General features: G+C 65.6%; 205 protein-coding genes and 1 riboswitch (1 of these 206 running past the window's edge). Of the genes, 93 read left to right on the plus strand and 112 right to left on the minus strand.

From position 1 onward, the window contains the following. On the plus strand, positions 1-836 hold an 836-nt coding region (locus IP89_RS00265), incomplete at its 5' end, for an MFS transporter (RefSeq protein ID WP_043306887.1). An 18-nt stretch (positions 837-854) separates the two neighbouring features. Continuing rightward, the gene (locus tag IP89_RS00270; RefSeq protein WP_043306888.1) at positions 855-1,904 is read left to right on the plus strand and encodes an alkene reductase; all 1,050 of its coding nucleotides are present in this window, start codon (positions 855-857) and stop codon (positions 1,902-1,904) included. A 314-nt stretch (positions 1,905-2,218) separates the two neighbouring features. On the opposite strand, the gene IP89_RS00275 is transcribed toward IP89_RS00270, so the two are convergent. Then, positions 2,219-3,148 carry a LysR family transcriptional regulator gene (locus IP89_RS00275; RefSeq protein ID WP_043306889.1) on the minus strand — a complete coding sequence of 310 codons (930 nt, stop codon included), beginning with the start codon at positions 3,146-3,148 and terminating at the stop codon, positions 2,219-2,221. Positions 3,149-3,286: 138 nt separating this feature from the next. Between IP89_RS00275 and IP89_RS00280 the strand changes: the two genes are divergently transcribed. The 4 genes from IP89_RS00280 (at position 3,287) to IP89_RS00295 (ending at position 6,597) form a co-directional block, all read left to right on the plus strand. Next, complete coding sequence (locus IP89_RS00280; protein ID WP_043306890.1) at positions 3,287-4,348, plus strand: HlyD family secretion protein; 1,062 nt, start codon at positions 3,287-3,289, stop codon at positions 4,346-4,348. A 7-nt stretch (positions 4,349-4,355) separates the two neighbouring features. Beyond that, positions 4,356-5,387 carry a DUF2955 domain-containing protein gene (locus tag IP89_RS00285; protein WP_043306891.1) on the plus strand — a complete coding sequence of 344 codons (1,032 nt, stop codon included), beginning with the start codon at positions 4,356-4,358 and terminating at the stop codon, positions 5,385-5,387. Positions 5,388-5,444: 57 nt separating this feature from the next. Then, entirely contained in the window at positions 5,445-6,128 is a 684-nt protein-coding gene (locus IP89_RS00290; protein ID WP_043306892.1) for an SDR family oxidoreductase, read from the plus strand. A 67-nt stretch (positions 6,129-6,195) separates the two neighbouring features. Continuing rightward, positions 6,196-6,597: a hypothetical protein gene (locus IP89_RS00295; RefSeq protein ID WP_043306893.1), complete on the plus strand. Its 402-nt coding sequence runs from the start codon at positions 6,196-6,198 to the stop codon at positions 6,595-6,597. Between the two features lie 36 nt (positions 6,598-6,633). Here IP89_RS00295 and IP89_RS00300 read toward each other — a convergent pair whose 3' ends face one another. Next, on the minus strand, positions 6,634-8,154 hold the full coding sequence (locus IP89_RS00300) for an aldehyde dehydrogenase family protein (RefSeq protein WP_043306894.1): 1,521 nt from the start codon (positions 8,152-8,154) through the stop codon (positions 6,634-6,636). A gap of 247 nt (positions 8,155-8,401) precedes the next feature. After that, complete coding sequence (trxB, locus tag IP89_RS00305; RefSeq protein ID WP_043306895.1) at positions 8,402-9,349, minus strand: thioredoxin-disulfide reductase; 948 nt, start codon at positions 9,347-9,349, stop codon at positions 8,402-8,404. A gap of 223 nt (positions 9,350-9,572) precedes the next feature. Between trxB and IP89_RS00310 the strand changes: the two genes are divergently transcribed. Genes IP89_RS00310 through IP89_RS00320 form a run of 3 tightly spaced genes read left to right on the plus strand, consistent with a single transcriptional unit; the run spans position 9,573 to position 13,529 of the window. Next, positions 9,573-11,543 (plus strand): diguanylate cyclase domain-containing protein, encoded by a 1,971-nt coding sequence (locus IP89_RS00310; RefSeq protein WP_043306896.1) that lies wholly within the window; start codon positions 9,573-9,575, stop codon positions 11,541-11,543. A 33-nt stretch (positions 11,544-11,576) separates the two neighbouring features. Further along, positions 11,577-12,317 carry a sulfate transporter CysZ gene (gene cysZ / locus IP89_RS00315; RefSeq protein ID WP_043306897.1) on the plus strand — a complete coding sequence of 247 codons (741 nt, stop codon included), beginning with the start codon at positions 11,577-11,579 and terminating at the stop codon, positions 12,315-12,317. A gap of 21 nt (positions 12,318-12,338) precedes the next feature. After that, positions 12,339-13,529 carry a glycosyltransferase family 1 protein gene (locus IP89_RS00320; RefSeq protein WP_043306898.1) on the plus strand — a complete coding sequence of 397 codons (1,191 nt, stop codon included), beginning with the start codon at positions 12,339-12,341 and terminating at the stop codon, positions 13,527-13,529. Positions 13,530-13,605: 76 nt separating this feature from the next. On the opposite strand, the gene IP89_RS00325 is transcribed toward IP89_RS00320, so the two are convergent. Beyond that, on the minus strand, positions 13,606-14,709 hold the full coding sequence (locus IP89_RS00325) for an NADH:flavin oxidoreductase (RefSeq protein WP_043306899.1): 1,104 nt from the start codon (positions 14,707-14,709) through the stop codon (positions 13,606-13,608). Between the two features lie 58 nt (positions 14,710-14,767). After that, complete coding sequence (locus tag IP89_RS00330; RefSeq protein WP_043306900.1) at positions 14,768-15,373, minus strand: TetR/AcrR family transcriptional regulator; 606 nt, start codon at positions 15,371-15,373, stop codon at positions 14,768-14,770. A 139-nt stretch (positions 15,374-15,512) separates the two neighbouring features. Between IP89_RS00330 and IP89_RS00335 the strand changes: the two genes are divergently transcribed. Further along, the gene (locus IP89_RS00335) at positions 15,513-16,208 is read left to right on the plus strand and encodes a class I SAM-dependent methyltransferase (RefSeq protein ID WP_043306901.1); all 696 of its coding nucleotides are present in this window, start codon (positions 15,513-15,515) and stop codon (positions 16,206-16,208) included. A 13-nt stretch (positions 16,209-16,221) separates the two neighbouring features. On the opposite strand, the gene IP89_RS00340 is transcribed toward IP89_RS00335, so the two are convergent. From IP89_RS00340 to IP89_RS00350, 3 genes are all read right to left on the minus strand, one after another. Continuing rightward, positions 16,222-16,959 carry a nitroreductase family protein gene (locus tag IP89_RS00340; protein WP_043306902.1) on the minus strand — a complete coding sequence of 246 codons (738 nt, stop codon included), beginning with the start codon at positions 16,957-16,959 and terminating at the stop codon, positions 16,222-16,224. Positions 16,960-17,057: 98 nt separating this feature from the next. Continuing rightward, positions 17,058-17,540, minus strand: a complete 483-nt coding sequence (locus tag IP89_RS00345) for a glutathione peroxidase (protein ID WP_043306903.1) — start codon at positions 17,538-17,540, stop codon at positions 17,058-17,060. 128 nt (positions 17,541-17,668) lie between these two features. Continuing rightward, the gene (locus IP89_RS00350; RefSeq protein ID WP_043306904.1) at positions 17,669-18,154 is read right to left on the minus strand and encodes a peptidylprolyl isomerase; all 486 of its coding nucleotides are present in this window, start codon (positions 18,152-18,154) and stop codon (positions 17,669-17,671) included. Between IP89_RS00350 and IP89_RS22865 the strand changes: the two genes are divergently transcribed. The 4 genes from IP89_RS22865 (at position 18,123) to IP89_RS00370 (ending at position 22,968) form a co-directional block, all read left to right on the plus strand. Beyond that, a complete protein-coding gene (locus IP89_RS22865) occupies positions 18,123-18,446 on the plus strand; it encodes a DUF3565 domain-containing protein (RefSeq protein WP_081963133.1) in 324 nt (107 codons plus the stop codon). The two genes, IP89_RS00350 and IP89_RS22865, sit on opposite strands and share 32 nt — an antisense overlap. Before the next feature lie 2 nt (positions 18,447-18,448). After that, positions 18,449-19,636: an acetate kinase gene (locus IP89_RS00360; RefSeq protein WP_043306906.1), complete on the plus strand. Its 1,188-nt coding sequence runs from the start codon at positions 18,449-18,451 to the stop codon at positions 19,634-19,636. A gap of 29 nt (positions 19,637-19,665) precedes the next feature. Beyond that, the gene (pta, locus tag IP89_RS00365) at positions 19,666-21,765 is read left to right on the plus strand and encodes a phosphate acetyltransferase (RefSeq protein ID WP_043306907.1); all 2,100 of its coding nucleotides are present in this window, start codon (positions 19,666-19,668) and stop codon (positions 21,763-21,765) included. A 294-nt stretch (positions 21,766-22,059) separates the two neighbouring features. Continuing rightward, entirely contained in the window at positions 22,060-22,968 is a 909-nt protein-coding gene (locus IP89_RS00370) for an acyltransferase (RefSeq protein ID WP_043306908.1), read from the plus strand. A gap of 4 nt (positions 22,969-22,972) precedes the next feature. Here the strand turns inward: IP89_RS00370 and IP89_RS00375 are convergent, their stop codons facing one another. The 5 genes from IP89_RS00375 to IP89_RS00395 form a co-directional block, all read right to left on the minus strand. Beyond that, the gene (locus IP89_RS00375) at positions 22,973-25,123 is read right to left on the minus strand and encodes a bifunctional diguanylate cyclase/phosphodiesterase (RefSeq protein ID WP_043306909.1); all 2,151 of its coding nucleotides are present in this window, start codon (positions 25,121-25,123) and stop codon (positions 22,973-22,975) included. 14 nt (positions 25,124-25,137) lie between these two features. Beyond that, the gene (locus tag IP89_RS00380; protein ID WP_043306910.1) at positions 25,138-28,890 is read right to left on the minus strand and encodes a PAS domain S-box protein; all 3,753 of its coding nucleotides are present in this window, start codon (positions 28,888-28,890) and stop codon (positions 25,138-25,140) included. A gap of 196 nt (positions 28,891-29,086) precedes the next feature. Beyond that, positions 29,087-29,770 carry an OmpA family protein gene (locus IP89_RS00385; protein WP_043306911.1) on the minus strand — a complete coding sequence of 228 codons (684 nt, stop codon included), beginning with the start codon at positions 29,768-29,770 and terminating at the stop codon, positions 29,087-29,089. 80 nt (positions 29,771-29,850) lie between these two features. Then, positions 29,851-30,495, minus strand: coding sequence for an MBL fold metallo-hydrolase (locus tag IP89_RS00390; RefSeq protein WP_043306912.1), 645 nt, complete (start codon positions 30,493-30,495; stop codon positions 29,851-29,853). Next, positions 30,492-31,535: an AraC family transcriptional regulator gene (locus IP89_RS00395; RefSeq protein ID WP_043306913.1), complete on the minus strand. Its 1,044-nt coding sequence runs from the start codon at positions 31,533-31,535 to the stop codon at positions 30,492-30,494. The genes IP89_RS00390 and IP89_RS00395 overlap by 4 nt, the downstream gene beginning before the upstream one ends. A 122-nt stretch (positions 31,536-31,657) precedes the next feature. Between IP89_RS00395 and IP89_RS00400 the strand changes: the two genes are divergently transcribed. After that, positions 31,658-32,488, plus strand: a complete 831-nt coding sequence (locus IP89_RS00400) for a metal-dependent hydrolase (protein WP_043306914.1) — start codon at positions 31,658-31,660, stop codon at positions 32,486-32,488. Here IP89_RS00400 and IP89_RS00405 read toward each other — a convergent pair. From IP89_RS00405 to IP89_RS00420, 4 genes are all read right to left on the minus strand, one after another. Next, the gene (locus tag IP89_RS00405; RefSeq protein ID WP_043306915.1) at positions 32,481-35,198 is read right to left on the minus strand and encodes a LuxR C-terminal-related transcriptional regulator; all 2,718 of its coding nucleotides are present in this window, start codon (positions 35,196-35,198) and stop codon (positions 32,481-32,483) included. The genes IP89_RS00400 and IP89_RS00405 overlap by 8 nt on opposite strands. 128 nt (positions 35,199-35,326) lie before the next feature. Then, a complete protein-coding gene (locus IP89_RS00410; protein ID WP_043307196.1) occupies positions 35,327-36,694 on the minus strand; it encodes a DUF1329 domain-containing protein in 1,368 nt (455 codons plus the stop codon). A 29-nt stretch (positions 36,695-36,723) separates the two neighbouring features. Next, positions 36,724-38,637: a DUF1302 domain-containing protein gene (locus IP89_RS00415; protein ID WP_043306916.1), complete on the minus strand. Its 1,914-nt coding sequence runs from the start codon at positions 38,635-38,637 to the stop codon at positions 36,724-36,726. 336 nt (positions 38,638-38,973) lie between these two features. Then, complete coding sequence (locus tag IP89_RS00420) at positions 38,974-40,656, minus strand: fatty acid--CoA ligase (RefSeq protein WP_043306917.1); 1,683 nt, start codon at positions 40,654-40,656, stop codon at positions 38,974-38,976. A 173-nt stretch (positions 40,657-40,829) separates the two neighbouring features. Between IP89_RS00420 and IP89_RS00425 the strand changes: the two genes are divergently transcribed. Beyond that, positions 40,830-42,005 carry an acetyl-CoA C-acyltransferase gene (locus IP89_RS00425; protein ID WP_043306918.1) on the plus strand — a complete coding sequence of 392 codons (1,176 nt, stop codon included), beginning with the start codon at positions 40,830-40,832 and terminating at the stop codon, positions 42,003-42,005. A gap of 53 nt (positions 42,006-42,058) precedes the next feature. Here IP89_RS00425 and IP89_RS00430 read toward each other — a convergent pair whose 3' ends face one another. After that, positions 42,059-42,688, minus strand: coding sequence for a LysE family translocator (locus tag IP89_RS00430; protein ID WP_043306919.1), 630 nt, complete (start codon positions 42,686-42,688; stop codon positions 42,059-42,061). 79 nt (positions 42,689-42,767) lie between these two features. On the opposite strand from IP89_RS00430, the gene IP89_RS00435 reads away from it, so the two are divergent. From IP89_RS00435 to IP89_RS00455, 5 genes are all read left to right on the plus strand, one after another. After that, a complete protein-coding gene (locus tag IP89_RS00435; protein WP_043306920.1) occupies positions 42,768-43,736 on the plus strand; it encodes a 2-hydroxyacid dehydrogenase in 969 nt (322 codons plus the stop codon). A gap of 31 nt (positions 43,737-43,767) precedes the next feature. Further along, a complete protein-coding gene (locus IP89_RS00440) occupies positions 43,768-44,766 on the plus strand; it encodes a class I SAM-dependent methyltransferase (RefSeq protein WP_043306921.1) in 999 nt (332 codons plus the stop codon). Positions 44,767-44,825: 59 nt separating this feature from the next. Further along, complete coding sequence (locus IP89_RS00445) at positions 44,826-46,289, plus strand: amino acid permease (protein ID WP_043306922.1); 1,464 nt, start codon at positions 44,826-44,828, stop codon at positions 46,287-46,289. Positions 46,290-46,321: 32 nt separating this feature from the next. After that, positions 46,322-46,435: riboswitch (yybP-ykoY riboswitch) on the plus strand. A gap of 94 nt (positions 46,436-46,529) precedes the next feature. Further along, positions 46,530-47,111: a TMEM165/GDT1 family protein gene (locus IP89_RS00450; RefSeq protein WP_177326829.1), complete on the plus strand. Its 582-nt coding sequence runs from the start codon at positions 46,530-46,532 to the stop codon at positions 47,109-47,111. A gap of 103 nt (positions 47,112-47,214) precedes the next feature. After that, on the plus strand, positions 47,215-47,658 hold the full coding sequence (locus IP89_RS00455) for an ester cyclase (protein ID WP_043306924.1): 444 nt from the start codon (positions 47,215-47,217) through the stop codon (positions 47,656-47,658). 34 nt (positions 47,659-47,692) lie between these two features. On the opposite strand, the gene IP89_RS00460 is transcribed toward IP89_RS00455, so the two are convergent. Beyond that, positions 47,693-48,508, minus strand: coding sequence for a M48 family metallopeptidase (locus IP89_RS00460; protein ID WP_043306925.1), 816 nt, complete (start codon positions 48,506-48,508; stop codon positions 47,693-47,695). A gap of 176 nt (positions 48,509-48,684) precedes the next feature. Here IP89_RS00460 and IP89_RS00465 point away from each other — a divergent pair, with 176 nt between their 5' ends. Then, positions 48,685-50,823 carry a methyl-accepting chemotaxis protein gene (locus IP89_RS00465; RefSeq protein ID WP_043306926.1) on the plus strand — a complete coding sequence of 713 codons (2,139 nt, stop codon included), beginning with the start codon at positions 48,685-48,687 and terminating at the stop codon, positions 50,821-50,823. Between the two features lie 32 nt (positions 50,824-50,855). On the opposite strand, the gene ispD is transcribed toward IP89_RS00465, so the two are convergent. The 23 genes from ispD to rpsB form a co-directional block, all read right to left on the minus strand. Continuing rightward, on the minus strand, positions 50,856-51,566 hold the full coding sequence (gene ispD, locus IP89_RS00470; RefSeq protein WP_043306927.1) for a 2-C-methyl-D-erythritol 4-phosphate cytidylyltransferase: 711 nt from the start codon (positions 51,564-51,566) through the stop codon (positions 50,856-50,858). Then, positions 51,563-51,847: a cell division protein FtsB gene (gene ftsB, locus IP89_RS00475; RefSeq protein WP_043306928.1), complete on the minus strand. Its 285-nt coding sequence runs from the start codon at positions 51,845-51,847 to the stop codon at positions 51,563-51,565. The genes ispD and ftsB overlap by 4 nt, the downstream gene beginning before the upstream one ends. 59 nt (positions 51,848-51,906) lie before the next feature. Beyond that, entirely contained in the window at positions 51,907-53,196 is a 1,290-nt protein-coding gene (eno, locus tag IP89_RS00480; protein WP_043306929.1) for a phosphopyruvate hydratase, read from the minus strand. An 85-nt stretch (positions 53,197-53,281) separates the two neighbouring features. Beyond that, on the minus strand, positions 53,282-54,127 hold the full coding sequence (kdsA, locus tag IP89_RS00485; RefSeq protein ID WP_043306930.1) for a 3-deoxy-8-phosphooctulonate synthase: 846 nt from the start codon (positions 54,125-54,127) through the stop codon (positions 53,282-53,284). Positions 54,128-54,136: 9 nt separating this feature from the next. After that, the gene (locus tag IP89_RS00490) at positions 54,137-55,765 is read right to left on the minus strand and encodes a CTP synthase (protein ID WP_043306931.1); all 1,629 of its coding nucleotides are present in this window, start codon (positions 55,763-55,765) and stop codon (positions 54,137-54,139) included. Between the two features lie 157 nt (positions 55,766-55,922). Beyond that, on the minus strand, positions 55,923-57,239 hold the full coding sequence (tilS, locus tag IP89_RS00495; protein WP_043306932.1) for a tRNA lysidine(34) synthetase TilS: 1,317 nt from the start codon (positions 57,237-57,239) through the stop codon (positions 55,923-55,925). Between the two features lie 56 nt (positions 57,240-57,295). Beyond that, the gene (locus IP89_RS00500; protein WP_043306933.1) at positions 57,296-58,246 is read right to left on the minus strand and encodes an acetyl-CoA carboxylase carboxyltransferase subunit alpha; all 951 of its coding nucleotides are present in this window, start codon (positions 58,244-58,246) and stop codon (positions 57,296-57,298) included. A gap of 118 nt (positions 58,247-58,364) precedes the next feature. Continuing rightward, entirely contained in the window at positions 58,365-61,898 is a 3,534-nt protein-coding gene (dnaE, locus tag IP89_RS00505) for a DNA polymerase III subunit alpha (RefSeq protein WP_043306934.1), read from the minus strand. 218 nt (positions 61,899-62,116) lie between these two features. Beyond that, the gene (gene rnhB / locus IP89_RS00510) at positions 62,117-62,716 is read right to left on the minus strand and encodes a ribonuclease HII (protein WP_043306935.1); all 600 of its coding nucleotides are present in this window, start codon (positions 62,714-62,716) and stop codon (positions 62,117-62,119) included. Beyond that, a complete protein-coding gene (gene lpxB, locus IP89_RS00515; protein ID WP_043306936.1) occupies positions 62,716-63,849 on the minus strand; it encodes a lipid-A-disaccharide synthase in 1,134 nt (377 codons plus the stop codon). The genes rnhB and lpxB overlap by 1 nt, the downstream gene beginning before the upstream one ends. Position 63,850: 1 nt before the next feature. Next, positions 63,851-64,627 (minus strand): acyl-ACP--UDP-N-acetylglucosamine O-acyltransferase, encoded by a 777-nt coding sequence (gene lpxA / locus IP89_RS00520; protein ID WP_043306937.1) that lies wholly within the window; start codon positions 64,625-64,627, stop codon positions 63,851-63,853. Then, positions 64,624-65,064 carry a 3-hydroxyacyl-ACP dehydratase FabZ gene (gene fabZ / locus IP89_RS00525; RefSeq protein ID WP_043306938.1) on the minus strand — a complete coding sequence of 147 codons (441 nt, stop codon included), beginning with the start codon at positions 65,062-65,064 and terminating at the stop codon, positions 64,624-64,626. Before fabZ ends, lpxA begins: the two co-directional genes overlap by 4 nt. Before the next feature lie 45 nt (positions 65,065-65,109). Continuing rightward, positions 65,110-66,168 carry a UDP-3-O-(3-hydroxymyristoyl)glucosamine N-acyltransferase gene (gene lpxD, locus IP89_RS00530; RefSeq protein WP_043306939.1) on the minus strand — a complete coding sequence of 353 codons (1,059 nt, stop codon included), beginning with the start codon at positions 66,166-66,168 and terminating at the stop codon, positions 65,110-65,112. Between the two features lie 2 nt (positions 66,169-66,170). Next, a complete protein-coding gene (locus IP89_RS00535; RefSeq protein WP_043306940.1) occupies positions 66,171-66,674 on the minus strand; it encodes an OmpH family outer membrane protein in 504 nt (167 codons plus the stop codon). Positions 66,675-66,713: 39 nt separating this feature from the next. After that, a complete protein-coding gene (gene bamA, locus IP89_RS00540) occupies positions 66,714-69,128 on the minus strand; it encodes an outer membrane protein assembly factor BamA (RefSeq protein WP_043306941.1) in 2,415 nt (804 codons plus the stop codon). 75 nt (positions 69,129-69,203) lie between these two features. Continuing rightward, positions 69,204-70,556, minus strand: coding sequence for an RIP metalloprotease RseP (gene rseP / locus IP89_RS00545; protein ID WP_043306942.1), 1,353 nt, complete (start codon positions 70,554-70,556; stop codon positions 69,204-69,206). An 18-nt stretch (positions 70,557-70,574) separates the two neighbouring features. Next, positions 70,575-71,765 carry a 1-deoxy-D-xylulose-5-phosphate reductoisomerase gene (ispC, locus tag IP89_RS00550; protein ID WP_043306943.1) on the minus strand — a complete coding sequence of 397 codons (1,191 nt, stop codon included), beginning with the start codon at positions 71,763-71,765 and terminating at the stop codon, positions 70,575-70,577. Then, positions 71,762-72,577, minus strand: coding sequence for a phosphatidate cytidylyltransferase (locus IP89_RS00555; protein ID WP_043306944.1), 816 nt, complete (start codon positions 72,575-72,577; stop codon positions 71,762-71,764). The genes ispC and IP89_RS00555 overlap by 4 nt, the downstream gene beginning before the upstream one ends. Next, a complete protein-coding gene (gene uppS / locus IP89_RS00560) occupies positions 72,571-73,329 on the minus strand; it encodes a polyprenyl diphosphate synthase (RefSeq protein WP_043306945.1) in 759 nt (252 codons plus the stop codon). Before uppS ends, IP89_RS00555 begins: the two co-directional genes overlap by 7 nt. 1 nt (position 73,330) lies before the next feature. Further along, entirely contained in the window at positions 73,331-73,888 is a 558-nt protein-coding gene (gene frr / locus IP89_RS00565; RefSeq protein ID WP_043306946.1) for a ribosome recycling factor, read from the minus strand. After that, positions 73,885-74,628, minus strand: a complete 744-nt coding sequence (gene pyrH / locus IP89_RS00570) for a UMP kinase (RefSeq protein WP_043306947.1) — start codon at positions 74,626-74,628, stop codon at positions 73,885-73,887. Before pyrH ends, frr begins: the two co-directional genes overlap by 4 nt. Positions 74,629-74,780: 152 nt before the next feature. Continuing rightward, positions 74,781-75,644: a translation elongation factor Ts gene (gene tsf, locus IP89_RS00575; RefSeq protein WP_043306948.1), complete on the minus strand. Its 864-nt coding sequence runs from the start codon at positions 75,642-75,644 to the stop codon at positions 74,781-74,783. A gap of 123 nt (positions 75,645-75,767) precedes the next feature. Further along, positions 75,768-76,508 carry a 30S ribosomal protein S2 gene (rpsB, locus tag IP89_RS00580; RefSeq protein ID WP_043306949.1) on the minus strand — a complete coding sequence of 247 codons (741 nt, stop codon included), beginning with the start codon at positions 76,506-76,508 and terminating at the stop codon, positions 75,768-75,770. Between the two features lie 262 nt (positions 76,509-76,770). Here rpsB and map point away from each other — a divergent pair, with 262 nt between their 5' ends. The 7 genes from map to IP89_RS00615 all read left to right on the plus strand — a co-directional run bounded on the left by map (position 76,771) and on the right by IP89_RS00615 (position 85,012). Continuing rightward, complete coding sequence (gene map, locus IP89_RS00585; protein ID WP_043306950.1) at positions 76,771-77,571, plus strand: type I methionyl aminopeptidase; 801 nt, start codon at positions 76,771-76,773, stop codon at positions 77,569-77,571. A gap of 26 nt (positions 77,572-77,597) precedes the next feature. After that, positions 77,598-80,300: a [protein-PII] uridylyltransferase gene (locus IP89_RS00590; RefSeq protein ID WP_043306951.1), complete on the plus strand. Its 2,703-nt coding sequence runs from the start codon at positions 77,598-77,600 to the stop codon at positions 80,298-80,300. 48 nt (positions 80,301-80,348) lie between these two features. After that, complete coding sequence (gene dapC / locus IP89_RS00595; protein WP_043306952.1) at positions 80,349-81,554, plus strand: succinyldiaminopimelate transaminase; 1,206 nt, start codon at positions 80,349-80,351, stop codon at positions 81,552-81,554. A 200-nt stretch (positions 81,555-81,754) separates the two neighbouring features. After that, positions 81,755-82,102 (plus strand): ArsC family reductase, encoded by a 348-nt coding sequence (locus IP89_RS00600; RefSeq protein WP_043306953.1) that lies wholly within the window; start codon positions 81,755-81,757, stop codon positions 82,100-82,102. A 42-nt stretch (positions 82,103-82,144) separates the two neighbouring features. After that, complete coding sequence (dapD, locus tag IP89_RS00605) at positions 82,145-83,179, plus strand: 2,3,4,5-tetrahydropyridine-2,6-dicarboxylate N-succinyltransferase (protein WP_043306954.1); 1,035 nt, start codon at positions 82,145-82,147, stop codon at positions 83,177-83,179. 223 nt (positions 83,180-83,402) lie between these two features. Beyond that, on the plus strand, positions 83,403-84,608 hold the full coding sequence (locus IP89_RS00610; RefSeq protein ID WP_043307197.1) for an aminotransferase class V-fold PLP-dependent enzyme: 1,206 nt from the start codon (positions 83,403-83,405) through the stop codon (positions 84,606-84,608). Beyond that, positions 84,605-85,012 (plus strand): SufE family protein, encoded by a 408-nt coding sequence (locus IP89_RS00615; RefSeq protein WP_043306955.1) that lies wholly within the window; start codon positions 84,605-84,607, stop codon positions 85,010-85,012. Before IP89_RS00610 ends, IP89_RS00615 begins: the two co-directional genes overlap by 4 nt. Positions 85,013-85,079: 67 nt before the next feature. Here the strand turns inward: IP89_RS00615 and IP89_RS00620 are convergent, their stop codons facing one another. The 3 genes from IP89_RS00620 to tcdA all read right to left on the minus strand — a co-directional run bounded on the left by IP89_RS00620 (position 85,080) and on the right by tcdA (position 87,296). Beyond that, positions 85,080-85,895: an ABC transporter substrate-binding protein gene (locus tag IP89_RS00620; protein WP_256203084.1), complete on the minus strand. Its 816-nt coding sequence runs from the start codon at positions 85,893-85,895 to the stop codon at positions 85,080-85,082. Between the two features lie 107 nt (positions 85,896-86,002). Beyond that, entirely contained in the window at positions 86,003-86,464 is a 462-nt protein-coding gene (locus IP89_RS00625) for a DUF1456 family protein (protein WP_043306956.1), read from the minus strand. A gap of 22 nt (positions 86,465-86,486) precedes the next feature. Beyond that, positions 86,487-87,296: a tRNA cyclic N6-threonylcarbamoyladenosine(37) synthase TcdA gene (tcdA, locus tag IP89_RS00630; protein WP_043306957.1), complete on the minus strand. Its 810-nt coding sequence runs from the start codon at positions 87,294-87,296 to the stop codon at positions 86,487-86,489. 92 nt (positions 87,297-87,388) lie between these two features. Between tcdA and IP89_RS00635 the strand changes: the two genes are divergently transcribed. From IP89_RS00635 to IP89_RS00655, 5 genes are all read left to right on the plus strand, one after another. After that, positions 87,389-88,531: an iron-containing alcohol dehydrogenase gene (locus tag IP89_RS00635; RefSeq protein WP_043306958.1), complete on the plus strand. Its 1,143-nt coding sequence runs from the start codon at positions 87,389-87,391 to the stop codon at positions 88,529-88,531. A 167-nt stretch (positions 88,532-88,698) separates the two neighbouring features. Beyond that, entirely contained in the window at positions 88,699-91,296 is a 2,598-nt protein-coding gene (locus tag IP89_RS00640) for a glycosyltransferase (RefSeq protein WP_043306959.1), read from the plus strand. Between the two features lie 92 nt (positions 91,297-91,388). Further along, positions 91,389-92,528 (plus strand): succinyl-diaminopimelate desuccinylase, encoded by a 1,140-nt coding sequence (gene dapE / locus IP89_RS00645; RefSeq protein WP_043306960.1) that lies wholly within the window; start codon positions 91,389-91,391, stop codon positions 92,526-92,528. After that, positions 92,525-93,331: a putative RNA methyltransferase gene (locus IP89_RS00650; protein WP_043306961.1), complete on the plus strand. Its 807-nt coding sequence runs from the start codon at positions 92,525-92,527 to the stop codon at positions 93,329-93,331. The genes dapE and IP89_RS00650 overlap by 4 nt, the downstream gene beginning before the upstream one ends. Before the next feature lie 10 nt (positions 93,332-93,341). After that, the gene (locus IP89_RS00655) at positions 93,342-93,713 is read left to right on the plus strand and encodes a hypothetical protein (protein ID WP_043306962.1); all 372 of its coding nucleotides are present in this window, start codon (positions 93,342-93,344) and stop codon (positions 93,711-93,713) included. Between the two features lie 68 nt (positions 93,714-93,781). Here IP89_RS00655 and IP89_RS00660 read toward each other — a convergent pair whose 3' ends face one another. From IP89_RS00660 to IP89_RS00680, 5 genes are all read right to left on the minus strand, one after another. Continuing rightward, positions 93,782-93,991 carry a cold-shock protein gene (locus IP89_RS00660; RefSeq protein WP_043306963.1) on the minus strand — a complete coding sequence of 70 codons (210 nt, stop codon included), beginning with the start codon at positions 93,989-93,991 and terminating at the stop codon, positions 93,782-93,784. A 216-nt stretch (positions 93,992-94,207) separates the two neighbouring features. Continuing rightward, complete coding sequence (locus tag IP89_RS00665) at positions 94,208-95,182, minus strand: DUF4340 domain-containing protein (protein ID WP_043306964.1); 975 nt, start codon at positions 95,180-95,182, stop codon at positions 94,208-94,210. Between the two features lie 74 nt (positions 95,183-95,256). Next, a complete protein-coding gene (locus IP89_RS00670; protein WP_043306965.1) occupies positions 95,257-97,089 on the minus strand; it encodes a Gldg family protein in 1,833 nt (610 codons plus the stop codon). Between the two features lie 2 nt (positions 97,090-97,091). Further along, on the minus strand, positions 97,092-97,823 hold the full coding sequence (locus IP89_RS00675) for an ABC transporter permease subunit (RefSeq protein WP_043306966.1): 732 nt from the start codon (positions 97,821-97,823) through the stop codon (positions 97,092-97,094). Next, positions 97,820-98,740, minus strand: coding sequence for an ABC transporter ATP-binding protein (locus tag IP89_RS00680; protein WP_043306967.1), 921 nt, complete (start codon positions 98,738-98,740; stop codon positions 97,820-97,822). Before IP89_RS00680 ends, IP89_RS00675 begins: the two co-directional genes overlap by 4 nt. Before the next feature lie 274 nt (positions 98,741-99,014). Here IP89_RS00680 and plsB point away from each other — a divergent pair, with 274 nt between their 5' ends. Further along, positions 99,015-101,501 (plus strand): glycerol-3-phosphate 1-O-acyltransferase PlsB, encoded by a 2,487-nt coding sequence (gene plsB / locus IP89_RS00685; RefSeq protein ID WP_043306968.1) that lies wholly within the window; start codon positions 99,015-99,017, stop codon positions 101,499-101,501. Between the two features lie 51 nt (positions 101,502-101,552). On the opposite strand, the gene IP89_RS00690 is transcribed toward plsB, so the two are convergent. Continuing rightward, on the minus strand, positions 101,553-104,273 hold the full coding sequence (locus tag IP89_RS00690) for a cation-transporting P-type ATPase (RefSeq protein ID WP_043306969.1): 2,721 nt from the start codon (positions 104,271-104,273) through the stop codon (positions 101,553-101,555). A gap of 321 nt (positions 104,274-104,594) precedes the next feature. Here IP89_RS00690 and IP89_RS00695 point away from each other — a divergent pair, with 321 nt between their 5' ends. Then, on the plus strand, positions 104,595-105,272 hold the full coding sequence (locus tag IP89_RS00695; RefSeq protein WP_043306970.1) for a DUF4197 domain-containing protein: 678 nt from the start codon (positions 104,595-104,597) through the stop codon (positions 105,270-105,272). A gap of 182 nt (positions 105,273-105,454) precedes the next feature. On the opposite strand, the gene proC is transcribed toward IP89_RS00695, so the two are convergent. The 4 genes from proC to IP89_RS00715 all read right to left on the minus strand — a co-directional run bounded on the left by proC (position 105,455) and on the right by IP89_RS00715 (position 114,732). Further along, a complete protein-coding gene (gene proC, locus IP89_RS00700; RefSeq protein WP_052080899.1) occupies positions 105,455-106,246 on the minus strand; it encodes a pyrroline-5-carboxylate reductase in 792 nt (263 codons plus the stop codon). Positions 106,247-106,368: 122 nt separating this feature from the next. Then, positions 106,369-110,304 (minus strand): trifunctional transcriptional regulator/proline dehydrogenase/L-glutamate gamma-semialdehyde dehydrogenase, encoded by a 3,936-nt coding sequence (putA, locus tag IP89_RS00705; RefSeq protein WP_043306972.1) that lies wholly within the window; start codon positions 110,302-110,304, stop codon positions 106,369-106,371. A 240-nt stretch (positions 110,305-110,544) separates the two neighbouring features. Next, positions 110,545-113,625, minus strand: a complete 3,081-nt coding sequence (locus IP89_RS00710) for an efflux RND transporter permease subunit (RefSeq protein ID WP_043306973.1) — start codon at positions 113,623-113,625, stop codon at positions 110,545-110,547. A gap of 3 nt (positions 113,626-113,628) precedes the next feature. Then, the gene (locus IP89_RS00715) at positions 113,629-114,732 is read right to left on the minus strand and encodes an efflux RND transporter periplasmic adaptor subunit (protein ID WP_043306974.1); all 1,104 of its coding nucleotides are present in this window, start codon (positions 114,730-114,732) and stop codon (positions 113,629-113,631) included. 94 nt (positions 114,733-114,826) lie between these two features. Between IP89_RS00715 and IP89_RS00720 the strand changes: the two genes are divergently transcribed. After that, entirely contained in the window at positions 114,827-115,465 is a 639-nt protein-coding gene (locus IP89_RS00720) for a TetR/AcrR family transcriptional regulator (RefSeq protein WP_043306975.1), read from the plus strand. Here the strand turns inward: IP89_RS00720 and IP89_RS00725 are convergent. Next, positions 115,462-116,241, minus strand: coding sequence for a class I SAM-dependent methyltransferase (locus IP89_RS00725; RefSeq protein ID WP_043306976.1), 780 nt, complete (start codon positions 116,239-116,241; stop codon positions 115,462-115,464). The genes IP89_RS00720 and IP89_RS00725 overlap by 4 nt on opposite strands. 107 nt (positions 116,242-116,348) lie before the next feature. Here IP89_RS00725 and IP89_RS00730 point away from each other — a divergent pair, with 107 nt between their 5' ends. Continuing rightward, positions 116,349-117,119, plus strand: a complete 771-nt coding sequence (locus tag IP89_RS00730) for a hypothetical protein (protein ID WP_043306977.1) — start codon at positions 116,349-116,351, stop codon at positions 117,117-117,119. Here IP89_RS00730 and IP89_RS00735 read toward each other — a convergent pair. The 7 genes from IP89_RS00735 to ppc all read right to left on the minus strand — a co-directional run bounded on the left by IP89_RS00735 (position 117,116) and on the right by ppc (position 124,216). After that, on the minus strand, positions 117,116-117,802 hold the full coding sequence (locus tag IP89_RS00735; RefSeq protein WP_043306978.1) for an extensin family protein: 687 nt from the start codon (positions 117,800-117,802) through the stop codon (positions 117,116-117,118). The two genes, IP89_RS00730 and IP89_RS00735, sit on opposite strands and share 4 nt — an antisense overlap. Before the next feature lie 3 nt (positions 117,803-117,805). After that, the gene (locus tag IP89_RS00740; RefSeq protein WP_043306979.1) at positions 117,806-118,630 is read right to left on the minus strand and encodes an oxaloacetate decarboxylase; all 825 of its coding nucleotides are present in this window, start codon (positions 118,628-118,630) and stop codon (positions 117,806-117,808) included. 65 nt (positions 118,631-118,695) lie between these two features. Further along, the gene (locus IP89_RS00745; RefSeq protein ID WP_043306980.1) at positions 118,696-119,556 is read right to left on the minus strand and encodes a DUF72 domain-containing protein; all 861 of its coding nucleotides are present in this window, start codon (positions 119,554-119,556) and stop codon (positions 118,696-118,698) included. Beyond that, entirely contained in the window at positions 119,556-119,900 is a 345-nt protein-coding gene (locus tag IP89_RS00750) for a hypothetical protein (RefSeq protein WP_043306982.1), read from the minus strand. Before IP89_RS00750 ends, IP89_RS00745 begins: the two co-directional genes overlap by 1 nt. Positions 119,901-120,004: 104 nt before the next feature. Beyond that, positions 120,005-120,685 (minus strand): tRNA (adenosine(37)-N6)-threonylcarbamoyltransferase complex dimerization subunit type 1 TsaB, encoded by a 681-nt coding sequence (tsaB, locus tag IP89_RS00755; protein ID WP_043306984.1) that lies wholly within the window; start codon positions 120,683-120,685, stop codon positions 120,005-120,007. Positions 120,686-120,773: 88 nt separating this feature from the next. After that, positions 120,774-121,421 (minus strand): adenylate kinase, encoded by a 648-nt coding sequence (gene adk / locus IP89_RS00760; RefSeq protein WP_043306986.1) that lies wholly within the window; start codon positions 121,419-121,421, stop codon positions 120,774-120,776. Between the two features lie 158 nt (positions 121,422-121,579). Further along, positions 121,580-124,216: a phosphoenolpyruvate carboxylase gene (ppc, locus tag IP89_RS00765; RefSeq protein ID WP_043306988.1), complete on the minus strand. Its 2,637-nt coding sequence runs from the start codon at positions 124,214-124,216 to the stop codon at positions 121,580-121,582. 179 nt (positions 124,217-124,395) lie between these two features. Here ppc and IP89_RS00770 point away from each other — a divergent pair, with 179 nt between their 5' ends. From IP89_RS00770 to IP89_RS00780, 3 genes are all read left to right on the plus strand, one after another. Further along, a complete protein-coding gene (locus IP89_RS00770) occupies positions 124,396-124,740 on the plus strand; it encodes a hypothetical protein (RefSeq protein ID WP_043306989.1) in 345 nt (114 codons plus the stop codon). A 250-nt stretch (positions 124,741-124,990) separates the two neighbouring features. Continuing rightward, complete coding sequence (locus IP89_RS00775; RefSeq protein WP_043306990.1) at positions 124,991-125,371, plus strand: DUF4398 domain-containing protein; 381 nt, start codon at positions 124,991-124,993, stop codon at positions 125,369-125,371. Positions 125,372-125,390: 19 nt separating this feature from the next. After that, complete coding sequence (locus IP89_RS00780) at positions 125,391-126,170, plus strand: OmpA family protein (RefSeq protein WP_043306992.1); 780 nt, start codon at positions 125,391-125,393, stop codon at positions 126,168-126,170. A gap of 39 nt (positions 126,171-126,209) precedes the next feature. On the opposite strand, the gene IP89_RS00785 is transcribed toward IP89_RS00780, so the two are convergent. The 9 genes from IP89_RS00785 to IP89_RS00825 all read right to left on the minus strand — a co-directional run bounded on the left by IP89_RS00785 (position 126,210) and on the right by IP89_RS00825 (position 134,614). Then, on the minus strand, positions 126,210-126,713 hold the full coding sequence (locus tag IP89_RS00785) for an O-acetyl-ADP-ribose deacetylase (protein ID WP_043306993.1): 504 nt from the start codon (positions 126,711-126,713) through the stop codon (positions 126,210-126,212). Positions 126,714-126,737: 24 nt separating this feature from the next. Beyond that, positions 126,738-127,070, minus strand: coding sequence for a hypothetical protein (locus tag IP89_RS00790; protein ID WP_043306994.1), 333 nt, complete (start codon positions 127,068-127,070; stop codon positions 126,738-126,740). Positions 127,071-127,145: 75 nt separating this feature from the next. Further along, entirely contained in the window at positions 127,146-127,892 is a 747-nt protein-coding gene (locus tag IP89_RS00795; protein ID WP_043306995.1) for a TIGR00266 family protein, read from the minus strand. 148 nt (positions 127,893-128,040) lie between these two features. Further along, positions 128,041-129,330 (minus strand): flavohemoglobin expression-modulating QEGLA motif protein, encoded by a 1,290-nt coding sequence (locus tag IP89_RS00800; RefSeq protein ID WP_043306996.1) that lies wholly within the window; start codon positions 129,328-129,330, stop codon positions 128,041-128,043. Positions 129,331-129,339: 9 nt separating this feature from the next. Continuing rightward, positions 129,340-129,897, minus strand: a complete 558-nt coding sequence (locus IP89_RS00805; RefSeq protein ID WP_043306997.1) for a hypothetical protein — start codon at positions 129,895-129,897, stop codon at positions 129,340-129,342. Between the two features lie 83 nt (positions 129,898-129,980). Further along, a complete protein-coding gene (locus tag IP89_RS00810; RefSeq protein WP_043306998.1) occupies positions 129,981-130,694 on the minus strand; it encodes a TetR/AcrR family transcriptional regulator in 714 nt (237 codons plus the stop codon). Positions 130,695-130,821: 127 nt separating this feature from the next. Next, positions 130,822-132,324 carry a lysine--tRNA ligase gene (lysS, locus tag IP89_RS00815; RefSeq protein WP_043306999.1) on the minus strand — a complete coding sequence of 501 codons (1,503 nt, stop codon included), beginning with the start codon at positions 132,322-132,324 and terminating at the stop codon, positions 130,822-130,824. A 77-nt stretch (positions 132,325-132,401) separates the two neighbouring features. Next, positions 132,402-133,497 (minus strand): peptide chain release factor 2 gene (prfB, locus tag IP89_RS22655; protein ID WP_156114955.1). Its coding sequence is split into 2 segments (ribosomal slippage): positions 132,402-133,424 and positions 133,426-133,497, totalling 1,095 coding nucleotides; the frame shifts between segments, so codons are not numbered across the junction. A 175-nt stretch (positions 133,498-133,672) separates the two neighbouring features. Then, the gene (locus IP89_RS00825) at positions 133,673-134,614 is read right to left on the minus strand and encodes an autotransporter domain-containing protein (RefSeq protein ID WP_081963128.1); all 942 of its coding nucleotides are present in this window, start codon (positions 134,612-134,614) and stop codon (positions 133,673-133,675) included. 150 nt (positions 134,615-134,764) lie between these two features. On the opposite strand from IP89_RS00825, the gene IP89_RS00830 reads away from it, so the two are divergent. Further along, complete coding sequence (locus IP89_RS00830; protein ID WP_043307000.1) at positions 134,765-136,393, plus strand: sensor domain-containing diguanylate cyclase; 1,629 nt, start codon at positions 134,765-134,767, stop codon at positions 136,391-136,393. 4 nt (positions 136,394-136,397) lie between these two features. On the opposite strand, the gene IP89_RS00835 is transcribed toward IP89_RS00830, so the two are convergent. Beyond that, entirely contained in the window at positions 136,398-137,135 is a 738-nt protein-coding gene (locus tag IP89_RS00835; RefSeq protein ID WP_043307001.1) for a tellurite resistance TerB family protein, read from the minus strand. A 194-nt stretch (positions 137,136-137,329) separates the two neighbouring features. On the opposite strand from IP89_RS00835, the gene IP89_RS00840 reads away from it, so the two are divergent. The 8 genes from IP89_RS00840 to IP89_RS00875 all read left to right on the plus strand — a co-directional run bounded on the left by IP89_RS00840 (position 137,330) and on the right by IP89_RS00875 (position 146,346). Beyond that, the gene (locus IP89_RS00840; RefSeq protein WP_043307002.1) at positions 137,330-138,241 is read left to right on the plus strand and encodes a LysR family transcriptional regulator; all 912 of its coding nucleotides are present in this window, start codon (positions 137,330-137,332) and stop codon (positions 138,239-138,241) included. Between the two features lie 137 nt (positions 138,242-138,378). Continuing rightward, positions 138,379-139,833 (plus strand): gamma-aminobutyraldehyde dehydrogenase, encoded by a 1,455-nt coding sequence (locus tag IP89_RS00845; protein ID WP_043307003.1) that lies wholly within the window; start codon positions 138,379-138,381, stop codon positions 139,831-139,833. Between the two features lie 72 nt (positions 139,834-139,905). Further along, the gene (gene ydcS, locus IP89_RS00850; protein WP_043307004.1) at positions 139,906-141,057 is read left to right on the plus strand and encodes a putative ABC transporter substrate-binding protein YdcS; all 1,152 of its coding nucleotides are present in this window, start codon (positions 139,906-139,908) and stop codon (positions 141,055-141,057) included. Positions 141,058-141,368: 311 nt separating this feature from the next. After that, complete coding sequence (locus tag IP89_RS00855) at positions 141,369-142,403, plus strand: ABC transporter ATP-binding protein (protein ID WP_043307005.1); 1,035 nt, start codon at positions 141,369-141,371, stop codon at positions 142,401-142,403. A 1-nt stretch (position 142,404) separates the two neighbouring features. After that, entirely contained in the window at positions 142,405-143,346 is a 942-nt protein-coding gene (locus IP89_RS00860) for an ABC transporter permease (protein WP_052080900.1), read from the plus strand. Then, the gene (locus IP89_RS00865) at positions 143,336-144,142 is read left to right on the plus strand and encodes an ABC transporter permease (RefSeq protein WP_043307006.1); all 807 of its coding nucleotides are present in this window, start codon (positions 143,336-143,338) and stop codon (positions 144,140-144,142) included. The genes IP89_RS00860 and IP89_RS00865 overlap by 11 nt, the downstream gene beginning before the upstream one ends. 67 nt (positions 144,143-144,209) lie before the next feature. Continuing rightward, positions 144,210-145,634, plus strand: a complete 1,425-nt coding sequence (locus tag IP89_RS00870; protein ID WP_043307007.1) for a gamma-aminobutyraldehyde dehydrogenase — start codon at positions 144,210-144,212, stop codon at positions 145,632-145,634. 238 nt (positions 145,635-145,872) lie between these two features. Further along, complete coding sequence (locus IP89_RS00875) at positions 145,873-146,346, plus strand: ester cyclase (RefSeq protein WP_043307008.1); 474 nt, start codon at positions 145,873-145,875, stop codon at positions 146,344-146,346. 112 nt (positions 146,347-146,458) lie between these two features. On the opposite strand, the gene IP89_RS00880 is transcribed toward IP89_RS00875, so the two are convergent. From IP89_RS00880 to IP89_RS00895, 4 genes are all read right to left on the minus strand, one after another. Then, on the minus strand, positions 146,459-146,896 hold the full coding sequence (locus tag IP89_RS00880; protein WP_043307009.1) for a nucleoside deaminase: 438 nt from the start codon (positions 146,894-146,896) through the stop codon (positions 146,459-146,461). A 61-nt stretch (positions 146,897-146,957) separates the two neighbouring features. Further along, complete coding sequence (gene recJ / locus IP89_RS00885) at positions 146,958-148,673, minus strand: single-stranded-DNA-specific exonuclease RecJ (RefSeq protein ID WP_043307010.1); 1,716 nt, start codon at positions 148,671-148,673, stop codon at positions 146,958-146,960. Between the two features lie 66 nt (positions 148,674-148,739). Continuing rightward, positions 148,740-149,279: a YaeQ family protein gene (locus IP89_RS00890; protein ID WP_043307011.1), complete on the minus strand. Its 540-nt coding sequence runs from the start codon at positions 149,277-149,279 to the stop codon at positions 148,740-148,742. A 62-nt stretch (positions 149,280-149,341) separates the two neighbouring features. Then, positions 149,342-150,487 (minus strand): GGDEF domain-containing protein, encoded by a 1,146-nt coding sequence (locus IP89_RS00895; protein WP_043307012.1) that lies wholly within the window; start codon positions 150,485-150,487, stop codon positions 149,342-149,344. Positions 150,488-150,693: 206 nt separating this feature from the next. Between IP89_RS00895 and IP89_RS00900 the strand changes: the two genes are divergently transcribed. The 4 genes from IP89_RS00900 to IP89_RS00915 all read left to right on the plus strand — a co-directional run bounded on the left by IP89_RS00900 (position 150,694) and on the right by IP89_RS00915 (position 154,720). After that, positions 150,694-151,890: a CaiB/BaiF CoA-transferase family protein gene (locus IP89_RS00900; RefSeq protein ID WP_043307013.1), complete on the plus strand. Its 1,197-nt coding sequence runs from the start codon at positions 150,694-150,696 to the stop codon at positions 151,888-151,890. Between the two features lie 93 nt (positions 151,891-151,983). Then, a complete protein-coding gene (locus IP89_RS00905) occupies positions 151,984-152,925 on the plus strand; it encodes an ornithine cyclodeaminase family protein (protein ID WP_043307014.1) in 942 nt (313 codons plus the stop codon). Continuing rightward, positions 152,922-154,046: an FAD-binding oxidoreductase gene (locus IP89_RS00910; RefSeq protein WP_043307206.1), complete on the plus strand. Its 1,125-nt coding sequence runs from the start codon at positions 152,922-152,924 to the stop codon at positions 154,044-154,046. Before IP89_RS00905 ends, IP89_RS00910 begins: the two co-directional genes overlap by 4 nt. Positions 154,047-154,099: 53 nt before the next feature. Beyond that, positions 154,100-154,720, plus strand: coding sequence for a transcriptional regulator (locus IP89_RS00915; RefSeq protein WP_043307015.1), 621 nt, complete (start codon positions 154,100-154,102; stop codon positions 154,718-154,720). Here IP89_RS00915 and IP89_RS00920 read toward each other — a convergent pair. The 3 genes from IP89_RS00920 to IP89_RS00930 all read right to left on the minus strand — a co-directional run bounded on the left by IP89_RS00920 (position 154,704) and on the right by IP89_RS00930 (position 157,830). Then, a complete protein-coding gene (locus IP89_RS00920; protein ID WP_043307016.1) occupies positions 154,704-155,612 on the minus strand; it encodes an amino acid ABC transporter substrate-binding protein in 909 nt (302 codons plus the stop codon). The two genes, IP89_RS00915 and IP89_RS00920, sit on opposite strands and share 17 nt — an antisense overlap. Then, positions 155,609-156,943, minus strand: a complete 1,335-nt coding sequence (gene potE / locus IP89_RS00925; RefSeq protein ID WP_043307017.1) for a putrescine-ornithine antiporter — start codon at positions 156,941-156,943, stop codon at positions 155,609-155,611. Before potE ends, IP89_RS00920 begins: the two co-directional genes overlap by 4 nt. 110 nt (positions 156,944-157,053) lie before the next feature. Further along, entirely contained in the window at positions 157,054-157,830 is a 777-nt protein-coding gene (locus IP89_RS00930; protein WP_043307018.1) for an ABC transporter substrate-binding protein, read from the minus strand. A 338-nt stretch (positions 157,831-158,168) separates the two neighbouring features. Between IP89_RS00930 and IP89_RS23485 the strand changes: the two genes are divergently transcribed. Continuing rightward, positions 158,169-158,342, plus strand: coding sequence for a hypothetical protein (locus IP89_RS23485; RefSeq protein WP_177326826.1), 174 nt, complete (start codon positions 158,169-158,171; stop codon positions 158,340-158,342). 16 nt (positions 158,343-158,358) lie between these two features. Here IP89_RS23485 and moaE read toward each other — a convergent pair whose 3' ends face one another. From moaE to IP89_RS00955, 4 genes are all read right to left on the minus strand, one after another. Further along, positions 158,359-158,811 (minus strand): molybdopterin synthase catalytic subunit MoaE, encoded by a 453-nt coding sequence (moaE, locus tag IP89_RS00940; protein ID WP_043307020.1) that lies wholly within the window; start codon positions 158,809-158,811, stop codon positions 158,359-158,361. Position 158,812: 1 nt separating this feature from the next. Then, complete coding sequence (locus IP89_RS00945; RefSeq protein ID WP_043307021.1) at positions 158,813-159,058, minus strand: MoaD/ThiS family protein; 246 nt, start codon at positions 159,056-159,058, stop codon at positions 158,813-158,815. Further along, the gene (moaC, locus tag IP89_RS00950) at positions 159,055-159,546 is read right to left on the minus strand and encodes a cyclic pyranopterin monophosphate synthase MoaC (RefSeq protein ID WP_043307022.1); all 492 of its coding nucleotides are present in this window, start codon (positions 159,544-159,546) and stop codon (positions 159,055-159,057) included. The genes IP89_RS00945 and moaC overlap by 4 nt, the downstream gene beginning before the upstream one ends. 108 nt (positions 159,547-159,654) lie before the next feature. Then, on the minus strand, positions 159,655-161,046 hold the full coding sequence (locus IP89_RS00955) for a PhoH family protein (protein WP_043307023.1): 1,392 nt from the start codon (positions 161,044-161,046) through the stop codon (positions 159,655-159,657). A 515-nt stretch (positions 161,047-161,561) separates the two neighbouring features. Here IP89_RS00955 and IP89_RS00960 point away from each other — a divergent pair. The 8 genes from IP89_RS00960 to IP89_RS00995 all read left to right on the plus strand — a co-directional run bounded on the left by IP89_RS00960 (position 161,562) and on the right by IP89_RS00995 (position 169,063). Continuing rightward, positions 161,562-162,086, plus strand: coding sequence for a cytochrome b (locus IP89_RS00960; RefSeq protein WP_043307024.1), 525 nt, complete (start codon positions 161,562-161,564; stop codon positions 162,084-162,086). Between the two features lie 90 nt (positions 162,087-162,176). Further along, complete coding sequence (gene yaaA / locus IP89_RS00965; protein ID WP_043307025.1) at positions 162,177-162,956, plus strand: peroxide stress protein YaaA; 780 nt, start codon at positions 162,177-162,179, stop codon at positions 162,954-162,956. A gap of 81 nt (positions 162,957-163,037) precedes the next feature. Beyond that, positions 163,038-163,868 (plus strand): SDR family oxidoreductase, encoded by an 831-nt coding sequence (locus tag IP89_RS00970; RefSeq protein WP_043307028.1) that lies wholly within the window; start codon positions 163,038-163,040, stop codon positions 163,866-163,868. A 9-nt stretch (positions 163,869-163,877) separates the two neighbouring features. Then, on the plus strand, positions 163,878-164,249 hold the full coding sequence (locus IP89_RS00975) for a hypothetical protein (RefSeq protein ID WP_043307031.1): 372 nt from the start codon (positions 163,878-163,880) through the stop codon (positions 164,247-164,249). Positions 164,250-164,252: 3 nt separating this feature from the next. Further along, positions 164,253-164,885: a 2'-5' RNA ligase family protein gene (locus IP89_RS00980; protein WP_052080901.1), complete on the plus strand. Its 633-nt coding sequence runs from the start codon at positions 164,253-164,255 to the stop codon at positions 164,883-164,885. A 98-nt stretch (positions 164,886-164,983) separates the two neighbouring features. Beyond that, positions 164,984-165,502 carry a sigma-70 family RNA polymerase sigma factor gene (locus IP89_RS00985; RefSeq protein WP_156114956.1) on the plus strand — a complete coding sequence of 173 codons (519 nt, stop codon included), beginning with the start codon at positions 164,984-164,986 and terminating at the stop codon, positions 165,500-165,502. Continuing rightward, positions 165,495-166,457 carry a FecR domain-containing protein gene (locus tag IP89_RS00990; RefSeq protein ID WP_052080902.1) on the plus strand — a complete coding sequence of 321 codons (963 nt, stop codon included), beginning with the start codon at positions 165,495-165,497 and terminating at the stop codon, positions 166,455-166,457. Before IP89_RS00985 ends, IP89_RS00990 begins: the two co-directional genes overlap by 8 nt. Positions 166,458-166,552: 95 nt before the next feature. Further along, positions 166,553-169,063 carry a TonB-dependent receptor gene (locus tag IP89_RS00995; RefSeq protein ID WP_256203085.1) on the plus strand — a complete coding sequence of 837 codons (2,511 nt, stop codon included), beginning with the start codon at positions 166,553-166,555 and terminating at the stop codon, positions 169,061-169,063. A 55-nt stretch (positions 169,064-169,118) separates the two neighbouring features. On the opposite strand, the gene IP89_RS01000 is transcribed toward IP89_RS00995, so the two are convergent. The 5 genes from IP89_RS01000 to IP89_RS01020 form a co-directional block, all read right to left on the minus strand. After that, the gene (locus tag IP89_RS01000) at positions 169,119-170,006 is read right to left on the minus strand and encodes a DMT family transporter (RefSeq protein WP_043307032.1); all 888 of its coding nucleotides are present in this window, start codon (positions 170,004-170,006) and stop codon (positions 169,119-169,121) included. Positions 170,007-170,108: 102 nt separating this feature from the next. After that, positions 170,109-170,432 carry a DUF3325 domain-containing protein gene (locus IP89_RS01005; RefSeq protein WP_156114957.1) on the minus strand — a complete coding sequence of 108 codons (324 nt, stop codon included), beginning with the start codon at positions 170,430-170,432 and terminating at the stop codon, positions 170,109-170,111. Next, complete coding sequence (locus IP89_RS01010) at positions 170,432-171,964, minus strand: PepSY domain-containing protein (protein ID WP_043307033.1); 1,533 nt, start codon at positions 171,962-171,964, stop codon at positions 170,432-170,434. The genes IP89_RS01005 and IP89_RS01010 overlap by 1 nt, the downstream gene beginning before the upstream one ends. Beyond that, a complete protein-coding gene (locus tag IP89_RS01015) occupies positions 171,961-172,257 on the minus strand; it encodes a hypothetical protein (protein ID WP_043307034.1) in 297 nt (98 codons plus the stop codon). The genes IP89_RS01010 and IP89_RS01015 overlap by 4 nt, the downstream gene beginning before the upstream one ends. 111 nt (positions 172,258-172,368) lie before the next feature. Further along, entirely contained in the window at positions 172,369-172,809 is a 441-nt protein-coding gene (locus tag IP89_RS01020) for a phosphate-starvation-inducible protein PsiE (RefSeq protein WP_043307212.1), read from the minus strand. Positions 172,810-173,015: 206 nt separating this feature from the next. Between IP89_RS01020 and IP89_RS01025 the strand changes: the two genes are divergently transcribed. Further along, positions 173,016-173,279, plus strand: coding sequence for a YebG family protein (locus tag IP89_RS01025; protein ID WP_043307035.1), 264 nt, complete (start codon positions 173,016-173,018; stop codon positions 173,277-173,279). 82 nt (positions 173,280-173,361) lie between these two features. Then, positions 173,362-174,267 (plus strand): sterol desaturase family protein, encoded by a 906-nt coding sequence (locus IP89_RS01030; protein ID WP_043307036.1) that lies wholly within the window; start codon positions 173,362-173,364, stop codon positions 174,265-174,267. Here the strand turns inward: IP89_RS01030 and IP89_RS01035 are convergent. Then, complete coding sequence (locus IP89_RS01035; RefSeq protein WP_043307037.1) at positions 174,250-174,918, minus strand: helix-turn-helix domain-containing protein; 669 nt, start codon at positions 174,916-174,918, stop codon at positions 174,250-174,252. The two genes, IP89_RS01030 and IP89_RS01035, sit on opposite strands and share 18 nt — an antisense overlap. Positions 174,919-175,305: 387 nt before the next feature. On the opposite strand from IP89_RS01035, the gene IP89_RS01040 reads away from it, so the two are divergent. Next, a complete protein-coding gene (locus IP89_RS01040) occupies positions 175,306-176,169 on the plus strand; it encodes a DMT family transporter (RefSeq protein ID WP_043307038.1) in 864 nt (287 codons plus the stop codon). Here IP89_RS01040 and IP89_RS01045 read toward each other — a convergent pair. Both IP89_RS01045 and IP89_RS01050 read right to left on the minus strand, forming a co-directional pair. Next, positions 176,166-177,188 (minus strand): Glu/Leu/Phe/Val dehydrogenase dimerization domain-containing protein, encoded by a 1,023-nt coding sequence (locus IP89_RS01045; protein WP_043307039.1) that lies wholly within the window; start codon positions 177,186-177,188, stop codon positions 176,166-176,168. The two genes, IP89_RS01040 and IP89_RS01045, sit on opposite strands and share 4 nt — an antisense overlap. Before the next feature lie 93 nt (positions 177,189-177,281). After that, a complete protein-coding gene (locus tag IP89_RS01050; RefSeq protein WP_043307040.1) occupies positions 177,282-178,271 on the minus strand; it encodes an NAD(P)-dependent oxidoreductase in 990 nt (329 codons plus the stop codon). A gap of 1,565 nt (positions 178,272-179,836) precedes the next feature. Here IP89_RS01050 and IP89_RS23830 point away from each other — a divergent pair. After that, a complete protein-coding gene (locus tag IP89_RS23830) occupies positions 179,837-180,436 on the plus strand; it encodes a methyl-accepting chemotaxis protein (RefSeq protein ID WP_371261925.1) in 600 nt (199 codons plus the stop codon). A gap of 25 nt (positions 180,437-180,461) precedes the next feature. On the opposite strand, the gene IP89_RS01060 is transcribed toward IP89_RS23830, so the two are convergent. Further along, positions 180,462-181,352, minus strand: a complete 891-nt coding sequence (locus IP89_RS01060) for a LysR family transcriptional regulator ArgP (protein WP_177326830.1) — start codon at positions 181,350-181,352, stop codon at positions 180,462-180,464. A gap of 89 nt (positions 181,353-181,441) precedes the next feature. Between IP89_RS01060 and IP89_RS01065 the strand changes: the two genes are divergently transcribed. The 7 genes from IP89_RS01065 (at position 181,442) to IP89_RS01095 (ending at position 187,726) form a co-directional block, all read left to right on the plus strand. Beyond that, the gene (locus tag IP89_RS01065) at positions 181,442-181,843 is read left to right on the plus strand and encodes an ACT domain-containing protein (protein WP_043307213.1); all 402 of its coding nucleotides are present in this window, start codon (positions 181,442-181,444) and stop codon (positions 181,841-181,843) included. A gap of 1 nt (position 181,844) precedes the next feature. Next, positions 181,845-182,453: a LysE/ArgO family amino acid transporter gene (locus IP89_RS01070; protein ID WP_043307043.1), complete on the plus strand. Its 609-nt coding sequence runs from the start codon at positions 181,845-181,847 to the stop codon at positions 182,451-182,453. Positions 182,454-182,510: 57 nt separating this feature from the next. Then, positions 182,511-183,353 carry an EamA family transporter gene (locus IP89_RS01075; protein WP_043307044.1) on the plus strand — a complete coding sequence of 281 codons (843 nt, stop codon included), beginning with the start codon at positions 182,511-182,513 and terminating at the stop codon, positions 183,351-183,353. 229 nt (positions 183,354-183,582) lie between these two features. Beyond that, positions 183,583-184,164 carry a superoxide dismutase [Fe] gene (gene sodB, locus IP89_RS01080; RefSeq protein ID WP_021701119.1) on the plus strand — a complete coding sequence of 194 codons (582 nt, stop codon included), beginning with the start codon at positions 183,583-183,585 and terminating at the stop codon, positions 184,162-184,164. Between the two features lie 201 nt (positions 184,165-184,365). Continuing rightward, positions 184,366-186,429 carry a bifunctional diguanylate cyclase/phosphodiesterase gene (locus IP89_RS01085; RefSeq protein ID WP_043307045.1) on the plus strand — a complete coding sequence of 688 codons (2,064 nt, stop codon included), beginning with the start codon at positions 184,366-184,368 and terminating at the stop codon, positions 186,427-186,429. 41 nt (positions 186,430-186,470) lie between these two features. Next, the gene (locus IP89_RS01090; RefSeq protein WP_043307046.1) at positions 186,471-187,229 is read left to right on the plus strand and encodes an ABC transporter substrate-binding protein; all 759 of its coding nucleotides are present in this window, start codon (positions 186,471-186,473) and stop codon (positions 187,227-187,229) included. 14 nt (positions 187,230-187,243) lie between these two features. Beyond that, positions 187,244-187,726: an LEA type 2 family protein gene (locus IP89_RS01095; RefSeq protein WP_043307047.1), complete on the plus strand. Its 483-nt coding sequence runs from the start codon at positions 187,244-187,246 to the stop codon at positions 187,724-187,726. Here the strand turns inward: IP89_RS01095 and IP89_RS01100 are convergent. Continuing rightward, positions 187,723-188,613: a YihY/virulence factor BrkB family protein gene (locus IP89_RS01100; protein ID WP_043307048.1), complete on the minus strand. Its 891-nt coding sequence runs from the start codon at positions 188,611-188,613 to the stop codon at positions 187,723-187,725. The two genes, IP89_RS01095 and IP89_RS01100, sit on opposite strands and share 4 nt — an antisense overlap. A 125-nt stretch (positions 188,614-188,738) precedes the next feature. Here IP89_RS01100 and IP89_RS01105 point away from each other — a divergent pair, with 125 nt between their 5' ends. Both IP89_RS01105 and IP89_RS01110 read left to right on the plus strand, forming a co-directional pair. Further along, positions 188,739-189,080: a zinc ribbon domain-containing protein YjdM gene (locus tag IP89_RS01105; RefSeq protein WP_043307049.1), complete on the plus strand. Its 342-nt coding sequence runs from the start codon at positions 188,739-188,741 to the stop codon at positions 189,078-189,080. A 73-nt stretch (positions 189,081-189,153) separates the two neighbouring features. Then, on the plus strand, positions 189,154-189,879 hold the full coding sequence (locus tag IP89_RS01110; protein ID WP_043307050.1) for an ABC transporter substrate-binding protein: 726 nt from the start codon (positions 189,154-189,156) through the stop codon (positions 189,877-189,879). Between the two features lie 4 nt (positions 189,880-189,883). Here IP89_RS01110 and IP89_RS01115 read toward each other — a convergent pair whose 3' ends face one another. Beyond that, positions 189,884-190,606, minus strand: a complete 723-nt coding sequence (locus IP89_RS01115; protein WP_052080904.1) for a hypothetical protein — start codon at positions 190,604-190,606, stop codon at positions 189,884-189,886. 285 nt (positions 190,607-190,891) lie between these two features. Between IP89_RS01115 and IP89_RS01120 the strand changes: the two genes are divergently transcribed. From IP89_RS01120 to IP89_RS23230, 3 genes are all read left to right on the plus strand, one after another. Then, entirely contained in the window at positions 190,892-191,239 is a 348-nt protein-coding gene (locus IP89_RS01120) for a hypothetical protein (RefSeq protein WP_043307051.1), read from the plus strand. Between the two features lie 110 nt (positions 191,240-191,349). Beyond that, positions 191,350-192,198: an NYN domain-containing protein gene (locus tag IP89_RS01125; protein ID WP_043307216.1), complete on the plus strand. Its 849-nt coding sequence runs from the start codon at positions 191,350-191,352 to the stop codon at positions 192,196-192,198. Between the two features lie 288 nt (positions 192,199-192,486). Then, positions 192,487-193,317, plus strand: a complete 831-nt coding sequence (locus tag IP89_RS23230) for a hypothetical protein (RefSeq protein WP_156114958.1) — start codon at positions 192,487-192,489, stop codon at positions 193,315-193,317. A 71-nt stretch (positions 193,318-193,388) separates the two neighbouring features. Here the strand turns inward: IP89_RS23230 and IP89_RS01135 are convergent, their stop codons facing one another. The 4 genes from IP89_RS01135 to IP89_RS01150 form a co-directional block, all read right to left on the minus strand. Then, positions 193,389-194,159 (minus strand): gamma-glutamyl-gamma-aminobutyrate hydrolase family protein, encoded by a 771-nt coding sequence (locus tag IP89_RS01135; RefSeq protein WP_218185982.1) that lies wholly within the window; start codon positions 194,157-194,159, stop codon positions 193,389-193,391. Positions 194,160-194,381: 222 nt separating this feature from the next. Then, the gene (locus IP89_RS01140; protein ID WP_043307053.1) at positions 194,382-195,878 is read right to left on the minus strand and encodes a CoA-acylating methylmalonate-semialdehyde dehydrogenase; all 1,497 of its coding nucleotides are present in this window, start codon (positions 195,876-195,878) and stop codon (positions 194,382-194,384) included. A 57-nt stretch (positions 195,879-195,935) separates the two neighbouring features. Continuing rightward, positions 195,936-196,223 (minus strand): cupin domain-containing protein, encoded by a 288-nt coding sequence (locus tag IP89_RS01145; RefSeq protein WP_156114959.1) that lies wholly within the window; start codon positions 196,221-196,223, stop codon positions 195,936-195,938. Beyond that, on the minus strand, positions 196,220-197,566 hold the full coding sequence (locus tag IP89_RS01150; RefSeq protein ID WP_043307055.1) for an aspartate aminotransferase family protein: 1,347 nt from the start codon (positions 197,564-197,566) through the stop codon (positions 196,220-196,222). The genes IP89_RS01145 and IP89_RS01150 overlap by 4 nt, the downstream gene beginning before the upstream one ends. Before the next feature lie 109 nt (positions 197,567-197,675). Here IP89_RS01150 and IP89_RS01155 point away from each other — a divergent pair, with 109 nt between their 5' ends. From IP89_RS01155 to IP89_RS01165, 3 genes are all read left to right on the plus strand, one after another. Then, positions 197,676-198,596 carry a LysR family transcriptional regulator gene (locus tag IP89_RS01155; RefSeq protein ID WP_043307056.1) on the plus strand — a complete coding sequence of 307 codons (921 nt, stop codon included), beginning with the start codon at positions 197,676-197,678 and terminating at the stop codon, positions 198,594-198,596. Between the two features lie 7 nt (positions 198,597-198,603). After that, positions 198,604-199,011 (plus strand): hypothetical protein, encoded by a 408-nt coding sequence (locus IP89_RS01160; protein WP_043307057.1) that lies wholly within the window; start codon positions 198,604-198,606, stop codon positions 199,009-199,011. 193 nt (positions 199,012-199,204) lie between these two features. Next, positions 199,205-199,861, plus strand: a complete 657-nt coding sequence (locus IP89_RS01165; protein WP_043307058.1) for a TetR/AcrR family transcriptional regulator — start codon at positions 199,205-199,207, stop codon at positions 199,859-199,861. Positions 199,862-199,863: 2 nt separating this feature from the next. On the opposite strand, the gene IP89_RS01170 is transcribed toward IP89_RS01165, so the two are convergent. From IP89_RS01170 to IP89_RS01180, 3 genes are read right to left on the minus strand one after another with little or no spacing between them, the layout of a single operon-like run. Then, the gene (locus tag IP89_RS01170; RefSeq protein ID WP_043307059.1) at positions 199,864-200,391 is read right to left on the minus strand and encodes a cytochrome b/b6 domain-containing protein; all 528 of its coding nucleotides are present in this window, start codon (positions 200,389-200,391) and stop codon (positions 199,864-199,866) included. 4 nt (positions 200,392-200,395) lie between these two features. Next, positions 200,396-200,662, minus strand: coding sequence for a PepSY domain-containing protein (locus IP89_RS01175; RefSeq protein WP_043307060.1), 267 nt, complete (start codon positions 200,660-200,662; stop codon positions 200,396-200,398). Between the two features lie 53 nt (positions 200,663-200,715). Further along, positions 200,716-201,639 carry a LysR family transcriptional regulator gene (locus tag IP89_RS01180; protein WP_043307061.1) on the minus strand — a complete coding sequence of 308 codons (924 nt, stop codon included), beginning with the start codon at positions 201,637-201,639 and terminating at the stop codon, positions 200,716-200,718. A gap of 156 nt (positions 201,640-201,795) precedes the next feature. Between IP89_RS01180 and IP89_RS01185 the strand changes: the two genes are divergently transcribed. The 3 genes from IP89_RS01185 (at position 201,796) to IP89_RS01195 (ending at position 207,174) form a co-directional block, all read left to right on the plus strand. After that, on the plus strand, positions 201,796-202,809 hold the full coding sequence (locus IP89_RS01185; protein ID WP_043307062.1) for a zinc-binding alcohol dehydrogenase family protein: 1,014 nt from the start codon (positions 201,796-201,798) through the stop codon (positions 202,807-202,809). A gap of 222 nt (positions 202,810-203,031) precedes the next feature. Further along, positions 203,032-206,916: a PAS domain S-box protein gene (locus IP89_RS22660; protein WP_177326827.1), complete on the plus strand. Its 3,885-nt coding sequence runs from the start codon at positions 203,032-203,034 to the stop codon at positions 206,914-206,916. Positions 206,917-206,982: 66 nt separating this feature from the next. Then, positions 206,983-207,174, plus strand: coding sequence for a hypothetical protein (locus IP89_RS01195; RefSeq protein ID WP_043307063.1), 192 nt, complete (start codon positions 206,983-206,985; stop codon positions 207,172-207,174). 6 nt (positions 207,175-207,180) lie between these two features. Here the strand turns inward: IP89_RS01195 and IP89_RS01200 are convergent, their stop codons facing one another. The 3 genes from IP89_RS01200 to IP89_RS01210 form a co-directional block, all read right to left on the minus strand. After that, positions 207,181-208,368: a multidrug effflux MFS transporter gene (locus IP89_RS01200; protein WP_043307064.1), complete on the minus strand. Its 1,188-nt coding sequence runs from the start codon at positions 208,366-208,368 to the stop codon at positions 207,181-207,183. A 96-nt stretch (positions 208,369-208,464) separates the two neighbouring features. Beyond that, the gene (locus tag IP89_RS01205) at positions 208,465-211,605 is read right to left on the minus strand and encodes an efflux RND transporter permease subunit (RefSeq protein ID WP_043307065.1); all 3,141 of its coding nucleotides are present in this window, start codon (positions 211,603-211,605) and stop codon (positions 208,465-208,467) included. A 12-nt stretch (positions 211,606-211,617) separates the two neighbouring features. Continuing rightward, entirely contained in the window at positions 211,618-212,769 is a 1,152-nt protein-coding gene (locus tag IP89_RS01210; RefSeq protein ID WP_177326828.1) for an efflux RND transporter periplasmic adaptor subunit, read from the minus strand. Positions 212,770-212,920: 151 nt separating this feature from the next. On the opposite strand from IP89_RS01210, the gene IP89_RS01215 reads away from it, so the two are divergent. Next, a complete protein-coding gene (locus tag IP89_RS01215) occupies positions 212,921-213,568 on the plus strand; it encodes a TetR family transcriptional regulator (RefSeq protein WP_043307066.1) in 648 nt (215 codons plus the stop codon). A gap of 1 nt (position 213,569) precedes the next feature. Here IP89_RS01215 and IP89_RS01220 read toward each other — a convergent pair whose 3' ends face one another. Beyond that, on the minus strand, positions 213,570-213,767 hold the full coding sequence (locus IP89_RS01220) for a heavy-metal-associated domain-containing protein (RefSeq protein ID WP_043307067.1): 198 nt from the start codon (positions 213,765-213,767) through the stop codon (positions 213,570-213,572). 396 nt (positions 213,768-214,163) lie between these two features. On the opposite strand from IP89_RS01220, the gene IP89_RS01225 reads away from it, so the two are divergent. The 3 genes from IP89_RS01225 to cueR all read left to right on the plus strand — a co-directional run bounded on the left by IP89_RS01225 (position 214,164) and on the right by cueR (position 217,515). Continuing rightward, on the plus strand, positions 214,164-214,628 hold the full coding sequence (locus IP89_RS01225) for a hypothetical protein (protein ID WP_256203086.1): 465 nt from the start codon (positions 214,164-214,166) through the stop codon (positions 214,626-214,628). Positions 214,629-214,717: 89 nt separating this feature from the next. Next, positions 214,718-217,093, plus strand: coding sequence for a heavy metal translocating P-type ATPase (locus IP89_RS01230; protein ID WP_043307068.1), 2,376 nt, complete (start codon positions 214,718-214,720; stop codon positions 217,091-217,093). After that, a complete protein-coding gene (cueR, locus tag IP89_RS01235; RefSeq protein ID WP_043307069.1) occupies positions 217,090-217,515 on the plus strand; it encodes a Cu(I)-responsive transcriptional regulator in 426 nt (141 codons plus the stop codon). Before IP89_RS01230 ends, cueR begins: the two co-directional genes overlap by 4 nt. 84 nt (positions 217,516-217,599) lie before the next feature. Here cueR and IP89_RS01240 read toward each other — a convergent pair whose 3' ends face one another. The 3 genes from IP89_RS01240 to IP89_RS01250 all read right to left on the minus strand — a co-directional run bounded on the left by IP89_RS01240 (position 217,600) and on the right by IP89_RS01250 (position 221,613). Next, positions 217,600-219,834 (minus strand): TonB-dependent siderophore receptor, encoded by a 2,235-nt coding sequence (locus IP89_RS01240; RefSeq protein ID WP_043307070.1) that lies wholly within the window; start codon positions 219,832-219,834, stop codon positions 217,600-217,602. Between the two features lie 237 nt (positions 219,835-220,071). Then, on the minus strand, positions 220,072-220,536 hold the full coding sequence (gene bfr, locus IP89_RS01245) for a bacterioferritin (RefSeq protein WP_043307071.1): 465 nt from the start codon (positions 220,534-220,536) through the stop codon (positions 220,072-220,074). A 318-nt stretch (positions 220,537-220,854) separates the two neighbouring features. After that, positions 220,855-221,613: an SDR family NAD(P)-dependent oxidoreductase gene (locus tag IP89_RS01250; RefSeq protein WP_043307073.1), complete on the minus strand. Its 759-nt coding sequence runs from the start codon at positions 221,611-221,613 to the stop codon at positions 220,855-220,857. Positions 221,614-221,727: 114 nt separating this feature from the next. Between IP89_RS01250 and IP89_RS01255 the strand changes: the two genes are divergently transcribed. Further along, positions 221,728-222,648 (plus strand): LysR family transcriptional regulator, encoded by a 921-nt coding sequence (locus tag IP89_RS01255; RefSeq protein WP_043307074.1) that lies wholly within the window; start codon positions 221,728-221,730, stop codon positions 222,646-222,648. A gap of 86 nt (positions 222,649-222,734) precedes the next feature. Here the strand turns inward: IP89_RS01255 and IP89_RS01260 are convergent, their stop codons facing one another. Beyond that, the gene (locus tag IP89_RS01260; protein ID WP_043307075.1) at positions 222,735-223,622 is read right to left on the minus strand and encodes a PA4780 family RIO1-like protein kinase; all 888 of its coding nucleotides are present in this window, start codon (positions 223,620-223,622) and stop codon (positions 222,735-222,737) included. A gap of 56 nt (positions 223,623-223,678) precedes the next feature. After that, positions 223,679-224,566 (minus strand): LysR family transcriptional regulator, encoded by an 888-nt coding sequence (locus tag IP89_RS01265; RefSeq protein ID WP_043307076.1) that lies wholly within the window; start codon positions 224,564-224,566, stop codon positions 223,679-223,681. Positions 224,567-224,666: 100 nt separating this feature from the next. Between IP89_RS01265 and IP89_RS01270 the strand changes: the two genes are divergently transcribed. From IP89_RS01270 to IP89_RS22665, 3 genes are all read left to right on the plus strand, one after another. After that, entirely contained in the window at positions 224,667-225,308 is a 642-nt protein-coding gene (locus tag IP89_RS01270) for an NAD(P)-dependent oxidoreductase (RefSeq protein WP_043307078.1), read from the plus strand. Between the two features lie 46 nt (positions 225,309-225,354). After that, positions 225,355-225,639: a DUF2218 domain-containing protein gene (locus IP89_RS01275; protein WP_043307079.1), complete on the plus strand. Its 285-nt coding sequence runs from the start codon at positions 225,355-225,357 to the stop codon at positions 225,637-225,639. 77 nt (positions 225,640-225,716) lie between these two features. Further along, positions 225,717-228,362 carry an EAL domain-containing protein gene (locus IP89_RS22665; RefSeq protein ID WP_052080907.1) on the plus strand — a complete coding sequence of 882 codons (2,646 nt, stop codon included), beginning with the start codon at positions 225,717-225,719 and terminating at the stop codon, positions 228,360-228,362. Positions 228,363-228,366: 4 nt separating this feature from the next. Here IP89_RS22665 and IP89_RS01285 read toward each other — a convergent pair whose 3' ends face one another. Then, positions 228,367-228,557, minus strand: the 3' end of a protein-coding gene (locus IP89_RS01285; protein ID WP_043307080.1) for a response regulator. 994 nt of this gene lie beyond the right edge of the window; 191 of the gene's 1,185 nt are visible here — the last part of the coding sequence; its start codon lies off the right edge, out of view; it ends in the stop codon at positions 228,367-228,369.

Raw genomic sequence — 228,557 nt, forward strand, 5'->3', positions numbered from 1 at the left:
GCTCGGTGGTCGCCGCCAGCCTGGTACCGGAGAACCGCAAGGCCTCGGCCGTGGCGCTGATGTTCACCGGCCTGACCCTGGCCAACGTGCTCGGCGTGCCGCTGGGCACCGCGCTCGGCCAGTACGCCGGCTGGCGTTCGACCTTCTGGGCCGTGACCGCCATCGGCATCGTCGCCTTTATCGGCCTGTGGCGCGTGCTGCCGAACAACCGCGAACAGGAGCCGGCCGATCTGCGCAGCGAACTGGCCGCCATGCGTGGCGCCGGACTGTGGCTGGCGCTGTCCACCACCGTGCTGTTCTCCGCCGCCGTATTCGCCCTGTTCACCTACATCGCGCCGCTGCTCGGCGAGGTCACCGGCGTGTCGCCACGCGGCATCACCTGGACCCTGCTGCTGATCGGCGTCGGCCTGACCCTCGGCAACCTGCTCGGCGGCCGCCTGGCCGACTGGAACCTGGCCACCGCGCTGGCCGGCATTCTGCTCAGCCTGGCCCTGCTCTCTTCGCTGGTGCGCTGGAGCAGCCCGCTGCTGATTCCGCTGGAGATCAACCTGCTGCTCTGGGCCATGGCCGCCTTCGCCGCCGTGCCGGCCCTGCAGGTCAACGTGATGAACTTCGGCCAGGCCGCACCCAACCTGGTGGCGACCCTCAACATCGGCGCCTTCAACCTGGGCAACGCCCTCGGCGCCTGGGTCGGCGGGCTGGTCATCGGCCACGGCCTGGGCCTGACCAGCGTACCGCTGGCCGCCGCTGCGCTGGCCGCCCTGGCGCTGATCGCCGCCCTGCTTACCGCATCCCTCGGCAGTCGCAGCAGCGCCGCCGAACCCCTGCTGGACTGACACACTGGAGACCGCACCATGACCACCATTTTCGACCCGATCAAGATCGGCAGTCTGGAACTGCCCAACCGCATCATCATGGCGCCGCTGACCCGCTGCCGCGCCGACGAAGGCCGCGTGCCCAACGCGCTGATGGCCGAGTACTACGTGCAACGTGCCAGCGCCGGCCTGATCCTCAGCGAGGCCACCTCGGTCACCCCGATGGGCGTCGGCTATCCGGACACCCCCGGCATCTGGTCGGAAGACCAGGTACGCGGCTGGCTCAACATCACCCGCGCCGTACACGCCAACGGCGGCCGCATCTTCCTGCAGCTGTGGCATGTCGGCCGTGTCTCCGACCCGATCTACCTGAACGGCGAGCTGCCGGTCGCCCCTAGTGCCATTGCGCCGGCCGGCCACGTCAGCCTGGTCCGTCCGATGAAGGGCTTCGAGACCCCGCGCGCCCTGGAAACCGAGGAAATCGCCGACATCGTCGAGGCCTACCGCCACGGTGCCGAGAACGCCAAGGCCGCCGGCTTCGATGGCGTGGAAGTGCACGGCGCCAACGGCTACCTGCTCGACCAGTTCCTGCAGAGCAGCACCAACCAGCGCACCGACCAGTACGGCGGCTCGATCGAGAACCGCGCACGCCTGCTGCTGGAAGTCACCGACGCGGCCATCTCCGTATGGGGCGCCGATCGCGTCGGCGTACACCTGGCACCACGCCGCGACAGCCACGACATGGGCGACGCCGATCCGCGCGAGACCTTCGGCTACGTCGCCCGCGAGCTGGGCAAGCGTGGCGTGGCCTTCATCTGCACCCGCGAGAAGGAAGGCGAAGACAGCCTGACCCCCTTCATCAAGGAGCAGTTCGGCGGCCTGGTGATCGCCAACGAGCGCTTCACCAAGGACCAGGCCAACACCTGGCTGGCCGAGGGCAAGGCCGATGCCGTGGCCTTCGGTATCCCCTTCATTGCCAACCCCGACCTGGTCGAGCGTCTGGCGAAGGACGCGCCGCTCAACGAAGCACGTCCGGAACTGTTCTATGCCCAGGGTCCAGTCGGCTACATCGACTACCCACGTCTGTAACCCAGGCTGGCACGACAAAAGCCCCGCTCTTGCGGGGCTTTTGCATTGCTGCGGGCAAAAAAAGACCGCTCATAGGGAGCGGTCTGAGGTAAGACGTCGATCAAAGGAGCACTAGGAATCAACGTCAGGAGGTCAGTGCGGCGCAGCGGCAAGCATGTCGCCACGCACGCGGCGTACAGGAGCGTGGATGCTGCGATCAGCAGGCCTGTCAGCGCGTGATCGAGCCGTCTCCGTAACGCGGCGCCATTCTAGGAATCACGCCAGAAGTAAAAAACCGCAGTTTCCGGGAATCACCATTGCCCATTTCGCAACAATCAGCGCGGTACAGCCCAGTGCGCGGCGTTCTCCAGAATCGCCTCGTCGGCGGCCAGCAGCGGCGGAAGCTCGGCCTTGAGGAAGTCCACCCAGGTCCTGATCTTGGCATCGAGAAAACGCCGCGACGGGTAAATCGCGTAGATGTTGCGCTGACGCAGGCGATGCTGCGGCAGCACGCGCAGCAGGCTGCCATCACGCATGGCCGAGGCGGCGACGAAGGATGGCAGCAGGCACACGCCCATGCCCGCCTGCGCGGCCCTGGCCAGGGATTCGGCGACGTTGACCTGGAAGCTCTCGCTGGGCAGCGGATCGAATTCGGTATCCATGCCGCCTTCGTAGATCGGGTCGAGCAGGCGCAGGTAGCGATGCTGCTGCAGGTCGGCCGGCTGCCGGGGCACGCCGTGCTTGCGCAGGTATTCCGGCGAGGCGCAGGCGACGCTGAACATCGGCCCGAGCAGCTGCGCCACCATCTGCGAGTTGGGCAGCTCGCGGGCGAAGGCGATGATCACGTCATGACCGTCCTCCAGCAGGTCCGGGGTGCGCTGCGACAGCGCCAGGTCCACCACCACGTCCGGGTACAGCTCGGAGTAACGGGCGATCAGCCCGGTCAGATGCTGCAGGCCGAGCCCGGTCATGCTGTGCACGCGCAGCCGCCCGCTGGGCGTGAGGTGCGCGCCACGGGCCTCGGCAGCGGCCTCGTCGACCTCGTCGAGAATCTGCCGGCAGCGCTGCAGGTAGCGCTCGCCCGCCTCGGTCAGCGCCAGGCGCCGCGTGGTGCGGTGCAGCAGGCGGGTCTGCAGCTGCTGCTCCAGCTCCGAGACCAGCCGCGATACCTGGGCGGTAGACAGATCCATGGCCTGGGCCGCGGCGGTGAAGCTGCCGGTATCTATCACCCGAACGAAGATGCGCATGCTGTGTAGCGTATCCATTGTTACCCCATCGGTAATGCTGATTCTCGGAAGGGCCAGATTATCCCCGTTTTGTAACCAAATATACTGCTGGTCACCTGCGAGCGGACCCGCGTCCCTCGCCCGTCTTTCCGCATTCGCGGACCTCCAAGGCTGCACATGACTCCTGACCAGAAATTCGCCCGCCGGGTACAGGCGGCCATCGTTCTATTCATCCTGCTGTTCGCCTATTTCCTGGCCGCGGACCTGTGGATGCCGATCACCCCGCAGGCCCAGCTGACCCGCCCGGTGCTGCGCATCGCGCCGCGCGTGGACGGCCAGGTACTGGAAGTCGCCGTAACCAACAACCAGCACGTGGCGGCCGGCCAGTTGCTGTTCCGTCTCGACCCAGAGCCTTTCCGCCTGGCGGTACGCGCCGCCGAACTGGAGCTGGAACAGGCCGGGCAGGACAACCAGCAGCTCGACGCCGCCATCGCCGCCGCCAAGGCAGACCGCAGCGCCGCCCAGGCCTCGGCCTGCGAGCTGCAGCGCGAGAGCGCGCGCCTCGGTCGCCTGGTGCAGAGCCAGCACGTGTCGCGCCAGCTGTTCGAGCAGACCGAGGCCGAGCGCCAGGCCGCCCAGGCCCGCCTGGTTGCCGCCGATGCGCGCATCCGCGAGCTGCTCGCCCAGCGCGGCGCCCAGGACGACGACAACCTGCGCCTGCGCCAGGCGCGCAACGCGCTCGATCTGGCCCGTCTGCAACTGCAGTACAGCGAGGTGCGCGCCGAGCGCGCCGGCACCCTGAGCAACCTGCAGCTGTCCGCCGGTGCTTTCCTGCATGCCGGCAATCCGGTGGCCGCACTGGTCGCCGACGAGGCCGACATCAGCGCCGACTTCCGCGAGAAGGCCCTGCGCTACGTGCGCCTGGAGGACCAGGCCTCGGTGGTGTTCGACGCCCTGCCCGGGCACATCTTCGCCGCCCGCGTCAGCGCCCTCGACGCCGGGGTCAAGGAGGGCCAGCTGGACGCCAACGGCGACCTGGCCGCGCCGGCGATCTCCGACCGCTGGGTGCGCGATGCCCAACGCCAGCGCCTGCACGTCAGCCTCAGCGAGCCGCTGCCCTTCAACCTGCCCAGCGGCGCCAAGGCCACCGTGCAGCTGTATCCGCACGACTCGCAGCTGGCCGACCTGTTCGGCCGCCTGCAGATCAACCTGATCAGCCTGCTGCACTATGTCTACTAAGGCGCAGGTGACCAAGGCCGCCAGCCGGCTCTCGGAGAACGATCTGCGCCAGTGCCTGCGCCTGGCCTGCGGCGGCACCCTGGGGCTGTTCATCTGCAAGCTGATGGGTTGGGACTACGGCTCGTTCTTCTGCGTCTACCCCATGCTCCTGCTCGGTCTGACGCCAGTCATCAATGCCCACGTGATCCGCCAGTTCCTCCTCCAGGCCGTGGTGGTGAGCCTGGAAGTGCTGCTGATCTACGGCCTGTTCGGCGACCGCCCGCTGCTGGTGGTGCCGCTGGTGTTCCTCGCCTTCTTCTGGCGCTTCCGCCTGATGGCCCAGGGCCCGCTGTTCATGTTCGGCGCCCTCGGCAGCGTGTTCCTCTCCATCCAGCTGCACTTCGGCAGCTATCCGGAGACCCACCTGTTCGACATGCTGACCAGCAACCTGGTGGCCGCCGTACAGACGGTGCTGATCGCCTGGCTGATGTTCTACCTGTTCCCTGACGCCGAACCACGTCCGCCGCGCCAGCCGCAGCCCAAGGACCTGCCCAGCCAGCGCCACGAGGCACTGCTGGGGGCGAGCATCGCCACCCTGTCATTCATCCTGTTCCAGAGCCTGGACCTCAAGGACTCGCTGTCGGCCCAAGTTGCCTCGATCCTGGTGCTGTTCCCCATGCACTGGAACGGCATCCGCTTCGCCGGGCGTATCCGTGCCCTCGGCACCCTGCTCGGCTGCGCCGTCGGCCTGCTCCTGCAGCTGGTGCTCTACAGCCACTACGACGTGCTGCCGCTGGTCACCCTGATGTACTGGACCGCCGCCTTCTGCTGCGCTCGCGTGCATGTGCTGGAGCATGCCCAGGGCATCGGCTTCGGAGCGCTGACCACCCTGGCCATCGTCTTCGGCCAGTACCTCACGCCGCAGCACGACGTGGTCTACTCCATCGCCTATCGCCTCAGCTCGGTGTGCGTGGCGGTGTTCTGCACCCTGGTCGCGGTGTTCGTCCTGCATCGCCTGTTCAACCGCTGGCCGAGCATCCGCCACGCCAGCCATGCCTGAGCCTGCCGGGCTGGGTATGATCCCTACACCTCCCGCCCATCTCACAGGAGACTCCCCATGCACAACGTACTGATCGCCGGCGCCTCGCGCGGTATCGGCCTGGGCCTGACCCGCGCCTGCCTGGAACGTGGCGACAAGGTCTACGCGGTGGCCAGGAACCCCAATGGCGAGGCCCTGGCCGAGCTGCAGCGCCAGTATCCGCAGCACCTGGTGCTGATCGCCGGCGACCTCACCGCCAGCGACGCTGCCCAGCACATCGAGGCTGCGCTGCAGGAGCCGCTCGACATCCTGTTGTTCAACGCCGGCATCATGGGCCCGCAGCATCAGGACGTGGCGCAGGCCAGCGCCGACGAAGTGGCCACCCTGTTCCTGACCAATGCCATCGCGCCCATGCGCCTGGCGCGCCAGCTGGCCGGACGAGTGCGCGCCGGTGGCGTGATTGCCTTCATGAGCTCGCAGATGGGCAGCGTGGCCCTGGCCCGTTCCGCCGCGATGCCGCTGTACGGCGCCAGCAAAGCCGCACTGAACAGCCTGCTGCAGAGCTGGGACCAGTCTGCCGAACGACCGCAGGCCAGCCTGCTGGCGCTGCATCCGGGCTGGGTGCGCACCGCGATGGGCGGCGACCAGGCTGACCTGGACGTCGACACCAGCGTCGCCGGCCTGCTCGCCACCGTCGGGGCACAGCTGGACCAGGGCGGCTGCCACTTCCTCGACTACCAGCAGCAGACGCTGCCCTGGTAACACTGACCGCCGCTTCATCCGCTGCCGCTTGCGCGGCAGTGCTGCGCTCTGGCTATGATCACAGCCCATGACCAACCAACCACCGCTCCGCCAACCCTGCCCACCCGGTGCCTGTGACTGCAGCCGCGACCAGCTGCTGGAAACACCTGGGGCGGACGTGCGCATCCTGCTGCTGACCCGCAGCGAGGAGAAGCGCCTGCTGGAGCGCCTGGAAAACCTCAAGAACCTGGACGACCTGCAGCACATGCAGCAGCGCATGTACGAGCAGCTCGGCATTCGCGTGGAAGTGGCGCCGGGTTTCAACGAGGTGCGCAGCATGCGCGGCATCGCCATCCAGGTCGCCGACCATCCCGGCCTGTGCCGCAAGACCCGCCAGGCCATCCCCGCCGCCATCCGCCGCGGCCTGGAGCGGCAGCCGGAGATTGCCTACCGGCTGCTGGACTCCCACGACCTGCTGGGCGGTCTCTGAGCGCAGGCTCACGCGCCTGCGCTCAGCCCGCCGCGCTTAGAAGAAGCCCAAGGGATTGATGTCGTAGCTCACCAGCAGGTTTTTGGTCTGCTGGTAGTGGTCGAGCATCATCTTGTGGGTTTCGCGGCCAACGCCGGACTTCTTGTAGCCACCGAAGGCAGCGTGCGCCGGGTACAGGTGGTAGCAGTTGGTCCACACCCGCCCGGCCTTGATGCCGCGTCCCATGCGCCAGGCGCGATTGATGTCGCGGGTCCACAGACCGGCACCAAGGCCGAACTCGGTGTCATTGGCGATGGCCAGCGCTTCCGCCTCGTCCCTGAAGGTGGTCACGCCCACCACCGGGCCGAAGATTTCCTCCTGGAACACGCGCATCTTGTTGTGACCCTTGAGCAGGGTCGGCTGGATGTAATAGCCGGTGGCGAGGCTACCCTCCAGCTTCTCCACGCCGCCGCCGGTGAGCACCTCGGCGCCCTCCTGCTGGGCGATCTGCAGGTAGGAGAGGATCTTGTCGAACTGCTGCTGCGAGGCCTGGGCGCCGACCATGGTCTCGGTGTCCAGCGGGTTGCCGCGCTTGATCGCCTGCACCTTCTTCATCACCTCAGCCATGAACGCCGGGTAGATGGATTCCTGCACCAGCGCCCGCGACGGGCAGGTGCACACCTCGCCCTGGTTGAAGAAGGCCAGCACCAGCCCCTCGGCGGCCTTCTCGATGAAGGCCGGCTCGGCCTGCATGATGTCCTCGAAGTAGATGTTCGGGCTCTTGCCGCCCAGCTCCACGGTGCTGGGGATGATGTTCTCCGCCGCGCACTTGAGGATGTGCGAGCCCACCGGGGTGGAGCCGGTGAAAGCAATCTTGGCGATGCGCTTGCTGGTGGCCAGCGCCTCGCCCGCCTCCTTGCCGAAGCCCTGCACCACGTTGAGCACACCCGGCGGCAGCAGGTCGCCGATCAGTTCCATCAGCACACTGATGCCCAGCGGGGTCTGCTCGGCCGGCTTGAGTACCACGCAGTTGCCGGCGGCCAGGGCCGGCGCCAGCTTCCAGGCGGCCATCAGCAGCGGGAAGTTCCACGGGATGATCTGCCCGACCACGCCCAGCGGCTCGTGGATGTGATAGGCCACAGTGCCGGCATCGATCTCCGCCGCACCGCCCTCCTGTGCGCGGATGCAGCCGGCGAAGTAGCGGAAATGATCGACGGCCAGCGGGATGTCGGCATTCAGCGTCTCACGCACCGCCTTGCCGTTGTCCCAGGTCTCGGTGACCGCCAGCAGTTCGAGGTTCTGCTCGATACGGTCGGCGATGCGCAGCAGCACGTTGGAGCGCTCCTGCGCACTGGTGCGGCCCCAGGCATCGGCGGCGGCATGCGCGGCGTCCAGCGCCTTGTCGATATCGGAGGCATCGGAACGGGGGAATTCGGCGATGGGCTGGCCGTTAACCGGCGAGGTATTGGTGAAGTACTGGCCCTTGAGCGGGGCGACGAACTCGCCACCGATGTAGTTGCCGTAGCGCGCCTTGAACGAAACGATGGCGCCGGCAGTTCCGGGTTGTGCGTAGATCATGACGATGGCCTCTCTTGTTAGTGACCGGCCACGCCCGGGCCGGAGAGTGCGGCGCGCAGCGCGAGCCGCATGGGTCCACTCTTGACTGACTTGGCCGGCCAAGTGTTGTTCACTTTCCCCGCTCTCGCCATGCGCCTAAGACCAAGGTCGATGCCGTCGGTCCGCCCAAAAACCAGCAACGAAAACGCCGCAACTGCTGGCGCGGTCGCGGCGTTTTCGTCAGGCAACTAGCGTAGGCGGCTACGCCTCAGAGCGAATCCAGATAACGCTCCACATCCAGCGCCGCCATGCAGCCGGCACCGGCCGAGGTGATGGCCTGGCGGTACACCGAGTCGGCCACATCGCCGGCGGCGAACACGCCGGGGATGCTGGTGGCGGTGGCATTACCATCGCGCCCGCCGTTGACCACCAGATAGCCATCCTTCAGTGCCAGCTGGCCCTCGAACAGCGAGGTGTTGGGCGTATGGCCGATGGCGACGAACAGGCCGTCGACCTGCAGATCGCTACTGGCGCCGTCGTTGTGCTTGAGGCGCACGCCGGTGACGCCGCTGTTGTCGCCCAGTACCTGGTCGACCTCGGCATTCAGGCGCAGCTCGATCTTGCCCTCGGCGATACGCGCCTGCAGCTTGTCCTGCAGGATCTTCTCGGCGCGGAAGGTCTCGCGGCGATGCACCAGGGTCACCTTGCTGGCGATATTGGCCAGGTACAGCGCCTCCTCCACGGCGGTATTGCCGCCGCCGACCACCGCCACCTCGCAGTTGCGGTAGAAGAAGCCATCGCAGGTGGCGCAGGCGGACACGCCCTTGCCCATGAACGCCTCTTCCGAGGGCAGGCCCAGGTAACGGGCGCTGGCGCCTGTGGCGATGATCAGCGCGTCGGCGGTGTAGGTGCCGCTGTCGCCAACCAGGGTGAAGGGCTTGCCGGCCAGGTCCACCGCGTTGATGTGGTCGTAGACGATCTCGGTCTCGAAGCGCTCGGCGTGCTTCTGCATGCGCTGCATCAGCGCCGGACCGGTCAGGCCATGCGGGTCGCCCGGCCAGTTGTCGACCTCGGTGGTGGTGGTCAGCTGGCCGCCGGCCTGGATGCCGGTGATCAGCAACGGCTTGAGGTTGGCGCGGGCGGCATACACGGCGGCGCTGTAACCGGCGGGACCGGAGCCGAGGATGATGACGCGGGCATGACGATTTGCGGACATGGCCAACTCCTGAAGAAAAAGGGACCGGCCCAGGCACTTGGGGAAGGCTTTGAAGAAGGGCGGTCCCGGCAAGTGGGATTGCTGGCAAGGCTACCGAGACGGCACTACCGGCGAAAATGCCCATTCTCAATTCGACCGATAGGGGCGGCCTATATTGGCCAGATAGACGCATTCCCTTGTCTATACTCGGGTCAATTGCCCTCCGCTCCGGATCGCCGACCGCATGACTCTGCGCAAACGCCTGTTCTGGCTGTTCGCCCCGTTGCTGCTGCTCGCGCTGGGCTTCGCCTATCTGTTGTCGCAGAGCCTCATCCTCAGCCGCTTCGACCGCCAGGACGCCGCCCTGCTGAATGCCGAGGCCCTGCGCCTGCAGGCGCTGCTCGACCACAACCTCAAGCGCAACCTCGATCTGGTGCTGAGCTACGCCAAGTGGGACGACACCTACGACTTCGTGCGCGGCCAACACCCGGACTACGTGCGCCGCAACATGGATCCGGAAGCGCTGCGGCAGATCAACTTCGACTTCATGCTGCTGCTCGACCTGAAGGGCCACGTGCTGGCCGAGCAATGGCTGCCGCCCGACCTGCCGGACATGGTGACCCTCGGCGACGAGCGACCGCGTGATCACCAGGCACTGCGCGACGCCATCCTCGAGCAGATCAGGCGCCTGCGCCAGCCGAAGCGCGAAGACCTGCGCGGGCAGATCGTGGTGGTCCAGGGCGTGCCCCTGGTGCTGGCCATGGGCGGCATCAGCAACAACCAGGACAGCCTGCCGAGCCTGGGCACCCTGGTGGCCGGGCACTTCATCGATGGCGAGCGCGCCGAGCTGCTACAGAGCCAGGTCAACGGCGCTCTGCGCCTGCTCCCACCGGACGCCGATCACGATGGCTGGCGGGTCCTGCCGACCATCGTCGAGGCCAACCTCAACCGCATCGAGATCAGCCCGCGACGAGCGCTCGACGAGAACCGCCAGCAACTGGACCTGCTGTTCCGCAATAGCCTGGGCGAGCCACAGCTGCTGATGGAGCTGACCCGCGAACGCCGCCTGTACCAGGAGGGACGCAAGGCCATCGGCATCTTCCTCGCCGAGGCCACCGGCGTAGGCCTGGTGGCCTGGGTGCTGATCTACCTCGGCCTGGAGTTCGGCATCCTGCGTCGGGTCTCGCGCATGCACCGCGACATTTCGGTGATCGGCCCGGAATCCAACCGCCAGCGCATTCGCGACAGTGGCAACGACGAGCTGGGCCGCCTGTCCCAGGAGGTCAATCGCATGCTCGAACGCCTGGAACAGAGCGAGACCCGCGACCGCGAGATTCTCGACGCCATCCAGGACGGATATTTCGAGCTGGACCACGACGGCCGCATCACCGCGCTCAACCGCGCGCTGTGCAGCATGCTCGGCTATGGCGAGGAGGAACTGCTGGGCAGCAGCTTCGAAGGGCTGATGGAGCAGGACGACCTGGAGCGCGCCGTCGACCAGCTCACCCGCGCCCACCAGAGCGGCGAAAACGTGCGATTCATCGCGCCGCTGCAGCGCCGTGACGGCAGCCGCGGCTATTACGAGACGCGCTTTTCGATCATCCACGACGGACAGAACGCCTTCGCCGGCTATCGCGGCATCATGCGCGACATCAGCGACCAGGTGGCCTACCAGAACCGCCTGCTGGACATGGCCTACACCGACCCCCTCACCGGCCTGCACAACCGCAAGGCGTTCACCGAGCAACTGCCGCTGGCCCTGGAGAAGACCCGACGCAACGGCGAGCAACTGGCGCTGATCTACCTCGATCTGGACCGCTTCAAGGAGGTCAACGACCGCTTCGGCCACGACGTCGGCGACCTGATGCTGCAGAGCATCGCCGAGCGCCTGCGCGGCGCCATGCGTCAGCCCGATCGGGTCTACCGCCTGGGCGGCGACGAATTCACCCTGATCGTCGCCGGCGGCACCGGCGAAGTGGCCCAGCGCGTGGCGCTGCGCCTGCTGGAAACGCTGAAGAAGCCGGTCCAGGTCGAGCAGCAGGTGATCGACTTTGTTACGCCGAGTATCGGCATCGCCCTCTACCCGGAACACGCGGACAACGCGGAGAGCCTGGTCAAGGCGGCCGACAGCGCCATGTACGAGGCCAAGCGCGAGCGCGGCCGCGCCTGCCTGTACCGCCCGCAGCGGCTTTCCTCGTCCCGGCAAAGTGGTTAAGGTCGGCGCTTTTCCACCCCAGCGGAGATCGCGATGTCCACGCCCGCCCTGTCCGGCTCCCAATACCTCGGCGAAGGCCTGAAGCTGGTGCTCAGCCCCGGCCTGCGCCTGTTCGTGCTGCTGCCGCTGACGATCAACGCCCTGCTGTTCATCGGCCTGATCGCCCTGGCCATGCAGCAGTTCGGCGGCTGGGTCGACAGCGTGATGCCCAGCCTGCCGAGCTGGCTGAGCTTCCTCGAATACATCCTCTGGCCGCTGTTCGTCCTGCTGGTGCTGGTGGTGATGTTCTTCACCTTCACCCTGCTGGCCAACATCATCGCCGCGCCTTTCAACGGCTTCCTCGCCGAGAAGGTGGAAGTGGTGGTGCGTGGCCGCGACGACTTCCCGGCCTTCAGCTGGGGCGAGCTGATGGCCATGGTGCCGCGCACCATCGGCCGCGAGCTGCGCAAGCTGGCGTACTTCCTGCCCCGCGCCATTCCCCTGCTGATCCTCACCTTCGTGCCGGTGCTCAACCTGGTGGCGGCGCCGCTGTGGATACTGTTCGGCGTGTGGATGATGGCCGTGCAGTACATCGACTACCCGGCGGACAACAACAAGCTGGGCTGGAACGAGATGCTGGCCTGGCTGCGCGAGAAGCGCTGGCAGAGCCTTGGCTTCGGCGGCGCCACCTACCTCGCGCTGATGATCCCCTTCGTCAACATCCTGGTGATGCCCGCCGCCGTGGCCGGCGCCACCCTGTTCTGGGTGCGCGAGCGCGACGTCACGCCCCAGTAATACAAGCGTCACCGCCGCTTCATGGTGCCCGTCCAGACTGGCACCATGAATGTCACAAGCCTGTACATCGCCCTGGTCAGCGAGACCTTCCCTCCCGAGGTGAACGGTGTGGCCAACACCCTCGGCCGCCTGTGCCAGGGCCTGCGTGAACGCGGCCATCATCTGCAGCTGGTGCGCCCGCGCCAGCCCGACGAGCAGAGCCAGGCCGACGACGACCTGCTGCTCACCCGCGGCTGGCCACTGCCCGGTTATGCCGGGCTGCAGTGGGGGCAATCGGCGCTGCACAAGCTGCTGCGCCGCTGGCAGCGCAAGCGCCCGGACGTGCTGTACATCGCCACCGAGGGCCCACTCGGCCTGTCCGCCCTGCGCGCCGCCCGACGCCTGGGGATTCCGGTGGTCAGCGGTTTCCACACCAACTTCCAGCAATACAGCGCGCACTACGGCTTCGGCCTGCTCAGCCGCCTGCTGACCGGCTATCTGCGCTGGTTCCACAACCGCTCGCGGCTGACCCTGGTGCCCAGCCCCAGCCAACGCCTGGAACTGCAACGGCGTGGCTTCAAGCGCCTGGAACTGCTGTCCCGCGGGGTCGACGGCCAACTGTTCCATCCGACCCGCCGTTCCGCCGAGCTGCGCGCGGCCTGGGGCCTGCAGGACGACGAGGTGGCCGTGGTGCATGTCGGCCGCCTGGCGGCGGAGAAGAATCTGCAGTTGCTGGTCCGTGCCTTCCGCCAGCTGCAACAGGACCTGCCACAGCGCCGCCTGCGCCTGGTCCTGGTCGGTGACGGCCCGCTGCGTGCACAACTGCAGGAGCAGCTGCCGGACGCCCTGTTCTGCGGCGTACAGCGTGGCGAGGCGCTGGCTGCGCATTACGCCAGCGGCGACATGTTCCTCTTCCCCAGCCTCTCCGAGACCTTCGGCAACGTGGTGCTGGAGGCGCTGGCCTCGGGCCTGGCCGTGGTCGCCTTCGACCAGGCCGCGGCGGCCCAGCATATTCGCCACGGGCACAACGGCGCCCTAGCCAGCCCCGGTGACGAGCAGGCCTTCATCGACGCCGCGCACTGGCTGCTGGAAGACCCCGAGACCCTGCGCCGGGTCCGCCTGAATGCCCGCCAGCACGCCGGCAAGCAGGGCTGGGCGGCGATAGTCGAGCAGTTCGAGGCTTACCTGCAGCTGGCCCGGAGCACGCCGGAAGCGTCGGCCGCAGCGGCCTGAGATTGTTGCGGGCATAAAAAAGCCCCGGTGTGCCGGGGCTGGAAAAGGTCCGCCGAAGCGGACCCGGGGTAATGCATCAGACCAGGGTCTTCAGGGCTTCGCGGCTGAACGGCAGGATGTCGCTCTCGCGGCCATCGCGCACCTTCACCGCCCAATCCGGGTCGACCAGCAGGGCACGGCCCACAGCCACCAGGTCGAACTCCTGCTTGTTCAGGCGCTCCAGCAGCTTCTCCAGGCTGGCCGGCTCGGCCACCTTGTCGGTGTTGACCATGAACTGCAGGAACTCGCCGTCCAGGCCGACGCTGCCCACGGTGATGGTCGGCTTGCCGGTCAGCTGGCGGGTCCAGCCAGCCAGGTTCAGGTCGCTACCTTCGAACTCCGGCTCCCAGAAGCGACGGGTCGAGCAGTGGAAGATGTCCACGCCGGCATCGGCCAGCGGCTTGAGGAAGGCGCCCAGCTCCTCGGCGGTCTGTACCAGACGCGCGGTGTAGTCCTGCTGCTTCCACTGCGAGAAGCGGAAGATGATCGGGAAGTCCGGGCCAACAGCGGCGCGTACGGCCTGGATCAGCTCGATGGCGAAGCGCGAACGCTGGGCCAGGTCGCCACCGTATTCGTCGGTGCGCTTGTTGCTGCCTTCCCAGAAGAACTGGTCGACCAGGTAGCCGTGGGCGCCGTGGATTTCCACGCCGTCCATGCCGATGGCCTTGGCGTCGCGGGCGGCCTGGGCGAAGGCGGCGATCACTTCTTCGATGTCCTGCTTGGTCATGCCGTGAACCACGACATTGCCTTCCTTGATCTTCTCGCTCGGGCCAAAGCCCGGCACGCTGGCGTCCGGCTCGGTGCCGGCCTTGCGTACGTTGCCCACGTGCCACAGCTGCGGAACGATCTTGCCGCCTTCGGCGTGCACCGCGTCGACCACCTCTTTCCAGCCGGCCAGGGCGTCCTCACCGTAGAAGCGCGGCACGTGCGGGTAGCCGTTGGCGGCCTTGTGACCGACGGTGGTGCCTTCGGTAACGATCAGGCCGACGCCGGCCGCGGCGCGGCGACGATAGTACTCGACCACCTGGGCGCCCGGTACGCCGCCCGGGGAGAAGGAACGGGTCATCGGTGCCATCACCACGCGGGTCGGCAGCTCCAGGTTACCCAGGCGGAAGGGTTCGAACAGGGCTTTAACGGTCATGGATTCTCCTTGGGGCCGGCCAACTGACCGGTCGTCTCGTCGATAGGCAAAAAAGGGATCAGGGCCGCAACAGCAGCTCCAGACGGTGAATGAAGGCTTCCAGCGGCTGCAGGCTGCGGCCGACCTTGAGGCGCGCCAGCACGCCCTGCCAAGCGTTGGAAATGAAGGTCGCCAGGTTCTCGCAATCCTCGTCGGCGGCCAGCTCGCCGGCGGCGCGCGCCTGCTCCAGACAGTCACGCAGGATGTCCACCGAGGCCTGCTGGATGCGTTCCACTTCGGCGCCGATGGCCGGCAGTACTTCGCTCATCTCGAAGCTCAGGCTGCCGATGAAGCAGTGGCACTCGGGCTGCTCCTGGCGCGAGAAATGCGCCAGCAGCTCGCGGTAGTAACCGAGGATGCGCGCGCTGGGGCTCAGCGCCGAATTACCCAGGGCCTCGGTGTAGCGCAGCAGGCGCGGCTGGTAGACGAACTCCAGGGCCTGCAGGGCGAAGTCTTCCTTGCTGGCGAAGTAGTGATAGAAGCTGCCCTTGGGGATGCCGGCGGCCTGGACGATCTCCATTACACCGGTGCCGTGATAGCCACGGCGCGTCATCACCTCCGAGCCCTTGGCCAGGATCAGGTCACGCTTGTCGAGTCGGATGCTGCTGTTCATGGCGCGCAGCATATGACCGGTCGTCTCGCCCCGCCCAGCACTATTGATTTCGGTGATTGTGATTCAGAAGCAGGCGGACTCTCCGGCGCCCTGGACCGCTTGACAGCCCGGGTATGCTCTTAGCAAACACAAGCCATTCGAGGAGCGCCGCATGCATCGCGACGAGGTCACGGAGATATTCCAGCAACAGGCCGCCCACTACGACAGCCAGTGGGCGAAGACGGCGCCGATTCGCCACTGCCTGCACCTGCTGGTCGACTCGCTGTTCGCCGAGCTACCGGCCGATGCGCGCATCCTCTGCGTCGGCGTCGGTACCGGTACGGAGATGGCCCACCTGGCGCAGCAGAACCCAGGCTGGCACTTCACTGCGGTGGAGCCCTCCGCCGCCATGCTCGAGGTCTGCCAGCAGCGGGCGGTGCAGGAAGGCTTCGCCGCGCGCTGCAATTTCCACGAGGGCTATCTGGAATCGCTGCCGGCTACCGAGGCGCACGACGCGGCCATCTGCTTTCTAGTCTCGCAGTTCATTCTCGAGCCGCAGGCACGTTCCGCCTTCTTCGCCGAGATCGCCGAGCGCCTCAAGCCGGGCGGCTTACTCGCCAGCTCCGACCTGGCCGCCGACGTGAACTCGGCCGAATACGAGGTGCTGCTAGCCGCCTGGATGAACATGATGGCGGCCGCCGAGGTTTCGCCGGAGGCCATGGCGCGCATGCGCCAGGCCTACGCCAGGGATGTCGGCGTGCTGTCGCCGCAGCGCACAGCCGCGATCATCGCCGCCGGTGGTTTCGCCCTGCCGGTACCGTTCTTCCAGGCCGGACTGATCCACGCCTGGCTGTCGCGACGCGCCTGAGCCGCAAACAGCGCTAGAGCCAGGTGACGTGCTGCTCCAGCGGAAAGCGCAGGCGCGGGTTGTACACGCCCTTCTCTCCCTGCCGGCCGACCGCCAGCAGCATGATCGGGATGGCCGCCCGCGGGATATCCAGCACCTTGCGCAAGCGCACCTCATCGAAGCCCTCCATCGGGCAGGTCGCGTAGCCGTGGCTCTGGAACGCCAGCATCAGGTTTTCTGCGGCCAGGGCCGTCGACTTCACCGCCCAGATGCGCATGTCGGCCTGGCTGTTGGGCTTGCGCATCAGTGGCTTGCGCAGCGCCGCCAGGCGTACCAACTGGCGCTTGAACAGGCCGAGCAGGCCCAGCGGGCCCTGGTTGTACTGGAACGGTGCGGTCTTGGCGTAGAAGTGGCGGATGCGCTGCGGCACCTCGGGCTCGGGCCAGTACTCGACCATGTTGGCGCAGGCCTGCTTCCAGGTATCCGGGCGCGCCAGCACGGCGATCAGCAGCGGAGCCTTGGCGGCGTTCTGGCTCATGCACACCGGGTGCAGGCGCGCCAACAATGCCGGATCGCGGATCACCTGGAAGCTCCAGGGCTGCAGGTTGCAGGAGTTGGGCGCGAGCACGGCCAGTTCCAGGCAGTCGCGGATCACCGCATCCGGTACCGGCTCAGCGCTGAAACGGCGCACCGAACGGCGGCTTTCGATCAGCGCGCGTAGCGCGGCAGGCGAAGCCGTGGGGCTGAGATCATCGGGGGCGAAGCTGGTCATGGTGGCCTCCTCGGCGCTTGCCTGGGATTAGGCAACCGCCAGCGCGAGGGGGCAAGTCAGCGGCCGGGAACGGCCTGGCAATTGGCGCAATAGGCCGCTCAGCCCAGTGCGCTTTCGATGGCCTGGAGCAGCGCCGGATCGTCCGGCGTGGTGCGCGGCGAGAAGCGCGCCAGCACGCGGCCGTCGCGGCCGACGAGAAACTTCTCGAAGTTCCAGGTGATGTCACCGGGGAACTCGGCGCCCTCGCCCGCCAGCAGGCGATACAGCGGGTGGCGGCCGGGGCCGTTGACCTCCAGCTTGCTGCCCAGCGGGAAGGTCACCCCGTAGTTGAGGCTGCAGAATTCGCGGATCTCATCCTCGCTACCCGGCTCCTGGCCGGCGAACTGGTTGCACGGCAGGCCGAGCACGGTGAAGCCGCGCCCCTGGTACTCCTGCTGCAGCTTCTCCAGCCCGGCATATTGCGGGGTCAGGCCACACTTGGAGGCCACGTTGACCACCAGCACTATCTGGCCCTTGTAGGGCGCCAATGGCAGTTCCTGGCCATCCAGCGCACGCAGATTGAGATCATGAAAGGCACTCATGACAGACTCCTTGAGTATCCATAGCGGACAAAAAAGGCGCCCGTGGGCGCCTTTTCGGTTAGCTGAGCTTAGCAGCCGGGGCCGAGCTTGGAACGACCATAAGTCGTATTGCTCGGCCAGATCACAGATCAGTGATGGTGGCCGCCTTCGCCATGGATGTGACCATGGGCGATCTCTTCGGCGTTGGCTTCACGCACGCTGACAACCTTGACCTGGAAGTTCAGGCGCTGGCCGGCCAGCGGGTGGTTGCCGTCGACGATCACGTCGTCGCCGTCGATGTCGCGGATGGTGACGATCTGCATGCCGCCGTCCGGACCGGAAGCGTGGAACTGCATGCCAACGGCCAGTTCGTCGACGCCTTCGAACATGCTGCGGTTCAGGGTGGCAACCAGCTCGGCGCTGTATTCGCCGTAGGCTTCGGTCGGCTCGATGGCTACGCTCAGCTCGTCACCGGCCTGCTTGCCTTCCAGGGCCTTTTCCAGACCGACGATGATGTTGCCTGCACCGTGCAGGTACACCAGCGGGGCGCCGCCGGCGGAGCTGTCGATCACCTCACCGGCATCGTTGGTCAGGGTATAGTCGATGGACACGGCCTTGTTGGCGGCGATCTGCATGGAGGGACAACCTTTGCAAGAGAATGGAAAGGTGCCAAGTCTAACCGTCACGCCTGCCGAAAGCGACCGCAGCACTGACGGACGGGCCCGGCTGCTGGGTTTCCACCAGGACGAGGACGGCCACTGGGTGGCGGACCTGTCCTGCGGCCATACGCAGCACCTGCGCCACCAACCACCGTGGCAGAATCGAGCCTGGGTCACCGACCCCGAGCAGCGTCAGCGCCACCTGGGCCAGCCTTTCGCCTGTGGCTGGTGCGCCGCCGAACGGGTAGAGCACGTGGATAAGGAATAGTCATGCCGGCACGCAATATCCTGGTCATCAACTGTGGCAGTTCGTCGATCAAGTTCGCCCTGGTCAACGAGGCCCATTCGCAGTTCACCCTGAGCGGCCTGGCCGAGCGCCTGGGCAGCCCGGATGCGGTGCTGCACTGGCAGCGCGGAGGCGAGAAGGACAGCCTGATGCTGCCCAACGGCGACCACCGCGCCGCGCTGCATCAACTGCTACCGCTGGTGCAGGGCGCCGCCGGTGGCAAGCTGCACGGCATCGGCCATCGCGTGGTGCATGGCGGCGAGCAGTTCACCGCCGCCTGCCGCATCGACGCCCACAGCCTGCAGGCAATCCGAGCCACCGCGCCACTGGCGCCGCTGCACAACCCGGCCAACCTGCAGGGCATCGAGGCGGCGCTCAAGCTGTTCCCCAATCTGACCCAGGTGGCAGTGTTCGACACTGCCTTCCACCAGAGCCTGCCCGAGCACGCCTACCGCTATGCGGTGCCGGAGCACCTGTACCGCGAGCACGGCGTGCGCCGCTATGGCTTCCACGGCACCAGCCACCGCTATGTCAGCCGCCGCGCGGCGGAGATGGCCGGGCTGTCCAGCGGCGACAGCAGCTGGCTGTCCGCGCACCTGGGCAACGGCAGCTCCACCTGCGCCATCGTCGACGGCCAGAGCCGCGACACCAGCATGGGCCTGACTCCGCTGGAAGGCCTGGTGATGGGCACCCGCAGTGGCGATGTCGACCCCAATCTGCACGGCCACCTGGCCCGCACCCTGGGCTGGAGCCTGGAACAGATCGACAGCATGCTGAACAAGGACAGCGGCCTGCTCGGCCTGTCCGGCCTGTCCAACGACATGCGCAGCCTGGAGCAGGCGCGCGAACAGGGCCACCCCGGCGCAACCCTGGCCATCGAGGTGTTCTGCTATCGCCTGGCCAAGTCGCTGGCCTCCATGAGCTGCGCCCTGCCCCAGCTCGACGGGCTGATCTTCACTGGCGGCATCGGCGAGAACTCGCCATTGATCCGCAGCAAGACGGTGGCGCACCTCAAGCTGTTCAATCTCGCCCTCGACAAGGAGGCCAACGCCCGCTGCATCCGCGGCGTCGCCGGCGCCATCCAGGCCCACGGCCACCCACGGGTGCTGGTGGTGCCGACCAACGAGGAACGGCAGATCGCCCTCGACACCCTGGCCCTGCTCACCGCCTGACAGTGATCGGCAAGAACCAAGGAACGCCCATGCATACCTTCTTCATCGCGCCCACCGGCTTCGGCGTCGGCCTCACCTCCATCAGCCTCGGCCTGGTCCGCGCCCTGCAGCGCGCCGGGCTGAAGGTCGGCTTCTTCAAGCCGATCGCCCAGCCGCATCCCGGCGATGCCGGCCCGGAGCGCTCCAGCGAACTGATCGCGCGTACCCACGGCCTGCTGCCACCGCGCTCGCTGCCGCTGACCCAGGTCGAGCGCATGCTCGGCGACGGCCATCTCGACGAGCTGCTGGAAGAGATCGTCAGCCTGCACCAGCAGGCAGCCCAGGGCATGGACGTGCTGATCGTCGAGGGCATGGTGCCGACCCGGCATGCCAGCTACGCGGCGCGGGTCAACGTGCACCTGGCCAAGAGCCTGGACGCCGAGATCATCCTGGTCTCGGCACCCGAGGGCGAGGAGCCGGAGAAACTCACCGAGCTGTCCGACCGCATCGAGATCCAGGCCCAGCTGTTCGGCGGCCCGCGCGATCCCAAGGTGATCGGCGTGATCCTCAACAAGGTGCGCCATCCCGAGGGCGTGGAAGCCTTCACCGAGGGCCTCAGCCAGCTCTCGCCGCTGCTGCGCAGTGGCGACTTCCGCGTGCTCGGCTGCATCCCCTGGCAGGACGAACTGAACGCACCGCGTACCCGTGACGTGGCCGATCTGCTCGGCGCGCAGATCCTCAACGCCGGCGACTACGAACAGCGTCGGGTACAGAACATCGTGCTGTGCGCCCGCGCCGTGCCCAACACCGTGCAGCTGCTCAAGCCCGGCGTTCTGGTGGTCACCCCCGGCGACCGTGACGACATCATCATGGCCGCCAGCCTGGCTGCCATGAACGGCGTGCCGCTGGCCGGCCTGCTGCTGTGCAGCGACTTCCCGCCGGACGAGCGCATCCTCGAACTATGCCGCGGCGCCCTCCAGGGCGGCCTGCCGGTGCTGACGGTGAGCACCGGCTCCTACGACACGGCGACCAACCTCAACCGCATGAACAAGGAAATCCCGGTGGACGACCGCGAACGCGCGGAGAAGGTCACCGAGTTCGTCGCCGGGCACATCGATCTGGACTGGCTCAAGCAGCGCTGCGGTACCCCGCGCGAGCTGCGCCTGTCGCCGCCGGCGTTCCGCTACCAGCTGGTGCGCCGCGCCCAGGCGGCGAACAAGCGCATCGTCCTGCCCGAAGGCAGCGAGCCGCGCACCGTGCAGGCCGCGGCCATCTGCCAGGCGCGCGGCATCGCCCGCTGCGTGCTGCTGGCCAAACCGGATGACGTGTTCAACGTGGCCAAGGCCCAGGGCATCGAGCTGCCGCCGGGGCTGGAAATCCTCGCCCCGGAGGTGATCCGCGAGCGCTACGTCGCGCCCATGGTCGAGCTGCGCAAGGGCAAGGGCCTCAACGAGCCCATGGCCCTCGCCCAGCTGGAAGACAGCGTGGTGCTGGGCACCATGATGCTGGCGCTGGACGAGGTCGACGGCCTGGTCTCCGGCGCCATCCACACCACCGCCAACACCATCCGCCCGGCCCTGCAGCTGATCAAGACGGCGCCCGGCTACAAGCTGGTGTCCTCGGTGTTCTTCATGCTCCTGCCGGACCAGGTGCTGGTGTATGGCGACTGCGCGGTGAACCCGGACCCCAATGCCACCGAACTGGCCGAGATCGCCCAGCAGAGCGCCGCCTCCGCCGAAGCCTTCGGCGTGCCGGCGCGGGTGGCGATGATCAGCTACTCCACCGGCGACTCCGGCAGTGGCGCCGAGGTGGACAAGGTGCGCGAGGCCACCCGCCTGGCGCGCGAGGCCAACCCGGCCCTGCTGATCGACGGCCCGCTGCAGTACGACGCCGCGGCCATCGCCAGCGTCGGCCGGCAGAAGGCGCCGAACAGCCCGGTGGCCGGCCGCGCCACGGTGTTCGTGTTCCCCGACCTGAACACCGGCAACACCACCTACAAGGCCGTGCAGCGCAGCGCCGACTGCGTCAGCGTCGGCCCCATGCTGCAGGGCCTGCGCAAGCCGGTGAACGACCTGTCGCGCGGCGCGCTGGTGGACGACATCGTCTACACCATCGCCCTCACTGCGATCCAGGCTGCGGCCAAGGGTTGAGCGCACCGCAGCACCGAGGCCCGCGCTACCTGGCGTGGGCCTCAGAGCGGCATATCAGCCAAGGGAAAAGCCACCTGCGAGGCGACATCCGCCACAGTCTGTGAGCTAGAATTCGCGCGCCCGGCGCGGATGGCGACGCTTGCCTGGAGCGACCCAGCGGTCAGCACCAGCACTTGCCGTTCAGTGTACAAGCGTTAACCTTGGCGCCGGACCGACTTGCCGCAGGGAGTGCTGCAGGTATCTCGACCGTACGGGGCGCAGAGAAAGCCCCCAGACCAGGAGCCTTTCGAGCCCATGCTGCATTTTCTGCCTGCCCCGCTGCGTGGCGTCATCAGCGCCCTGCTGCTGGCCCTCAACACCCTGATCTGCTGCTGGCCGCTGTTCGCCGTAGCCCTGCTCAAGCTGCTGCTGCCGATCCCGCCGATTCAGCGCGGATTGCGCTTCGTGATGCACGGCATCGCCGAGTTCTGGATCGGCTTCAACAAGTTCTGGATGCGCCTGGTGCGCGACACCCAGTGGGACGTCGAGGGCATCCAGGGCCTGGACATGCGCCACTCCTACCTGGTCACCAGCAATCACCAGAGCTGGGTGGACATCCTGGTGCTGCAATACCTGCTCAACCGCCGCATGCCGCTGCTCAAGTTCTTCCTCAAGCAGGAGCTGATCTGGGTGCCGGTGATCGGCCTGTGCTGGTGGGCGCTCGAGTTCCCGTTCATGAAGCGCTACAGCAAGGAATACCTGGCCAAGTACCCGGAGAAGCGCGGCCAGGACCTGGCCACCACGCGCAAGGCCTGTGCGCGCTACAAGAGCAATCCGGTGTCGGTGTTCAACTTCCTCGAAGGCACCCGCCTGACCCCGCAGAAACACGCTCAGCAGAACTCGCCGTTCAAGTACCTGCTCAAGCCCAAGGCCGGCGGCATCGCCTTCGTACTGGACGCAATGGGCGAACAGCTGGATGCCATCGTCAACGTCACCATCCACTATCCGGGCGGTAATCCTGGCTTCTGGGACCTGCTCTCCGGCAATGTCGGCGAGGTGGTGGTGCGCTTCGACAAGCTGGCCATTCCCGCCGAGTTCATCGGTCGCAACTACGACCAGGACGAGGAATACCGCCTGCGCTTCCAGCAGTGGGTCAACCAGCTGTGGGAAGCCAAGGACGCCCAGCTGGAGCAGCTGCACCAGCAGTATCCGGGGCGTAGCTAGAGGTTCAGAGCACCCGCGGCGGCTCGTCGGGCCGCCAGGTGCTCCAGTCCAGGCGCTGCGGGAAGTTGCCGGCCCGCGCGGTGGACAACCCCGGCGCCACCAGGAAGCCCTGCATGGTGGTGCAACGATGGGCGATCAGCCAGTCGCGCTGCTCCAGGGTTTCCACGCCTTCGGCGATCACCTCCAGGCCCAGGTGATGGCCGAGGTCGATGATGGTGCTGACGATCGCCGCATCCTTCGGCGAATCCAGCATGTTGGCCACGAACAGGCGATCGATCTTCAGCGTGTCCAGCTCGAAGTGACGCAGGTAAGCCAGCGACGAATAGCCGGTACCAAAATCATCGATGGCGATGCGCACGCCCAGCGCACGCAACTGGCGTAGCTGCTCGCGGGTGTTGTCGAGGTCCTGCATCAGCGCGCCCTCGGTCACCTCCACTTCCAGCTGCGCCGGGTTCAGCCCGTGCGCCTCCAGCACCCGGCGCAGGTCCTCCACCAGTTGCGGCGTACCAAACTGCACCGGGCTGACGTTGAGGCTGAGCAGCAGCTGCTCGCCAAACTGCGGCTGCCAGGCCCGGCACTGGCGGATGCCCTGGTTGAAGATCCAGTCGCCCAGGCGATTGATCAGGCGCGTCTCCTCCAGCAGCGGAATGAACACGCCGGGCGAGATGGTGCCGGCCACCCGGTGTTCCCAGCGCAGCAGCGCCTCGAAGCCACGCAGGCGGCCGCTGGCGAGGTCGATCTGCGGCTGGTAGACCAGCACGAAATCGTCCTTCTCGATGGCATTGCGCAGGCTCTCCTCGAGCATCAGTCGCGAGCGCGCGCGGCCGTTCATCTCCGGCGAGAAGAAGCGGTACTGCTGGCGCCCGGCGCGCTTGGCCTCGTACATGGCCATGTCGGCAGAGCGCAGCAGGCCGTCCACCGAGGTCCCGCACTCCGGATAGCAGGCGATGCCGATGCTGGCGCCCAGGGTGAACTCGATGCCGTCCAGCTTGTGCCGCACCGACACCAGTTCGATCAGCTTCTCCGCCACCCGCGCCGCATCTTCGGGATGGTCGAGAGTATCGAGCAGCGCGGTGAACTCATCGCCGCCCATGCGCGCGACTATGTCGTAAGGCCGCAGGCAGTGCTTCAGCTGCTCGCCGACCTTGCGCAGGATCTGGTCACCGGCATCGTGGCCGAGCGAGTCGTTGATGCGCTTGAAACCATCCAGGTCCAGATAGAGCACGGCCATGCGCTTGCCGTTGCGGTCGACCCGCGACAGCGCCGTCTCCAGCGCCTGGTAGAAGCCGCGGCGGTTGTACAGCCCGGTCAGCGCATCGGTGACCGCCTGGGATTCGAGCTGGGCGTGCAGGTTGCGCACCACCGACATGTCCAGGGCGATCAGCACCATGGAATTCTGGTATTGCGGCAGTGGCGAACAGGACAGTGCCGCCGGCATCAGCGCGCCGTCCAGGGTGCTCAGCACAGCGTCGTGCAAGCGGTAGGTCTGGCCCTTGCGCCAGTGCTGGTAGAACTCGCTCTGCTGCCATTCCTCCGGCATCTCAGGCGAGCGCAGGTGCGACAGCAGCGCACTGCCCTGCAAATCCTCCACCGCACCATGGAGCATCTGCGCCATGGCCGGGTTGGCGAAACGGATGATGCCGTCCTGGTCGATCACCAGGATGCCCTCGGAGGCGTTGTCCAGCACCGAGGCGTTGAAGGCCCGTTCGCGATCCAGCTGCTGGGTCAGCTGCAGCAGCTCATGGCGATGGCGCTCCTGCTCCAGCAGGGTGCCGATCTTGTGCTTGAGCACCGTGGGATCGAACGGTTTGAGGATGAAGTCCATCGCACCGATGGCGTAGCCGCGCAGCACCGATTCCTCGGTATGAGCGATGGCGGAGAGGAAGATGATCGGCGTGTGCCGGGTGTGCGGGCTGCCGCGCATCAGGCGGGCCACCTCGAAGCCATCCATGTGCGGCATCTGCACGTCGAGCAGGACCAGGCCGACGTCCTCGTCCATCATGCAGCGCAGCGCCGCCTCGCCGGAGTTGACCGTGCGCACGTTCCATTCGCCGTTGTCGAGCAGGGCCTCCATGGCCACCAGGTTCTCCTCACGGTCGTCGACCACCAGCAGAATCTGCCCGTTGCTCTCCATCTTGCGCTGCGGCTGCGCCATCTGGCCCTCCTCCCTCAACCCTGCGCCCGGCGCTGCTGCTCCGGCAGCGCCAACCAGCGATGCAGCATCTCCAGCAGCTCCTGGCGAGCTACCGGTTTGGCCAGGTAGTCATCGCAGCCGGCGGTGATGCACTTCTCCCGGTCGCCCTTCATCGCATGGGCGGTCAGGGCGATGATCGGCACCAGGCACTCGCGCTCGCCCTTGAGGATGCGCGTGGCGGTATAGCCGTCCATGTTGGGCATGGCCATGTCCATCAGCACCAGGTCGAAGGGCTCGCGGGCGAACACTTCCAGGGCTTCCTCGCCATCCTTGGCCGGCACCACCGCCAGGCCGATCTCGTCCAGCAGGGCGGTCATCGCGTAGATGTTGCGAATGTCGTCATCCACCAGCAGCACGCGCTTGCCATTCAGCTCGGAGCTGTCGGCCTGCGGCTCGCGCACACCGGCGAGAAAACGCTGCAGCGCGATACTGAGCGGGGCGAAATCCTCACCGTGCTTGCGCACCGCCACCGCCGAGTAGCGGCGCAGGCGCTGCAGGTCCTGGCGGGTGATGTCCAGGCCGGTGTTGATCACCACCTGGCTGCCGTGCAGCGGACGCACACGATGCATGGCTTCGAGCAGGTCGAAGCCATCCTGGTCGGGCAGGTTGAGGTCGATCACCAGCGCATCGAAGGACTTGGCCGCATAGGCCTGGCGGGCTTCCTCGGCGGTGCCCAGGGCGGTGACGGTGAAGCCCATCTGGCTCAGGTGCTGGCGGTAGTGCTCGCGCTCCACCTCGACGTCCTCCACCAGCAGCAGGCTGCGCCTGGGCATGCTGCCGACGCCGATGTCCTGGAACACCAGCTCCAGGTCTTCGCGGGCAATCGGTTTGACCAGGTAGCGCGTGCCCTCGCTCTGCCAGTCCTGTGGCTGCGGCACGCAGGAGACGATGTGCACCGGCACGTCGCGATGCGGCAGCAGGCTGCGCAGGCGTCGGTAGATCTGCCAGCCGCTGATGTCCGGCAGGAGAATATCCAGCACTACCGCGACGAAGCGCTCGCTGTGCAGCAGGGCAATGGCCTGCTTGCCGTTGCGGCAGTGCACGCTGGCGAAGCCATGGGCCAGTGCTTCCTCGGCGATCACCGCGGCGAAGTTGAGATCGTCCTCGACGATCAGCACGGCCGGTCCCGCACCACTGCGTTGCGGCGGGGCATCGGCCGCCTCGTCGTCCTTGGCCTGGGCCTGCAGCGCCGTCACCGGCAGCCGCACGATGAAGCGCGAGCCTTGCCCCGGTGTGCTTTCCAGACTGATCTGCCCGCCCAACACTTCGACCAACTGGCGGGTAATGGCCAGGCCCAGGCCGGTACCACCGAAGCGCCGGCTGGTAGAGCCGTCGATCTGCTGGAAGGCCTGGAAGATACGTTCATGCTGCGCCGGGTCGATGCCGATGCCGCTGTCGCGCACCACGAACTGCAGGGTCTCGCGGTCGGCATCCAGCGACACCGGCGAATGGCCGATGGACAGCTCCACCTCGCCGTACTCGGTGAACTTGAGGGCGTTGGACAGCAGGTTGCGCAGGATCTGCTGCAGACGCCCACGGTCGCTGTGGATCACCCGCGCCACGCCCGGCTCCATGTGCGTGATCAGGCGCAGGCCCTTGATCTCGGCCATCGGCCGCAGACTGGAATCCAGCTCCACCAGCAGGTCCTGGATATTCAGTGGCTCCAGCTTGAGCTGTACGCGGCCGGCCTCAATCTTGGCCAGGTCGAGCACGTCGTTGATCAGCTGCAGCAGGTCGTTGCCGGCCTTGTAGATGATGTCTGCGTGCTTGACCTGCTTCTCGCTGAGGTTGCCGGCCAGGTTGTGGCGCAGCTGCTCGCTGAGGATCAGGATGCTGTTGAGCGGCGTGCGCAGCTCGTGCGACATGTTGGCGAGGAACTCCGACTTGTAGCGGTTGGCCAGCGCCAGTTGCTCGGCCTGCTCGCGCAGGCGCTGCTCGGCAGCCTTGCGCTCGCTGATGTCGATGATCACCGCCTGTACCAGGCGATCGTCGCCGCTGCGCAGCGGTGACAGACCCACCTCCAGCGGGATCAGATGGCCATCACGGTGCTGGCCGAACAGCTCGCGATTGCCGCCCATGCGCCGCGGCGACGGGTCCTTGATGAAGCCATCGCGCAGCGCCGGATGGCGCTCGCGGGTAGCCTCGGGCAGCAGCATCTCCACCGGCTGGCCGAGCATCTCGTCGCGGCTGTAGCCGAACATCTGCTCGGTCTGCCGGTTGACCATGCTCAGGCGGCCATTGCCGTCGATCAGCACGATGGCATTGGGCGAGGCCTCGACCACCAGGCGGAAACGCTCATCCGCCGCCTTGCGCTCGCTGATGTCGATGATCACCGCCTGCACCAGCAGTTCCTCGCCGGCGCGAATCGGCGCCAGGCCAACCTCCAGCGGGATCATGCGACCGTCGCGGTGTTGACCGAACAGCTCGCGGCTGCCGCCCATGCGGCGCTGTTCGGGCGCCTGGTGAAAAGCCTGGCGCATGCCCACATGCACATGACGCAGCGACTCCGGCAGCAATCGTTCGACCGGGTGGCCGAGCAGCTCGCTGCGCTCGTAGCCGAACAGCATCTCGGCCTGGCGATTGACCATGGCCACCCTACCCGCCTGGTCGACCAGCACGATGGCGTTAGGCGAAGCCTCCACCACCAGACGGAAGCGCCCCTCGCTCTCACGCAGCTGCTTGCTCTGCCGCTCGCTGTCAGCCAGAGTGCGCTCGCGCAGGAACAGGAATCCCCCCACCAGCAGCGCCAACAGCAGGGTCGCCAGCAGGCCGGTACCGAGGCTGACCGGCAGGCCGGCGTTGCCCTGGTTGGCTTCATAGGTCGCGGTGCTGCCGACATTCAGCAACCAGTCGCGGCCATAGATATTCAACGTGCGCTGGGCGCGGAAACGTGGGCTATGGGATTGCGCGCTGTTCCTGCCCAGCAGTGGGTGGCCGGTGTCGGCCTGGTCGATCAGCTCCACCGCGAACTGGCTCGCGCCACTGCCGAGAATGCCGTGCATCAGGTCGGCCAGGCGGAAGGAGCCGGAGACCATACCGAGCAAGGCCGCGCGGCGCTCCTCGGCGGTGGCGATCGGTGCGTTCTGGCGGAACACCGGCAGGTACAGGAGCATGCCGGCCTGCACGTCCTTCTCGGTTTCCTGCTTGAGGCGCAGCGGGCCGGTGAGCACCGCCTCGCCGCTGTCACGCGCGCTGACGATGGCGGCGCGGCGGGTGGCCTCGCTGAACATGTCAAAGCCCAGCACGCGGCGGTTGCGCCAATCCAGCGGGTTGACGAAGTCGACTATCAGGTAGCTTTCGCGCTCACCAGTGGGATAGGTCTGAAAGTCCGCGCGGCCGCTGGCGCGCACTTCATCGACGAAGGGTTGCAGTTCGGCCGGAGCCAGGTAGCGACTCCAGGCCAGCGCCTGAATGCCGGGGTACTGCTCCTGCAGCTGCAGCTGGTCGGTGGCGCGCTGCCATTCCTCGTCGGATACCTCGGTGCTGCCGGCCATCAGCCCAGCCATGCCGCGCAGCACCATCTCGTAGGCGCGCATGCGCTCGCGCACGCTGAACTCCACCCCGTCGACGGCCTGCTCGAAGCGTTGCTCCTGGGCCTGCCGGGCTCCGGCCTCCACCGTGCGCCATTGCCAGAACACCAGCGAGCCCAGCCCGCCCAGCAGGAGCAGGCTGACCAGCAGAGGCATCCAGGATTTGCGATTGAGGAGGATGGGAGCGGCGTCGTCCATGGGGTCTCCTGTTCCTTCGCCGGCACGCGTGCCGGGCTCCCCCGAGACGTGGCGACTCACGCGCAGCGCTCCGCGCGTCAACTGGGAGTGTAGTCAGGTTTTTTCCAGGGTCTCTCCACACGACAGACGGCACTTGGCCATCATCAGAAACACGAAAGGCCCCGCGTGGGGCCTTTCGGTGTGCATCAGCCTGCGCTTATTGCGCGCCAGGCAGCGGGCGCAAGGTGACTTCGACGCGGCGGTTCTGCGCACGGCCATCGGCCGTGGCGTTGCTGGCCACCGGCTGATCCGGGCCGGCGCCACGGGTACTGAGACGCGAGGCATCGACGCCCTGGGCCATCAGGTAGTTGGCCACGCTCTGCGCGCGGCGCTGCGACAGGCCCACGTTATAGGCGTGGTTGCCGGTGCTATCGGTGTGGCCGACGATCTCGATGCTGTTCTGGTTGTACTGCCGGAACGAGGTAGCCAGGTTGTTCAGCGGGTTGTAGAAGCTGCTGGCAATGTCCGCGGAGTCGGTGGCGAAGGTGATGTTGCCGGGCATGATCAGTTGGATGGTGTCGCCCTGGCGCTGCACTTCCACGCCGGTGCCTTCCATACTGCGGCGCAGCTCTTCTTCCTGCTTGTCGGCGTAATAGCCGTAACCGGCACCAGCGGCGCCGGCCACCGCGGCGCCGATCAGCGCACCCTTGCCGCGGTTGTCGTGGTTGATCGCGGCACCGGCCACGGCGCCAGCCAGGGCACCGAGGCCACCGTACTTGGCGGTCTTGCTCATGCCACCGGAGCTCTGCTGGCTCTGGTTGTCATAGGGATTCTGCGAGGCACAGCCAGTCAGCAGCGCCAACAGCAGTGCGGCGAGAGTCAGGCGTGAAGGGGTATACATGTGGGTTACTCCTGAAGCGGGGTTACCAGTCGGACGGACCGGCAACAGGTTAGAGCGAAGCGGCGCGGAAAGATTCCCCGTCAGGCGCGGATGAAGGGGTTCTCGCGCATCTCGTCACCCAGGCGAGTGTCCGGGCCGTGGCCGGTGACCACAGTGGCGTCTTCATCCAGAGTGTAGAGGCGCTTGATTGAGCGCTCGATGGTGGCGTAGTCGCCGCCCCACAGGTCGGTGCGACCGATACCGCGACGGAACAGGGTGTCGCCGGCGATCAGCAGCTTGGCCTCGGCGAACCAGAAGCTGGTGGAGCCCGGCGTATGTCCCGGTGTGTGCAGGGCCACGCCGCAGCCACAGGCCAGTTCCTCGTCATCGGCCAGCCACTGGTCCGGCGCCGGCACCGGGGTATAGGGCACGCCGAACATGCGGCACTGCATCTCCAGGTTGTCCCAGAGGAACTGGTCATCCTTGTGCAAGTGCAGGGTGGCGCCAGTCTTCTCCTTCATCTGCCCGGAAGCCAGGAAGTGATCCAGATGCGCATGGGTGTGGATGATGCTGACCACCTTGAGCCCATGAGCCTCCAGGCGCGTCATGATCAACTCGGGGTTGCCGCCCGGGTCGACGACGATGGCCTTCTTCGTCACCGGATCGCCGATGATGGTGCAGTTGCACTGCAACGGGCCGACGGGGAAGGTTTCACGGATCAGGCTGGGTTGCGGGCTGGCGGTCATCTGACGGTCTCCTCGGTCGGCGCGGGCCGCGCACGATAATCGTTCGGCGCCCTACCCGTCCATTTGCGAAACGCTCGGCGAAAGTTGGAAGGGTCGCTGAAGCCCAGCAGCAGGGCGATCTCGAACAGCGGCAGGTGAGTGGCCTCCAGATATTGCAGCGCCAGGCGCTTGCGCACCTCGTCGAGCACCTGCTGGTAGCTGGTACCAGCGCCGGCCAGGTGGCGGCGCAGGCTGCGTCCACTGGTATGCAGCGCACTGGCCGCGCTGTCCAGATTGGGAAAGTCGCCGGGGCGTGCCAACAGCAGACGACGCAGGCGACTGAGCAACCCCTCCTGCACATCCAGGCTAGCCAGTAGCGCCTCGCACTGCTGCTCGCACATCTGCATGGTCGCCGGATTGGCCAGCGCCATGGGCCGATCCAGGTAGTGCCGAGGCAGGCGGAACCAGTGCCAGGGCTGATCGAACAGCGCCGTCACACCGAAGGCTTCGTGGTAGCGCGCGGCGTGGCCAGGCTCGGAATAGGCGAAACCGACTTCGAGCCCCTTTGGCGCCTCGCCGAGCAGGAACTGGGCGATGGCGTACAGGCTGCCGAACAGGCCTTCGGCGGCGAAACGGCCGAGCGAGCCCAGGGGAATCGACTCGCTGGCGCGCAGTTCCAAGGAGTCCGGGTTATCCACCAGCTCCAGATCGAAGGTCAGCCCCAGCACCCGGTAGTAGCGCAAGGCGAAATGCACCGCCTTGCCCAGGTTGGCGCTGGACAGCAGCGCATAGCCGAGGATGCCGTGGGCCGACGCATTCAGACGCAGCCCCAGCAACAGGCCAAGCGCCGGCTCATCGCACAGCAGCAGGGCGGTCGCGGCGAGCTGGTGGAAATCGATAAAGGACAGCCGCCCGGTGGGGCTCTGCAGTTGCTCCGGGCGAATGCCCGCGGCGCCGAGCAGCCGCTCACGCTCGATGCCGCGCTCGCCCGCCAGCTGCAGCAGGGTCTCGGCATAGGTGATGGGAACCAGCTCGGAACTCAGGGTCAGGGGTTTGCTCATTGGTGCCAACCGCAAAGGCCTATGGCCGGATATGACCTGAAACTTGGCTGAAGATAACCTTGTCCGGGAAAAGCCCACAAGCCCATAGTCCTCCCGAACATAACTACAAGATGGGAGGCCGCATGCACTGCCCCACCCCGCACGATCTGTTGATCAAGCCGCGTCAGCCTGAGTTCAGCCTGCCTTCGCCCTGGAATCGCCATTGGCATGGCGGCGACGCTTTCAAGAGCCACTTCTTCGACGCCATGTCGCTGCTCTTCCCCGATGGCGAGCGCTTCTTCATCGACTCGGTGCGTGCCTACCGCGACCAGGTCAGCGACCCGCTGCAGCAGGCGCAGATCCGCGGTTTCATCGGCCAGGAGGCCCACCACAGCCGCGAGCACGAGCATTACAGCGAGGCGCTGCGCGAAGCCGGCTACGACCTGGACTATCTGGAGCGCCGCCTGAAGAAGCGCCTGGCCTTCGTGCGCAAGCACCTGCCGCCCAAAGCACACCTGGCCGCCACCACAGCGGTCGAGCACCTCACCGCGATCATGGCCGACGCCATTCTCAAGAATCCGGACTGGCTGGCCGGTGCAGACCCGGACATGGCGCGCCTGTGGCGCTGGCATGCGCTGGAGGAAAGCGAGCACAAGGCCGTGGCCTTCGACCTCTACCAGCAGGTGTGCGGCAAGGTCTGGATACGCCGCCGCGCCATGCTGCACAGCACCTTCTTTTTCACCCTGGACACTTTCAAGGGTCTAGTGCACATGCTGCGCCGCGACGGCCTGCTGTGGAACTGGAGGGTCTGGCGTGACGGACTCGCCTGGCTGTGGGGCAGCCGCGGCATCCTGCGCCCACTGGTGCGGGTCTACCTCGACTTCTACCGGGCCGACTTCCACCCCTGGCAGCACGACAACCTGCAGCTGATCCTGGAACGCCGCCGCGAGTTCGACCCGCTGGAGGTCAGCTGATCAGGCCCAGGCCCTTGGCACGCGCCACTGCCTGGGTGCGCCGCTCGACGCCGAGCTTGCTGTTGATGTGGCGCGCGTGGGTCTTGACCGTGTGTAGGGAGATGAACAGACGATCGCTGATTTCCTGATTCGAGCAGCCCAGTGCGATCAGCCGCAGCACTGCCAGTTCGCGAGTACTCAAGGTCTCGATTGCCCCGGCCGCCACCGGCTCGGCTTCGACCTCTGCCGGTAGGCAAGCACGCAACGCCTCGCTGAGCGGGCCTACCGGCGCCGTCTGCAACTGAGCACGCAACCAGCCTGGCTGATGCACGAGCAACTCGTAGAACGGCAACAGAGCACCGCCCGCCCCCGCCTCCAGGCCACTGAGTAGCTGCTGCTGGGCATCACGCTCACGCCCGGCGGCATACAGCAACTGGCTTAATTGCGCTTGGGCGAACACGCCGAGCAGTTGCCCGCCCTGTACCTGTGCTCGCTGGATCAGTGCGCGCAAGCGCCGCTCGGCGGCTTCCGGCTGGTCCATGCGCCGCTCCAGCGCCGCGCGCTGCAACTCGATATGCAACGGCAGCTGGGGATGGAACTCCGGCGCGGCAGCCGCCTGCTCTCCGCCGTAGGTCTCCGCCAGGCGCACCAGCCAGGCGTTGGCCAGGTCGACCTGGCCTTGGCTCAGCCACAGCTCGCACTTGGTCACGGTGATCATCGCCAGGTAGTACACCGGCGGTACGTCCCAGATATGCATCAGGCGCTCGGCCTCGGCCAGCTGCGCGAAGGCCTCGTTGAGGCGCCCCAAGCGCCCCTCCTGGCTGGCCAGGATGCAGTAGCCGATCAGCAGGCTGATATCGCGGCACTTGCGCGCCTCGCCGATGCCCACCAGCAATCGCTCGCGGGCCTCATCCGGGCGCAGGCGCAGGCACAGCAGGACTCCCTCGTACAGCGTCAGCCGCGCACGCACCGCGTAGTCGCGCTGGGTCGAGAGACCGCGTATGCGTTCGAGGCCGGCGCGTACCTCTTCCAGAGCCCGGACGATCTCGCCACGGGCCAGCAGGACCCGGGCCCGATCGTAATGACAGAAGGCCTCGAACAGCAGGTTGCCGTGGCGCTGGGCCAGCTCCAGTGCCTCGCGATTGAGGCCGCGGGCACGCCATAGATCGCCGCGCACCACCGCCAGGTTGGCCAACGTCGACATGCACAGCAGACGCGAGCCGTAATGCTGGCTCGGCATGCCGACCAGCGCCTGGCCGCAGTAAAGCTCGGCGCTGTGGCTGTCGCCGCGACCGCGGGCGATGACACCGCTGACGGCCAGCCACTGGGCCAGCAGCGACTGCTGCTCGGCCGCACTAGGTGCCGGCAGGAAGCGCTCCAGATGGTTGGCCAGCTCCTCGGCGGCATCCAGCTGGCAGGCCAGGGCCAGGGCCCAGCTGTACAGCAGGATCAGACGTGGCGTGCTGGTCAGCAGACTGTCTGGCAGGTCCATCTTCCAGCGCAGCAGCATGGCCACGTTCTGCTCGGCCAGCAGATGCTCCTCGGAGAAGTTCTGCACCAGGCTGGCGGCTACGTCGGGCTGGCCAGCCCGCAGGGCCTGCTCCACCGCCTCATCGAGCTGCCCCTGCCCACTGAACCAGCGGCAGGCACGCAGGTGCAGGCGCGCCGCAGGCTGCGACAACTGCCTGGCCGGGTTCGCCCGCAACAGATCGGAGAACAGATGGTGGTAACGGAACCAGCGGCCCTGCTCGTCCAGTGGCACCAGAAACACCTGGTGCGCCTGCAGATGCTGCAGGATCAAGGCGCTGTCGTGACTGTCACGCACCGCATCGCACAGCTCCGGACAGAAGCGCTCGAGGCAGGAGGTGTCATAGAGGAAGGCTTGGACTTCCGGAGACTGGCGTTCGATCACCTCTTCCAACAGGTAGTCGCGAATCATGCCCTGCGCGCCATGCAGATCGCGCTCGCCCTCGGCCGCCGTGAGCAACCAGAGGCGCAGGCCGGCCACCCATCCCTCGCTGCGCTGCAGCAAGGTTTCCAGGGCCTCGCCGGGTAATTCGGCGCCTTGTACGGAAAGCAGCTCGCTGGTCTCGTCTCGGGTCAGACGCAGATCCTGCTCCTGCAACTCCAGCAGCTGCCGCGACAGACGTAGGCGGGCCAGGTGCCAATCGGGGCGCTGACGGCTGGTTACCAGTACCAGCATGCCGGCCGGCAGGTGATTGAGGAAAAACTGCAGGCAGCGATCCAGTACCGCACCCTGGGCCAGGTGATAGTCGTCGAGCACCAGCAACAGTGGGTTTTCAGGATCGAGCCGCTCGTTCAGCTCATCGAGCAGGCCATCCAGCCACTCCTCGAAGGCGAATGGCTGATGGCGCTGGCGCATCTTCAGCAGACCGAGCGCCTCGTCACCAATCCTCGGGAAGTGCTGGCGCAGTCCCTCCAGCAGGCGCTCGAGGAAGCGCCCAGGATCACTGTCACGGCGGTTGAGGCTGATCCACAGGTTCTGCCAGCCCACCGGTAAGCGCTCGCAGAACTCCACGGCCAGCGAGCTCTTGCCGAATCCTGCCGGCGCACAGACCAGCAGTAACCGGCCATCCATACCGGCTTCCAGCCGCTCGCACAGGCGTGGCCGCAGCACGTGACCGGCAGGCAGTGGCGGACGAAAGAAGCGCCCTTCTCCGGTAGAGACCGGAAAGCTGGAAAGAGCAGGAGAGCTGGATAGATCGGTCACGGGCGCAGTTGCAATCCAGGCGCGAAATGACCGCAGCCTATCCCCTCGCGCCGAGCATTTGAAGCCCAGTCCATCTGCAGAAACGAAAAAGCCGGCACAAGGCCGGCTTTCTCGGGTAACGCGGAGTATTAACGCACGCCAGCCTGACGCAGAGCTGCCGGGGTGAAGTCGGAGGTAGATGCCTTGTAACCGAAGTCATAGGCCTTCTTCTCTTCGTTCTTCATACCCAGAGCCAGGTAGCGACCGGAGATCACGTCATACAGGGTTTCCAGGGTGTACCACGGGACCTGCTTGTCGTAGTAGTACTGGGAGTGGGCCTCGGCCACACGCCACAGCGAACCACGACCATCGTAGTGGTCGATCACCGAAGCCTGCCAGGTGTCCTCGTCGATGTACATGTCGCGCTTGGCGTAGATGTGGCGTTCACCAGCTTTCAGGGTGGCGGTCACCTGCCATACGCGGTGCAGCTCGTAACGGGTCAGGTCCTGGTTGATGTGGCCGGCCTTGATCACGTCGGCGTATTTCAGCTTCGGCGAGTCGAGGTCGTAGGAGTTGTACGGAATGTATATCTCCTTCTTGCCAACCAGTTTCCAGTCGTAGCGATCCGGAGCACCGTTGTACATGTCCAGGTTGTCCGAGGTACGCAGACCATCGGCGGCGGTACCCGGACCGTCATATGACACCTGCGGGGCGCGGCGCACGCGGCGCTGACCGGCGTTGTACAGCCAGGCCAGACGCGGCTCCTTCACCTGGTTCAGGGTCTCGTGAACCAGAAGAACGTTACCAGCCAGACGAGCCGGAGCGGTTACACGCTGCTTGAAGTAGAAGAGGATGTTGCTCGGCTTGCTCGGGTCGTAGTCAGTCAGACTGGTCGGGAAGACGAATTCGTCCTGGAAGTACACCAGACTGAACGAGCCATTGGCCTGCGGAGTAGCCTGGGTCACCAGACGACGCACGCTGCCACCGCGATAACGGGTGATCTGGTTCCAGACTACTTCCAGACCGTTCTGCGGAATCGGGAACGGGTTGGCGGTCTTGAAGTTCTCCAGACCGTTACCGCCCTCGACCAGCTTGGTGTTGACGGCGTTGGACTTGGCATCATCCAGCACGTTCTGCGGCAGGCCCGCCGAACGGTGGGTGGTGTACACCGGCATCTTGTAGGTTTCTGGATAACGCTTGAACATCGCCAGCTGGCCAGGGGTCAGCTTGTCCTTGTACTGATCGACGTTCTGCGCGGTGATGGTGAACAGCGGCTTCTCGTTCGGGAACGGATTGGACAGGAAGCCACGGTCATCCACAGTGCCGGCATTCTTCGGCAGACCGCCAGTCCACTCGGGGATGGAACCATCGGCATTACCAGCTTTTTCGGCACCGACCGGCGTCAGGCTGGTGCCGAGCTTGGCAGCTTCATCGGCGGGAACGGCAGCCATTACGCTGGTGGCGAGCATGGACAGCGCCAGCACACCGGATTGCAACAGGATCTTTTTTGCTTTCATCTGCATAGTCGTCCTTATTCTTGTTCTGCTTAGAAGCTCATGCCCACGCTGAAGGCGAGGAAGTCACGATCAGTCGAAGTGTTGTAATCGCCGCCGAAGAAATCGGTGTAAGACAAACCTACTGTGTAGGTGTTCTGATATTCAGCATCTAGCCCCAGGCTTACGGCCTTGGCACCCTCGGTGAACATACCGTTCGGACCATAACCATCGACGTCATGTGACCATGCCACGCTGGGCTTCAGGTTGATGCCAGCAAATACGTCGTTGTAGTCCCAGATGGCACGGGCACGGTAGCCCCAGGAGGTAGAGGTTACAAAACCATCATCGTTGCAATGCTTGCTACGGTTGGCTGCCGCGGGAGTACCGCCAAAGGTACCCGCGTTAATTGCAGTACAGCTCGCCAGGCCACTGATGGTACCCGGCAGTTCACCTGGTCCGAATACCGGATCACGGCCATAACGTGCTTCACTTGTGCTTTCCAAACCACCTACACGAACGACACCAACTTCACCTACCAAGGTCAGACGCTCAGCACCCATGACCTGATCGAAGAAGTGAGTGAATGTAGTCTGGAACTGTGTGATTTCTTTGCGCTTATAGCCGTGCAGTGTGCTCCCAGGAATCGACGCGGGATCTCCCCCCAGAAGCGAGTATTGACCGAACGGAGCAAACGCTGGGTTGAAGGCAGCCAGACCACGGACACCTGCATAAAGCACATCGGTAGTGTTCAGCTGAACTGGAGCATTCGGACGATAGCTAAGTTCGCCCTGCCATGCGGTGCCAGTGGGCAGAGTAGTAGAGAAGCTCAGGCCATAAAGGCGGATGTCCTCTGGGTACTCCATGAAATAATTACTGCCACCAGCCACGTTCGCAATTGCAGCTCCTTGCCGCGCGGCTGCAGGGATAGCCGGAACTGCGCCACCGAGCACACCAGCCGACTGCAGGTAATCCGCCCTGGCTGCTGCCTGAGCACTGAAGATCGGTGCGCGACTGTGATAGTTCATGAAGTAGGCGCCGAACTCAGTATCAAGGGGCTCGAAGAAGTAACGCAGAGCTGCGCCCCACTGCCCATCATCACGAGCATCGCGATCACCACCACGCGGCACAATCACACCTTCGGAAGTGGTGCTATACCCGAGCAAGCCACCAAAAGGTGCAACTGCCGGGGTCAGGACGGTTGTATTGCGATCACAGCCATCCGCCGCGACATCGGCCTGGGAGAAGAAAGTACCGCAGTTATCGATAACAGTCTGATCCCACTCCAGCTGGTAAAAGGCCTCAGCGGACAGATTGTCGGTCAGGCTCTGCGATACATAGAACATGTTGACCGGGATAAGGCCTTCCTTGACCTCGGCACCTGGGCGGCGGAAAGCAGATACATCGATCGGGTTAATCGAGTTGATACCATTCTGGATGAAGGTGCTCTCACCCCAGCTCACCACCTGCTTGCCCAGACGTACACTGCCAGGCTGCTCAGCGATGCTGTAGTTGTGATAAACGAAGGCGTCCAGCAATTGAGCGCCAGAGGCCTGCGCGCCTTCCTTGCGATTGGAGTCGCTGATGTCTTTGAACTCGCGGTGCTCATCCTTCAGCTCAAAGTCATACCAATACTTGCCACGAACGAAAACACCGGTATCACCGTACTTCAGTTCGAGGTCATGAATGCCCTTGAAAATCTTCGAGAAGGTCTCGCCCTTCTTGAAATTCAGATGGCCATCATCTGAAGTTTGAGAGAGGCCTTTACCACCATTGTGCCCCCCGATTAGCTCGGGATCGGCACTGCGCATGGACCAACTGGCACCAACAGACAGAGTGGAGTCCAGTTGACCTTCGATCTCACCAATGTTGAACGAGACGCCGAATGCCGGGGCAGCGAGAGTGGAGGCAAGGCTCACTGCCAGAGGCAGCTTGGCCAGACGCCAGAACGGTTGGTTTTTTATCATCGACGCTACTCCATGTGTTTTTTTGTTATGGATGCTGCGGACTATAGCTACCACCCCCTGAGGCTTGATCCCCCGAAAGTGTGATTTCCTGCCCCCAACCCCTCTAGACCGGCCAGTCACGAATACCACCCCAGCCGAACTTGACCAGCCAAAGCAATTTGCAAGCCAAACGCTCGTTTGAAGCATGGATCCGCTACAAAGACGCCATCAGCACCCTAAAAAACAAAGGCCCCCGTTTTTTCTGCCGGAGGCCTTCAGTTTGGAAGCCTTATCCCACGGGCCTCAGAGCCCTAGTAGCGACTGGGGTTCATGTAAATGCCCCCATTACAACGACATTCAAAGCGTGGACAAAAACGCGCTGCCCGCCTCCAGCCACTGAGCGATATCAAGACGAATTCGTTTCTTGTCGAGCTTGCCCACACTGGTTTTGGGAATATCGGTAACAAGCGCGATCTGACTGGGTATCGCCCACTTGTTGATGCTGCCCTGCTCTACATGCGGCTTGAGGTGCTCCTTGAGCCCCTTGGCGTCCAGGCTCTGCCCGTCGCGCAGGACCAGCAGGGCGAAGGGGCGCTCGCCCCATTGCGGATCGGGAACCCCGACCACCGCCACTTCGCGTACAGCCGGATGACGACTGATCAGATCCTCCAGCTCCAGCGAGGACAGCCATTCGCCGCCAGTCTTGATCACATCCTTGATGCGGTCGCGGATATCGATGAAGCCGAAGTCGTCCAGCGTGGCGACGTCGCCGGTGTGCAGCCAGCCGTGTTCCCACAGCTCGGCACTCTTCTGCGGTTCGTTGAAGTAGCCCATGGTCAGCCAGGGCGCGCGCAGCACCAGCTCGCCCTGGGTCTCGCCGTCGGCCGGTAACAACTGGCCATCGGCGCCCATCAGCGCGGTTTCTACCAGAGGAACCGGCACGCCGGCCTTGATCCGGTAGGTGATCTGCTCGCCTTCACTGCCGGCCTTGAGCTCCTCGTTGATGTGCGCACAGGAGATCAGCGGGCAGGTCTCGGACATGCCGTAGGCCGCGGTGAGCTGGATGCCACGGGCCTTGGAGGCCTCATACAGCGAGCGATTGAGCGCACTGCCACCGATGATGATCTTCCAGCCACCGAAGTCCTGGCCCTGCCCCGCCTTGGCGTTGAGTACCATCTGCAGGATGGTCGGCACGCAGTGGGAAAAGGTGACCTTCTCCTTCTGCCACAGCTGCACCAGCAGCTCCGGATCGTAACGCCCCGGGTAGACCTGCTTGATGCCGAGCATGGTGGCCACGTACGGGATGCCCCAGGCATGCACGTGGAACATCGGGGTGATCGGCATGTACACGTCGTCGGTGCCCAGCAGGCGCACGCTGTCCAGACTGCCCAGCACGCTGGCCTCGGCCAGGGTGTGCAGCACTAGCTGACGGTGGGTGAAGTACACGCCCTTGGGGTTACCGGTAGTGCCGGTGGTGTAGAAGGTGGTGGCTACCGAGTTTTCGTCAAAATCGGCGAAGTCGTACTGGGTACTGGCCGCAGCCAGCAGGCCCTCGTACTCACCGACCAGGTTGGGCAGGTCGGCGGTCTTCTCGACGCCGTCGGTGAGCAGGATGGTCTTCTCTACCGTGGTCAGCTGCCCTTCCACTGCCTTGTACAGCGGCAGGAACTCGCTGTTGACCAGCACGAAGCGGTCTTCGGCATGGTTCATGGTGTAGAGGATCTGGTCGGCCGACAGCCGGATGTTGATGGTGTGCAGCACCGCGCCGATCATCGGGATGGCGAACATGCACTCGAGGTAACGGTGGCTGTCCCAATCCATCACCGCCACAGTGTCACCAGCCTTCACCCCGGCCTCGCTCAGCACGTTGGCCAGGCGCGCCACGCGCTCGTTGAAGGTGGCGTAGCTGTAGCGCACCAGGTCGCGATAGACGATCTCGCGGGTCTTCTCGTAGCGGCTGCCGGAGAGCAGCAGGCGCTTGATCAGCAATGGCGCCTGGTTGGCGTTTTCGGTTGGCGGAATGACACGAGTATTCAGCATGGCGGTAACCTGTTTTCTTGGAGTTTTTCTTCGTCGCCAATCTAGAACCGCTCTGGCTCCGGCTTAATCCGTCAAAAGAATGATTTTTTCCGTGACCCTTTGGCCACTTTCGGTCACGCAGTAGAATCGACTGGTACTGCCGTTTACGGCTTCACTCTTCAGAGGTAATACCGATGTCCGATATCGTCATCGTCAGCGGCGCCCGCACCCCAATGGGCGGCTTCCAGGGCAGCCTGTCCGGCGTACCCGCCGTGGAACTGGGCGCCATCGCCATCCGCGAGGCCGTGGCCCGTGCCGGCATCGCGCCGGCCGACGTGCAGGAAGTGATCATGGGCTGCGTGCTGCCCGCCGGCCTCAAGCAGGGCCCGGCCCGCCAGGCCTCGCTGGGCGCTGGCCTGCCGTCGGCCACCGGCTGCACCACCATCAACAAGCTGTGCGGCTCCGGCATGAAGGCCGTGATGCAGGCCTTCGACGCGCTCAAGGCTGGCAGTAACGAAGTGATGGTCGCCGGCGGCATGGAAAGCATGTCCAACGCCCCGTACATCATTGAGAAGGCCCGCACCGGCCTGCGCATGGGCCACGGAGAGATCAAGGACCACATGTTCTTCGACGGCCTGGAAGACGCCCGCACCGGCCGCCTGATGGGCTCCTTCGCCCAGGAAACCGCCGACAAGTACGGCATCACCCGCGAGGAGATGGACGCCTACGCCATCGAGTCGCTCAAGCGCGCCCAGGCCGCCATCCAGAGCGGCGAGCTGGCCAACGAGATCGTTCCGGTCACCGTCACCAGCCGCAAGGGCGAAGTGGTGGTGAAGGACGACGAGCAGCCGCTGACCGCCAACCTGGACAAGATCCCCGGCCTCAAGCCGGCGTTCAAGAAGGACGGCACCATCACCGCCGCCAACGCCAGCTCGATCTCCGACGGCGCCAGCGCCCTGGTCCTGATGACCGCCGAGGAAGCCGCCAAGCGTGGCCTCAAGCCGCTGGCCAAAATCGTCGCCCACGCCACCCAGAGCCAGGACCCGAGCGAGTTCACCATCGCGCCGATCGGTGCCATGAGCAACCTGTTCAAGAAGACTGGCTGGAGCAAGGACAGCGTCGACCTGTACGAGATCAACGAAGCCTTTGCCATGGTCACCATGCTGGCCATGCGTGAGCACGGTCTGGACCACACCAAGGTCAACGTCTACGGCGGCGCCTGCGCCCAGGGCCACCCGGTTGGCTCCACCGGCTCGCGCCTGATCGTTACCCTGATCAACGCCCTGCGCAACAAAGGCGGCAAGCGCGGCGTGGCCTCGCTGTGCATCGGCGGTGGCGAAGCCACTGCCGTGGCCATCGAGCTGCTGTAAGCGCTCCGCAAGAAAAAGCCCCGCCTAGGCGGGGCTTTTTTATGGGCGGCTAATTAACGCAGTTCGGTAAAGGCCAGCTTGATCCCCAACCCCACCAGCACCACGCCCATCAGCCGGTCGAACCAGTGGCCCATGCGGGCGAAACCGGCGCGCACCCGGCGCTGGCTGAACAGCAAGGCCACCAGGCAGAACCAGATCGCCGTGGCGAACGCCAGGTACACCCCGTAGCCGGCCTGCACCGCCAGCGGCGTGTGCGGGTTGATCACCACGGTGAACAGCGAGAGGAAGAACAGCGTGGCCTTGGGATTCAGGCCATTGGTGACGAAGCCGGTCATGAAGGCGCCGCGCGGCGAACGCTCGACATCCTCCGCAGCCACTTCCAGGCTACCCGGCGCCGCCGGCTTGGCGCGCAGGGCCTTGATGCCGATGTAGAACAGGTAGGCCGCCGCCAGCCACTTCAGCGCGTTGAACAGCACGATGGACTGCGACACGATCAGGCCGATTCCCAGCAGCGAATAGGCCACATGGACGAAGATGCCGGTGCCCACGCCCAGCGCCGTCCAGGTGCCGGCACGGCGGCCATGGGCCACGCTCTCGCGCACGACGATGGCGAAATCCGGCCCCGGGCTGGCCACGGCCAGCAGGTGGATCAGCGCCACGGTCAAAAACTCCGCCCAGTACATGCGACCTCCGAATAGTGGGAATCAGGACAACAGGCTGGCAACCTTACGCCACTGCAACGCATCCAGACAGGTACAGCTGATGAGCAACAGCACCCGCGCGGTCTTCCTCGACCACAGCTCCCTCGACCTCGGCGATCTCGACATGGCGCCACTGCGCCAGGTGGTCGGCGAACTGATCCAGCACGACACCTGCACAGCTGAACAGGTCGCCGAACGCCTGCAAGGCGCCCAGGTGGCGATCAGCAACAAGGTGCACATGAGCGCCGCCACCCTGGCCGCCTGCCCCGAGCTGAAGCTGATCCTGGTCTCTGCCACCGGCACCAACAACGTCGACCTGGCCGCCGCCCGCGAGCGCGGCATCACCGTCGCCAACTGCCAGGGCTACGGCACCGCCTCGGTGGCCCAGCACGCCCTGATGCTGCTGCTCAACCTCGCCACCCGCCTGCCCGATTACCAGGCGGCGGTACGTGACGGCGCCTGGCAACGCTCCAGCCAGTTCTGCCTGCTGGACTTCCCGATCATCGAACTGCAGGGCAAGACCCTCGGCATCCTCGGCCACGGCGAACTGGGCGGCGCCTTCGCACGCCTGGCCGAAGCCCTGGGCATGCGCGTGCTGTATGGCGCCCTGCCCGGCCGCCCGGCCCGCGCCGACCGCCTGGCGCTGAGCGAACTGCTGCCGCAGGTCGACGCCCTCAGCCTGCACTGCCCGCTCAACGAGCAGACCCGCAACCTGATCGGCGCCGCCGAGCTGGCACTGATGAAGCCACAAGCGCTGCTGATCAACACCGCCCGCGGCGGCCTGGTCGACGAGCAGGCCCTGGCCGATACCCTGCGCGCCGGCCACCTGGGCGGTGCGGCATTCGACGTGCTCAGCGAGGAGCCACCGCGTAACGGTAACCCGCTGCTGGCGCAGGACATCCCGCGCCTGATCATCACCCCGCACAACGCCTGGGGCAGCCGCGAGGCCCGCCAGCGTATCGTCGGCCAACTGTCGGAGAATGCCCGCGCGTTCTTCGCCGGCGCCCCCATCCGCGTGGTCAGCGGGTAAACTACGCAGCTTTTTTGACCCGGAGATCGCCATGGACCCACGAAGCGAGGTGCTGTTGCGCCAGGCGGAGCTGTTCCAGGGCGACCTGCTGCTGGCCGGCCTGCCGGCCGACGACCTGCTCGGCCAGCTGCCGCGCGCCCATGGCTGGAGCTGGCACGCCGGCGAACAGAACACCCTTGAGGCACGCTTCGCCGGGCGCAGCCGCTTCGGCACCCTGGTGCCCAATGCAACCTTCGACGGCGCCGTGCTGTTCCTGCCCAAGTCCCGTGAGCTTGCCGACTACCTGCTACAAGCCCTGGCCGCGCGCCTGGCCGGCCGCGAGCTGTACCTGGTCGGCGAGAAGCGCGGCGGTATCGAACGCGCCGCCAAGCAGCTGAGCGCCTATGGCAAGCCGCGCAAGCTGGACAGTGCCCGCCATTGCCAGCTGTGGCAGGTCACTGTGGACAACGCACCGGCCGCGCCCGACCTGCACGCCCTCGCCCAACGCTTCGAGCTGCCCCTGGCCGACGGCCCACTGCAGGTCCTGAGCCTGCCCGGCGTGTTCAGCCATGGGCGCCTGGATCGCGGCAGCGCACTGCTGCTGGAACAGCTGGATGGCCTGCCGCACGGCCATCTGCTCGACTTCGGCTGCGGCGCCGGCGTGCTCGGCGCCACCCTCAAGCGCCGCTATCCGCAGAGCCAGCTGACTCTGCTCGACGTCGATGCCTTCGCCGTCGAGAGCAGCCGCCTAACCCTGGCCGCCAACGGCCTGGAGGCCGAAGTGATCGCCGGCGACGGTATCGACGCGGCCCCCAGCGGCCTTGCCGCCATCATCAGCAACCCGCCCTTCCACACCGGTGTACACACCGACTACCAGGCCAGCGAGCATCTGCTGCGCGAGGCCGCCCGCCATCTGAGCAAGGGTGGCGAACTGCGCCTGGTGGCCAACAGCTTCCTCAAATACCCGCCGCTGATCGAACAGCACCTGGGACCCTGCAAGACCCTGAGCGAAGGCGACGGCTTCCGCATCTACAGCGCCCGCCGCGGCTGATCGCCCATCCTCGACCATACTCAGGCGGCCACCTTCGTGGACCGCCCCGGAGCCTTTTTGTGACCGATACACCCAGCACCAACCAGCCCCACCTGCAGCGCTCGCTGAAGCCGCGGCACCTGAACATGATCGCCATCGGCGGCTCGATCGGCACCGGCCTGTTCGTCGCCTCCGGCGCCACGGTGGCCAGCGCCGGCCCGGGCGGGGCCCTGCTGGCCTACGCGCTGATCGGGGTAATGGTGTATTTCCTCATGACCAGCCTCGGCGAGATGGCCGCGCACATGCCGGTATCCGGCTCGTTCAGCACCTATGGCAGCCGCTTCGTCGACGAAGGCTTCGGTTTCGCCCAGGGCTGGAACTACTGGTACAACTGGGCGGTGACCATCGCCGCAGAACTGGTGGCGGCGCAGCTGATCATGAGCTTCTGGCTGCCGGACGTGCCCGGCATCTACTGGAGCGCCCTGTTCCTCGGCCTGATGTTCCTGCTCAACTTCGTCTCGGTGAAGGGCTTCGGCGAGAGCGAGTTCTGGTTCGCCCTGATCAAGGTGCTGGCCGTGGTGATCTTCATCGGCATCGGCCTGGCCACCATCTTCGGCATCATGGGCGGCATCGAGTCGCCCGGCTTCAGCAACTTCACCGCCGGTGACGCGCCCTTCGTCGGCGGCCTGCAGGCTATGGTCGGGGTGGCGATGATCGCCGGCTTCTCGTTTCAGGGCACCGAGTTGATCGGCATCGCCGCCGGCGAGTCGGAGAACCCGCGCAAGAACATCCCCATCGCCATCCGCCAGGTGTTCTGGCGCATCCTGATGTTCTACATCCTGGCGATCTTCGTGATCGGCATGCTGATTCCCTACACCGACCCCAGCCTGCTGCAGAACGATGCCAGCGATATCAGCGTGTCGCCCTTCACCCTGCTGTTCGAGCGCGCCGGCTTCGCCGCCGCGGCCAGCGTGATGAACGCGGTGATCCTCACCGCCATCCTCTCGGCCGGCAACTCGGGCATGTACGCATCCACCCGCATGCTCTACAACCTGGCCAAGCAGGGCAAGGCACCGCGCCTGTTCGCCCGCCTGTCCAACAGCGGCGTGCCGCGCAACGCGCTGTACGCCACCACCCTGGTCGGAGCGCTGTGCTTCTTCACCTCCATCGTCGGCGACAGCACCCTGTACACCTGGCTGCTGAATACCTCCGGGATGTGCGGCTTTATCGCCTGGCTGGGCATCGCCGTATCGCACTACCGCTTCCGCAAGGGCTACCTGGCCCAGGGCGGGCGCCTGGAAGACCTGCCTTACCGCGCCAAACTGTTCCCCTTCGGCCCGCTGTTCGCCTTTAGCCTGTGCCTGGTCATCACCCTGGGGCAGAACTACCAGGCGTTCGTCGCCGAGAGCATCGACTGGGCCGGCCTGATCGCCACCTACATCAGCCTGCCGCTGTTCCTCGCCATCTGGTTCGGCTACCGCCTGAAGTACGGCAGTCGCCTGGTCTCCTACCAGCAAATGGACGTGCGTTCGACCGACGAGTGAGGTTGCCTCGCCGGCGCGCTTTGGGCACAATGCGCGCCGTCCTAGGGGAGTAGTCTCCCGTGAGCGCCAGCTCACCCGGCGTGCGTCAACACACTTGCTCAGCAGAGCATGGCGCATGCGACCCAAGGCCCGCGCGGCCTGGGGTTTGACAAGACCTATGACACGCACACCTCAACCCGGGGCGGGGAGGTAGTACGTGTCATAGAACAGTCAAACCCGCCCCTGTAGGAACGCCTGATGTTGGAATCCCTGTTCGTCCCCACCGGAATCGTTGCCCTCGCCGAAATCGGTGACAAGACGCAGCTGCTCGCCCTGCTCCTCGCCGCACGTTTCCGCAAGCCCTGGCCGATCATCTGGGGCATAGTCGCCGCCACTCTGGCCAATCACGCCGCCGCCGGCGCGGTAGGCAACTGGGTCGCCGGCTTCTTCTCGCCGACCACCCTGAGCTGGATCCTCGCCGCCTGCTTCGCCGCTGTGGCCCTGTGGACCCTAGTGCCAGACAAGCTGGACGATGACGAGGAATCCCACCTCAAGCGCTTCGGCCCCTTCCTCACCACGCTGATCGCCTTCTTCCTCGCCGAGATGGGCGACAAGACGCAGATCGCCACCGTGATGCTGGCGGCGCAGTATCCGGACTTCATCATGGTGGTGATCGGCACCACGCTGGGCATGCTGCTGGCCAACGTGCCGGTGGTTCTGGCCGGCAACTTCGCCGCCGATCGTCTGCCGCTGACGCTCATTCGTCGCCTGGCCGCCCTCGCCTTCGCCGCACTCGCGGTGTACGCGGTCTGTCAGGCACTGGGCTTCGGCGTCGGCCTGTAACGCTCGGCGACAAAGACGGCCAGCTCCGGGGGCTCTGCCGGCGCACGCGCGGCTGGTAATCTGTGCAACGTATTGCGCAGTCCCAGCATGCAAGGAGCACAAGATGTCACTGGAAGACCTCAAGAAGCGCGTGCGCCAGCACATCGATCTGACCTGGAACAAGGGTCGCCTGGCGCTCGCCGAGCAGATGCACAGCCCCGATTTTCTCTACAAGAGCTCGTTCCTCGGCCGCCCGCTGAACAGCGCCGCCTTCGCCCAGATGGTGCAGGAAATCCGCTCGGCGATGCCGGAGCTGGAGGTGGTGGTCGAGGAATGCCTGGCCGAAGGCAACCGGGTGGTCACCTGGAGCACCCTGATCGGCACCATCGAGAAGCCGGCCCTGGGCTATCCGCCCAGCGACAAGGTGCTGAGCATCTCGGCCATGGCCTTCTGGACTCTGGCGCCAAACGGCGATATCCGCGAAATCTGCACCATGTTCGACATGGAGAGTTTCCGCGCCCAGCTGGGCCTGGAGACTCGCCCCTACGCCGAGAAGGCCCTGCCCTGAACAGAAGAACGGCGCCCATGGGCGCCGTTTCTGCTTACTTCTTCGCCTGCTCGTAGAGCGGCATCACCTTCGGGATCGCTGCCTGCAGCGCGGCGATGCGGCTGCTCGACGACGGGTGAGTGCTCATGAACTCCGGCGGCGCGCCGCCACCGGCCTTGCTCATCTTCTGCCACAGGCTGATCGCCGCATTCGGGTCGTAGCCGGCGCGCGCCGACAGCTCCAGGCCGATGACGTCGGCCTCGTTCTCGTTGGAGCGACTGTTGGGCAGGGTCATCAGGTATTCCACGCCAGTGTCGGCCATCTGCTTGCCGGCCTCGCCCAGGCCCAGCAGCGCCGCTCCTACCTGGGTCGCCATCTGCGTGCCATAGGCCTTGGACATGGCCTCGCGGCTGTGCTCGCGCAGGGCGTGGGCGATCTCGTGGCCCATCACCGCCGCCAGCTCGGCATCGGTCAGCTGCAGCTGCTCGATCAGGCCGCTGTAGACAATGATCTTGCCACCGGGGCCGCAGTTGGCGTTGAGCTCTTCGCTGTCGATCAGGTTGACCTGCCAGTCCCACTGCGCGGCATCGGCGCGGAACACCGGGGCCTGGGCGATCAGGCGCTTGGCAATGGCCTGCACGCGCTTGGCATTCTTGCTGCTCTTGTCCAGCACGCCCTTGCTCGACGCCTCGCTGAGGGTCTGCTGATACGCCTGGGAATACATGCTGTCGACCTCCTGAGCCGAGAGCATGCTGAACATGTATTGCTTGCGCTCCACACCCACGGCGCCACCGCTGGTAGTGTTCACGGACTGGCAGGCCGTCAGCAGGGAAAGACCGGCCAGGGCGGTCAGACGAAACAGGGGGTGCATATCAGATCTCCGGGAAGTGCAGGCGCCGTATGCTAGGGCGCTCGGCGTCGCGGGACAATGCTCCCGCTTGCACTCTGACCGTCGGCCATCTTTGCTAGTTGCAGAGGCTGCTAATGCTTTTGCACTGGAGAGCCGATAAGCCAGGGACAGGTACAACCCGACCGAGTGGAGTCCCTATGCGATTCAAGTCCATCCAGTTCTCCGTGGCCTTCCTGGCCGGAGCAAGCATTCTGGCAGTGGTGGTGGCGTTGGTGTTGTACGCCCTGTTCGCCGGGAACCGTACCCAGCAGCTGGTCCAGCAGCGTACCCAGGAGCTGCTGCAGGAGGCCATCCACCAGCGCCTGCGGGCCATCGCCGACGCCCAGGTCGGCAAGCTGCAGCGCCAGTTCGAGCAGCCCATGCTGCTGGCCAAGTCCATCGCCACCCTCAATAGCCGCATCGGCCAGCCGCTGCCGGATGGCACCACTTTGGGCACCAGCCGTGAAGAGCTGAGCGCCCTGCTCGGCGAATACCTGAAGGACAACCCCGACCTGATCGACCTGTATATCGGCTGGGAGGCCAACGCCTTCGACCAGGACGACGATCTGTATGCCGGGCAGAAGGAAAACGGCTACGACGCCAGTGGCCGCTTCATGCCCTGGTGGTATCGCGATGGCGGCCAGTTCAAACGCGAACCGCTGACCGTCGAGCTAATGGAAAGCCCGGAACGTCAGCCCACCGGCGTGCGTACCGGCGAGTACTACCTGTGTCCGAAAGAGACCGGCAAGCCCTGCGTGATCGATCCCGCCTCCTACGATTTCGGCGGCAAGCAGGTACTGGTCGCCTCCTTCAACGCGCCGATCATGGTCGGCGGCCAGTTCAAGGGCAGCGTGGGTAACGACCTGGCCCTCGACTTCATCCAGGACCTGCTCAACCAGGCCAAACAGCAGCTCTACTCCGGGGCCGGCGAGCTGGCACTGATCTCTGCCAACGGCAGCCTGATCGCTGCCACCAAGGACGCCAGCCTGGTCAACCAGCCCGCCGAGAAGGCAGTGGACGCCGAGCTGCTGCGTGAGCTCAAGCAGAGCGGCAGCGAAGACGCGATCCTGCGCCTCGACGAACAAGGCGAGCAGATCCAGCTGATCCAACAGTTCCGCGTGGCCGGCACCGAAACGCGCTGGGCCCTGGCCATCCAGCTGCCAACCAAGGCAGTGCTGGCCGAGCTGCACCAGCTGCAGGGCGACCTGGCCGAACAGGCCAACCAGGACACCTTCGGCATGGCCCTGGTCGGCCTGCTGGTGGCGGGCGTCGGCCTGATCGTCATCTGGTTCGTCGGCTACGGCATTGCCCGCCCGCTGCGGCAGATGGTCGGCATGCTCGACGACATTGCCAAGGGCGATGGCGACCTCACCGTGCGCCTGCAGGTGGATCGTGCCGACGAACTGGGGCAGATCGCCGGCGGCTTCAACACCTTCCTCAACAAGCTGCAGAACATGATCCGCGACGTGGTCACCTCGGTGCAGAAGGTCAGCGACTCCTCGGAATACACCGCCGATATCGCCATCCGCACCAACCAGGGCGTGCAGAAGCAGATGGCGGAGATCGACCAGGTCGCCACCGCCGTACAGGAGATGAGCGCCACCGCCCAGGACGTGGCGCGCAACGCCACCCAGGCGGCCGAGGCGGCCAACCACGCCGACCGCTCGGCCAACGATGGCAAACGCATCGTCGAGGGCACCGCCAAGGCCATCTCCGGCCTGGCCAGCGAGATCGGCCGCGCCGTGGGCGTGGTGCAGACCCTGGCGCGGGACAGCGAGAACATCAACGCCATCCTGGTGGCGATTCGCGGCATCGCCGAGCAGACCAACCTGCTCGCGCTCAACGCCGCCATCGAGGCGGCGCGTGCCGGCGAGCAGGGCCGCGGCTTCGCCGTGGTGGCCGACGAGGTGCGCAACCTGGCGCAGAAGACCCAGCAGGCCACCGAAGAAATCCAGAGCATGATCCAGCAGCTGCAGAACGGCACCCGCGAGGTGGTGAACGTGATGGAGCAGAGCCAGGCGCGTACCGACGACAGCGTGCAGCAGGCGCAGATCGCCGCCGAGGCCCTGGAGTCGATCACCCAGGCGGTATCGGTGATCAACGACATGAACACCCAGATCGCCAGTGCCGCCGAGGAACAGAGCGCAGTGGCCGAGGACATCAACCGCAACGTCACCAATATCGGCCAGGTGGCCGGCGAGGTGGCCGGTGGCGCTGACGAGGCCAGCCAGGCGAGCGCCGAGCTGACCAAGCTGGCCGAGCAGCAGCGGCGGCTGATCAATCAGTTCAGGGTGTAACGAGCCTCCTGAGGATCTAGCCGGCTAGATCCTCAGTGCTTATGTGCCCAACGCTGGCGCAGCCATTCGAGATCTTCCGGGCGGGTGATCTTCAGATTGTCCGCCCTGCCCTCCACCAGTTTCGGTGCCAGGCCGGCCCACTCCAGGGCCGAGGCCTCGTCGGTCACCGCCACATCAGCCACCAGCGCGTCTGCCAGCGCTCGATGCAGGGCCGCCAGGCGGAACATCTGCGGTGTATAGGCCTGCCAGATCAGGCTGCGATCCACGGTCTCCGCTACCCGGCCATCGGCGCCGACACGCTTGAGCGTATCGCGCGCCGGCACGGCCAGCAGGCCACCAACCGGATCATCGGCCAGCTCCTGCAGCAGCAGATCGAGATCGCTGCGCGCCAGGTTGGGCCGCGCGGCGTCGTGCACCAGCACCCAGTCGTCTGGCTGCGCGCCCAGCTCCAGCAGGCGCAGCAGGCCGGCCAGCACCGAGTCGGCGCGCTCGGCACCGCCCTCGGCGCGCTGGATGCGTGGATCATTGGCCAGCGCCAGCGTCGGCCAGAAGGGATCGTCCACCGCCAGGCTGAGCACCAGGCCCCGCAGCTGCGAATGATCGAGGAAACAGTGGAGGGTATGTTCGAGGATGGTTTGCCCGGCCAGCTGCAGATACTGCTTGGGACGGTCGGCACGCATGCGCGAGCCGATGCCGGCGGCGGGGATCACAACCCAGAAGGAGGGTGTCGCGGGAGTATTCATTCGGCCAGCTGGTAGAGGGTTTCGCCTTCCTTGACCATGCCGAGCTCGTGACGGGCACGCTCCTCGACGGTCTCCATGCCCTTCTTCAACTCCAGCACCTCGGCCTCGAGGATGCGGTTGCGCTCGAGCAGGCGCTCGTTCTCGCCCTGCTGATCGGCGATCTGCCGCTGCAGCTCGGTGACCTGGGCCAGGCTGCCGTCGCCCACCCACAGGCGGTACTGCAGGCCAGCCAGAACCAGCACGAGCGCGACGAACAGCCAATAGGGCGCTTTGTTAGACATGGGAACGCGAGTATCCATACGAAAAGGGCAGCTTGCGCTGCCCTTTTACCATTCCCGGCTTAGCCGCGGAACTCGGCGCGGCCCTTGTACGGAGCCTTTCCGCCGAGCTGCTCTTCGATACGCAGCAGCTGGTTGTACTTGGACACGCGATCGGAACGGCACAGGGAGCCGGTCTTGATCTGGCCGGCGGCGGTGCCTACGGCCAGGTCGGCGATGGTGCTGTCCTCGGTCTCACCGGAGCGGTGCGAGATCACTGCGGTGAAGCCGGCCGCCTTGGCCATCTGGATGGCTTCCAGGGTCTCGGTCAGCGAGCCGATCTGGTTGAACTTGATCAGGATCGAGTTGCCGATCTTCTCGTCGATGCCGCGCTTGAGAATTTTGGTATTCGTTACAAACAAGTCGTCGCCAACCAGCTGCACCTTGTCGCCGATCTTGTCGGTCAGGACTTTCCAGCCAGCCCAATCGGACTCGTCCATGCCGTCTTCGATGGAGATGATCGGGTAGCGCTGGGTCAGGCCGGCCAGGTAGTCGGCGAAGCCTTCGGCGCTGAATACCTTGCCCTCGCCTTCGAGGTCGTACTGGCCACCCTTGAAGAACTCGGAGGAAGCGCAGTCCAGGGCCAGGGTGATGTCGTCACCCAGCTTGTAGCCGGCGTTGGCTACGGCCTCGGCGATGGCGGCCAGGGCGTCTTCGTTGGAAGCCAGGTTCGGCGCGAAGCCGCCTTCGTCACCCACGGCGGTGTTCAGGCCACGGGCCTTCAGCACGGCTTTCAGGTGATGGAAGATCTCGGCGCCCATGCGCAGGGCGTCGGCGAAGTTCTTGGCGCCAACCGGCTGAACCATGAACTCCTGGATATCGACGTTGTTATCGGCGTGCTCGCCACCGTTGATGATGTTCATCATCGGCACCGGCATGGAGTAGACGCCCGGGGTGCCGTTCAGGTCGGCGATGTGCGCGTACAGCGGCACGCCCTTGGCCTGAGCGGCGGCCTTGGCGGCGGCCAGGGACACGGCGAGGATGGCGTTGGCGCCCAGCTTGCCTTTGTTCTCGGTGCCGTCGAGGTCGATCATGGCCAGGTCGAGGGCCTTCTGCTCACGGGCGTCTTTGCCCAGCAGCAGGTCGCGGATCGGACCGTTGATGTTGGCTACGGCCTTCAGTACGCCCTTACCGAGGTAACGGCTCTTGTCGCCATCACGCAGCTCCAGCGCTTCGCGCGAGCCGGTGGACGCACCGGACGGTGCACAGGCGCTACCGACAATGCCGCCTTCGAGAATCACATCGGCTTCAACAGTGGGGTTGCCACGGGAGTCGAGAACCTCGCGACCCTTGATATCGACGATTTTAGCCATCGCGTATAACACTCCAAATGTTTACGAGAGAGATTGCCTGCCGGTCACGGCCAACGGGCGCGCACTTTACCGGAGAATTGCCTGATCAGGCAGTCTCAATCGGCGGGAAACTCTTCACCAGATCATCCATCTGCTTGAGCTGGGTGAGGAACGGCTCCAGCTTGTTCAGACGCAGGGCGCACGGGCCATCGCACTTGGCCTGCTCCGGCTCCGGGTGGGCCTCGAGGAACAGACCGGCCAGGCCCTGACTCATGCCGGCCTTGGCCAGGTCGGTGACCTGGGCACGGCGGCCGCCAGCGGAATCGGCGCGACCACCCGGCATCTGCAGGGCGTGAGTCACGTCGAAGAACACCGGGTATTCGAACTGCTTCATGATGCCGAAGCCAAGCATGTCCACCACCAGGTTGTTGTAACCGAAGGAGGAGCCACGCTCGCAGAGGATCAGTTGGTCGTTACCGGCCTCCTCGCACTTGCGCAGGATGTGCTTCATCTCCTGCGGGGCGAGGAACTGGGCCTTCTTGATATTGATCACCGCACCGGTCTTGGCCATGGCCACCACCAGATCGGTCTGCCGCGAGAGGAAGGCCGGCAGCTGGATGATGTCGCACACCTCGGCCACCGGAGCGGCTTGATGCGGCTCGTGGACGTCGGTGATCACCGGCACGCCGAAGGTCTTCTTCACTTCCTCGAAGATCTTCATGCCCTCTTCCAGGCCCGGGCCACGGAAGGAGGTGATGGACGAGCGATTGGCCTTGTCGAAGCTGGCCTTGAACACATAGGGAATACCGAGCTTCTCGGTAACCCGCACGTACTCTTCGCAGGCCTGCATGGCCAGATCACGCGACTCCAGCACGTTGATGCCGCCGAACAGGACGAACGGCTTGTCGTTGGCAATCTCGATGCCGCCGACCTTGATGATCTTCTGCGCCATGCTTATTCCTTACGCCTTGCCGGCCTGTTTCAACGCGGCCTTGACGAAGCCGCTGAACAGCGGGTGACCGTCGCGCGGGGTAGAGGTGAATTCCGGGTGGAACTGGCAGGCAACGAACCACGGATGATTCGGCGCCTCGACCACTTCGACCAGCGCGCCATCGGCGGAGCGGCCGCTGACCTTGAGGCCAGCTTGTTCCAGCTGCGGCAGCAGGTTGTTGTTGACCTCGTAGCGGTGGCGATGGCGCTCGACGATCACGTCCTTGCCATAGCACTCGCGCACGTTGGAGCCGGCGATCAGCTGGCAGTCCTGCGCGCCCAGGCGCATGGTGCCACCCAGGTCGGAAGCATCGGTACGAATCTCGGTGGCGCCGGTGGCGTCCTGCCACTCGGTGATCAGGCCGACGACCGGATGGCCGCTGTTCTGGTCGAATTCGGTGGAGTTGGCGTCGGTCCAGCCCAGCACGTTACGGGCGTACTCGATCACCGCCACCTGCATGCCGAGGCAGATGCCCAGGTAAGGGATCTTGTTCTCGCGGGCGTACTGCACGGTCTTGATCTTGCCTTCCACGCCACGCAGACCGAAGCCACCAGGAACCAGGATGGCGTCGACGCCTTCGAGCTTGGCGGTGCCTTCGTTCTCGATCTCTTCGGAGTCGATATAGCGCAGCTTGACCTTGGTGCGGTTCTCGATGCCGGCGTGGTTCATCGCCTCGATCAGCGACTTGTAGGCGTCGAGCAGCTCCATGTACTTGCCGACCATGGCGATGGTGACTTCCTTCTCCGGATTCAGCTTGGCATCCACCACGCGGTCCCACTCGGAAAGGTCAGCCGGGCCACATTGCAGGCCGAAGCGCTCGACGACGATGTCGTCCAGGCCCTGAGCATGCAGCACCGACGGAATCTTGTAGATGGTGTCGACGTCTTCCAGGGCGATGACCGCGCGCTCTTCCACGTTGGTGAACAGGGCGATCTTGCGACGCGAGGACAGGTCGATCTCGTGATCGGAGCGGCACACCAGCACGTCCGGCTGCACGCCGATGGAGCGCAGCTCCTTGACCGAGTGTTGGGTCGGCTTGGTCTTGGTCTCGCCAGCGGTGGCGATGTACGGCACCAGGGTCAGGTGCATGAACATGGCGCGCTTGGCGCCCACTTCCACGCGCAGCTGGCGAGCGGCTTCGAGGAAGGGTTGCGACTCGATGTCACCCACGGTGCCACCGATCTCGACCATGGCCACGTCAGCATCGCCGGCGCCCTTGATGATGCGCCGCTTGATCTCGTCGGTGATGTGCGGGATCACCTGGATGGTGGCGCCCAGGTAGTCGCCACGGCGCTCTTTGCGCAGCACGTGCTCGTAGACACGGCCGGTGGTGAAGTTGTTGTCCTGGGTCATGGTGGTGCGGATGAACCGCTCGTAGTGACCCAGGTCGAGGTCGGTTTCGGCGCCGTCCTTGGTGACGAACACTTCACCGTGCTGGAACGGGCTCATGGTGCCCGGATCGACGTTGATGTAGGGATCCAGCTTGAGCATGGTGACCTTCAGGCCCCGCGCCTCCAGGATGGCTGCCAAAGAAGCCGAGGCGATGCCTTTCCCCAATGAAGAAACAACACCACCCGTGACGAAGATGTAGCGCGTCATGAAAAATCCTAGAAGTCTGTGTTCAAGCGGTCAGCGCCGCCGGGAAGAAAGCGCAGGACGGCCAATGCCGACCTGAAATAAGCAATGCCCTGCGGGTTCGAGTCGAGCCCACAGAAGCAGTAATAAGACGGGAGCGTAGTCTACCGGAAAGGCCCTTTCAGCTCAAACCTTGTGCGTTGGTCGGAGGCTGCCAGCAGAAACGCCACTCAGCCGACGGAGGGCCATCCAGCCCCGGCAGATTGGCCACCGCGATCAGCTCGTCGCCCCGATAGAGCAACGGCAGACGGCCGCGCACGAAGGCCGGCACCGCGCGCTCGTTGAGCAGACGCTTCAGATCGCGATGCCCACGTCCGGCCAGCGCCATGACTTCGCCGCCCTGGCGATAACACAGGCGCAGCGGACCACTCGGCGCGGCTCCCTGCAGAACTACCCGACCGTTGCCCAGCAAGCTCTGCGCCTGTTGCGGATTGGTCCAGACCGGCGGCTCCGGCGGCGGCTCCAGCCAGTCGCCAGACAGCCACCACAACCGCTCGTCGGCACGCCTCAGCTCTCCACCTTCCAGACGCCAGAGCGGAACCGCATCCACTGCCGCATCGCGCAGGCTGCTCCAACCTGCCCAATGCTCGCTATCCGGCATGCGCGTGAACGGTGCTAGCCAGTGACGTAGCAGATTGCGCTGACGCACTTCCGAAAAATGGCGCAACGGCGCCAGCTCCAGCGAGGGCAGATCCAGCCAGATATGGGCGTGATCCGCCCGAATGGCCGCAAGGTCCACCACGGCCAACTCGGCGAGCAGTTGGTCGGCTTCACGCATGTGCGCGGCGGTACGCGCCAGGCTCGCGCCTGCCTGGGGCCAGTGCTGCGCCAGTAGCGGCAGCACTTCGCGGCGCAGGAAATTGCGTGCCAGGCCGGTGTCGGCATTGGAGGGGTCCTCCACCCAACTCAGACCCTGTTCGTAGGCATAGGCCTCCAGCTCGGCACGCGATACCTGCAGGAGCGGCCGCGCCAGCCAGCCGCGCCCGAGGCGCCGACTCGTCGGCATACCAGCCAGGCCACGTACGCCAGCGCCCCGCAGCAGACGGAACAACAGGGTCTCGGCCTGATCATCACGGTGCTGAGCGGTCAGCAGCAGTCCGCCCTCCTCCAGCCTGTGCTCGAAAGCCAGATAGCGCGCCTCGCGTGCGGCACGCTCCAGACTGGCACCATTGTCCACCTGCACCCGCTCGATATGCAGCGGCACGCCCAGCTGATCACAGAAGGCCTGGCAGTGCGCCGGCCAGGCATCGGCGACGGCCTGCAGGCCGTGATGGACATGAATGGCGAACAGCGGCGGTAGCGCCTGACGCTCGCGCAGACGCGCCAGCAGGTGCAGCAGAACGGTCGAGTCCAGCCCGCCGGACAAAGCGACGTACCAGGCCGGGGCATCACGCCAGGGCGACAAGGAATCGAGCAACGAGGTTTCGAGCGCAGTCATGCCGCCAGCTTAAACAACAACGGGCCCGAAGGCCCGTTGTGGATGCATGACGCCAATCAGGCGACGCCGTAGCTCATCAGGCGCTCGTAGCGGCGCTCCAGCAGCTTGGCGTCGTCGAGCTTGCGCAGCATGTCGAGTTGCTCGAGCAGTTCGGCACGAATCGACTGGGCAGCAACGGCCGGATCGCGATGTGCACCACCCAGCGGTTCGCCGATGACCTTGTCGACGATACCCAGGCCCTTCAGGCGCTCGGCGGTGATGCCCATGGCTTCGGCTGCGTCCGGCGCCTTCTCGGCGGTTTTCCACAGGATCGAGGCGCAGCCTTCCGGCGAGATCACCGAGTAGGTGGAGTACTGCAGCATATTCAACTGGTCGCACACGCCGATGGCCAGCGCGCCGCCGGAGCCACCCTCACCGATCACGGTGGCGATGATCGGGGTTTTCAGGCGAGACATCACGCGCAGGTTCCAGGCGATGGCCTCGCTCTGGTTACGCTCTTCGGCGTCGATGCCCGGGTACGCACCCGGTGTGTCGATAAAGGTCAGGATCGGCAGCTTGAAGCGCTCGGCCATTTCCATCAGACGACAGGCCTTGCGATAGCCTTCCGGGCGCGGCATGCCGAAGTTGCGGCGCACCTTCTCACGGACTTCACGGCCCTTTTGGTGGCCGATGATCATCACCGGCTGGTCGTCCAGACGGGCAGTACCGCCGACGATGGCGGCGTCATCGGAGAAGTGGCGGTCGCCGTGCAGCTCGTCGAACTCGGTGAAGATGTGTTCGATGTAGTCGAGGGTGTAGGGGCGGCGCGGGTGACGCGACAGCTGGGAAATCTGCCAGCTGCTGAGATTGCCGAAAATGCTCTTGGTCAGGTCGCTGCTCTTGTCCTGCAGGCGGGCGATCTCGTCGCTGATATTCAGCGCATTGTCATTACCGACCAGGCGCAGCTCTTCGATCTTGGCTTGCAGGTCGGCGATCGGCTGTTCGAAGTCGAGGAAATTCGGGTTCATAGGCGTCCGTCTTGCGTCGGCGGCCGAAAGGCCGGGCGGCTGGTTCCATCTGGCGTCCTACCTTAAGGGATAAGACGCCCAGGGTCGAGGCCGAGAAGGCAAGCCTGCGGCCTGCCCCTCAGCGGTATTGGAGGAAGACGTTGTCTTTGCCGAACTGGTCACGCAGGGCCTGGATCAGGTTGTCCGCCGGGTCGATGCACCAGCGCTCACCGAACTGCAGCACCGCCTTGGCCTCGCTGCCGCTGTAGTCCAGGGTCAGCGGGCAGGCGCCTTTGTGCTTGCCGAACAGCTCGCCGAGCCAGCGTAGACGATCACCACCCAGCGCCTCGCGACCGACCCGAATGCGCAAGCTCTCGGCCAGGCCGGTGCGCGCCTCCTCCAGGCTCATCACCCGCTTGGCACGCAGGCGCAGGCCACCGGAGAACTCGTCGTTGCTCACCTCGCCCTCGACCACCACCAGGGCGTCGGTCTGCAGCAGGGCCTGGGCACTGGCGAAGGCGTCGGCGAACAGCGAGGCCTCGATCCGCCCGGAACGGTCGTCCAGGGTGATGAAGCCCATTTTGTCGCCCTTCTTGTTCTTCATCACCCGCAGGTTGACGATCAGGCCGGCGATGGTCTGGGTGTCGCGGGCGGCGCGCAGCTCGACGATGCGCTGGCGGGCGAAACGGCGCACCTCGCCCTCGTACTCGTCGATCGGATGGCCGGTCAGGTACAGGCCGAGGGTATCTTTCTCACCTTTCAGGCGTTCCTTGATCGACAGCTCGCGTGCCTTGCGGTGGCTGGCATAGAGATCCGCCTCCGGCTCGGCAAACACGCCGCCGAACAGGTCCATGTGGCCGCTATCGTGGCTGCGCGCGGTCTGCTCCGCCGCCTGCACTGCCTCTTCCATGGCCGCCAGCAGCACGGCGCGGTTGAGATCGACGCTGGCCTGGTAGGCCTTGAGCTCGTCCTGATAGTAGGGACCGAGACGATCCAGTGCACCGGAGCGCACCAGCGCCTCCAGGGTGCGCTTGTTGATGCGCTTGAGGTCGACGCGGTTGCAGAAGTCGAACAAGTCCTTGAACGGACCACCCTCGGCGCGGCACTCGACGATGGCTTCCACCGGCCCCTCGCCCACGCCCTTCACCGCACCCAGGCCGTAGACGATGCGCCCGTCGTCGTTGACGGTGAACTTGAACTCCGAGGTGTTCACGTCCGGCGCATCGATGCGCAGCTTCATGCTGCGGCATTCCTCGATGAGGATCACCACCTTGTCGGTGTTGTGCATATCCGCCGAGAGTACCGCGGCCATGAACGGTGCCGGGTAGTGCGCCTTGAGCCAGGCGGTCTGGTAGGAGACCAGGCCGTAGGCGGCGGAGTGGGATTTGTTGAAGCCGTAACCGGCGAACTTTTCCACCAGGTCGAAGATGTTGCCCGCCAGGTTCGCGTCGATGTTGTTGCCGGCGCAACCCTCGATGAAGCCGCCGCGCTGCTTGGCCATCTCCTCGGGTTTCTTCTTACCCATGGCGCGGCGCAGCATGTCCGCGCCACCGAGGGTGTAGCCCGCCATCACCTGGGCGATCTGCATCACCTGTTCCTGGTACAGGATGATGCCGTAGGTGGGCTTGAGCACGGGCTCGAGGCCGGCGTACTGGTAGTCCGGGTGTGGGTAGGACAGCTGCTCGCGGCCGTGCTTACGGTTGATGAAGTCGTCCACCATGCCCGACTGCAGCGGACCGGGGCGGAACAGCGCCACCAGTGCGATCATGTCTTCCAGACAGTCGGGCTTAAGCTTCTTGATCAGCTCCTTCATGCCGCGCGATTCGAGCTGGAACACGGCCGTGGTCTCGGCCTTCTGCAGCATGGCGTAGGTCGGCTTGTCGTCCAGCGGGATGAAGTCGATGTTGATCAGTTCTGCATCCGTGGCGCCGTCGCGTTTCTGGATGCGGTGGATGGTCTCCATCGCCCATTTGATGATGGTCAGAGTACGCAGGCCGAGGAAGTCGAACTTCACCAGGCCGGCCGCCTCCACGTCGTCCTTGTCGAACTGGGTCACCAGGCCGGCGCCCTCTTCATCACAGGAAGTCGGGGCGAAGTCGGTCAGCTTGGTCGGCGCGATCACCACACCACCGGCGTGCTTGCCGGTACCGCGCACCACACCTTCGAGCTTGAGGGCCATGTCCCAGATTTCCTGGGCTTCCTCGTCGGTCTTGAGGAAGTCGCGCAGCACCTCCTCCTGCTCGTAGGCGGCCTCCAGGGTCATGCCGACTTCGAAGGGAATCATCTTCGACAGGCGGTCGGCCAGGCCGTAGGACTTGCCCTGCACCCGCGCCACGTCGCGCACCACCGCCTTGGCCGCCATGGAGCCGAAGGTGATGATCTGGCTCACCGCGTTGCGGCCGTACTTGTCGGCCACGTAGTCGATCACCCGGTCACGACCGTCCATGCAGAAGTCGACGTCGAAGTCGGGCATGGAAATACGTTCGGGGTTGAGGAAGCGCTCGAACAGCAGGTCATAGGCCAGTGGGTCGAGGTCAGTGATCTTCAGCACGTAGGCCACCAGCGAACCGGCACCCGAACCCCGGCCCGGGCCGACCGGCACGTCGTTGTTCTTCGCCCACTTGATGAAGTCCATCACGATGAGGAAGTAACCGGGGAAGCCCATCTGGATGATGATGTCGAGCTCGAAGTTCAGGCGGTCGACATAGACCTGGCGCTTCTCCTCGTAGTTGGGCGTGGTGTCCTTGGGCCAGAGCACCGCCAGGCGCTCTTCCAGACCTTCGAAGGAGGCGTGACGCAGGTAGTCGTCGATGCCCATGCCGTTGGGCGTGGGGAAATCGGGGAGGAAGTACTTGCCCAGCTGCACATCGATGTTGCAGCGTTTGGCGATCTCCACCGTGTTTTCCAGCGCCTCGGGCAGGTCGGCGAACAGCTCGGCCATCTCCGCCGGGGACTTGAGGTACTGCTCCTCGGAGTAGTTGCGCGGGCGGCGCGGGTCGTCGAGCGCCCGGCCTTCGCCGATGCATACGCGCGTCTCGTGGGCCTCGAAGTCGCCCGGCTTGAGGAAGCGTACATCGTTGGTCGCCACCAGCGGCGTACCGCTGCGTGCCGCCAGTTCGACGGCCGCGTGCAGGTGCTCCTCGTCGTTGACTCGGTTGGTGCGCTGCACTTCCAGGTAGAAGCGATCCGGGAATACTGCCAGCCATTCGTTGAGGAAGGCCTCGGCGCGAGCCTGATCGCCGGCCAGCAGGGCCATACCCACTTCGCCCTCACGTGCACCGGACAGGGCAATCACGCCCTCGGCCGCTTCCTTGACCCAGTCGCGCTGGATGATCACCAGGCCATTGTCCTGGCCCTCGGCCCAGCCACGGGAGATCAGTTCGGTGAGGTTGCGGTAGCCCTTGGCATTCATCGCCAGCAGGGTCAGACGCGACAGCGGGCCATCTTCGTCCGGACTGGCCAGCCAGATGTCGGCGCCACAGATCGGCTTGATGCCGGCGCCCATGGCAGTCTTGTAGAACTTCACCAGCGAGCACATGTTGCTCATGTCGGTGACTGCCACCGCCGGCATGCCGGCACCGGCCACGGTCTTGACCAGGGGTTTGACCCGTACCAGGCCATCGACCAGGGAAAACTCGGTGTGCAGGCGCAGATGGACGAAGCTGGCAGTCATGGCAATCCCGTAGGTGACGCAAAAACGATAAAGCCCGGATTGTACCGGGCCTGATTACAAAGGGCAGCTTGAGAACCTGCTTACGATCTGCTGCGCGTCGGCGATACGGCGTTAAAAACCGTCTCGGAATGCTCATTTACCATTCGTAAACTGCGTTTCCTCGGCGCTTTTTGCCTTGTCTCGCTCTAGCTCGCGAGATCGTAAGCAAGCTCTACGACTTAACTGCCTTCCAGCACCGCGCGCACTGGCGCGAAGGAGCGCCGATGAATGGGCGTGGCGCCCAGGCGCTTGAGGGCCTCGAGATGCACCGGCGTCGGATAGCCCTTGTGCCCACCGATGCCATAGCCTGGGTAGAGCTTCTCCATTTCGGCCATCTCGCGATCGCGACTGACCTTGGCCAGGATGGAGGCCGCGGCGATGGCCGGCACCTGGGCGTCACCGCCCACCACTGGCGCGCTGGGTACGGCCAGTTTCGGACAGCGATTACCGTCGATCAGTGCCAGCCTGGGTGTAACCTGCAACCCCTCCACTGCACGCTGCATGGCCAGCATGGTGGCATGCAGGATGTTCAACTGGTCGATCTCCTCGACCTCGGCGCGGGCGATGCACCAGGCCAGGGCCTTCTCGCGGATCTCGTCGAACAGTTTCTCGCGGCGCGCTTCGCTGAGTTTCTTCGAGTCGTTGAGGCCGGCAATCGGCCGAGCCGGATCGAGAATCACCGCCGCGGTGACCACCGGACCACAGAGCGGGCCGCGACCCACTTCGTCGACACCGGCCACTAGCTCCTCGACCAGGGCGAAATCCAGACCGAGCTGCATCAGGTACGCTCCACCAGCTTGAGCACGGCGTCGGCGGCCTGCTGCGAGGCGTCCTGACGCAGGGCTCGGTGGATCACGTCGAAGCCCAGAGTCTGCACCGCGCCATCGTCCAGCAATGGCGCCAGGGTCTGGGCCAGTGCGTCTGGCGTTGCAGCATCCTGAATCAGCTCCGGCACCAGCATGCGCTCGGCCAGCAGGTTGGGCAGCGAGATATAGGGGCTCTTCACCAGACGCTTGAGGATGCGGTAGGTCAGCGGCGCCACCTTGTAGGCCACTACCATCGGCCGCTTGTGCAGCAGGGCTTCCAGGGTGGCGGTACCGGAGGCGATCAGCACCGCGTCGCAGGCGGCCAGGGCCTCGTGGGAGCGACCATCGAGCAACAACAGCGGCAGGCTGCGCCCGGCGAGCATGGCTTCGAGCTGGGCACGGCGCTCGGCATTGGCACAGGGCAGCACGAAGCGTACGCCGGGGCGCAGTGCGCGCAGGCGCTCGGCGGCATCGAGGAACAGCTCGCCCAAACGACCTACTTCGCCGCCCCGACTGCCCGGCAACAACGCCACCACGGTCTCGTCATCGCTCAAGCCCAGCGCCTCACGAGCACCCTCGCGGTCAGCCTGCAGCGGAATGGTATTGGCCAGTGGATGACCGACGAAGCGCACCGGCACCTGGTGATCCAGATAGAAGCGCGCCTCGAAGGGGAACAGGGTCAGCATCAGATCGCAGGCTTCGCGAATCTTCAGCACGCGCTTCTGCCGCCAGGCCCAGACGGACGGGCTGACGTAATGCACGGTCTTGATTCCCGCCTGGCGCAGCTTGAGCTCAAGGGTCAGGTTGAAGTCCGGGGCATCGATACCGATGAACACATCCGGCTTGGCGGCGATCAGCTCCTTGATCAGGCGCTTACGCCGGCCCAGCAGTTCGCGCAGACGGCCGAGCACCTCGACCAGGCCCATCACCGCCAGACGCTCCATGGGGAAGGCGGAAACCAGTCCCTCGGCCTCCATGCGCGGGCCACCAACGCCGATGAACTCGACCTGGGGATGTTGCTGCTTGAGCGCCTGCATCAGGCCGGCGCCGAGGATATCGCCGGAGGCCTCACCAGCCACCAGCGCAACGAGAAGGGGGCGGCTCATATCAGCGGGTGATGCCGCGGGTCGAGGCCTGGACGGAGTCGCGGAACACCGCCACTTCCGGGAACTGTGCGGAGGACTCGGCCAGCTCGGCCAGCGCCTGGTCGACGGTCAGCCCCTGGCGATACACCACCTTGTAGGCACGACGCAGGGCGGCGATGGCCTCGGCGCTGAAGCCACGGCGACGCATGCCTTCGAAGTTCATGCTGCGCGCCTCGGCCGGGTTGCCGAATACGGTGACGTAGGCCGGGACGTCCTTGCCGATGGCGGTGCCCATGCCGGAGAAGCTGTGGGCGCCGATGCGGCAGAACTGATGGACCAGGGTGAAGCCGGAGAGGATCGCCCAGTCGTCGACCCACACATGGCCGGCCAGCGCGGTGTTGTTGACCAGGATGCAGTGGTTGCCGATCACGCTGTCGTGGCCGACATGCACGTAGGCCATCAGCAGATTGTGATCACCAATGGTGGTCTCCGCGCGGTCCTGCACGGTGCCACGGTGGATGGTCACACCCTCGCGGATCACGTTGTGATCGCCGATCACCAGGCGAGTGGCCTCGCCCTTGTACTTCAGGTCCGGGGTGTCTTCACCGACCGAAGAGAACTGGTAGATCTTGTTGTGCTTGCCGATCACTGTCGGACCCTTGAGCACCACGTGCGGGCCGACCACAGTACCCTCGCCGATTTCCACATCGGGTCCGATGATCGACCAGGGGCCGACCTGGACGTCCGCAGCCAGCTTGGCCGACGGATCGATGATGGCGCGAGGGTCGATCAAACTCATAGCTTGCGTTCCGCGCAGATGATCTCGGCCGAGCAGACTTCCTTGCCATCGACGCTGGCGCGGCATTCGAATTTCCAGATGCTGCGCTTGACGCTGAGGAACTTGGCCTCGAGCACCAGTTGGTCACCCGGCAGCACCGGCTGACGGAAGCGCAGCTTGTCGGAGCCGACGAAGTAGTAGAGGGTGCCGTCGGCCGGCTTCACGTCGAGCATCTTGAAACCGAGGATACCGGCGGCCTGGGCCATGGCTTCGATGATCAGCACGCCCGGCATGATCGGGTGCTCGGGGAAGTGGCCGTTGAAGAAAGGCTCGTTGATGCTGACATTCTTGTAGGCGCGAATGGTCTTGCCTTCGATATCCAGCTCGGCGACCCGATCCACCAGCAGGAAGGGGTAGCGGTGCGGCAGATATTCGCGAATCTCGTTGATGTCCATCATTTGCAGAAAGCCTTTACTAAAAATGGGGGCGTGCCTGGGGCACGATCAGGCATCTGATGAGGCCTGATCGCCCGAGGTCACGGCGGCTAGGCGCTTTTCCAGCTCGCGCAGGCGCTTCGCCATGTCGTCCAGTTGACGGATACGGGCCGCACTCTTCTTCCAGTCGGATGCCGTTTGCATCGCGGTACCGGAAGAATAGGCGCCCGGCTCGGTAATCGAGCGGGTAACCATGGTCATGCCGGTGACGAACACGTTGTCGCACACCTCGATGTGGCCAACCATGCCAACACCACCTGCGATCATGCAGTGCTTGCCGATCTTGGTGCTGCCGGAAATACCGACGCAGCCAGCCATGGCCGTGTGGTCACCGATCTGCACGTTGTGCGCGATCATGATCTGGTTGTCCAGCTTCACGCCGTTGCCGATCACGGTATCGGCCAGGGCGCCGCGATCGATGGTGGTATTCGCGCCGACTTCCACGTCGTCGCCCAGCACCACACCACCAATCTGCGCGATCTTCTGCCAGACGCCCTTCTCGTTGGCGAAGCCGAAGCCCTCGCCGCCGAGCACAGCGCCGGACTGAATGACCACGCGCTTGCCAATCTTGACGTCGTGATACAGCGTCACACGCGGCGCCAGCCAGCCACCTTCACCGATCTCGCTGCGCGCACCGACCACGCAGTGCGCGCCGATGGCCACGCCTGCACCGATCAGCGCGCCACTCTCGATCACCGCATAGGCACCAACACTGGCACTCGGATCGACCTGCGCATCGGCAGCGACAACGGCAGTCGGGTGCACGCCGGCAGGCGCCACAGGCTTGGTGTCGAACAGGTGGGAGAGCTGGGCGAAGGCCAGGTAAGGGTTGGCCACCAGCAGCACATCGCCAGCGTAACCCTCGGCATCGGCAGCGGTCAGCAGCACGACACCAGCCTTGGTGTCGGGCAGAAACTTGCGGTACTGCGCGTTGGACAGGAAGCTCAGCTGATCCGGGCCGGCGTCCTGCAAGGTCGCCAGACCGCGGATCGGCTTGTCCGCAGCACCACGCAAGGTGGCGCCGAGACGCTCGGCCAGTTGGCCGAGGGTGAAGACCGGTGCGCTCATCTTCAGCGCAGCGAATTCATGCGCTGGATGACTTGGCGGGTGATCTCGTACTGCGGCTTGACGTCGACCACGGCGCCACGCTCCAGCACCAGGTCAAAGTTGCCTTCCTTGATCACTTCCTCGACAGCCTTGTCCAGCTTCGGTTTGAGCTGCTTGAGCATGTCGCGGTCGGAAACGGCCTTGGCGTCGTTCAGTTCCTTGGACTGGAACTGGAAGTCACGGGCTTTTTGCTTGAATTCCAGCTCCAGACGCTCGCGCTCGGCCTGCTGCAGCTTCTCGCCATCCTTGACCAGGCGATCCTGGATACGCTTGGCGTCGGACTCGAGCTGCTTGAGCTTGTTCAGCTGCGGACCGAACTTCTTCTCGGCGTCGACGGCGTACTTCTTCGCTGCATCCGACTCAAGCAGGGCCATTTGGTAGTTCATCACCGCGATCTTCATCTCGGCGAAGGCGGGGGTCGCGACGACAGCAGCTGCGACCAGAACCAGTTGAGTCAACTTACGCACGATGTACTCCTGCAACGTATAACCGTTGTCTAGCAAATATTAGAAAGTTTGGCCCAGCGAGAACTGGAAGATCTGCGGGTCGGAATCCTCGGGCTTCTTCACCGGCGCGGCCAGACTGAAACTCAGCGGACCCATTGCGGTAACCCAGGTCAAACCGACACCCACCGAACTGGCCAGGTTGCTCATATCAATGCTGCCGCAGTTGCTGGTGTTCATGCCTGGAGTGGAAGCGGTCTTGGTCGGGCAATCGGTGAGGAACACGCTCCCCACGTCCCAGAACAGCACGGTGCGCAGCGAACGCTGATCCTTCACGAACGGCAGCGGGAACAGGTACTCGACGCCGCCCTGAATCAGCACGTTACCACCATAGGCAACCGGATCCTGATCGTCGGTATAACGACCATCATCACCCGGCCCCGCACCCTCGTTGTAATTCGGCACACCATTGACACGAGCCACACTCGGGGTACTACGCGGGCCGAGAGTACTGTCCTCGAAACCACGCACAGAGTTGAAACCACCAGCGTAGTAGTTCTCGTAGAACGGCAGACCTGTGGTAGAGCCGTAACCATCGCCATAGCCCAACTCGGTATGGAAGCGCAGCCCGGTCGCCTGGGTCAGCGGCGCAAAGATCTGACCACGGTAATCCAATTTGAAGAACGACAGGTCGCTACCCGGCAGGGTCGACTCGAGCACCAGGCTCTGCGAATGACCACGAGTCGCCATGGTGCCACGGTTGAGGGTCGACTCGGACCAGCCGATAGAGCCCTTGAAGTTGAGGAAGTTGTCACCCTCCTCGTCCATGAACGCCAGGATCTCGTCGACGGTGTAGTAACCGGTATCGAGGGAGTCCTGCTGGATGGTCAGGCCATAGGTCAGACGCGCGGTTTCACTGATCGGATAACCGATGCTTATGCCTGCGCCGAGGCTGTCGACCGAGTAGCTCGATACGTCGGTATCCAGTTCGTCGTAGTCAGTGGTGCGGTAGAAGGCGTTGTAACCCAGGCTGACACCGTCGACGGTCCAGTAGGGGTCGACGAAACCGAAGTTGTAACGGGTCTGGTATTCGGAGCGGGTCAGGCCGAGGCTGACCTTGTTACCGGTACCCAGGAAGTTGTTCTGGCTGATCGAGCCGCCGAGGATCAGACCAGCATTCTGCGCGAAGCCGACGCTGGCGGTGATGGAGCCGGAAGGCTGCTCTTCGACGCTGTAGTTGACGTCGACCTGGTCGTCGGTGCCCGGCACTTGCGGGGTCTCGACGTTGACTTCCTTGAAGTAGCCCAGGCGTTCCAGACGGGTCTTGGACTGATCGATCAGATAGGTAGAGGCCCAGCCGCCTTCCATCTGGCGCATCTCACGACGCAGTACTTCGTCCTCGGTCTTGGTGTTACCGCGGAAGTTGATACGGTTTACATAGGCACGTTTGCCTGGATCGACCACGAAGGTGATGGCAACGGTCTTGTCTTCGTCGTTGGGTTGCGGCACACCGTTGACGTTGGCGAAGGTGTAGCCCTCGTTACCCAGACGACGGGTGATCAGCTCGGAAGTGGTGGTCATCACCTTGCGCGAGAAGACCTGGCCCTGCTTGACCAGCAGCAGCTTCTCGACTTCTTCCTGCGGCACTTTCAGGTCACCGGACAGCTTCACTTCGCTGACGCTGTACTTCTCGCCTTCATCGACGTTGACAGTGATGTAGACGTGCTTCTTGTCTGGCGTGATGGACACCTGCGTGGAAGAGATGTCCATGTTGATGTAGCCGCGGTCCAGGTAGTAGGAACGCAGGCGCTCCAGGTCACCAGACAGTTTCTCGCGAGCGTACTTGTCGTCGTTCTTGAAGAAGGACAGCCAGTTGGTGGTCTTCAGCTCGAACAACAGGGCCAGGTCTTCATCGGGGAAGACCGTGTTGCCCACGATATTGATGTGCTGGATGGCCGCGACCGAGCCTTCGTTGATGTTGATCTTCAACGCGACACGGTTGCGCGGCTGCGGGATCACTTCGGCTTCGATCTCAGCCGAGTAGCGGCCTTGAGCCACGTACTGGCGCAGCAGCTCGTTACGCACACCTTCGAGGGTGGCACGCTGGAAGATTTCGCCTTCGGCCAGACCAGACTGCTGCAGACCCTTCATCAGGTCTTCGGTACTGATCGCCTTGTTACCTTCAATCTCGATGGTCGAGATGGACGGGCGTTCGACCACGTTGATGACCAACACGTCGCCTTCGCGGCCGAGCTGGATATCCTGGAAGAAGCCAGTCTTGAACAGAGCACGGGTAGCGTCCACCAGACGGCGGTCGTCGACCGAATCGCCGACATTGAGCGGCAGGGCGCCAAACAGGCTACCGGCAGAAACCCGCTGCAGGCCGTTGACGCGAATGTCTGTGACGGTGAAGGACTCGGCGTGAACTTCGGCGATCATCAGTGCGGCGAGAACCGCAGGTAGCAGCAGACGTTTCATGAAGTCCTTTCTTATTCCAACTGATAATAAAGAAACTGCCGCGATACGCGGCAGATTCGGAATTCAGCTATTCGATTACAGACGGCTCAAATCATTGACCAGGGCCAGCAACATCACCCCCAGCACCAGACTGATACCGATCTGAATGCCCCAACCCTGTACCCGTTCCGACAGCGGGCGACCACGCACCCACTCGACCAGGTAGAACAGCAAATGCCCCCCATCCAGAACGGGAATGGGCAGCAAATTGAGAACCCCCAGGCTAATGCTCAGATAGGCGAGGAAATTGAGGAAATCCGCCACGCCGGACTGAGCCGAAGCGCCCGCCACTTTAGCAATGGTTATCGGCCCACTCAAGTTTTTTACCGAGAGCTCGCCGAACAGCATTTTCTTCAGCGAATCAAGGGTTAGCACCGTCATTCCCCAGGTACGACGCAGGCCCTCGACTACCCCATCGAGCGGACCGAAGCTGACCTCATGCAACATGTGCGCAGGCCACTCACCGCCCTTGACCCCAACCCCCAGGTAGCCGGCGCGAGATTCACCCTCGCCCTTGCTCGCCAGCGTCAGCGGCAGCTCCTGCTGCTCACCGTCGCGGGACAGACGCAGGGTGACAACTTCACCCGGATGCTTGCGCACCCAGTCGACTACCTGCTGCCAGTCATCCACACGCAGCTCACCCAGAGCCAGCAGACGATCCCCCAGGCGCACACCCGCCGCCTGAGCCGGCCCTTCGGGATCCAACTCACTGACTACCGGCACGGTCGCTGGGCGCCAAGGCTGAATACCCAGAGAAGACAGCGGTTCCGGCTCATCGACGCCACGCAACCAGTCGCGCAGCACCAACTGGCGATTGGAGACCAGCGAACCGCCCTCCTCGCGCACCTGCACATCGACGACACCGCTCTCGCCGAGGCGGCGAACCAGCTGCAGGTTGACGGCAGACCAACCCGGAGTCGCCTCACCGTCCACCGCGACAATTTCCTGCCCTGCACGCAGGCCAGCGGTCGCAGCCAGACTGTCCGGTGCCACCTGACCGATCACCGGGCGCACCTGTTGCGTGCCGAGCATGGCGATGATCCAGAAGAACAGGATGGCCAGCAGGAAGTTGGCGATAGGGCCGGCAGCGACGATGGCGATGCGTTGACCGACCGACTTGCGATTGAAGGCCTGATCGAGCTGCTCGAGCGGCACATCGCCCTCGCGCTCATCGAGCATCTTCACGTAGCCGCCCAGCGGGATGGCGGCGATCATGAACTCGGTACCCTGGCGATCATGCCAGCGCACCAGCGGGCTGCCGAAGCCCACGGAGAAACGCAGCACCTTGACGCCACAGCGACGCGCTACCCAGAAATGGCCGAACTCATGGAAGGTGACCAGCACCCCGAGCGCGATCAGGGTGCCGAAGAACATGTACAGCGCACTCATTGCGTCTTCCTTCGGGCCTCAGCGCCCGTGGCGATTCAACCAGTCGACCGCCAGGGCACGAGCCCGGGCATCTGCCGCCAGCACGGCATCCAGGTCTTCGACCACCGCCGAAGCCTCTCGATTCAGGGTGTCCTCGATGATACTCGCGATCTCGGGGAAGCGGATGCGCCGTTCGAGAAACGCCGCCACAGCCACTTCATTGGCCGCATTCAACCGGGCCGGTGCACAGCCACCGGCCTCAGCGGCCTGGCGCGCCAGACTCAGGCAAGGGAAGCGCTGCTCGTCCGGACGCTGGAAATCCAGGCGCGCGACAGCAAATAGATCGAGCGGCGCAACTCCCGAATCAATGCGCTCAGGCCAAGCCAAAGCATTGGCAATGGGCGTACGCATGTCGGGATTGCCCAGCTGGGCCAGCACCGAACCATCCACGTAATCGACCAGGGAATGAATCACGCTCTGCGGGTGGATCACCACCTCGACCTGGGCGGGGCGCGCATCGAACAGCCAGCAGGCCTCGATCAGCTCCAACCCCTTGTTCATCATGCTCGCCGAGTCCACCGAGATCTTGCGCCCCATGGACCAGTTGGGATGGGCGCAGGCCTGCTCCGGCGAGACTGAGTCCAGCTCGGCCAGCGGCGTTTCACGGAACGGACCACCAGAAGCGGTCAGCAGGATGCGCCGCACCCCCACCGCCCCCAGGCCACGCGCGTAATCGCCCGGCAGGCACTGGAAGATCGCATTGTGCTCACTGTCGATCGGCAGCAGCGTGGCGCCATGTTCTTTCACAGCCTGCATGAAGAGGTCGCCGGACATCACCAGCGCCTCCTTGTTGGCCAGCAGCACTTTCTTGCCGGCGGACACCGCGGCCAGGGTTGGCTTGAGGCCAGCAGCACCGACGATGGCCGCCATCACCGCATCCACCTCGGGATGCCCAGCTACCTCGCATAGCCCAGCCTCGCCAGCCAGTACACGCGTCTGCAGCCCCGCGGCGCTTAGAGCATCCTGCAGCACCCGCGCCGACGCTTCGTCCGCAGTGACGGCGAACTGCGGGCGATGGCGCAGGCACAGCACCTTCAGCTCGGCGATACGCGAAAACCCGGTCAGGGCAAAAGCGCGGTAGCGCTCGGGATGCCGCGCAATGACATCGAGAGTACTGAGACCGATGGAGCCGGTAGCCCCGAGTACGGTGACCTGTTGCGGCTGACTCACTGCACGCCCCATCCAGCCAGCCACAGCAGCACGGCGAATACGGGAATGGCCGCGGTCAGGCTGTCGATGCGATCGAGCACGCCGCCGTGGCCGGGCAACAGGTTGCTGCTGTCCTTGATGCCCGACTGGCGCTTGAACATGCTCTCGGTCAGATCACCGATCACCGACACGGCCACCACCAGGGCGGCGCCGGCCAGCGCCAGCAGCAGATCAGCCGACTGCCAACCCTGCTGCAGACCAACCGCCAGGGTTATCAGCAGACTGGCCAGCAGGCCACCATAGAAGCCCTCCCAGCTCTTGCCCGGACTGACCCGCGGCGCCAGCTTGCGCTTGCCGAAAGCCTTGCCGGCGAAGTAGGCACCGATATCAGCACCCCAGACCAGCACCATGACCGCGATGATCAGGCCATTGGCTTGCGGCCACTGCTTGAGCAACACCAATCCCTGCCAGGCCGGCAGTAGAATCAGCAGGCCGATCACCAGCTTGCCCGGCAGGCCGCCCCAGTAGCGACTGCTATCGGGGTAGCTCAGCACCAGCAGGGTTGCCGCCAGCCACCAGAGCACCGCAGCACCCAGCAGCCAGGGCGCCACCGCTGACAGCAACCAGGCGCCATAGAGGATCGCCGCGACTACGCCCGCATAGGCCACGCGCTGCGGCTGCGCCTCGAGGCCAGCCAAGCGCGCCCATTCCCAGGCGCCGAGGGTGACTACCGCACCGATGAACAGGGCGAAAGCCGCGCCATCGAGAAGAAAGAAGCCACCCAGGGCGATGGGCAGCAGAATCAGGGCAGTGATGATGCGCTGCTTCAGCATTGACGAGCCTCGGCTTCCACCTGCTCGCTGGTCTTGCCGAAGCGACGCTGGCGGGTAGCGAAATCGGCCAGCGCCTTGCGCATGGCCTCGTGCTTGAAGTCCGGCCAGAACAGGTCGGAGAAATACAGCTCGGAATAGGCCAGCTGCCAGAGCAGGAAGTTGCTGATGCGGTGCTCGCCACCGGTGCGGATGCACAGGTCGGGCAACGGCAAATCGCCGGTGGCCAGGCAGCCTTGCAGCAGCTCCGGGGTAATGTCCTCGGCCTGCAGATGACCAGCCTGAACTTCGCGCGCCAGCCGCTGGGCAGCCTGGGCGATATCCCACCGCCCCCCGTAGTTGGCGGCGATCTGCAGGACAAAGCGATTCTCGCCAGCGGTCTGCTGCTCAGCCTCACGCATGGCGGCCTGCAGCTCCGGATGGAAGCGCGAGCGATCACCAATGATGCGCAGGCTGATGGCGTTGTCCTTGAGCTTGCGCGCCTCGCGACGCAGGGCCGAGAGGAACAGCTCCATCAGCGCGCCGACCTCCTCGGCCGGGCGCTGCCAGTTCTCACTGGAGAAGGCGAACAGGGTCAGCACCTCTACGCCAGCCTCGGCGCAGACCTCGATGACCGCGCGCACCGCATCGACACCCGCCTTGTGCCCGGCAACGCCAGGCAACAGGCGCTTCTTGGCCCAACGATTGTTGCCATCCATGATGATGGCGACATGGCGCGGTACTGCCGCCGGCGCTTCCTGCTTGGCCTTGCTCACATCACACCGCCATCAGGTCGGCTTCTTTGGCTTCCAGGGCCTTGTCGACTTCGGCGACGAACTTGTCGGTGAGCTTCTGCACTTCATCGGCAGCGCGGCGTTCTTCGTCTTCGCTGATTTCCTTGTCCTTGGACAGCTTCTTCAGCTCGGCCAGAGCATCGCGACGCACGTTGCGCACAGCGACCTTGGCATCCTCGGCAACGCCGCGGGCCTGCTTGGTGTAGCCCTTGCGGGTTTCCTCGGTCAGGGCCGGCATCGGCACGCGAATGGTGGCGCCGGCGCTGCTCGGGTTCAGGCCCAGATCGGAAGTCATGATGGCCTTCTCGATTGCCGCGCTCAGGGTCTTGTCGTGAGCGACGATCTTCAGGGTGCGCGCATCTTCCACGGTGATCGCGGCGACCTGGTTCAGCGGCATGTCGCTGCCGTAGGCCGGGACCTTGACGCTGTCCAGAATACTCGGATGCGCACGGCCGGTACGAATGGAGGCCAGGTTACGACCCAGGGACTCCAGGGATTTGACCATGCGCTCCTGGGCGTCTTTCTTGATCTCGTTGATCATTGTGCATCCTCCTCGATCAGGGTTCCTTCGCCGCCGCCCACCACGATATTCAGCAGGGCGCCCGGCTTGTTCATATTGAAGACCCGCAGCGGCATCTTGTGATCGCGCACCAGGCAGATGGCCGTCAGGTCCATCACGCCCAGTTTGCGGTCGAGCACCTCGTCATAGGTCAGGCGCTCGAACTTCTCCGCATTGGGGTCCTTGAAAGGATCGGCAGTGTACACGCCATCGACCTTGGTGGCTTTCAGCACCAGGTCGGCATCGATCTCGATGGCGCGCAGGCAGGCGGCCGAGTCGGTGGTGAAGAACGGGTTGCCGGTACCGGCGGCGAAGATCACCACCTCGCCAGCGGACAGGTGGCGCATGGCCTTGCGGCGATCGTAGTGATCGGTCACGCCGACCATGGAGATGGCGGACATCACCAGCGCCGGGATGTTCGAGCGCTCGAGGGCGTCCCGCATGGCCAGGGCGTTCATCACGGTGGCCAGCATGCCCATGTGGTCGCCAGTGACCCGATCCATGCCGGCAGCGGACAGTGCCGCGCCGCGGAACAGGTTGCCGCCGCCGATCACCAGGCCGACCTGCACGCCGATGCCGACCAGTTGGCCGACTTCCAGCGCCATGCGATCCAGCACCTTGGGATCGATACCGAATTCTTCCGAGCCCATCAGGGCTTCGCCGCTTAGTTTGAGCAGAATGCGTTTATAGCGAGGCTGACGACCACTAACCTGCTGAGCCATTGCGAGTCTCTCCTGCGGCGTTGTTTGGCTACTTATCTTACCCGGCAGTCAGACTACTGCCCGGTGAATTCGTGCGGGATGCTCCCGCGCTTTGCAAAAGAGGCTGCACGCGTGAGCGGGCAGCCTCTTCTGTTCGACAGTGCGAAACCGTCTTACTGCTTGGCAGCGGCTACCTGAGCAGCAACTTCGGCAGCGAAGTCAGCCTCGACCTTCTCGATGCCCTCGCCCACTTCGTAGCGGGTGAAGGAAACGATTTCGGCGCCGGCTTTCTTGACCAGGTCACCGACCTTGACTTCCGGATCCATGACGAAGGCTTGCTCGACCAGGCTGGCTTCGGCCAGGAACTTGGCGATACGACCTTTGACCATGTTCTCGACGATGTTTTCCGGCTTGCCGGCGATCTTCTCGGCGTTCAGCTGCAGGAAGATTTCCTTTTCCTTGGCGATCAGCTCTTCGGAAACATCCGACGGGCTCAGAACGGCAGGATTGGAAGCAGCAACGTGCATGGCAACGTGCTTGGCCAGCTCTTCGTTGCCGCCTTTCAGGACAACCAGAACACCGATGCGGTGGCCGTGCAGGTAGGAACCTACGACTTCGCCTTCAACGGCAGCCAGACGACGGATGTTGACGTTCTCGCCGCACTTGGCAACCAGAGCCTCACGAGCGGATTCGCGGGAAGCGATCAGCGGAGCGGCGTCGGTCAGTTTCTGGGTGAAGGCTTCGTCCAGGCTTTCTTTGACGAAGGCCTTGAAGTCGTCCTGCAGGGCCAGGAAGTCGGTCTGCGAGTTGACTTCGATCAGCAGGCCACGACCACCTTCGACGCGAGCGGCGATGGCGCCTTCAGCGGCGACGTTACCAGCCTTCTTGGCGGCCTTGATGGCACCGGAAGCGCGCATGTCGTCGATGGCTTTCTCGATGTCGCCACCGGCGGCAACCAGAGCCTTCTTGCACTCCATCATGCCTTGGCCAGTACGCTCGCGCAGTTCTTTAACCAGGGCTGCAGTAATTTCTGCCATGTTCCTAATCCTCTTGAAGTGGTGTTTCAACCATTCAACCCGGCCACGCCGGGCACAAAATTCGTAAGTGGCAAAAAGGGGGCCTAGCCCCCTTCTCGCGCAACGGGATGGTCGATCCCGTTATCAGCCTTCGCTGGCCTCGGAGGCGGCTTCTTCGACGAACTCGTCGGTGCCACCAGCGGAGTTGCCACGGCCACGGATCACGGCGTCAGCCATGGCACCCATGTACAGCTGGATGGCGCGGATGGCGTCGTCGTTACCCGGGATGATGTAGTCAACGCCTTCCGGGCTGCTGTTGGTATCGACGATGCCGATAACCGGGATGCCCAGCTTGTTGGCTTCGGTGATAGCGATGCGCTCGTGGTCAACGTCGATCACGAACAGAGCGTCCGGCAGACCGCCCATGTCCTTGATACCGCCCAGGCTGCGATCCAGTTTTTCCAGATCACGGGAGCGCATCAGAGCTTCTTTCTTGGTCAGCTTGGCGAAGGTGCCGTCCTGGGACTGGGTTTCCAGCTCGCGCAGGCGCTTGATCGAAGCACGGATGGTTTTGAAGTTGGTCAGCATGCCGCCGAGCCAGCGGTGATCGACGTACGGGGAACCGCAACGTGCAGCTTCTTCAGCAACGATCTTGCCAGCGGAGCGCTTGGTGCCGACGAACAGAATCTTGTTCTTACCGGAAGCCAGCTTCTCGACGAACGACAGAGCGTCGTTGAACATCGGAAGGGTCTTTTCCAGGTTGATAATGTGGATCTTGTTACGAGCGCCGAAAATGAACTTGCCCATTTTCGGGTTCCAGTAACGGGTCTGGTGGCCGAAGTGCACACCGGCCTTCAGCATATCGCGCATGTTGACTTGGGACATGATAGTTCCTTGATAAGTCGGGTTAGGCCTCCACGCATCCCAATCTCCAACCCTTGCGGGCACCCAGGAAATCGTGTCGATACGTGTGCGGGTTAATGCTCAACAGGCCACAGCCCGTAAAGCGGCGCGTTTTATACCACACAAAGCCACGACAGGCTAGCCGAACTCCACTTTAGCTCCGGGCCGCCGCCGGGCGGCTTTCTTTGTTAGAATCGCCGTCTTCCCTGATTCGCCTAGCGCCACTGGCGCCGAGAGAGACCGCATGACTGTCACCATCAAGACTCCCGACGAAATCGAAAAGATGCGCGTAGCCGGCCGTCTGGCCGCCGAAGTGCTGGAGATGATCGGCGAGCACGTCAAGCCGGGCGTCACCACCGAGGAAATCGACCGCATCTGCCACGACTATATCGTCAACGTGCAGAAGGCCATCCCCGCCCCGCTCAACTACGGCGCCGCGCCGGGCCGCCCGGGCTTCCCCAAGTCGATCTGCACCTCGATCAACCATGTGGTCTGCCACGGCATCCCCAATGACAAGCCACTGAAGGACGGCGATGTGCTGAACATCGACGTCACCGTAATCAAGGATGGCTACCACGGCGACACCAGCAAGATGTTCATGGTCGGCAAGGTCCCGGAGTGGGCCGAGCGCCTGGCGCAGATCACCCAGGAGTGCATGTACAAAGGCATCCAGATGGTCAAGCCGGGCGCACGTTTGGGCGACATCGGCGAGGTGATCCAGAAGCACGCCGAGAAGAACGGCTTCTCGGTGGTCCGCGAGTACTGCGGCCATGGCATCGGCGCGGTGTTCCACGAGGAGCCGCAGGTGTTGCACTACGGCCGCTCCGGTACTGGCGTAGAGCTCAAGGAAGGCATGATCTTCACCATCGAGCCGATGATCAACCAGGGCCGCCCGGAAACCCGCCTGCTCGGCGACGGCTGGACCGCCATCACCAAGGACCGCAAGCTCTCCGCCCAATGGGAGCACACCGTGCTGGTCACCCAGAACGGTTACGAGATCCTCACCCTGCGCAGCGACGACACCCTGCCGCGCACCCCCGCCTGAGCACACATATATAGAGGAAGGCGCGCATGCCCCAGATGGACCCGGAGTTGTTTGACCGCGGCCAGTTCCAGGCGGAACTGGCGCTCAAGTCCAGTCCCATCGCCGCCTTCAAGAAGGCCATCAAGCAGGCGCGCGAGGTGCTCGACACACGCTTCCGCGAGGGCCGCGACATCCGCCGCCTGGTCGAGGACCGCGCCTGGTTCGTCGACCAGATCCTGCTGGAAGCCTGGAAGCGCTTCGCCTGGAGCGAAGATGCCGACATCGCCCTGCTGGCCGTCGGCGGCTACGGCCGCGGCGAGCTGCACCCCTATTCCGACATCGACCTGCTGATTCTGCTCGACAGCGCCGACCACGAGGTCTTCCGCGACGCCATCGAGGGCTTCCTCACCCTGCTCTGGGACATCGGCCTGGAAGTCGGCCAGAGCGTACGCAGCGTCGACGAATGCGCCGAAGAGGCACGCGCCGACCTGACGGTAGTCACCAACCTGATGGAAAGCCGCACCATCGCCGGCCCCGAGCATCTGCGCCAGCGCATGCAGGAAGTCACCAGCACCTCGCAGATGTGGCCAAGCAAGAACTTCTTCCTGGCCAAGCGCAAGGAAGCCAAGGCGCGCCACGCCAAGTACAACGACACCGAATACAACCTGGAACCCAATGTGAAGGGCTCCCCCGGCGGCCTGCGCGACATCCAGACCATTCTCTGGGTCGCCCGCCGCCAGTTCGGCAGCCTCAACCTGCACTCCCTGGTGCAGCAGGGCTTCCTGGTCGACAGCGAGTACAGCATGCTGGCCTCGGCCCAGGAATTCCTGTGGAAGGTGCGCTATGCCCTGCACATGCTCGCCGGCCGCGCCGAAGACCGCCTGCTGTTCGACCACCAGCGCAAGATCGCCGCCCTGCTCGGCTTCGAGGACGGCAGCGGCAAGATGGCCGTCGAGCGCTTCATGCAGAAGTACTACCGGGTGGTGATGGGCGTCGCCGAGCTTTCCGACCTGATCAACCAGCACTTCGAAGACGTCCTGCTGCACGAAGGCGAGCCCGGCCTGGCGCAGCCGCTGAACAGCCGCTTCCAGCTGCGCGATGGCTACATCGAGGTGGTCCACCCCAACGTCTTCAAGCGCACCCCGTTCGCCATCCTCGAAGTCTTCGTGCTGATGGCCCAGCACCCGGAAATCCGCGGCGTGCGCGCCGACACCATCCGCCTGCTACGCGACAGTCGCCATCTGATCGACGACGAATTCCGCAGCGATATCCGCAACACCAGCCTGTTCATCGAGCTGTTCAAGTCGACCCAGGGCATCCACCGCAACCTGCGGCGGATGAACCGCTACGGCATCCTCGGCCGCTACCTGCCGGAGTTCGGCGACATTGTCGGACAGATGCAGCACGATCTGTTCCACATCTATACCGTGGACGCGCACACCCTCAACCTGATCAAGCACCTGCGCAAGCTGAAGTGGCCGGAGCTGGCGGAGAAATTCCCGCTGGCCAGCAAGGTCATCGACCAACTACCCAAGCCGGAGCTGATCTACCTCGCCGGGCTCTATCACGATATCGGCAAGGGCCGTGGCGGCGACCACTCCGAGCTCGGCGCAGTGGACGCCGAGGCGTTCTGCAATCGCCACCAGTTGCCCGCCTGGGATAGCCGCCTGATCGTCTGGCTGGTGCAGAACCACCTGGTGATGTCGACCACCGCCCAGCGCAAGGACCTCTCCGACCCGCAGGTGATCTTCGACTTCGCCCAACTGGTCGGCGACCAGACCCGCCTCGACTACCTCTACGTGCTGACCGTGGCCGACATCAACGCCACCAACCCCAGCCTGTGGAACTCCTGGCGCGCCAGCCTGCTGCGCCAGCTCTACACCGAGACCAAGCGCGCCCTGCGCCGCGGCCTGGAGAACCCGCTGGACCGCGAGGAGCAGATCCGCCAGACGCAGAGCGCGGCGATTGACATTCTGGTACGCAGCGGCATCGATCAGGACGACGCCGAGCAGCTATGGAGCCAGCTCGGCGACGACTACTTCCTGCGCCACACCGCCGCCGACGTGGCCTGGCACACTGAGGCCATCCTCCAGCACTCGCCGAGCAAGGACCCGCTGGTGCTGATCAAGGAGACCGCCCAGCGCGAGTTCGAGGGCGCCACGCAGATCTTCATCTATGCCCCGGACCAGCACGACTTCTTCGCTGTGACCGTGGCCGCCATGGACCAGCTCAACCTGAACATCCATGACGCCCGGGTGATCACCTCCACCAGCCAGTTCACCCTCGACACCTACATCGTCCTCGACGCCGATGGCGGCCGTATCGGTGACAATCCGGCGCGTATCCGCGAGATTCGCGACGGACTCGTAGAAGTCCTGCGCCATCCGGACGAATACCCGGCAATCATCCAGCGCCGCGTGCCGCGCCAGCTCAAGCACTTCGCCTTCCAGCCGCTGGTGACCATCCACAACGACGCCCAGCGCCCGGTCACCGTGCTGGAGATCACCGCACCGGATCGCCCCGGCCTGCTGGCACGGATCGGCAAGATCTTCCTCGACTTCGACCTGTCGCTGCAGAATGCCAAGATCGCCACCCTCGGCGAGCGCGTGGAGGACGTGTTCTTCATCACCGACGCGGCCAACCAGCCGCTGTCCGACCCCGAGCTGTGCGCACGCCTGCAGGACGCCATCGCCCAGCAGCTGTCGCAGGCCAACGGCGAGAGCGTCAGCCTCGGCTCGATCAGTATCTGAACCGTGCCGGCGCAGCGCCGCCGGCACGCATCGCAAGAAAGAGACCCCATGAACCACGCCCTGACCCAGCTGCAGCCCTACCCCTTCGAGAAACTGCGCGCCCTGCTCGCCGGTGCCAACCCGCCGGCGGACAAGCAACCGATCGCCCTGTCCATCGGCGAGCCCAAGCACAAGTCGCCGGACTTCGTGGCCAAGGCCCTGGCGGACAATCTCGACCAGCTGGCCGTCTACCCCACCACCCTGGGCATCCCAGCCCTGCGCGAGGCCATCGCCGCCTGGTGCGAGCGCCGCTTCAGCGTGCCGGCTGGCTGGCTGGATGCCGCTCGCCACGTGCTGCCGGTCAACGGCACCCGCGAGGCGCTGTTCGCCTTTACCCAGACCGTGGTGCAGCGCGCCGATTCACCACAAGAGCGCGGCCTGGTGGTCAGCCCCAATCCGTTCTATCAGATCTACGAGGGCGCGGCCTTGCTGGCCGGCGCCGAGCCGCACTATCTGCCGTGCCTGGAAGAAAACGGCCTCAACCCGGACTTCGACGCCGTGCCGGCCGAAGTCTGGCAGCGCTGCCAGATCCTCTTCCTCTGCTCGCCGGGCAACCCTACCGGCGCGCTGGTGCCGATGGAGCAGCTGAAGAAACTGATCGCCCTGGCCGACGAGCACGACTTCGTGATCGCCGCCGACGAGTGCTACAGCGAGCTGTACTTCGATGAAGAGAATCCGCCGCCCGGCCTGCTGACCGCCTGCGCCGAGCTGGGCCGCAGCGACTTCAAACGCTGCGTGGTGTTCCACAGCCTGTCCAAGCGTTCCAACCTGCCGGGCCTGCGCTCCGGCTTCGTCGCCGGCGACGCCGATATCCTCAAGGCCTTCCTGCTCTATCGCACCTACCATGGTTGCGCCATGCCGGTGCAAACCCAGCTGGCCAGCGTCGCCGCCTGGCAGGACGAAGCCCACGTACGCGCCAACCGCGACCAGTACCGCGCCAAATACGACGCCGTGCTGGCAATTCTGCAGCCGGTGCTGGACGTGCAGCGCCCGGACGGCAGTTTCTACCTGTGGGCCAAGACGCCGGGCGACGACGCCACCTTCACCCGCGAGCTGTTCGCCCGCGAGCACGTCACCGTGGTGCCGGGTTCGTACCTGTCGCGAGAAGTGAATGGCGAGAATCCAGGGGCCGGACGCGTGCGCCTGGCTCTGGTCGCGCCGCTGGCCGAATGCATCGAGGCGGCCGAGCGCATCCGCCGCTTCGTGCAAGGCTGATCGCCGGACAAAAAGAAGCCCGGCACAGGGGCCGGGCAGTTAGGAGCCTCACGCCCAACCTGCCCGGCCTCGAGTGAAAAGATCGTGAAATGATCGTCCGGCAGCATGCCGGGCTGTCGCACGTCCGACATGGCATAATCGCCACCCCGGTTTGACGCAATACAGGCGGAGCGGCTCAACCAGCCCCGCGAGGAACCCCAATGTCCTACACCCTCTATGGCATCAAGGCCTGCGACACCATGAAGAAGGCCCGCACCTGGCTCGACGAGCAGGGTGTCACTTATGCCTTCCACGACTACAAGGCCTCCGCCATCGACCGCGAGAGCCTGACCAAGTGGTGTGCCGAACACGGCTGGGAAACCGTGCTGAACCGTGCCGGCACCACCTTCCGCAAGCTGGACGATGCGCAGAAGGCCGACCTGAACCAGGCCAAGGCCATCGAGCTGATGCTGGCCCAACCGTCGATGATCAAACGTCCGGTGCTGGACCTGGGCGGCAAGACCCTGGTCGGCTTCAAGCCCGACCTCTACGCCGCCGCGCTCAAGTAAGCGCCCGACTTTCACCTAATTCGAGTTACGAGGAACACTGCAATGTCGCAATCCCTGTTCAGCCTGGCCTTCGGCGTCGGCACCCAGAACCGTCAAGGCACCTGGCTGGAAGTCTTCTACGCCCAACCGCTGGTCAACCCGGCCGCCGAGCTGGTAGCACTGATCACCGAGAAAGTCGGCTACACCGGCGGCAACCAGGCCATCACCATCACCACCAACCAGGCCTCCGAGCTGGCCGTGGCCCTGAAAGGCGTCGACGCCACCCAGGCCGCCCTGCTCACCCGCCTGGCCGAGAGCACCAAGCCGCTGGTGGTCACCCTGCTGGCCGAAGACGCCGCACTGACCTCCACTCCCGAGGCCTACCTCAAGCTGCACCTGCTCTCGCACCGCCTGGCCAAGCCGCACGGCCTGAACCTGACCGGTATCTTCCCGCTGCTGCCGAACGTGGCCTGGACCAGCCAGGGCGCCGTCGACCTCGGCGAACTGGCCGAGCGCCAGCTGGAAGCGCGCCTGAAGGGCGATCTGCTGGAAGTGTTCTCGGTGGACAAGTTCCCCAAGATGACCGACTACGTGGTACCGGCCGGCGTACGTATCGCCGATAGCGCCCGCGTGCGCCTGGGCGCCTACATCGGCGAAGGCACCACCGTGATGCACGAAGGCTTCGTCAACTTCAACGGCGGCACCGCCGGCCCGGGCATGATCGAAGGCCGCGTCTCCGCCGGCGTATTCGTCGGCAAGGGCTCGGACCTGGGCGGCGGCTGCTCGACCATGGGCACCCTGTCCGGCGGCGGCAACATCGTCATCAGCGTCGGCGAAGGCTGCCTGATCGGCGCCAACGCCGGCATCGGCATCCCGCTGGGCGACCGCAACACCGTGGAATCCGGCCTGTACGTCACCGCCGGCACCAAGGTGGCCCTGCTCGACGACCAGAACAACCTGGTCAAAGTGGTCAAGGCCCGCGACCTGGCCGGCCAGGCCGACCTGCTGTTCCGCCGCAACTCGCAGACCGGCGCGGTGGAGTGCAAGACCAATAAAACTGCCATCGAGCTGAACGAGGCTCTGCACGCGCACAACTGAAAATCGGAGCTGAAGCGTCGCGAGCGACGGCCAGGCAAGGCGAAATCAGGCGAGGGCGCGCAGTTTACTGAGTGTAAATGAGCAGCCTGAGCCTGATTTCAACGCCGCATGGCCTAGCGCAGCAGCTTCAGACCGATTTTCGGCCGTGTGATGGTGAACAGGCCGGGCTAATGCCCGGCCTGTCTATTTATACTCAGCACATTTCCTCGCAGTGCCGCAGACCATGTCGCTCAACTCTCCCTGGCGCACCGACTTCCCTGGTATCCAGGCCCTCGAAGCCGAGGGCCAGACCTACCTGGACAGCGCCGCCACCGCACAGAAGCCGCAGGCCATGCTGGACAGCCTGCTCGGCTATTACGCCAGCGGCGCCGCCAACGTTCACCGCGCCCAGCACCTGCCGGGCGAGCGCGCTACCCGCGCCTTCGAGGCCACTAGGGAAAAGGCCGCACGCTGGCTGAACGCCGCAAGCAGCGAGGAGATCGTCTTCACCCGCGGCACCACGGAATCCCTCAATCTCCTGGCCTACGGCCTGGAGCACCTATTCCAGGCCGGCGACGAGATCGCCATTGGCGCTCTGGAGCACCACGCCAACCTGCTGCCCTGGCAGCAGCTGGCCCTGCGTCGCAGCCTCAAGCTGGTGGTCCTGCCGCTGGATGACCTCGGCGACATCGACCTGGTCCAGGCCGCCACGCTGATCGGCCCGCGCACCCGCCTGCTGGCCGTATCGCAACTGTCCAACGTGCTGGGCCGCTGGCAGCCAGTGCATGAGCTGCTCGCCCTGGCCCGCGCTCAAGGCGCGCTGACGGTGATCGATGGCGCCCAGGGCTCCGTGCATGGTCGCCATGATCTGCAGGCACTGGCCAGCGACTTCTACGTCTGCTCCGGACACAAGCTCTACGGCCCGGACGGCGTCGGCCTGCTGCATGGCCGCCGCAAGACCCTGGCGCAGCTGCGCCCCTGGCAGTTCGGCGGCGAGATGGTGCTGCAGGCCGACTACCAGGAGGCACGCTTCCGCCCTGCCCCGCTCGGCTTCGAAGCCGGCACCCCGCCGATCTCGGCAGTCATCGCCCTCGGCGCCACGCTGGACTACCTGGCGGGGCTGGATAGCGCTGCCTTGGCCGGTCACGAGGCGACCCTGCACGCCAAGCTGCTCGCTGGCCTGGCCGTCCGCGAGGGTATACGCCTGCTCGGCGCGCCACAGCTGGCCCTGGCCAGCTTCACGGTGGACGACGTGCACGGCGCCGACCTGGCGCACCTGCTCACCGAACAGGGCATCGCCGTGCGCAACGGTCACCACTGCGCCATGCCGCTGATGAAGCGCCTCGGCCTGCCCGGTGCCATCCGCGTCTCGCTCGGCCTGTACAACGACGATGCCGATCTGGAACGCTTCTTCGCCGCCCTGGACAAGGCCCTGGAGTTGCTGCGATGAGCCTGCCAGCCGCTGCCCAGGAAGCCCTCGACGCCTTCGCCGCCTGCCCAGGCTGGGAACAACGCGCACGCCTGCTGATGCAGTGGGGCGAACGCCTGCAACCGCTGACGGAAGAAGAACGCAACGAAACAAACCGGGTGCATGGCTGCGAGAGCCAGGTCTGGCTGGTCGGCGAGCAGCGCGATGGAGGCTGGCACTTCCGCACAGCCAGCGACGCCCGCCTGATCCGCGGCCTGCTCGCCGTGCTGCTGGCACGCATCGACGGCCTCGCCGCCGCCGAATTGGCCGCCCTCGACCTACCCGCCTGGTTCAGCGACCTGGGCCTGTCCCGCCAGCTCTCGCCCTCGCGCAGCAATGGTCTGAACGCCGTCGTGCAACGCATGGCCAAACTGGCCGCGCGCTGATCAGCGTTTAACAGGCAAGAACGACCTCCACCGGCCAAGCCGCTTCAACTACGACAGCGATATTCGCTCAGGGCGCTGGCCGCCACTGATCGGCATTGCCGGAATAGAGCGCCTCTTGCAAACGCTTGAGTTCGCCGCGCTCGGCGAAGCGGGCCAGCTCGGCGTTGAAGCGCTCGAGCAGCTGCGCCGAAGCCGGGTCGTCGCGGCGGAACAGTAGGCGCAGCGGCTCGGTGTTCACGTAGCGCGGGTGGTGAGTGATGTTGTGCCCGTCCGGAAACAGCCGGCGCAGCATGGCGTAGCCCACGGCGCGGTCCTGCGGGTGCAGGTCGATGCGCCCCAGTTCGAGCAGGCGCAGGCCGGTGTCTTCCTTGCTGTTCTGCTGCACGCGCAACGTGCCGTCCTGCAGCGCGCGGTCGAACTGCGGACCGTAGGAATATCCGTGGGTGGTGCCGATGAGATAAGGCTTGAGGTCCTCGACGCGACGCCAGTCGAAACTCAGCTCCTTGCGGTGGAACAGCACGATCTCGCCGCGCACCAGCGGATCGCTGCACACACCGAAGTCCAGGCGTTTGGGGCTGCAGCTGTAGGGCATGATGGCGTCCAGGTTGCGCTGTTCGAGCATCAGCACGTTGCGGTCCCAGGGGTAGAAGACGAACTCGGTGCGGTAGCCAGCCTTGGCGAACACCGCGCTGACCAGGCGCGCCAGGGCGCCACCGTCACTGCGCTGCTGGTCGACATAGGGCACCCAGTCGCCGGTGCCGATACGCACCACCGGTTCGGCGCGAACCACGGGGGCAAATGCCAGCCACAGGCCGGCCAGCACACCGAGCAGCGGCAAACGACGAGACAGGCTGCGGCAGGCGCAGACGGACGACTTGAACACCGGACACCTCACAACATGGTCCACTGCGCGTCCCTGCAATGAAATGGCCAGCCCACTTCACTCCCCCTAGAGCGTAGCCGAGGCAGGCTGGCTGGCGGCTCCACCCGTCAGCCGCGCAGGCGCTGGGTCAGGCCACGCAGGAAGTTGCGCAGCAACTGATCGCCACAGGCCCGGTAGTTCTTGTGCTCGGGGCTGCGGAACAGCGCGCTGAGCTCGGCCTTGGTCATCGGCAGGTCGGCCGCACGGAGGATCTCGTGCATGTCGTCGTCACGCAGTTCGAAGGCCACCCGCAGCTTCTTCAGGATGATGTTGTTGGTCAGGCGCTTCTCCACCGGTAGCGGCGGGCGGCTCTCGTCGCGGCCGCGCTTGTGCAGTACCAGGCCAGCGAGGAAATGCCCCAGCACCGCGTCGGTGCAAGGCTGGAAGCCCTCTTCGTCATCCTTCTTCAGCAGCAGCGCGACCGTCTCGGTCTCCAGCGGGTAATCGGCCAGGCGGCAGATGTCGACCACTTGAGCATCGCTGATATCCAGCAGGTAGCGCAGGCTGCGCAATACGTCGTTGTTGTTCATCGGGAAACTCTCGAAAAATGGATTAGCCGGCCTGGCCAGAACGTTCGGCCGGGCGCCGCGCACCGGCCACCAGCTTGTCGATGATGCGCGCCGCTGCGGCCATGCCGAAGCTGGCGGTGACCATCATCACCGCGCCGAAACCACCGGCGCAGTCGAGCTTGACGCCCTCGCCAACGAAGCCTTTGGCCTGGCACACAGTGCCGTCCGGCTTGGGGTAGCGCAGCTGTTCGGTGGAGAACACGCAGGGCACGCTGTAGGTGCGCCCCGGCGTGCGCGAGAAGTTGTAGTCGCGGCGCAGGGTGCTGCGCACCTTGGCGGCCAGCGGGTCGTTGAAGGTCTTGTTGAGGTCGGCGACCTGGATCTGCGTCGGGTCGACCTGGCCGCCGGCGCCGCCGGTGGTGACGATCTGGATCTTGCGCCGCTTGCACCAGGCGATCAGCGCAGCCTTGGCCGCCACGCTGTCGATGCAGTCGATCACCGCATCGAGCTGCTCGGTGATGTACTCAGCCATGGTCTCGCGGGTGACGAAGTCGGCCACCGCGTGCACCTTGCAGGCCGGGTTGATGGCGCGGATGCGCGCGGCCATCTCGTCGACCTTGGCCTTGCCCACTGCGCCGTCGATGGCATGTACCTGACGATTGGTATTGGTGATGCACACGTCGTCCAGGTCAAACAGCGAGATCTCGCCGACGCCGGAGCGCGCCAGCGCCTCGGCCGCCCAAGAGCCGACGCCGCCGATGCCGACCACCGCCACATGGGCCGCAGCCAGCCGTTCCAGCCCCTCGCGCCCATACAACCGGGCTATGCCGCCGAAGCGCTGTTCGTCTGTCATCTCGTCGCACCCTCAGAATTCGGCCGGCATTATACGGCCATGGCCCGGCACACGCTTCTATAGTGGATGGACGCCCTGCGGGGAGTTACGCCATGCGCAACTTCAGCTATTACAACCCGACGCGCATCCTGTTCGGCGCCGGGCAGATCGCCGGTCTGGCCCAGCAGATCCCGGCCGGCAGCCGGGTGCTGGTCACCCACGGTGGCGGCAGCATCCTGCAGAACGGCGTGTGGCAGGAGGTAGAACAGGCCCTGGCCGCCTATCGGGTCACCCGCTTTGCCGGGATCGAGGCCAACCCGCAATACAGCACCCTGCTGCGCGCGGCGGAACTGGCCCGGCGCACGGGCTGCGACTTCATTCTCGCCGTCGGTGGCGGCTCGGTGATCGACGGCAGCAAGTTCATCGCCGCCGTGCTGGCCTACCCCGGCGAGCCGTTCGACCTGCTCTGCGGCACGCCGATACGCCGCGCCCTGCCACTGGGCTGCGTGGCCACCCTGGCCGCCAGCGGTTCGGAGTGCAACCCGCACGGCGTGCTCGGCCACGCCGACCTGCAGGCGCGCCTGGCCTTTTCCAGCCCCTGCCTGTACCCGCGCTTCGCCATCCTCGACCCCTGCACCACCTTCAGTCTGCCACCCCGGCAGATCGGCAATGGCGTGGTCGCCTCCTTCGTCCACACCCTGGAGCAGTACCTCAGCTTCCCCGCCAACACCCCACTGCAGGATCGCCAAGCCGAGGGCCTGCTGCTGACGCTGCTGGAAGAAGGGCCCAAGGCCGTGGCCAACCCGCTGGACTACGCAAGCCGGGCCAACCTGATGTGGTGCGCCAGCCAGGCACGCAGCGGCCTGCTGGCCTGCGGCAGTGCGCAGGACGACAGCCTGGGGCTGCTCGGCCGCCAGCTGAGCCTGCTCTATCACCTCGACCACGCGCAGAGCCTGGCGCTGCTGCTGCCGGCCCTGCTCGGCGAATACCGCGCCGAATGCCTGGCCAAGCAGCTGCAGTACGCCGAACGGGTCTGGGGCCTGCGCCATGGCGGCCCGGAACAGCGCATCGCCGCCGCCATTCGCGCCACCGAGGGCTTCTTCCGCCGCATGGGCGTGGCCACCCGCCTGTCGGCCCACGGCCTGGACGCCGAAGCCATCCCCGAAGTGCTGGCGCAACTGCAGCGGCGCGACGGTCTCGAACAGCCGCCGATCGACCTGGAGGCTTGCGAACGCATCCTCCTGCGCGCCCTGTGACAACGATGCGGGGAACTCGACAAGCCCAACGCCGGACCAACCCGGATACGGGCGGGCGCCGCGCTCCCGGCGGTGCTATACAGGCCAATGGCCGCGGGGTAGCATGCGCGCCGACCGGCGTCCGCCGGACCTTTCTCTTGTTCCTGCTGTGGAACCCTTAAGTAGCCATGCCAACGCGTAAACTCGGTATCAATCTGGTGGTCATCGTGGCGGTCGCCGCCATGTTCACCGGCCTCTGGGCTCTCTATAACCGTCCCGTGGACGCACCGGACTGGCCAGAGCAGATCTCCGGCTTCTCCTATTCGCCATTCCGCGCCGGCCAGAACCCGCAGCAGAACATCTATCCGGACGACGCCCAGATCCGCTCCGACCTGGAGCTGCTGAGCAAGCAGACCGACAGCATCCGTACCTATTCGGTCGACGGCACCCTGGAAGACATTCCGCGCATCGCCGAGGAATTCGGCCTGCGCGTGACCCTCGGCATCTGGATCGGCACCGATCTGGAGCGCAACGAGCGCGAGATCGCCAAGGCCATCGAGATCGCCAACAACTCGCGCAGCGTGGTCCGCGTGGCAGTGGGTAACGAGGCGCTGTTCCGCAGCGAGGTCAAGGTGCCGGAGCTGATCGCCTACATCGACCGGGTTCGCGCCGCGGTCAAGGTACCGGTGACCACCTCCGAGCAGTGGCACATCTGGCAGGACCACCCGGAACTGGCCGACCACGTCGACCTGATCGCCGCCCACGTGTTGCCGTACTGGGAATTCATGGCGATGGAGGACTCCACCGATTTCGTCCTCGAGCGCGCCAAGGACCTGAAGAAACTGTTCCCGAAAAAGCCGCTGCTGCTCTCCGAAGTGGGCTGGCCGAGCAACGGCCGTACCCGTGGCGGCGCGGAGGCCGACCAGGCCGAGCAGGCCGTGTACCTGCGCACCCTGGTCAACCAGCTCAATGCCAAGGGCTACAACTACTTCGTCATCGAGGCCTTCGACCAGCCGTGGAAAGCCGGCGACGAAGGCGCGGTGGGCGCCTACTGGGGCGTGTACAACCTCGACCGTCAGCCCAAGTTCGCCTTCGAAGGCCCGGTGGTCGCCATTCCGCAATGGCGCATGCTGGCCGTCGCTTCGGTGGTGATGGGCCTGCTGGCCCTGGCCCTGATGCTGATCGACGGTAGCTCGCTGCGCCAGCGCGGCCGTACCTTCCTCACCTTCGTCGCCTTCGTCGGCGGTTCCGCCCTGGTGTGGATCGCCTACGACTACAGCCAGCAGTACAGCACCTGGTTCAGCCTGACCGTCGGCGGCCTGCTCGGCATCGGCGCCCTGGGCGTATTCATCGTCCTGCTCACCGAGGCCCACGAGCTGGCCGAGACCGCCTGGACTCGCACCCGTCGCCGTCCCTTCATGCCGGTGATGGGCGACACCGCCTACCGGCCCAAGGTGTCGATCCACGTGCCCTGCTACAACGAACCGCCGGAGATGGTGAAGCAGACCCTGGACGCCCTGGCGGCCCTGGACTACCCGGACTACGAAGTCATCATCATCGACAACAACACCAAGGACCCGAAGGTCTGGGAGCCGGTCGAGGCTTACTGCCAGCAGCTTGGCGAGCGCTTCCGCTTCTTCCACGTGGCGCCCATCGAAGGCTTCAAGGGCGGCGCGCTGAACTACATCCTGCCGCACACCGCGCCGGATGCCGAAGTGGTGGCGGTGATCGACTCCGACTATTGCGTCCACCGCAACTGGCTCAAGCACATGGTGCCGCACTTCGCCGATCCGAAGATCGCCGTGGTGCAGTCGCCGCAGGACTATCGCGACGGCGACGAAAGCGCCTTCAAGAAGCTCTGCTACGCCGAGTACAAGGGCTTCTTCCACATCGGCATGGTCACCCGTAACGACCGTAACGCGATCATCCAGCACGGCACCATGACCATGATCCGCCGCAGCGTGATGGACGAGCTGAAGTGGGCCGACTGGACCATCTGCGAAGACGCCGAACTGGGTCTGCGCGTGTTCGAGAAGGGCTATTCCGCGGCTTACGCCCACGAGAGCTTCGGTCGCGGCCTGATGCCAGACACCTTCATCGACTACAAGAAGCAGCGTTTCCGCTGGGCCTACGGCGCCATCCAGATCATGAAGGGCCATGCCCGCGCCCTGTTCCGTGGCGAAGGCTCGGAACTGACCCGTGGCCAGCGCTACCACTTCATCGCCGGCTGGCTGCCGTGGATCGCCGATGGCCTGAACATCTTCTTCACCGTCGGTGCCCTGCTCTGGTCGGCCGCGATGATCATCGTGCCCAACCGCGTCGACCCGCCGCTGATGATCTTCGCCATCCCGCCGCTGGCGCTGTTCTTCTTCAAGTTCGGCAAGATCATGTTCCTCTACCGCCGCGCGGTGGGCGTGGATCTCAAGCGCTCGTTCCAGGCGGCCATCGCCGGTCTGGCGCTATCGCACACCATCGCCAAGGCCGTGCTGTACGGGACCTTCACCAAGACCATCCCGTTCTTCCGCACGCCGAAGATGGCCAGCAACCACGGCATCATGGTCGCCCTGGCCGAGGCCCGCGAAGAGGTGTTCGTCATGCTCCTGCTGTGGGGCGCGGCGATCGGCATCAGCTTCGCCCAGGACATCGGCAACGCCGACGTGAAGTTCTGGGTCGCCACCCTGCTGGTGCAGTCGCTGCCGTACCTGGCGGCGCTGCTGATGGCCCTGCTCTCCTCGCTGCCCAAGCCAGCGGCCGAGGATGTCGGCGAGCCGGCTGGCGCGGCCTGACGGCACGACCTGTCTGTCGAAACGGCGGCCTTGAGGCCGCCGTTTTGCTTTAAGATGGCGGCCTTTCTGATTTCCGCTGTTCCGGAGCCGCAATGACCGCCCTCACCCCCACCCTGGAGCTCGCCTTCGACCTGATCCGCCGCCCTTCCGTCACCCCGGTCGACGAGGGCTGCCAGGAGCTGATGATGCGCCGCCTGGCCACGGCCGGCTTCGCGGTCGAGCGCATGCGCATCGAGGAAGTGGAGAATTTCTGGGCCAAGCGTGGCGGCGACGGCCCCGTACTGTGCTTCGCCGGCCACACCGACGTGGTGCCGACCGGCCCGCTGGAGTCCTGGCAGTACCAGCCGTTCGACGTGCGCGTGGACGACGAAGGCATGCTCTGCGGCCGCGGCGCGGCGGACATGAAGGGCAGCCTGGCGTCAATGATCATCGCCGTGGAGCGCTTCGTCGCCGACCATCCGAACCACAAGGGCGCCATCGCCTTCCTGATCACCAGCGACGAGGAAGGCCCGGCCCAGCACGGCACCAAGGCCGTGGTCGAACGCCTGCGCGAGCGCGGCGACCGCCTGAATTGGTGCATCGTCGGCGAACCCTCCAGCACCACCCTGCTCGGCGACGTGGTGAAGAACGGCCGCCGCGGCTCGCTCGGCGCCACCCTCACCGTTCGTGGCAAGCAGGGCCACGTGGCCTACCCGCACCTGGCCAAGAACCCCATCCACCTGGCCGCCGGCGCCCTGGCCGAACTGGCCGCCGAGCACTGGGATGATGGCAACACCTACTTCCCGCCGACCAGCTTCCAGATTTCCAACCTCAACTCCGGCACCGGCGCCACCAACGTGATTCCGGGCGAGCTGAAAGCGGTCTGCAACTTCCGCTTCTCCACCGAATCGACCGTCGAGGGCCTGCAGCAGCGCGTCACCGCCATCCTCGACAAGCACGGCCTGGACTACCACATCGACTGGGCCCTGTCCGGCCTGCCGTTCCTCACTCAACCGGGTGAGCTGCTCGATGCCGTGGCCGCCTCTATTCGCGCCGTCACCGGCCGCGAGACCACCCCATCTACCTCCGGCGGCACCTCGGACGGCCGCTTCATCGCCACCCTGGGCACTCAGGTGGTCGAGCTGGGCCCGGTCAACGCCACCATCCACCAGATCAACGAGCGCGTGCTGGCCAGCGACCTGGACCTGCTCACCGAGGTCTACTACCAGACCCTGGTAAAACTCCTCGCATGAGCCTGACCTGCCCAATCTGCCAGGCGCCGCTGAGCCAGGTTGACAACGGCCTGGCCTGCCCGGCCAACCATCGTTTCGACCGCGCGCGCCAGGGCTACTACAACCTGCTGCCGGTGCAGCACAAGAACAGCCGTGATCCGGGTGACAACCAGGCCATGGTCGAGGCTCGTCGACGCTTTCTCGATGGCGGCCACTACGCCCCGCTGGCCCGCCGCCTGGCCGAGCTGGCCGCCGAACGCGGCCCGCGCACCTGGCTGGATATCGGCTGCGGCGAGGGCTACTACACCGCGCAGCTCGCCGAGCTGCTGCCCGGCGCCGACGGCTATGCCCTGGACATCTCCCGCGAGGCGGTAAAGCGCGCCTGCAAGCGCGCGCCGCAGCTGAGCTGGCTGGTGGCGAGCATGGCCCGCGTGCCCCTGAGCGATGCCAGCTGCGACCTGCTGGCCAGCGTATTCAGCCCGCTGGACTGGCAGGAGGCCCTGCGCCTGCTCAAGCCCGGCGGTGGCCTGCTGCGTATGGGCCCGACCCGCGTGCACCTGATGGAACTGCGGCAGAAGCTGTACGACGAGGTGCGCGACTACGATGACCAGAAGCACCTGGAGCTGATCCCCGAGGGCATGCACCTGGCGCACAGCGAGACCATCAGCTTCCCGCTACTGCTGGCCGATGCCCAGGCCCGCGCCGACCTGCTGGCCATGACCCCGCACGGCTGGCGCGCCAGTGCCGAACGCCGCGCGGCAGTGATCGCCGAAGACTTCGAAGTTACCGTCGCCATTCGCTACGATTGGATCGAGAAAATTTAGGGACACACCCATGCGCCAACCCGATATCGAGATCTACCTGAAGGACGCCGACCAGCAGAGCATCGCCGCCTGGCTGAACGAGGCCATCGGCCCGTGCAGCGAGTGGCAGCAGAGCGGCCAGATCTTCAAGTGCCAGGCAGGCAGCATTCCGGTGGTGTTCCTGCCCAAGGCCGTGGGCAAGTGGCACAGCCTGATGCTGGAAAGCGACGCCACGCCGTGGGAAGACGACGTCAGCTGCGCCCATGCCGCCTTCGCCGCGCTCGGCGTGGAGATCCGCTGCTCCACCGGCGGCTGGAGCGAAGAAGAAGGCGAAGAAGACGCCGACCGCTGGATCAAGGTCAACGCCGAGGGCGCGCAGGAATTCATCTGGCGCACCGACTGATCGGCTGCCAGCTGCAGATAAACAAAAGGCCCGTCACTGACGGGCCTTTTGTTGTGTAGCGAAGGTTCTCAGACCTTGGATACGTCTTCCGCTTGCAGGCCCTTCTGGCCCTGGATCACGGAGAACTCCACCTGCTGGCCTTCAACCAGAGTGCGGTGACCCTCGCCACGGATGGCGCGGTAGTGGACGAACACGTCCGGGCCGCTTTCGCGTTGAATGAAGCCATACCCCTTGGAATCATTGAACCACTTGACGGTTCCGACCTCACGATCAGCCATTACCACTTCCCTCGATTCTCGGTTTTGTTGTTGGGTAGATCGGCGCAAACGTTCTTCTTCTTCTTTCCGACCCCGGCCAAAACGAGCGTGGAGCGGTGTTCCGAATGGCGTCTAAATGCGACCGCCTGGCGAGTATAAAACAAGCGTTCGTCTTGCCAAGGGATTTTTTCGGCCGAGCTGCAGGCCGCATGGTGCATGGCCTGCAGCGGTTTTAGCTCAGTCAGCCGCGAGCAGATCGGTCAGCTTTTTCGCCAGGCTCTGGTACTGGTGTGCCTCCAGGCGATAGGCCCAACCGGCACGCGCCGGCAGCTCGACCGCGAGCAGATCACTGCTCGAATCGAGTACCAGCCAGTACTGCTCGGCCTTGCCATACAGGCTGCCTTTGAGGTGCCGGCCACCGAAGGTGGTGAGGTCGAACTGCAGCGCCGGGGTGCCGGTGAAACTCACCTGCGCCAGAGGCGCGGCATCACTGAAACGCAGGTCAGCGAAGAACAGCCCGGCACCATTGGCCGCACCGTCGAACGCCAGCCGCTTGCCCTTGGGCAGATCGCGCACCTGCAGGTTGATGTCCTCGATCTTGTCGCGGAACAACTTCAGTTGCTCGCCACCGGCATGGCGCATTTCCAGTGTCTGGATTTCGGCGAAGGGCACGGCGGTAACGCGGCGATCCAGCCAGGCCAGCTCGGTGGGCGGCAGCTCGATACGCTGGTTGACCAGCCAGCTCTGCGCCTCGTCGGCGCGGCGCACCAGTTGCCCATCCTGCTGACCGGGCTTGCCGATCAGCAGTTGCAACGGCTGATCGGCCTGCTCCAGCTTGATGCGAATGCCCTGCTGCTCGGCGTCGCCCTTGTCGGCCAGACCGAGGCGCCCGTACAGCTCGGGATTGGCGGTGCGTGGCTCGACCTTGCGCGCCTCGATCAAGGCATTGAGCAGCTGGTTGGCTGCGCTCTGATCGGCCGGATAGCCGGCCTTGGCCGGCAGCACCCAGCCCTGCTCACCGCGCTCGATACGCACCAGCGGCTGGCCGACACGCTGCACTTCGATGGCCTTGACCTGCGGCGCCTGCAGCCCCGGCAGCCACAGCTCTGCCTGCGGCGGCGCCTTGGGAAGGCTCACCTGGCTGGTGAAGTACCAGCCGGCCACCAGGGCCAGCGCCAGCACCGCCAGGACGGATAGAAACCTGCGATTCATAACCTTGCTCTCCTGCTCAGGAGTTGGGGATAGGCAAGAAAAAGGGGGAAGGGTTTCGCCCTTCCCCCTCCGGGTCACGCGGCCTTGCGCCGACGCCACAACCACAGGGCGAGCACGCCGAGGGTCAGCAACAGCGGCACGGCGAGGATGTTGGCCAGCTTGAGGGTGCGGCCCAGGTCCTCGATCTGCGCGTTGAGCTGGAAGCGCACCTCACGCAGTTCCTTGCGGATGCGCAGCTTCTCGGCGATGAACTGCTGCACCGCGGCCTGCTGCTCGGGTGTCAGTTCCAGGGCCTTGCTCGGGTCCTGCTGTTGCAGCGAGGCGAGCTTCTGGTCGGTCTCGGCCAGGCGCTTCTGCAGGTCTTCTTCCTTGACTCGGAACTGCGCCTCGGCCTCGCGCTGCAGCGCCTCGACCACCTCGAACGGGCGGCTGAAGCGACCACGCGAACGCACGCTGATCAGCGCATCGCTGCCGGACAGATTGTCCAGCGCGTTGATGGCGAAACCGGCGTTGTCGGCGAACGGCTGCGGCACGCGCTGGCCGAAGAAGTCCTGCACCTGCACCCACATGCGGTCGGTGAGCAGGTCGGTGTCGGCCACGGCGATCACGTTGATGTTGTCGGCAGACTTCAGACCGTCCTTCTGCCCCTCGATACCCTCGGGGAAGGCGGACTGCGCCGGACCGCTGATGCGCGCGGCAATGGCGTAGCGCTCGCCGGTCGGCTCCAGGTCGCGGATCAGCTCCTCCGGGTTGGCCAGGGTGGCGAAGCGCGCGGCGTCGAACGGCATGGCGTACTCGGAGCTCTGCAGCAGCGGTACGAACTGGGTCTTGGCGCCCTCGATCGGCTCGAGAATACCGGCGGTGGCGATATTGATGCTCTCCAGGCCCGAGGTGGCCACGTCATCCTGGTTCATCGCCCGCTGCGGCAGCGCCAGCCAGGCGGCGTGGCGCGCGGCGCGCTGGCCCTGGCCCATGCTCACCGACAGCGCGTAGGAGCCGTCGCCGAGCACCTTGTCCGGCACCATGCGCAAGCCCCAGGCCTTGAACAGCGGCTCCAGGTCGGAGGCCTTGCCCTGGTCGTCACCCGGCATCATCGGCGGTGCATTATCGGCCTCGCTGAGCGGGTCGACGAACACCAGCAGCTTGCCGCCGCGCAGGACGAACTGGTCGATGGCGTACAGGGTCGGTTGCGGCAGGCTCTTCGGATGGACCAGCAGCAGTACCGAGACCTCGTCCGGAATCTTGTCGATGCCGGCCTTGAGGCTGTCGATCTTGAACAGCTGGCGCACCTCTTCCATGACCATCCAGGGCGCCATCGGCTGACGCGCCATCATGTCGAAGCCGCCGTTGAGCTGCAGCCCGGAGAGCAGGCCGATCACCGGCCGCTCCGGCTTAGCCAGGCCCTGCACCAGCTGGCTCAGCTGGTATTCGAGGAACTCTTCCTGATCCAGCGGGAAGAACGGGATGACCTGTTTGTCGTCCACCGCGTTGGTGCCGGCCAGGCCGAAGTAGATCTGCTCGCCGGTCTGGTTCGCCGGTACGGCCTGCAGGCCGAAGCCGGCGGCCTTGTCCTCGTCCTCGGAGAAGGGCTCGGGGTCGACGACGTGCAGCTTGATCTTGCCGTTCGCCTCGCGCTCGTAGGCCTTGAGCATCTCCTCCACACGCACCGCGTAATTACGCAGCACCGGCAGGTCGCGGGCGGCCTTGTCGGAGTAGAAGAAGTACAGGTTGATCGGCTCGTCCAGCTCGCCAAGGATGCGTTCGGTGCCCTCGGAGATGGTGTAGAGCTTCTGCTCGGTCAGGTCCAGGCGGGCACCGCCCAGGCCTATGGCCGAAAGCATGTTGAAGGCCAGGAAGGCCACGGCGATCAGCAGCAGGCCGACGCCGGAATACATCAGTTTCTTCATGGTCAGTCAGCCTTCTTCAGATCGACCACGACGGCGGTGGCGGCAAGCCAGGCAGCCATCAGGGAGACGAAATAGAGCAGGTCACGCAGGTCGATCACGCCCTTGCTGATCGCGTCGAAGCGGGTCAGGAAGCTCAGCGAGGCGACCGCGTCGAGCAGCCACTGCGGCGCCCATTCGAGGGCGTCGAGCACCATCGGGAAGCCGCTGACGATGAACAGGAAGCAGGCGCTGACGGCGAGGATGAAGGCGATCACCTGGTTCTTCGCTAGGGCCGACATGCACGAGCCGATAGCGAGGTACGAGCCCGCCAGCAGCCAGCTGCCGAAGTAGCCGGTGAAGATCGCGCCGTTGTCCGGCTCGCCCAGGTAGTTGACCGTGATGATCATCGGGAAGGTCAGCAGCAGGGCGATGCCGGCGAACACCCAGGCGGCGAGGAACTTGCCCAGCACTGCTTCGGCGCGGGTGATCGGCAGGGTCATCAGCAGCTCGATGGAGCCGGACTTGCGCTCCTCGGCCCACAGGCGCATGGCGATGGCCGGCACCAGGAACAGGTACAGCCAGGGGTGGAAGTTGAAGAACGGCGACAGGTCAGCCTGGCCGCTCTCGTAGAAGCCGCCGAGGTAGAAGGTGAAGACCCCGGATAGCACCAGGAAGATCAGGATGAACACATAGGCGAGCGGCGTGGCGAAATAGCTGGCCAGCTCGCGCTTGAAGATCACGGGCAACTGCTTCATGCCGCCTCTCCCCGGGTCAGGCTGCGAAACACTTCATCGAGCCGGCCGCGTTCCACGTCCAGCTCGGTCACTTGCCAGCCACGCTGGCGGATCAGCTCATTCACCTGCGGGAAGATCACCTGGCCAGACGCGGCCACCAGGGTCAGGCTGCCCTCGGCGTTGTCTTCCACGGCGATCACGCCTGGCAGCGCGGCCAGGGCCTCGCGATCCACTTCTCCGGCGGCGACCAGGGTCACCGCCTGGTGGTAGCGCGAGCGGCTCTCCAGCTCCAGCGGCGTGCCATCGGCCACCACCTTGCCGGCGGCGATCACCACGGCGCGGGTGCACACCGCCGACACCTCTTCGAGGATGTGGGTGGAGATGATCACGATCTTGTCCTTGGCCAGGCTCTGGATCAGCTGGCGCACCTGGTGCTTCTGGTTCGGGTCGAGGCCATCGGTGGGCTCGTCGAGGATCAGCACCTTGGGATCATGCAGGATCGCCTGGGCCAAGCCGACGCGGCGCTTGAAGCCCTTGGACAGGGTCTCGATGCTCTGCTCCAGCACATGCTGCAGCTCCACCTGCTCGACCGCGCGCAGCACCCGCTGCTTCTTCTCGGCGCCACGGAAACCGCGGACCTCGGCGATGAATTCGAGGAAGCCACGCACCGTCATGTCGCCATAGCAGGGCGCGCCTTCCGGCAGGTAGCCGATCTGCTGCTGGGCCTTGAGGGTGTCTCGCTGGATGTCGAAACCGAGAATGCTGGCGGAACCGGAAGTCGGCGCCAGGAAGCCGGTGAGCATCTTCATGGTGGTGGATTTACCGGCCCCGTTAGGGCCGAGAAAGCCCAGCACTTCCCCCTGCTGGACCTGAAAACTGAGACCATCGACGGCCGTGTGATGGGCAAAACGCTTCGTTAGATTTTTTATTTCGATCATGGCTCTCGTCCCAACGGGATAGACCCCGGGCCATGCTGACCACGGGGGCCCTGCAAACGCCGGCGGACTATAAAAGTCGACCTGCGGCAAGGCAAGACAAGCGCTTTTAGGAAAAGTTGCAGGCCCCAGGCAAGCATTCGCAAAAATAGCCTGCAGGCCAGGAAATACGCGGCCATCCGGTGAACACTTGTACCTGCACCGTTTTTGCCGCCGAGGGTCGAATACGGCACACTAGCCGCCCCGAGCGCACGCTCGTTTTCACAGTCGCCCACGTATGACCCGCTCCCCGCTCCACCGCCTTGCCTTTGGTGCCCTGCGTCGCCTGCTGTACCTCTGGGTACGCTCGGAAACCATCAACCAGTCGTCCTTCAACCTGCGCCTGGATCGCAGCAAGCCGGTGTTCTACGTGCTGCAGCAGCCCTCGGCAGCAGACCTGGCGGTGGTCGACACCGAGTGCAGCAAGGCCGGCCTGCCGCGCCCGATTCTGCCGGTGGCCCTTGGCGAGCAGATGGAGCCTGCCGGATTCTTCTACCTGACCCGCTCGCCGAGCTGGTTCGGCGGCCATGACAAGCGCGGCGCACCACCGACCCTGCAACGCCTGCTCGCCAGCCTCGATGGCAGCGCCCTGGACGACGCACAGATCGTCCCGGTCAGCGTGTTCTGGGGCCAGTCGCCGGATCGCGAGACCAGCCCGTGGAAGCTGCTGTTCGCCGATAGCTGGGCGGTCACCGGGCGCCTGCGCAAGCTGGTCAGCATCCTGATTCTCGGCCGTAAGACCCGCGTGCAGTTCTCCGCGCCGATCCACCTGCGCGAGCTGCTCGACCAGGGCAAGGGCCGCGAACGCACCCTGCGCATGGTGCAGCGCATCCTTCGCGTGCACTTCCGCAACCTGAAGACCACGGTGATCGGCCCGGACGTCTCGCACCGGCGCAACCTGGTGAAAGGCCTGATCCATGGTCCGCAGGTACGCCAGGCCATCCTCGACGAGGCCGAACGCGAGAAGATCAGCGTGGAGAAGGCCCAGGCCCAGGCGCTGCGCTACGGCAACGAGATCGCCTCGGACTACACCTACACCGCCATCCGCTTCCTCGAGACAGTGCTCAGCTGGTTCTGGAACAAGCTGTACGAGGGCATCCAGGTCAACCATCTGGAGGCGGTGCGCGACATCGCCCACGGCCACGAGATCGTCTATGTGCCCTGCCACCGCAGCCACATCGACTACCTGCTGCTGTCCTACCTGCTGTTCCGCAACGGCCTGACGCCGCCGCACATCGCCGCCGGCATCAACCTCAACATGCCGGTGGTCGGCAGCCTGCTGCGCCGTGGCGGCGCCTTCTTCATGCGCCGCACCTTCAAGGGCAACCCGCTGTACACCGCGGTGTTCAACGAATACCTGCACACCCTGTTCAGCAAGGGCTTCCCGGTCGAGTACTTCGTCGAGGGCGGCCGCTCACGTACCGGCCGCACTCTGCAACCGAAGACCGGCATGCTGGCCATCACCCTGCGCAGCTTCCTGCGCTCGTCGCGCCTGCCGATTGCCTTCGTGCCGGTGTACATCGGCTACGAACGCGTGCTCGAAGGCCGTACCTACCTCGGCGAGCTGCGCGGCGCGGCGAAGAAGAAGGAGTCGATCTTCGACATCTTCAAGGTCATCGGCGCCATCCGTAAGCAGCGCTTCGGCAGCGTCTGGGTCAACTTCGGCGAGCCGATCAAGCTGGCCGAGTTCCTCGACGCCGAGCAGCCGGGCTGGCGCAGCCAGGACTACGGCGACCAGTACCGCCCCGAGTGGCTGAACCAGACCACCAACCGCCTTGGCGAACGCGTGGCGCAGCACCTCAACGAAGCCGCGGCGATCAACCCGGTCAACCTGGTCGGCCTGGCCCTGCTCTCCACCGCCAAACTGGCGCTGGACGAGAAAGCCCTGGCCCGTGTGCTCGACCTGTACCTGGCGCTGCTGCGCAAGGTGCCCTACTCGTCCCACGCCACCCTGCCGGAAGGCGATGGCCAGGACCTGATCCGCTACGTGCAGAGCATGGACCTGCTGGCCGAACAGAAGGACGCCCTGGGCAAGATCCTCTATCTGGACGAGCAGAACGCCGTCCTGATGACCTACTACCGCAACAACGTGCTGCACGTGTTCGCCCTGCCCGCCCTGCTGGCCAGCTTCTTCCTCAGCAGCTCACGCATGAGCCGCGAGCAGATCCTGCGCTACGTCGGCGCGCTCTACCCGTACCTGCAGTCGGAGTTGTTCATTCGCTGGTCCGTCGACGAGCTGGAAGGTGTGGTCGATCAGTGGCTGGAGGCCTTCGTCGAGCAGGGCCTGCTGCGCCAGGAAGACGACATGTACGTGCGCCCGGCGCCCAGCTCGCGCCAGTTCGTCCTGCTCACCCTGCTGGCCCGCGCCATCGTGCAGACCCTGCAGCGCTTCTACATGGCCACCGCCCTGCTGCTCAACGCCGGCCAGTACGCCCTGTCCGCCGAGGAGCTGGAGAACCTCTGCGTGGTCATGGCCCAGCGCCTGTCGATCCTGCACGGCCTCAACGCGCCGGAGTTCTTCGACAAGAGCCTGTTCCGCCACTTCATCCAGACCCTGCTCGACCAGGGCGTGCTACGGCAGAACAGCGAAGGCAAGCTCAGCCACCACCCGCAGCTCACCGAACTGGTGGAAGGCGTGGCCAAGCGCGTGCTACCGGCAGAGATTCGCCTGTCGATCCGCCAGGTGGCGCTGGAGCGCAACGAGGAAAACCCCGAGCCGGCGTGATCGTCACCCAAGAAAAAGGGCCGCTGATGCGGCCCTTTTCTTTTGCCTCGGTTAATGCCCGCGACTGGCCTTCCAGCGGCGGATCACCAGTTTCTCCAGCTCGACGGCGAAGAACACCAGGGCGCCGATGCCGATGGCCACCAGCCAGTTGCTGAACGGCAGGGCCACCGTGTCGAACGCTTCCTGCATGAACGGCACGTAGAGCACCAGGCACTGCAGCAGGATCAGCGCCAGGGTCACGGTGAGCAGCGCGCCGTTGCGCAGCAGCGCGGCGTTCAGCGAGAACTCGTCCTGCAGGCGGCAGTTGAACAGGTAGGCCCACTGCGAGATGACCAGGGTGTGCAGAACCATGCTGCGGATGTGGTTGGTGTCCTGGCCGTTGCCGAGCATCCACGCCTCGATGGCGAAGGCCGCCGTAGCCAGCAGGCTGCCGACGAAGAACACCCGCCATACGGTGAAGCCGTTGAGGATCGACTCGTGGGCGTCCCGTGGCTTGCGCCGCATCATCCCCGACTCGCCGGGCTCGAAGGCCAGGGCGAAGGACAGGGTGATCGAGGTGGCCATGTTCATCCACAGGATCTGCAGCGGCGACAGCGGCACCACCGCTCCGGCGAGGATGGCCAGGATGATGATCAGGCCCTGCGCCAGGTTGGTCGGCAGGATGAACAGCACCGTCTTCTTCAGGTTGTCGTAGACCCGCCGCCCCTCGTGCACGGCGCCGGCGATGGTGGAGAAGTTGTCATCGGTGAGCACCATGTCGGCGGCTTCCTTGGTCACCTCGGTGCCCTTGATGCCCATGGCGATGCCGACGTCGGCCTGCTTCAGCGCCGGCGCGTCGTTGACCCCGTCGCCAGTCATGCCCACCACCTGCTCGTTGGCCTGCAGGGCGCGCACCAGGCGCAGCTTGTGCTCGGGGCTGGTACGGGCGAACACCGAATACTGCATGGCCCGCGACTTCAGCTCGTTGTCGTCGATGGCCTCCAGTTCCTGCCCGGTCATGGCACGCAGATCAGTGCCCATGCCGAGCATGCCGGCGATGGCCACGGCGGTATCCGGGTGGTCGCCGGTGATCATCTTGACCTGGATGCCGGCCTGCCGGCACATGGCGATGGCCTCGATCGCCTCGGGGCGCGGCGGGTCCATCAGCCCGGCGACGCCGAGGAAGACCATGTCCTGCTGCACGTCCGGATGATCGATCTCGCCACTGGCGCCAGGTACCGGCCGGTAGGCCGCCGCCAGCATGCGCAGGCCCTGACTGGCGATGTGGCCCATCTCGCGTTCCCAGTACTCGCGGTCCAGCGGCTGGATGCCGTCCACGCCCAGCTGCCGCTCACACATGCGCAGCAGCACGTCGGGCGCGCCCTTGAGGTAGATCAGGCTCTCGCCGCCGACATCGCAGCGCCGCGCCATGTACTTGTAGGCCGAGTCGAAGGGAATCTTGCCCATGCGCCGTACTTCCACTTCGGGCAGCTCGGCCTTGCGTGCCAGCACCTTGAGAGCGCCCTCGGTGGGGCCGCCGACTACGCCCCAGCGCCCGCCTTCATCGCGTTGCAGGCTGCTGTCGTTGCAGGTGTCGACGGCGCGGAGGAAGGCCACGAGGTTCGGGTGCTCGGCCCAGTTCAGCGCCTCGGTGGCGCCGGCCAGGGTGATGCGGCCCTTGGGCTCGTAGCTCTGGCCCTCGACGTTGAAGCTGGTGTCGGCGGTGAGCACGCTCTTCACCGTCATCTCGTTCATGGTCAGGGTGCCGGTCTTGTCCGAGCAGATCACGCTCATCGCGCCGAGCGTCTCCACGGTCGGCAGCTTGCGGATGATTGCCTTGTTGGTGGCCATGCGCTGCACGCCGAGCGACAGGATGATCGAGACGATCGCCGGCAGGCCCTCGGGCACCGCGGCCACGGCCAGGCTGATCAGCGACAGCAGCAACTCGCCGAACGGGTAGTCGTGCCAGAAGAAGCCGATGACGAAGAGCACCGCCATCATGCCGATGATCAGCTGGAACAGACGCTTGCCGAGCTGGTGGATCTGCCGCAGCAGCGGAGTCTCGGTCTCGTCCACCGTGGCGATCATGCGATTGATCTTGCCCAGTTCGGTGGATACGCCGGTCTCGATCACCACGCCCTTGGCGTTGCCCGCGCTGACGCTGGTACCGGAGAACGCCAGGTTGGTGCGGTCGGCCAGCAGCGCCTCGTGGTCGATGGTCTCGACCTGCTTGGCCACGGTCAGCGACTCACCGGTGAGCATCGATTCCTCGACCTGCAGGTGATGCGCCTCGAACAGGCGTACGTCGGCGGGAATCTTGTCGCCGGGGCGCAAGATCACGATGTCACCGGGCACCAGCTCGCTGGCGTCGATCTCCAGCTTCTTGCCGTTGCGCACCACGTGGGCGTGGCTGCTGAGCATGCCGCGCAGCGCGGCGAGGGATTTCTCCGCCTTGTTCTCCTGGAAGAAGCCGATGGAGGCGTTGATCACCGCCACGATGAGGATCACCAGGGTGTCGGTCCAGTGCCCCATCAGCGCCGTGGCGACCGCGGCCGCCAGCAGGATGTAGATGAGCACGTCGTTGAAGTGGCGGGCGAAGCGCAGCCAGGCCGGGTCGACGGCCTTGGCCGGCAGCGCATTGGCGCCGACGCGCAGCAGCCGCGCCGCGGCCTCTTCCGGGGCCAGCCCGGTGATGCTGGTCTGCAGATCGGCCATCGCCTGTTCGGCAGTCTTGCGGTACCACTGCTCCGTGCTCGCCGGAGCAGCTTGCTGGTGGGGTTGCAGCGATCCCATATCGTCCTCCTCGAGTGACTCCTGTAGAGCGGCGCTCTGGCACGCTCTGCGAGTGGGTATTCCTACTGTGCGCCTCACAAGCTGAATGAATACTGTCCAGGGTCAGCATTGGCCCCGCAAATGGCCGCCACCATTGACCCAGGTCATGCCCGCGCGCATCTCGCCGAGCCGGAAAGAATCCCGCGCTAGAGCGCGGCGCGCAGGAAAACCATAGACGACCACGGGGCGGACCACTCACGCGCGCGACCACGCCATCGCGATTGGCTCGCTGGCGCCACTCCGCTAAGCTCGGTCGATATCCCTGCAATCAAGGAAGTCTCCATGTTCCGCCTAACCGCTCTCGCCGCCGGCCTGCTGCTGTCCGCCAGCGCCTTCGCCCTGTCCCTCTCCGACCTCAGCCAGACCGACGCCAGCGGCGGCCTCAAGGACGCTCTTACCCAAGGCGCGCAGGTCGCCGTCAAGCAGCTGGGCAAGCCCGGCGGCTTCAGCAACAACGAGGAAGTGCGCATCGAGCTGCCCGGCAAGCTGGGCAAGGCTGCGCAGACCATGAAGATGATGGGCATGGGCGCCCAGGTGGAAGAGCTCGAAGAGAGCATGAACAAGGCCGCCGAGGCCGCCGTGCCGCAGGCCCAGGCGATCCTGGTGGACGCGGTGAAGAAGATGACCGTGAGCGACGCCAAGGCCATCCTCGCCGGCGGTGACGACTCCGCCACCCAGTACCTGAACAAGAGCAGCCGCGAGCAGATCCGCGCCAAGTTCCTGCCCATCGTCAAGCAGGCCACCGACAAGGTCGGCGTGGCCAAGCAGTACAACAGCTTCGCCGGCCAGGCCGCCGCTCTCGGCGTGGTCGACGCGAAGAGCGCGAATGTGGAGAACTACGTGACCGAGCAGGCGCTGGACGGCCTGTTCAAGATGATCGCCGAGCAGGAAGCGAGCATCCGCCAGAACCCGGCCGGTGCAGCGACCAGCCTGGCCAAGAAAGTCTTCGGCGCGCTGTAAGCCAGCCGCGACTACCCGCAAAAGCAAAAGCCCGGCAGATGCCGGGCTTTTTTGTGGCCGGGCTTGTGGCCCTGCCGGGTGCCGGAGCGAGCCGGCCTAGGTTGGAAACGCCACATACCGGGCGGGTAAGCCCCCTTGCGGTGTACGTGGCGTGGCACGTGGCGACTGCTCGCCACGGCCGGTCAGGCGCCCTGAGAGAGCTCCTGGGAGCGGACGAAGGCCGCTCGGGCTGCCGCATCGACCAGGTGGCGCAAGGCCTGATCCTGCTCGAAGCGGGCAATCGCAGCCGCCGTGGTGCCATTCGGCGAGGTCACGGCGGTGCGCAGTTCGACGAAGTCGGCACCCGGCTGCACTTGCAGCGAGGCCGCTCCGAACGCGGTCTGTGCGGCGAGGGCCTTGGCCAGGTCGGCCGGCAGGCCGAGGGCCACGCCAGCCGCAGCCAGCGCCTCGCTGAACAGGTGGTAATAGGCCGGGCCACTGCCGGACAGGGCAGTCACCGCGTCCAGTTGGCCTTCCTGCTCGACCCAGTAGGCCTTGCCCACGGTTTCGAACAGATGACCGACCTGGTCACGACGCTCCGCACTCAGCTCGGCATCGGTGAACATGCCGGTGCAACCGGCGCCGACCAGCACCGGCGTGTTGGGCATCACCCGCACTACCGGGCAACGCTGGCGCAGGGCCTGGCTCAGACTCTCGCTGGTGATGCCGGCGGCGACCGAGATCACCACGGCGTCCTGGCACAGTACATCGGGCAGCGCGGCCAGTACCTCGCAGGCATAGCCTGGCTTGGTGGCCACGATGATCAGATCGAAGGACTGCTGTGGCAGCTCTTCGATAGACGCATACAACTGGGCACTGGAGGAGAACTCCAGATAGGGGTCGACCGCGCTGATGCTGCCGACCAGATGGCCTTTCAGCCATGCCTCGCCAATGGCGCTGCCCATACGGCCGTAGCCGAGAAAGAGTGCGTTCATACTGCGTATGTCCCTACGTGGGCCGCCCGAACTTGGGGCGGAGGATGCCGCAGAAAGCTTTCAACCAGCTTTCTGCGGCGGGATTGCTGCGGCCAGCGGAGAACTCCGCCGGCCGCGCGGGATCAGCCGATGGTCATCAGGCTGGCGTTACCGCCGGCGGCCGCAGTGTTCACGCTGAGCGCGTGTTCGATCAGCAGACGCTCCAGCGGAATGTCGGTCTCACCCTTGTTCAGGCCGTGCACGCCGATGATCGCGCCCTTGCGCTGAGCTGCCTGCTGGCAGACCGCACGCAGCTGGTCGGAATCACCGTGGTACAGGATGGCGTCGAACTCGGCGTCAACCGCGGTCCAGTCGGCCACCTGGTCGATGTGCTTCTGCACCTCTTTCGGCAGCGCGGCAACCAGCTCGCGATTGGCTTGCGGCAGCAGCGCACGGCTACCCACCGCCAGGGTGGCAGCCAGTTGCGCCAGCAGGTCGCTACGCTCCTCGGCCAGGCACAGCACGCGCTCGCGCGGCAGCAGGGTATAGCTGTTGCGCTCGCCGGTCGGGCCGGTCAGCAGGTGGCTGGTGTAGCTCTGTGCCAGGCCGCTGAACTGCTCGAACAGGGCGGCGGTAGCCGGCTGCTCCTTGGCGGCCCACTCGGTGAAGGCGGCACGCGCCTTGGCCAGTTCGGCCGGTGCGTTCAGCGCCTGTACATTGTCACCCTTGAGGTGCTGGGCCACGGCTTCCTGCGGACGGGTCGAGAGCAGGCGGTACATGTACAGCGGGCCACCGGCCTTCGGACCGGTACCGGACAGGCCTTCGCCGCCGAACGGTTGCACGCCGACCACGGCGCCGACGATGTTGCGGTTGACGTACAGGTTGCCGACCTTGGCGGTCTCCACCACCTGGGTGATGGTCTCGTCGATGCGGGTGTGCACGCCGAGGGTCAGGCCGTAGCCGCTGTCGTTGATCTGCTGCAGCAGGTTGCCCAGCTCTTCGCGCGGGTAACGCACCAGGTGCAGTACCGGGCCGAAGATCTCGCGCTTCATCTCATCGAAGCTTTCCAGCTCGATCAGGGTCGGCAGCACGAAGGTGCCGCGCTTGAGCTCGTCGCCGCTGGCGCGGGCAGCCTGGAACACCTTGCGGCCCTTCTCGCGCATCTTCTCGATGTGCGCCTCGATGCCAGCCTTGGCCTCGGCGTCGATCACCGGACCGATGTCGGTGTTCAGGCGCTCCGGCGAGCCGATGCTGTATTCGGCCATGGCGCCCTTGAGCATTTCCACCACGCGGTCGGCCACGTCGTCCTGCACGCACAGTACGCGCAGGGCCGAGCAGCGCTGACCGGCGCTGTCGAAGGCGGAGCTGACTACGTCGACCACTACCTGCTCGGCCAGCGCCGAGGAGTCGACGATCATGGCGTTGAGGCCGCCGGTCTCGGCGATCAGCGGGATGGTGCGGCCCTGGGCGTCCAGGCGGCCAGCGATGTTGCGCTGGAGGATGCCGGCCACTTCGGTGGAGCCGGTGAACATCACGCCACGCACGCGCTCGTCACCCACCAGGCGGGCACCGACGGTCTCGCCACGGCCCGGCAGCAGCTGCACGGCACCGCCGGGCACGCCGGCTTCCAGCAGGATGCGCACGGCTTGCGCGGCGATCAGCGGGGTCTGCTCGGCCGGCTTGGCCAGCACGGTGTTACCGGCGGCCAGAGCGGCGGCCACCTGGCCGGTGAAGATCGCCAGCGGGAAGTTCCACGGGCTGATGCACACCACCGGACCCAGCGGGCGGTAGCTGTCGTTGCTGAAGGTACGCGCCTGCGCCGCGTAGTAACGGAGGAAGTCCACCGCCTCGCGCACTTCGGCGATGGCGTTGGCGAAGGTCTTGCCGGACTCGCGCACCAGCAGGCCCATCAGTTGCTGGATCTCGCCGTCCATCTGGTCGGCGGCGCGGTCCAGTACGGCAGCGCGCTCGCTCGGCAGGGTCGATTGCCAGATCTGCCCGCTGGACAGGGCGCAGAGGATCGCGCTCTTCACGTCAGACTCGCTGGACTCCTGCACGTGACCGACCAGGTCACGGTGGTCGGCCGGGTTGCGCACCGGCTCGGCCGGGCCCGGGTTCGGCGTGTCGCAGCCGAGGATCGGGCCGGCGACGTAGTTGGTGTTGGTCGACGACAGCAGCGCCGAGGACAGCGAGCCCAGGCGGTGCTCGTTGGCCAGATCGATACCGCTGGAGTTCACTCGGCCTTCGCCGTACAGGTCTCGCGGCAGCGGGATGCGCGGGTGCGCCAGGCCCAGGGTGCCTTCCTGCGAAGCCATGCGCTCGACCTGCTCGACCGGGTCCAGCACCAGCTCTTTGAGCGAGATGCTGTGGTCGGCGATGCGGTTGACGAAGCTGGTGTTGGCGCCGTTTTCCAGCAGGCGGCGAACCAGGTAGGCCAGCAGCGTCTCGTGGCTGCCAACCGGAGCGTAGATACGGCACGGACGGTTGTACTTGCCGTCCTTGATCGAACCCACCACCTGCTCGTACAGCGGCTCGCCCATGCCGTGCAGGCACTGGAACTCGTACTGGCCCGGGTAGTAGTTCTGCCCGGCGATCTGGTAGATGGCCGACAGCGAGTGGGCGTTGTGGGTGGCGAACTGCGGGTAGATGGCTTCCGGCACGGCCAGCAGCTTGCGCGCGCAGGCGATGTAGGAGATGTCGGTGTACGGCTTGCGGGTGTACACCGGGTAGCCTTCCAGGCCGTCCAGCTGGGCGCGCTTGATCTCGCTGTCCCAGTAGGCGCCCTTCACCAGGCGGATCATCAGGCGGTGGCGGCTGCGCTTGGCCAGGTCGATGACGTAGTCGATCACGTACGGGCAGCGCTTCTGGTAGGCCTGGATAACGAAACCGATACCGTTCCAGCCAGCCAGTTCCGGGGCGAAGCACAGGCGCTCGAGCAGGTCGAGGGAGATTTCCAGGCGGTCGGCTTCTTCGGCGTCGATGTTCAGGCCGATGTCGTACTGCTTGGCCAGCTTGGTCAGGCCCAGCAGGATCGGGTACAGCTCGTCCATCACGCGGTCGTACTGGGCGCGGCTGTAGCGCGGGTGCAGCGCGGACAGCTTGATCGAGATGCCCGGACCTTCGTAGATGCCACGGCCGTGGGAGGCCTTGCCGATGGCGTGGATAGCCTGCTCGTAGGAAGCCAGGTAGCGCTTGGCGTCTTCCTCGGTCAGCGCGGCTTCGCCGAGCATGTCGTAGGAATAGCGGAAGCCCTTGCTCTCCATGCTGGTGGCGTTGGCCAGGGCCTCGCCGATGGTCTCGCCGGTGACGAACTGCTCGCCCATCAGGCGCATGGCCATGTCCACGCCCTTGCGGATCACCGGCTCGCCGCTCTTGCCGATCAGGCGGTTGAGCGAGGAAGACAGGCCGGCCTCGTTATGGGTAGCGACCAGCTTGCCGGTGATCAGCAGGCCCCAGGAAGCCGCGTTGACGAACATCGACGGGCTCTGGCCCAGGTGCTGGCTCCAGTTGCCGTTGGCGATCTTGTCGCGGATCAGCGCGTCACGTGTGGCCTTGTCCGGGATACGCAGCAGCGCTTCGGCCAGGCACATCAGCGCCACGCCTTCCTGGGACGACAGCGAGAACTCCTGCAGCAGACCTTGCACCAGGCCCTGACGGCCACCGGCGCTCTTCTGGTTGCGCAGCTTCTCGGCAATGCCCAGGGCCATCTTGTTAGCGGACTCGCCCAGCTCCTTCGGCAGGCGGGCCTGCTCCAGCAGCATCGGCAGCGCCTCGGTCTCCGGACGACGGTAGGCGGAGGTGATGGCGGCGCGCAGCACGGACTGCGGCAGGATGCTCTCGGCGAAGTCGAGGAAGACCTGCAGGCCCTGCTCGCTCAGCTGATCGACGGATTCTTCGCCAGCCGCGGCGGCCAGGCCGGCGTGCTCGGCAGGGGTCAGGCCACCCTCGACCTGCTCCAGATAATTGAAGATCGCCTGCTTGATCAGCCAGTGCGGAGTGCGATCGATGGATTGGGCAGCTTGCTTCAGACGTTCACGGGTGGCGTCGTCGAGCTTCACGCCAAGGGTGGTGGTGGCCATTTCTTATCCTGTTTCGATTGATGCGCTGCAGCGCGTGACAGAAGAGTAAACCCCTCGCAGGAAAAGGTGCAACCAAGTGCAACCATCACTTCCGACGAGAGGCAAGCCAGGCGCAACCAAAATCACACAGAGCCATAGATAACCTTAGCCCCCTGTCACCGGCTTGTAGCCCAACCCGATAAACGCCGGACGGAAACAAAAAAGCCCAGCATCGGCCGGGCTTTTTCATTGCTCGCGGGCTCAGCGTGGCAGCGGCTCGCTCTCCTTGACCCGGAACCAGGCGGCGTACAGCGCCGGCAGGAACAGCAGGGTCAGCGCCGTGGCGACGATCAGGCCGCCCATGATCGCCACCGCCATCGGCCCGAAGAACACGCTGCGCGACATCGGGATCATCGCCAGTACCGCCGCCAGGGCGGTCAGCACGATGGGGCGGAAGCGCCGCACGGTGGCCTCGATGATGGCGTGCCAGCGGTCCAGGCCGGCGGCGATGTCCTGCTCGATCTGGTCGACCAGGATCACCGAGTTGCGCATGATCATGCCGGCCAGGGCGATGGTGCCGAGCATGGCGACGAAGCCGAACGGCTGCTGGAACACCAGCAGGAACAGGGTCACGCCGATCAAGCCCAGCGGCGCGGTGAGGAACACCATGGCCGCCCGCGACATGCTCTTCAGCTGCAGCATCAGCAGGGTAAGCACCACCAGGATGAACAGCGGGATGCCGGCGTTGACCGACTTCTGCCCACGTGCCGAGTCCTCTACCGTGCCGCCGACCTCCAGCTGGTAGCCGCTAGGCAGCTCGGCGCGGATCGGCTCCAGGGTCGGCATGATCTGCTTAACCAGGCTGGCCGGCTGCTCGCCGCCATAGATGTCGCCGAGGATGGTCACGGTCGGCAGGCGGTCGCGGTGCCAGATCACGCCTTCTTCGAAGCCGTACTCCAGGGTGGCGATCTGCGACAACGCCACGCTGCGGCCGTTGCTGGTCGGCACCGCCAGGCTCGGCAGCAGCTCCAGGGCCTGACGCTCACGCACGGTGCCGCGCAGGAGGATCTCGATCAGCTCGTTGTCCTCACGGAACAGGCTGACGCTGGAGCCGGTCAGCGAGCTCTGCAGGAATTGCGACAGGTCGGCGCTGCTCACGCCCAGGGCACGAGCGCGCTCCTGGTCGATGTTCAGGTACACCACCTTGCTCGGCTCTTCCCAGTTCAGGTGGACGTTGGACACGTGCGGGTTCTCGCGCACCTTGGCCGCCACCTGACGGGCGATGTCGCGCACCTCGTCGATGTGCTCGCCGCTGACCCGCAGCTGGATCGGGAAGCCCACGGGCGGGCCGTTCTCCAGGCGCGAGACACGGGTACGGGCGAACGGGAAGTCCTCGTTCATCACCTCGATCAGCCAGGTGCGCAGCCGCTCGCGGTCCTCGATGCTCTTGGCCAGGATGACGAACTGGGCGAAGCGGGTCGCGGCCAGCTGCTGGTCGAGCGGCAGGTAGAAGCGTGGCGAACCGTTGCCGACATAGGCGACGTAGTTGTCGATGCCCGGCTGGTCCTTGAGCTTGGCTTCCAGGCGCTTGACCTGCTCCTCGGTAGCCTTGAGCGACGAGCCCTCGGTGAGCTTGATGTCGACCATCAGCTCCAGGCGCCCGGAGGCCGGGAAGAACTGTTGAGGCACGAAGCGGAACAGCACGATGGAGGCAACGAACAGGCCAATGGTGACCAGGATCACCGTCTTGCGCCGGCGCACGCACCACTCCACCACTTCGCGTACGGTCTGGTAGAAGGTGGTCGAGTACGGATCATGCCCTTCCGGGTTACCGCCATGCTTCTTCGCATGCAGCTTGGCCAGGTCCGGCAGCAGGCGGTCGCCCAGGTAAGGCACGAACACCACGGCGGCGACCCAGGACACCAGCAGGGCGATGCACACCACCTGGAAGATCGAGCGGGTGTATTCGCCGGTACCGGACTGCGCAGTGGCAATCGGCAGGAAGCCGGCAGCGGTGATCAGAGTGCCGGTAAGCATGGGGAAGGCGGTACTGGTCCAGGCGAAACTGGCCGCACGGAAGCGGTCGTAACCCTGCTCCATCTTGATCGCCATCATCTCCACCGCAATGATCGCGTCGTCCACCAGCAGGCCCAGCGCCAGCACCAGCGCGCCCAGGGAAATCTTGTGCAGGCCGATGCCGAAGTAGTACATCAGGGCGAAGGTCATCGCCAGCACCAGCGGGATGGACAGCGCCACCACCAGGCCGGTACGCAGGCCAAGGGAGAAGAAGCTGACCAGCAGCACGATCACCAGCGCCTCGACCAGTACCTGGACGAACTCGCCCACGCCGGTCTTCACCGCCGCCGGCTGATCGGACACCTTGTGCAGTTCCATGCCCACCGGCAGGATCTGCTGCAGGCGAGCGAACTCGTGCTCCAGGTTCTCGCCCAGGGTCAGGATGTCGCCGCCGGCCTTCATCGACACGGCGATGCCGATGGCATCCTGGCTCATGAAGCGCATGCGCGGTGCCTGCGGGTCGTTGAAGCCGCGATGCACCTCGGCCACGTCGCCTAGGCGGAAGGTGCGGTCGCCGACGCGGATAGGGAACTCGCGGATCTCGTCGACCGACTTGAAGCGCCCGGAGACGCGCATCTGCACGCGGTCGGTCGGCGTCTCGAAGAAGCCCGAATAGGCCACCGCGTTCTGCTCGTCCAGCGCCTGCTGCACGGCTGCCAGCGGCAGGCCGAGAGTGGCCAGCTTGACGTTGGACAGCTCGATCCAGATCTTCTCGTCTTGCAGGCCGAGCAGCTCGACCTTGCCCACGTCCTTGACCCGCTGCAATTGCAGCTGCAGGCGGTCGGCGTAGTCCTTCATCACCGCGTAGTCGAAACCTTCGCCGGTGAGTGCGTAGATATTGCCGAATGTGGTGCCGAACTCGTCGTTGAAGAACGGTCCGCGGATGCCCGGCGGTAAGGTGTGCTTGATGTCGCCGACCTTCTTGCGCACCTGGTACCAGAGCTCGGGAATATTCTTCGAGACGATGTCGTCGCGGGCCATGAAGGTGACCACCGACTCGCCCGGGCGCGAATAGGAGTTGATGAACTGGTAGTCACCAGTCTCCATCACCTTCTTCTCGATGCGCTCGGTAATCTGCCGCGAGACTTCCTCGGCGGTGGCGCCCGGCCAGTCGACACGTACCACCATGGCCTTGAAGGTGAAGGGCGGGTCTTCGCTCTGGCCCAGTTTGGTGTACGACAGCGCGCCGATCACCGCCAGCACCAGCATCAGGTAACGGACGATGCTGCGGTTGCGCAGCGCCCATTCGGACAGGTTGAAGGACATGGCTTACTCCTTGTTCGCCAACACGACCAGGCGGTTGTCGCGGTCCACCGGGCGCACCTTCTGCCCATCGAGCAGCACGTGCACACCGGCGGCGACAACCCAGTCGCCCTCCTTCAAACCTTCCAGGATCGACACGCGCTCCTGGCCGTAGGCGCCGACCCGCACCGGAGTGCGAACGGCCTTGGACTCATGGGGCTCGATGACCCAGACGAAGGGCTTGCCCTTCTCCGCACTGAGCGCCGACATGGGCACCGACAGTGGTACTTCGCCGTCGGCCTTGATCGCCACGCGGGCGCTCTGGCCCACATCGGCCTTGACCTTGGCATCGCTGAAGGCGACGCGGGCGGCGAAGGTGCGCGACTGTGCGTCGGCGGCCGGCGACAGTTCGCGGATACGCCCGGCAAAGTGCTTATCCGGCTGCGACCACAGTTCGATGCTGACTTCCTGGCCAATGCGCAGGCGCTCCAGCGACTGCTCAGGCACGCTGATCAGCACCTCGCGCTCACCGTCGACGGCCAGGGTGAACACGGTCTGGCCGGCGGCGACCACCTGGCCTACCTCGGCCAGACGCCGCGCCACCACGCCATCCTGCGAGGCGCGCAGCACCGCGTAGCCGGCCTGGTTGTTGGCCACGTCAAACTCGGCCTTGATCTGCTTCACCCGCGCCTCACCGGCGCGGTACTGGTTCTCCACCGTGTCGTACTGCGACTGGCTGATCAGCTGGCGGGCCAGCAGGGTCTTGTAGCGATCACGCTCGGTGCGCACCAGCTTGAGGTTGGCCTCGGCGGCGTTGACCTGGGCACGGGCGGCCTCCAGCTGCAGGCGCACGTCCTGCGGGTCGAGCTCGGCCAGCGGCTGGTCCTTGCGCACACGGTCGCCGGAGTCCACCAGGCGCTTGGCGATCTTGCCGCCGATGCGGAAGGCCAGCTCCGGCTCGAAGCGCGCACGCACCTCGCCAGGATAAGTATCCACCGCATCCGCCGCCGGCAGCGGATGCACCACCATCGCCGGGCGCGGTGGCGCCTCGACGGTTTCACCGTTGCCACAGGCAACCAGCAGGGAGATCAGCGACAGCGGCACAGCGAGGGACAGAGCATGGCGGAGCATGATGGACGACCTTGCGCAAAAGGAGCTTGGAATACTTATACTGGCCGGTATAGTAAAAATAGCGAACTCACCAGTCCAGTATTAAAAAGCCCAAATGTCCGACAAATCTTTACAGCCCAGCGGTGGCCCCGGACGGCCGAAGGACCCGGCCAAACGTCTGGCCATCCTCGAAGCCGCCAAGCAGCTGTTCATGCAGAACGGTTACGAAGGCAGCAGCATGGACGCCATTGCCGCCGAAGCCGGGGTATCCAAGCTCACGGTGTACAGCCATTTCACCGACAAGGAGACCCTGTTCGCCTGCGCGGTGGAGTCCAAGTGCGAGGAGCAGCTACCGCCGCTGTTCTTCGAACTGGGCCCGAACAGCAGCATAGAGCAGGCCCTGCTGGCCATCGGCCGCGGCTTCAATGCGCTGGTCAACAGCGAGGAATCGCTGGCCATGCATCGCCTGATGGTGGCCCAGGCCGCGCAGAACCCACAGCTGTCGCAGCTGTTCTTCAACGCCGGCCCGCAGCGAGTGATCGACGCCATGCGCCATCTGCTGGAGCAGGCCAGCGCCAAGGGGCAGCTGCAGATCGACAACACGCAGCACGCCGCCGAGCACTTCTTCTGCCTGATCAAGGGTGGCTGCCACTTCCGCCTGATGATCGGCGTGGTTCCGCCGCCCGATGCCCAGGAAGCCGAGGAACATGTGCAGGAAGTGGTACGGCTGTTCGTGCGCGCCTATCGCCCTTAAGGCTTCAAGGCCTTCTTCGGATAGATGTCATAGCGGCTGGACTTGCCCTCCAGCGCATAGCTCGGCTTGGCGCCGTCGATGACCGGCGCCTTGCGCGGGCGCTTGACCACCACCCGGTGGCTGGCCAGGGCCAGGGCGGCCTGCAGCAGGGCCGGGGCGTCCAGATCGTCGCCCACCAGCGGGCGGAACAGACGCATCTCCTTCTTCACCAGCGCGCTCTTGTCGCGATGCGGGAACATCGGGTCGAGGTAGATGACCTGCGGCGGCTCGCCCTGCCAGTCGCGCATCAGCTCGATGGCGTTGCCCTGCAGCAGGCGCATCTGCGCGGCGATGCCCGCCACCTCGGCATCACGCGCGGCGCGGGCCAGACCGTCTTCGAGCAGCGCGGCGATGATCGGCTGGCGCTCGCTCATGGTCACCGCGCAACCCAGGCTGGCCAGGACGAAGGAGTCACGTCCCAGACCCGCCGTGGCATCCAGCACGCTCGGCCGCACGCCGGGCTGCACGCCGACCGCCTTGGCGATCATCTGCCCGCTGCCGCCGCCGTACAGGCGCCGATGCGCCACGGCGCCCTCGACGAAGTCCACGCGCACCGGGCCTGGCGCCTGCGGCCCCAGCTCGGCCAACTGCAGGCCATCCGCTCCCAGTTGCAGGGCGAACTCGGCCTCGCCCTCGAGCGGCAGGTCCAGGCGCTCGGCCCAGACACGCGCCTGTTCGGCAAAGGCAGGCAGCAAGGCCTCGGCTCGGATTCTGGTTATAGGCCGTTCGTCAGTCATCAGGAAACATGCTCAAAAAACGCTCAATCGCAGCGGCGCACGGCCGATAGCAGGGTGATGCCCTATTCTGCCAGACGCGGCCAACGCCGGCCGCACCGAGTTCGATGATGTTCGATAGCCTCTCCGCCCCCCGCTCCTCCTCGCTGGACAAGCAGCTGGACGCCGGCCTGCGCGACTCGCTCGACTACCAGATCCTGCGCCGCACCCTGATGCCGAAGAGCGAGCAAGCCGCTCCCGGCGAGGCCGCCGCCGAGATCGAGCAAGCCAGCCAGGCCGAACCGATAACCGCCGCCAACGGCGAAGCCATCGCTGCCCAGACCGCCAGCTTCCAGCAGGTGCTGCAACAGCGCGAGCTGCAGCTCAACGTCACCGCCAAACCGCAGCCGCAACAGGTCGACCCGCTGGTGCTGGACCTCGCCGGCAATGGCTTCAGCACCCGCGGCCTGGACGATGCGGTGCGTTTCGACCTGGACGCCGACGGCCGCACCGACAGCATCAGCGCGCCCAGCGGCGACGACGCCCTGCTGGCCCTGGATCGCAACGGCAACGGCCGTATCGACGATGGCCGCGAGCTGTTCGGCGACCAGCATGGCGCCGCCAACGGCTTCGCCGAACTGGCCCGCTTCGACGACAACAGCGATGGCCGTATCGACGCCAGCGACGCGGTGTTCGAGCGCCTGCGCCTGCTGCGTTTCGACGATCAGGGCCGTCAGCAGACCCAGAGCCTGAGCCAGGCCGGCGTCAGCGCCATCGAGTTGCAGGGCCGCGACGTCAAGCAGGCGCTCGGCGCCTACGATGCGATCGCCCAGCTCGGCCGCTTCGAATTCGCCGACGGCCGCAGTGGCCAGGCCGCCGACCTGCTGCTGGCCAAGCGCTAACGGCAGAGGCGAAACAGCCCCATATCCAGATGCAGGTGGTCACGGTGGGCGGCGTTGTACTCCGGCCCCAGGGTGCCCCTGAAGCTGTCGCAGGCGGCGTCACGCACCTCGCGCAGGAACAGCGCCTCAGGCCCCTCCCCGGCCCAGTGCCGCGCCACGCTGATGCGCCGCCCGTCCTGCAGGCGGAAACCGGCGATATCCAGCGCGTTGGCGGTGGCGTGCTGGCTGCGCCTCTGGCTGTTACCGATATTGCGGCAGGCGAAGCTGCCCAGGTGGTCGACCCGCGCCACCGGCTGACCGAAGGCCCGGCGCGCCGCCGGTTGCAGGCCGTGTTCCTCGAACAGCGCATAGGCCACCGCCAGTCGACAGCTGGCCAGGAAGCTGGAGCTGAACTGAACCCCCGCGCGATCCACCCGCACGCTGTTGTGCACCGCGCAGCCGGCCACCGGTTCGCTGTCGGCCACCGCCGTGTAGCGCAGTACACTGCTGTCCAGCGCTAGGCGGCACAGCTCGGGATCACGCTGCAGGCGCATCAGCTTATAGCCGGTGAGCAGATTGGGCGGCTGGCGCACGTCCAGCGGCGCCCAGGGATTGAGCCGTGGCGACACCTGCACCCAACCTTGCTGCACCGCCAGCGGCGCAACGATCAGGCTCAGCAGCACCAGCGGCCAGAACAGGCGCATCGCTCAGCCGAACAGGTCGTTGATTTCGCCGAAGGGAATCGCCTCGCCCATGGCGATCAGGCTGCCACGCGCCAGCTCACCGGCGGCGAGGAAGAACTCGCCATAGGCCACCCGCGCCAGGTTGGAGCCGACGCTGACCCGCTTCACCCCCAACTCCGCCATTTCCGCCAGCGACAGGTGCAGGCTCGGCGAGCCAACCAGCACGTTGACCGGTTTTGGCGCCACGGCGCTGACCACAGCACGAATCTGCTCTCGAGTGGTCAGGCCCGGCGCGTAGAGCACATCGGCACCCGCCTCGGCGTAGGCCACCAGGCGGCGGATGGTGTCGTCCAGGTCGGCGCGGCCGTGCAGGAAGTTCTCTGCCCTAGCCGCCAGGGTGAAGGGAAAATCGAGAGCACGCGCGGCCTCTACGGCGGCGCGGATGCGCTCGGCAGCCAGTTCGATGGGATAGATCGGCGTATCGCGGCGCCCGCTGGCATCCTCGATGGAGCCGCCGACTAGACCGATCTCGGCGGCCAGGCGGATGGTCGCCGCGCAATCGTCCGGGCTATCGCCATAGCCATTCTCCAGGTCGGCCGCCACCGGCAGCGACGTGGCCTCGACGATGGTGCGGGCGTTGGCCAGGCATTCGTCGCGGCTGAGAGCGCCTTCCGCGTCGCGCCGTCCGAGGGAGAACGCCAGACCGGCACTGGTGGTAGCCAGGGCCTGGAAGCCCAGGTGGGCGAGCATCTTCGCCGAACCGGCGTCCCAGGGGTTGGGCAGGACCAGCAGACCCTCGCCCCGGTGCAGGGCCTGGAAGGCCTCACCACGCTCTCGCTGCGTACTCATCACCACGCTCCTTGCGCTGAAAGATGGGCAACCTTAGCCGGACACGGCCACGATTGGCGCCTCTTTCAAAGCAGACCGAGCTGCTCCGCCACAGGTTCCAGCGGCGTCACGGCCAGTGCTGGCAGTCCCGGCAGGCGCTCACTCAGGCTGGCATGAAAGCGCAGCGCCTGGGCGGCGGCCAGGTGATTGTCCGGCGTGTGCAGGAATACATGAGGCGCCAGCCCCTGCTCAATCCAGGCGGCGACCTTGTCCAGCCAGGGCTCGAGGAAGGCCTGGTTGGCCTCCAGATCCGGACCGCCGATGAAGCGCACCTGCGGGTGGGCACTGAACGCGGTCGGGCGCAGCGGCAGGCGCGGCTTCTTCGATTGCGCATGCAGCACTGCGGGATCACGCGAGGTACAGGCGAACAGCGCACGCGAATCCAGGCAGATGCGCTCAACCCCGCGCGCCTGCAGCTCGCGATTGAGGGTGCGCTCCTCCTCGCCGCGATCGAAGAAGGCCGGATGACGCAGCTCCACGGCAATGGCGCGCTCGGCGAACTCGTCCAGCCAACTCAGCAGCTCACCCAGGCGCGCCGGACCGAAACTGGCCGGTAATTGCAGCCAGAGCGGCGCAACCCGCTCACCAAGCGGCGCCAGCAGGGCGAGGAAGTCGGCGCTGGCGGCAAAATGGTCGCGCAGATCGCCGGCATGGCTGATATCGCGCGGCAGCTTGGCGCAGAAGCGGAAATGCGCCGGCATCTGCTCGGCCCAGCGCTGCACGGTCTGTGGCGCAGGGCGCGCATAGAAGGTGGTGTTGCCCTCCACCGCATTGAAGGTGGCCACGTAGTGCGCCAGGGTATCGGCGGAACGCAGGTCGGAGGGATAGAAAGAACCGCGCCAGGCCGGCTCGTTCCACGACGGGCAGCCGAGGAAGTACGGGAGCATCAGGCGTAGAGGTCTAGACCAAGGACTTCGCTGGCGTCGCGTTCGTCTGTGTAGGTCGCGGTGTTGCCGTAGGCGGACAGCGCCTGGTTGGCGCGGGCGCTGAGGCCGCGCTGCTGGGCGAAGCTGTCCTGGTAGCGCGATGGCAGGCTTTCGCTGCTCGCATTGCCAGCCTGCACCTTGCGCGGCAGGGCGAGTTGCTCGTAGCCCTGGGTGGCCGCTGGCGATGCGGGTTGTTCACGGCGCTGCTCGATCTCACGCTGATCCTCGCGCAAAGGCGTGACCGCGCTGCCCGCACGGGAGCCGCGATCTAGAGGATATGTGGATGAGAAGCCGTCGATACGCATCGTTTACTGCTCGGAATACGTGGGTGGCAATGTAGCGGCGGCGGATACAAATGGCAATTTCGCTGCACGCCCGGCGACAGAAGGCGGCAAAGCGCAGCGGCGCTCTAGACCGGCTTCTTCGGCGTGGCCACGTTGTCGCGCAGGTACACCGGCTGGGCCTGGTCGGCCGCCAGCGCCTCGCCACGCGCCCAGGCGAAGGTGGCCAGGGCGAGCAGGTCCTGCGCGTGCGGCAGCATGCCCGGCTCGCTGCCACTCGGCACCACGCCGATGCGCTGGCCATAGGTGCCCCAGCCGGTACCGGCGGCGAACCAGTCGCCACTGGCGCTGCGCGGCAGCTGGGCCAGTTCCGGTGCCAGTACCGCCTCGACGCCCTGCAGGCGCATCTCGCCCTGCTCGGCGGCGTAACAGCCCCAATACACTTCGTCCATACGTGCATCGATGGCCGAGGCCACTTGCTGCGCGCCATGCTCGCGCAGGGCGCGCTGTGCCAGCACGGCCAGGCTGGAGACCGGCAGCACCGGCTTGTCCAGGGCGAATGCCAGGCCCTGGACCACGCCGATGGCGATGCGCACGCCGGTGAAGGCACCGGGACCGCGGCCGAAGGCGATGGCGTCCACCGCGGACAGCGCTATCCCGGCCTCGCCGAGGATGCGCTGCACCATCGGCAGCAACAACTGGGCGTGCAGGCGCGGCGCCACCTCGTAGTGGCTGAGCACCTTGCCGTCATGCAGCAGGGCAACGGAGCAGGCTTCGGTGGCGGTATCCAGGGCCAGCAGAGTGGTCATCGGGGTATCCGGTCAGGCAGAAAAAGGGCGGCATTATAAACGCCAACGGCCCGCAATTGCGGGCCGTTGGACAAGCAGCACGAAGTGCTTAGCTCAGGGCGGCGAACACCTTGGCGGTGATCTCGTCCACCGAACCAACGCCGGCGATGGCGCTGTACTTCGGAGTGCCTTCGGCAGCGGACAACTTCTGGTAGAAGTCCACCAGCGGCTTGGTCTGCGAATGGTAGACGGACAGGCGGTGACGCACGGTCTCTTCGGTATCGTCCTTGCGCTGAATCAGCTCATCACCGGTCTCGTCGTCCTTGCCTTCCACTTTCGGCGGATTGAAGACCACGTGGTAGACGCGGCCGCTGGCCTCGTGCACACGGCGGCCGGCGATGCGCTGGACGATCTCTTCGTCGTCGACGGCGATCTCGACCACGTTGTCGATGGTCACGCCGGCTTCCTTCATGGCCTCGGCCTGGGGAATGGTGCGCGGGAAGCCGTCGAACAGGAAGCCGTTGGCGCAATCCGGCTGAGCGATGCGCTCCTTGACCAGATTGATGATCAGGTCATCGGAGACCAGACCGCCGGCATCCATCACGCTCTTGGCCTGCAGGCCCAGCTCGGTGCCAGCCTTGACCGCGGCGCGCAGCATGTCGCCAGTGGAGATCTGCGGAATACCGAACTTCTTGGTGATGAAACCAGCTTGGGTACCTTTGCCGGCACCGGGCGCCCCCAGCAGAATCACGCGCATCGAAGAGTTCCTCAAAATAAGACAGAAAGTCGTCGGACTCGCCTCGTGGGGCCAATCTCGTTAATTGGATTTTCGCGTTCTTGAACGGCGAAAGGATGGCCACGATACACAGCACGCCATGGCTGCACAAGCCACCGAAAGTCGGAGGCGGCGGGGCTTCAGCCGGTATTGCGCAAACCCGCCGCGATGCCCGCCACACTGACCAGTAAAGCCTGTTCGAGAGGGCTGTCCACCGGGTTCTCGCGTAGCCTCGAACGGGCCAGCAGCTCGGCCTGCAGCAGGTGTAGCGGGTCCAGATAGATGTTGCGCACGGTGATCGCCTCACGGGTCTCCGGACTGTGGGTGAGCAACTCGGACTGATGAGTCAGGGCGAGCACCAGATCGCGACACTGCGACAATAGGTCGCGCAACTGCGCACCCAGTGGTCGCAACTCGTCCGCAACCAGGCGCTCGTCATACAGCGTGGCGATGGCCAGGTCGGCCTTGGCCAGCACCATCTCCAGCATGTCGATGCGTGTACGGAAGAACGGCCAGCGCTCGCGCATGTCCTCCAGCAGGCCCTTGCCGCCGCCCTGCAGGGCCTGTTCCAGGGCGCGCTCCCAACCCAGCCAGGCCGGCAGCATCAGGCGCGTCTGGGTCCAGGCGAAGATCCACGGAATCGCCCGCAGGCTCTCCACCCCACCGGCGCGGCGCTTGGCCGGACGACTGCCCAGCGGCAGGCGGCCGAGCTCCTGCTCCGGGGTGGCCTGGCGGAAGTACTCGACGAACTGCGGATGCTCGCGCACTACCGCGCGGTAGGCGGCTACACCGTCGGCGGCCAGGCGATCCATGGCCGCACGCCAGGCCGGCTCGGGCGTTGGCGGCGGCTGCAGAGTCGCCTCCAGCACAGCGGCCAGGTAGAGGTTGAGGTTCTGCTCGGCCAGCGCCGGCAGGCCGAACTTGAAGCGGATCATCTCGCCCTGCTCGGTGGTGCGGAAGCGCCCGTTTACCGAGCCCGGCGGTTGCGACAGGATCGCCGCATGGGCCGGGCCACCGCCGCGGCCAACGGTGCCACCGCGGCCATGGAACAGGAGCAACTCCACCTCATGGCGACGGCAGATCTCCACCAGCGCCTCCTGCGCACGGTACTGGGCCCAGGCGGCCGCCGTGGTGCCGGCGTCCTTGGCCGAATCGGAGTAGCCGATCATCACCTCTTGTGGGCCGTGCAACCGCGCACGGTAGCCATGCAGGCCGAGCAGACGGTCGATGGCCGGGCCGGCGTGGTCCAGGTCGGCCAGCGTCTCGAACAGCGGTGCAACCCGCATCGGCCGTTGCAGGCCTGCTTCTTTAAGCAGCAGTTGCACCGCCAGCACATCCGAAGGTGCACCGGCCATGGAGATGACATAGGTGCCTAGCGAGGCAGCCGGGGCGGCGGCGATCACCCGGCAGGTTGCCAGCACTTCGGCCGTCTCCGCCGAGGTACGGTGCTGCGTCGGCAGCAGCGGGCGGCGGTTGTCCAGCTCGCGCAGGAGGAATTCGATGCGCTGTTCCTCGTCCCACTCGGCGTAGTTGCCCAACCCCAGGTAGTCGGTGATCTCGGCCATGGCCGCGGCATGGCGAGCGGCGTCCTGGCGGATATCCAGGCGCACCAGGAACAGGCCGAAGCAGGCGGCGCGGCGCAGGCAGTCGAGCAGCTCGCCCTCGGCGATCACGCCCATGCCGCAGGCGTGCAATGACTGGTAACAGAGTTCCAGCGGCTCGAGCAGCTCGCGGTTGTCGTGCAGCACCTCGGGGCCGGGCGCAATGTCGTGCTCGAGGGCACTTTCGGCCCAGGCGCGGGTGGCGCGCAGACGCTCGCGCAGCTGCTTGAGCAGCGCACGGTAGGGCTCGGGGTGCACGCCGACGCGCAGGCGCAGTTCGTCGCTGGCCTGCTGCATGGACAGCTCGGCAGCCAGCTGGTCGACATCGCGCAGATAAAGGTCGGCCGCCATCCAGCGCGCCAGCAGTAGCACCTTGCGGCTGACTTCGGCGGTGACATTGGGGTTGCCGTCGCGGTCGCCGCCCATCCACGAGGCGAAGCGCACGGGTGCTGCGCCCAGCGGCAGGCGCAGGCCACAGGCGTCCTGCAGGGCGCGGTCGGCCTTGCGCAGGAAGCTCGGCAGGGCCTGCCACAACGAATGTTCGATCACTGCGAAGCCCCACTTGGCCTCGTCCACCGGACTCGGGCGCTGGCGGCGAATCTCCTCGGTATGCCAGGCCTCGGCGATCAGCCGGCGCAGCTGACCGGTGGCCCGTTCGCGCTCAGCAGGTAACAGGTCGGTGTGATCCAGCGCGGCCAGCTGCGCGGCGATGGCGTCGTATTTCTGGATCAGCGTGCGCCGCGCCACCTCGGTGGGGTGGGCGGTGAGCACCAATTCGATGTCGAGGCGGCCGAGCTGGCGGGCCAGCTGCTCCGGCTTGTGCCCATCCTGGGTCAGGCGCTGCAGCAGTTCGGCCAGCACGCGGTCGTCGAAGGGTTCGGCCTCGCCCGGCAGACGACGACGGATGCGGTGGTGCTGCTCGGCGATATTGGCCAGGTTGAGGAACTGGTTGAAGGCCCGCGCCACCGGCAGCAGCTCGTCGTCGCTGAGCCCGTCGAGGGTCTCGCGCAGCTGCTGCTCGCCGGCCTGGGAGCCTTTGCGCCCGGCCTTGGCGCCCTGGCGAATCAGCTCGACCTTGTCGAGAAACTCGTCGCCGAGCTGGTTGCGAATGGTCTCGCCGAGCAGTTCGCCGAGCAGGTGAACCTCTTCGCGCAGGCGCGCATCGATCTCCGCCATTACCCTTCTCTCCATCTCAGGCCGTCTCGGGATAGAACTTCAGATTGCACAGAGCGACTTACTCTTACAAGCACACGACGAGCGGACCCAACGCCGAAACCGGCGAGCTAGTCTCATTTCTACGGGTGTCACGAGCGCCCACGCCCAGGCAAACGTCCGCATGGGCAACAGAGGTGTCTATGAAGATCAGAGAACTCGCCCGCCATTGGGAGCAGAACGCCAAGGGTCGCCTGACCCAGAGCCAGTACCACATCCATCTCGACCTGGAATCCGCGGCGCGCCTGGCGGCGCTCTCGGAGATGTACCCGAAGCGCAATGCCGAGGAGCTGCTCGGCGAACTGATAGGCTCTGCGCTGGAAGAGCTGGAGGCCAGCCTGCCCTACGTGAAAGGCAGCAAGGTGGTGGCCACCGACGAACAGGGTGACCCGCTGTACGAGGACATCGGCCCGACCCCGCGCTTCCTCGCCCTGTCGCGCAAATACCTGCAACAGCTCAGCGAGCGCCGCGACAACACCCAGCACTAGCCTCGCTATCGCCATGGCCCCAGCACGGGGCCAGTGGCGCCCGCCCCTCGTCATTTCGCTCACGCCGCCTCGACTACTACGCCCGTCGTGTACGCCGGCTGCGTATCAGCACCCTCCGCGAAATACCTTGAACGTTCGTTTCCTGGCCGAAGTCCCAACTCTAGACCGGCATGACCCTGTGGCGAATTTCGCCCATCGGCGGACATCCGGCGGACAACTTGTTCAGATGGAATGCATGGAGCCCATAGCCATGAAGACGAGCCCAAGAACGCTGCTGCTCACCCTCGCCCTCGGTTCAGGCCTGATATTGACCGGCTGCGCCGGCAATCCCCCGACCGAGCAACTCGCCTCCGCCAATGCGGTGATGAAGAGCGCCGAGGCCGCCGGCGGCCCGGAATTCGCCCCGGCCGACATGAAGTCCGCCCAGGACAAGATGAGCCAGGCCCAGCTGCTGATTCAGGACCAGGAATACGAACAGGCCCGCCGCCTGATCGAACAGGCCGAGGCCGATGCCCGCGTCGCCGAACGCCGTGCCCTGGCGAGCAAGGCCCAGCGCGGCGTGGAAGACGCCCAGCAGGGCGTACAGCAGATCCGCGAGGAAGGCTCGCGCACGCCGATCATCGTGCAGTGACCATGGAGGAACGACACTCATGAACCGCATGACCAACCTGTTCACCCTCTCCGCCCTGGCCCTCGTCCTGGCCGGCTGCGCCCACGACCCGAACCCCAACCTGGAGCAGGCCCGCGCCGGCTACGCCGAACTGCAGGCCAACCCGCAGGCACAGAGCCTGGCCCAGGTGGAGACCAAGGAAGCCGGCGACATGCTGACCCGCGCCAACCAGGCCTACGAGGCCGGCCATGGCAGCGTGGAGGTCGATCATCTGTCCTACCTGGCCAACCGCCGCATCGACGTGGCTAAGGAAACCATCCTGCAGAAGAACGCCGAGGAGTCGATTAAGCAGGCTCCGGCGCAGCGCACCCAGGCGCAGCTCGATGCGCGCAACCAGCAGGTCGATACGCTGCTGCAGCACCTGCAGGCCCGCGAGACCGAGCGTGGCTCGGTGGTGACCCTGGGTGACGTGCTGTTCGAGGTGGATCGCGCCGAGCTGACAGCCTCGGGCATGCAGAACGTTCAGGAACTGGGCAACTACCTGCTGCAGAACCCGGATCGGCAGATCGTGGTGGAGGGCTTCACCGACAGCACCGGCACCCGCGACCACAACCTGCGCCTGTCCCAGGCCCGCGCCGACTCGGTGCGCAGCGCTCTGGTGGCGCGCGGGGTCGATCCGCGGCGGATCACCACCCATGGCTTCGGCCAGGATTATCCGGTGGCGAGCAACGCCACGGCCGACTCGCGCACCCTCAATCGCCGGGTCGAGGTGACCATCGCCCATGGTGCCCAGCCGGTGGCGCCGCGCGCGCAGCTGTAATCTGCGGCTGACCAGAAGCCCCGCTCCGGCGGGGCTTTTTCATGCGTCGAGCAACTTTCGGTAACGCTCGGCCACATCCGCCGAGAAAGCCACCAGCACTGCCCGGCGCAGGCTGCTGCCAGCGGGCCGCGGACGGCGCAGCTCGGTCACGGCGATCAGCGTCGCCGCCTGCAGCGGGTAGCCATAGACGCCGCTGCTGATGGCGGGAAAGGCGATGCTGGTGCAGTTATTGGCCTCGGCGAGGCCCAGGCTGTTGCGGTAACAGGCCGCCAGTAAGGCCGGCTCGCCCTGCCCGCCACCATGCCAGACCGGGCCGACCGTGTGGATCACTTGCCGCGCAGGCAGGCGGAAGCCAGGAGAGATGCGCGCCTCGCCGGTAGGGCAGCCACCGAGATTACGGCAGTACGCCAAGAGTTCGGGACCGGCAGCGCGGTGAATGGCGCCGTCCACCCCACCACCGCCGAGCAGCGACGAGTTGGCGGCGTTGACGATGGCGTCCAGCGCCAGGGTGGTGATGTCGCCGTGGAAGACCTCGATCTGCATCGCTCTCCTCCTCGGCGCTCGCGCTTACTGCTGTTGCGGCGCCTGCGGGGTTTCCTGGCCCATGCAACGCACCGCCTGCTTCTTGCTGTCCACCAGCACGCCGGTCAGGCCCTTCTGCTGGGTATCGAACAGCACCAGCACGCCATCGATGCACTGCGCCACCTGGTCGGCGGGCTTCAGCGAGAGCTTGTAGTCCTCGCCGGCGACGGTCTTGAGCATGGTGAAGTCGGCCAGCAGCAGGGCGTCCTGCTCCTTGGCGAAATGCACATAGCCGTAATACCAGAGCACGGCAACGGTGCCGACGACGCTGGCGATGCCGGTGAGAATCAGGGGAATGGCGTTGCGTTCTTCACTCATGGGAAAGGCTCGTTGTACGAAAGGCGCCCAGTTTACCCGCTGCCCGGCCGCCTGGCGCGGCCGGGATGTCGCAGGTTATTTGCCGCCGGCGCGGACTTCCTCGCGCGCCCTGAACGTAGCGTCGTAGATGCGCTCGGCCAGGCGCGAGAACGGCAGGCTCTGCACCCAGACGGTGCCGGTACCCTTGAGCGTGGCAAGAAGAATGCCCTCGCCGCCGAACAGCATGCTCTTCAGCCCCCCGGCCAGGCCGATGTCGTAGTCGATACCGCTGGTGAAGGCCACCAGGCAACCGGTGTCCAGGCGCAGGGTCTCGTTGTTCAGCTCCTTGCGGATTACCGTGCCGCCGGCATGCACGAAGGCCAGGCCGTCGCCCTCCAGCTTCTGCAAGATGAAGCCCTCGCCGCCGAAGAAGCCGGCGCCGATGCGCTTGTTGAAGCTGATGCCGATTTCGGTGCCGTGGGCGGCGCAGAGGAAGGCGTCCTTCTGGCAGATCAGCCGACCGCCGACCTGCGCCAGGTCGATGGGCACCACGGTACCCGGATAGGGCGCGGCGAAGCCGACCCGCTGCTGGCCGCGGCCCTCGTTGCTGAAGTGGGTCATGAACAGCGACTCGCCGGTGAGCAGGCGCTTGCCGGCGCCCCACAGCTTGCCCAGCACGCCGCTGGAGGAACCATCGCCCATGCGCGTCTCGAAGCGGATGCCCTCGGTCATGTAGTTCATCACCCCGGCCTCGGCGATCACCGTCTCGCCCGGGTCGAGGATGATCTCCACGGTCTGCGCCGAGGCGCCGAGGATTTCGTAGTCGAGCTTGTGGCTGGGCATGCAGAGCTCCCTAAAAGGTATCTAACGGATGAAGCGTAGCGAGCGAAGGTCAGGCTAGGCGAAGAGTGGCCCGGAAAGCGGAGTTTACGGAGCGTAAATGAGCATTTCCGGGCCGCTCTTCAACGACGCATGGCCGAGCGCAGTAGCTTCAAAGGATGTTGGCGTAGTCCGCTTCGATGCGGTCCAAGCTCAGATGGTTCAGGAAGTTGGAGAAACACATCCAGGCGGCCAGCGCATTGAGGTCGCGGAATTGCGGCGGCAGGTACTTGGGTGGTGCCACCAGGCCTTCGTCGACCAGCTGGCGCAGGGTGCGCATATCTTCCAGGGTAGTCTTGCCGCAGAACAGCAGCGGGATCTGCTCCAGCTTTCCTTTGCGCACGGCGAGCTGGATGTAGTTGTAGATGAGGATGAAGCCCTTCAGGTACGACAGATCCTTGGTGAACGGCAGGCCATTCGGCGTCGAACCACGGAACACCCGGCTGGCGTTGCCGTAGCTTTCCTCCAGGCCGTAGCCCTGTTCCTTGTAGAACTGGAACACCTGCAGGAAGTCGGCACCCTCCTCGGCCATGTGGATGGCACGGGTGCGGTTGGTCAGCTTGCGCAGGCGATAGGGGTAGGAGGCGAAGGCGATCACCTCCATGAGGATGGCCAGGCCTTCCTGGGTCACGGTCGACGAGGGCGGGCCCTTGGCCAGGAAGGTGCACACCGGCTGGCTCAGGCCGTTCAGCGTGGTGCCGACATGCACCAGGCCCTCGTGCACTTCCAGCGCGCGCACGTCGCGCTCGTTGAACATGGCGTCGGCGCGCACCTTGATGTAGTCGGCGCCGGCGGCGGCGTCGGCGACTATGCCGTCGGACTCGAAGACGCGGATGGTGTCGTCGCCGAACACCTTGGCCAGGCGCTCCTGGAGAATCGCCACGGCGTCCTTGGCGGTCAGCGTCTTGGCCTCATCGCGCAGGTCGCCGCGCTCGGCGATGTTGTTCAGGTAGTCGGAGAGCATCAGGCCGAGGTCGGCCAGGGTCGGGTCACCGGCATGGAAGGCATCCGAGGCGGCGCCGTAGAGCTCCTGGGAGATCAGGCCGAAGTCCGGCGTGCCGCGCGCCTCGAGCATGCGGATGACCATGCGGTATTCCTTGCACATGCGCCGCATGATCTGCCCGACCGGGTTGAACTGCCCCAGGTGGCGGGTGATGTCGCGCTCGATGTTCTGGAATTCCAGCTTCTTCGCCGTTGCATCGAAGGCCAGCGGACGGCTGTCGTAGTAGGCACGGTCGACGGCGGGCATCTCGCGGCCCTTGGCCTTGATGAAGCCCTGGCGGACGTTTTCGTCCCACTTGATCGCATCGAGCACGCGGATCGGCGTCTGCGCCTCGACGATGCGCCCGGACAGGGCGCGGATCGTGTCGTGATATTCGTTCTGCGACTTGCGTCGGCTCATGCCTGCCTCTTATTCGACGCTGCGCTGGTAGCGCGCCACTTCGACGAAGACGTCGGCGTTGGCCTGGTCATCGAGGTAGTGGAATACCTTGTCCAGCGGGCTGGTGATCAGTACCGCCTCGCCTTCCGGCGTGTCCACCGGCTGGCCCTGTAGGGTACCGCCGTCCATTTCCTGGAGAATGCGTTCGACGTCCAGGTTGTAGATCACCAGCTCGTTGCTGGTGGTCAGCTCGAAGCCGGCGATGGCGAAGTTGGCGCCCAGGCGCTTGGGCAGGCCGGCGGACATGTACCAGCGGCGGCCATGGTGGGCCACGGTGAAGCCGTATTCCTCGGCGCTGTCCTCGGTGGCCTCGGCGCTCTCGCCCCAGGCCTTGGCGCGGTAGACGTTGGAGCCGGCACGGGCGATGGACAGGTACTGCTGGTCGCCCCACTCGTCCTTGCGCTCCCAGTCGCCGAGCAGCGGCATCGGCGCAGCCTCGTTGGCCGGGATGGGGTCCTTGAAGGTCACCAGGCAACCGCTCAACAGCAGGCAGCTGAAGGCAGCGATGACCACGCGCCAGGCTTTCATTACGTACTCCTTGTAAGGGTCGAGCGAAGACAAAAGAAAGGCCCCGACGATGCGGGGCCTGGCTTCAGGCTAAGGGATGATTGTTAAGCCCTTATGACCAGATCCAGGAAGCGCTGCAGCACCGCGCGCTGGGCCTCTAGATCGAAGTCTTCCGCCCCGTCGACAATGGCATGATATTCCATCCGCAAAACCAGCGTAGTCAACACCTGCGCATCCTCCAACGGCGCCGTGGAGCCCATGATGCGCAGCGCGCGCTCGGCGAAGCGAAAACGCAGGCTCTGGTGGGCGAGAAACAGCGGGCGCAGCTGGGCGTTGGTCAGCGCCTCCTGGCGGAATGCCAGCTCGACTAGCAGCTCGTCATCGTGCTCGCGCATCTTGGCCTGCACGTGGGCCACGGCCAGATCGATGAAGTGGGTGACCATCTCGCGGCGCGCGTTGGGGTCCTGCTCGATGGCTGCAGCGATCCGGTAGAAATCCTCGTCCACCCCGGCCCAGAGCTCGGCCAGGCTGGTCGAGCTGCGTTTGACGAACAGGCTGAAGCTGTCGGCGACCAGATCCTGGATATCGCTGAAGTAATAGGTCGTGGCCGACAGCGGCACCTGCGCCTCGGCCGCCACCGCGCGGTGGCGAACCCCGCGCAGGCCCTCGCGCACAATGATGCGCAGGGTCGCCTCGAGAATGTTCAGGCGGCGCTGCTCGCTCCCCTGGCGACTGGCCTGGCGGCCGCGATACTGCACGGATTCGGCTAACTCGCTGGCCAGAGTGGCCGGGCATGGCGCAACGAAGCTGAGGTTCACTAACGGTATTCCTCACGGACTGCAGACAAAAAAGGGGGCTGCCATTACGGCAGCCCCCCTGTGTTTCAGACAGCGGGATGGCCAGACGCCACTCCTGCTGCAACGGTGCCCGTTTCGCCGCTGGCGATCAAGCCTGCGGGCGCATGTGCGGGAAGAGGATCACATCGCGGATCGACGGCGAGTTGGTCAGCAGCATCACCAGGCGGTCGATACCGATGCCTTCACCGGCGGTCGGCGGCATGCCGTACTCCAGGGCACGGACGAAGTCGGCGTCGTAGTGCATGGCCTCATCGTCACCGGCGTCCTTGTCGGCCACCTGCTGCAGGAAGCGCGCGGCCTGGTCTTCGGCGTCGTTCAGCTCGGAGTAGGCGTTGGCGATCTCGCGGCCACCGATGAACAGCTCGAAGCGGTCGGTGACGCTCGGATCGTCGTCGCTGCGACGGGCCAGCGGCGAGACTTCGAACGGGTAGCGGGTGATGAAGTGCGGCTGCTCCAGCTTGTGCTCGACCAGCTCCTCGAAAATCATCACCTGCAGCTTGCCCAGGCCTTCGAAGCCGAGGACCTTGGCACCGGCCTTCTTGGCGATGGCACGGGCCTTGTCGATGTCGTTGAGGTCGGCAGCGGTGATTTCCGGGTTGTACTTGAGGATCGAGTCGAACACCGACAGGCGCACGAACGGCTCGCCGAAGTGGAACACCTTCTCGCCGTACGGCACGTCGGTGGTGCCAAGCACCGCCAGGGCCAGCTCGCGGAACAGCTCCTCGGTCAGGTCCATGTTGTCTTCGTAGTCGGCGTAGGCCTGGTAGAACTCGAGCATGGTGAACTCGGGGTTGTGCCGGGTCGAAACGCCTTCGTTACGGAAGTTGCGGTTGATCTCGAAGACCTTCTCGAAGCCACCGACCACCAGACGCTTGAGGTACAGCTCCGGGGCGATACGCAGGAACATCTGCATATCCAGGGCGTTGTGGTGGGTCTCGAAGGGCTTGGCCGCGGCGCCACCGGGGATGGTCTGCAGCATAGGGGTTTCCACTTCGAGGAAACCACGGTCATTGAGGAAACGACGGATGTGGGCGATCACCTGGGAGCGCACGCGGAAGGTGTCGCGCACTTCCTCGTTGACGATCAGGTCGACGTAGCGCTGGCGATAGCGCTGCTCGGTGTCGGTCAGGCCATGGTGCTTGTCCGGCAGCGGGCGCAGCGACTTGGTCAGCAGGCGCACGTTGGTCATTTCCACGTACAGGTCGCCCTTGCCGGAGCGGGCCAGGGTGCCTTCGGCGGCGATGATGTCGCCCATGTCCCAGGTCTTCACTGCGGCCAGGGTTTCTTCGGGCAGGGTCTTGCGGTTGACGTAGACCTGGATACGCCCGGAGGTGTCCTGGATGACCATGAACGAGCCACGGTTGAGCATGATGCGACCGGCAACCTTGACCGGGATGGCAGCGGCTTCCAGCTCTTCCTTGGTCTTCTCCGCGTACTGTTTCTGCAGGTCGGCGCACAGGCTGTCGCGGCGGAAATCGTTGGGGAAGGCATTGCCCTGCTCACGGACGGCAGCAAGCTTCTCTTTGCGCTGGGCAATCAGCTTGTTTTCTTCCTGTTGCAGTTCGTGCTGGTCGAGTTGTTGGTCGCTCATGGTCGTCTATCTGCCTGGCATCTAAATCAAAGGGGTTACTGGCCGGAGCGAGCCGCGCTCACTCCGGCGGGTGTGAATCAAAGGCCCTGCTTCAGGCTGGCCTCGAGGTACTGGTCGAGGTCGCCATCGAGGACCTTCTGGCAGTCGCTACGCTCGACGCCGGTACGCAGATCCTTGATGCGCGAGTCATCGAGCACGTAGGAGCGGATCTGGTGGCCCCAACCGATGTCGGACTTGGAGTCTTCCAGGGCCTGCGAGGCGGCGTTGCGCTTCATCATTTCCAGCTCGTACAACTTGGCCCGCAGCATCTTCATGGCGGTGTCCTTGTTGGCGTGCTGGGAGCGTTCGTTCTGGCACGCCACCACGGTATTGGTCGGCACGTGGGTGATACGCACCGCCGAGTCGGTGGTGTTCACGTGCTGACCGCCGGCGCCGGAGGAGCGGTAGGTGTCGATGCGCAGGTCGGACGGGTTGATCTCGATCTCGACCTTGTCGTCGATCTCGGGCGAGGCGAACACCGCCGAGAACGAGGTGTGGCGACGGGCGCCGGAGTCGAACGGGCTCTTGCGCACCAGGCGGTGCACGCCGATCTCGGTGCGCAGCCAGCCGAAGGCGTATTCGCCCTTGATATGCACGGTGGCGCCCTTGATGCCGGCGACTTCGCCTTCGGACAGCTCGATGATGGTGGCGTCGAAGCCGCGCTTGTCGGCCCAGCGCAGGTACATGCGCAGCAGGATGTTGGCCCAGTCCTGGGCCTCGGTGCCGCCGGAGCCGGCCTGGATGTCCAGGTAGCAGTTGTTCGCGTCCATTTCGCCGCTGAACATGCGGCGGAATTCCAGCTTCTCGAGGATCTCGCGCAGGCGCTCGACTTCGGCAGCGACGTCGTTCACCGCGCCTTCGTCGTTCTCCTCGGCCGCCATCTCCAGCAGGTCGCGGGAGTCGGCCAGGCCGCTGGTGAGGTCGTCCAGAGTCTCGACGATCTGCGCCAGGGTGGCGCGCTCACGGCCCAGGTTCTGGGCGTACTCGGGGTTGTTCCAGACGTTGGCGTCTTCGAGCTCGCGGTTTACTTCGACCAGACGATCATGCTTCTGATCGTAGTCAAAGATACCCCCGAATAGACAGGGTGCGCTCGGACAGGTCCTTGATGCTGTTGAGGATCGGATTGATTTCCATGGTGGGCAGCACTCTCGGGCAAGCTGCGGGGCGACGACAAGCGCCGATCGAGCCATACAGGACAAGGGCTCGACCGGGCACGGCACTGGCCGCGACCGCAAAAGGTTCGGAAAAGCCCGCGAGTATACCCGAGTGCACGCGCCCTGGCAGCCCGCCCACTGACCGGCGGGCCGCGTCAGAATTTCAGGCTGAGTCGCGCCGCCAGGGCATTGTCGCGGGCGTCCTCGGCGTACTGGCCGGCGTAGGTCAGGCCGAGGTAGATATCGCCGCGCAGCTGGTGGTCCAGCCCCAGATCCAGGCGCAGGCTGCTGCGCTCGAACTCGCGGCCCTGCAGCTGCAGGACAGCGCCGCTATCCGTGGTGGCCTCACCGTCCAGTCGGTCGCTGCCCAGATCCTGACGCAGGGCCAGGCTGGCGCGACCGACCCACTTGCGCTGCTGCCAGTACCAGGGCGCGGCCAGGCGCCAGCCCAAGGTCAAGTACCCCCCCTCCTCGTCCGCCCCGGCCAGGCGCATGCCATTGCTGCGCAGCGCGCCACTGTCCAGCTGCACCAGGGCCAGGCCGGCGAAGGGTTCCAGGGTGAAATCGCGAAAGTCGATGGCGAAGCTGCTTTCGCCGAACAGCTGCCAGCTGCGCGCGCTGGCATGGTCGCTGCCACTGTCCAGGCGATGCTGGCCGTACAGCGCGCCGAGCTTGAAGCCCAGCTGGTTATAGACGCGGGTGGCGGCATACAAGCCGACATGGGTGTCGTCGCTGTTCGCTGCGCCATCGTCGGCATCCAGGCGCGAGCGGGAGAGCGAGAGCAGTCCGCCACCGATCCATTGACCAGCCAAAGGCCGGTCCAGCCCGACGATCAGCCCCTCGCCATGGCGCTCCAGGCCACCGTCCCAGGAGCCGCGCAGCCCATAGGCCCGTGTCCAGACCGGCCACTGCCCCGGCTCGGCCTGCGCCTCGCGAAAGGCGAAGCGCACCTGCTGCAGGCGATCCAGCGCCGCCTCGCGCGGCAGGCGGCTGTCGTCCAGCAGCAGCGCACGTTGTTCCAGCAGCGCCTGCTCGGCCTGCGCCGGCAGCACCGCCAGAGCGCTCAGCAAACCCAGTGGCCATGACCACAAACGCATAAACCCTTGCCTCCAACCCCATTCCAGCGTGCGAATAATTGCAGCGCAACAGCATCTTGTATGGAATACCGCCGCAGCCCTTTCAACTAAGCTCAACGGTAGCGCCTGGCGCGCCGAATGACCGCTCGCAACCTCGGGAGCCGCAGTCCGATGCCCCCTGTATTCAGCCTCCGCAGCCACTTCGCCCTGCTCATCGCCCTGCTGGTGACCCTGCTCAGCTGGCTGCTTGGCAGCCTGATCGGCAACGACTCCAGCCAGCGCATCCGCGAGGAAGTCGGCCGCGACCTGACCGAAGTCTCGCTGCAGATGATCGACCGCCTGGACCGCGACATGGCCAGCCGCGCCGCCTACCTGCAGGTACTCGGCAGCCTGCAGGTGCTGCGCGAACCCAACGATCCGGTGCAGATTCGCGCCCTGCTCGACCGCCTCAAGCAGGAGATTCCCAGCATCGCCTGGATCGGCTTCACCGACCCAGAAGGCAAGGTACTGGCCTCCAGCGGCGGCATCCTCGGCGGCGTCAGCCTGGCCCAGCGCCCGGTCTATATCCAGGGTTATCGCGGCCTGTTCATCGGCGATGTGCACGAGGCCGTGCTGCTGGCCAAGCTGCTGCCCAACCCCAGCGGCGAGCCAATGAAATTCGTCGACATCAGCCTGCCGGTCTACGGCGTGGACGGCAAACTGGCCGGGGTGCTGGCCTGCCACCTGTCCTGGGGCTGGGCGGACGAAGTGCGCAGCGAGCTGCTGGAGCCGATCCAGAAGCGGCGCAATGTCGAGTTCTTCATTCTCGGCCGCGACCACACCATCCTCCTCGGGCCCAAGGCGATGATCGGCCAGAAGCTCGAACTGCAGGCCCTGCAACGCCCCATCGACGAAGGCGGCAACTGGGCCATACAGCAATGGCCGGACGGCGAGTACGTCACCGGCGTCGCCAGCAGCCGCGGCTACGAAAACTATGCAGGGCTCGGCTGGATCGTCGTGGCCCGCCAGGCGCTCGACGAAGCCTACGCGCCGGCTCGCGAGCTGAGCACCAACATCGTGCTCTGGGGTGTCGGCCTGGCAGTACTTTTCGCCTGCGTCGGCTGGCTGCTGACCGGCTACTTCACCCGCCCGCTGCGCAGCATCGCCAAGGCCGCCGACAGCCTCAGCGCCGGCCGCATCGCCGAGATTCCCGAACTCGACAGCCCGCGCGAGATCGCCATGCTCAGCAAGTCGATCCGCCACTTGGTGGAGAGCCTGACCTACCAACAGAACGCCCTCGGCCTGCTCGACAGCAAGGCCCACAGCGACAACCTCACCGGCCTGGCCAACCGCGCGGCGCTGGAGCGCTTCCTGCTGCTGGCAAAAAGCCGGGAGAGCTGCCTGGCCCTGCTCTACCTCGACCTCGACGGTTTCAAGCCGGTCAATGACAGCCTCGGCCATGCCGCCGGCGACCAACTGCTCAAGCACGTCGCCGTGCGCCTGCGCGGCTGCGTGCGTGACGGCGACCTGGTGGCGCGCCTGGGTGGCGACGAGTTCGTCATGGTGCTGCGCGTGCAGGAGAATGAAGCGCAGGAGCGTAGTCGCCATGTCGCCGAGCGCGTCCTGCACGGGCTGCAGCAAGCGGTACTGATCGACGGTCATGAGGTGCGCGTGGGTTGCAGCATCGGCGGCGCGCTTTGGCCGCTGGATCACCCGGAGCTGGAAGGCGCCCTGGAGCTGGCCGATCAGGCGCTGTATCGGGCCAAGCACGCCGGGCGTAATAGAGCGGAGTTCCAGGACGCATCCCAGAACCCCGCCTGAAGCATCAGCCGACCAGCTCGCGGCGCACCTGCGCTTCCAGCTCGGCCTTGAGCGCGGGTTCGAGCTTGAGCTGGCGCGCCAGTTCCTCGAGGTAGGCACGCTCCATAAAGTGCTCCTCGTCGACCATCAACACGCTGGCGATGTACATCTCCGCCGCCATCTCCGGAGTGCTGGCGGCGCGCGCCACCTCGGCCGGGTCGAGCGGCTTGTTCAGCTCGGCATCCAGCCAGCGCACCAGCTCCGGGTCATTGGCCAGCGCGCCGATCTGCTCCTCGATCAGCTGACGCTCCTTGGCGTCCACGTGGCCATCGGCCTTGGCCGCCGCCACCAGCGCCTTGAGGATGGCCTGGCTATGCACTTCGGCCTGCGGCGCCGGCAGGCGGTCCACCGTTTGCGGTTCGACGCGCGGCTGGGCGCTGCCCTGCTGCTGCGCCTGCCAGTTGCCGTAGGCCTTGTAGGCGATCACGCCGAGCGCGGCCAGGCCGCCATAAGTGATCACCTTGCTGCCGACCTTGCGCGCACTCTTGTTGCCCAGCAGCAGGCCCAGGGCCCCTGCGGCCAACGCGCCACCACCGGCGCCCTTGAGCAGGGTGCCGAGGTCACCGCCGCCGCCCTTGCTGCCACCGGTCACGCTGCCGAGCAAGCCGCCCAGGCCACCGGCCGACGAGGAACCTCCGGACTTCTGCTGCAGCAGGTCCTGGCCGGATTTGAGCAACTGGTCGAGCAGTCCACGGGTATTCATCTGAGCCCTCCTTCAGGGTTAACCGATCCATGGAAGTGACCCGATTCTAGCCCGCGGGTTGCCGGCCGCAGCCGGGGCTGTGCTTCCGAATATTGCAGGCGGCAGGGAAAAGCCCTTTCCTTTCGAATAAAAAGAACGGCTTTATCTATTTTCGATAAACCATAATCCAGAACCCCAGCACGGACCGCTTTGCCATGATGACCCTGCGCCAGATCCGCCACTTCATCGCCGTCGCCGAGACCGGTTCTATCTCCGCCGCCGCCCAGGCGGTGTTCATCTCCCAGTCGACCCTGACCCTGGCCATCCAGCAGCTGGAAGAGGAGATCGGCGTCAGCCTGTTCAATCGCCACGCCAAGGGCATGAACCTGACGCACCAGGGCCACCAGTTCCTGCGCCAGGCACACCTGATCCTGGCCACGGTGGAGAACGCCAAGCGCAGCCTGCAGCAGAGCACCGACCAGGTCGCCGGCAGCCTGACCATCGGCGTGACCAGCCTGGTGGCCGGCTACTACCTGGCCGACCTGATCACCCGCTTCCAGCGCGCCTACCCCAACGTGCAGACCCGCGTGGTCGAGGACGAGCGCCCTTATATCGAGCACCTGCTGGTGGCCGGCGAGATCGACGTCGGCGTGCTGATCCTGTCCAACCTGGAAGACCGCCACGCCCTGCAGACCGAGGTACTGACCCACTCGCCGCACCGTCTGTGGCTGCCGGCACGGCATCCGCTGCTGGAGCGCGACAGCATCAGCCTGGCCGATGTGGCCAGCGAGCCGCTGATCCAGCTCAACGCCGACGAGATGGGCCTGCACACCCAGCGCATCTGGAGCCGCGCCGGGCTGACGCCACAGGTCAGCCTGCGCACCGCTTCGGTGGAGGCCGTGCGTAGTCTGGTGGCGGCGGGCCTCGGCCTGTCGATCCAGCCGGACATGACCTACCGGCCCTGGTCGCTGGAAGGCGACATCATCGAGGCCCGCCCGCTGGTCGATCTGGGCGAGCCGCTCGACGTCGGCCTGGCCTGGCGTCGCGGCACGGCACGGCCGTTGCTGGTCGATCCGTTCCTGACCCTGGCCCGCGAACAACCGGCCAGCCGCAAGGTTTCGATTTAATCGAATGCAGCTTTCAGTATTTAGAATTTGTAAGCCTAGGTGTCGGAATCTAGTCTCGCTTCCTTATGGACGCAGGCACTCCGAACCGCTCTGGAGTCGCCATGCCAGCCGCAACCAATAACAGAAGAAACGCGAAGATGAGCACGCCCACCCTGCACAGCGCATTGCTGATCGACGGCCAATTGGTCGGCGGGGAAGGCGTCGCCGAGGCCATCCTCAACCCGGCCAGCGGCGAAGTGCTGTGCAGCGTCGCCGAGGCCTCGCTGGAACAGTTGGAGGTCGCCGTGCAGGCGGCCCATCGCGCGTTCCCCAGCTGGTCACGCACCACGCCCGCACAACGTTCCACTGCTCTGCTCGCCATCGCCGATGCCATCGACGGCCTCACCGAACAGCTGGCCGCGCTGGAGTCGCTGAACTGCGGCAAACCGCTGCACCTGGCGCGCCAGGACGATATCCCGGCCAGCTCCGATGTATTCCGCTTCTTCGCCGGCGCCGTGCGCTGCCAGCAGGGCCAGCTGGCCGGCGAGTACGTGCCCGGCCACACCAGCATGGTGCGCCGCGACCCGGTCGGCGTGGTCGCCTCCATCGCACCGTGGAACTACCCGCTGATGATGGCCGCGTGGAAGATCGCCCCGGCCCTGGCCGCCGGCAACACGCTGATCTTCAAGCCCTCGGAACACACGCCATTGTCGATCCTGGCGCTGGCCCCGGCGCTGCGCGACATCCTTCCGCCCGGTGTGCTGAACATCGTCTGCGGCGGTGGCGAGAGCGTCGGCAGCCAGCTGGTCAGCCACCCGCGGGTGCGCATGGTGTCGCTGACCGGCGATATCGTCACCGGCCAGAAGATCCTGCAGAACGCCGCGCGCACCCTCAAACGCACGCACCTGGAACTGGGCGGCAAGGCGCCGGTGATCGTCTGCAACGACGCCGACCTCGACGCGGTGATCCAGGGCATCCGTACCCACGGCTACTACAACGCCGGGCAGGACTGCACCGCTGCCTGCCGCATCTACGCCCAGGCCGGCATCCACGACCGCCTGGTAGCCGAGCTGGGCGACGCTGTCTCCAGCATTCGCTTCGCCCGCAAGAAGGACGCCGACAACGAGATCGGCCCGCTGATCAGCGCCCGCCAGCGCGACCGCGTGGCCAGCTTCGTCGAGCGCGCCCTGGGCCAGCCGCATATCGAGCGCGTCACCGGCGCAGCAGTGCATTCCGGCCCTGGCTTCTACTACCAGCCGACCCTGCTGGCCGGCTGCCGGCAGAGCGACGAGATCGTCCAGCGCGAGGTGTTCGGCCCGGTGGTCACGGTCACCCGTTTCGACCAGCTGAGCCAGGCGCTGGACTGGGCCAACGACTCCGAGTACGGCCTGGCCAGCTCGGTGTGGACGCAGAACCTGGACAAGGCCATGCAACTGGCCGGCCGCCTGCAATACGGCTGCACCTGGATCAACACCCACTTCATGCTGGCCAGCGAGATGCCCCACGGCGGGCTCAAGCGCTCCGGCTACGGCAAGGACCTTTCCAGCGACTCATTGCAGGACTACAGCGTGGTGCGCCACATCATGGCGCGCCATGGACAACAACTAGACTGATTCGAGCTCGGCGGGCTGCGCCGACGACATTTCACTGCCCCTAACAACACGTCCAAAAAAGAGGGAATACCGATGTCCGCGCACAAGACCGCAGTGCTCAGCGCACTGACCACCGCCCTGCTGGCCAGCACCGCCATCCAGGCCGCCGAACCGCTCAAGTCCCTGGGCAAGGCCGAAGGCCAGCTCGACATCATCGCCTGGCCCGGCTACATCGAGCGCGGCGAAACCGACAAGGGCTACGACTGGGTCACCCAGTTCGAGCAGGACAGCGGCTGCAAGGTCAACGTCAAGACCGCCGCCACCTCCGACGAGATGGTCAGCCTGATGGCCAAGGGCGGCTACGACCTGGTCACCGCCTCCGGTGACGCCTCGCTGCGCCTGGTCGCCGGCAAGCGCGTGCAGCCGGTCAACGTCGACCTGATCCCCAACTGGAAGAACGTCGACGAGCGCCTGAAAACAGCGCCCTGGCACACCGTTGCCGGCCAGCACTACGGCACACCCTACCAGTGGGGCCCGAACGTGCTGATGTACAACAGCAACACCTTCAAGGAAGCGCCGACCAGCTGGAAGGTACTGTTCGAGGAGCAGACCCTGGCCGACGGCAAGAGCAACAAGGGCCGCGTGCAGGCTTATGACGGCCCGATCTACATCGCCGACGCCGCCCTCTACCTGAAGGCGCACAAGCCGGAGCTGGGCATTCAGGACCCCTACCTGCTCACCGAGGAGCAGTACGCCGCCGTGCTCGGCCTGCTGCGCCAGCAGCAGCCGTTGATCCATCGCTACTGGCACGACGTCACCGTGCAGATGAACGACTTCAAGAACGAAGGCGTGGTCGCCTCCAGCGCCTGGCCGTATCAGGTCAACGCCCTGCAACTGGAGAAGCAGCCGATCGCTTCCACCGTGCCGAGCGAAGGCGCAACCGGCTGGGCCGACACCACCATGCTGCACGCCGAGGCCAAACACCCGGTGTGCGCCTACAAGTGGATGGACTGGTCGCTGACCAACAAAGTCCAGGGCGACGTCGCCGCCTGGTTCGGCTCGCTGCCGGCGGTACCCGCCGCGTGCAAGGACAACGCCCTGCTCGGCGCCGAAGGCTGCAAGACCAACGGCTTCGACAACTTCGACAAGATCGCCTTCTGGAAAACCCCGCAGGCCGAGGGTGGCAAGTACGTGCCCTACAGCCGTTGGACCCAGGACTACATCGCCATCATGGGCGGTAGATAAGGGTTCCGCGCTGGCTGCGCGGTCCGTGGGCGGCGTTGTGTCCTCGCACGAAGCTCGCCTACCCGGCGGTATGTCTCGCTTCGTGCTGCGGGACGCCTTGCCCACGAACCGCTCGCTCAGCGCTACCTCGGCGTTGCCCAGGAAGAAGCCTCTCCCTGGGCCGATCTGAACGGCGGCTGGATAACAGCTTCTCCAGCCATCCATTCCAAGCCATTGGTTTCACCGTTGTACACCCACCACCGACGCTCCTGCCCCGTGTCGGCAAAACCCTGGCAGGGGTGGTGGGTGGCTTTTTTCCTGGAGTGTTCGAGATGACCCTTGCAGTGCAATTCACCGATGTGTCCCGCGTGTTCGGCGACGTCAAAGCCGTAGACCGGGTGTCCATCGACATCCAGGACGGCGAATTTTTCTCCATGCTCGGCCCCTCCGGCTCGGGCAAGACCACCTGCCTGCGCCTGATCGCCGGCTTCGAGCAACCCAGCTCCGGCTCCATCCGCATCCACGGCGAGGAGGCCGCCGGCCTGCCGCCCTACCGCCGCGACGTCAACACGGTGTTCCAGGACTACGCGCTGTTCCCGCACATGAACGTGCTGGAGAACGTCGCCTACGGCCTCAAGGTCAAGGGCGTCGGCAAGTCCGAGCGCCTGGCCCGTGCCGAGGAGGCGCTGGGCATGGTGGCGCTGAGCGGCTTCGGCTCGCGCAAGCCGGCGGCCATGTCCGGCGGCCAGCGCCAGCGCGTAGCCCTGGCCCGCGCCCTGGTCAATCGCCCGCGCGTGCTGCTGCTCGACGAGCCGCTCGGTGCGCTGGATCTCAAGCTACGCGAACAGATGCAGAGCGAGCTGAAGAAGCTGCAGCGCCAGCTCGGCATCACCTTCATCTTCGTCACCCACGACCAGGGCGAGGCGCTGTCCATGTCCGACCGTGTGGCGGTGTTCAACAAGGGCCGCATCGAGCAGGTCGACACCCCGCGCAACCTGTACATGCAGCCGGCCAGCGCCTTCGTCGCCGAGTTCGTCGGCACCAGCAACGTGCTCAAGGGCGAACTAGCCGTGCGCATCGCCGGCTCGACGCAGCCGTTGTCGATCCGCCCCGAGCATGTGCGCCTGGTGGAAAACGGCAGCAGCCTGCCGGCCAGCGACGAGGTGGAGATCAGCGGCCTGCTGCACGACATTCAGTACCTCGGCGCCGCCACCCGCTACGAGCTGCAACTGGACAACGGGCAGAACTTCGCCGTGAGCCAGGCCAACAATCACTGGGGCCAGAGCGATGCGCCCAGCCAGCCGGGGCAGCGCGTAACCGCGCGCTGGGCCCGCAGCGCCATGGTCGCGCTGCGCGAGGAGGCTTGAGATGAGCCAGGCCATCACCGTGCAAGGAGGAGGCGGCGCGCTGCGGCGCCTCTCCGACCTGCTCTACCGCAAACCGACCCTGTACCTGTCGCTGCTGCTGGTTCCGCCGCTGCTGTGGTTCGGCGCGATCTACCTGGGTTCGCTGCTGACCCTGCTGTGGCAGGGCTTCTACACCTTCGACGACTTCAGCATGACGGTCACCCCGGACCTGACCCTGGCCAACTTCAAGGCCCTGTTCCAGCCGGCCAACTTCGACATCATCCTGCGCACCGTGAGCATGGCCATCGCCGTGTCCATCGCCAGCGGCCTGGTGGCCTTCCCCATCGCCTACTACATGGCGCGCTACACCACCGGCAAGACCAAGGCATTCTTCTACATCGCGGTAATGCTGCCGATGTGGGCCAGCTACATCGTCAAGGCCTACGCCTGGACCCTGCTGCTGGCCAAGGGCGGGGTGGCCATGTGGTTCATCCAGGCACTGCACCTGCAGCCCGTGCTGGAGTTCGTGCTGGGCATTCCCGGGGTCGGCGGTAACACCCTGTCGACCTCGCACCTTGGCCGCTTCATGGTGTTCGTCTACATCTGGCTGCCGTTCATGATCCTACCGATCCAGGCCTCGCTGGAGCGCCTGCCGCCGTCGCTGCTGCAAGCCTCGGCCGACCTTGGCGCGCACCCGGCGCAGACCTTCCTGCAGGTGATCCTGCCGCTGTCGATCCCGGGCATTGCCGCCGGTTCGATCTTCACCTTTAGCCTGACTCTCGGCGACTTCATCGTGCCGCAGCTGGTGGGGCCGCCCGGCTTCTTCATCGGCAACATGGTGTATTCGCAGCAGGGCTCGATCGGCAACATGCCGATGGCCGCCGCCTTCACCCTGGTGCCGATCGTGCTGATCGCCGTGTACCTGTCCGTCGTCAAACGCCTGGGGGCCTTCGATGCACTCTGAGAAAGCTTCTTGGGGCCTGAAACTGGCCGCCTGGGGCGGGTTGGTATTCCTGCACTTCCCGATCCTGATCATCTTCCTCTACGCCTTCAACAGCGAGAGCGCCGGCTTCAGCTTTCCGCCCAAGGGCCTGACCCTGGGCTGGTTCGCCGTGGCCTTCGCCCGCGCCGATGTGCTCGAGGCGATCAAGCTGTCGCTGCAGGTGGCCGCCATCGCCACGCTGATCGCCATGCTGCTCGGCACCCTGGCCGCGGCAGCGCTGTACCGCCGCGACTTCTTCGGCAAGGAGAGCATCTCGATGATGCTGATCCTGCCGATTGCCCTGCCCGGCATCATCACCGGCATCGCCCTGCTCTCGGCGTTCAAGACCTTCGGCATCGAGCCGGGCCTGCTGACCATCGTCATCGGCCACGCCACCTTCTGCGTGGTGATCGTCTACAACAACGTCATCGCCCGCTTCCGCCGCACCAGCCACAGCCTGATCGAAGCCAGCATGGACCTGGGCGCCGATGGCTGGCAGACCTTCCGCTACATCGTCCTGCCCAACCTCGGCTCGGCGCTGCTGGCCGGCGGCATGCTGGCCTTCGCCCTGTCGTTCGACGAGATCATCGTCACCACCTTCACCGCCGGCCACGAGCGCACCCTGCCACTGTGGCTGCTCAACCAGCTGGCCCGCCCGCGCGACGTGCCGGTGACCAACGTGGTGGCGATGGCGGTGATGCTGGTGACCATGCTGCCGATCCTCGGCGCCTACTACCTGACCAAGGGCGGCGAAGGCGTGGCCGGCAGCGGCAAGTGACTCCCTCCCCCTCGCCGGCCGTGGCGAGGGGCCCCATTCATGCAAACCCGATAGCGAGGCTTATGCGATGCAAACCAAACTGCTGATCAACGGCGAACTGGTCGATGGCCTGGGCGCCGCGCAGCCGGTGCTCAACCCCTCCCTGGGCAGCACCCTGGTACAGATTCCCGAGGCCAGCGCCGAGCAGATCGACGCCGCCGTGCGCGCCGCCGACGCCGCCTTCGACGACTGGTCGCAGACCACTCCGGGCCAGCGTTCCGCCCTGCTGCTGGCCCTGGCCGATGCCATCGACGCCAACGCCGACGAACTGGCCCGCCTGGAGTCGCAGAACTGCGGCAAGCCCTACGCCGCCGCACGCAATGACGAGCTGCCCGCCATCGCCGACGTGTTCCGCTTCTTCGCCGGCGCCGCGCGCTGCCTGCAGGGTTCTGCCGCCGGCGAGTACTTGCCGGGCCATACCTCGATGATCCGCCGTGACCCGATCGGCGTGGTCGCCTCCATCGCGCCGTGGAACTACCCGCTGATGATGGCCGCCTGGAAGCTGGCCCCGGCCCTGGCCGCCGGCAACTGCGTGGTGCTCAAGCCCTCCGAGCAGACCCCGCTGACCGCCCTGCGCCTGGGTCAGCTGATCGCCGCTATCTTCCCCGCCGGCGTGGTCAACATCGTGTTCGGCCGTGGCGCCGCCGTCGGCGAGCCGCTGGTCAACCACACCAAGGTGCGCATGGTCTCGCTGACCGGCTCGATCCCCACCGGTTCGAAGATCATCTCCAGCACCGCTGCCTCGGTGAAGCGCATGCACATGGAACTGGGCGGCAAGGCGCCGGTGATCATCTTCGACGACGCCGACATCGACGCCGCCGTCGAGGGCATCCGCACCTTCGGCTTCTACAACGCCGGGCAAGACTGCACGGCCGCCTGCCGCATCTACGCGCAAAAGGGCATCTACGAGAAGTTCGTCGCCGCCCTCGGCGCAGCTGTGGGCAGCATCAAGCACGGCCTGCAGGACGACGCCAGCACCGAGCTCGGCCCGCTGATCACCGAGGTGCATCGCCAGCGCGTGGCCGGCTTCGTCGAGCGCGCCAGCGCGGTGTCACACATCGAGGTGGTCACCGGCGGCAAGGCCCCGGCCGGCAACGGCTTCTTCTTCCTGCCCACGGTGCTCGCCGGCGCCAAGCAGAGCGACGAGATCGTCCAACGCGAGGTGTTCGGCCCGGTGGTCTCGGTCACCCCGTTCGACGACGAAGCGCAGGCCCTGGCCTGGGCCAACGCCTCCGAGTACGGTCTGGCCAGCTCGGTGTGGACCCGCGACGTCGGCCGCGCCCATCGCCTGTCGGCGCGCCTGCAGTACGGCTGCACCTGGGTCAACACGCACTTCATGCTGGTCAGCGAGATGCCGCATGGCGGCCTGAAACTCTCCGGCTACGGCAAGGACATGTCCATGTACGGGCTGGAGGACTACACCGCCATCCGTCACGTGATGATCAAGCACTGATCTGAGCGCCGCGCACTTGGCCGGGCGTTGTTGGCCAGAACCTCGAAATGCTCATGTACTTCAGTACATTCCGCTTTCTCGGCTCTGACCGCCTAGCCCTGCCGGCGCGCGCGACGCTCAGATAACTCCAATGTTTTTCTGCTCCACGGGCGGTGCTCGGCACCGCTCGCGGGCAGCGCTACGCCGATTTCGGGCCAGCCGGCCCACAACCCGCGGGTACGCCCGCACGGAGGCAAGCATGCGTCATCTCGTCAGAGCGTTATCCCTGCTGTCGCTGTTCTGTTTCGCCCACCTGGCCCAGGCGGCCGATGCCAAGGCCATAGTCGACGGCTACATGGCCGCCTGGAACGCCCACGACGCCGATAAGGCCGCGACCTTCCTGGCCGAAGACGCGGTGTACTTCGACGCCACCGTCGGCACGCCGCAGAACGGCAAGGCCGCCGCCCGCGACAACGTGATCAAGGTCTTCGTCGGCGCCGTGCCGGACCTGAAGTGGGAGATGACCAGCGCGCCCATCGTCAGCGCCGACGGCATCGCCTTCCAGTGGAAGTTCAGCGGCACCAACAGCGGCGCCTGGAGCGCGGAGACCCCGGCTACCGGCAAGCCGCTGGTGTTCGAAGGCGTCAGTTTCATCCGCATCAAGGACGGCAAGATCGCCTACCAGGGCGATTACTACGATGCCTTGGGCTTCAACAAGCAACTCGGCTGGTAAATCCGATCTGCTGCGCGTCGGCCATGCGTTGTTGGAAAAGGGCCGCCTAGGCCTAGCCTGGCTCTAGCTCGCGAGATCGAACCACAAAGCGGGGCGCCCTGCGGGCGCCACGCTACTCGCCGATATCCTCGTTCCACAGCTCCGGCTTGGCGGCGATGAATTCCTCCATCAGCCGTATGCACTCGGCGTCCTGCAGCACCTCGAGCTGTACGCCGCGCTCGCGCAGCAGCGCCTCTTCGCCGAGGAAGGTACGGTTCTCGCCGATCACCACCCGTGGAATGCCGTACAGCAGGATCGCCCCGCTGCACATGGCGCACGGCGACAGCGTGGTGTAGAGCACCGCCTCGCGGTAGACCCGCGCCGGCTGGCGGCCGGCATTCTCGAAGGCATCCATCTCGCCGTGACGAATGGCGCTGCCCTGCTGCACCCGACGATTGTGGCCACGGCCGATGATGCGGCCGTCATGCACGATCACCGAGCCGATGGGAATGCCACCCTCGGCCAGGCCCTGGCGGGCTTCCTCGATGGCGGCTTGCATGAAGGGGTCCATATGCGCTCCTCGTTGGGTTCGCGGCCTGGCTCGCGCCGCCACCCAACCTTAGCGCACAGACTCAGCGCGGTGCGAGGTGCGCCACCAGCAGCTGCACACTCTCGCGGCCCTGGTACTCGTTGACGTCCAGTTTGTAGGCCAGCTCCACCCAGCGCACGCTGGCGTTGGGCCAGACCTCGCGGTCGACGTTGAAGGCGATGCCGTCCAGGGTCTGCCCGCCGCACTCGGTCTTGAGCACCAGCTTCAGGTGCTTCTCGCCCACCACGCGCTGGGTGACGATCTGGAACACGCCATGGAACAGCGGCTCGGGAAAGTGCTGGCCCCACGGCCCTGCGTGGCGCAGGGACTTGGCCAGCTCCAGGTGGAACTCCTCGACGCCCAGCTGGCCATCGGACAGCAGGCGCCCGGTGAGGTCGTCCTCGCTGAGTTGGCGGCGCACCTCGGCATCGAAGGCGGCGGCGAAGGCACCGTAGTTCTCCTGCGGCAGCGACAGGCCGGCGGCCATGGCGTGGCCACCGAACTTGCTGATCAGCCCCGGATGGCGCGCCGCCACGGCGTCCAGCGCATCGCGGATATGCAGGCCCGGTATCGAACGCGCCGAACCCTTGAGCAGGCCGTCGCCGGCGTCGGCGAAGGCGATGGCCGGGCGGTGGTAACGCTCCTTGAGGCGCGAAGCGAGGATGCCGATCACGCCCTGGTGCCAGTCCGCCTCGAACAGGCACAGGCCGAACGGCATGTCCTCCAGGCTGAGGTCCTTGAGCTGGGCCAGCGCCTCGCGCTGCATGCCCTGCTCGATGGCCTTGCGGTCCTTGTTCAGGTCGTCGAGCTGCTGGGCCATGTCCGCCACCAGCGCCTCGTCGTCGCATAGCAGGCACTCGATGCCCAGACTCATATCGTCCAAACGACCTGCCGCATTCAGGCGCGGACCAAGAATGAAGCCGAGGTCGGTGGAGCTGATGCGCGCCGCCTGGCGCCCAGCCACGTCGAGAATGGCCTTGAGCCCCGGACGCGCTCGGCCGGCGCGGATACGCGCCAGGCCCTGGTGCACCAGGATGCGGTTGTTGGCGTCCAGCGGCACCACGTCGGCCACGCTGCCCAGCGCCACCAGGTCGAGCAGCTCGCCCAGGTTCGGCTCGGCAATGCCGGCGCGGGCGAACCAGTCGACCTCGCGCAGCCTGGCGCGCAGGGCCAGCAGCACGTAGAAGATCACCCCGACCCCGGCCAGCGCCTTGCTCGGGAAGTCGCAGCCCGGCTGGTTGGGATTGACGATGGCGTCGGCCGCCGGCAGCTCGGGGCCCGGCAGGTGGTGGTCGGTGACCAGCACCTTGAGCCCGGCGGCCTTGGCCGCGGCCACGCCCTCGACGCTGGAGATGCCGTTGTCCACCGTCACCAACAGATCGGGCCGGCGCTCCAGGGCTACGGCGACGATCTCCGGAGTCAGGCCGTAGCCATACTCGAAGCGGTTTGGCACCAGGTAGTCGACATGCGCGGCGCCGAGCATGCGCAGGCCGAGCACGCCGACCGAGCTGGCGGTGGCGCCGTCGGCGTCGAAGTCGCCGACATAGAGAATGCGCTGGCGTTGCTCCAGAGCCTGCACCAGCAACTCCACCGCACCATCGATACCCTTCAGCTGCTGGTACGGAATCAGCCGCGCCAGGCCCTTGTCCAGCTCGGCGGCGGACTGCACGCCGCGGGCGGCGTACAGGCGGGTCAGCAGGGGCGGCAGCTCGCCCAAGTCAGGCAGTGAGGCAGGTAGCGGGCGAAGATCGATGCGCATGGAACAACCATGTAGGGCGGGCGAACCCGGGTGAATCGGCGGTGCGGTGGAAAGCGCTGCGAGCGATCAACGCTCGCCGTGCAGCCACTCCAGCGGAATCTCGTGCTGACCGCGCTCGTCGGTGACGTAGAGCAGGCCGTCGCTGATCATCACGCTCCAGCTCACCGAGCGCGGCAGGTCGCGGGCCAGGTTCTCCAGCGCTTCCTGGTCGACGCCGACCACGTTGATGTTCTTCAGGCTGCGCACGCCGTCGAGCACCTTGGTCTGCCACACGCGCAGGTTGCCGTAGGCCACCAGGCTGAAACGCTCGGTACGGCGCGAGCACCAGGTGATGCGCTCGGCATCCGGCTGGCCGACTTCGATCCAGTGCAGCACGCGGTCGTCCAGGCTCTTCTCCCACAGCGCCGGCTCATCGACGTCGGACAGGCCGCGACCGAATGCCAGCTGCTCGTGGTACCACAGGGCGTAGGCGATCAGCCGCACGCACAGGCGTTCCTCGGTCTCGGAGGGGTGCTTGGCCACGGTGAACCGCAGGTTCTCGTAGACGTTGCGGTCGAGGTCGGTGAGGTTCAGTTCGACTTTGTAGGGCGTGGCTTGCAGGGCCATGGGCGGGCTTCTTGGCTGATTCGGGAAGGCGGCAAGTCTAACCGATTCGCCTCACTTCCTGCTTAGCGCTGCTCCGCCCGATACAGCTCCACGCGGTTGCGCCCGGCCGCTTTGGCCGCGTACAGCGCCTGGTCGGCCTGCAGCAGCAGGCGGTTCAGCTCGTGTCCGGCGTCCTGCGCCACGGCCACGCCGATGCTCACGCTGAGCTGATCTTCAGCGACGAACGGCAGCTCGGCGAACTCGCGGCGAATGCGCTCGGCCAGCGCCAGCCCGGCCTGGGCATCCGCCCCGGTCAGCAGGCAGACGAACTCCTCGCCACCGATGCGCGCGCAGAGGTCCTGCTGACGCGAGCGGCTGGCGAGAATGCGGCCGAACTCGGCCAGCGCCTGGTCGCCGGCGGCGTGACCGAAGCTGTCGTTGAGCCGCTTGAAGTGGTCGAGGTCGCAGAGCAGCAGCACCGCCGGCAAATGCCGCCGCGCGCATTCGCCCAGCTGCAGCTCGGCGGCGTCGACGAAGGCGCGGCGATTACCGATGCCGGTCAGCGGATCGCGCAGGGCGGCGCTCTTGTAACGCAGCTCGGCGCGCTCCTTGACCATCGCCAGGGTCACGAACGCCAGGCCGATCACGTAGAGCAGGGTCTCCAGCACCACCAGCGAGAAGAACGGCGTGCTCTGCCCACTGGAAGCGAATGGCAGGCTGGAGTCGACAAAGGCGCGCACGACATAAAAGCCCATGTGGATCGACGCCAGCAGCAAGGCCGGGCGCACATCCACCTCCAGCACTCGCCGCCGGCGCCACAGTTCCCAGGCGCCGAGCCCGGCATACGCGGCCATCAGCAACGAGGCTACGGTGATCCGCACCGGCAGCGACTGGTAGAACGCCGGCACCAGGCACAGCAGCATCCACAGCGCCGGACCGGCCAATATGGCCACGACGCTCGGCCGTCGGCCGGCGAACACTCGCAGCGAGGTCCAGGTCAACGCCGCGCTGAGCAGGATCAGCACGTTGCCAAGCACAATCGGCACCCAGTCGATATTCATCTCGCGCAGGCTGCCGAGCAACGTGCCCAGTGCCCCTACCAGCAGGCCACCCGACAGGTAGCCAAGCGTGCTGTCACGCCCGCGGCTCCAGGCATGCAGCATGAGCACGCCGACCAGGGTCAGGATGTAGATATCCAGCAGCACCAGGGTGGCGAGGTTCAGCTGCATGGCGCATGCGCCCTGGCGTCAGGGTGGCAAAGAGATAGGCAAAGCATGGGGCGAATTACTAAACGATCGGTCAAAAAAGAACCGACTGTACGCTCTGCGGCGGGCATCCGCCAGCAACAGGCATCAAATTGCCATCACGCAAAAGCCTGTCGCCCTCGCGCGGCAGGCGCTACAGTCGCCGGCACTTCTCACGCCTGGATGCTCCGATGAACCAAGCCAAACCCCTCGCCGGTCTGAAAGTGGTCGAGCTCGGCACCCTGATCGCCGGTCCATTCGCCTCGCGCATCTGCGCCGAGTTCGGTGCCGAGGTGATCAAGGTGGAGTCACCGGATGGCGGCGACCCGCTGCGCAAGTGGCGCAAGCTGTACGAGGGCACTTCGCTGTGGTGGTTCGTGCAGGCGCGCAACAAGCGCTCGATCACCCTCAACCTCAAGCATGAGGAAGGTCGCGAGGTGCTGAAGAAGCTGCTCGCCGAGGCGGACATCCTGATCGAGAACTTTCGTCCCGGCGTGCTGGAGAAGCTTGGCCTGGGCTGGGACGTGCTGCATGCACTCAACCCGAAGCTGGTGATGGTGCGCCTGTCCGGCTTCGGCCAGAGCGGGCCGCTGAAGGACCAGCCGGGATTTGGCGCGGTGGGCGAATCCATGGGTGGATTGCGCTATATCACCGGCTTCGAGGATCGTCCGCCGGTGCGCACCGGCATCAGCATCGGCGACTCCATCGCCGCGCTGTGGGGCGTGATCGGCGCCTTGATGGCGCTGCGGCACCGCGAGGTCAACGGCGGTCAGGGCCAGGTGGTGGACGTGGCGCTGTACGAAGCGATCTTCGCCATGATGGAGTCGATGGTGCCGGAGTTCGACGTGTTCGGTTTCATCCGCGAGCGCACCGGCAACATCATGCCTGGCATCACTCCCTCCTCCATTCACACCTGCGCCGACGGCAAACATATCCAGATCGGCGCCAATGGCGATGCGATTTTCCAGCGCTTCATGCGCGCCATCGACCGAGCCGATCTGGCCGATGACCCGGCGCTGGCCGACAACGCCGGCCGCGACACCCGCCGCGACGAACTCTACGGCGTGATCGACCGCTGGGCCGCCAGTCTGCCACTCAGCGAAGTTGAAGCCGTGCTGGTGCGCGCCGAGGTGCCGGCCAGCCGCATCTACTCCGCCGAGGACATGTTCGCCGACCCGCAATTCCTCGCCCGCGAAATGTTCCTCAGCGCCAAGCTGCCGGACGGCAAGCCATTCAAGATGCCGGGGATAGTGCCCAAGCTGTCCGAGACGCCCGGCGGCGTGGAATGGACGGGGCCGCAGCTGGGTGAACACAACGCCCAGGTGCTGAGCGAGCTGGGCTACAGCGCCGAGCGTATCGCCGAGTTGAAGGCCGGCGGCGCCATCTGAAGCGACACCCGCGTTCATCCAGGCGCCAGTGCGGTTGCCGAAATAAACATTAAAGTCCAACATGGACAAAATAGTTTAAATCGGAGCCTCGCCATGACCCGTGTGATCGACCAGCCCCAAGCCGAACGCCTGCTCGCCCGCATCGACGTGCATCAGGCCATGCGCGGCATGTTCGCCAGCCTGGCCGAGGGCCGTGCGGTGCAGCCGGCGCAGCAGTTGGTGGAGTTCCCCGGTGGCGGCGACTTCATCAACTATCTTGGTGTGCTGGCCGATGCCGGCGTCTACGGGGTCAAGACCTCGCCGTACATCCCCGGCCCGCAAGGCGCCACCGTCACCGCCTGGACCCTGCTGATGTCGATGAGCAGCGGCCAGCCGCTGCTGTTGTGCGACGCCAAGAGCCTGACCACTGCGCGCACCGCCGCGACCACTGCGGTAGCCGTGGAGGAACTGGCGCCAGCCGGCGCGCGCCACCTGGCGATCATCGGCAGCGGCCCGGTGGCCCTCGCCCACCTCCACTACGCGAAGGGTCTGCGTGACTGGCAGAGCATCCGCCTGTACTCGCCGAGCCTGGCCAGCAAGGGCGAGGCCGAACGCGCCGCGCTGCTGGCCGAGGATGCACGCCTGCAGCTGTGCACCAGCCAGGACGAAGCCCTGCGCGAGGCCGAGGTTATCCTGCTGTGCACCTCCTCCGCCGGCCCGGTGCTGGACCCGCTGAGCCTGGGCCGCAATGTGCTGGTCACCTCGATCAGCACCAACGCGCCGCGTGCCCACGAAGTGCCGCCCGCCACACTGGCGAGCATGGATGTCTACTGCGACTACCGCGCCACCACCCCGGGCTCGGCCGGCGAGATGCGCCTGGCTGCCGAACAAGGCTGGAGCGCGGAGCAGATCCGTGGCGACCTGGCCGAGCTGGTCAGCGGCCGCGCGGGCAAACCGGACTACAGTCGTCCGGTGTTCTTCCGCTCCATCGGCCTCGGCCTGGAAGATATGGCCCTGGCCCACGCCCTGCACCAACTGCTGGAGCAAGACGCCTGATGCACTGCGACTACCTCGTCATCGGCGCCGGCATCGCTGGCGCCAGCACCGGCTACTTCCTTGCCGCACATGGCAAGACCATCCTGCTGGAGCGCGAGAGCCAGCCCGGCTACCACAGCACCGGTCGCTCGGCGGCGCTGTACACCGTGGCCTATGGCACGCCGCAGGTGCGCGCGCTGACCGCCGCCAGCCGCGCCTTCCTCGACAACCCGCCAGCCGGCTTCAGCGAACATGCCCTGCTCAGCCCGCGCGGCGAGATGGTGGTGGACTTCGGCGGCGATGCCACCGAGCTGCTGCGCCAGTACGAAAGCGGTCGCGCCAGCGTGCCTGAGATGCGGCTGCTGACGGCCGACGAGGCCTGCGCTCTGGTGCCGGTGTTGCGCCGCGACAAGGTGCACCGCGCCATGCTCGACCCGAGCGCCGCCGACATCGATACCGATGCCCTGCACCAGGGCTTCCTGCGCGGCATCCGCCAGCAGGGCGGCGACATCCACTGTGGCCGCGAGGCGCTGTCGATTCGTCGCGAGAACGGTCTGTGGCTGGTCGACTGCGGCGACGCGACCTACCAGGCACCGGTACTGGTCAACGCCGCCGGCGGCTGGTGCGACGAGATCGCCACCCTGGCCGGGGTCACACCCATCGGCCTGATCCCCAAGCGCCGCGCCGCCTTCACCTTCCTGCCGCCGGAGGGTGTGGACAGCCATGCCTGGCCCTGCGTGGTCGACCTGCACGAGGCCTTCTACTTCAAGCCGGACGCCGGCCAGTTGCTCGGCTCGCCAGCCAACGCCGACCCGGTGGCGCCACACGACGTGCAGCCGGAAGAGCTGGATATCGCCATGGGCATCTACCAGCTCGAAGAACACACCACGCTGAGCATCCGCCGCCCGCAACACACCTGGGCCGGCCTGCGCAGCTTCGTCGCCGACGGCGACCTGGTCGGTGGCTACGCCGCGGATGCCGAAGGCTTCTTCTGGGTCGCCGCCCAGGGCGGCTACGGCATCCAGACCAGCGCCGCCATGGGCGAGGCCTGCGCCGCACTGATCCGCGGCCTGCCACTGCCGGAGCGCATCCGCGCCTTCGGCCTGAGCGAGGCCATGCTCGCGCCTTCCCGCCTGGCCTGAGTTTGCGGCACACTCGCAGCGCCCCGCTCGGGGCGCTCAACCGGAGTTACTGCATGCCCGCCGCCGACCTCGACAACTTCCGCGCCATCGCCGATGCCGTCGCCACCCTGTTCTTCCCGCATGTCGAGGTGGTGCTGCACGACCTGCGCACGCAGAAGATCGACCACATCGCCAACAACATCTCCAAACGCGCAGTCGGCGACGATGCAGCACTGGAGGACATGCTCGATGGCGACAACGGCGAGCGCAATATCGGCCCCTACGAGAAGCTCAACTGGGACGGGCAGAAGATCCGCTCGGTCAGCACCGTGTTGCGCGATGCCGATGGCACGCCAATCGCCGTGCTGTGCCTGAACTTCAACATTTCCATGCTGGAGAGCGCCAAGCAGGCACTCGACCTGCTGCTCTCGGCGAGCAAGGTGATTCCGCAGCCCGATGCCCTGTTCCGCGACGACTGGCAGGAGCGCATCAACACCTTCCTGCACGCCTGGCTACAGCAGCGCCAGCTCGGCCTCAACCTGCTGACCCGCGAACACAAGCGCGAGCTGGTCGAGGCTCTGCACGCCGAGGGCGCGTTCAAGGGCAAGAGTGCGGCGAACTACATCGCCAACGTGCTGAACATGGGCCGCGCCACGGTGTACAAGCACCTCAAGGAGATCAAGGGCGAGGCGTAGCCCGCCCTTCCGGCCGCGAATAGGCCTGGAACAGCTGACGCACCTGCGCGCTCGGTTCGCCAAAGTAGCGCCGGTACAGCCATTCGATCTCGCCGCTGCGGTAGATCAGGCTCAGCTCACGGTCCACCAGGAGGCGCAGGTCATCGTCGCCGCGGCGCATGACCAGCCCCACCGGCTCCAGCTCGAACGAGCGCTCCAGCACCTGCAGCTCTTGCGCGTGATCATTAAGCGCCGCGCGGTTCTGCAGCACCACCTTGTCGGCGAAGAAGGCATCGGCGCCGCCGCTGGCCACCTGCTCGACACCCTCGTCCAAACCCTGCACCGGCACCACGGTGGCCAGCACGCCGAACAGGCGCAGCTTGTGGCGCACCCAGTCCTCGGCGGTACTGCCCTCGATCACCGCGAAACGCTGCGGGCTCAGCCCGCGATTGATGGTGGCGCGCCATTGCGGCCCGGTATGCGCGGCCTTGCCATTGAGCACCGCCAGCAGGCTCGGCGAAGCATCGGCGCGCACCAGCACGCCGCGCCCGGCCGGGTAGATGGGTAATGAGAAGCTCACCCACTGGCGCCGCTCCAGGGTCTCCACCAGGGCGCTGCACATCAGGTCCACCTCGCCGCGCTGCAGCGCCGGCAGGATCTCCTGGCCCTGCAGCGCGCGGTAGCGCACCTGCAGCTGGGCCATGCCCGGCTCGCGGCGCAAGCGCTCGGTGACGCGCCGACATAGCTCGATGGAATAGCCCTGCGGCTCTCCCTCGGCGCTCGCAGAGAACGGCGCCATGTTCGGCATGTAGCCCAAGGTGATGCTCTGGCTGGCGCGAATCTGCTCCAGGGTCTGCGCCGCCAGCGGCTGAGCCAGCAGCAGGCATGCCAGCATCCAGGTCAGTCGCCTCATGCTGCGTCCCCCTTCTGCGTGGTGCGCTGTTCCAATAGACGGTCGGCGATGTAGCCGAACAGCAGGTAGCCCACGGCGGTGACGATCATGCCGCCGAACACCGCTTCGGTGCCCGAGGCGTACAGGGCATAGAAGCTGTAGGCCATGGCCACCGCCAGGACCAGCATGTTGCGGTACTCCACCGACTTCGCCACACCGGCCTTCTGCATGATGATCAGCAGGCCCGAAAGCGCGGTGATGTAGGGGATCACGTTGGTCACCGCCGCCAGGTTGACCAGCTTGCCGAACTGCTCGGAGGCGTTGGGCGAGATGGTCGACAGCGCCATGCCGGACTGCAGCACGGCGTTGGCGATCAACCCGGCGATGGGCGCACCGAGCAGGGTCACGCGTGCGTAGAAGCGCGGGAACAGATGCTGATCGGCAGTGACCTTGGCGGTCTGCGCCAGGGTGAACTGCCAGCCCAGCAGCGAGCCGACGCAGGCCATCACCGCCAGGGCCATGATGATGTTGCCGACCCAGCCGTTGAACATCTGCGCATAGACCAGGGCGAAGGGCGCGCTGGAGTTGGCCAGCTCGGCGTTGGGCACGATGCCCATGATCACCGAGGTGGACAGGATGTAGATCACCGCCGCGCCCAGGGTGCCGAGCAGACAGGCCAGCGGCACGTTGCGCTGCGGGTTCTCCACGGCGTCGGAGTTCTGCGCCGCCGACTCCATGCCGAGGAAGGCCCAGAGGGTCAGCGGGATGCTCTGCGCGATGGCCGAGTTGACGGATATCTCATGCGGATTCCAGGCCTGGCGGAAGACCTCGGTGTCGAACCAGAACCAGCCGATCAGCGACAAGCCGGCCACCGGGATGATCACCCCCCACACCGTCACCGCGCCGATCCGCCCGGTGACCTTGGGTCCCCCGAAATTGGCCAGCGAGGTAATCCAGATCAGCCCCACTGCGCCGATGAACAGCGGAATGGCGCCGCTGCCGAGCCAGGGGAAGAAGGGCGTGAGATAGCCCACCGCGGAGATGGCGATGGCCACGTTGCCGATGGCCAGCGACAGGAAGTACAGGTAGGAGCAGAGGAAGAACGCCGACTTGCCGTGCGCCTCCTCGGTGTAGGCCGACATGCCGCCGGGGCGCGTGCAGTAGATGCCGCACTGGGCGAAGCAGTAGGCGATGGCCATCGAGCCCACCGCAGTGATCACCCAGGACAGCAGCGATACCGCGCCCAACTGGGCCATGCTCGACGGCAGCATGATGATGCCCGAGCCCATCATGTTCACCGCCACCAGGGTGGTCAGCCCGGTGAGTCCCATCTTCTTGCCGGCCGCAGCCATACCACTCCCTCCCCCAAGGCAACGTATCTGCATACTAGGAGAGGTTGCCCGGGCTCGCCTGCCGGGCAGAAAAAAGCCACGCAGTGCGCGGCTTCTTCGCGGCGAGGTGATTACTCGCCGTAGATATCGAAGCTGAAGTACTTGCCCTGGATCTTCTGGTACTCGCCGTTGGCGCGCAGCGCCAGGATGGCGGCGTTGAGCTTGTCCAGCAGTACCTTGTCGCCCTTGCGCACGGCGATGCCGGCACCCTCGCCGAAGTAGGCTGGGTCGGTGAAGGCCGGGCCGACAAAGGCGAAGCCCTTGCCCTGCTCGGTCTTGAGGAAGCCCTCGTCGACCGGGATGGCGTCAGCCAGGGTGCCGTCGAGGCGGCCGGAAACCAGGTCCAGGTAGATCTCGTTCTGCGAGCTGTAGCGCACCACTTCCACGCCCTTGGGCGCCAGCACCTCGGTGGCGAAACGGTCGGTGGTGGTGGCGCGCTGCACGGCGATGCGCTTGCCCTTGAGGCTGGAGAAATCGTCGCTGACCTGGGCGCCTTGCTTCATCGTCAGGCGCGCCGGGCTGTAGTAGTACTTGCCGGTGAAGTCCACCGACTTGCGGCGCTCGTCGGTGATGGTCATCGACGACAGCACCGCGTCCACCTTCTTCACCTTGAGCGAGGGAATCAGACCGTCGAACTCCTGCTCCACCCATTGGCACTGCACCTTCATTTCGGCGCACAGGGCGTTGCCGATATCCACGTCGAAGCCGGCGATGGAGCCATCGGCCTGCTTGAAGGCAAACGGTGGATAAGCGGCCTCGATGCCCAGGCGCAGCGGCTTGTCGGCGGCGAACAGGCTGGACGCCATCAGGCTCAGGGCAAGACCGCCCAGCAGTGCGATTTTCTTCATGGTGTGACTCCCAGGTGCGCCCACTCTGGATGCTGGTGGGCTGGTTATCGGCAGAAGCGAGAAGCACCGGCGCGAACCGACGATGGAGCTCGGCGCGCGCCTGGCAGGGTTGACGACACTAATTTGTACTTATAAGTCCATACTGGACTTTAACGTACATATCGTCAATCTCCCCCGCACCTGCTCGATGAGTGACCGCCTGGAAGAAAGAGTGCAGCCGACGACAGCGCTCGACATATCCGCGCGCCTGCGCCATTGAACACCCAGCCTTGCCCTGGATCAGCCCGCCCTGCGACGAACGCGTCTACCCTGAAGAAAACAAAGCGGAGAACGACTGGATGGATGCCATTCACATCATGCTGGTGCTACTGATCGCCGGTTTCCTGCTGCTGGGCTTCGGTTTCAACTACCGCGAACACGAATGGGGCATACGCCTGATGGGCGCCGGCGTGCTGGTCACCCTGATGCCGATCGTCTTTCGTGTTTACCAGGCGCTGCAGCTGCCGGCCTGAGTGACCGCAGGGCGACTTAGCCGCGCCAACGCTCCACGGCGGCCTGGTCGCTGGCGCGGCCTTCGACCCAGCGCGGGCCGTCCGGCGTGTCTTCCTTCTTCCAGAAAGGCGCGCGGGTCTTCAGGTAGTCCATGATGAAGTTGCAGGCGTCGAACGCCGCCTGGCGATGGGCGCTGGCAGTGCCGACGAAGACGATCGGCTCACCCGGCTGCAGGGCGCCGACCCGGTGCAACACCTCCACGCGCAGCAGCGGCCAGCGCTGCTCGGCCTCGGTGACGATCTTCTCCAGGGCCTTCTCGGTCATGCCCGGATAGTGCTCGAGGAACATGCCGCGCACGTCCTGGCCGTCGTTGTAGTCGCGCACATAGCCGACGAAGCTGGCCACCGCGCCGATGCCCAGGTTGGCGGCATGCAGCGCATTGACCTCGACACCCGGATCGAAGGCTTCGACCTGCACCCGGACGCTCATCTCAACCCCCCGTGACTGTGGGGAAGAACGCCACCTCGTCGCCATCGGCGAGTTCGGTGTCCAGGCTGCACAGCTCCTGGTTGCGTGCGCACATCAGGTTCTGTTCGGCCAGCACCTGCCACACGCCGCCACGGCTGAGCAGATGCTCGCGCAGCTGTTCGAGATTGCCCAACGCGGCGCGCTGCAGCTGCTCGCCGTCGATGCCCAGCACCTCACGGTAACGGGCGAAATACTGTACGCGGATCATGTCAGGCGCCCCACCTCGTGCGAGTCCAGGCGATAGTCACCACTCTTGCCGCCTGACTTCTCCAGCAGGCGCACGGCCTCGATGACGATGCCGCGGTCCACCGCCTTACACATGTCGTAGATGGTCAGCGCGGCAACGCTGGCGGCAGTCAGCGCCTCCATCTCCACACCGGTCTGTCCGGCCAGCTTGCAACGGGCCTGGATGCGCACGCAGTCGATGCCCTCGGCCTCCAGCTCGATCTTGACGCTGGTCAGCAGCAGCGGATGGCACAGCGGGATCAGTTCGTGGGTCTTCTTCGCCGCCTGGATGCCGGCGATGCGCGCCACGGCGAACACGTCGCCCTTGGGGTGGCTACCGTCGGCAATCATCGCCAGGGTCGCCGGCAGCATGCGCACGCGGGCTTCGGCCACGGCCTCGCGGGAGGTCACCGCCTTGTCGGTGACGTCCACCATGTTGGCGCGACCGTGGGAATCGAGATGAGTCAGCACTGCAAAATCTCCTCGGCGGTGCCGCACGCACGGCACCCGTCGAGGCGATTGTATACAACTTATCGAGTGGTTGGTCAGCGGGCGGCCGTAGCCGCCCGCCGAGTGGCATCACATGTGCGCTTCAGCGTACTCGGCCAGCACCGAGCGCGGCACGCCCTGCAGGGTCACGTGCACGCCATGGGGGAAGTCCTTGAAGCGCTCGGTGAGGTAGGTCAGGCCCGAGCTGGTGGCGGACAGGTAGGGAGTGTCGATCTGCGCCAGGTTGCCCAGGCAGATCACCTTCGAACCGTTGCCCGCACGGGTGATGATGGTTTTCATCTGGTGCGGGGTGAGGTTCTGGCATTCATCGATCAGGATCAGGCTCTGCTGGAAGCTGCGACCGCGAATGTAGTTGAGCGATTTGAACTGCAGCGGCACCTTCTGCAGGATGTAGTCGACACTGCCGTGGGTGCTCTCGTCATCCGAATGCAGTGCCTCCAGGTTGTCGGTGATGGCGCCGAGCCAGGGCTCCATCTTCTCCGCCTCGGTACCGGGCAGGAAGCCGATGTCCTCGTCCAGCCCCTGCACGCTGCGCGTGGCGATGATCCTGCGGTAGCGCTTGCTGACCATGGTCTGCTCGATGGCCGCGGCCAGCGCCAGAATGGTCTTGCCCGAGCCGGCGGCGCCGGACAGGTTGACCAGGTGAATATCCGGATCGAGCAGCGCGTACAGCGCCAGCGCCTGGTAGATGTCCCGCGGGCGCAGGCCCCAGGCCTCCTGATGCAGCAATGGCTCCTGATGCAGATCGAGGATGGTCAGCGTGCTGCCCTCGATGCCTTTGACCCAGCCGACGAAGCCCTGCTCGTCGACGATGAACTCGTTGATGTGCACCGCCGGCAGATTGTCGGTGAGCTGCACTTGGTGCCAGGTGCGGCCGTGGCCCTGGCGCGTCTCGACCTTGCTCACGCGGTCCCAGAAGGAGCCGGCGAGGTTGTGGTAACCGCGTGACAGCAGGTTGACGTCGTCCACCAACTGGTCGGTGTGGTAGTCCTCGGCGGAGATCCCACAAGCCCGCGCCTTCAGGCGCATGTTGATGTCCTTGGTCACCAGCACCACGGGCGAGCCGCTGCGCCGGCTCTGCAGTTCCACCAGCTGGTTGATGATCTTGTTGTCGTTGAGGTGCTCGGGCAGCCAGGTGATGGGCTCCGCGCGCTTGCTCATGAGGATCGACAGGGTGCCCTTGGGCTCGTTCTTGCCACGGCGGATCGGTACGCCTTGTTCAACCTCCTCGGGAGTAGCCTCGCCCAGCGTCTGGTCGATCAGGCGGATGGCCTGGCGACATTCGGCGGCGACCGTGTGCTTGCCGGTCTTGAGCTTGTCCAGCTCCTCCAGCACGGTCATGGGGATGGCGACGTGGTGTTCCTGGAAATTCAGCAGCGCGTTGGGATCGTGGATCAGGACGTTGGTGTCGAGGACGTAGAGGGTGGGCTGGGTAGAGCGGGTGCGTCCGTGATCATCCATACTCGGTCACCTTATCGAGGGGCCTGGACGACAGAGCCTCTACAGCTCCATCGCGGAGAACCGCCCACCTCCCGAACGGAGCGGGATTTCGCGAGCAAAGGTGATGGCCGAGGGCCGCCACCTGTGCTGCAGGGTTCGGCGGTCTGCTTTTTTAATACCCCAATCTGGATGACAGAAAAAAGAACTTTTTCTGCCTCAGAAAGCTTTTTTATCGGCTCGACGAATAACGCTTGGCGACACCCGGAAGCGCCGTTAAAGTCGGAAGTCCTGCCTCCCGGCCACGCTTTTCGCGCAGCGCCAGCAAGCCCCCTTCACCGACACCCACAACGCCCGCCAACCGTGGCCTGCAGCCATTGGTCGCCCTATTCTTGCTTGTAGCCTGGGCGCCGCAGCCACACATCTTGCAAAAACGCCTGCGCCGGCCAGCGCAAGCGAGCCGGTAAAATGTCCGCATAACCACAAGAACATGCTCAAGCCTGCACCGTGCACGCCGAATATCCGATGAGGAACAGAACATGACGACCCGCTATACCCCGACCCAGATCACCCTGCACTGGCTCAGCGCCGTGCTGATCCTGCTGATCATCGCCCTGCCCTATGGCAGCGACCTGTTCGAGCCGCTGCTCGGTGGCGGCGCTGGCGTGTTCACCCTGCACAAGTCGCTCGGCCTGCTGGTACTGGTGTTGACCGTGCTGCGCCTGGCCGTACGCGCCCGCTCCGGCGCGCCCGACCTGCTCGCCGGCGAGCCGCCGCTGCAGCGCTTCGCCGCCAAGGCAGGGCATGGCCTGCTCTACCTGCTGCTGGTACTGATGCCGCTGAGCGGCGTGCTGTTCGGCAAGCGCACGGTGAACCTGTTCTGGCTGGTGGAGATCGGCCCGCTGCCGCTGTCCGATGCAGTGCGCGAGGCCGCCAAGCTGTTCCACGTCACCGCCCAGTACCTGCTGTTCCTGCTGATCCTCGGCCATGCCGGCGCCGCCCTGTGGCACCACCATGTGCGCCGCGACGGCGTGCTGCGCGCCATGCTGCCCGAGCGCCACTGAGCCATCGATAGGCAAACCCCTCGGCGCCTATAGCTGGAGCCGAGGGGCCCATCGGCCTAGAATCGCGCCACGCTTTCTGGAGACGATTCGATGCTGTTGGTGATATCCCCCGCCAAGACCCTGGACTACGACACCCCGCCGGCCACCGCGCGCTTCACCCACCCGCAGTTCCTCGACCACGCGCAGGAGCTGATCGGCCAGCTGCGCCAGATGAGCCCGCAGCAGATCGGCGAGCTGATGCACCTGTCGGACAAGCTGTCCGCGCTCAACGTCGCGCGCTACGGCAGCTGGCACCCGGACTTCACCCCGGCCAACGCCAAGCAGGCGCTGCTGGCGTTCAAGGGTGACGTCTACACCGGGCTGGCCGCCGAGGACTTCGCCGAGGCCGACTTCGACTTCGCCCAGCAACACCTGCGCATGCTCTCCGGCCTGTACGGCGTGCTGCGCCCGCTCGACCTGATGCAGCCGTATCGCCTGGAGATGGGCACCAAGCTGGCCAACGCCCGCGGCAACAACCTCTATGACTTCTGGGGCGAGCGCATCAGCGGCTGGCTCAACGAAGCGCTGGCCGAACAGGGCGACGACATCCTGCTCAACCTGGCCTCCAACGAGTACTTCGGCGCGGTCAAGCGCAAGGCCTTGAACGCGCGGATCATCGACACCGAGTTCAAGGACCTGAAGAACGGCCAGTACAAGATCATCAGCTTCTACGCCAAGAAGGCCCGCGGCCTGATGGCACGCTACGTGATCAAGGAGCGCATCAGCGACCCCGAGCAGCTCAAGGCCTTCAACTACCAGGGCTACCGCTACAGCGCCGAGCAGTCCAAGCCGGACAGCCTGGTGTTCCTGCGCGACCATTCAGAAGACTGATCTGGCCGACTGGGACAGTACGGCACCGCCACGAGTGGTTATGATCGGGGCCAATTCAAGCCCGCGAGACAAGGAGTGCCCATGACCCAGCCCGTAGTCCTGATCACCGGATGCTCCAGCGGCATCGGCCGCGCCCTGGCCGATGCCTTCAAGGCCAACGGCTACCGGGTGTTCGCCGCCGCCCGCAAGGGCGCCGACCTCGAGGTGCTGACCGCTGCCGGCTTCACCGCGGTGAAGCTGGACGTCAACGACGCCGAGGACATCGCCCGTGCCAGTGAACGGGTGAAGGCCGAGGCCGGGCGCCTCGACGTGCTGATCAACAACGCCGGCTACGGCGCCATGGGCCCGCTGCTCGATGGCGGCGCCCAGGGCATGCGCCAGCAGTTCGAAACCAACGTGTTCAGCCTGGTCGAACTGACCCGCGCCTGCTTCCCGCTGCTGCGCGCCAGCCGCGGCCTGGTGGTCAATATCGGCAGCATCTCCAGCGTCCTCATCACCCCCTTCGCCGGCGCCTACTGTGCGTCCAAGGCTGCGGTGCACGCGCTGTCGGGCAGCCTGCGCATGGAGCTGGCGCCATTCGGCATCCAGGTCATGGAAGTGCAGCCGGGGGCCATCGCCTCCAGCTTCGGCGCCAACGCCAGCCACAGCGCCGAGGCCCTGGTCAGCGAGCAATCGCCCTGGTGGCCAGTGCGCGAGGGCATCCGTGCCCGCGCCAACGCCTCCCAGGAAGACCCGACCCCGGCCAGCGAATTCGCTGCCATCCTGCTCGCCGCCGCGCAGCAAAGCGAACGCCCTGCCCTGCTGCGTATCGGCAATGGCAGCCGCAAGCTGCCGCTGATGGTGCGCCTGCTGCCACGCAAGCTCATGGATCGCATGATGAGCAAGCGCTTCGGCCTCGACACCCAACTCTGAGTCGCCCAGATGCCGCGCCGTTTTCCACTCTATGGCTACGTACTGGGTGCGACGGCCGCGGCCTTCCTGCTCAACGTCCTGCTGCGTGTGCCACTGAAGATCGGCGGCATGTTCGCCACCCTGCTGGCGGCGCTACTCAGCGCCTGGATGCTGCGCGCGGCCTTCGCCTGGTTCGAGCAGCGTCGCCCGCAAGCGCAGGAGCGCTGGGCCCTGGTGGCGCTGCACGCGCTGTTCCTCGGCCTGCTCTACCTGCTGCTCTGGGGCCTGATGTGGCTCAAGGACGAACCGGGCTCCATGGGCCAGCTGATCTTCGTCCTGCACTACCTCTGCTACCCGGCCGCCCTGGCGCTGGTGCTGCACCTGGGCCACCGCGGCCACTGACACATGCGCCTGTTCGACCCGCTGCACGCGCCCGCCGCCACTCTGCCCAGCGAGCTGCACGACCATCCCGAGTGGCACCTGGGCCGCGAACGCTACTGGCTGTGGTCGATCCCGGTACAGTGCCCCGCCGTGCTGCAACGCCTGCAGAGGGCCCGTGAGCTGCTGGGTGACTGGCTGTACCCGCCGGGATCGCGCCAGGCGCATATCACCCTGTTCGTCTGCGGCTTCGCCACGCCCTCACCCGTGCTGAATGACGATATCGCCACGGCGCAGCTGGAGGGCCAGCGCGATGCGCTCGCCAGCCTGCAACTGGCGCCTTTCGAACTCCACATCGGCGGCCTGGACAGCTTCGCCAGCGCCGCCTTCCTCGGCGTGCAGGACAGCGGCCCGCTAGACCAGCTGCGCCAGACGCTCGCCCAACTCTCGCCGGAAGTGCGCCAGACGGATTACGTGCCGCACCTGACTCTCGGCCTGTATCGTCAGGCCATCGACCTGAGCCACTGGCGGCGCCGTGCCGAACCGCTACGCCACTGCCCAGCGCTGACGCTGCCGGTGCGCGAGCTGCAGCTGCTCAGCTATGCCACCAACGAGCCACAGGGCACGCTGCGCGTCGAGGCACGGGTCGTACTGGGCTAGATTGCCGTCCCGGCATTGATCCCGACCCACAGCAACCGATATGATGAGAAGCATTACTATTTAATATCTCGTCCCATCGGGACCGATCAGGTGCGCAGGTGTCCTCCGGGGAAGCCCTTCCGCAGCAGCAGCTGCACAGTCTCTATTGCGATCATCACGGCTGGCTGAATGGCTGGCTGCGACGTCGGCTGAGCTGCCCGCACAACGCCGCCGACCTGGCCCAGGACACCTTCCTGCGCATCCTCAACGGCCGCGAGCTGCCCAACCTGCGTGAGCCACGAGCCTTCCTCACCACCATCGCCAAGCGTGTGCTGGCCAACCATTTCCGCCGCCAGGACATCGAGCGCGCCTACCTGGAGAGCCTGGCCGCCCTACCCGAGGCAGTGGCGCCCTCGGAGGAGGAACGCGCGATCATCCTGCAGACCCTGCTGGAGCTGGATCGCCTGCTCGACGGCCTGCCACGTGTGGTGCGCCAGGTGTTCCTGCTGGTCCAGCTGGACGGCCTGACCTACCCCGAAGTTGCCGAGCAGCTGGGCATCTCGCTCTCCAGCGTCAAGCGCTACCAGGCCAAGGCAGCCCTGCACTGCTACTTCGCCGAGGAGGCATTCGGTGAGTAATCCACAGCGACTCGGCATCAGTCCGGCCGTGGCCGAGCAAGCCGTGCAATGGCTGATCGAATGGCAGGAAGGCTCGCTCAGCGAGCAGCGTCTGCAGGCCTGGCAGCACTGGCGCAGCGCCGCCAGTGAACACGAACAGGCCTGGCAGCGCATCGAGTCGGTCAACCAGCGCCTGCGCGGCCTGCCTGCACAGACGGCGCGCCAGGTGCTGGATGCGCCGCCCTCGCGCCGACGCCGCGAGGGGCTCAAGGCCCTGCTGGTACTGGCCGGTCTCGGCGTCACCGGCTGGGGCCTGCAGCGCAACAAACCCTGGCAGCCGTGGCTGGCCGACGCCCATACCGATATCGGCGAACGCCGCGAGCTGGCCCTGGCCGATGGCTCGCAGCTGATCCTCAACACCGATAGTGCAGTCAACCTGCGGGTCGATGCCGAGCAGCGCCTGCTCGAGTTGCAGCGCGGCGAGATCTTCCTGCAGGTACGCGAGGCCACGCGCCCCCTGCGCATCGATACCAGCCTGGGTTACATCGAGACCCGCTCGGCGCGCCTGTGCCTGCGCCTGCACGGTGAGCGCTGCCGCGTCAGCCTGTTCGATGGCGTCGCCACGATCCAGCCGCGAGATGCCTCCGCCCTGCAGCTGCAGGACGGCCAGCAGCTCAGCTTCGGCAGCCAGCACGTCGGCCTGCCACAACCAGTGGATGCCAACGGCAGCGCCTGGACCCGCGGCATGCTGGTGGTCAGCCAGATGCGCCTGGCGGATTTTCTCGCCGAACTCGGCCGCTACCGCCCTGGCCGCCTCAGCTGCGATCCGCAGATCGCTGATCTGCGCATCTCCGGCAGCTACCCGCTGGATCACAGCGAACGCATCCTCGCCCTGCTGCCACGCGCGCTACCAGTGGAGGTGCGCCAGCTGACTCGCTACTGGGTCAGCGTGCATCCACGCCAGGCGGCGACCTGAGCGCGGATAAATATTTTCAGCCAGCTGAACCTTTTCGACGGACTCGCGTGACAAGGGAAGCAGAACCCTTATCCACTCCGTACGAGAAACGCACCATGCCTGCCAGCACCAGACTTGCCCTGTTCAACCGCACGCCCCTGAGCCGCGCCATGCAGACACTGCTGCTCGGCCTCGGCATGGCCACCGCCAGCCTGCCGCTGGCCATGGCCGCCCAGGCGGCCGAGCAGGTCGCCAGCGCACGGCAGACCTTCGACATCCCGGCCGGCCCGCTGGAACCAGCGCTCAACCAGTTCGGCGAGCAGGCCGGAGTGCTGCTGTCGTTCAGCCCGGAACTCACCGAGGCCCGCCAGACCCAAGGTCTACAGGGCACCTACGGCACCACCGAAGCGATGGACAAACTGCTCGCCGGCAGCGGCCTGCAGGCCGTTTCGAGCGCCGATGGCTTCACCCTGCAGTTGGCCGGCCAACCCCTGGCGCTGGCCCTGGAGCGCCAGGTGGTGATCGGCTCCCGCGCGCCGACCAGCATCAGCGAGCTGCCCGGCACCGTCTGGGTGATCGAGAGCGCCCAGTTGCAGGAGCAGACCAAAGCCGGCGTCCCCTTCAAGGAGGCCCTCGGCCAACTGATCCCGGGCATGGACATCGGCCCGCAGGGGCGCACCAACTATGGCCAGAACATGCGCGGTCGTAGCGCCCTGGTGATGATCGACGGCGTCTCGCTGAACAGCTCGCGCGGCGTCAGCCGCCACTTCGACTCCATCGACCCGTTCAACGTCGAGCGCATCGAAGTACTGTCCGGCGCCAGCGCTGTCTATGGCGGCGGCGCCACTGGCGGCATCATCAACATCGTCACCAAGAAAGGCGAAGCCGGCGACGCCCGCTTCAGCAGCGAAGTCGGCCTGCGCAGCGGCCTCGGCCATAGCGATGACCACGACTGGCGCGTGGCGCAGTCGGTCAGCGGCGGCAGCGACAACCTCAACGGCCGCCTGGCCGTGGCCTACCAGAAAAACGGCGCCACCTACGACGGCAGCGGCGAGCAGACCATGCTCGACATCACCCAGACCGACCTGCAGTACAACCAGGCAGTCGACGTGATGGGCAGCCTCGACACGCTGTTCGCCAACGGCCACAGCCTGAGTCTCAGCGCGCAGTGGTACGACTCCGGCTATGACGGCGACAAGGGCGTGTACATGGGACGCAACTTCCAGGCCCTGCGCGGCCAGGAAGACTTCGACATCGAGGGCGGCGCCGACTTCGACCGCGAGCCACACACCGAGCGCACCCAGTTCAACGCCACCTACCACGTGCCGGAAATGCTCGGCCACGACTTTTATCTGCAGGCTTACTACCGCAGCGAGGAAATGGCCTTCCAGCCCTACCCAAGCATCCGCTTCAGCGGCACCGGCGCCATTGCCGCCGGCAGCTACTACTCCGCCTCGCAGCAGGACACCGACTACTACGGCCTGAAAGCCGTGCTGGTGAAAGAGTGGGACACCTTCACCCTGACCTATGGTGCAGACCTGGAGCGCGAAAGCTTCGACTCCGACCAGGCCATGTTCGACCTGACCACCGCCGCCCAGACCGGCGGCCTGGTGGCCGACCAGTACGCCAAGATCGGTCGCTACCCGGGCATCGATACCGATAGCAACTCGCTGTTCGCCCAAGGCAGCTGGCGCGCCACCGATGCCCTCACCCTGTCCGCCGGCGTGCGTCGCCAGCGCACCAACAACGAAGTCGGCGACTTCGTCGCCGCCGCCCAGCAGGTGCAGATCAGTCTGGGCAACGGTACCAGCGCCGACTCCATCGCCGGCGGCGAGAAGGATTACCAGGTCGACCTGTACAACTTCGGCGCCATCTACAAGCTGAGCGAGGCGCAGCAGGTATGGGCCAACTACTCCGAAGGCTTCGAGCTACCAGACCCGGCCAAGTACTATGGCCAAGGCAGCTACACCCTGGTCGGCAGCCACTGGCGCCTGAACAAAGGCGTCAACGTTGAGGACTCGGCCCTGGATGGCATCAAGACCAAGCAGGTCGAACTCGGCTGGCGTCACTACGAAGACGGCCTGGATGCCCAGCTAGCAGCCTTCTATGCCTGGTCCGACCGGAGCATCACTTACAACCGCACCACCCTGTTGATCGAGCAGCTGGACAACAAGAAGCGCAACTACGGCCTGGAAGGCCAGCTCAGTTACTGGCTGAACGACAACTGGCAGGTCGGTACCAGCGCCCTGGCCATCCGCTCGCAGCAGAAGGTCGACGAGCGCTGGCTGAAGCAGGATGTGACCGACGCCAGTCCGTCCAAGACCACCGCCTTCGTCGGCTGGCAGAACGGTGAAACCAGCGTGCGCCTGCAGGCCCTGCGCACCTTCAACCTGAGCGACGAGAAGAACAACAAAATCGACGGCTACGCCACCTTCGACCTGCTCGGCAGCCAGGTACTGCCCGTGGGTACGCTCAACTTCGGCATCCAGAACCTGCTGGACAAGGACTACACCACGGTCTGGGGCCAGCGCGCCCAGGTGTTCTACAGCGCCAACATTCCCGCCGAACTGTTCGACTACAAGGGCCGCGGTCGCACCTACAGCCTGAGCTACAGCGTCGACTTCTGAGTCAGCGCAGCTCCACCACGATGCCGGCCTCGCGCCGGCATCGTCGTTTCTGCACTCAGGCCAGCTTCGCCAGAGGTTTGGGCTGCCGAAACACCAGCACGTTACCCAGCATCACCAGACCCAGCCCGAGCAGCGCCGGGGCCGTCCACTGGTAGCCCTCGACGAACACCGAGATGTTCAGCGCCACCACCGGGAACAGCACGGTGCAGTAGGCGGCGCGCTCCGGGCCCATGCGGCCGACCAGGGTCAGGTAAGCAGTGAAGCCGATCACCGAGCCGGGAATTGCCAGGTACAGCAGCGAGCCGATGTAGCGGGTGTTGGCCTCGAAGGTGAAGGGCACGCCGCTGACCAGGCAGTAGCCCAGCAGCAACAGCGCTCCGTAGAGCATGCCCCAGGCATTGGTGGTCAGCGGCCTGAGCCCGGACTGCTGCTGCAGGCTGGAGAGCAGGTTGCCGGCGGAAAAGCACAGCGTGCCGAGCACGGCCAGGCCCAGACCGATCAGGGTCTCGCGGCTGGCCTCGTGGTGCGACAGCTCCGGCCAGAACAGCAGGCCCAGGCCGAGTAGCCCCAGGGCGCCACCGGCCAGCACGTTGCTGGCGATGCGCCGGCCCATGAATATCCGCGCGTTGAGTGCGTTCCACAGGGTCGCGGTGGAGAAGATCACCGCCACCAGGCCGCTGGGAATCCACTGGCTGGCGGTGTAGAAGCACATGAAGTTGAGGCAGAACAGGCAAAGGCCCTGGAGCATGCACAGCAGCTGGCCGCGCCGGTCCAGCGGTTGCAGGCGACGGCTGAGCAGAAGCAGAACGAACAGTACGGCGGCAGCGAGGCTGAAGCGGTAGGCGATGGACAGGGGAATGGCCACCTCGCCCAGTTGCAGCTTGAGAGCGATCCAGGTGGTACCCCAGATCAGGACGGTGAGCAGGTACAACGACAGGTTCATGGCAGGGCTCCGTTGGCCCCGCCAGTCTCCTCTCTCGGCGGGAGAAAGGCTTGTACGAAATTGCGCGACGGCGCCGCGCCGATCAACGCAGCGGCAGGCGAATCAGACCAGCGCCACCACGCCACCGGCCAGTGGCAGGGCCGCCGCCAGCGGCAGCACCCAGCGCTCGCGCCAGGCCAGCAGGGTGACCAGCAGCAGACCGGCGAGCATCAGCTGGCACAGCCAGAACACCGCGCCGATCTCGCCGCCGGCCGAGACCCAGCACAGGGCCAGGCCACCGAGCAGGGTAGGCAGCGCCAGCAGGCGCAGCACGCGCTGACGCGCCGGGCTCAGCGCACCCTGGAACAGCACCTTGTGGTGACGGTTCATGGCCAGGCTCAGGGCGGTCATGGCCAGGTAACTCAGGGCGAAAGCCAGCAGCAACATCAGGCGGTCTCCTCGACCAGAACACGGCGGCCGCGTGGCGCCTTGGCCACTGCAGGCTGGGCGAAGCGCCAGGCGCAGAAAGCGCTGAGCAAGCCGCTGGCGATCAGGAACAGGTCGATGCCGGCCAGCTCCCAGTCACCACGGGCCAGGCTGGAGAGCAGGTGGCCGTGCTCGGTAGTCAGGCCATTGAGCAGCGGCAGACCCAGCGCCAGCAGCGCCCCCAGAGCCAGTTGGTGGCTGAGCAGACGGCGTGGTTGGCGATGGCCGATCATGGCCCACAGGGCCACCAGCAGCCAGGCGCCGGTGAACACCCAGGCCTCGGCACTGGCACGCTCGGCCATGCCGGCCGGGATCAGGCGGTTGCCCCACAGCATGGCCAGGCTGGCCAGCGGCAGGCCGGCGAATACCGCGCCGTTGAGCGCACGCACCAGGCCGATACCGGCACCGCCGCGGGCCTCGCGCTTGGCCACCCAGACCTTGATCCCGCCGACCAGCAGGGCGCAGCCGGCCAGGCCGAGCAGGAAGTACAGGCCACGCATCAGCGTGCCGCCGAACTGCACCATGTGCAGACCGGCCAGCCAGGTGTAGGCGGTGTAGCCGGCCGGCGGTTTCTGCTCGTGCAGCAACTCGCCGCTGGCGGCATCGAAGGTCAGCCCGGACAGCGGGCGGCCGATGCGCGACTCGCTGCTCTGCTCGCTGATATCGACCACCGCCGAGGCGTCATTCGGATGATGCACGCTGATCCAGCCGGCCTTGCTGCCGCCCCAGTGCTGCTCGGCCTTGTCGACCAGGGCATTGAGCGACATCGGCGGTTGCGCCGGCTGGTGCATCTCCTCGCGATGATAGGCACCGGCCACCTCGCTGAAGAAATGCTCGATGTCGCCCTTGTAGGCCACCATCAGGCCGGCGGGCATGAAGTTGCTGACGAAGATCAGCACGCCGGTATAGGCCAGCACCAGGTGGAAGGGGAAGCCGACCACGCCGAACAGGTTGTGCGCGTCCAGCCAGGCGCGCTGGCCATTGGCATTGGGACGCAGGGTGAAGAAGTCCTTGAAGATGCGGCGGTGGATGATCACCCCGGAGACCAGCGCCACCAGCATGAACATGCCGGCCAGACCGACGATGTACACGCCCGGCATGCCGGCGTGCAGGGTGTAGTGCAGGCGGAAGAAGAAGTCGCCACCGGCCGTCTCCGGCATCGGCTCGCCGCCGGCCGGGGAGAAGGTGTAGTTGTGCTGTTCCTCGGTGCCGTCGACTTCCCAGCCCAGGCGCCAATAGGGTTCTCGCTCGCTCGGGCCATGCATCCAGAAGGCGTGCAGGGTCTGGCCCTGGGTCTTGCTGTGCATCCAGTCGCGCACCTGGTCGGCGCTCATGCTGGTCGCCGTTTCCTGGTGTAGCGTCGGGCGCATCCAGCGCTCCAGCTCCTTGTCGAAGCAGGCGATGGTGCCGGCCAGGATGATCACGAACAGCAACCAGCTCGGCAGCAGGCCGCCCCAGGTGTGCAGACCGGCCATGGATTGACGCAGGCTCATGGGCGTACCCCCAGATCAGTTGGCAGGTAGGCGGCCAGACACATGGCGACGGTCAGGCTGGCCAGCCACAGCCAGGCATGCAGGGCGCGACGCGCGGCGAAGGCGTAGATCGCCGCCGCCGTCCACACGGCGAAGCTGAGCATGCCGGCGAAGGCCACGCGGTCCGGCCGCGCCAGCGGCAGGTAGACGGAGAAGAAGGCGGCGAAGCCGTAGGCCAGCGCATAACCACCGATCAGGGCGGCCAGCACGCGCGCGGCGATGCTCCAGGGCGTCAGGGTGGATTGCTTGCTCACGGTCGGCTCACCGAAGGTGCGTGACCAGTCGCCGCCAAGGGTGCGGCGCTGGTCATCGGGATCTGGATAAGCCCTACATGTTATTAATAAATATTCGCAAATGAAAGGCGATCAGCTTTCTTCGGCGTCCGCCGTGCGCGGGTTGGCCTGCACCGAAGGGAAGCGCGACGAGGCGAAGCGCACCACCAGGATCGCCAGGGCCAGCAGCAGGATCGCGCCGGAGACGTAGACCACGCCCAGGCCCGGGCCGTTGTGGTGCGACACATCGGAGATCAGCAGGCGAGTCAGCGCGGTGATCGCCACGTAGATCAGGAAGCGCACCGGCATGTGGTTGGTCTTGAAGTAGATGCCAACCATGGCACCCAGCTCCAAGTAGATGAACAGCAGGAGGATGTCGTCCACCTCTACCTGACCCTTGTCGAGCATGCCAAGGAAGGCCATCACCGAGGCCCAGGCGGTGATGCCTCCGATGGCGAACAGCGCCAGGTAATGGAAGGCTTCCACCAGCAGGTTGCCGAAGGACTGGGCCAGGCCATGCATGCCATCGCGCATGGCGTCGATACGGGGGTAACTCACGGTGCTCTCCTGCAGTTCGGATGCGGTCATGCTGGACCACTTCGATGACAACGACTATGCAGGATGAAGGCCAGCGCCAGCGTCCCGACAGAATCTGGACGCACGACGGACTTGCCAGGCCACAGGCAGAACAATTACTGTATATCCATACATATCAATCATATATGGGAATGAGGTGATGAATGGCCGTCGAAGTGGTGTATCGCAGCAGCCGCGATCCGGAGCGCTTGTTCATGGATAAGGCCGAAGCCGATCGTTACGACAAGATGCTGGAGCTGGCCGAGGCCCTCTCCGAAGCCCTGCACAAGGCGGTACCCTCGCTGAACGAGGAGCAGGTCGAGGAACTGGGCATCTTCATGGCGAAGAACCGCGACACCTTCGCCCGCGCCTTCAAGAACCAGCCGGAAGCCCTGGCCGAGCTGAACGCCCCGGCCGACGACGACTGATCCCGCGCGCATGCGCGGTTTGTTCAAGCTCGTCTCGCGCTAGCCCTCGCATGCTGCGCTCTCCTCACTCAGGGAGAGCCACATGCGCCCGCTACTGCAATACCTCTACGCCCCCGGCCTGTTCTTCGGCCTGATCGGCCTGGCCACCTGGCTGGTCGGCTACCAGCAGCAACCGCTGTGGCTATTGCTGCCGCTGTTGCTCGTCGGCATCGCTCTGTCCTTTCTCGCCGAAGCCGCCCTGCCCTATCAGCGCGACTGGAACCGACCGCGCCGCGACCGCTGGCGCGACGTCCTGCATGCCATCTGCAACGAAGCGCTGAACATCCTCGGCATCTCCTGCATCCCGCTGCTGGCGGCACTCCTGCCTGCGAATGAGTTCTGGCCACAGCACTGGCCGCTGTGGCTGCAACTGCTACTGGCAATCACCCTGGCCGACCTCGGCATCACCCTGATGCACTGGCTCAGCCACCGCAGCGCCCTGCTCTGGCGCCTGCACGCCGTGCATCACAGCGTGCAGCGCATGTACGGCTTCAACGGTCTGATGAAGCATCCGCTGCACCTGGGCCTGGAAGCACTGGCCGGCACGGCGCCACTGCTGCTCATGGGCATGCCACTGCCGATCGCCGCGCTGCTGGCCTTCGCCATCGCCGTGCAGTTGCTGCTGCAGCACAGCAATGTCGACATGCGCATCGGCGCTCTGCGCCACCTGTTCGCCTGGGCGCCGCTGCACCGCTTCCACCACCTGAAGTACGGCCGCGCCGGCGACGTCAATTTCGCGCTGTTCTTCAGCATCTGGGATCGCCTGCTGGGCACCGCCTTCTACCTGCCGCACTACCGGGTGGGCAGCGACGACCTGGGCATCGGCAGCCGTCCCGACTATCCGCACGAGTACCTGGCGCAGCTGGCCGAACCCTTCCGCCGCCAGCCAGCCGAAGCCGCCAGCGTGGAGCTGCCGAGCGCCCTGCGCGGCTCAGTCGACCAGCTGTAGATGACGCAGGCTCTGCGCCTGCACGCCGAACATGCTGCGCACCGTGCGCGAGAAATGCGCCGAGTCGGCAAAGCCGGCGGCATGCGCCGCCGCGGTCAGGCTGCTGCCGGACCAGCTCAGCAGCAGGGCCAGGCGCAGGCGGCGCCACAGCACCAGGCGCCGCACCGAGAGCCCGACCTGTGCACCGAACAGGCGCTCCAACTGGCTCAGCGACAGGCAGACCTGCTGCGCCAGGCTGGCGGCGCCGAGGCGGTCCTGCAGCAGCTCATCCACCCGTTGCAGCGCCTGGGCCACGCGCTCGTCCAGCGGTTGCCGTGGAGCCTGCTGCAGACGCGCAAGCAGTGCCTCGGGATCGCTCGGCGCATCAACCAGAATGGCGCGCAGGGTGGCGGCAGAGAAGGCCAGCGGCTCAGCGTACAGCGCCAGCAGCGGCTGCCCCGGCTCGACAAAGGCATGCGGGCACAGCGACTCCACCAGCAGCACGCGCTCGCTCACCGGCTGGCCATCGATCAGCAGGCGCAGCGGCTCCCGCAGTGCCAGCATCGCCTGATGCGCGTAGTGCGCATGCGCCTGCGTATCGCCGCTGGCGCCGAGCAGCAGGCAGAAATCGCGCTGTAGCCACAGCCGCCCCTGCCAGTGCGCTACGTCCATTCCCTCTCCCATCCATCAATTTCGTTGCCCGGCAGAGATAGCCGCTCAGGCGACAAAGCGCCAGCCCAGGATTGACCGATAGGCCAGGAACAATTAGTTTGCAGACAGCTCATCCCGAGCCGTTACGGACTCCCGCGCATGACCGCCCACGCTGCACGTCACCTCTCCAGCCGCCCCGACTCGTTCGGCGCTGGTGCGTGCCCGGTTCTGCTCGGCATCTCCCCTCCTGTCGCCCCTCCCTGCACCCGCCGGGCCGGCTCGCCTCCCCCGCCGCCGCCCAGCATCTGATCGCCCGCCCTACGCGGTCGATCGCAACGACTCTTTCGGTTTCGCCCATAACGCCGCTTGCGCTGGCGAGACCCGTGCCGTTTTCGACAGGAATTTCTCATGCGTTTCGACAAGACCTTCTGGGGCAGCTGCGCCTCGACCACGCTATTCGTTCTGCTCTGGGGCAGCGGTGCGATCTTCGCCCGCCTGGGCCTGGATCACGCCTCGGCCTTCGCCTTCCTCACCCTGCGTTTCATCCTCGCCCTCGGCGTTCTGCTGCTGATCGGCGCCCTCGCCCGCAGCTGGCTGCCAGTACGCGGCCAACGCCTGCGCACGGCCGGCACCGGCCTGCTGATGATCGGCGGCTACTCGATCTGCTACCTGCTGGCGCTGGACCAGGGCATCACCCCCGGCGTACTGGCGACCCTGCTCGGCGTGCAACCCATCCTCACCCTGATGTTGCTGGAGCGGCGCTTCGCCGCCCTGCGCCTGCTCGGCCTTGGCCTGGCGCTGCTCGGCCTAGTGCTGGTGGTATGGCAGAGCATTGGCCTAGCGCGCTTCTCCGCCGCGGGCATGGGCTACGCCCTCGGCGCGCTGCTGTGCATGACGCTGGGTGCTATCGCGCAGAAGGGCCTGAACCAGACGCCGCTGCAGACCCTGCCACTGCAGTATGCGGTGAGCCTGCTGGCCTGCGCCGTGCTGCTGCCGTTCCAGCATGTGGCGGTGGAGTGGTCACTGGACTTCCTGGTGCCGCTGCTGTGGCTGGGCATCGTCATTTCGGTGGTGGCGCAGCTGCTGCTGTACCGGCTGATCCGCGCCGGCAACCTGGTCAACGTCACCAGCCTGTTCTACCTAGTGCCGGGGGTGACGGCGGCGATGGACTACCTGTTCCTCGGCAACGCCATGAGCGGCCTGAGCCTGGCCGGCATGAGCGCCATCCTGCTCGGCCTGCTGGTGGTGTTCCGCCAGCCCAAGGCCGGCTAGGCGCCGTACAGCAGACGCTCGGCCAGATCGTCGGCGACCCGCGCCGGTGAGCGCTTGTCGGCCTGGGCGTGGGCGTAGATCTCGGTCAGGCGCCGGCCGATCCGCGCCAGGTGCGCGGTGATCGCCGGCAGCTCCTCGCCGCGGTGCTTGAGTGCGACGTAGATCAGCCCGCCGGAGTTGATCACGTAGTCCGGCGCATAGAGGATGCCGCGGCCTTCCAGCTCGTCGGCGACCTCGGCGCTGGCCAGCTGGTTATTGGCCGCGCCGGCCACCGCCGCGCAACGCAACTCGCCCACCGTCTGCGCGTTTAGCACACCACCCAGGCCGCACGGCGCGAGGATGTCGCAGGGCGTGGCGAGCAGCTCCTCGCCGCTGACCGGATGGGCGCCGAGCTGCTCCACCGCCAGTTGCACCCGACCGGGATCGAGATCGCTGACGTACAGCAGCGCACCGGCGGCAGACAACTGTTCGGCCAGAGCGAAACCGACGTTGCCCAAGCCCTGGATGGCCACGCGCAGGCCATCCAGATCGTCGCTGCCGAGGCGTGCCAGGGCGCTGGCGCGGATGCCGGAGTAGATGCCCATGGCCGTGTGCGGCGAAGGGTCGCCGGCGGCCGTGGTGCTGGTCACGTGCTGGGTCTGCTGGGCGATGCAGTCCATGTCTGCACTGGAAGTACCGCTGTCGACCGCGGTGATGTAACGGCCCTTGAGCGACTCGATCATGCGGCCGAAGGCCTCGAACAGCGCGCCACGGTTATCCACATGCGGCGGGCGGATGATCACCGCCTTGCCGCCACCCTGCTCCAGGCCGGCCAGCGCGGCCTTGTAGCTCATGCCCTGGGCCAGGCGGATGGCGTCGCGCACGGCGCTTTCATCGTCGGGATAGGCCAGGTAGCGACAGCCACCCAGCGCCGGACCGAGCCGGGTGTTGTGGATGGCGATGATGGCCTTGAGGCCGGTGGCAGGGTCATGGGCAAGATGCAGCGCTTCGAGCCTGGCGCTTTCCATCATGGCGAACATGGCGGACGTCCTCGCTGGCTTTACAGGCCAGTATAGGACGGCCGCCAGGGCCGACCCGGTCGACGAGTTATAAGCCGACCTCGGCAGATAACCTCAGCGCCCCTGGACTTTCCACCAGGTGCAGAACTCCTCCAGCGCATCCCAGATCGGCACCTGCGGCTCGTAGTCGAGGTACTGCCGAGCCCGCGAGATATCCAGGCTGAAGTCGCGCGCCATCACCGCCACACCGAGGCGGAACAGCCCCGGCTCCGGACGGCCCGGCAGCAGCTTGCACACCGTCTCGTTGAGCGTCGCCGCACCATAGGCCAGGGCGAACGGCATGCGCTTGGTCACCGGCGGCAGGTCGAAACGGCGCAGCACGAAGTTGACCACGTCCCACAGCGGCACAGGCGCGCCATTGCTGATGTTGTATACCTTGCCCAGCGCCGGGCCGGCGGCCAGCAGGCTGCTGAACAGGGCATCGTTGAGGTTCTGCACGCTGGTGAAGTCGACCTTGTTGAGGCCGTCGCCGATCATCATCAGCTTGCCCTTGCGGTGCATGCCGATCAGGCGCGGGAAGATGCTGGTGTCGCCCGCGCCGGTGACGAAGCGCGGACGCAGAGCGAGCACTTCCAGGCCGAACTCCTGGGCCTCCATGACCTTCTGCTCGGCCAGGTACTTGGTGGCGCCATAGTGGTCGACGAAGTGCTTCGGCACCTGTTCCTCGCGCAGCCCCACGTGGGACTTGCCGTCGAAGTACACCGAGGGCGAGGACAGGTGCACCAGGCGCCGCACCTTCTGCCCCAGGCAGGCCTCGATCACGTTCTGCGTCACCGCCACGTTGGCCTGGTGGAAGTGCTGGTAGGTGCCCCAGCTGCCGACCGCGCCGGCGCAATGCACGACCATTTCCACATCGCGACACAGCTTGTGCACCAGGTCGGCGTCGGACAGGTCGCCCTCGACGTATTCCGCACCACGCTTGACCAGGTGCTGCACCGCCTCGGGGCGCCGGCCGTTGACCCGCACCGCCAAACCCTGTTCCAGAGCGAAGCGGGCGAAGCGTCCACCAATGAAACCGCTCGCCCCTGTTACCAGAATCTTCATTGCGTTCATTCCCCCGTGGTTCTTGTTCTGCCTGCGACTCTAGCAGCAGGCCGGCCCCACGCCGCTTGCCGTAGCGGCCAAATCCGAGTCCTTGCGGGCCCGCGCGGTCGTTTTTTTTGACAGACGTAAAGCAATTTGCACGCTTCTTGCAAAATTTTTGACGATTTCAACCCTATGTCACCCATCTACACGCGGAGTCGTGCGACATGCCGTTGCGTCTGAAGCTTGCCTTGAGCTTTCTCCTGATCGGTCTAATTCCAGTCTTAGCGATGGCCCTGATGGTCTATCAGCAAGCCAGCCAGGCCCTGCGCGAGCAGTCCCTGAATGCCCTGGAAGCCGTTGCGAATATCAAACAACAACAATTGCAGGACAACTGGCAATCGCGCCACAACCAGCTCGGCACCCTGGCCAGCAACCTCGGCACCAGCTACAGCGGTCTGGATGGTGCGGCGCTGATCAGTACCGCCAACTATGACCGGCCGATCTTCCAGAATTTCGCCGAGACCTTCGGTTACAGCGAACTCAAGCTGATCGACAAGGACGGCAAGGTGCTGTTCAGCCTGCGCCGCGGCGCCGACTACCAGCAGAACCTCAACGACGCCGCCTGGCGCGACACGCCGCTCGGCCGCGTGGTGCGCGCCGGCCTGGACAGCGGCCAGGCCGAGATCGGCGACCTGGCAGTGAACAGCCCCGGCGGCGAACCCAGCCAGTTCCTCGCCGCGCCCATCCAGGAGGAAGGCGAGCTGCAACTGCTGCTGGTCCTGGAGCTGCCGCTGTCCGAGCTGAACCGGGTGATGCAGACCCGTCAGGGCCTGGGCGAGGCCGGCGAAACCTACCTGGTCGGCCCCGATGCCCAGCTACGTTCGGATTCCGCACGCTTCGAGGATCATCGGGTGGCGCGCCAGGGCGAAGCCGGCGAGCCACTGCCGGGCGCTGCCATCGGCCGTGCCCTGAATGGCGAGCAGGGCCGCCTGGCCGAGCCCGGCCTCAATGGCCAGCCGGTGCTCAAGGCCTTCGTGCCGCTGCAGCTGGATGACCAGCACTGGGCGCTGATCGCCGAGATGGATCAGGACCAGGCCTTCGCCCCGGTACGCGAACTGATGTGGCAGATGGTGGCACTGGTGCTGCTGACCATCGCCGGCGTGGCCCTGGCCACCTGGCTGGTCAGCCGCAGCGTGATGCGCCCGCTCGGCGGCGAGCCGAGCAGCATGGCCGAACTGGCCCGCCGTCTGGCCGCCGGCGAGCTGCGCCTGAACAGCGAGGGCGACGATCACAGCGGCCTGATGCAGGCCCTGCACGAGATGGCCCGCGCCTGGCGCGATGTGGTCGAACGCCTGCGCCAGGCCAGCCAGGCGGTGGGCAGCGCCAGCGGCGACATCCTCGGCGCCGCCGGGCAGACCAGCAGCCGCCTGGACGAACAGCAGGAAGCCCTGGAGCTGGTAGTCAGCGCCGTCGACCAGATGGCCGCCACCGTGCAGGAGATCGCCAGCAACGCCAGCCAGAGCGCCGATGGCAGCGCCGCCGCGCGCGACGCCTTCGTCACCGTACAAGGCAGCCTGCAGCGCATGATCGGCCAGCAGGACCAGTTGCTCGCCGGCCTGCGCGGCGCCGACCAGGTGGTGCAGACCCTGGCCAGCGACAGCCAGCAGATCGGCTCGGTGCTCGACGTGATCCGCGGCATCGCCGAACAGACCAACCTGCTCGCGCTCAACGCCGCCATCGAGGCGGCACGCGCCGGTGAGCAGGGCCGGGGCTTCGCCGTGGTCGCCGACGAGGTGCGCAACCTAGCCCTACGCACCCGCAGCGCCACCGAGGAGATCGTCACCATAGTCGGCGCCCTCGGCGAGTCCTCGGGCGAAGCGCAGGCGCGCATGCAGGGCTCCAGCGAACAGGCCCAGGCTCTGGAGCTGGAGACCCAGGCCGTGCTCGCCTCACTGGGCAATCTGGACGACTCGCTGCAGGGCGTGCACGCGCTGGCCTTCCAGATCGCCGCGGCGGCCGAGGAGCAGGCGGCCACCACCCAGGAGGTCAACCAGCACATGCACCGCCTCAACGACATGACCGGCGAGAACCGTCGCACCGCCGCCCACACCCGCGACTGCGGTGAGCACCTGCGCAAGGTCGCCGGCAGCCAGGAGCAACTGGTGGCGCAGTTCCAGCTCTAGGTCATAGCTCTCCGTCGGCGCGTGGCTACACCAGCCACTCGCCGACGCCTTTCTCCAGATGGCGGGTGAGACTGGCCAGCAGCTCGCCGCCATTGCGCCAGTGATGCCAGTACAGCGGCACGTCCAACGGCCGCTGCGGCAGCAGCTCGACCAACTCGCCAGTGGCCAGCTGCTGGCGCACCTGCAGCTCCGGCACCATGCCCCAGCCGAGGCCGGCACAGGTCAGGCGTACGAAGCCTTCCGACGACGGGCACAGGTGATGGGCGAACCCACCCCCCACGCCCAGGCCGGCGAGGAAACGATGCTGCAGCTGGTCATCGCTGCCGAACACGATCGACGGCACCCGCGCCAGGGTCGCGCCATCGACGCCCTTGCCGAAGTGGCGGGCGAGAAACTCCGGGCTGGCCAGCGCGCGATAGCGCATGGCGCCCAGCGGCAGAGCGCGGGCACCGGCCACCGGGCGCTCGGCGGCGCACACGCAGGCAGCCACCTCGCCGGCGCGCATGCGCTTGAGGCCAACGTCCTGGTCCTCCACCACGTGATCCAGCAGCAGGCGGTGCTCGGCGACGAAGTCGCCCATCAGCGGCGCCCACCAGGTCGCCAGGCTGTCCGCGTTCAGCGCAATGCGCAGGCGCTCGGGCGGCTGGTCCTCGGCCAGAGCCGGCACCTGGCCCTGCAGGTCGCGCTCCAGCAGGCGCACCTGCTGCACATGGTTGAGCAGACGGCGGCCGATCTCAGTGGCGGCCGGCGGGCTGGCGCGCAGCAGCACCGGCTGACCGACCCGCGCCTCGAGCAGCTTGATGCGCTGCGACACCGCCGACTGCGACAAGCCCAGCAGCTGCGCCGCGCGCTCGAAGCCGCCCTGCTCCACCACGGCAGCCAGGGCCGCCAGCAGCTTGTAGTCGAACATAAGAATCCCTAATGAGCGATCAGGATGATTTGTTTTTCTTATACAGGCGAGCGCCCCAGACTGGCCAGCATCGCAACCGCAACAAGGACAGCGCCATGACCGGCGAAACCAACCTCGGCATCCTCCTCTCCAGCCTCTCGCCACGCCTCAACCCGGGCCGCTTCGTGTTCTGCTGCGTGGCGCAGTCGAGCGTGGTGCAGATGGCCGCCGCCATCGGCAGCTTCCGCGAGGCCGAAGGCACTACCCTGATCCTCGCCCGCGAGGAAGCCGAGCGCCTGGGTCTGGCCTACGACTATGTTGCCGCCTGGATCACCCTGGAGGTGCACTCCTCGCTCGCCGCCGTCGGCCTCACCGCCGCCTTCGCCAAGGCCCTGGCCGGCGAGGGCATCAGTTGCAACGTGATCGCCGGTTACCACCACGACCACCTGTTCGTCGCCGAGGCTGATGCCGAGCGTGCTCTGGCGGCGTTGCAGCAACTGGCCGCGGAGCAGCGCTGAGATGTGGCAGAGCTACCTCAACGGCATGCTGGTGGCAGCCGGCCTGATCATCGCCATCGGCGCGCAGAATGCCTTCGTCCTGGCCCAGAGCCTGCGCCGCGAGCATCACTTGCCGGTGGCTGCGCTGTGCGTGTTGTGCGATGCCATCCTGGTCGCCGCCGGGGTGTTCGGCCTGGCCGCAGTGCTGGCGCAGAACCCCACGCTGCTCGCCGTGGCGCGCTGGGGCGGCGCCGCCTTCCTGCTCTGGCTCGGTGTCCAGGCCTTGCGCCGGGCCCTCAACCCGCAGGCTCTGCAGCGTCAGGACAGTACGCCACGCTCGCGCCGCGCCGTGCTCCTGGCAGCGCTGGCGGTGACCCTGCTCAACCCGCATGTGTACCTGGATACCGTGCTGCTGATCGGCTCCCTCGGTGCCCAGCAACCGGTGCCCGGCGCCTACGCCCTGGGCGCGGCCAGCGCCTCGCTGATCTGGTTCTTCACCCTGGCCCTGGGCGCCGCCTGGCTCGCGCCCTGGCTGGCACGTCCGGCCACCTGGCGCCTGCTCGACCTGGGCGTCGCGGCGATGATGTTCGCCGTGGCCTGGCAACTGATCGCTCACGCACCCGGAGCATGACCGCCAGGGCGCCGCGGCGTTATGCTGCGGCGCTCTACTCGGGCCCCGGAGGGCGTCTTGGATACGACGGTGTTTGCCGTGGTGATGGCCGCCGCGGCGCTGCATGCGGGCTGGAACGCCCTGCTCAAGATAGGCCTCGACCGCTACCTCACCGCCTCCCTGATCCAGATCGGCGCCGCCTGCGTAGCACTGCCGGCCCTGCCCTTCTTCGACGTGCCGCTGGCTGCCGCCTGGCCCTGTATCGCCATCTCCGCACTGCTGCACATCGGCTACAACATCTTCCTCGCGCGCGCCTACCAGCACGGTGACCTGTCGCAGGTCTATCCCATCGCCCGCGGCAGCTCGCCACTGCTGGTGGCGTTACTCGCCCTGCTGGCCGGCGATGCTCTGCACGCCGGGCAATGGCTGGGGCTATTGGTGCTGGTCGGCGGCATCTGGCTGATGGCCTGGCGTGGCAGCAGCGCCGGCTCCTCGCTCAACGGCCCGCTGCTGTTCAACGCCCTGGCAACCGCGGCCTGCATCGCCGGCTACACCCTGGCCGATGCCCTCGGCGCGCGCAGCAACGGCGACGCCATCGGTTATGCGCTGTGGCTGTTCCTGGTCAACGGCGTGGTGGCCACCACGGTCATCGCCCTGCGCCGCGGGCCACGCATCCTCCTCCAGCTCGGCCCACACTGGCACGGCGGCCTGGGCGGCGGCGCCATGTCGATGCTGGCCTACAGCCTGGTGATCTGGGCCACCACCCAGGCGCCGGTGGCCATGGTCTCGGCGCTGCGCGAGACCAGCGTGCTGTTCGCCCTGCTGATCGGCTGGCTGTTTCTCAAGGAGTCGATGCCGGCTCTGCGCCTGCTCGCCTGCGCGGTGATCCTCGCTGGCGTGGCGCTGATGAAGCTGGCCTGATTGCCTGCACTTTCAGCCGCGCCCCCGGTCCCAACAAGAGGCCGGCAAAGCCCATGGCGCCGGCTTTTCCACACAGTTGCTGCGTGGATAAGGCCAGGGTCGGGTGCTATGATCCCGGCCTCGCGGCACATTAAAGAGTACAAACTCGTAGCCGCCCGATTTCCGGCCGCCCCGTGAACGGCCACGTGCTAATCGCACATATCCCTACCGCTGATGAAGGAGATAGACCATGGCTTTCGAATTGCCGCCGCTGCCGTATGAGAAGAACGCTCTCGAGCCGCACCTGTCCGCCGAGACCCTGGAGTTCCACCACGGCAAGCACCACAACGCCTACGTGGTGAACCTGAACAACCTGGTGCCGGGCACCGAGTTCGAAGGCAAGAGCCTGGAAGAGATCATCAAGACTTCCTCCGGTGGCGTGTTCAACAACGCCGCTCAGATCTGGAACCACACCTTCTACTGGAACTGCCTGTCGCCGAACGGCGGTGGCCAACCGACCGGCGCCCTGGCTGACGCCATCAACGCCACCTTCGGTTCCTTCGACAAGTTCAAGGAAGAGTTCAGCAAGGTCTCCATCGGCACCTTCGGCTCCGGCTGGGGCTGGCTGGTGAAGAAAGCTGACGGCTCCCTGGCCCTGGCCAGCACCATCGGCGCCGGCTGCCCGCTGACCAGCGGCGACACCCCGCTGCTGACCTGCGACGTGTGGGAACACGCCTACTACATCGACTACCGCAACCTGCGTCCGAAGTACGTCGAGGCGTTCTGGAACCTGGTCAACTGGGACTTCGTGGCGAAGAACTTCGCTGCCTGAGTCACCTGATGCATCACGAAGAGCCCGGCCCTGTGCCGGGCTTTTTCGTTTGCGTGACCGGCGGTCAGAACGGACTCAAGTATTGCCCTACCCCTTACGAAAAAGATGGGGATATGACGTAATGGCCCTTTGACGGCTCACGCGCATTTGCCAATACTCACAACGGTCATGAGCCTCCGGCGGCGAACAAGGAATACGCATTTGAAGCTGGACCTGAAAAACAGCCTGTCGCTGAAACTGCTACGTGTTGTTCTGCTGTCGGCATTGGTGGTCGGCGTGGTGCTGAGTTGCGGTCAGATCGTCTATGACATCTACAAGACCCGCCAGGCCGTAGCCAGCGATGCCCATCGCATCCTCGGCATGTTCCGTGACCCCTCCACCCAGGCCGTCTACAGCCTCGACCGCGAGATGGGCATGCAGGTCATTGAGGGCCTGTTCCAGCACGAAGCAGTGCGCTACGCCGCCATCGGCCACCCCAACGAACCGATGCTCGCCGAACGCTCGCGCGAGCTGCAGCCCAGCGCCACCCGCTGGATCACCGACCCGATCCTCGGCCAGGAACAGACCTTCACCACCCAGCTGGTCGGCAAGGGCCCATACAGCGAGTACTACGGCGACCTGACCATCACCCTCGACACCGCCAGCTACGGCGAGAACTTCATCACCACTTCGGTGATCATCTTCGTCTCCGGCGTACTGCGCGCCCTGGCCATGGCCCTGGTGCTGTACATGGTCTACCACTGGCTGCTGACCAAGCCGCTGTCGAAGATCATTGAGTACCTCACCAACATCAATCCGGACCGCCCCAGCGAGCACAAGCTGCCGATGCTCAAGGGCAACGAGAAGAACGAGCTGGGTCTGTGGATCAACACCGCCAACGACCTGCTCGCCTCCATCGAACGCAACACCCACCTGCGCCGCGAGGCGGAAAACAGCCTGCTGCGCATGTCGCAGTACGACTTCCTCACCGGCCTGCCCAACCGCCAGCAACTGCAGCAGCAGCTCGACCAGATCCTCGAAGACGCCGGCCGCCTGCAGCGCCGCGTGGCCGTGCTGTGCGTCGGCCTCGACGACTTCAAGGGCATCAACGAACAGTTCAGCTACCAGACCGGCGACCAGCTGCTGCTGGCCCTGTCCGACCGCCTGCGCAGCCACAGCGGCCGCCTCGGCGCCCTGGCCCGCCTCGGTGGCGACCAGTTCGCCCTGGTCCAGGCCGACATCGAGCAGCCTTACGAGGCCGCCGAGCTGGCGCAGAGCATCCTCGACAACCTGGACACCCCCTTCGCCCTGGAACAGCAGGAAGTGCGCCTGCGCGCCACCATCGGCATCACCCTGTTCCCGGAAGATGGCGACAGCACCGAGAAGCTGCTGCAGAAAGCCGAACAGACCATGACCCTGGCCAAGAGCCGCTCGCGCAACCGCTACCAGTTCTACATCGCCAGCGTCGACAGCGAGATGCGTCGCCGCCGCGAGCTGGAGAAGGAACTGCGCGAGGCGCTCAACCGCAACGAGATGCACCTGGTGTTCCAGCCGCAGGTCGACTACCGCGACCACCGCGTGGTCGGTGTCGAAGCACTGATTCGCTGGCAACACCCGCAGCACGGCTTCGTGCCGCCAGACCTGTTCATCCCGCTGGCCGAACAAAACGGCACCATCATCGCCATCGGCGAATGGGTGCTCGACCAGGCCTGCCGCCAGCTGCGCGAATGGCACGACCAGGGCTTCAGCGAGCTGCGCATGGCGGTCAACCTGTCCACCGTGCAGCTGCACCACGCCGAACTGCCGCGCATGGTCAGCAACCTGCTGCAGGTCTATCGCCTGCCGCCGCGCAGCCTGGAGCTGGAAGTCACCGAGACTGGCCTGATGGAAGACATCAGCACCGCCGCGCAGAACCTGCTCAGCCTGCGCCGCGCCGGCGCCTTGATCGCCATCGACGACTTCGGTACCGGCTACTCCTCGCTGAGCTACCTGAAGAGCCTGCCGCTGGACAAGATCAAGATCGACAAGAGCTTCGTCCAAGACCTGCTCGACGACGAGGACGATGCCACCATCGTTCGCGCCATCATCCAGCTGGGCAAGAGCCTGGGCATGCAGGTCATCGCCGAGGGCGTGGAAACTGCCGAGCAGGAAACCTACATCATCGCCCAGGGCTGTAACGAAGGTCAGGGCTACCTGTACAGCAAGCCGCTGCCGGCACGCGAACTGACCCTCTACCTCAAGCAAGCCCGCCGCCTGACCAACGCCGGCAATCCCGCCACCCTCTGATCCCCCGTCGCCCAACTGGCGATGGGGCAGTAGTAGCCACCATGAAGCCAGTTCTCCTCGCCCTGTGCCTTGTATTCGCCAACGCAGCAGTGGCCAAGCAGAGCAGCTGCAAGCTGCGGGTAGGCTGGGAAGAGTGGTTCCCCCTGATCTACCAACAGGACGAGCAGCTGACCGGCAGCGAGTACGAGCTGCTCCAGCAACTGGCCAGCGGCGCCGGCTGCCAACTGCAGTTCGTCGAACTGCCCTGGGCACGCGCCCTGCAGCTGCTCAAGCAGGGCCAGCTGGACATGCTCTACGGCGCCAGCCGCACCGCCGAGCGCGAGGCCTACGCCCAGTTCAGCCAGGCCTACCGCCAGGAGCAGATGGTGCTGGTGATCCGTGCTCCTGAAGGGCCACGCCAACAAGAACTTGGCCGGATCTCACTGGTGGACTGGCTGGCCGAGCCACGGCCCAATGGCCAGCCGCGCACACTCGGCCTGATTCGCGGCTTCTACTACGGGGAAACCCTGGAAGCCATCGTGCGTGACCCGGCCGCCCGCAATCAGCGCATGGAAGTGCGCTGGGACCAGCAGCTGCACCAGGTGCTGAGCCTCGGCCGCATCGACGGCTACCTGGTCGAAGCCAGCGTGGCCCAGGCCCAACAATCGGTCGGCGGCCAACCGATGCAACTGTTCGCCGTCAGCGAACACCCACAAGAACCCATGCACCTGATGTTCTCGCGCAAGGTCGCAGAGCAGGTGGTGGAACGCTTCGACGACGCCATCCGTCTACACCGAGAAGACGCTCCGTCCAATCCTTGATCAAGGTGCCCACGATGTACCAGCGCCTGACCCGCGCCCTGCTGCTTCTGCTCGTCGTCACCCAGGGCGGCTGCGCCGTGCTGGCGCCACGCGATCCGCTGCGCATAGACCTAGTCGGCCTGGAGCCGTTGCCGGCGCAGGGCATGGAGATGCGCTTCGCCGTGGTCCTGCGGGTGCAGAACCCCAACGACAACCCAATCGACTACGACGGTCTCAGCGTCGAGCTGGACGTCAACGGCCAGCCATTGGCCAGCGGCGTGAGCGACCAGAGCGGGCAGGTGCCGCGTTATGGCGAGGAACTGCTGCGCGTGCCGCTAAGCATTTCGGCTCTGTCGGTGATGCGCCAGGCCTGGGCCGCCGCCGGTTACCAGAATGGTCGCGGCCTGCCCTACGAGCTGCGCGGCAAGCTCGGTGGCGGCCTGTTCGGCACCGCGCGTTTCAGCGATGCCGGCACCTTCAACTGGCCGCAGCAGCCGCTGCCCGAGGGAACCCGCTAGTGCTCCGCCGCAGCGCCTGAGGCGACCTTCTCGCCCGGTTCCTTGCCCTCGCTGGCGTGGTGCTCGATCACCGCGTTGAGCTCCGCGCCGAACAGCAGCACCGCCGAAGAGATATACAGGTAGAGCAGGAACACGATGATCGCGCCGATGCTGCCGTAGGTGGCGTTGTAGTCGGCAAAGTTCTGCGCGTAAAAGCCGAAGCCCAGCGATGCGGCGATCCACACCAGCACCGCCAGCACCGAGCCTGGGGTGATGAAGCGGAACTCTTGCTGCACGTCCGGCGCCAGGTAGTACACCGCCGCCACCACGACCATCAGCATCAACACCGCCAGTGGCCAGCGCAGCCAGGACCAGAGCAACACCACCGTCTGTTCCAGGCCGAACTGGCCGGCCAGCCAGTTCATCGCCTGCGGCCCGAGCACCATCAGCGCGGCGACCATCAGCATGATCAGCGCCACCGCCACCGTGTACAGCAGCGACAGCGGCACCAGCTTCCACGCCGGTCGTGCATCGGCCACGCCGTAGGCGCGATTCATCGCCGCCATGGTCGAGCGCACCGCCGCCGATGAGGTCCACAGCGCCAGCAGGATACCAATGGAGAACAGACCACCCTTCTGTGTCTGCAGTTGCGCGATCACCGGGTCGACCAGGCCCAGCGCCTCGCGCGGCAGCAGCAGCGCGGCCTGCTCGTGCAGCCAGTCGAAGATCGGCTGGGCATCCAGCACGCCGATCAGGGCGATGAGGAACAGCAGGAAGGGAAACAGCGAGAAGAACAGCTGGAAGGCCAGCGCCGAGGCGTAGGTCGGCAACTCGTCGTCGACGAAGTCGCTGACCGTCTGCCGGGCAATGGTGCGCCAGGACACCCCGCGCAAATCGATGAAAGCCATGCGTCCTCCGCCGCGTTCTCCTGCAAGGTGGGACGGCGGCGCAGGCGGATCGGTTCGACCAATCGCCCGCAGGCAGTAAAAGCCCTATACAATCTGCGGCCTTTACGTTCGACCGAGGTTTTCCCATGAGCACCCTGCCACCCTGCCCCAAGTGCAGCTCCGAATACACCTACGAAGACAGCGCCCAGCTGGTCTGCCCGGAGTGCGCCCACGAATGGTCGGCCGATGCAGCCGCGCAGGACGCCGACGGCGAGCGCGTGATCAAGGACTCGGTCGGCAACCTGCTGCAGGACGGCGACAGCGTCACCGTGATCAAGGACCTCAAGGTCAAGGGCTCGTCCCTGGTGGTCAAGGTCGGCACCAAGGTGAAGAACATCCGCCTGGTCGACGGCGACCACGACATCGACTGCAAGATCGACGGCATCGGCGCGATGAAGCTGAAGTCGGAATTCGTACGCAAGGTCTGACCCACGCGGCCACCCCAGCGGCTAGGCTGAAGGGAACGGACGCACCAGGCGTCCGCCTCCTCGGGAGAACACGATGCGCAGTCTGTCGCTGCTCCTGCTCCTGATCTTCAGCCCGCTGCTCGCCGCCGAAACCTGGCGGGTGGTCGGCGACGAACAATTCGCCCCCTACAGCTTCGTCACCCAGGAAGACGACACCCCGCGCGGCGTCGACGTGGAGATGGTCGAGGCGGTCATGCGCCAGGCCGGCATTGCCTACAACCTGCGCCTGTATCCGTGGGAACGGGTCAAGCGCATGCTCGAGCGCGGCGAGACCGAGATGGCCTTCCAGTTCGCCGGCACCCCGGAACGCCAAGAACAGTACGAACTGGTCGGCCCCATCCGCACCGGCTCCACCGTGTTCATGACCACCCACAAGACAGCCATCGACGACTGGCAGAGCCTCGACGACTTCAGCCCCTTCGTCATCGGCCAGGTACGCGGCTACGCCTACGAATCCAACTACGACAAGGCTGACCTGCGCCGCGACACCAGCGCGCAGAACCCTCGCCAGCTGGTGTCCATGCTGCTGGCCGGGCGCATCGACATCATCGTCGGCGACCGCACCCAGCTGCTTTATTTCATCCAGGAACAACGCGCCCAGGACAGCGTGCGCCTGTTGCCCAAACCACTGGTGGAGATGCCGCGCTACGTCGCCTTCGCCAAGGGTGACAAGGCTCGTGCCGAGCAGTTCGCCGCGGCGCTGAAGCAGGTCCGCGCCAGCGGCGCGCTGCAGAAGATCCTGCGCAAGTGGGAAGAGTGACGCCTCACTGCACCGGCAGGAAGTTGATGAACAGCAGGCTCTGCGCGTAGTTCACCCCGAGGCGCCGGTAGCGCTCCTCCAGCACGTGGGTGAGCAGGTCCAGGCGCGCGGTCATCTTGCCGAACTCCACCGCGTAGCTAAGGTTGCCCTCGTCGTTGGACAGCAGCAGCGGGCGGCCCTGGTCGTCGCGGCGCTGGGCGAGCATCCAGGCGGCCTTCTCGATGTTGCGCGCGGCGTTGTGGATGAACTGCGCATCGAACGAATCGGTCAGGTAAAACTCGGTACGCCCGCCGTGGGCGGTGATCAGCATACTGCCCAGCGAATAGATGAAGGCGCCGACGCGGTCGCCCTGGAAATCCGGACTCAGCGAGTAGCTGAGCGCCGCCACGTCGCGCCGGCCGCCGAGCTGCGGCAACGGCTGGTTCAGCTCGATGGCCTGGTGGATCGCCTGCTCCGCTGCCGTGCGGTTGGGCAGCCCGGTCTTGCGCCATTCGCGTGGGTTGCGCTGGTACAGCTTGCCCAGCAGCAGGTACAGGCTATTGAGGTTGTTGCGCATGGCCAGGGTGGCCATGCGGTCCACGTCGCTCTGCAGCAGTTCACCGGGTTTGAGCTCGGTGGTCTTGCTGATGATGCTGGCGTGGTCCAGTTGCCCGGAGCAGCCGCCCAGGCCCAGCGCTACCCCTAGCGCCAGCACCGAGCCCAGTCTCCAGGCCTTGGCTGAATTCATCGGATTGCCCCCGCTCTCCTGTGAACCCTCGGCTAGCAGTAAAGCGCAAAACCCCGGACTTGCTTCGCGCTGCGCTCGAGCGGCTATTCAGGCAGCGAGCGCAACGGCTCTAGATCGCGGGTTTTCCACCTCGCCAGCGATGCTCCTCAACCTTGCCCGGCAAGCCCGACGAACGGTGGTAAGCCGCTCTTTTACATAGGATTTACATTGCCGCCGGGAAAGTATCGCGGTGCATACAGTCGAACGCAGTAACCGGAAACCTCCGGTGATACAGGAGTCTCGACCATGCTTTCGCGTATCCCCCTCATTACCGGCCTGATCGCCAGCCTTGCTCTCGCTGGCGAGCAACAGGCCCAAGCGGCAGACGGCGGCGATGTGGCCGCGGGTGTTGCGGTCGGCGCCATCATCGGTGGAGTTATCGCCAGCCAGCGTCCGGTCCGGGTCTATGAGCCGGAGCCGGTGTACTACGCACCGCCACCGCCTCCGGTGGCTTATTACCCGCAGCCGGTGTATGTGGAGCGGCCGGTGTATTACAGGCCGGGGCCGGTGTATTACGTGCCGGAGCCGCGTCATCATCACAAGCATTGGCGTAAGCATCATCGTCGTCATCACCACGACGACTATCGCTGGTGACTGGGGGCCCCGCTTAGGCGGGGCTTCTTCTTTGTGGCTGGAAAGCCAGCTATGGCATTGGGCCAGCTCCGTGCAGTATGGTCGGACGCATCGACCAGCAGGGATGCGCCATGGCCAACAAGAACCCTACACCTCGGCACCAGAAGCACCTCGCCGTGCTCATCGATGCAGACAATGCCTCTGCAGCCATCGTTGAAGGACTGTTCGAGGAAATCGCCAAGTACGGGCTGGCCAGCGTCAAGCGCATCTATGGCGACTGGACCCTCCCCAACCTGGGCGGCTGGAAGCAGGTGCTTCTGGACTACTCCATCCAGCCTATCCAACAGTTCGCTTACACCAAGGGCAAAAACGCCACCGATAGCTCGCTGATCATCGACGCGATGGACCTGCTCTACACCCGGCGTTTCGATGGGTTCTGCCTGGTCTCCAGCGACAGCGACTTCACCCGCCTAGCGGCGCGGATTCGTGAGGAAGGGTTGGAGGTGATCGGCTTTGGCGAGCAGAAGACGCCGAAGCCGTTCGTGTCAGCGTGCGACAAGTTCATTTATACCGAGTTGCTGCGTAGCGATACCGATGTCAGCGAGGTAGAGGCTCCCACCAGTAAATCGACCGCCGCCGCCACACCCACAGCTGCAACTGAAGCCAAACCTGCAACCCAAACAACGGTAGCCAAGGTCAAACCGCAGAAGATTCCAGTGGACTTCATTACCAAGGTAATCGAGGACATTTCTGACGAGGAAGGCTGGGCACAACTGGGTGGACTAGGGGCAACCCTCAGCAAGCTGCGCTCTGACTTCGACACCCGACTCTATGGCCACAAAAAACTAAGCGGCCTGATTAAAGCCTGTAACCATGCATTTGAAATTCAGGAGCGCGGTACTTCGTCTACCGGCGGCAAAGACTTATTTGTCCGTAGCCGAAAAGCAACCAAGCCAAACTCGGCCAATGCATCACCTTGAGCCCAGATTTCGCCCTGCTGGGCGACCTACTTTCTTTGCTTGTGCAAAGAAAGCTAGGCAAAGAAACACACCCCGGCATCCGGGTCTCGCTGCGCTCGACTCCCCTCCTTCCGGCGCCGCTCCGGGGGCCGTCACGAAGGGACGTCCCTGTCCCTTCGTTCCTCGCTCGGCATCCATGCCTCGCGTCCCCCTGCGCAACACCTCCACTCGGCCTACTGACGGGGAGTCTGCGCGCATGAAGACTTCCCGTCCTAGGATGCTCGGAGCAGTCGAGGAACGATGCAAAACATGCTCCACGAGCTCCATCACAAGTCATCAATTGCTATTAGCCACTGCGGAATTGCCATGAAGTCTTACTCAGCCCCCAAAACCCTAGCCATCATCCTAACTGCAGTCCTGCTGCCGGGGTGTGCCTCGGAACTGACAAGCGAGCAAGTGCTTAGCCACGACAGTGGTCGTGTTATCCCCGGAAAGCGATTAACCGCTCCAGTTAAACGAAAAGCGGCCGTAGGTGAGGAAATGCTCACGGCAGGAGAGTACGCACTGACGTCTGGAAAGATCGCACGCAAAATTGCCGTTATGCAGGAAGGTGCTTCAGCAGACATCAAGCACAAACTCAGATCGTTCAACTTCCATCTCGCACCAGCAACTCTCAAGTCAGAAGGAACCGTTAAAAGCGGCCATCTTTACCAGTACCCACGAGGCTTTGTAACAGCAGGCAATGAGCCTGCTTTTGGCGGCCTGATTGCCCCCTATGACACTCCCGAATTGGCTACAAAAATCTATTGGAACTGGACCTCCAGTGGCACAAGCACTTACTACACAGCGGATTTGGATCGCCCAGTAAAGCTTTCAACTAGCGAAATTGAAGAAAACTTGAGTAATAGCGCGAGCTACCAAACACCACTGCAAGTATTAATTTACTCAGGCGTATCAGCAGGGCAGATCCGTTTCGTTTACAAAGAATTCACCTCCCACGGCCAGACGAGACCTGACTTCACTCAGGACGTCGTTCTCGACTACCAAGAGGGCGAGGAATACGCCTTTAAAAGTGCTCGGTTCGTGATCAACAAAGCAGGGCCTGCATTCATTGAATTTACCGTCATCACCGGCCTGTAGTGGGTAATCCGCTAGCACCCCCCTAATAAAAAGGCCCGTCATTAGACGGGCCTTTTTATTAGCAACTAGATTCAGGCTTCTACTGCCTCCCTGCGCTTAACCAGCTTGCTGGCCTGATACTCCCTCGCCGCCTCATGGAACGCCCCAATCAGCGCGTTGTAATCATCTTTCTCCCAATAGCGATACTCCGGGTGCCACTGCACCCCAACGGCAAACGCCTTGGCGCCAATCACGCTGACCGCCTCAATCTGCCCGTCCTCGCAGACGGCCTCTACCTGTAAGCCCTCGCCCAGACGGTCGATGCCCTGGCCATGCAGGGAGTTGACGCTGATCTCGCGCTCGCCGAGCAGCTTGTGCAGCACACCACCCTCGGTCAGAGCGACCTTGTGGATCGGGCCGTAGGCCACGTTGTCCGGCACGTCCTTCACTTCGCGGTGGTCGAGGCGACCGGGCACTAGGTGCACTTCGCGGTGCAGGGTGCCGCCGTACAGCACGTTGAGTTCCTGCACACCGCGGCAGATGCCGAGGAAGGGAATGCCGCGGTCGATGCAGGCGCGCATCAGGCGCAGCACGGTGGCGTCGCGGGGTTTGTCGGCCAGGCCCAGGCCGGGGTGGTCGTCGCCGTAGAAGCTGGGGTGTACGTTGGACAGCGAGCCGCCGAACAGGATGCCGGAGACGTTATCGAGCACGGTGTCCATGTCCAGGTCGTCGCCGAAGGCCGGGATCATCAGCGGGAAGGCGCCGAAGCCGGTGACGGCCTGAATGTATTTCTCGCCCACCAAGTGGAACCAGCCGATGTCGCGGTCAGTCAGCTGCCAGCGGCACAGGGGAAGGCCAATCATGGGTTTGTTCATTGCAAGGGTGTCCTCTTCATTTGAGATTGAAGTGGGCTGCCCTTGGGACAGCGGGTTACCGGGTCACGATAACCGTGAACCCGCTCACCCAAGGGGTGCCGTTTCCCGATCTTTGCCGGGTCACTGCACCAACGCCGCGCCCGCGCGGCTGGTTTACTGCGTAAAACGGAACAAAAAAGGGCCGGTCTTGCGACCGGCCCTCGGGTTACATCAGCTGTTGCTCGGGAAGGCGAATTGCGCCGCCTCGTGGCTGGCGCGCTGCGGCCAGCGCTGGGTGATGGTCTTGCGCTTGGTGTAGAAGCGCACGCCGTCCGGGCCGTAGGCGTGCAGGTCGCCAAACAGCGAGCGCTTCCAGCCGCCGAAGCTGTGGTAGGCCACCGGTACCGGCAGCGGTACGTTGACGCCGACCATGCCGACTTCGATCTCGTCGCAGAACAGGCGCGCCGCTTCACCGTCGCGGGTGAACAGGCAGGTGCCGTTGCCGTACTCGTGGTCGTTGATCAGCTTCATCGCCTCTTCCAGGCTGCCGACGCGGACGATGCACAGGACCGGGCCGAAGATCTCTTCCTGGTAGATGGTCATATCGCTGGTGACGTGGTCGAACAGGGTGCCGCCGACGAAGAAGCCAGCCTCGTTGCCTGCGACCGAGATGCCGCGACCGTCGACCACCAGCTTGGCGCCTTGCGCCACGCCACTGTCGATGTAGCCCTTGACCTTGTCACGGGCAGCGCCGGTGACCAGCGGGCCCATGTCCAGGCCGCAGGAGGTGCCGGCGCCGATTTTCAGGCCGGTGATTTTCGGTACCAGCTTCTCGACCAGCTTGTCGGCAACCTGGTCACCCACGGCCACGGCCACGGAGATGGCCATGCAGCGCTCGCCGCAGGAGCCGTAGGCAGCGCCCATCAGGGCGTTGACGGTGTTGTCGAGGTCGGCGTCCGGCAGTACCACGGCATGGTTCTTGGCGCCGCCCAGGGCCTGTACGCGCTTACCGCGCTTGTTGGCCTCGGTGTAGATGTATTCGGCGATCGGCGTGGAGCCGACGAAGCTGATGGCTTTGACTTCCGGCGCTTCGATCAGCGCGTCCACCGCTTCCTTGTCGCCGTTGATCACGCCGATCACACCCTTGGGCAGGCCGGCTTCGTGCAGCAGCTGGGCGATGTACAAGGTGGAGCTCGGGTCACGCTCGGACGGCTTGAGGATGAAGCAGTTGCCGCAGGCGATGGCCAGCGGGTACATCCACAGCGGCACCATGGCTGGGAAGTTGAACGGGGTGATACCGGCAACCACGCCCAGCGGCTGGAAATCGCTCCAGCTGTCGATGTTCGGGCCGACGTTGCGGTTGTACTCGCCCTTCAGCAGCTCGGGAGCGCCGCAGGCGTATTCGACGTTCTCGATGCCGCGCTGCAGCTCGCCGATGGCGTCTTCGATGGTCTTGCCGTGCTCTTCGCTGATCAGCGCGGCGATCTTGTCCTTGTTCTGCTCCAGCAGTTGCTTGAAGCGGAACATCACCTGGGCGCGCTTGGCCGGCGGGGTATTGCGCCAGGCCGGGAAGGCGGCCTTGGCAGCATCGATGGCGGACTGGATGGTAACGCGGTCGGCCAGCTCGACCTGACGCACCGGCTCGCCGATGGATGGGTTGAAGACCTGGGCGGTGCGGCCGTTGCGCAGCACGATTTCGCCATTGATGAAGTGGGCGACGGTACTCATGGGTGTTCCCTCATTGGTGTTCTGTGGGGCGGCCGCGCTGGGCGCAGCCGCCGCGAATCATTTGATTTCGGTTTCGACGAAGACCACTTCGTGGTCGCTGGCGTTGACCACGTTGTGTTCGACGCCGGCCTGGCGGAAGTACGAGCGGCCGGCCACCAGGGGTGCGTGACGCTCGCCCTCGGGGGTTTCCAGCAGCAGGACTCCGTCGGTCATCGGCGTCACCACGTAGTCGTAGCCGTGGCGGTGGGCGCCGGTCTCGGCACCGGGGGCGAAGCGCCACTCGGTGACGATGACTCGGTCGTTTTCCACCTGCACGGTGGGCACCGCCTTGGGCCGGCTCATCAATCGAGCTTGTTCAGCACGTCGCCGACGGCGTTGAACAGGCGGTCCAACTCTTCCGGCTTGGTGTTGAAGGTCGGCCCGAACTGCAGGGTGTCGCCACCGAAGCGCACGTAGAAGCCAGCTTTCCACAGAGCCATGCCGGCTTCGAACGGGCGGATGGTCGGGTCGCCGTCACGCGGGGCCAGTTGCAGGGCACCGACCAGGCCGCAGTTGCGGATGTCGATGACATGCTTGCTGCCCTTGAGGCCGTGCAGGACATTCTCGAAGTGCGGCGCCAGATCGGCGGACTGCTGGATCAGGTTGTCTTTTTCCAGCAGCTCCAGGGTGGCCAGGCCGGCGGCGCAGGCAACCGGGTGGGCCGAGTAGGTGTAGCCGTGGGTGAACTCGATCATGTGCTCAGGGATGGCCTGGTGCATGAAGGTGTCGTAGATCTCCTTGGAGGCCACGACCGCGCCCAGCGGGATGGCACCGTTGGTGATCTGCTTGGCAGCGTTGAGGATGTCCGGGGTGACGCCGAAGTATTCCGCACCGCTCCACTTGCCCATGCGGCCGAAGCCGGTGATCACTTCGTCGAAGATCAGCAGGATGTTGTGCTGGGTGCAGATCTCGCGCAGGCGCTCCAGGTAGCCCTTCGGCGGGATCAGCGCGCCGGCGGAACCGGACAGCGGCTCGACGATGACGGCGGCGATGTTGGAGGCGTCATGCAGTTCGATCAGCTTGAGCAGCTCGTTGGCCAGCTCCACGCCGCCGGTCTCGGCCATGCCTTTGGTGAACGCCATGCCCGGCTGCAGGGTGTGCGGCAGGTGGTCGGCGTCCATCAGCTGGCCGTACATCTTGCGGTTGCCGCCGATGCCGCCCAGGGCGGTGCCGGCGATGTTCACGCCGTGGTAGCCACGGGCGCGGCCGATGAACTTGGTCTTGGCCGGTTGGCCCTTCAGGCGCCAGTAGGCCTTGGCCATCTTCACCGCGGTGTCGGCACACTCGGAGCCGGAACCGGTGAAGAACACGTGGTTGAGCTCGCCCGGCAGCAGGTCGGCGATCTTCTCGGCCAGCTTGAAGGACAGCGCGTGGCCGTACTGGAAGCCCGGCGAGTAGTCGAGGGTGCCGAGCTGCTTGGCCACGGCCTCCTGGATTTCCTTGCGACTGTGGCCGGCGCCACAGGTCCACAGGCCGGAGAGGCTGTCGAACACGCGGCGGCCCTGGTCGTCGATCAGGATGTTGCCTTCGGCGGCGACGATCAGGCGCGGATCGCGCTTGAAGTTGCGGTTGGCGGAGAAGGGCATCCAGTGGGCGTCCAGCTTGAGCTGGCTGGCCAGGGACGGGGTGGCAGACTGCGGCATGTTCATCGTGGCTCTCCCGGAGCGGGACCTGTTTGTTGTTGCAGCGAAAGGTGCCACGGGCATAAAGTCACGAAAATCCAATTCTTCGTACTTTAAGTTAAGTAGCAGCTAAACAATGAGCAGTCGCCGCCCCGACCCGCTGGCCCAGGTCAGTGACTTTGAAATCCGCCTGCTGCGCCTGTTCCGTAGCGTGGTCGAGTGTGGCGGCTTCTCCGCCGCCGAGAGCGTGCTGGGCATCGGCCGCTCGGCCATCAGCCAGCAGATGAGCGATCTGGAGCAGCGCCTGGGCCTGCGCCTGTGCCAGCGCGGCCGCGCCGGCTTCGCCCTGACCGACGAAGGGCGCGAGGTGTACCAGTCGTCGCTGCAGCTGTTCGGCGCGCTGGAGAGCTTCCGCAACAACGTCAACGGCCTGCACCGCGAGCTGCGCGGCGAGCTGCATATCGGCCTGACCGACAACCTGGTCACCGTGCCGCATATGCGCATTACCCATGCATTAGCACGGCTCAAGGAACAGGGCCCGGAGGTGCGCATCCAGATCCGCATGACACCACCTTCGGAGGTGGAACAGGGCGTGCTCGACGGCAGCCTGCACGTCGGCGTGGTGCCGCAGAGCCACGCGCTGTCCGGCCTGGAGTACCAACCGCTGTACGGCGAGCGCTCGCAGCTGTACTGCGCGGTGGGCCACCCGCTGTTCTATGTGGACGACAACCAGCTGTCCGACGAGCGCCTGAATGCCCAGGACGCCATCGCCCCGACCTTCCGCCTGCCGCCGGAGGTGCAGAGCCAGTACCAGGTGCTCAACTGCACGGCCAGTGCCTCGGACCGCGAGGGCATGGCCTTCCTTATTCTCACCGGGCGCTATATCGGCTACCTGGCCGACCACTACGCCCAGCAATGGGTGCAGCAGGGCCGCCTGCGCGTGCTCAAGCCCAACTCGCGCTTCTACGACCTGACCCTGGCCTCGGTGACGCGCAAGGGCCGGCGGCCGCAGATGGTGCTGGAGACCTTCCTGGAGGCGCTGGCCAAGACCAGCTGAGCTACCCATGACGCAGAATGATGCGCTGCACGCCTTCTTCAGCGACTTCGTCGAGGCCTTCGCCAGCTTCGACGGGCAGCGGGTCGCCAGCCGCTATGCGCAGCCCTACCTGGCGCTGAATGCCGAGGGCGAACTACGCGTGTTCGCCACGGCAGGCGAGACCGCGGCCTACTTCCAGCAGGTGCTCGACGCCTATGCCGCGCTCGGCTGTCGCAGCTGCCGCTTCGCTGCGCTGGAGGTCGTCATACTGGGCGCCGACAGCCTGTTGGCCAGCGTCACTTGGGAGCTGCTGGACGCCGCAGGACTGGTCCTGCGCAGCTGGCGCGAATCCTACAACCTGACACAGCGGTCAGAAGGGCTATTCATCTACGCCTCGACCGACCACGTCGCTTCGCTGGAACGCCCGTACCACTAAGCGCAGCGCCATTTTACAAGCGAGCACGACCGCACGGTCAAAGACGGTTTTCTGACGTTTTTGGCAGTATTCCGTCCGTTCGGTCAGGTCTCACTGTGAGCTGAACACGTTTTTGACGCGAGAGGCTTGTCTAGTCTTCCGCGCTGAGTTATCAGTGCGCAGACAAGCCGATCATCTGTACGGACCTGCCTCGATGCCTGCTGCCTCAACCCCCGCTCCCAGCGCCGCCAAACCTGCCGGTCGCATCCGCCAGAAGAACGAAAAAGCCATCATCGCCGCCGCCGAGGTGGAGTTCGCCCGGCACGGCTACAAAGGCACCAGCATGAACAGCATCGCCCAGGCGGTGGGGCTGCCCAAGGCCAATCTGCACTACTACTTCAGCAGCAAGCAGGGCCTGTACATCGCGGTACTGCAGAACATTCTCTGCCAGTGGGAAAAGGCCCTCGACGGCATGACGGTCAATGACGACCCGGCCGAGGCACTGAGCCGCTACATCCGCTCCAAGATCGAGTTCTCGCGCACCCAGCCGCTGGCCTCGCGCATCTTCGCCATGGAAGTGATCAGCGGTGGTCAGCAACTGGCGGCCCACTACAGCCAGGGCTCGCGCGACTGGTTCCACGGCCGTACCGCGGTGATCCAGGCCTGGATCGATGCCGGCAAGATGGACCCGATCGACCCGGCGCACCTGATCTTCATGCTCTGGGGCAGCACCCAGCACTACGCCGACTTCGCCAGCCAGATCGCCCTGTACTCCGGCAAAAGCAGCTTGAAGAAGGCCGATTACGAGGAAGCCACCAGCAACCTGGTGCGCATCATCCTCAAAGGCTGCGGCCTGACGCCGCCGGCCTGAAGCTAGGGGCGCCGACGGCGCCCGGTGATCATCGACAGCGGCAGGTTCTCGCGCAGGCGCAGGCTCTCCACCAGCGCCGCGGTGAGATGCACGCAGACCAGCGCCAGCAGCGCATCGGCAAAGAAGGCATGGATCTGCAGCGGCAGGTCCTCGCCCCAGAAGTAGTCCACCTCCTCCATCAGGAAGCCGGTCACGCCCAGGCCGAGCATCATCAGCAGCATCAGCACCATCACCAGGGCGCCGATCGGCGAGTGGCCGAGGCGGTGATAGTCACGCCGTTGCAGCAACGCGCAAAAGTGTTCGCGCAGGCGCGCCGGAGTCGGCCAGAAGTCCGCCCAGCGCGCCGGCGTCGGGCCGACGAAGCCCCATACCAGGCGCACCGCCAGCCAACCCACGGCGTAGTAGCCGAGCCAGCGGTGCCAGTCGTCACCTTCCTCGGTGAACCAGTAGTTGGCGACGAAGGCCAGCACCAGGGACCAGTGGCACAGGCGCACCAGCGGGTCCCATAGCTGCAGGCTGTCGCGGCTCACCGGCTCAGTCCTCGATCTCGGTCTTCACCGCGTTGCCGGAAACCGGGTCGAAGTAGATCTCGACCTTCTGCTTGTCCTTGTTCCAGCCGTAGATCTCGTAGCAGTTGCCGTCGGTGACCTTGAACTTCTTGATCTCGTAGCCCTGGGCCTTGAGGTTCTCCTGGAACTTGGCCTGGTCCTGCCACTGGGCCTTGTCGGTGGTGGTGCACTGCGGGCCGGCGAGGGCCAGTGGGCTGGCCAGTACGAGAGAGAGCAGCAGCAATTTGCGCATGGGACGGTTCCTTGTGGTGCGGATGGGCGCCGGCCAGGCCGGCGCTGCTCAGCTTAGACGCCGCCTCGCCAGGGCGCCCGCTGCAGCAACTCGGCGCAGCGTTGCTGGAGGAATTCGCGCAGCAGGCGCACCGGCCCGCTGAGCTGGTCACGGTGGGCGCAGATCAGGTTCAGCGGCGTCGGCTCGCCGTGCCAGCCCGGCAACGCCACTTCCAGGCGGCCATCGCGCACGTCATCGGCCACGTCCAGCCAGGACTTGTACACCAGCCCCTGCCCCGCCACCGCCCAGCGCCGCACCACATCGGCATCGTCGCTGACGCGGTTGCCGCTCACCGTCAGCGCCTGCTCGCGGCGCCCGTCGCTGAAGCTCCAGCGCTCGTGCACACGGCCGCCGAGCATGTACAGCAGGCAGTTGTGCCGGCGCAGCTCCTCCGGCAGGCGCGGCCTCCCGTGACGGGCGAAGTAGGCCGGCGCGGCGCACAGCACGCGGCGGTTGTCGGCGGCCACCGGCAGCGCCACCAGGCTGGAGTCTTCCGGCTCGCCGTAGCGCAGGGCGATATCCACCGGCTGGCGGAACAGGTCGGCGACGCGGTCGCTGAGCAGCAGGCGCAAGGACAATTGCGGGCGCTCGGCCTGGAACTCATCGAGCCAGGGCAGCAGCGCATTGCGGCCGAAGTCCGAGGGCGCGGCGATCTGCAGCACGCCGCTGATCTCGTCGCGGGTGCCGGCCAGCTGCTGGCGGCCGCTCTCCAGGCTGGCCAGGGCAGCACGAGCGTGGGCCAGGTACTGCTCGCCCTCGGCGGTTAGGCGCAGGCTGCGCGTGGAGCGCAGCAGCAGGCGCGTCTGCAGTTGCGCCTCCAGACGCTTGAGCGCGGCGCTGGCCACCGCTGGCGAACAGTCCAGCTCGCGGGCGGCAGCCGACAGGCTGCCCAGCTCGGCGGTACGGACGAACAGGGCGATATCGTCGAGGCGCAGCATGGCGGCTCCATTTTCAAATGAATATTGAAAGAGACTCTATGGCAGGCCGCTTTTTCTCGCCAGACGATTAAACGAACATGCCGCCAACGCCAGCCGGCACGCCGACTAAGCTGGAACATTCGACTTCGCCATTGCGACCTGCCCAGGAGTTGCCGCATGAAAGCCATCGCCTACTACCAGTCCCTGCCCATCGATCACGCCGAGTCGCTGCTCGACGTCGAACTGCCGGCGCCGCAACCCGGCCCGCGCGACCTGCTGGTGGAGGTCAAGGCCATCTCGGTCAACCCGGTGGACACCAAGATCCGCCAGCGCGTATCGCCCGAGGCCGGCCAGGCCAAGGTGCTGGGCTGGGACGTGGCCGGCGTGGTGGTGGCGGTGGGTGACGAGGTCAAGCAGTTCCGCCCCGGCGACAAGGTGTTCTACGCCGGCGCCATCGACCGTGCCGGCGCCAACAGCGAGCTGCACGTGGTGGACGAGCGCATCGTCGGGCGCATGCCCGGCTCGCTGGACTTCGCCCGCGCTGCCGCCCTGCCGCTGACCGCCATCACCGCCTGGGAACTGCTGTTCGAGCGCCTCGGCGTGCGCGAGGGCCACGGTGATGAAGGCCAGACCCTGCTGGTGGTCGGCGCTGCCGGTGGCGTCGGCTCGATCCTGGTGCAGCTGGCCCGCCAGCTCACCGGCCTGACCGTGATCGGCACCGCCTCGCGCAGCGAGACCCAGGACTGGGTACGCGAACTGGGCGCCCATCATGTGATTGACCACAGCCAGCCGCTGCGTCCGCAACTGGAGGCACTGGGCATCGCGCAGATCAGCATGGTCGCCAGCCTGACCCACACCGACCAGCACCTGGACCAGTTGGTCGACGTGCTGGCGCCGCAGGGCAAACTGGCGCTGATCGACGATCCGGCGCAGCTCGACGTGGCCAAGCTCAAGCGCAAGAGCCTGTCGCTGCACTGGGAGTTCATGTACACCCGCTCGCTGTTCCAGACCGACGACATGATCGAGCAGCACCGCCTGCTCAACCGGGTCAGCCAGCTGATCGACGACGGCGTGCTGAAGACCACCCTGGGCGAGCACTTCGGTCGTATCGACGCGGCCAACCTGAAACGCGCCCACGCCCTGCTGGAGAGCGGCAAGTCGCGCGGCAAGATCGTCCTCGAAGGCTTCTGATATCGAAGGCTCCGTGCCGGCCGTGCAATGCGGCCTGCACAGCGCCGATTCTCATCCAGTTCCTCCTCTCCTCCGTACTCAATTCCCAACAACGGGCGCACACGGCACAACCGGACGGGCGGCCGGCACGCTGAAGGGCAGCGGCTAGACTCAAGAAGACCCGGCGAGCAGGCAGTGGTCCGGGGAGTTCCACCGGATTGCTGGGGGTTCAGGATGCGACCCATGTTCGACCGGCCATTAGCGATGGCCACCGTTTTTCTCCTGTTCGGCATCGCCTGGATACTCGGCGGCGACCTGCTGCTGCGCATGCTGGATCTTGCCCCCACCACCTTCGCCTGGCTGCAGACGCTCATGGCGCTGCTCTTCGTCGCACTCGGCGGTCTGCTGATCCTGCTCCTCGGCCAGCGCCAGCGGCGCGCCCAGCAGCAAGCGCAGCAGGCCGTGCAGGACCTGAGCCTCAAGCTGAACCAGGCGCAACACGATGCCGGACTCGGCCTGTGGCAGTACGACGGCCGCCTGCGCTGCTCCGCCGAGGCCCTGCAGCTGTTCGAGCGCACCGCCACGGAAACCGACGCCAGCCTCGACGACCTGCTCGGCTGGATCTACCCGAGCGACCGCAACGCCGCCCAGCGTGCCCTCGACATGCTGCAGCGCGAAGGCGCGCCGCTGCTGATCAACGTGCGCCTCAATCGCCCGGCCAGCGAACCGCCGCTATGGCTGCTGCTGCGCGGCAGCCGCGCGGAGGACGGCAGCCTGCATGGCAGCGTGCAGAACATCAGTGGGCAGAAGCGCGACGAGCAGGCCCTGCGCGAGAGCGAACAGCGCTTCCGCCAGCTGTTCGAGCAGACCCCGCACATCGCCGTGCAGGGTTACGACAGCGAGCGCCGGGTGATCTTCTGGAACCAGGCCAGCACCCAGCTGTATGGCTACAGCCTGGCCGAGGCGCTGGGCCGGCGCCTGGAGGATCTGATCATCCCGCCACCGATGCGCGCCAAGGTGGTCAGCGGCGTCAGCGCCTGGATGATCGGCGGCCCGGCCATTCCTGCCGCCGAGCTGACCCTGCGCCATCGCGACGGCAGCGAGGTGCACGTGTATTCCAGCCATCTGATGCTGCGCAATGCACGCAACCAGCTGGAGATGTACTGCGTCGATGTCGATCTCGGCCGGCAGATGACCGCCCACCAGCAACTAGAGGCCAGCGAGAGCCGTTACCGCGAACTGGTGGAGCAGCTGCACGAGGCGATCTTCCTCACCGATGGCAGCGGCCGCCTGACCTTCGTCAACCCGTCCTGGCAGACCATCACCGGCTACAGCATCCAGCAGAGCATCGGCCATCCGCTGCTCGACTTCATCGAGGACGACCAGCGCGACGCCGCCGAGCAGCACATCGCCGCCATCCTCGCGCGCCAGCAGAGCAGCTGGATTGGCGAGCTGCGCCTGCGCGACGCCAATGGCCGCGCACACTGGGTTTCGCTGCGCCTGGCCGCCGGCGCACAGCATGGCTTGGGCCTGCGCGGCAGCCTCGACGACATTCACGAGCGGCGCTACAGCCAGGCCGTGCAGGAAGCGCGCAACGCGGTGCTCGACCGCATGCTGGCGCAGGCACCGCTGGAGGAGAACCTGGCCGACATGGCCCGCCGCCTGGAACGCATCAGCCCGGAGATGCTGGTGTCGATCATGCGTCTGGATGACGGCCTGCTGCACCTCATGACCGCGCCCAGCCTGCCGGCCAGCTATGTCGAGGTGGTCAACGGCATGGCGGTCGGCGTCGACCGCGGCAGCTGCGGCCACGCCGCGGCCTGTGGCGAGCTGACCATAGTCGAGGACATCCGCAACCACCCCAACTGGATCGACTTCCGCGAGGTCGCGCAGCAGGCCGGGCTGCGTGCCTGCTGGTCGCTACCGTTCAAGAGCGACCAGAACCAGGTGCTCGGCGTGTTCGGCATCTACTACCGGCGCCCGGCCCGGCCGAGCCGCGAGGATATCGAGCTGGTCACCGAGTTTACCCGCCTGGCCGGCCTCGCCGTGCGCCAGCAACAGCGCGATGCCGAACGTCTGCAGAGCGAGCTGCGCTTCCGTTCCACCTTCGAGCAGGCCGCCGTTGGCATCGCTCATCTGGCCCCGGACGGCCGCTGGCTGCGAGTCAATCAACGGCTGTGCCAGATGCTCGGCTACAGCCGCGAACAGCTGCTGCAGCTGACCTTCCAGGACATCACCCACCCCGACGACCTGGACAAGGACCTCGGCCTGACCCGCCAACTGCTGGCCGGCGATATCCAGCGCCTGACCATGGAGAAACGCTACCTGCAGCGCAGCGGCAACGTGCTCTGGGCCAACCTCAGCGCCACCCTGGTGCGCCACACCAACGGCGAGCCGCACTACTTCATCTCGGTGGTCGAGGACATCGGCGTGCGCAAGCAGCAGGAACTCGCCCTGCAGCAGGCCGCCACGGTGTTCGAGAGCACCCAGGAAGCGGTGGTGATCGTCGATGCGCGGCGGCGCATCCTCACCAGCAACCCGGCCTTCAGCAACATCACCGGGCTGAGTCCCGAGGATGCCCTCGGCCGGCGCCTGCCGCTGCTGCCGGACAACAGCCTGGATCGCTCGCGCTATCGCAGCCTGTGGCGCAAGGTGCAGAACAACGGGCACTGGCAGGGCGAGATGAACAGCCGCCGCCGCGATGGCTCGCGTTTCCCGTTCTGGCTCACCGTCAGCCGGGTGCGCGACTGCGACCCGCAGCAACCGCAGTACGTGCTTACCTTCACCGACCTCAGCCAGTACCGCGACAGCCAGGAGCGCCTGGCCCACCTGGCGCACTTCGACCCGCTCACCGACCTGCCCAATCGCCTGTATGCCATGGAGCGCCTGGGCCATGCCCTGGAGCACGCGCAGCGGCACCAGGAGCGGGTGGCGGTGCTGTACTTCGACCTGGACAACTTCAAGACCATCAACGAGAGCCTCGGCCACAAGGTCGGCGACGAGCTGCTGGTGGCCGTGGCCCGCCGCCTGCAGCAGCGCCTGCGCAACGAAGACACCCTGGCGCGGCTGACCAGTGACGAATTCCTCGTGGTGCTGGAAAACCTGCAGCGCCCTGAGGAAGCGGCCAGCATCGCCCGCACCCTGATCGAATTGCTGGAGCGCCCGCTGCCGCTGGGCAACGGCCGTGAGGCCTACCTGGGCGCCAGCATCGGCATCAGCCTCTATCCGGACGACGGCCAGAGCAGCGACGACCTGCTACGCAACGCCGACAGCGCCCTGCACCAGGCCAAGCAGGAGGGGCGCAACACCTTCCGCTTCTACACCCAGGGCCTGACCCACCAGGCGCACACCCGCCTGACCCTGGAAGGCCAGCTGCGCCAGGCACTCAAACGCAACGAATTCGTCCTCCACTACCAGCCCCTGCTGCGCGGCAGCGACGGCCATGCCATCGGCGTGGAGGCCCTGCTGCGCTGGAACAGCAACGAAGGCATGGTCTCGCCGGCGCAGTTCATTCCCCTGGCCGAGGAGACCGGGCTGATCGTGCCCATTGGCAACTGGGTGCTGCGCGAGGCCTGCCGGCAGATGCAGTTCTGGCGCCAGCAGGGCATGGACCTGCACACCCTGGCGGTGAACCTGTCGCCCCGCCAGTTCCGCCAGGCCGACCTGGTGCAGCAGGTGCGCGAGGCCCTGCACGATACCGGCCTGCCGGCCGAGCACCTGGAACTGGAGATCACCGAGGGCGCGCTGATCGAGAATGTCGAACAGGCCCAGGCCACCCTGGCCGCGCTCAAGGAGCTGGGCCTGAAGCTGGCCATCGACGATTTCGGCACCGGCTATTCGTCGCTGGCCTACCTGCGCCGCTTCCCGCTGGACAAGCTGAAGATCGACCAGAGCTTCATGCGCGGCGTGCCGGAGGACCAGGCCAACCTGGAAATCGTCGCCACCATCGTCGGCCTGGCGCGCAACCTCAAGCTCTGCGTGCTGGCCGAGGGTGTGGAGACCCTGGAGCAGCTGCAGGCCTTGCGCCAGCTGGGCTGCGAGCAGTGCCAGGGCTACCTGTTCAGCCGCCCGCTGAGCGCCGTGCAACTGGCCCACTGGCTGCATAACGACCAGCAGTCGGTCGGTTGACCCAGGTCATGGAAGGCCACAGGCGCAGGTCTACACTGCAGCTTCACCCTTTTCAGGAGGATCGCGATGAACATCAGCATCCAACAGGTGAAGACTGCCACTGGGCTGCCGCGCTGGCAGGTGTGCATGGACCAGCACGGGGTCAGTTTCCGTAGCGAGGCGGAGGCCCGCAGCTTCGTCAATGTGCTGCGCGCACGCCTGCAAGCGCCTCACCCGCTGCCGTGGCGCGGCGCCGCACAGGTGCGTAGCGCCAGCTGAGCCTCGTTAGAATTCCAGGTTGCGTGAGCGCGCATGCCGGGTGCTGGCTACGGCCAGCACCACGGTGATCGCACCGCACAAGGCGATTACCGCGGCCATCGGCCGTGCGGTGCCGTCATGCAGCATGCCGACCAAAGAGGAAGTCGCCGCCGCCACGCAGAACTGCAGCGAGCCCATCAGCGCCGAGGCACTGCCGGCCAGGGCGCCCTGCCCGGCCATGGCGCAGGCGGTGGCATTAGGCAGCACGCAGGACAGGCTGGCGGTGCTGATGAACAGCGGAATCAGCAGCGGCCACAGCTGCTCCGGCTGGGCCATGGCCACCGCCAGCAGCGCCAGGGTCGAGGCGCCATACACCCACACCGTGCGCTTGAGCCAGTAACCCGGGCCGTGGTGGCGCAGCAGCCAGCCGTTGAACTGGGCGGTGAGGATGAAGCCGGCGGCATTGGCACCGAACAGCCAGCCATAGTGCTCGGCCGGCACGCCGTACAGTTCGATGAAGATGAAGGGCGAACCGGAGATGTAGGCGAACATGCCGGCCATAGCCACGCCGCCAGTGAGCCCGAAGCCGACCAGGATGCGGTCACGCAACAGCACCAGGTAGCGGCTCAGCGCGCCACTCAATGGCTGCGGCGCGAACTCGACCGGGCGGGTTTCCGGCAGCCACAGCAGCACCGCGAGCAGGCACAGCGCGCTGAACAGCATCAGGCCGAAGAAGATCGACTGCCAGCCGAACAGCTGCAGCAGCAAGCCGCCGCCCAGCGGCGCAAGAATCGGCGCCACGCCCATCACCAGCATCAGCTTGGAGAACACCTTGGCCGAGGTCAGCGGGTCGCACAGGTCACGCACCACCGCGCGCGAGATGACCATGCCGGCGCTGCCACCCAGGGCCTGGACGAAGCGCGCACCGATCAGCCACTCGAGGCTCGGCGCCAGCGCACAGGCCAGCGAGGCCAGGGTGAACAGCACCACGCCGATCAGCAGCGGCACGCGCCGGCCGTAACGGTCGGCCAGCGGGCCATACAGCAGCTGACCGAAGGCGACGCCGGCGAAGTAGGAGGCCAGCGACATCTGGATGTGCTCGACGTCGGTGGCGAAGTACTGCGCCAGCGCCGGGAAGCTCGGCAGATAGAAGTCGATGGCCATAGGGCCGAAGGCGCTCAGGGTGCCGAGGATGAGCAGAATACGAAAATTCATGAGTTATCCACTGCGGGGTCACCCCCGGAAAAACAAGGGCGCCCATGGGCGCCCTGAGTGTCTGCTGGCGGGAGATCATACTCCCGCGCAGTGCGGTCAGTGCTGCTCGGCCGTATCGTGCTTGGCCTTGCGTTTGTCCAGTTTGTCGGCCAGCGATTCTACCAGCAGGTAGAACATCGGAATCATGAAGGTCGCCAGCAGGGTGGCGGCGAGCATGCCACCGATGACCCCGGTGCCGATCGAGTGGCGGCTGGCCGAACCGGCGCCGCTGCTGATGGCCAGCGGCACGCAGCCGAGGATGAAGGCCAGCGAGGTCATCACGATCGGTCGGAAGCGCAGCTTGGCCGCCTCCATCGCCGCCTCGAAGATACCCATCTTCTGCTCCTCGCGACACAGCACGGCGAACTCGATGATCAGAATGGCGTTCTTCGCTGCCAGGCCGATCAGGGTCACCAGGCCGACCTGGAAGTACACGTCGTTGGCCAGGCCACGCATCCAGATCGCCAGGATCGCGCCGAACACGGCGAAGGGCACCGCCGTGACCACGGCCATCGGCAGGGTCCAGCGCTCGTACTGCGCGGCCAGGATCAGGAACACCAGGATCAGGCCGAAGATGAACGCGGTGCTACCCGAACCCTGGGTCGCCAGCTCTTGGAAGGCCGAGCCGATCCAGGCCAGGTTGTACTGCTCGCCAAGCACCTCGTCAGCTACTTCCTGCATGGCCTGCAGCGCCTGGCCGGAGCTGTAGCCCGGCGCCGGGCCGCCGAGCAGCTTGGCCGCCGGGTAGACGTTGAAGCGCGCGTAGGAGTCCGGCCCGAGGATGCGCTGCACACGCACCAGCGAGGTCAGCGGAATCAGGTCGCCACTGCTGGAGCGCACGTAGACCTGGGTCAGGTCTTCCGGGCTACGGCGGAAGTTGGCTTCCGACTGCAGGCTGACCTGCCAGGTGCGGCCGTACAGGTTGAAGTCGTTGACGTAGTAGCTGCCGAAGGTCGCCTGCATGGCGGTGAACACATCGTTGATCGCCACCCCCAGAGCACGCGCCTTGGTCCGATCCAGATCGATGAAGTACTGCGGCACATCGGCGTGGAAGGTGCTGTTGACCCCCGCCAGCTCCGGGCGCTTGGAGGCGGCAGCGACGAACTTCTGCACCACCGCGCTGAGATCGTCGATGGAGCCGCCGCTGCGATCCTGGATATAGGCCTCGAAGCCACCGGTGGTACTCATGCCGCTGATCGGCGGCGGGTTGAAGGTCATCACCAGGGCATCCTTCTGCTTGGCGCCCATGCCCATGAACTGCCGCGGCAGGTTCCGCGCATCCAGCTCCTCGGTGGTGCGCTCCTTCCAGTCCTTCAGCGGAACGAACGACACCCCGGCGTTGCTGCGCGTGCCGAAGGTCAGCACGTCGAAGCCGGCGAAGGTCACCACATCCTCCACCGCCGGGTGCTTCATCAGCTCCTCGGTGACTGCGCTGGTGACCTGATCGGTACGGCTCAGCGAGGCCGCCGGTGGCAGGAAGTAGGCGTTGATCACATAGCCCTGGTCCTCGTCCGGCACCAGCGAGCCCGGCACCCGGCCGAACAGCACGACCATGATGGCGATCATCCCGCCGAACAGCGCCACGCCGATCAGCGAGCGCTTGAGGAAGAAACGCACGCCGGCGGTATAGCCACTGGTGAAGCGCTCGAAGCCATTGTTGAACCAGCGGAACGGAGCCGCCGGCTCCTTGTGCTCGGGCTTGAGAATCAGGGCACAGAGCGCCGGCGACAGGGTCAAAGCGACGATGCCGGAGATCACCACCGACACCGCGATGGTGATCGCGAACTGCTTGTACATCTGCCCCGCCAGGCCGCCGAGGAAGCCCACCGGGATGAACACCGCGCACAGCACCAGGACGATGGCGACGATCGGCCCGGTCACCTCCTCCATGGCCTTGATCGCCGCCTCGCGCGGGCTGAGCTTCTCGGTGCGCATCACCCGTTCGACGTTCTCCAGCACCACGATGGCGTCGTCCACCACGATGCCGATGGCCAGCACCATGCCGAACAGGGTCAGCAGGTTGATCGAGAAGCCGAGCATGTACATGCCGGCGAAGGTGCCGATCAGCGATACCGGGATCGCCAACACCGGGATCAGCGTGGCACGCCAGTTCTGCAGGAAGATGTAGACCACCAGCATCACCAGTACGAGAGCCTCGATGAAGGTGTGGATCACCTCCTCGATGGAGACCTTGACGAACTTGGTGGTGTCGTAGGGGATCTTGTAGGCGATGCCCTCGGGGAAACGCTTGGACAGCCGCTCCATGGTTTTTTGCACCGCGTCCGCAGTATCCAGGGCGTTGGCGCCGGGTTGCAGGTAGATACCGAAGGCGGCGTTCTTCTTGCCGTTGAGGCTGGTGACCAGCGAGTAGTCCTGGGCGCCCAGTTCGATCCGTGCCACGTCCTTGAGCAGCAGGCTGGCACCGGTCGCGTCGGTACGCAGGATCACCTGCTCGAACTCCTCAGGCGTGGTGAAGCGGCCCTTGGTACTCACCGTGTAGGTGAAGTCCTGCGGCGACGACAGCGGCTCCTTGCCGAAGTTACCGGCGGCGAATTGCGAGTTCTGCTCCTGGATGGCGCTGACCACGTCGCTCGGCGTCATGTCGTACTGCGCCAGCTTGTCCGGGCGCAGCCAGATGCGCATGGAGTAGTCCTTGGAGCCGAACTGGCTGGCGTCGCCCACGCCGTGGATACGCTTGAGTTCGTCGATGACGTTGATCAGCGCGTAGTTGCTGATGAAGATCGGGTCACGCGAGCCATCCGGCGAGAACAGGGTCACCACCTGCAGGATGTCGGAGGATTTCTTCTCCACCTTCACGCCCTGCCGGCGCACTTCCTCGGGCAGCTTGGCCAGCGCGGCCTGTACCCGGTTGTTGACGTCGATGGTGGCCTGATCGGGGTCGGTGCCGACCTCGAAGTACACGGTCAGGCTCATCGCGCCATTACTGTCGGAGTTGGATAGCTGGTAGATCATGCCCTCGACGCCGTTGATCTCCTGCTCCAGCGGCGCGGCCACGGTCTCGGCGATGACCTGCGAGCTGGCGCCCGGGTAGGCCGCCGTCACCGCCACCTGCGGCGGCAGGATCTCGGGGTACTGGGCGACAGGTAGCGAGCGCATGGCCGCAAGGCCGGCGAGGATGATGACGATGGAGATGACGGCAGCGAAGATCGGTCGGTCGATAAAGAACTTGGAGATCACGGGCCTTGCTCCTTACTGCTTGGCAGGGGCGGCGTCGACCACCTTGACCGGCGCATTGGGGTGAACCTTGGGCAGGCCCTCGACTATCACCTTGTCACCGGCGGCGATGCCGCTCTCCACCACCCAGCGCCCGCCGGCAGTCTGCCCGGTGCCGACCGGGCGGATGCGCGCCATGCCCTGCTCATCCACCACGTAGACGAAGGTGCCGTTCGGCCCCTGCGACAACGCGCGCTCCGGCACGGTGATCGCGTTGGGCTTGTTGATGCCCTTGACCACCACGCGCACGAACTGCCCGGGCATCAGCGCCTGGTTCGGGTTGGGTACCACGGCGCGCGCACTGACGGTGCCGGTGCTGCGGTCGATGGTGCTGTCGGTGAAGTCCACCTTGCCTTCCAGCGGGTAGCTGGTGCCGTCGCCGAACTTGATCTCCACGCTCATGCGCTGGCCGCCCTCGCGCACCAGGCTGCCGCTCTGCAGGCCGCTGCGCACGTTGGACACCTCACGGTCAGGGGCGGCGAAGTTGACGTAAATCGGGTCGAGCTGAGTGATCTGGGTCAGCAGGCTGGCATTGGGGTCGCCGGCTACCATCAGGCTGCCCTCAGACACCGTCTCCTTGCTGGTGATGCCGGAGATCGGCGCCTCTACCGTGGTGTAGTCGAGGTCGATCTGCTTGGACTGCACCTCGGCCTTGGCCGCCTCGATGTTGGCCTTGCTCTGCTCGAAGTTGGAAACGGCGTTGTCCAGTTCGCTCTCGCTGGCGAAGCCTTTCTTCTGCAGCTCGCGGATACGCTTGAGGTCACGCTCGGTCTGCCGGTAGCGCGCCTGCTCCTGGGCCAGGGTGCCCTTGGCCCGCGACAAGGCGGCCTGATAAGGACGCGGGTCGATGCGGAACAGCACCTGGCCCTGCTTGACCTGGCTGCCCTCCTGGTAGGTGCGCTCCTGCAGGATGCCGCTGACCTGGGCGCGCACCTGCACCTCACGGAAGCCGGCGGTACGCGCCGGATACTCGAACTGCAGCGGCAGCGAGCCGACGGTGACCTGCTCCACCACCACCTCGGGTGGCGGCATCTGCTGCTGGGCCGGGTCGGCGGCGTGCAGCAACGGACTGAACAGCACGCCAAAAGCCAGCGTATGCAGTACGAATGGGAGCGGGCGAGAAAGCATGGTCGTCTCCATGACGTCTTGAATTGGGCAAAGCCCGGAATGAGAGCTACGGCATTTACATACAAGATTGTCTGTAAACATGAAGTTACAGCTCAGAAATCGTTACACTGAGGTCCCCAAACAGAGCCTAGCCCGATTCCTCTAGCCCGCCATGCGCAGAACCAAAGAACAAGCCGAGCAGACCCGCGCCGATATCCTGGCTGCAGCCGAACAGTTGTTTCTCGAGAAAGGGGTGGCGCACAGCACCCTGGATCAGATCGCGCGCGCAGCCGGGGTAACGCGCGGGGCGGTGTACTGGCACTTCGAGAACAAGGCCCATCTGTTCCATGAAATGCTCAGCCAGGTTCGCTTGCCGCCGGAGCAGATGACCGAGCGCCTGTGCGGCTGCGGCGAGGTCGATCCGATCCTGTCGCTGCGCGACCTGTCCATCGAGGCGATCGCCAGCCTCGCGGTGGACGAGCAGCGCCGGCGCATCTTCACCATCCTGCTGCACCGCTGCGAGTTCACCGACGAGCTGCGCGAGGCGGAAGAACGGCACAACGCCTTCATCAACCAGTTCATCGGCCTGGTGGAAAACCTGTTCGCCCGCCCTGCCTGCCAGAGCCGGCTGCTACCGGGGATCACCCCGCGCCTGGCGGCGCGTGCGGTACATGCGCAGATCATCGGCCTGTTCACCGACTGGACCCGCGACCAGCAGCTGTTCGACCCGCAGCACGACACCGCCGCGCTGATCGACGCCCAGTTGCGCGGCCTGCTGCGCGAGTGGAACCCGCCGGCCTGGGTTCCACCCGCTCAGTGAATCAGGCCGCCTCGGCGGCGTAGCCCTCCTCGCGGATCGCCGTCAGCAGCTGTTCCAGACTCAGGCGACTGGCCACCCGCACCTCACCGGCGCCCAGATCGACCTGCACCTCGGCCGCCGGATCACCGGCCTGCACGGCATTGGTGATGGCGCGTACGCAGTGCCCACAGCTCATGCCGGAAACCTTCAGGACTTGCATGGCAACTCTCCTTCTTCGAATGGCGTTGGGCTCAGTGTCGAGCTTGCCATCGTGGCAAGGTCAAGACTTAGGGTCTGTTGACGTTTCGGCGCGGCCGCGACGGATCCAGTTTTTGCGCGGAGCTAGGCGCGAGACGCGTAGTTTGGTGATCCAAATGAGCCGTCGAGCAACGATGTTCCGCCCAAAAACTGGCCCGTCCCTACGGGTTGCGCGAAAAATTTCGCCATGCGTTGTTATGGGACTTGCCAAGGGAATGACCATTGCCTGCGTCCCACGCCTAGCCTGGCGAGATTTTTCGCAGCAACGCGGCTTGCACCGAAACGCCAACAGACCCTAATCACTTGTCGTCGCGGCCGACCTGACCCAAGCTGCAGGAAAAGCTCCGAGGTGATCACCATGCGCCTGCCCGTCGCCCTGCTCGCCCTGCTCTGCCTGCCGGCCCTGGCCGACGAGTCGGTGCCCGAGCCTTCGTCCACCCCAGCCACCGAGATGCCCGCGCCGGCACCAGCGCCGCAACCCGCGTCAGTGCCGCTAGCGCCCATGACCCTGCCCACGCCGATCGACTATGGCGTGCTGATGGTGTCGCGCGAGCGCCTGGAAGTCTCGACGCCCTGCGAGATCGGCCTGTACCTGCAGGGCAACCTGACCGCGCGCCTGTACCAGGGCCAGTCCATTACCCTCAACCTGCCTCCGGGCGAAGTGCTGGTGCGCCTCGGCCAGATTGGCGGCAATGGCTGCCAGCCGCACTACGAACAGCTACGCAGCCAGACGCTGCGTATCACCGCTGGCGAGGTGGCCAAGTTCCGCATTGCCATGGACTCGCTCGGCCTGCAGCTGATTCCGGCACCGCTCAACTATTGATGCGTGCTCAAGCAGTGCGACAACCCACCGCTTGACCTTGACCCAGTGTCAAGGTTGATCCTAGGGGCGAATCCGATGGAGAAGCCCCCATGAGCAGCATCCAGACCTTCGACCTTCCTATTCGCGGCATGACCTGCGCCAGCTGCGCCGGCCGTATCGAGCGCGCCCTGAACAAGGTGCCGGGCACCCATGCAGTCAGCGTCAACCTGGCCAGCGAGCGCGCCCACGTCGAGAGCGACACCGAGCAACTGGGCGCGCTGATCGATGCCGTGCAACAGGCCGGCTACGCAGTACCGCTGAGCAGTCTCGATCTCGCCATCACCGGCATGACCTGCGCCAGCTGCGCCGGGCGCATCGAGCGTGCGCTGGGCAAGGTTTCCGGCGTGCGCAGCGTAAGCGTCAACCTGGCCAGCGAGCGCGCCCATGTAGAGCTGCTGGAAGGCACCGCGGCGGCCGAGCTGATCGCCGCAGTCGAACGCGCCGGTTATGGAGCCCACCTGCTGCAGGACGCCACGAAGGCCGATCCACAGAGCGCCCTGCGCCGCGAGCGTCTGGCCGTGATCGCTGCCCTGCTGCTGGCCCTGCCCCTGGTGCTGCCGATGTTCGGCGAATGGGTCGGACTGCACTGGATGCCTCCGGCCTGGGTGCAGTTCCTGCTGGCCACACCGGTGCAGTTCATCCTCGGCGCGCGCTTCTACAAAGCGGCCTGGAAGGCGCTGCGCGCCGGCACGGGCAACATGGACCTGCTGGTCACCCTGGGTACCAGCGCCGCCTATGGTCTGAGCCTCTACCTCTGGGCCACCGCCGGGCACCACACGCCACACCTGTACTTCGAGGCTTCGAGCGTAGTCATCGCCCTGGTGCTGCTCGGCAAGTATCTGGAGAGCCGCGCCAAACGCCAGACCAGCGCCGCCATCCGCGCCCTCGAGGCGCTGCGCCCGGAGCGTGCCACCCGCCAGCTGGACGGCCGCGAGGAAGAGGTGGCGATCGCAGAACTACGCCTGGACGATCGCATCGTAGTACGCCCCGGCGAACGCTTCCCGGTCGACGGCGAAGTGCTGGAGGGCCACAGCCAGGCCGACGAGGCGCTGATCAGCGGCGAGAGCTTGCCAGTGGCCAAAGCGCCAGGCGACAAGGTCACTGGCGGTGCCATCAACGGCGAGGGCCGTCTGCTCGTGCGTACCACCGCGTTGGGCGGCGAGACGGTGCTGGCCCGCATCATCCGCCTGGTCGAGGACGCCCAGGCAGCCAAGGCGCCGATCCAGAAACTGGTGGACCGGGTCAGCGCGGTGTTCGTCCCCGTCGTACTGCTGATCGCCCTCGCCACCCTCGGTGGTTGGCTGCTGGCCGGAGCCGGCGTGGAGCAGGCATTGATCAACGCGGTGGCGGTACTGGTGATCGCCTGCCCCTGCGCCCTCGGCCTGGCCACCCCGGCAGCGATCATGGCTGGCACCGGCGTGGCCGCGCGGCACGGCATCCTGATCAAGGACGCTGAAGCCCTGGAGCTGGCGCACAAGGTCTCAGTGGTGGCCTTCGACAAGACCGGCACGCTCACCTCTGGCCAGCCACGCATCGTGCACCTGGCCACGCAGGACATCGACGAGACCGAGCTGCTGCGCCTGGCCGGCGCCCTGCAGCAGGGCAGCGAGCACCCGCTGGCCCGCGCCGTGCTCGATGCAACCAGCGAACACGACATCGCCCTGCCCACGCTGAGTGCCAGCCAGGCCCTGGCCGGACGCGGCATCCAGGGAATCGTCGAAGGCCGCGACCTAGCCCTGGGCAACCAACGTCTGTTCGACGAACTGGGCCTGAGCAGCGATCTGCAGACACAGGCGCATGCCTGGGAGGTCGAAGGTCGCACCCTGTCCTGGCTGATCGAACGCAGCCAACCAGCACGCGTGCTCGGCCTGCTGGCCTTCGGCGATAGCCTCAAGGAAGGCGCCGCCGCAGTCATCGCCGCTCTGCGCGAACGCAGCATCGAGAGCCACCTGATCAGCGGCGACAACGCTGGCAGCGCCGGCGCGGTCGGCAAGGCACTTGGCATCAACCACATCCACGCCCAGGTGCTGCCGGAGGACAAGGCAGCCCATGTCGCCGAACTGAAGAGCGGCGGCGCCACCGTGGCCATGGTCGGCGACGGCATCAACGACGCCCCTGCCCTGGCCGCCGCCGACGTAGGTATCGCCATGGGCGGCGGCACCGACGTGGCCATGCACGCCGCCGGCATCACCCTGATGCGCGGCGACCCGCGCCTGGTTCCGGCGGCCCTGGCCATCAGCCGGCGCACCTGGAGCAAGATCCAGCAAAACCTGTTCTGGGCCTTCGTCTACAACGCAGTGGGCATCCCGCTGGCCGCCTTCGGTCTGCTCAACCCCATGCTCGCCGGCGCCGCCATGGCCCTGTCCAGCGTCAGCGTGGTGAGCAACGCCCTGCTGCTCAACACCTGGAAACCGGAGGACCTATGAACATCGGCCAAGCAGCCAAACAGAGCGGACTCAGCGCCAAGATGATCCGCTACTACGAGTCCATCGGCCTGCTGCAACTGGCCGGGCGCAGCGACAGCGGCTATCGCACCTATTCGGGCAATGACCTGCACGTGCTGGCCTTCATCAAGCGCTCGCGCGATCTGGGTTTCTCGCTGGAAGAAGTGGGCAGGCTGCTGGCCCTCTGGCAGGACCGCGAACGCGCCAGCGCCGACGTCAAAGCCCTGGCCCTGGCCCACGTCGAAGAGCTGAACCGCAAGATCGCCGAGCTGACCACCCTGCGCGATACCCTCGGCGAGCTGGTGCAGCACTGCCAAGGCGACCACCGACCGGATTGCCCGATCCTGCGAGACCTGGAGTCGGGCAACCACGATTGCCACAGCGGCTGCACAGCCAAACCCTGAAGGCAGAAAGCACAACGCCGGCACGGGCCGGCGTTGTGTTGAGCGAAGCAACAGGCTGGGCCTGCCACCTCGCACGGCGTTGCTTTAGAAGCTGTACTTCGCGGAAGCGGTGAGGCTACGTGGAGCGCCGTAGGTGATCGCACCATAAGCCTCGAAGAAGTCGAAGTACTTCTCGTCGGTCACGTTGTTGGCGTTCAACTGAGCCGAGAGGTTCTCGGTGATCTCGTAGCGCGCCATCAGGTTGACCAGAGCATAGGCATCCTGCTCGACCTTCTCAGCCACACCCGCAGGGTTGGTGGCGTAGGCATAGATGGACTCCTGCCAGTTCACGCCGCCACCGATGGTCAGTTTGTCGCCCAGGAAACCCGGCACGCGGTAGGTGGTGAAGGTTCGAATCAGCTTGGTCGGATAGTGTGTATTCACATCATCTCCATCGGCATCTTCGATATCGAACTGAGTGTAACCAGCCATCAGGTTCCAGCCCGGAGTGAGTTCGCCATTGATCTCCAGCTCGAAACCATCGCTGGTTGCGCCATCACCTTCCTCATAAGCGAAGGTAGGCGGGTTTTTGCCGGGGATGTAGCTACCAGTGTTCTCAGCCAGGTTGTCCTGCTTGATCCGGAAAACTGCAGCCGAGGCGTTCAGGCGACCATCGAAGAACTCTGCCTTGAGCCCCGTCTCGTAACTCTCACCAACGATCGGATTCAGCTGATTGTCGTTGATGTCGTGCTGCGACTGCGGCAGGAAAATATCCGTGTAGCTAGCGTAGGCCGACAGATTTTCCGTCAGGTCATACACAACACCAGCGTATGGCGTGATCTCGTCATCGACATCGATCTTCGAGCCACCCTGCTCTTTCTCGTAGTCGGTGCTGCGCACGCCGAGGATGACTTTCAGGTCGTCCGCCAGGTTGATGCGAGTCGCGGCATAGAGTGCTTTTTGCGTGGTCTCGCTGGCATCGGAGTCAGACAGCGGCAGCCAATTCGGCTCAGGAATGCTGTGATAGAAATCGTTGTAGTCGAAGTTACCAAGCGGGAGATAACCGCGGGTGTCGGCATCAAAGTCCTGGTCGCTATGCGTATAGCCAAACGCTACGTCGTGACTACGACCAAAAAGCTCGACCGGACCGTCGACCTGCAGGTAATAGTCATCTTGAACGGTATTGGTTTTGTAAGAACCGGCACCGTAACTCCAGACGCTACCAGGTTCCAACAGGCCTGTAGACGGATTCGGGAATCCGTTCGGATACATAAGGTAGGAATCGCCATCGCGCTCGCCACGGGTGTAGCCGAGCTTGGCATGCCAATCATTGGCAAAGGTGTGTTCCAGGTTGACGAAATAACTTTCGTAAGTGGTATCCCACTTGCTCCAGTCGGTAGACATGGACTTGGAGCGGCTCCAATCGGTCTCGCTGCCGTCCGAATACCACACTGGCAGGCCACCCCAGGCCGGCGAATCTGAATTGTTCTCCTGACGGCTGGCACCGAACCACAGAGTGGTATCGTCAGTCAGGTCTATATCCATGGTGCCGTAGAAGGTTTCACGTTTGTTGCTGTGATGATCGATCCAGCTGTCGGCATCATTGAGTTCACCAACCAGACGTGCACGCACGGTGCCCGCCTCGTTCAAGGCCAGGGATAGATCGCCAAGAGTGCCGTAGGTATCCCAGGTGCCCGCCTTCACTTCCACCGAGCCTTTCAGCTCTTTGCTGCTGGCACGTTTGCGCACCATGTTCAGCGACGCGGAGGGATCACCCACGCCGGTCATCAGGCCGTTGGCACCACGCACCACTTCGACGCGGTCATACATGGCCAGGCTGCCGAAGATCTCACCCGAGCTCCAAGGCTGTTCGTAGATGGTCGGTACACCGTCGATCATCAGAGAGTTGAGTTCGAAACCACGGGCGTTGATCTGACCACGGCCGGTTTCGTAACGATTCAATGAAACGCCAGTGGTGTTATTGACCACATCGGCAATGGTCTGCAGATCCTGATCCTGTATGCGCTGCTGGGTTACTACGGTGACCGACTGTGGGGTTTCGCGCAGCGACATCTTCAGCGGAGTAGCGGTCTTGGCTGAACGGGTGGTGTAGGACTGAGAGCCCTCGGTGACCGCATCATCTTCGACCTCGGCAGAGTCGCTAATGGAGGTGGCATCCAGAGTGACCGCATTCTCGGCGTCAGCCTGCTCGGCCATGGCGAAAGGGGACGCAAGAGCGATGCCGGCGGCGAACAGGTGCACGGCCATCGCCAGCGGACGGAGGGCCAATGGCGCGCACGCAGAGGCGTCTTGGCGACGCGGGGTCACAGCATGGGACATGGTGATGCTTCCTAGGAATTATAGTATTTGTGAGAATCATTAGCAGATGCTCTGTAAATTTTGTAAGGAAGCTATTTGAGAATCAAGTCTATTTGAAATATTTTTGCAGTTAACCTTACGACGCCAAAAATTTGCCGAACCTCCCCCACACAGGGCAGCTCTGCTTAGTCACCGGAGGGAAAAGACGGGCATGAAAAAAGGGAGCCCCAGGCTCCCTTTTTGTTTGCAACGACCGACTCAGGCTTGCGATTGCAGGTAGTTCTGCAGGCCGATGCGCTCGATCAGACCGAGTTGCTGCTCCAGCCAATAGGCATGGTCTTCCTCGGTGTCGTTGAGCTGCAGTACCAGAATGTCGCGGCTCTTGTAGTCGCCGTGCTTCTCGCACAGCTCGATGCCCTTGGCCAGGGCCGCACGCACCTCGTACTCCAGCTTGAGATCGCTCTTCAGCATCTCCGGCACGGTGGCGCCGGGGTGGATCTTCTTCGCCGTCATGTTCGGCGAGCCTTCGAGGAACAGGATACGCTGCAGCAGGGCGTCGGCGTGCTGAGTCTCTTCCTCCATCTCGTGGTTGATCCGTTCGTAGAGCTTCTCGAAGCCCCAGTCCTGGTACATCCGCGAATGCAGGAAATATTGGTCGCGCGCGGCCAGCTCACCACGCAGCAAATCCTTCAGATAATCGACGACTTCGGTCGCGCCTTTCATGACTCGTTTCCCTGATAAAAACAGCTTTCAAGTGGGGAGCTTCGACCCTCTTTGCGCATTGGTCAAGCCATAAAACACCACAGCTAACGGAGCGATTCGCATTAACGCAAAGCCGCGTACTTACTGGGCTCCAGGCAATTTTAAGGATAATGAAAATGACTCCGAATCGGCGTCGCAAACAGGCCCCGATTCGAGCCGAATCGGGGCCTGTTTGCGCGATGCAGAAGCGGTTGTGATCTCTTCCGTCAGGGCCAGTTACCTAGAGAGTTTCTCCCGTTAAATGCTACTCGACTGCCAAGCAGAGATCGTAGGCGCCACTCAGATGAGCATGCCGCCCGATACCTCCACGCGTTGCGCATTGACCCAGCCCGTCTCGCTCGACAACAACATCGCGATGGCCGTGCCGATGTCGTCCGGCACGCCGACCCGGCCCAGCGCGGTCTGGGCAGCAATGGCTGCATTGAGCTCGGCGTTGTCACGCACCGCACCACCACCGAAGTCGGTCTCGATGGCGCCGGGCGCGATCACGTTGGCACGGATGCCGCGCGGCCCCAGTTCCTTGGCCATATAGCGGGTCAGCACCTCGATCCCGCCCTTCATTGCGGCATAGGCGGCATAGCCCGGCAGGGAGAAACGTGCCAGACCGCTGGAGACGTTGAGGATTCGACCATCATCGGCCATTAGCGGCAGCAGTTTCTGGGTGAGGAAGAAGGTAGCCTTGAGATGGATATTCACCAGCTGGTCGAACTGCTCCTCGCTGGTTTCGGCAAAGGGCACGTGGATACCGATACCGGCGTTGTTGACCAGGGCATCGAAGCTGTCGCGCTGGAAAGTGGCCGCCAGGGCCGAGCTCACCCGGCTGGCGAAATCGTCGAAGCTGGCAGCACGGCTGACATCCAGTTGCAGGGCCACGGCCTTACGGCCGAGAGCGCAAATCTCCTCGACCAGTGCCTCGGCTTCGGCCTGGCCACTGTTGTAGGTGAGGATCAGATCATGGCCTTTGCGGGCCAAATGCAGAGCGGCGTTCTTGCCAAGGCCGCGGCTGGCACCGGTGATCAGAGTCAGGGACTGGTTCATGGCATTACCTCGTCGGGTGGGTGATTGACGATGGCAAGGCTATTACTCGTCCAACACCAGATAAATCAGCCATTCCTGTTTAGACTATCCACAAATCAATAACAGTGAGTTGCCATGGACCGCTTCCACGCCATGCGCGCCTTTGTCCGCGTCGCCGAGCTGGCCAGCTTCACCCGCGCCGCCGATAGCCTGGGGCAGCCCAAGGCCAGCGTCTCATTGCTGGTGCAGCAGCTGGAAAACCAACTCGGCGCCCGCCTGCTGCATCGCACCACACGCCGGGTGAGCCTGACCCAGGACGGCCAGGCCTGCTACGAGCGCTGCAAGGATCTGCTGGCCGACGCCGAGGAGATCGAGGCGATGTTCCAGCAGGAGGCCAGTCAATTGCGTGGCCGCCTGCGGGTAGACATGAACCAGGCGGTGGCCCGCGATCTGGTGTTGCCGCATCTGGCCGACTTCCTCCACGCCCACCCAAAGCTGGAACTGGAACTGAGCTGCACCGACCACCGCGTCGACCTGATCCGCGAAGGCTTTGATTGCGTGGTGCGCGTCGGTGGCCAGGTCGAGCCAGGGCTGATCGCCCGCTCACTGGGGCATATGGAGCAGATCAACTGCGCCAGCCCCGCCTATCTACAACGCTTCGGCACGCCGCGCAGCCTGGACGATCTGGCCGCACATCGCCTGGTGCACTACGTGCCGAGCCTGGGAGCCAGGGCCGATGGTTGGGAGTACCAGCAGGATGGCGAAAACCGTAGCCTGGACATGCCCGGCGCGCTGACGGTGAACAGCACCGATGCCTATAGCCAGGCCTGCCTGGCCGGACTCGGCCTGATTCAGGTACCCCGCGTAGGGGTGCTGCCCTATCTGGCCGACGGGCGCTTGGTAGAAGTGCTACCCGAATACCGTGCGGCGCCGATGTCGGTATTTCTGCTGTATCCGCACCGCCGCAACCTGTCGAAACGAGTGCAGGTATTCATGGACTGGTTAGCCGGACTGATACGGCCCTACGTCGCCGAACAGCAACCAGCAGGTCGATGATCGCCCGCTCGGCAGAATAATGCGGGATAGCCTGTCCCGAGCAGATGCAAAAGCGCCCGCTGCTGCGGGCGTTTTTCATTGCGCCGTCACTGCGCCCAGGGCGGCGGCGGTGGCTCGTCGCTGGGCGCATCCTCGGCGTTGCGCATCGCTTCGCGGCGGGCCTGTTCGGCCAGAGCTGCCTTGATTTCGCGCATTACCGCGCCGACGTCGGCCTGCTCTTCCGGCTCGGCGAAGCGGCCGCTGAGCTGGGTCTCGGGAGTCAGTTTGCCTTCCTCGAACAGCGCCCACATTTCCTTGGCGTAGCGGGTCTCCAGCAGCTCCGGGGCGAACTGGCCGAAGTACTCGGCCATGTTGCGCACGTCGCGCTCGAGCATGCTGAAGGCGTGGTTGTTGGCCGCGGCGTCCACCGCCTGCGGCAGGTCGATGATCACCGGGCCGTAGGGATCGAGCAGCACGTTGAATTCCGAGAGGTCGCCATGCACCAGGCCAGCGCAGAGCATCTTGACGATCTCGCCGATCATGAAGGCGTGGAACTCGCGGGCATCCTCGGGCAGCAGGTCGACGTCGTTGAGGCGCGGCGCGGCATCGCCGTAGCCGTCGTCGACCATTTCCATCAGCAGCACGCCGTCGAGGAAGTCGTAGGGCTTGGGCACCCGCACACCAGCGGCGGCGAGGCGGAACAGCGCGGCTACTTCGGCATTCTGCCAGGCGTCTTCCTGTTCCTTGCGTCCGTACTTGCTGCCCTTGGCCATGGCGCGAGCGTCGCGGCTATTACGTGTCTTGCGCCCCTCCTGGTACTCGGCCGCCTGGCGGAAGCCACGCTTGTTGGCCTCCTTATAGACCTTGGCACAGCGCAGCTCGCCAGCGCAGCGCACCACATAGACAGAAGCTTCCTTGCCGCTCATCAGCGGGCGCACTACCTCGTCGATCAGACCGTCTTCGAGCAGGGGTTCCAGGCGTTTCGGGGTTTTCATCGTGTACGAGGGGGCTCCGATGGGGTGGTTCTGCTGGCGTTATACGTAATCCGCGGCTAGCCCGCCAGCAGGGCGCGACGCAACGCGTCGATGGCGTAGCGCACCTTGGCCGGCTGGGCGTCGCGCCGCGGGGTGACCAGGTACAGGCCGATGGCCGCCGGCTGCCACTGCGGCAGCACCGCGAGCAGCTCGCCCCGCGCCAGCAGCTCGCGGATCTCCGGCTCCGGCTGCAGCGACAGGCCCATGCCGGCCAGGGTGAACTGGCGCACCGAGAGGATGTTGTTGCACACCACCCGCCCCTCCACGCGCAGGCGCTGCTCTGCGCCATCCGGCCCGCGCAGGGTCAGCTGGCTGCCGCGCTCGTGGCCCAGGCTCAGCCAGTCCAGGCTGCTCAGCTGTTCCGGCCCTTCGATGGCGCCGCAGCGCGCCAGGTAGGCCGGCGCTGCGCACAGCAGCATCGGCCAGTCGCCGATATAGCGCGCCACCAGGCTGGAGTCCTCTTGGCTGCCGACCCGAATGGCCAGGTCGATGCGTTGCTCGACCAGGTCGATCTGCTCGTCCTGGAAGAACAGGCGCAGACTCAATTGCGGGTGCGCGCGCAGCAACGGCGCCAGGGCGTTGGTCACCAGGTGCCCGGAGAAGCCCACGGGCGCGGCGATACGCAACTCGCCCACCGGCGCATCGCGCAGCTCGGCCAGGCGCTGCTCGGCATGCTCGGCCAGCTGCACGATCTGCCGGCAGCTCTGATACAGCTGCGCACCCGCCTCGGTCAGGGTCAGCTTGCGCGTGGTGCGGTGCAGCAGGCTGACCTGGGTGCTCTCCTCCAGCTTGCGAATCTGCTGGCTGACGGCCGAGGCGGTCATGCCCAGCGCCTCGGCGGCGGCGACCATGGAGCCCTTCTCCACCACGGTGGCGAACAGGGCCATGCGCTTGAGCTGCTCCATTATTAAGCTCTACTTAATTGTTAAAGCGGATTAGGCGTCTTTTTCTGAGATTTATCCAGCAGCGATTATGTGTCCCACACAAACACACCGAGGACACCCCATGAAACTCGCCCTGATCGGCGCCACAGGCTATGTCGGCGCCGCCCTGCTGGAAGAAGCCCTCAACCGCGGCCATCAGGTCACTGCTCTGGTCCGCCACCCGGAGAAACTGCCGCCCCACGAGCGCCTCACGGCCCTGCGCGCCGATGTACGCGACGTCGCCGCCCTGAGCGAGCAACTGCGCGGCCATGATGCCGTACTCAGCGCCTTCAACCCGGGCTGGGGTGAGGCCGATATCCGCGCACAGTTCATCGCCGGCTCCAGCGCGATCAATGCGGCGAGCAAGGCCGCCGGGGTCAAGCGCCTGCTGGTGGTCGGCGGCGCCGGCAGCCTGTACGTGGCGCCGGGGCTGCAACTGATCGACACCCCGGACTTCCCCGCCGAGTACAAGGAGGGCGCCGAAGGCGCACGTCAGGCCCTCAACCAGCTGCGCGACGAGCAGGACCTCGACTGGACCTTCCTCTCCCCCGCCGCCCTGCTGCAACCCGGCCCGCGCACCGGCCAGTTCCGCATCGGCGCTGAACAGCTGCTGATGAGTGGCGATGCGCCCGGCCATATCTCGGTGGCCGACCTGGCCGTGGCCCTGCTCGACGAGACCGAGCAGCCGCAACACATCCGCCAGCGCTTCACCGTTGCCTACTGAGCAGCCGCGCCCCGCAACCGGGGCGCCATTTTCCCCAGGAGATTGCATGAGCACTTTCACCGCATCCGCCCACGTCACCACCGACACCCCGGCGCGCTACATCAGCCGCCTGTGCAAGCACTTCGCGCACAAGATCCCGGTCAGCTTCGACGAGCAGCAGGGGCGCATCGAATTCGCCTTCGGCCTCGGCCTGCTGCAGGCCGAAGCCCAGGGCCTGACCCTGCGCGTGGAGAGCGGCAACGCCGCCGATCTGGATAAGCTGCAAGGCGTGATGGCCAGCCACTTCGAGCGTTTCGCCTGGCAGGAGGCCTTGCAGCTGGACTGGCGCTGAATCTGTGTTCATTTCTCTGGCGATAGCAGGATGCCATCGCCTATGCTGCAGTCTCCCCACCCGGCCGCAGTATCGCCATGCCGAACAGTTTCCAGCTGCAGTTGCATCCTCAGCATGGCCTGCGCCGGCGGCGCATCGGCCTGAGTTTCTTCATCAGCATGGCCCTGGCGCTGCTGCTCGCCGTGGGCTTCAGCGGCTGGAGCATCCTGCGCGATTACCAGGCCAGCACGGACCAGCACCGGCATAACATGATGGCGCTGTCGCGGGCGCTGGAAGGCTACAGCAGCGCCCTGCTGCAACAGAGCTACGAGAGCGTGCGAGTCTCCTTCGAGGAGCTCAACGAGCCCCGGGTGACCAGCCAGGAACGTGCGCGCATCTATCAGGTGCTGCAGGACGCCATGCGCTACGACCCGGTCTCCAGCCACCTGTTCGCTCGTATCGACGGGCAGACCTTCATCGTCGATGCCGCCGGCCGGCCACTGCACAACCCCACGCTGAGCCGCCAGCTCGAAGCACTGAACGAGAGCCGACATGAAGAGCCGCTCTACCCGCCGCTGCGCAACCCCGACCGCAACGGTTTCCTGCTGCCACTGATGATCTCGCCGCAGACCGGAGTAGGCCGGCCGTTGCAGCTGGGCGCCCTGGTGCCCACCGAGCGCTTCGGCTACCTGCTCGAGCGCCTGGGCCTGGAGCAGGAGATGAACGGCGGCCTGCTCTCGGCCTGGGGCACCATCCTCTACCGCACGCCGCAGCCGGACAGCTACACCAACCGCGAGCTGCCGGAAGACTCGCCATTGCGCCAGCTGGGCACCCGCTCGACGGCGAGCTTCGTCGAGGCCGACAGCCTGGACAAAGTGCCCACCTACTACGTCCTCACCCCCTCGCCGCGCTTTCCGCTATACGCGGTGATCGGCGAGAGCCGCAGCAGCTTCCACGGCCCCTGGCTGCGCCGCTCAGGGCTGACCCTGGTGCTGCTGGCCGCCAGCCTGCTGTTGCTGAGCCTGGCCGCCGTGCAGTTGCGTCGCCTGATCGGCCAGGTCAGCCAGGACGAGGAGTTCTACCGGCGCCTGTTCACCGACGTGAACGACGGCCTGCTGCTGGTCGACCGCGAGGGCACCATCCTCACCGCCAATCCGGTCGCCGCCCGCCTGTTCGGCCTGGAAAAACCCACCCAGCTGCGCGGCCGCAAGCCGGCACTGATGGCGCCGGAGCGGCAACTGGACGGACGCCTGTCGGTGGTCGCCGCCAACCTGATGCGCAATGCCGCGCTGGAGGGCGAGGACCAGCAGTTCGAGTGGCGCTTCCTGCGCCAGGACGACAGAGGCCATTTCGACTGCGAGCTGCGCGTCTCGCTGTTCCACTGGCGCGACGAGGCGCTGCTGCTCGGCGTGCTGCACGACATCACCGAGCGCAAGCGCTACCTGGCCGAGCAGGAATTCCTCGCCACTCACGACAGCCTCACCCAACTGCCCAACCGCTACTGGCTAGTGCGCCATATCGACGAGCGCGCCGCGGCGGGCGGCGAGCAGCGCTTCGCCGTGTTGCTGCTCGACATGAACCGCTTCAAGGAGGTCAACGACACCCTTGGCCACCAGCACGGCGACCGCGTGCTGACCGAGGTGGGCGAGCGCCTGCAGGAGTGGCTGGCCGAACAGAACGCCAGCGTGGCGCGCCTGGGTGGCGACGAGATGGCCATCGTCTCCGCGCATCTGATCGACCAGGCGGCGCTGCACAGCCTGTGCAGCGGGGTCGCCCAGGTCATCGCCCGGCCGCTGCTGGTCGACGGCATCCAGCTGGAGTTGACCGCCAGCATCGGCATCGCCATGTTCCCCGAGCACGGCAGCAGCGCCAGCGACCTGCTGCGCTGTGCCGACATCGCCATGTACCAGGCCAAGCGCGAACGCCGCGAGTACGCCCTGTACCACCGCAGCACCGACAACTACACGCCCGAGCGCCTGGCCCTGCATACCCAACTGGGCCGGGCGATCCGCGAGGGCGGCCTGCAGCTCTACTACCAGCCGAAGATCCGCCTGAGCGACCGTCAGGTGGTCGGCTTCGAGGCGCTGCTACGCTGGCAGCACCCGGAAAAGGGCATGATCCCGCCGAACGATTTCATCCCCCTGGCCGAAAGTACCGAGCTGATCCACCCGCTGACCCGCTGGGTGCTGAACGAGGCCCTGCGCCAGCTCAGGCAGTGGCAGGACCAGGGGCTGGGCACCTGCCTGGCGGTCAACATCAGCACCCACAACCTGCTCAATCCGCACTTCCTGCCCGAGTTGGCCGAACTGCTAGCCCAGCATCGCGTGGCCGCCGAGCTGCTCGAACTGGAAGTGACCGAGGGCACCCTGATGGAAGACCCGGAGCTTGCCCTGCGCAGCCTGCAGGCCATCCGCGAGCTGGGAGTGAACCTGTCGATCGACGACTTCGGCACCGGCTATTCCTCGCTGGCCTACCTCAAGCGCCTGCCGGTGCAGGTGCTGAAGATCGACCGCACCTTCGTCTCGGCCATGACCGAGAACGCCTCCGATGCGGTGATCGTGCAATCGACCCTGGCCCTGGCGCACAACTTCGCCATGCAGGTGGTCGCCGAAGGGGTGGAGGACGAAGACACCGCCGCCGCGCTGACCCGCCAGGGCTGCGACATCGCCCAGGGCTACCACTTCGGCCGACCAATGCCGGCTGCCGACCTGGAGAACTGGCGCAGCAACCGCCCGCCGGCCTGAGCCTTCAGCTCGGCGGCAGGGTCAGCTCGATGGTTTCGCCCAGCGACTCTTCCAGGCGCTGCAACTCGTACTGCACGGCGGCCGCGTCGTCGGCCTGCTCGCGAGCGATCTGGGCGAAACGCTCGGCAGCCTCGATCAACGCCAGTACCACCGAGGGATCGAAGCGCGTGCCGCTGGCGGCGCTGATCTGCGCCA

Origin of the sequence: Pseudomonas sp. ML96 (genome assembly GCF_000761545.1) — a bacterium.
In the GTDB taxonomy this organism is placed as follows: domain Bacteria; phylum Pseudomonadota; class Gammaproteobacteria; order Pseudomonadales; family Pseudomonadaceae; genus Aquipseudomonas.

Excerpts from the sequence above, each read along its gene's own strand:
- IP89_RS00270 (WP_043306888.1), top strand. The coding sequence starts at position 855 with ATGACCACCATTTTCGACCCGATCAAGATCGGCAGTCTGGAACTGCCC.
- IP89_RS00275 (WP_043306889.1), bottom strand. The coding sequence starts at position 3,148 with ATGGATACGCTACACAGCATGCGCATCTTCGTTCGGGTGATAGATACC.
- IP89_RS00280 (WP_043306890.1), top strand. The coding sequence starts at position 3,287 with ATGACTCCTGACCAGAAATTCGCCCGCCGGGTACAGGCGGCCATCGTT.
- IP89_RS00290 (WP_043306892.1), top strand. The coding sequence starts at position 5,445 with ATGCACAACGTACTGATCGCCGGCGCCTCGCGCGGTATCGGCCTGGGC.
- IP89_RS00295 (WP_043306893.1), top strand. The coding sequence starts at position 6,196 with ATGACCAACCAACCACCGCTCCGCCAACCCTGCCCACCCGGTGCCTGT.
- IP89_RS00300 (WP_043306894.1), bottom strand. The coding sequence starts at position 8,154 with ATGATCTACGCACAACCCGGAACTGCCGGCGCCATCGTTTCGTTCAAG.
- trxB (WP_043306895.1), bottom strand. The coding sequence starts at position 9,349 with ATGTCCGCAAATCGTCATGCCCGCGTCATCATCCTCGGCTCCGGTCCC.
- IP89_RS00310 (WP_043306896.1), top strand. The coding sequence starts at position 9,573 with ATGACTCTGCGCAAACGCCTGTTCTGGCTGTTCGCCCCGTTGCTGCTG.
- cysZ (WP_043306897.1), top strand. The coding sequence starts at position 11,577 with ATGTCCACGCCCGCCCTGTCCGGCTCCCAATACCTCGGCGAAGGCCTG.
- IP89_RS00320 (WP_043306898.1), top strand. The coding sequence starts at position 12,339 with ATGGTGCCCGTCCAGACTGGCACCATGAATGTCACAAGCCTGTACATC.
- IP89_RS00325 (WP_043306899.1), bottom strand. The coding sequence starts at position 14,709 with ATGACCGTTAAAGCCCTGTTCGAACCCTTCCGCCTGGGTAACCTGGAG.
- IP89_RS00330 (WP_043306900.1), bottom strand. The coding sequence starts at position 15,373 with ATGCTGCGCGCCATGAACAGCAGCATCCGACTCGACAAGCGTGACCTG.
- IP89_RS00335 (WP_043306901.1), top strand. The coding sequence starts at position 15,513 with ATGCATCGCGACGAGGTCACGGAGATATTCCAGCAACAGGCCGCCCAC.
- IP89_RS00340 (WP_043306902.1), bottom strand. The coding sequence starts at position 16,959 with ATGACCAGCTTCGCCCCCGATGATCTCAGCCCCACGGCTTCGCCTGCC.
- IP89_RS00345 (WP_043306903.1), bottom strand. The coding sequence starts at position 17,540 with ATGAGTGCCTTTCATGATCTCAATCTGCGTGCGCTGGATGGCCAGGAA.
- IP89_RS22865 (WP_081963133.1), top strand. The coding sequence starts at position 18,123 with ATGGACACGGCCTTGTTGGCGGCGATCTGCATGGAGGGACAACCTTTG.
- IP89_RS00350 (WP_043306904.1), bottom strand. The coding sequence starts at position 18,154 with ATGCAGATCGCCGCCAACAAGGCCGTGTCCATCGACTATACCCTGACC.
- IP89_RS00360 (WP_043306906.1), top strand. The coding sequence starts at position 18,449 with ATGCCGGCACGCAATATCCTGGTCATCAACTGTGGCAGTTCGTCGATC.
- pta (WP_043306907.1), top strand. The coding sequence starts at position 19,666 with ATGCATACCTTCTTCATCGCGCCCACCGGCTTCGGCGTCGGCCTCACC.
- IP89_RS00370 (WP_043306908.1), top strand. The coding sequence starts at position 22,060 with ATGCTGCATTTTCTGCCTGCCCCGCTGCGTGGCGTCATCAGCGCCCTG.
- IP89_RS00375 (WP_043306909.1), bottom strand. The coding sequence starts at position 25,123 with ATGGCGCAGCCGCAGCGCAAGATGGAGAGCAACGGGCAGATTCTGCTG.
- IP89_RS00380 (WP_043306910.1), bottom strand. The coding sequence starts at position 28,890 with ATGGACGACGCCGCTCCCATCCTCCTCAATCGCAAATCCTGGATGCCT.
- IP89_RS00385 (WP_043306911.1), bottom strand. The coding sequence starts at position 29,770 with ATGTATACCCCTTCACGCCTGACTCTCGCCGCACTGCTGTTGGCGCTG.
- IP89_RS00390 (WP_043306912.1), bottom strand. The coding sequence starts at position 30,495 with ATGACCGCCAGCCCGCAACCCAGCCTGATCCGTGAAACCTTCCCCGTC.
- IP89_RS00395 (WP_043306913.1), bottom strand. The coding sequence starts at position 31,535 with ATGAGCAAACCCCTGACCCTGAGTTCCGAGCTGGTTCCCATCACCTAT.
- IP89_RS00400 (WP_043306914.1), top strand. The coding sequence starts at position 31,658 with ATGCACTGCCCCACCCCGCACGATCTGTTGATCAAGCCGCGTCAGCCT.
- IP89_RS00410 (WP_043307196.1), bottom strand. The coding sequence starts at position 36,694 with ATGAAAGCAAAAAAGATCCTGTTGCAATCCGGTGTGCTGGCGCTGTCC.
- IP89_RS00415 (WP_043306916.1), bottom strand. The coding sequence starts at position 38,637 with ATGATAAAAAACCAACCGTTCTGGCGTCTGGCCAAGCTGCCTCTGGCA.
- IP89_RS00420 (WP_043306917.1), bottom strand. The coding sequence starts at position 40,656 with ATGCTGAATACTCGTGTCATTCCGCCAACCGAAAACGCCAACCAGGCG.
- IP89_RS00425 (WP_043306918.1), top strand. The coding sequence starts at position 40,830 with ATGTCCGATATCGTCATCGTCAGCGGCGCCCGCACCCCAATGGGCGGC.
- IP89_RS00430 (WP_043306919.1), bottom strand. The coding sequence starts at position 42,688 with ATGTACTGGGCGGAGTTTTTGACCGTGGCGCTGATCCACCTGCTGGCC.
- IP89_RS00435 (WP_043306920.1), top strand. The coding sequence starts at position 42,768 with ATGAGCAACAGCACCCGCGCGGTCTTCCTCGACCACAGCTCCCTCGAC.
- IP89_RS00440 (WP_043306921.1), top strand. The coding sequence starts at position 43,768 with ATGGACCCACGAAGCGAGGTGCTGTTGCGCCAGGCGGAGCTGTTCCAG.
- IP89_RS00455 (WP_043306924.1), top strand. The coding sequence starts at position 47,215 with ATGTCACTGGAAGACCTCAAGAAGCGCGTGCGCCAGCACATCGATCTG.
- IP89_RS00460 (WP_043306925.1), bottom strand. The coding sequence starts at position 48,508 with ATGCACCCCCTGTTTCGTCTGACCGCCCTGGCCGGTCTTTCCCTGCTG.
- IP89_RS00465 (WP_043306926.1), top strand. The coding sequence starts at position 48,685 with ATGCGATTCAAGTCCATCCAGTTCTCCGTGGCCTTCCTGGCCGGAGCA.
- ispD (WP_043306927.1), bottom strand. The coding sequence starts at position 51,566 with ATGAATACTCCCGCGACACCCTCCTTCTGGGTTGTGATCCCCGCCGCC.
- ftsB (WP_043306928.1), bottom strand. The coding sequence starts at position 51,847 with ATGTCTAACAAAGCGCCCTATTGGCTGTTCGTCGCGCTCGTGCTGGTT.
- eno (WP_043306929.1), bottom strand. The coding sequence starts at position 53,196 with ATGGCTAAAATCGTCGATATCAAGGGTCGCGAGGTTCTCGACTCCCGT.
- kdsA (WP_043306930.1), bottom strand. The coding sequence starts at position 54,127 with ATGGCGCAGAAGATCATCAAGGTCGGCGGCATCGAGATTGCCAACGAC.
- IP89_RS00490 (WP_043306931.1), bottom strand. The coding sequence starts at position 55,765 with ATGACGCGCTACATCTTCGTCACGGGTGGTGTTGTTTCTTCATTGGGG.
- tilS (WP_043306932.1), bottom strand. The coding sequence starts at position 57,239 with ATGACTGCGCTCGAAACCTCGTTGCTCGATTCCTTGTCGCCCTGGCGT.
- IP89_RS00500 (WP_043306933.1), bottom strand. The coding sequence starts at position 58,246 with ATGAACCCGAATTTCCTCGACTTCGAACAGCCGATCGCCGACCTGCAA.
- dnaE (WP_043306934.1), bottom strand. The coding sequence starts at position 61,898 with ATGACTGCCAGCTTCGTCCATCTGCGCCTGCACACCGAGTTTTCCCTG.
- rnhB (WP_043306935.1), bottom strand. The coding sequence starts at position 62,716 with ATGCAGCTCGGTCTGGATTTCGCCCTGGTCGAGGAGCTAGTGGCCGGT.
- lpxB (WP_043306936.1), bottom strand. The coding sequence starts at position 63,849 with ATGAGCCGCCCCCTTCTCGTTGCGCTGGTGGCTGGTGAGGCCTCCGGC.
- lpxA (WP_043306937.1), bottom strand. The coding sequence starts at position 64,627 with ATGAGTTTGATCGACCCTCGCGCCATCATCGATCCGTCGGCCAAGCTG.
- fabZ (WP_043306938.1), bottom strand. The coding sequence starts at position 65,064 with ATGATGGACATCAACGAGATTCGCGAATATCTGCCGCACCGCTACCCC.
- lpxD (WP_043306939.1), bottom strand. The coding sequence starts at position 66,168 with ATGAGCGCACCGGTCTTCACCCTCGGCCAACTGGCCGAGCGTCTCGGC.
- bamA (WP_043306941.1), bottom strand. The coding sequence starts at position 69,128 with ATGAAACGTCTGCTGCTACCTGCGGTTCTCGCCGCACTGATGATCGCC.
- rseP (WP_043306942.1), bottom strand. The coding sequence starts at position 70,556 with ATGAGTGCGCTGTACATGTTCTTCGGCACCCTGATCGCGCTCGGGGTG.
- IP89_RS00555 (WP_043306944.1), bottom strand. The coding sequence starts at position 72,577 with ATGCTGAAGCAGCGCATCATCACTGCCCTGATTCTGCTGCCCATCGCC.
- frr (WP_043306946.1), bottom strand. The coding sequence starts at position 73,888 with ATGATCAACGAGATCAAGAAAGACGCCCAGGAGCGCATGGTCAAATCC.
- pyrH (WP_043306947.1), bottom strand. The coding sequence starts at position 74,628 with ATGGCTCAGCAGGTTAGTGGTCGTCAGCCTCGCTATAAACGCATTCTG.
- tsf (WP_043306948.1), bottom strand. The coding sequence starts at position 75,644 with ATGGCAGAAATTACTGCAGCCCTGGTTAAAGAACTGCGCGAGCGTACT.
- rpsB (WP_043306949.1), bottom strand. The coding sequence starts at position 76,508 with ATGTCCCAAGTCAACATGCGCGATATGCTGAAGGCCGGTGTGCACTTC.
- map (WP_043306950.1), top strand. The coding sequence starts at position 76,771 with ATGACTGTCACCATCAAGACTCCCGACGAAATCGAAAAGATGCGCGTA.
- IP89_RS00590 (WP_043306951.1), top strand. The coding sequence starts at position 77,598 with ATGCCCCAGATGGACCCGGAGTTGTTTGACCGCGGCCAGTTCCAGGCG.
- dapC (WP_043306952.1), top strand. The coding sequence starts at position 80,349 with ATGAACCACGCCCTGACCCAGCTGCAGCCCTACCCCTTCGAGAAACTG.
- IP89_RS00600 (WP_043306953.1), top strand. The coding sequence starts at position 81,755 with ATGTCCTACACCCTCTATGGCATCAAGGCCTGCGACACCATGAAGAAG.
- dapD (WP_043306954.1), top strand. The coding sequence starts at position 82,145 with ATGTCGCAATCCCTGTTCAGCCTGGCCTTCGGCGTCGGCACCCAGAAC.
- IP89_RS00610 (WP_043307197.1), top strand. The coding sequence starts at position 83,403 with ATGTCGCTCAACTCTCCCTGGCGCACCGACTTCCCTGGTATCCAGGCC.
- IP89_RS00615 (WP_043306955.1), top strand. The coding sequence starts at position 84,605 with ATGAGCCTGCCAGCCGCTGCCCAGGAAGCCCTCGACGCCTTCGCCGCC.
- IP89_RS00625 (WP_043306956.1), bottom strand. The coding sequence starts at position 86,464 with ATGAACAACAACGACGTATTGCGCAGCCTGCGCTACCTGCTGGATATC.
- tcdA (WP_043306957.1), bottom strand. The coding sequence starts at position 87,296 with ATGACAGACGAACAGCGCTTCGGCGGCATAGCCCGGTTGTATGGGCGC.
- IP89_RS00635 (WP_043306958.1), top strand. The coding sequence starts at position 87,389 with ATGCGCAACTTCAGCTATTACAACCCGACGCGCATCCTGTTCGGCGCC.
- IP89_RS00640 (WP_043306959.1), top strand. The coding sequence starts at position 88,699 with ATGCCAACGCGTAAACTCGGTATCAATCTGGTGGTCATCGTGGCGGTC.
- dapE (WP_043306960.1), top strand. The coding sequence starts at position 91,389 with ATGACCGCCCTCACCCCCACCCTGGAGCTCGCCTTCGACCTGATCCGC.
- IP89_RS00650 (WP_043306961.1), top strand. The coding sequence starts at position 92,525 with ATGAGCCTGACCTGCCCAATCTGCCAGGCGCCGCTGAGCCAGGTTGAC.
- IP89_RS00655 (WP_043306962.1), top strand. The coding sequence starts at position 93,342 with ATGCGCCAACCCGATATCGAGATCTACCTGAAGGACGCCGACCAGCAG.
- IP89_RS00660 (WP_043306963.1), bottom strand. The coding sequence starts at position 93,991 with ATGGCTGATCGTGAGGTCGGAACCGTCAAGTGGTTCAATGATTCCAAG.
- IP89_RS00665 (WP_043306964.1), bottom strand. The coding sequence starts at position 95,182 with ATGAATCGCAGGTTTCTATCCGTCCTGGCGGTGCTGGCGCTGGCCCTG.
- IP89_RS00670 (WP_043306965.1), bottom strand. The coding sequence starts at position 97,089 with ATGAAGAAACTGATGTATTCCGGCGTCGGCCTGCTGCTGATCGCCGTG.
- IP89_RS00675 (WP_043306966.1), bottom strand. The coding sequence starts at position 97,823 with ATGAAGCAGTTGCCCGTGATCTTCAAGCGCGAGCTGGCCAGCTATTTC.
- IP89_RS00680 (WP_043306967.1), bottom strand. The coding sequence starts at position 98,740 with ATGATCGAAATAAAAAATCTAACGAAGCGTTTTGCCCATCACACGGCC.
- plsB (WP_043306968.1), top strand. The coding sequence starts at position 99,015 with ATGACCCGCTCCCCGCTCCACCGCCTTGCCTTTGGTGCCCTGCGTCGC.
- IP89_RS00690 (WP_043306969.1), bottom strand. The coding sequence starts at position 104,273 with ATGGGATCGCTGCAACCCCACCAGCAAGCTGCTCCGGCGAGCACGGAG.
- IP89_RS00695 (WP_043306970.1), top strand. The coding sequence starts at position 104,595 with ATGTTCCGCCTAACCGCTCTCGCCGCCGGCCTGCTGCTGTCCGCCAGC.
- proC (WP_052080899.1), bottom strand. The coding sequence starts at position 106,246 with ATGAACGCACTCTTTCTCGGCTACGGCCGTATGGGCAGCGCCATTGGC.
- putA (WP_043306972.1), bottom strand. The coding sequence starts at position 110,304 with ATGGCCACCACCACCCTTGGCGTGAAGCTCGACGACGCCACCCGTGAA.
- IP89_RS00710 (WP_043306973.1), bottom strand. The coding sequence starts at position 113,625 with ATGTCCTTCAACCTGTCCGAATGGGCGCTGCGCAACCGCAGCATCGTC.
- IP89_RS00715 (WP_043306974.1), bottom strand. The coding sequence starts at position 114,732 with ATGCTCCGCCATGCTCTGTCCCTCGCTGTGCCGCTGTCGCTGATCTCC.
- IP89_RS00720 (WP_043306975.1), top strand. The coding sequence starts at position 114,827 with ATGTCCGACAAATCTTTACAGCCCAGCGGTGGCCCCGGACGGCCGAAG.
- IP89_RS00725 (WP_043306976.1), bottom strand. The coding sequence starts at position 116,241 with ATGACTGACGAACGGCCTATAACCAGAATCCGAGCCGAGGCCTTGCTG.
- IP89_RS00730 (WP_043306977.1), top strand. The coding sequence starts at position 116,349 with ATGTTCGATAGCCTCTCCGCCCCCCGCTCCTCCTCGCTGGACAAGCAG.
- IP89_RS00735 (WP_043306978.1), bottom strand. The coding sequence starts at position 117,802 with ATGCGCCTGTTCTGGCCGCTGGTGCTGCTGAGCCTGATCGTTGCGCCG.
- IP89_RS00740 (WP_043306979.1), bottom strand. The coding sequence starts at position 118,630 with ATGAGTACGCAGCGAGAGCGTGGTGAGGCCTTCCAGGCCCTGCACCGG.
- IP89_RS00745 (WP_043306980.1), bottom strand. The coding sequence starts at position 119,556 with ATGCTCCCGTACTTCCTCGGCTGCCCGTCGTGGAACGAGCCGGCCTGG.
- IP89_RS00750 (WP_043306982.1), bottom strand. The coding sequence starts at position 119,900 with ATGCGTATCGACGGCTTCTCATCCACATATCCTCTAGATCGCGGCTCC.
- tsaB (WP_043306984.1), bottom strand. The coding sequence starts at position 120,685 with ATGACCACTCTGCTGGCCCTGGATACCGCCACCGAAGCCTGCTCCGTT.
- adk (WP_043306986.1), bottom strand. The coding sequence starts at position 121,421 with ATGCGCGTGATTCTGCTGGGGGCGCCCGGTGCCGGCAAAGGTACCCAA.
- ppc (WP_043306988.1), bottom strand. The coding sequence starts at position 124,216 with ATGGCGGAGATCGATGCGCGCCTGCGCGAAGAGGTTCACCTGCTCGGC.
- IP89_RS00770 (WP_043306989.1), top strand. The coding sequence starts at position 124,396 with ATGAAGATCAGAGAACTCGCCCGCCATTGGGAGCAGAACGCCAAGGGT.
- IP89_RS00775 (WP_043306990.1), top strand. The coding sequence starts at position 124,991 with ATGAAGACGAGCCCAAGAACGCTGCTGCTCACCCTCGCCCTCGGTTCA.
- IP89_RS00780 (WP_043306992.1), top strand. The coding sequence starts at position 125,391 with ATGAACCGCATGACCAACCTGTTCACCCTCTCCGCCCTGGCCCTCGTC.
- IP89_RS00785 (WP_043306993.1), bottom strand. The coding sequence starts at position 126,713 with ATGCAGATCGAGGTCTTCCACGGCGACATCACCACCCTGGCGCTGGAC.
- IP89_RS00790 (WP_043306994.1), bottom strand. The coding sequence starts at position 127,070 with ATGAGTGAAGAACGCAACGCCATTCCCCTGATTCTCACCGGCATCGCC.
- IP89_RS00795 (WP_043306995.1), bottom strand. The coding sequence starts at position 127,892 with ATGCCCAGCCACAAGCTCGACTACGAAATCCTCGGCGCCTCGGCGCAG.
- IP89_RS00800 (WP_043306996.1), bottom strand. The coding sequence starts at position 129,330 with ATGAGCCGACGCAAGTCGCAGAACGAATATCACGACACGATCCGCGCC.
- IP89_RS00805 (WP_043306997.1), bottom strand. The coding sequence starts at position 129,897 with ATGAAAGCCTGGCGCGTGGTCATCGCTGCCTTCAGCTGCCTGCTGTTG.
- lysS (WP_043306999.1), bottom strand. The coding sequence starts at position 132,324 with ATGAGCGACCAACAACTCGACCAGCACGAACTGCAACAGGAAGAAAAC.
- IP89_RS00825 (WP_081963128.1), bottom strand. The coding sequence starts at position 134,614 with ATGCGTTTGTGGTCATGGCCACTGGGTTTGCTGAGCGCTCTGGCGGTG.
- IP89_RS00830 (WP_043307000.1), top strand. The coding sequence starts at position 134,765 with ATGCCCCCTGTATTCAGCCTCCGCAGCCACTTCGCCCTGCTCATCGCC.
- IP89_RS00835 (WP_043307001.1), bottom strand. The coding sequence starts at position 137,135 with ATGAATACCCGTGGACTGCTCGACCAGTTGCTCAAATCCGGCCAGGAC.
- IP89_RS00840 (WP_043307002.1), top strand. The coding sequence starts at position 137,330 with ATGATGACCCTGCGCCAGATCCGCCACTTCATCGCCGTCGCCGAGACC.
- IP89_RS00845 (WP_043307003.1), top strand. The coding sequence starts at position 138,379 with ATGAGCACGCCCACCCTGCACAGCGCATTGCTGATCGACGGCCAATTG.
- ydcS (WP_043307004.1), top strand. The coding sequence starts at position 139,906 with ATGTCCGCGCACAAGACCGCAGTGCTCAGCGCACTGACCACCGCCCTG.
- IP89_RS00855 (WP_043307005.1), top strand. The coding sequence starts at position 141,369 with ATGACCCTTGCAGTGCAATTCACCGATGTGTCCCGCGTGTTCGGCGAC.
- IP89_RS00860 (WP_052080900.1), top strand. The coding sequence starts at position 142,405 with ATGAGCCAGGCCATCACCGTGCAAGGAGGAGGCGGCGCGCTGCGGCGC.
- IP89_RS00865 (WP_043307006.1), top strand. The coding sequence starts at position 143,336 with ATGCACTCTGAGAAAGCTTCTTGGGGCCTGAAACTGGCCGCCTGGGGC.
- IP89_RS00870 (WP_043307007.1), top strand. The coding sequence starts at position 144,210 with ATGCAAACCAAACTGCTGATCAACGGCGAACTGGTCGATGGCCTGGGC.
- IP89_RS00875 (WP_043307008.1), top strand. The coding sequence starts at position 145,873 with ATGCGTCATCTCGTCAGAGCGTTATCCCTGCTGTCGCTGTTCTGTTTC.
- IP89_RS00880 (WP_043307009.1), bottom strand. The coding sequence starts at position 146,896 with ATGGACCCCTTCATGCAAGCCGCCATCGAGGAAGCCCGCCAGGGCCTG.
- recJ (WP_043307010.1), bottom strand. The coding sequence starts at position 148,673 with ATGCGCATCGATCTTCGCCCGCTACCTGCCTCACTGCCTGACTTGGGC.
- IP89_RS00890 (WP_043307011.1), bottom strand. The coding sequence starts at position 149,279 with ATGGCCCTGCAAGCCACGCCCTACAAAGTCGAACTGAACCTCACCGAC.
- IP89_RS00895 (WP_043307012.1), bottom strand. The coding sequence starts at position 150,487 with ATGCAGCTGAACCTCGCCACCCTGGTGCTGCTGGATATCTACATCCTG.
- IP89_RS00900 (WP_043307013.1), top strand. The coding sequence starts at position 150,694 with ATGAACCAAGCCAAACCCCTCGCCGGTCTGAAAGTGGTCGAGCTCGGC.
- IP89_RS00905 (WP_043307014.1), top strand. The coding sequence starts at position 151,984 with ATGACCCGTGTGATCGACCAGCCCCAAGCCGAACGCCTGCTCGCCCGC.
- IP89_RS00915 (WP_043307015.1), top strand. The coding sequence starts at position 154,100 with ATGCCCGCCGCCGACCTCGACAACTTCCGCGCCATCGCCGATGCCGTC.
- IP89_RS00920 (WP_043307016.1), bottom strand. The coding sequence starts at position 155,612 with ATGAGGCGACTGACCTGGATGCTGGCATGCCTGCTGCTGGCTCAGCCG.
- potE (WP_043307017.1), bottom strand. The coding sequence starts at position 156,943 with ATGGCTGCGGCCGGCAAGAAGATGGGACTCACCGGGCTGACCACCCTG.
- IP89_RS00930 (WP_043307018.1), bottom strand. The coding sequence starts at position 157,830 with ATGAAGAAAATCGCACTGCTGGGCGGTCTTGCCCTGAGCCTGATGGCG.
- IP89_RS23485 (WP_177326826.1), top strand. The coding sequence starts at position 158,169 with ATGGATGCCATTCACATCATGCTGGTGCTACTGATCGCCGGTTTCCTG.
- moaE (WP_043307020.1), bottom strand. The coding sequence starts at position 158,811 with ATGAGCGTCCGGGTGCAGGTCGAAGCCTTCGATCCGGGTGTCGAGGTC.
- IP89_RS00945 (WP_043307021.1), bottom strand. The coding sequence starts at position 159,058 with ATGATCCGCGTACAGTATTTCGCCCGTTACCGTGAGGTGCTGGGCATC.
- IP89_RS00955 (WP_043307023.1), bottom strand. The coding sequence starts at position 161,046 with ATGGATGATCACGGACGCACCCGCTCTACCCAGCCCACCCTCTACGTC.
- IP89_RS00960 (WP_043307024.1), top strand. The coding sequence starts at position 161,562 with ATGACGACCCGCTATACCCCGACCCAGATCACCCTGCACTGGCTCAGC.
- yaaA (WP_043307025.1), top strand. The coding sequence starts at position 162,177 with ATGCTGTTGGTGATATCCCCCGCCAAGACCCTGGACTACGACACCCCG.
- IP89_RS00970 (WP_043307028.1), top strand. The coding sequence starts at position 163,038 with ATGACCCAGCCCGTAGTCCTGATCACCGGATGCTCCAGCGGCATCGGC.
- IP89_RS00975 (WP_043307031.1), top strand. The coding sequence starts at position 163,878 with ATGCCGCGCCGTTTTCCACTCTATGGCTACGTACTGGGTGCGACGGCC.
- IP89_RS00980 (WP_052080901.1), top strand. The coding sequence starts at position 164,253 with ATGCGCCTGTTCGACCCGCTGCACGCGCCCGCCGCCACTCTGCCCAGC.
- IP89_RS00995 (WP_256203085.1), top strand. The coding sequence starts at position 166,553 with ATGCCTGCCAGCACCAGACTTGCCCTGTTCAACCGCACGCCCCTGAGC.
- IP89_RS01000 (WP_043307032.1), bottom strand. The coding sequence starts at position 170,006 with ATGAACCTGTCGTTGTACCTGCTCACCGTCCTGATCTGGGGTACCACC.
- IP89_RS01005 (WP_156114957.1), bottom strand. The coding sequence starts at position 170,432 with ATGTTGCTGCTGGCTTTCGCCCTGAGTTACCTGGCCATGACCGCCCTG.
- IP89_RS01010 (WP_043307033.1), bottom strand. The coding sequence starts at position 171,964 with ATGAGCCTGCGTCAATCCATGGCCGGTCTGCACACCTGGGGCGGCCTG.
- IP89_RS01020 (WP_043307212.1), bottom strand. The coding sequence starts at position 172,809 with ATGCGCGATGGCATGCATGGCCTGGCCCAGTCCTTCGGCAACCTGCTG.
- IP89_RS01025 (WP_043307035.1), top strand. The coding sequence starts at position 173,016 with ATGGCCGTCGAAGTGGTGTATCGCAGCAGCCGCGATCCGGAGCGCTTG.
- IP89_RS01030 (WP_043307036.1), top strand. The coding sequence starts at position 173,362 with ATGCGCCCGCTACTGCAATACCTCTACGCCCCCGGCCTGTTCTTCGGC.
- IP89_RS01035 (WP_043307037.1), bottom strand. The coding sequence starts at position 174,918 with ATGGACGTAGCGCACTGGCAGGGGCGGCTGTGGCTACAGCGCGATTTC.
- IP89_RS01040 (WP_043307038.1), top strand. The coding sequence starts at position 175,306 with ATGCGTTTCGACAAGACCTTCTGGGGCAGCTGCGCCTCGACCACGCTA.
- IP89_RS01045 (WP_043307039.1), bottom strand. The coding sequence starts at position 177,188 with ATGTTCGCCATGATGGAAAGCGCCAGGCTCGAAGCGCTGCATCTTGCC.
- IP89_RS01050 (WP_043307040.1), bottom strand. The coding sequence starts at position 178,271 with ATGAAGATTCTGGTAACAGGGGCGAGCGGTTTCATTGGTGGACGCTTC.
- IP89_RS23830 (WP_371261925.1), top strand. The coding sequence starts at position 179,837 with ATGATCGGCCAGCAGGACCAGTTGCTCGCCGGCCTGCGCGGCGCCGAC.
- IP89_RS01065 (WP_043307213.1), top strand. The coding sequence starts at position 181,442 with ATGACCGGCGAAACCAACCTCGGCATCCTCCTCTCCAGCCTCTCGCCA.
- IP89_RS01070 (WP_043307043.1), top strand. The coding sequence starts at position 181,845 with ATGTGGCAGAGCTACCTCAACGGCATGCTGGTGGCAGCCGGCCTGATC.
- sodB (WP_021701119.1), top strand. The coding sequence starts at position 183,583 with ATGGCTTTCGAATTGCCGCCGCTGCCGTATGAGAAGAACGCTCTCGAG.
- IP89_RS01090 (WP_043307046.1), top strand. The coding sequence starts at position 186,471 with ATGAAGCCAGTTCTCCTCGCCCTGTGCCTTGTATTCGCCAACGCAGCA.
- IP89_RS01095 (WP_043307047.1), top strand. The coding sequence starts at position 187,244 with ATGTACCAGCGCCTGACCCGCGCCCTGCTGCTTCTGCTCGTCGTCACC.
- IP89_RS01100 (WP_043307048.1), bottom strand. The coding sequence starts at position 188,613 with ATGGCTTTCATCGATTTGCGCGGGGTGTCCTGGCGCACCATTGCCCGG.
- IP89_RS01105 (WP_043307049.1), top strand. The coding sequence starts at position 188,739 with ATGAGCACCCTGCCACCCTGCCCCAAGTGCAGCTCCGAATACACCTAC.
- IP89_RS01110 (WP_043307050.1), top strand. The coding sequence starts at position 189,154 with ATGCGCAGTCTGTCGCTGCTCCTGCTCCTGATCTTCAGCCCGCTGCTC.
- IP89_RS01115 (WP_052080904.1), bottom strand. The coding sequence starts at position 190,606 with ATGAATTCAGCCAAGGCCTGGAGACTGGGCTCGGTGCTGGCGCTAGGG.
- IP89_RS01120 (WP_043307051.1), top strand. The coding sequence starts at position 190,892 with ATGCTTTCGCGTATCCCCCTCATTACCGGCCTGATCGCCAGCCTTGCT.
- IP89_RS01125 (WP_043307216.1), top strand. The coding sequence starts at position 191,350 with ATGGCCAACAAGAACCCTACACCTCGGCACCAGAAGCACCTCGCCGTG.
- IP89_RS23230 (WP_156114958.1), top strand. The coding sequence starts at position 192,487 with ATGCTCCACGAGCTCCATCACAAGTCATCAATTGCTATTAGCCACTGC.
- IP89_RS01135 (WP_218185982.1), bottom strand. The coding sequence starts at position 194,159 with ATGATTGGCCTTCCCCTGTGCCGCTGGCAGCTGACTGACCGCGACATC.
- IP89_RS01140 (WP_043307053.1), bottom strand. The coding sequence starts at position 195,878 with ATGAGTACCGTCGCCCACTTCATCAATGGCGAAATCGTGCTGCGCAAC.
- IP89_RS01150 (WP_043307055.1), bottom strand. The coding sequence starts at position 197,566 with ATGAACATGCCGCAGTCTGCCACCCCGTCCCTGGCCAGCCAGCTCAAG.
- IP89_RS01155 (WP_043307056.1), top strand. The coding sequence starts at position 197,676 with ATGAGCAGTCGCCGCCCCGACCCGCTGGCCCAGGTCAGTGACTTTGAA.
- IP89_RS01160 (WP_043307057.1), top strand. The coding sequence starts at position 198,604 with ATGACGCAGAATGATGCGCTGCACGCCTTCTTCAGCGACTTCGTCGAG.
- IP89_RS01165 (WP_043307058.1), top strand. The coding sequence starts at position 199,205 with ATGCCTGCTGCCTCAACCCCCGCTCCCAGCGCCGCCAAACCTGCCGGT.
- IP89_RS01175 (WP_043307060.1), bottom strand. The coding sequence starts at position 200,662 with ATGCGCAAATTGCTGCTGCTCTCTCTCGTACTGGCCAGCCCACTGGCC.
- IP89_RS01180 (WP_043307061.1), bottom strand. The coding sequence starts at position 201,639 with ATGCTGCGCCTCGACGATATCGCCCTGTTCGTCCGTACCGCCGAGCTG.
- IP89_RS01185 (WP_043307062.1), top strand. The coding sequence starts at position 201,796 with ATGAAAGCCATCGCCTACTACCAGTCCCTGCCCATCGATCACGCCGAG.
- IP89_RS22660 (WP_177326827.1), top strand. The coding sequence starts at position 203,032 with ATGTTCGACCGGCCATTAGCGATGGCCACCGTTTTTCTCCTGTTCGGC.
- IP89_RS01195 (WP_043307063.1), top strand. The coding sequence starts at position 206,983 with ATGAACATCAGCATCCAACAGGTGAAGACTGCCACTGGGCTGCCGCGC.
- IP89_RS01200 (WP_043307064.1), bottom strand. The coding sequence starts at position 208,368 with ATGAATTTTCGTATTCTGCTCATCCTCGGCACCCTGAGCGCCTTCGGC.
- IP89_RS01210 (WP_177326828.1), bottom strand. The coding sequence starts at position 212,769 with ATGCTTTCTCGCCCGCTCCCATTCGTACTGCATACGCTGGCTTTTGGC.
- IP89_RS01215 (WP_043307066.1), top strand. The coding sequence starts at position 212,921 with ATGCGCAGAACCAAAGAACAAGCCGAGCAGACCCGCGCCGATATCCTG.
- IP89_RS01220 (WP_043307067.1), bottom strand. The coding sequence starts at position 213,767 with ATGCAAGTCCTGAAGGTTTCCGGCATGAGCTGTGGGCACTGCGTACGC.
- IP89_RS01225 (WP_256203086.1), top strand. The coding sequence starts at position 214,164 with ATGCGCCTGCCCGTCGCCCTGCTCGCCCTGCTCTGCCTGCCGGCCCTG.
- IP89_RS01230 (WP_043307068.1), top strand. The coding sequence starts at position 214,718 with ATGAGCAGCATCCAGACCTTCGACCTTCCTATTCGCGGCATGACCTGC.
- cueR (WP_043307069.1), top strand. The coding sequence starts at position 217,090 with ATGAACATCGGCCAAGCAGCCAAACAGAGCGGACTCAGCGCCAAGATG.
- IP89_RS01240 (WP_043307070.1), bottom strand. The coding sequence starts at position 219,834 with ATGTCCCATGCTGTGACCCCGCGTCGCCAAGACGCCTCTGCGTGCGCG.
- bfr (WP_043307071.1), bottom strand. The coding sequence starts at position 220,536 with ATGAAAGGCGCGACCGAAGTCGTCGATTATCTGAAGGATTTGCTGCGT.
- IP89_RS01250 (WP_043307073.1), bottom strand. The coding sequence starts at position 221,613 with ATGAACCAGTCCCTGACTCTGATCACCGGTGCCAGCCGCGGCCTTGGC.
- IP89_RS01255 (WP_043307074.1), top strand. The coding sequence starts at position 221,728 with ATGGACCGCTTCCACGCCATGCGCGCCTTTGTCCGCGTCGCCGAGCTG.
- IP89_RS01260 (WP_043307075.1), bottom strand. The coding sequence starts at position 223,622 with ATGAAAACCCCGAAACGCCTGGAACCCCTGCTCGAAGACGGTCTGATC.
- IP89_RS01265 (WP_043307076.1), bottom strand. The coding sequence starts at position 224,566 with ATGGAGCAGCTCAAGCGCATGGCCCTGTTCGCCACCGTGGTGGAGAAG.
- IP89_RS01270 (WP_043307078.1), top strand. The coding sequence starts at position 224,667 with ATGAAACTCGCCCTGATCGGCGCCACAGGCTATGTCGGCGCCGCCCTG.
- IP89_RS01275 (WP_043307079.1), top strand. The coding sequence starts at position 225,355 with ATGAGCACTTTCACCGCATCCGCCCACGTCACCACCGACACCCCGGCG.
- IP89_RS22665 (WP_052080907.1), top strand. The coding sequence starts at position 225,717 with ATGCCGAACAGTTTCCAGCTGCAGTTGCATCCTCAGCATGGCCTGCGC.